This is a genomic window from Frigoribacterium sp. Leaf44 (assembly GCF_001421865.1).
GTDB lineage: Bacteria > Actinomycetota > Actinomycetes > Actinomycetales > Microbacteriaceae > Frigoribacterium.
Window position 1 is genome coordinate 1,064,082 of record NZ_LMLG01000001.1, and the last position, 230,686, is coordinate 1,294,767.

Sequence of the window (230,686 nt, forward strand, 5' to 3'; positions counted from 1 at the left end):
ACTTGCGGCTGCCTCTAGGGGGTGCCGGTTCCTGTCCCGAGACCGATTCCGTTGCCCCGGCCGTTTCCGTTGCCGTTGTTGCCCGGTCCGCCGTTCCCGTTCCCGTTGCCGTTTCCGCTGTTGCCGGGCCCGCTGTTGCCGCCGGGGACGTCGACACCGGGAACGTCGACCGTCGGGGGCGTCACGGGGTCGACCGTCGGCTGCGTCGTCGGCTCGACCGGCGCCTCCTGGGTGGGGCTCACCTCATCGGAGGGAGCCGGGTCCGCCGGTGACTCGTCGGTGGAGTCGTCGGACGGCGACGGCGAGTCCTCGTCCGACGACTCGGACGGCGTCGTCGACGGATCCCTCTCGACGCTCGGACTCGTGCTCTCCGTCGGATCGACCGTTCCCTCGTCGCGGGTGGCGGCCCAACCGATGCCGGCCGCCAGGAGCACCGCGACGACGATCGCCGCCAGCACGAGCGGCCAGCGCCGGCGCTTCCGCTTCCCGTCGTCGGGCTCGACGTCGGCGACGAGGTCCGTCGCGTCCGCCCTGGAGGCCGCTCCCGCTCCGAGCACCTGCGTGCGAGCGTCGTCCCGGGTCAGGGCCCGGGTGGGCGTGTCGCCGCCGGGCAGAGCGGCCGTCGGCACGTCGGGAGCGGCCATGACGCGCGTGACGGCGTCGGTGGACCCGGCTCCCTCGACGGCCAGCGTGCGGGCCGCACGGGCGACCTCCGTGGCGGCCGGGCGGTCCTCCGGTGCACGCGAGGTCATGCGCGTCAGCAGCTCCGCCCACCCCGAACCGATCGAGGCCGGGATCTCGGGGTCTCGAGTCAGGCGAGCCATGACGGACTCGACGACCGAACCCGTGAAGACGCGTTGCCCGGTCAGCGCCTCGACCAGGACCAGACCGAGCGAATAGACGTCGGACGCGGGGGCCGGCGGTCGCCCCTCGGCCTGCTCCGGGCTGACGAAGGCGGCGGTGCCCATCAAGGTGCCCGTGGCCGTCACCCGCGTCGAGTCGATCAGGTAGGCGATCCCGAAGTCGGCGAGCTTCGCCCTGCGGGGCTCGCCGTCGTGGTGCGGTGCCGCGAGCAGGATGTTCGCGGGCTTGACGTCCCGGTGGACGACGCCCGCACGGTGGACCGCCGCCAGGCCGTCCGCGACGTCGCCGAGCAGCGCCGCGGCCTGGGCGTGTGACAGCGGCCCGTCGGCGAGCACGGTCTGCAGGGTCGGACCGTCGACGTACTCCATCACGAGGTAGGCGTCGTCGTCGTGGCCCTCGCCCTCGACCCGGGCGTCGTAGAGCGTGACGAGCCCCGGGTGGTTGAGGGAGGCGAGGAGGCGCACCTCGCTGACCTGCCGACTGAGGTCGTGGACGTCGTGCCCGTCCGACGAGAAGAGCTTGACGGCGACCACCCGACCGAGGTCGAGGTCGTTCGCTCGGTAGACGGCCCCCATGCCACCGCGACCGACGATCGCGTCGAGGCGGTAGCGACCGCCGACGGTCGTGCCGAGGCGGGGGTCGGCCTGCTCGCGGGGGCTCATGCGCGCCCTCCCGACGACGCGGCGGGGAGCACCGGAGACGTGCCACCACCCGACCCACGACCCACGACACGACGGAGAGCCACGGCGTCGAGCACCGTCTCGGCCACGGCGGTCTTCGTCCCCTCGGCCTCGGACACCACCTCGCCGTCGGCGTCGATCACCACGACCGCCGTGTCGTCGCTGCCGAAGCCGGTCGTCCACCCCACCGTGTTGAGGACCAGCAGGTCCGCTCCCTTCCGCCGCTGCTTGGCGCGCCCGAGCGAGAGCAGTTCGTCCCGGTCGGCCGCCGTCTCGGCCGCGAAGCCGACGACCACCTGCCCCACGGCCCGACGGGCCACGAGCCCGGCCAGGACGTCCGGGGTGCGCACCAGACGGACGGTCAGTTCGTCGCCCGATTCGTCCTTCCGGATCTTCCCGTCGGCCACCGAGACGGGCCGGTAGTCGGCGACCGCCGCGGCCATCACGACGACGTCGGCGACCGGCGCGTGCTCGGTCATCGCGGCCTCGAGTTCGAGGGCCGTGCCGACCTCGACGACGTCGATGACGTCGCCCGTCTCGAGCATCTGCCGCACGGCTCCGTCGAGGGCAGCGGCGACGACGGTGACGCGTGCGCCGCGTCGGGCAGCGGCCAAGGCGAGAGCCGCTCCCTGCTTGCCGCTGGATCGGTTGCCGACGAACCGCACGGGATCGAGGGGTTCGCGGGTGCCGCCGAGGGAGACGACCAGCCGCAGGCCGTCCAGGTCGGCGACCCGCGCCTCCTCGTCCCGATCGCCCGGGACGGCGGCGGGGGAGGCCGCGCGACCGGTCGCGTCGGAGAACCGGGCGAGGGCCGTGGCGACGATCTCGTCGGGCTCGACGAGACGCCCGGGTCCGACGTCGCCCCCGGTCAGCGGTCCGTCGTCCGGCCCGACGACGGTCACCCCGCGCGACCTCAGCAGGTCGACGTTCGCGACCGTGGCCGGATTCAGCCACATCTCGGTGTGCATGGCGGGTGCGACGACGAGCGGTGCGGTGCTCGCGAGGATCGTCGTGCCGAGCAGGTCGTCCGACAGCCCGTGGGCGATCTTGGCGAGGGTGTGGGCGGTCGCCGGTGCCACGACGATCAGGTCGGCCCGTTGCCCCAGCGCCACGTGCCGTACCTCGGCGACGTCGTCGAAGACGGACGTGTGCACGGGGTTGCGGCTCGTGGCCTCCCAGGTGGGTGCCCCGACGAAGCGAAGGGCGGCCTCGGTCGGCACGACGTGCACGTCGTGACCTCGGAGCACGAGGCCGCGGACGACCCCCACGGCCTTGTACGCCGCGATGCCGCCCGAGACGCCGACGACGACGGACAAGCGACGCGGGGCGTCGGCGGGGGAGGAGCGGGGGTGGTCGTGCGTCACGGTGGGCCTCGTCGATCCATGCGTCGGTCGGCCGACCCGGAGCCGGGTCGGTAGCGTTGCCCCCCACGATGCCGCATCCCGCGGCCGAGCGTCGGCCCCGCCCCGACGAGACCCCACGCTGAGGACCCCCATGTGCACCGTCGTCGTCGCCGTCCAGCCGAGCGAGCCCTGGCCCGTCGTCTTCCTGGGACTCCGTGACGAGTCGCCCGACCGCCCCTGGGACGAGCCGGGCCCCTGGTGGCCCGACCTCGGCGAGCGGGTGACCGGGGTACACGACCGCGAGGCGGGCGGCGCGTGGTTGGCCACCGCCCGGGGGCCGAGTCGTGCGAGCGTCGTGTTGAACCGTCACGAGACGCCCGCACCGCCGGCCGGCGGATGGACCACCCGAGGCGCCCTGCCCCTGAGGGCGGCCGCCGGCGGCGTCCTGCCCGACGGCCCGCAGACGACCCGCACCTTCAACCTGCTCACGGCGGACGCAGGAGGCGCGGTGCACTCCCTCTGGGACGGCATCGCCACCGAGACGGTCCGCCTCGCCCCCGGGGTGCACCTGCTCACGCACGCCGCCCCCGACGACCGGTCCGTGCCGCGTGTCGACCGCTGGCTGCCTCGGTTCCGTGACGTCGCGCCTCCGACCGGTCCGTTGCCGGCGGCGACCGAGGGCGAGGGCAGCTGGACGCCGTGGCTCGACCTGCTGCGCGAGAGCAGCGCCCTGCCGACGGACGACGACGACGCGCTCGTGCGGGCCGACCTGGTCGACGGGCACCTCTTCCACTCGCTGTCGCTCAGCACCGTCGCCGTCTCGGCCGACGACGTGGCCCACCGGCACGTGCGCCTCGACGGCGCCCCCTCGGTGGCGGAGGCGATCGCGCGACGCTGACGGGTGCGTGGCGACGCCGCCGGGTGCGCGACGACGCCCGGCCTCCGTGGCCGCCACGTCATGCGGAGTCATCGGGAATCCCGTCCGCCCCCGCGGCGTTAGTGTCGGGAGGCTCGTCCGACCCCCGAGCCGCAGCAAAGGAACCCTCGTGAAGATCACCGCCGTCCGCACCGTCCGTCGACTCGCCTCCGTCGGCGTCGTCGCCGCCGCCGCCATCGCGCTGGCAGCCTGCGCGCCCGCCTCCACGGACGGGGTCGTCCAGTCCACCGGCAGCGCGACCGCGGACACGAGCGCGGCGAAGAGCTTGTCCGACATCCAGGCGGCCGGCGAGCTCGTCATCGGCACCGAGGGCACCTACCAGCCGTTCACCTACCACGAGGGCGGGGCCGGCGCACTGACCGGCTACGACGTCGACGTCGCCACGGCCGTCGCCGAGAAGCTCGGCGTCACCCCGACCTTCGAGGAGACGCAGTTCGACGCCCTGCTCGCCGGGCTCACCGCCGGCCGCTTCGACCTCGTGGCGAACCAGATCTCGATCACCGACGAGCGTGAGGCCACGTACGACTTCTCGACGCCCTACACGGTCAGCCGCGGTGTCGTCATCACTCCCGCCGACAACACCGACATCACCTCGCTCGCCGACCTGAAGGGCAAGACGACGGCCCAGTCGCAGTCGAGCAACTTCTACACGACCGCCAAGGACGCGGGCGCGGACGTGCAGGTCGTCGAGGGCTGGGCCCAGTCGGTCGCGCTCCTCGAGCAGGGCCGCATCGACGCGACGGTCAACGACGAGCTGACCTTCCTCGACTACGTCAAGACCAACCCCGACCAGGCCGCCGGCATCAAGATCGCGGCGACCACCGACGACGTGTCGCGCTCGGCCCTGGTCACCACCAAGGGCAGCGACGACCTCGTGACGGCGATCGACGACGCCCTCGCCGAGCTGAAGGCCGACGGCACGCTGGCGACCATCAGCGAGAAGTACTTCGGCCAGGACGTCAGCGAGTAGGCGTGCAGTCCTCCGTCGACCTCTTCTGGCGGTCGCTCTGGCCGATCGTGTCGGGGGCGCTCGTCGCGTCGATCCCGCTCGCCTTCGCGTCGATGGCGATCGGGCTGGTCATCGCCGTCGTCATCGCGCTGATGCGCCTGTCGGGCCAGACGGTCCTCGCGGGCATCGCCCGGGTCTACATCTCGATCATCCGGGGCACGCCGCTGCTCGTGCAGCTCTTCGTCGTCTTCTACGGCCTTCCGTCGATCGGCGTCAAGCTCGATCCCTGGCCCAGCGCCATCATCGCGTTCTCCTTGAACGTCGGCGGGTACGCGGCCGAGGTCATCCGCGCGGCCATCCTCTCGGTGCCCAAGGGGCAATGGGAGGCCGCCCACACGATCGGCATGTCGCGGGGGCTCGCCCTGCGGCGGATCATCCTGCCGCAGGCGGCCCGCGTCTCGGTGCCGCCGCTGTCGAACACCTTCATCAGCCTGGTCAAGGACACCTCGTTGGCGAGCGTCATCCTCGTCGTCGAGCTCTTCCGTCAGGCGCAGCAGATCGCGACGGTCTCGAACCAGTTCCTGCTCATCTACCTCGAGGCCGCCCTGGTCTACTGGGTGATCTGCCTGATCCTGTCGTTCGGGCAGGACGCCCTCGAGAAGAGATTGGACCGCCACGTTGCCCGCTGACGTCACCCCGCCCCGGCCCTCCGGCGCGACCGGTGCCCCCGTGCTGACCGTCCGAGGCCTGCACAAGGCGTTCGGCGCGAACGAGGTGCTGCGCGGCATCGATCTCGAGGTGCACCGCGGACGCGTCGTCGCCATCATCGGCCCTTCGGGGTCGGGCAAGACGACTGTGCTGCGGTCGCTCAACAGCCTCGAGGTGCCCGACGGGGGAGTCGTCACGCTCTCCGACGGCCGCTCCATCGACTTCGGCACGACGGTCGGCAAGCGCGACCTGCTGGCCCTCCGCGACCGCTCGTCGATGGTGTTCCAGCACTTCAACCTGTTCCCGCACCTCACGGTGCTGCAGAACGTGGTCGAGGGACCGGTGCGCGTCCAGGGACGCGATCCGAAGGAGGCGCGGGCCGAGGCCGAGGCGCTCCTCGCGCGCGTGGGCCTCGCCGAGAAGGCCGGCGCCTACCCGGCCGAGCTCTCGGGAGGCCAGCAGCAGCGCGTGGGCATCGTGCGCGCGCTCGCCCTGCGGCCCGAACTCTTGCTCTTCGACGAGCCGACCTCGGCCCTCGACCCCGAACTGGTCGGTGACGTGCTCACCGTCGTGAAGGAACTCGCCGACGAGGGCTGGACGATGATCGTCGTCACCCACGAGCTCGAGTTCGCCCGACGGGTGGCCGACGAGCTGCTCTTCATGGACGCCGGCGTCGTCGTCGAGCGGGGCCGTCCCGCCGACGTCTTGTCCCGCCCGCGCGAGGCCCGGACGCAGCAGTTCCTTCAGCGGGTGCTCAAGCCGCTCGACGACTGACGGGACGTCCGCGCGACGATCGACCCGCGCCTCCTCGATCGGGGACCAGGAGGCGCGGGTCGACTCCGCCGCGGACGCTCAGCCGAACAGGCGGTGCGAGGCGATGCGCGCGCCCTCGCCGAGCGAGGCCAGCTTGGCGACGGCGATCTGCGGGTGGATGCGACCGCCCAGGCCGCAGTCGGTGGAGGCGACGACGTTCTCGGGGCCGACCAGGGAGGCGAACCGTTCGATGCGGTCGGCCACGAGTTCGGGGTGCTCGACCACGTTCGTGGCGTGGCTGACGACCCCCGGCACGATCTTCTTGCCCGCGGGCAGCTCGACGTCGCGCCAGAGCTTCCACTCGTGGTCGTGACGGACGTTGGCCGCCTCGAACGAGTAGGAGCCCGCGTCGATCTCGAGCATGAGGTCGACGATGTGGCGGAACTCCACGTCGGTCGTGTGCGGGCCGTGCCACGAGCCCCAACAGAGGTGGAACCGCACCTGCTCGGGCGGCAGGCCGCGGAGGGCGTGGTTGAGCGCCTCGACCCGGATGCGGGTGAACGCGCGGTAGTCCTCGACGCTCGGCTCGGGGTTGATCTGGTCCCAGTTCTCGGCGATCGAGGGGTCGTCGATCTGCACGGTCAGGCCGGCCTCGACGATCGCCGTGTACTCCTCGCGCAGCACCTCGGCCCAGGCCCAGATGTGCTCTTCGTCGGTGGCGTAGAAGTCGTTCGCGATGCGGGCTCCGCTGCCCGGTGACAGCGAGGTGATGAAGCCCGAGGGCGAACCGCTCGCCTCGAGGCCGGCCTTGAGGTTGGCGATGTCCGAGGCGATGGCGGCCCGTCCGACGTACGCCAGCGGGCCCGTCGTGCTCGGGAACGGCGTGGCGCCCGAGCCCGTGCCGATGCCCGAGGTCGGGTCGGTGTAGGCGTCGTGGAACGTCTGCCAGTCGCGACGGTCGGGGAACGACGTCAGCCGCACGTCGCCGGGGGAGGACCGCACGGCCGGCTGGCTGAAGATGTCCGACCCCGTCAACGAGAGACCGCTCACGCGCTGGAACGAGTACGACCACCAGGCGCCGTAGTCGACGGCGCTCGTCATCGCCTTGCCGTACTCGCCGTCGCCGACGATGGTGATGCCGAGATCGTTCTGGCGCCGGACGAGATCGACGACGGCGTCGGTCAGCAGGGCGTCGAACTCGGGCGTGCGCTCGAGGGTGAAGCCGTCCTCGCCGAGGGCGCGCGCGTCGTTCGCGGCGATCAGCTCGGGTGTGCGCGGCAGGCTTCCCGCGTGGGTGGTCTCGATGCGGCCGGGGGTGGTCGTCATGGTGTGCTCCGTTCGTCGCCACCACTCTGGCCCCGACCCCCGACGTGTGCGACGTGCGCGACACGGGGCGTCACAGCCACAGGGTCGGGAACACCGCGCGGCCGTCGGCCGTTGCGTCCCGTGTCGGCCGGAGCCGGGCCCCTCGGGGTGCCTCGCTACGATCGACGGGAAGGGACATCGTGACCACCACCTCCTCCGCACCATCCACCGCCCGTCCGGGGCTGTCCGACGAGGACGCCCGCCGTCTGCGCGCCGACTTCCCGCTGCTTCGGCAGGAGGTCAACGGCGAGCCGCTCGCCTACCTCGACTCGGGGGCGACCGCCCAGCGGCCCGCATCCGTGCTCGCCGCCGAGCGCCGCTTCCTCGAGACGACGAACTCGGCCGTGCACCGTGGGGCGCACACGCTCGCGGCCCTGTCGACCGAGGCCTACGAAGAGGCACGCGAGACCGTCGCCCGCTTCGTCGGTGCCGACGTCGACGAGATCGTCTGGACCTCGAACGCGACCGACGCGCTCAACCTCGTGGCGTACGGCGTCGCGAACGCCACGCACGGCCGGGGCGGCGAGGCCGCGCGACGCTTCGCCCTCGCACCCGGTGACGAGATCGTCGTCACCGAGGCCGAGCACCACGCCAACCTCGTCCCGTGGCAGGAACTCGCCGCGACGACGGGCGCCACGGTGCGTTTCGTGCCCGTCCGCGACGACGGCACCTGGACCACCGCCGACGCGGCGTCCGTGATCGGACCCCGCACGCGCCTCCTCGCCTTCGCCCACGTCTCGAACGTCACCGGCTTCGTCGCGCCCGTCGCCGAGCTCGTGGCGCTGGCGCGCGCCGTCGGCGCCCTCGTCGTCCTCGACGCGTGCCAGTCGGCGCCGCACCGACCCGTCGACCTGCACGGCCTCGACGTCGACTTCGCCGCGTTCTCGGGCCACAAGATGTTGGGGCCCACGGGCATCGGCGTCCTCTACGGCAAGGCCGAGCTGTTGAACGCCCTGCCGCCCTTCCGCACCGGCGGGTCGATGATCACGACGGTCACGATGGAGGGCGCCGAGTACCTCCCCGCCCCGCAGCGCTTCGAGGCCGGTACGCAGCCCGTGTCGCAGGCCGTGGCCCTCGCCGAGGCCGTGCGTTACCTCGACGCCGTCGGCATGGACCGCGTACGCGAGCACGAGGAGGCCCTCGCCGACCTGCTCGTCCGCGGTCTCGACGCGCTCGACGGCGTCACGGTCGTGGGACCGCCCGCCGGGGTGCCCCGGTCGGGACTCGCCAGCTTCGTCGTCGACGGGGTGCACGCCCACGACGTCGGCCAGTTCCTCGACGCCCGGGGCATCGCCGTGCGCGTCGGCCACCACTGCGCCCAACCGCTCCATCGTCGCCTCGGAGTGACGGCCACGACGCGCGCCAGCACGTACCTGTACTCGTCGAGCGACGAGGTCGACCGGCTGGTCGCCGGGGTCGCCGAGGTCCGCGACTACTTCGGCGTCGCGGGCCCGACGGCCGCCGACGAGAAGGCCGAGGAGGCGCGGTGAGCGCCGCCCTCGACGGCCTGTACCAGCAGGTCATCCTCGATCACGCCAAGGCGCGGCACGGCGACGGCGAGCTGCCCGGAGCCGACGTGCAGCACCACGAACGCAACCCGACCTGCGGTGACGAGATCACCGTCCGCGTCGCCCTCGAGCCCGGCACCGACCGCATCGCCGACCTGCGCTGGCAGGGCGCGGGGTGCAGCATCTCGATGGCCTCGGCCTCCGTGCTGGCGCAGTTGGCCCCGGGTCGCACGCTGCCCGAGTTCGATGCGCTCGTGGGGGAGTTCCGCGAGATGATGCGGTCCCGGGGCGCCGGTGAGCCCGACGACGAGGTGCTCGGCGACGCCGTCGTGTTCCACGGGGTCTCGAAGTTCGTCATGAGGGTCAAGTGCGGCATGCTCGCCTGGGTCGCGGCCGAGGCCTGCTCGACCGAGCTGCGCGCCGCCTGAGCCGTCCCGCGGGCGCGTCGTCCACCGGGGCGGTCCCGGCCGGACCGTGGTCGGTCGACGGCTAAAGTGGTCCCCGCCCCTCGACGATAGGAACCACCGCCGTGTCCGACCAGACCGACCTCGACCCGACCGCCTCCCCAGCCCCGTCCGGCCTCTCGGCCGTCGAGGCCACCGAGACGACGACCGGCTTCGAGCTGTTCACCGACAAGGCGGTCGTGGCCGTCCGCGTGGCCGGCGAGCTGCGAGACCTGGCGACCGAGCTGCAGGCGGGCGACGTGGCCGAGCCGGTCACGATCGACTCACCCGACGGCCTGGCGATCCTGCGCCACTCGGCGGCGCACGTCATGGCCCAGGCCGTGCAGCAGATCAACCCCGAGGCGAAGCTCGGCATCGGGCCGCCCGTCACCGACGGCTTCTACTACGACTTCGACGTCGCCGAGCCCTTCACCCCCGACGACCTCAAGGCGATCGAGAAGGGCATGGAGCGCATCATCCGCCAGGGCCAGCGTTTCCGTCGCCGCGTCGTCAGCGATGACGAGGCCCGCGTACTGCTCGCCCACGAGCCGTTCAAGCTCGAGCTGATCGGGCTCAAGGGCGGCTCGGCCGACGAGCTCGGAGCCGACGGCGAGTCGGTCGAGGTCGGCGGGGCCGAGCTCACGGTCTACGACAACCTCGACCCGAAGACCGGCGAGGTCGTCTGGTTCGACCTCTGCCGCGGGCCGCACGTGCCCAGCACGCGCCTCCTGGGCAACGCCACCAAGCTGATGCGTGTGGCGGCCGCCTACTGGCGCGGGTCCGAGAAGAACCCCCAGCTGCAGCGGATCTACGGCACGGCGTGGCCCACCAAGGACGACCTCCGCGCTTACCAGGCCCGACTCGAGGAGGCCGCCAAGCGCGACCACCGCAAGCTCGGCGCCGAGCTCGACCTCTTCTCGTTCCCCGACGAGATCGGCTCGGGTCTCGCGATCTTCCACCCCAAGGGCGGCATCATCCGTCGCCAGATGGAGGACTACTCGCGCGAACGCCACGAGAAGGCCGGGTACGAGTTCGTCTACACGCCGCACATCACCAAGGCGGCCCTGTTCGAGACCTCGGGCCACCTGGGTTGGTACAAAGACGGCATGTTCCCGGCGATGCACCTCGACGAGGCGCGCAACGACGAGGGCGAGATCACCCGTCAGGGTGCGGACTACTACCTCAAGCCGATGAACTGCCCGATGCACATCCTCGCGTACCGGTCGTCGGCCAAGTCGTACCGCGACCTGCCTCAGCGCCTGTTCGAGTTCGGCACGGTGTACCGCAACGAGAAGTCGGGCGTCATCCACGGCCTCACCCGCGTGCGCGGCATGACCCAGGACGACGCGCACATCTTCACCACCCGTGACGACATGGCGGCCGAGCTCAAGGGCACCCTCGACTTCGTCCTCAGCCTGCTGCGCGACTACGGACTCGACGACTTCTACCTCGAACTCTCCACGAAGGACCCCGAGAAGTACGTGGGCGACGACGCCACCTGGGACGAGGCGACGGCGACCCTGCGACAGGTCGCGGAAGAGACCGGTCTCGAGCTCGTGCCCGATCCCGCCGGTGCGGCGTTCTACGGGCCCAAGATCTCGGTCCAGGCGCGCGACGCGATCGGGCGCACCTGGCAGATGTCCACGGTCCAGCTCGACTTCAACCTGCCCGAGCGATTCGACCTCGAGTACACGGCGGCCGACGGGTCCCGGCAGCGACCGGTGATGATCCACCGGGCGCTGTTCGGCTCGATCGAGCGTTTCTTCGGCGTGCTCACCGAGCACTACGCGGGTGCGTTCCCGGTCTGGCTCGCACCGGTCCAGGTCGTGGCGATCCCCGTCGCCGACGAGTACGGCGACTACCTCGACGGGGTCGTGGCGCGCCTCCGCGACGTCGGCGTCCGGGCCCAGGTCGACCACAGCGACGACCGCATGCCGAAGAAGATCCGGACGCACACCAAGGCCAAGGTGCCGTTCCAGCTGATCGCCGGCGAGGACGACCGTGCGGCCGGTGCCGTCAGCTTCCGCTACCGCGACGGCTCGCAGGAGAACGGCGTGCCGCTCGACGAGGCGATCGCGAAGATCGTCGCGGCCATCGAGACCAAGGCCCAGGTCTGAGCGTGGGCGCCGACGGGACCACAGCCGAGCGCTCCTCCGACTTCGCCGCGGTCCCCGACGCCTTCCAGCGACTCTGGACGCCCCATCGCGCCGTCTACGTCGAGGCGGGCCAGGATGCCCATGACGACTCCTGCCCGTTCTGCAGTGCCCCGTCGAGGTCCGACGACGAGGCCCTCATCGTGGCGAGGGGCGAACACGCCTACGTGTTGCTCAACCTCTACCCCTACAACCCCGGCCACCTGTTGGTCTGCCCCTACCGGCACGTCTCGACCTACGACCTCGCGACGACCGACGAGGTGGCCGAGATCGCGTCGCTGACGCAGACCGCCATGCGGGTCCTCACCCGGGTGTCGCACGCGCAGGGCTTCAACATCGGCATGAACCAGGGGCAGGTCGGCGGAGCCGGCATCGCCGCCCACCTGCACCAGCACGTGGTGCCCCGTTACGGCGGCGACTCGAACTTCTTCCCGATCATCGCGCAGACGAAGGCCGTCACGCAGTTGCTCGGCGACGTCCGCGTCGCGGTCGCCGAGGCCTGGCCGACCGGAGGCGCCGGTCCTGTCCCGGCGGCGTCACCCGACCGCTGATCGGGCCTAAGATAGGGGCCATCATGAGCGACACGACCCCTGCCTCCAGCCAGTCCTCCACCACCGGTTCGAGCCGCGTCAAGCGCGGTCTCGCCGAGATGCTCAAGGGCGGCGTCATCATGGACGTCGTCAACGTGGAGCAGGCGAAGATCGCCGAAGACGCCGGAGCGGTCGCCGTCATGGCCCTCGAGCGCGTTCCCGCCGACATCCGGTCGCAGGGCGGGGTCGCCCGCATGAGCGACCCCGACATGATCGACGAGATCGTCGCCGCCGTGTCGATCCCCGTCATGGCGAAAGCCCGCATCGGCCACTTCGTCGAGGCGCAGATCCTGCAGACCCTCGGCGTCGACTACATCGACGAGTCCGAGGTGCTGAGCCCCGCGGACTACGTGAACCACATCGACAAGTGGAACTTCACCGTCCCCTTCGTGTGCGGGGCCACCAACCTGGGCGAGGCGCTCCGCCGCATCACCGAGGGTGCGGCCATGATCCGCTCCAAGGGCGAGGCCGGCACGGGTGACGTGTCGGAAGCGACCAAGCACATCCGCACGATCTCCAAAGAGATCGCCCAGCTGCGGGGCCTCAAGGCCGACGAGCTCTACGTCGCCGCCAAAGAGCTGCAGGCTCCCTTCGAGCTCGTGAAAGAGATCGCCGAGACCGGCAAGCTGCCCGTCGTCCTCTTCACCGCCGGGGGCGTCGCGACGCCCGCGGACGCGGCGCTCATGATGCAGCTCGGCGCCGACGGCGTCTTCGTCGGTTCGGGCATCTTCAAGTCGGGCAACCCGGCCGACCGCGCGAAGGCGATCGTCAAGGCCACCACCTTCTTCGACGACCCCCAGGTCGTGGCCGACGCCTCGCGAGGTCTCGGCGAGGCCATGGTGGGCATCAACGTGCCCGATCTCCCCGCACCCCACCGCCTCGCCGAGCGCGGCTGGTGACCCCCGGGGTCGATCGTCGGTGACCACCGAACCAACGCCTCGAGTCGGAGTCCTGGCCCTGCAGGGCGATTTTCGTGAGCACCTGGCCGTCCTCACCTCGCTGGGGGCCGAGGCCGTGCCCGTCCGCCGTGCGTCCGAGCTCGACGAGATCGACGGCCTGGTGATCCCGGGTGGCGAGTCCAGCGTCATGGACAAGCTGTCGCGCATGTTCGGCCTCGACGAGCCCCTCCGACGCGCCATCGGGTCAGGTCTTCCTGTCTACGGCACGTGTGCCGGGCTCATCATGCTCGCGGACCGCATCGTGGACGGCATCCCGGGGCAGCAGAGCCTCGGCGGCCTGGACGTCTCGGTGCGGCGCAACGCCTTCGGCTCGCAGACCGAGTCGTTCGAGACCGACGTCGACGTCCCCGTGCTCGACGGCCCGCCGGTGCACGCGGTGTTCATCCGGGCCCCGGTGGTCGACGAGGTCGGGCCGGCCGCGACGGCCATCGGCGTCCTCGAGGACGGCCGGGTCGTCGCCGTCGAACAGGGCCCCCTGATGGGCACCTCGTTCCACCCCGAGGTCACCGACGACCTCAGGTTCCACGCGCGGTTCCTCGACAAGGCCCGTGCGCGGGCGTCGCGGTAGACTCGTCGCGATCCACGTCAGCATCTGAAGGAGCACCGTGTCCGGGCATTCCAAGTGGGCAACGACCAAGCACAAGAAGGCCGTCATCGACAGCCGCCGTGCCAAGTCGTTCGCCAAGCTCATCAAGAACATCGAGGTCGCGGCCAAGCAGGGCGGTGCCGACATGTCCGGCAACCCCACGCTGGTCGACGCCGTCCAGAAGGCCAAGAAGACCTCGGTCCCCAACGACAACATCGACCGCGCCGTCAAGCGCGGCGCCGGTCTGAGCGGCGAGAGCGTCGACTACCAGACCATCATGTACGAGGGCTACGGCCCCAACGGCGTCGCCCTGCTGATCGAGTGCCTCACCGACAACAAGAACCGTGCGGCCGCCAACGTCCGCACCGTCATGTCGCGCAACGGTGGCACGATGGCCGACCCCGGCAGCGTGGCCTACAACTTCAGCCGCAAGGGCGTCATCGCCGTCATGAAGACCGACGACCTCACCGAGGACGACGTCCTCGCGGCCGTCCTCGACGCCGGGGCCGAAGAGGTCACCGACCGCGGCGAGGGCTTCGAGATCGTGACCGAGGCCTCCGACCTGGTCCCGGCCCGCTCTGCCCTCCAAGAGGCCGGCATCGACTACGACTCGGCCGACATCGAGTTCGTCCCCGGGCTCAAGATCGAGGTCGACCTCGAGACGGCCCGCAAGGTCTTCCGCCTCATCGACGCCCTCGACGACGACGACGACGTGCAGAACGTCTATGCGAACCACGACGTCCCCGCCGACGTGCAGGCCGCGCTCGACGACGAAGACTAGGCCGACACGGTGACGCTCCGGGTGCTCGGCATCGACCCCGGGCTCACCCGGTGCGGGGTCGGGGTGGTCGAGGTCGACGCCCAGCGGCGCGCGACCCTGGTCGACGTCCAGGTCATCCGCACCGCCCCCGAACTTGCTCTCGAGTTGCGTCTCCTCGCCCTCGGTCGCGGTCTCGAGGCGCTCATCGACGAACACCGGCCGGACGCCATGGCGATCGAGCGGGTCTTCGCCCAGCAGAACGTCCGCAGCGTCATGGGGGTTGCGCAGGTCAGCGGCCTCGCCCTGCGTGCCGCAGCCGAACGCGAGATCCCCGTCACGCTGCACACGCCGTCCGAGGTGAAGGCGGCCGTGACCGGGTACGGGTCCGCCGACAAGAAGCAGGTCGGCACGATGGTCGCCCGCTTGCTCGGGCTCGCCGAGGCCCCCCGGCCGGCAGACGCCGCCGATGCCTTGGCCCTGGCCATCTGTCATGCCTGGCGGGGCGCGCCCGTCGCCGCCCGCGCCTCCTCGGGGTCGCTCACCCCTGCCCAGCGAGCGTGGCGCGACGCCGAGAAGTCGGTGCGCACTCCTAGGCTGGGGGCATGATCTCGAGTGTCCGCGGTACCGTCCTGTCCGCGTCCGGCACGTCGGTCGTGGTCGAGGTCGGCGGGGTGGGCCTCCGGGTGTCGGTCACCCCGCAACTCGCGCTGACGGTTCGCGTCGGCGAGCAGGCGCTCGTCCACACGGCGTTGATCGTCCGAGAAGACGACCTCTCGCTCTTCGGGTTCGCCGACCGGGAAGAACTCGAAGTCTTCGACCTGCTGCGCAGCGTCACCGGCGTCGGGCCGAAGTCCGCCCAGGGCGTCCTCTCGACGCTCACACCTCATCAGGTCGCCACCGCTGTGGCCGACGACGACGACGCCGCGTTCCGCCGCGTCTCGGGCATCGGTCCCAAGACGGCCAAACTCATCGTCCTGTCGTTGGCCGGCAAGCTCGACGTCGCACCGACCGCGCCGACCGTCACGGCCGCGTCCACGACGGCTGCCGACGTGCTCGTCGCGCTGGTCGGGCTCGGCTGGTCCGAGCGTGAGGCCCAGGTCGCCATCGACACCGTCGTGGCCGACCGGGGCGACGTCGTCGCGGTGGCCGTGCCGCAGCTGTTGCGCGCGGCTCTCGGTCACCTCGGGCCGCAGAAGTCCGCCGGGGCCCGCGCGTGACCGACGACGACCTGACCCGACCCACCCTCGAGTCCGAGGCCGAGTTGGCCTTCGAGGGGGCGCTGCGGCCCACCTCGCTCGGCGAGTTCGTCGGGCAGACCAAGGTCCGGGGCCAGCTCGAGCTGTTGCTCAAGGCCGCGACCATGCAGGGCCGCACGCCCGACCACATCTTGCTCGCCGGGCCGCCCGGGCTCGGCAAGACGACCCTGGCGATGATCGTCGCCCACGAGGGGGCACGGCCGCTGCGCATGTCGTCGGGTCCCGCGATCCAGCACGCCGGTGACCTCGCCGCCGTCCTCTCCGCACTCGTGCCGGGTGAGGTGCTCTTCATCGACGAGATCCACCGCATGGCGAGACCCGCCGAAGAGATGCTCTACCTCGCGATGGAGGACTATCGCATCGACATCATGGTGGGCAAGGGAGCGGGCGCGACCAGCATCCCGCTCGAGCTGTCACCCTTCACGCTCGTCGGCGCCACCACCCGCAGCGGACTGCTGCCGAATCCCCTGCGCGACCGCTTCGGCTTCACGGCGCACCTCGAGTTCTACGACGAGGCCGAATTGACCGAAGTCCTCCGTCGGGCCGCGACGCTGCTCGGCATCGTCATCGACGGTGCCGCCCTGGCCGAGATCGCCGGACGCTGCCGCGGCACCCCCCGCATCGCGAACCGACTGCTCCGACGCGTTCGCGACTACGCGCTCGTCCACGGGCGTGACGCAGACCTGACGACCGTGCGCGAGGCGCTCGACCTCTACGACGTCGATTCGTTGGGGCTCGACCGCCTCGACCGCGAGGTCGTCCAGACGGTGTTGACCCGCTTCGGCGGCGGGCCCGTCGGCCTCAACACGCTCGCGGTCTCGGTGGGCGAAGAGGCCGACACGATCGAGTCCGTCGTCGAACCCTTCCTGGTCCGCGTCGGCCTGCTCACCCGCACGCCCCGAGGACGCATCGCGACTCCCGAGGCCTGGCGGCACTTCGGCCTGGCGCACGCCTCAGGGGCGCTCTTCGGCGATGACCTATAATTCCTGCAGGTCCGAGGCCGTCGCTCGCTGAAGCGAGTCCCGCTCGGCCCACACCCCCAACAGCGAAAGGGAGTTCCGCATGGATCCCGCAACCCTCATCATGGTCCTCCTCCTGGTGGTCCTCGTGTTCTTCATGTTCCGCAACAAGAAGAAGCGCGACCGTCAGCAGGCCGAACTGCAGAACAAGCTCGTCCCCGGGGTCGAGGTCATGTTGTCCTTCGGCGTCTACGGCACCGTCGTCTCCATCGACGACGAGAACAACGTGGCCGAGGTCGAGGTCTCACCCGGCACCGTCCTCAAGGTCCACCGTCAGACCCTGGGCCGCGTCGTCGAACCGGTCATCGACGAGCCCGTCGCCGACGACGCCGACTCGCTGACCGATGGCAGCACCGAGCGTGACCGCGTCATCGGCGACGCGCCCGAGTTCGGTGAACGCGCCTCGTCCGCACCGGTCGACTCGACCGTCGCCAAAGACACCGACAACAAGGCCTGACCTGACGACCGTCCCGGCTGCCTGGCGCGGTCGGGTCCGATGCACGGCGCGCGCTCCGGGTGAGCGCGCGCTCCCATGAGAAAGCAGAGTTCCTCCGTGGCACGCTCGACGCCGGTGAAGAAAGCAATACGATCCCTGACCTGGTTGTTGGTCATCATCGCCGGCCTCACGGCCCTGAACGGCACCGCCACGTTCTTGAACGACTCGGGTCGCGACGGGTGGTGGAACGGAGCCAGCTGGGTGCCCGAGCTCGCCCTCGACCTCCAGGGCGGGACGCAGATCACCCTCGCGGCCCAGCTCCAGAGCGGCGAGACGGTGTCGTCGCAGCAACTCGACCAGGCCGTCACGATCATCCGGCAGCGCATCGACTCGGCCGGCGTCTCGGAATCCGAGATCACCAAGCAGGGCACGCAGAACATCGTCGTCTCCATCCCGGGACGACCCGACAACGCGACCCTCGAGCGCATCGAGGCATCCGCCAAGCTGACCTTCCGTCCGGTGCTCTATACCGAGGCGGTCTCGAACGCCGCGGTCGGCGGAGAGGGCGACGGTGCCACGGCCAGCCCGACCGCCACGCCGTACACCCCCAATCCCGACCTCGAGAGCACGCCGACGGCCTCGCCGACGAACGCGTCCGACCTGTCGTGGATCACCCCTCAGCTGGCCGACCTCTACCAGAACTACGACTGCGCAGCCGAGAACGACCTGGCCACGGCGCGTGACGACGAGCCTCTCGTGACCTGCTCCACCGATGGCACGGCCAAGTACATCCTCGGTCCGGTCGAGGTGCAGGGCTCCGACATCAGCGACGCCACGAACGGCCTCGCCGCCGACGCGCAGGGCAACTCGACGAACACCTGGGCGGTCAACCTCGAGTTCAACGGTCAGGGCACCGACCGCTTCTCCGAGGTCACCTCTCGCCTGGTCTCGTTGCAGGCGCCCCAGAACCAGTTCGCCGTGACCCTCGACAACCAGGTCATCACGGCTCCCTCCGCCAACGCGGCCATCACCGACGGCCGGGCACAGATCACGGGCCAGTTCACGCAGGACTCCTCGAAGACCCTCGCCGACCAGCTCAAGTTCGGCGCCCTGCCGTTGAGCTTCTCGGTCCAGAGCAACGAGACGATCACCGCGACGCTCGGACAGACCCAGCTGGTCAGCGGTCTGATCGCCGGGCTCATCGGCCTGATCCTGGTCGTCATCTACTCGCTCATCCAGTACCGTGCCCTCGCGTTCGTGACGGTCCTGTCGCTCGTGATCGCCGCGGTCCTCACCTACCTCGTGATCGCCATCCTGTCCTGGCGCGAGGGCTACCGTCTCTCGCTCGCGGGGGTGACGGGTCTGATCGTGGCGATCGGCATCACGGCCGACTCCTTCATCGTCTACTTCGAGCGCATCCGCGACGAACTGCGTGACGGTCGCATCCTCGAGAGCGCCGTCGAATCGGGCTGGAAACGCGCCATCCGCACCATCGTGGCCTCCGACACGGTCAACTTCCTGGCGGCCATCACGCTCTTCATCCTCGCCGTCGGCAACGTCAAGGGTTTCGCGCTCACCCTGGGCATCACCACGGTGATCGACCTCATCGTCGTCTCGCTGTTCACCCACCCCATGCTCCAACTGATCGCCCGGACGCGGTTCTTCGGCGAGGGGCACTCGTTCAGCGGGCTCAACCCCCGTGCCCTCGGCGCCGTCTACCGGGGGAGGGCACAGTTCCGCACCCCTGCTGCCGTCGGTCGCAAGGGAGCGGGCGGCCGCGAGGCCGTCAAGCGTCAGACCATCGCCGAGCGCAAAGCCGCCGAGAAGAACACCGAGCGGGTCGACACGTCGACCGCCGGTGAAGGGAAGAAGGACTCCTGATGGCCAGTTTCTCGAAGTTCGGCAACGACCTCTACACGGGTGCCCGTTCGTACGACATCGTCGGTCACCGTCGGCGTTGGTACTGGATCGCGGCCCTCGTGATCCTCATCTCGGTCACCGTCCCGTTCCTCCGCGGCGGCTTCCACTTCGGCATCGAGTTCACGGGCGGATCCGAGTTCCAGATCGCGCAGCCGGCCGAGCTGGACCAGGACGTCGCCTCGTCGACCGTCGACGAGGTCGTCCCGGGGTCGAACCCTCGGGTCACCCAAGTCGGCACCGACACGATCCGGGTACAGACCTCGCAGCTCGAGGCCGCCCAGACGAACGACGTGGCCGCCGCCTTGGCCACGGCGTACGACGTCCCCGACGACCGGGTCACCTCGTCCTTCATCGGTGCCTCGTGGGGCGCCGACATCACGAGCCAGGCCATCAAGGGGCTCGTGATCTTCCTTATCCTCGCGGCGATCGGCATGACGCTCTACTTCCGCACCTGGAAGATGTCGCTGGCGGCCATGGCCGCGCTGCTGCACGACCTCGTGTTGACCGCGGGCATCTATGGCATCGTCGGCTTCGAGGTCACTCCGGCGGCGGTCATCGGCTTCCTCACGATCCTCGGCTACTCGCTGTACGACACCGTGGTGGTGTTCGACAAGATCCGGGAGAACACCACCGACGACGGTGAGGGTTCACGACGCACGTTCGGGCAGTCCGTGAACCTGGCGGTCAACCAGACACTCGTCCGATCCATCAACACGTCCGTCGTGGCGCTCCTTCCGGTCGCGGCCATCCTCTTCATCGGGGCGTTCGTCCTCGGCGCCGGCACCCTTCGAGACATCTCGCTGGCCCTGTTCATCGGCATCCTGGTCGGCACCTATTCGACGATCTTCATCGCCTCGCCTCTGTACGCCACCCTTCGCCTGCGTGAGCCCGACATCGCCAAGCGGGACGCCCGGAAGCTCGAGGCACAGAAGACCGAGCCGCTCAGCGTCGACGAGACGGTGGGCGCATGATCGGCCATGATCGCCGACCCGAGATCGGGGCCGCCGCTGCGATCGACGCCCTGTCCGAGGGCACCTACCTGCTCGACGTCCGAGAGCAACACGAGTGGGACGAGGCGCACGCGCCCGGTGCGACGCTCATCCCGCTCTCGGAGTTGAACGATCGGGTCGACGAGGTTCCCACCGACCGCCCCGTCCTCGTCGTCTGCCACTCCGGCATGCGCTCGGCCCGCGCAACGGATGCCCTTCGCGGCATCGGCGTGGACGCCCGGAACGTGGTCGGCGGGATGCTCGCCTGGCGCGACGCCGGCGGCGCGGTGATGGCCGGAGACGATCACCCCGAGTCGTCGGCCGACTGACGGCCGACGGGTACCCTTGACCCCACGGAGTCCACGTCCGACCACGACGGTCGGTGGTGTCACTCCGCCCCGAGAGAACGAGGTGCTGCCGTGACCGAGATCACCACACGGAACAACTCCGCATCGTCCGAGGCGCCCGGTGGTCAGAACACGGCCTCGTTGCGCACGCTCCTGCCCCGCCTCTTCTCACGGAGCCAACCCGCCGGAGCAGTCGACCGGTTGATCAAGACGGTGCGCATGCACCATCCCAAGGCCGACATCGTCCTCATCGAGCGGGCGTACTCCGTCGCCGAGAAGGCCCACACGGGTCAACTCCGCAAGAGTGGAGAGCCCTACATCACCCACCCGGTCGCCGTGGCACAGATCCTCGCCGACCTTGGCATCGGTTCCAAGACCATCGCGGCAGCGCTCCTCCACGACACCGTCGAGGACACCGACTACACCCTGGCCATGCTGCAGCGCGACTTCGGTGACGAGATCGCGATGCTCGTCGACGGCGTCACGAAACTCGACAAGCTCAAGTACGGCGACAGTGCACAGGCAGAGACCGTCCGCAAGATGGTCGTCGCGATGTCGAAAGACATCCGCGTACTCGTCATCAAGTTGGCCGACCGGCTGCACAACGCGCGCACCTGGGGCTTCGTCGAGTCCGCGTCGGCCACCCGCAAGGCCACCGAGACCCTCGAGATCTACGCGCCACTGGCCCACCGACTCGGCATCCAGACCATCAAGTGGGAGCTCGAGGACCTGTCGTTCGCCGTCCTCCATCCCAAGCTCTACGTCGAGATCGACAACCTGGTCAAGCAGCGCACACCGCAGCGCGAGCAGTTCGTCCAGAACGTCATCAACGCCGTGAAGTCCGACCTCAAGTCGACGAAGATCCGCGGCGACGTGATGGGTCGTCCCAAGCAGTACTACTCGATCTACCAGAAGATGATCGTCCGTGGTCGCGAATTCGACGAGATCTACGACCTCGTCGGCATCCGCATCCTCGTCAACTCGCTCCGTGACTGCTACGCCGTGCTGGGGTCGATCCATGCCCGGTGGAATCCCATCCCCGGCCGCTTCAAGGACTACATCGCGACGCCGAAGTTCAACCTGTACCAGTCGTTGCACACGACCGTGATCGGGCCCAAGGGGCGACCCGTCGAGATCCAGATCCGGACCCACGAGATGCACCAGCGGGCCGAGTTCGGCGTGGCCGCCCACTGGAAGTACAAGCAGCGCATGAACGGCGGGCGGGACGACCAGGGCGGGGCCAAGACCGAGACCGACATGGCCTGGCTCGCGCACATCTCGGACTGGCAGGCCGAGACCGCCGATCCCAGCGAGTTCCTCGACAGCCTCCGGTTCGAGATCGGTGCCAAAGAGGTCTACGTCTTCACGCCCCAGGGCAAGGTGATCGGCCTTCCGTCGGGTGCCACCCCGGTCGACTTCGCCTACGCGGTGCACACGGAGGTCGGCCATCGCACCATGGGCGCGAAGGTCAACGGGCGACTCGTTCCACTCGAGAGCGTCCTGTCGAGCGGTGACGTCGTCGAGGTCTTCACCTCCAAGAACCCCGACTCGGGGCCGAGTCAGGACTGGCTCGCCTTCGTCAAGAGCCCCCGCGCCCGGAACAAGATCCGCCAGTGGTTCACGAAAGAGCGCCGCGACGAGGCCATGGAGCAGGGCAAGGACGCCATCGCCCGGGCCATGCGGAAGCAGAACCTGCCGCTGCAGAAGCTGATGACGCAGGACAGCATCGCCGAAGTCGCCGCCACCATGCGATACGACGATGTGTCGAGCCTCTACGCCGCCGTCGGCGAGGGCCACATCTCCACCCAGTCCGTCATCGAGAAGATCCTCGCGGCGGTCCACACGCAGACCGAGGTCGACGAGGGCGAGTTCGAGTTCCCCAGCCAGGGTCGGGCACGGCCGCTGCGCAACAGCGACTCGGGCGTGCTGGTCCGTGGGGCGCCCGACATCTTGGTCAAGCTCGCCAAGTGCTGCACGCCGGTGCCCGGCGACCAAATCGTCGGATTCGTGACGCGTGGTCAGGGCGTCAGCGTCCACCAGGCCAACTGTCACAACGTCCAGGGTCTGCTGAAAGAGCCCGAACGGATGATCGAGGTCGAGTGGGCCCCGTCGTCGAAGAGCGTCTTCATGGTGCAGATCCAGATCGAGGCCCTCGATCGCAGCGGATTGCTGTCGGACGTGACCCGCGTGCTCTCGGAGCACCACGTGAACATCCTTTCTGCAACGGTGTCCACCTCCACCGAGCGGCTCGCTCTCAGTCGGTTCGTGTTCGAGATGGGTGACACCACGCACCTCGACCGCGTCCTGAACGCCGTCCGACGCATCGACGCCGTGTACGACGTCTACCGGGTCAGCGCCGGCTGAGTCACGGTCGGCCGAGCCCGACGGGGCGGGTGTGCGTTGTCTCGGGACGATTCGTCCTTCACCTGAACGAGACGATCGGCCGCGCAGACGACATCGAGGCGGTCGACCGTCCGCGCTCGGTGGGGGAGGCGCCCACGTCGATCGAGGACGGCGACCGCAGCGGTGGACGTGACGCCTTGCTGAGTCGACACATCCCGTGCGGCCGCCTCGTCCTGCGGCGTCCAGTTCTCACGGCGGGCGAGGTCGACAACGGTTCGGGCCGGTGTCGTGACGGCCACACCGTGGACGACGACGATCTCGTCGTCGTCGATGACGACCTGTCGGATGACCGACCCCCGGCCTCGATGTTTCACCCTCGCCGGCGATGCCACCAGCCCGGAGTGGGGGAGCGGCGCCGGCCCTCGGGCTCCCCAGACCCAGGCGGCCGTCCGCTCGGCAGCGACGACTCCGGCCCCGAGGGCGAGCCCGACCGCGATGGCCCGACCCACGTGATCGTCGATCTCGGCGACGCTGCGCCACGAATCACCGACGGCGTAGACCTGGCCGTCCAGCGCTGCCGCCCGCAGTTCGGTTTCGGGCAGGTGGGCTTTGGTCAGGACCAGGGGGAGTCGCTCAGTCATGTGCCCACCCTGGCCGACCTCGCCGGCGAAGACGGACCGCCCGACCCTCCCTGTGGAGAGTCGGGCGGTTCACGACGTCGGTGGGCGACCGGCCCCCTGGCGGTCAACCGATGGCGTCGAGCCAGACCTTCCGGGCGTCGAGCGCTTCACGGGCCTCCTTGACCCGACGCGCATCCCCGCTCGCCTCGGCCGATGCGAGCTCGGCCTCGAGCTTGCCGATGGCATCCTGCAGCTGGCTCGCGAGGCCCTGCGAGCGTGCCTGACGCTCGGGGTTGTTCTTCTCCCAGAACTGCTCGTCGAGTTGGCGCACGTGGGATTCGACCTTGCGGAGGCGATCCTCGACGACCCGCACCTGCTCACGGGGAACGCGACCGATCTCGTCCCACCGCAGCTGGATCGAGGTGAGGGCCTCTCGGGCCGGGACCCGATCCGTGACCGTCAGGATCTTCTCGGCCTCGGTGAGCAACTCGAGCTTGAGCTCGAGGTTGCCTTCGTATTCGGCGGCGTCCTGGGCGACGACCTCGGACTTGGCGGCGTAGAGCACGTCGCCCGCCCGCTTGAACTTCGCCCACAGGGCGTCGTCGTACTTCTTGCCGGCGCGCCCGGCACGCTTCCAGTCGTCGAGCAGCCCCCGGTAGGCGGGGATGCCGTCGACGCCCTTCGGCGCGAGGGCCTCGGCCGACTCGACGAGGGCTTGTTTGCGCTGGCGGGCGTCCCGATGCGTGGCGTCGAGCTCGGCGTAGAAGGCCTTGCGGTGCTGGTCGATCGTCGTGCGCGCGGCTCGGAAGCGCTTCCAGAGATCGTTGCCCTCGCCCTTCGGGATGCGCGGGCCGTCCTGTTGGTGTTTCTGCCAGCGCGCGAAGATGTCGTCGATGGTGGCCGTCACCTGCTTCCACTGCACGCGGGCGGGGTCCTGAGCGGCCAGGGTCTCGGCCTCGACGACGAGTGCCGTCCGATGGGCGACCGCTTCGGTCAGCGCCTTCTGCGCCTCCGCGCTCTGCTGCTGTGTGAGCTCGTCCACGGTCGAGTCGAGTGCCGACACACGAGTACGGAGGGCCTCGAGGTCTCCGACCGCGCTGGGTTCGACGAGCTGCTCACGCAGGTGGGTGACGGTCTTGACGACGTCCCCCGCCGATGCGCCGCGCTTGATCCGCTGCTCGAGCAACGTCACCTGGCCGGCGAGCTCGACGAACTTCCGCTCGTAGTACGCGAGAGCCTCGGCAGGCGTCGCGTCGGGGTACTGCCCCACGGCGCGTTCGCCGTCGCCCTCGCGGACGTAGACCGTGCCGTCGTCGTCGACGCGGCCCCAGGGTGCCTGATCGTCAGTAGCCACTTTAATCCCTTGCTGAAAGTGCTCGTCGCGGAACCAGGACAGGCCGCCGCGATGGGTGCCCAGCCTATTGCACGGCGGACCGCGGCGGACTACTCGATGGTGGCACCCGTGATCGTGGTCGCCACGACGGGGGCTCCGTCGGTCTCGCTCGAGCCGGGCGTCAAGCCCGCGTCCGTGATCTGGGCCTCGAGCTGGTCGAGTCCACTCGTGACCTGTCCGACCACGGTGTAACCGCCCGTCGAGCCGTCGAGGGTCGTGTCGCCGTAAGTGATGAAGAATTGCGTCGACTGCGAGTAGGGGTCGGTGCTGCGGGCCATGGCGATCGTCCCGGTCGGGTAGACGCCGTCCGAGGGGACGTTCTCGAGGGGGCCGAAGGTGAAGCCCGCGTCGCCCGTCCCGTCGCCGTTGGCGGAGCCGCACTGGATGAACTTCGCCGTCGCGGCATCGCTCATGCGGTGACAGGTCGTGTCCGTGTAGAAGCCCTTCTGGATGAGGTCGATGACGACGCTCGCCGCCTGGGGGGCCTTCGCCCCGTCCAGTTCGATCCCGAGGTCGACGCCGTCGTTGAGCGTCAGCCCGCCGGTCCAGGTGCGGCCCTCGGCGATCGACTCGCCGGGCACGTCGCCGACGTTCTCGCCTGCGGCGGGCGTCGAGGAGGCGCTGGGGGCGTCCGAAGGAGCCGCCACGGGCGCACCGGGCCCGCTCGTCGACCAGAAGACCTGCGACACGGCCGCGAGTCCCACCACGACCACGACGGCCGTCACGGCCAGGACGTTGTCCCGACGACGCCGGGCCACCTGCGTGGCGTGCACCTGTTGGCGAGCGGTGTACCTGCGGAGCCGGTCTCGGTTCTCACGGTCCGGATTCTTGCTCGGTGCCACGGGTCCTCCAGCTAGGTGATGTCCAGCCTGCACTGTATCGGAGGGTCGGTCTAGCATGGGTCACCATGAGCCCGCTCCCGCAGAGCTCGACCCCCCTCGCGGTCCGCATGCGTCCCACCACTCTCGACGAGGTCGCCGGCCAACGACACCTGCTGCGTCCTGGTTCGCCTCTGGTCACCCTGGCGTCCGACACGGGTGCCGACCAAGGTGCGGTCTCCGTCATCCTCTGGGGTCCGCCGGGCACGGGCAAGACCACGCTCGCGCAAGCCATCGCCCGCAGCTCGGGGCGACAGTTCATCGAGTTGTCCGCCGTGACGGCCGGCGTCAAGGACGTCCGTCAAGTGATGGAGAAGGCACTGTCGAACCGTGACCTCTACGGCACGACGACGGTGCTCTTCCTCGACGAGATCCACCGCTTCACCAAGGCGCAACAGGACGCCCTGCTGCCGGGCGTCGAGAACGGCTGGGTCATCCTCATCGCCGCCACGACCGAGAACCCCTCGTTCTCGGTCATCACGCCGTTGCTGTCCCGGTCGCTGCTGCTGACGCTCGAACAGCTCAGCGACGACGACCTGGCCCAGTTGGTGCAACGAGCGGTCGTCGACCCCCGCGGTCTCGACGGAGCCGTCCGGCTCGACGACGAGGCCCTGGCCACGATCGTCCGGCTGGCCTCGGGCGACGCACGACGTGCGCTGACGGCGCTCGAGGCGTCCGCCCAGTCGGCGTGGGCGACGAAGCTCGAGGCCGACGCGGTGCCGACCGCCTCGCCCGACGACGCGGCCGACGCCGACTTCGACCCCGACGCCGAGTACGACGAGGGCGATCCCGACGACGCCCGCCCCGCGATCACGTCCGAGATCGTCGCCCAGTCGGTCGACCGGGCACTGCTGCGGTACGACCGCAACGGCGACGAGCACTACGACGTCATCAGCGCCTTCATCAAGTCGATCCGGGGCTCCGACGTCGACGCGGCACTCCATTACCTCGCCCGGATGATCGAGGCCGGCGAGGACCCGCGCTTCATCTGTCGGCGGATCATCGTGTCGGCCGGCGAGGACATCGGCATGGCGGATCCCCACGCGCTGACCGTGGCGGTCTCGGCCGCCACCGCCGTGCAGATGATCGGCATGCCCGAGGGGCGCATACCCATGGCCGAGGCCGTGGTCTACCTGGCGACCGCCCCCAAGTCGAACCGGTCCTACTCCGCGCTCGACGCCGCCATCGCCGACGTCCGGGCCGGCAAGGCGGGCCGCGTGCCCAAGCACCTGCGCGACGCCCATTACCCCGGGGCCCGACGCCTCGGGCACGGGAAGGGCTACCGGTACGCCCACGACTCCGAGTTCGGGGTGGTCGAGCAGCAGTACCTCCCCGACGAACTCGTCGGACACGAGTACTACGACCCCACCGCCAACGGCAACGAGCGCGACGTGGCGGCGCGCCTCGAGAAGCTGCGCCGGATCACGCGGGGGCACTGACGGCACGATCCAACACCTGCTCGCATCGGTGCCCGGGCTCCTGTATGCTCGGGGGGTTGCCTGTTCTCGGGCGTCGACGCGCGGCTGCTGACGACGACCCGATCAAGGTGCGACGACCTGTAGCCGGTCGCCACCGCGGCACTCACCCCTCTTGTTACGCCGCCCGGCGCTCGCGCGCTGGGGCGGTCCATGACGAACCACCGACAAGAAAAAGGAACAAGTGTCCACCAAGTCACGTACCCGCAGCAAGACCCGTCTCTCGCGTGCCCTCGGCATCGCGCTGACCCCGAAGGCCGCTCGCTACCTCGAGAAGCGTCCCTACGCTCCCGGTGAGCACGGCCGCACCAAGCGCAAGACCGACAGCGACTACGCCGTCCGCCTGCGTGAGAAGCAGCGCCTGCGCGCCCAGTACGGCATCCGCGAGGCCCAGCTCAAGATCGTCTTCAACGAGGCCCGCAAGGCCTCGGGCCTGACCGGTGAGAACCTGGTCGAGCTCCTCGAGACCCGTCTCGACGCCCTCGTCCTGCGTGCCGGCTTCGCCCGCACGACGGCCCAGGCCCGTCAGATGGTCGTGCACCGTCACATCCTCGTCGACGGCAAGCTCGTCGACCGTCCCTCGTTCCGCGTCAAGCCGGGTCAGATGATCCACGTCAAAGAGCGCAGCGAGAAGACCGAGCCCTTCCAGGTCGCCGCGGCCGGCGGTCACGTCGACCTGCTGCCCAAGGTGCCCGGCTACCTCGAGGTCGAGATCGACAAGCTGCAGGCCCGCCTCGTGCGTCGCCCGAAGCGCGTCGAGGTCCCGGTGACCTGCGAGGTCCAGCTCGTCGTCGAGTACTACGCCGCGCGCTAGAACTCGTCACACCCGTCAGGAGCGGGCCACGGTCGTGGCCCGCTCCTTTCGTGTTCCCGGGGCCGGGTAAGCTGACGTGTCGTCGCGCTCGCACGTCGCGGCACCAGCCCCAAGAGGAGTCCCCGTGAAGAGCCTGTTCCTGCTCGCCGTCGGTGTCGTCGGCGGCTTCGCCGTCGCCCACCAGTTCAACAAGACACCCCGGGGTCGGCAGTTCTTCGGCGGTCTCGACGGCAACGTGAAGTCGTTCCGCGCCGCCGTGGTCGACGGCTACAAGGCCCGCGAGGCCGAACTGCGCACCGACCGCGACGAGTCCTGAGCGCCCGTCCGCGCCTCCTCGTCCTGACACACGACCCACCCACCCCCGGGAGAACCATGCAGACCGCCGAAATCCGCCGCCGTTGGCTCGACTACTTCGGCGATCGGGGCCACACCGTCGTCCCGTCCGCGTCCCTGGTCAGCGACGACCCGAGCCTCCTCTTCACCGTCGCGGGCATGGTCCCGTTCATCCCGTACCTCACCGGGCTCGTCCCGACGCCGTACCCGCGCGCCACGAGCGTCCAGAAGTGCATCCGCACCAACGACATCGAAGAGGTCGGCAAGACGCCGCGACACGGCACGTTCTTCCAGATGAACGGCAACTTCTCGTTCGGCGACTACTTCAAAGAAGAGGCGATCGGCTACGCCTGGGAGCTCTTGACCTCGAGCGAGGGCGACGGCGGCCTCGCGTTCTCGCCCGACGACCTGTGGGTGACGGTGTACGAAGAGGACGACGAGGCCATCGCCCTGTGGAAGAAGGTCGCCGGACTGCCCGACGAACGCATCCAACGCCTCGGCAAGGACTCGAACTACTGGCACACCGGTCAGCCCGGACCCGCGGGGCCGTGCTCCGAGATCTTCTTCGACCGTGGACCCGCCTACGGCGCGGACGGCGGCCCCGCGACCGACGACGACCGCTACGTCGAGATCTGGAACCTCGTGTTCATGCAGTACCAGATCGAGAACGTACGCTCGAAGGTCGACTTCGACATCGTCCGCGAGCTGCCGAACAAGAACATCGACACCGGCATGGGTCTCGAGCGCGTCGCCTTCCTCAAGCAGGGCGTCGACAACATGTACGAGATCGACCAGGTGCGCCCGGTCCTCGACAAGGCCGCCGAGCTGTCGGGACGGCGCTACGGCGCCGTCCACGACGACGACGTCCGCATGCGGGTCATCGCCGACCACGTCCGCAGCTCGCTCATGCTGATGTCCGACGGGGTCCGCCCGTCCAACGAAGGCCGCGGCTACATCCTCCGCCGCCTCCTGCGCCGCACGGTCCGCTCGATGCGTCTCCTCGGCGTCGACGGCCCCACCTTCCCCGCGCTCTTCCCCGAGTCCCGCGACGCGATGAAGGCGGCCTACCCCGAGGTCGAGACGGACTACGAGCGCATCTCACGCCTGGCCTACGCCGAGGAAGAGACCTTCCTGCGCACCCTGGCCGCAGGGACGAACATCCTCGACATCGCCGTCGACGACACCAAGCAACGCGCTTCGGCCGGTACGACCCCGCAGCTGCAGGGCGACACGGCGTTCCTGCTGCACGACACCTTCGGGTTCCCCATCGACCTCACCCTCGAGATCGCGGAAGAAAGCGGCCTGACGGTCGACCGCGAGGCGTTCGACCGACTCATGTCCGACCAGCGCGCCCGGGCGAAGGCCGACGCCAAGTCGCGGAAGGTGGCCCTGGCCGACCTGAGCGTCTACAGCGCGTTCCGCGCCCAGGGCGAGACGGTCTTCACGGGCTACGACGAGCTCGACACCGAGACCCGCGTGCTCGGCCTGATCGTCGACGGTGCCGACGTCGACCGAGCCGTGGCGGGCGACATCGCCGAGGTGATCCTCGCCGAGACCTCGCTGTACGCCGAGTCGGGCGGCCAGGAAGCCGACTCGGGCCGCATCGTCGGCGTGGGCTTCGACCTCGAGGTCCTCGACGTGCAGAAGCCGGTCAAGGGTCTCATCAGCCACCGCGTCCAGGTCACCTCCGGCGAGGTGGGGGTCGGCGACACGGCGACCAGCGTGGTCGACCCCGCCTACCGCCGGGGCGCGACACAGGCTCACTCCGCGACGCACCTGATCCACGCCGCACTCCGAGAGGTGCTCGGCCCCGAGGCGCACCAGGCCGGGTCCTACAACAAGGCCGGCTACATGCGGCTCGACTTCAACTGGAACCAGGCCCTGAGCCCGCAGACACGGTCCGAGATCGAGGAGATCGCCAACAACGCGATCCGCGACGACCTGCAGGTCGTCACCCGCGAGATGCCCCTCGACGACGCCCGCGCCCTGGGTGCCATGGCGCTGTTCGGCGAGAAGTACGGCGAGACCGTCCGCATGGTCGACATCGGCGGTCCGTGGTCGCGCGAGCTCTGCGCGGGCACCCACGTCTCGACCAGCTCGCAGGTCGGCCTCATCAACCTCGTCAGCGAGACCTCGGTGGGGTCGACCAACCGTCGCGTCGAGTCGCTCGTCGGCATGGACGCGTTCCGTGACTTCGCCGCCGAGCGTGCCCTCGTGTCCCAGTTGACCGCGTCGCTGAAGACACCGCGCGATCAGCTGGCCGATCGCGTCGGCGATCTCGTCACGAGCCTCCGCACAGCCGAGAAGAAGATCGCCGAGTTCGAATCCGCCCGCCTCGCCACGCGCGTCCCGTCGTTGGCCGAGACGGCGACCTCGATCGGCGACCTCACCGTCGTCGCCGAGTCGGTCGGGTCGCTCGGCTCGACCGACGACCTGCGGTCGCTCGCCCTGTCGGTGCGCGAACGCCTCGGCGCCTCCGGCGCGGTGGTCGTCGCCCTGGCAGCTGACGTCGCGGGCAAGCCCGCCGTGATCGTGGCCACCACCGACGGTGCGCGGCAGGCCGGAGTGAAAGCCGGCCGTCTCGCCAAGGGGGCCGCGTCGGCTCTCGGCGGCGGCGGCGGCGGCAAGGACGACCTCGCTCAGGGGGGCGGATCCGACGTCTCGGCGATTCCCACCGCCTTGGCCGGCATCGTCGCCGAACTCGGGGCCTGAGGGCTGCCGTGCGCCGCGGCGTCCGCATCGGCATCGACGTGGGCAAGGCCCGGGTCGGAGTCGCTCGCACCGACCCCGACGGTCTGCTCGCCACCCCGGTCGAGACGCTCGCGCGTTCCGCCGACGGTGTGGCCGACATCGGTGCCGTCCGCGACCTGGTCTCCGAACTCGATGCGCTCGAGGTGATCGTCGGACTGCCCATCGCCCTCTCGGGTCGCGACACGGCGTCGACGCAGGACGCGAGGGACTACGCCGCGGCGATCGCGCGGACCGTCACGGTGCCCGTCCGTCTCGTCGACGAGCGGCTCTCGACGGTCAGCGCCCAGGGTGCCCTCCGGGCCTCGGGCCGGAAGGGCAGGAGCCAACGGTCCGTGATCGACCAAGTGGCCGCTGTTATCATCGTCCAGCACGCGCTCGACCTCGAGCGCTCGAGCGGTCAGCCGCCCGGGCGGACGGTCGACGTGACCCGAGAGACGGGCGGCGACGTTGCCGTACCCGCCACCGACGAAAGACAGTGATTCGTGGCCGACGAACCCGATTGGGACGACATCTTCGCGTCCCAACCCCAGAACGACAGCCCCGCCGACACCTCCGGACGCCGCCGGCGCGAGTCCGTCGACGGACGGCCGGGTGACGGCGACGGGACACCACTCCGCCGCAGCACGCACGTCGACCCCCCTGGGCTGTCCCGCCGAGAGCAGCGTGAGCGTGAACGCCAGGCCGAGCCCGTCGTCGTTCCACGCTCGGACGATGACCGGGATCGCTCCCGCGCACGGGCGATCCGCGAACCGCGCGAACGACGGTCCAAGAAGGGCCCGATCATCCTCGCATCGGTCCTCGTGCTCGTCCTGGCCGGAGGCACCGCCGGCGTCGCCGCCGCCTGGGGACAGGTGCAGCCCCTCATCGCCAAGTTCACGGGTGATGACGAACCCGCCGACTACGCCGGCAGCGGCAACGGCACGTCCGTCGAGTTCGCCATCGTTTCCGGGCAGGTCGGCTCCGACATCGCGCAGAACCTCGCGGACGCCGGCATCACGCAGAGCTACGAGTCGGCCTACTCGCTCCTTTTGTCCGACCCGTCGATGACCTTCCAGCCGGGCACGTACACCCTGCAGCAGCAGATGAGCGCGCAGTCGGCCCTCGACGCACTGCAGGACAGCGCCAACCGCATCACCAACAAGGTCGTCATCCCCGAGGGAACGGCTGCGGCGGACGTCTACGAACTCCTCGCCACCGCGACGTCGATCCCGATCGCCGACGTCCAGGCCGCGGCCGCGGACTACACGACGTTCGGCCTGCCCGTGGAGGCCACGAGCCTCGAGGGGTGGCTCTTCCCGGCGACCTACGAACTCGACCCGGGCAAGACGGCCCACGACTACCTGCAGGACATGGTGACGACCATGACCCAACACCTGCAGTCCGCCGGTGCACAACCGGCCGACTACCAGAAGACGATCGTCTTCGCGTCGCTCATCCAGAAAGAAGCCGGACTCGCCGACGACTACCCCAAGGTCGCGCGGGTGTTCCAGAACCGTCTCGACCAGGGCATGCTCCTGCAGTCGGACGCCACGGTCGCCTACGGCACCGGCAACACCCATCGGGTCACCACGACCGACGAAGAGCGGGGCGACGCGAACAACGCGTACAACACCTACGTCCACGAAGGTCTGCCCGTCGGGCCCATCTCGAATCCGGGCGACCTCGCCCTGAACGCGGCACTGAAACCGGCCGACGGCTCGTGGCTGTACTTCGTCACGGTCAACCTCGACACGGGCGAGACGGCCTTCTCGACCACGTACGCCGAGCACCAGGCCGCGGTGAAGCAGTGGCAGGCCTGGATGCGGGAGCACCCCGAGTACCAGTGACCGAGCACGAGCCGGCTGCCGAGGACGCGAGCGCGTCCTGAGGGGCCGTCGACCGCCAGACGGTCGGTCGGCCCTTCTCTCTGTGGGAAGATCGACACCATGCTTCGTTGGTTGACCGCTGGAGAATCTCACGGGCCCGAGCTCGTCGCCGTCCTCGAGGGCTTGCCGGCCGGTGTGCCGGTCTCGCTCGACGCGATCCGTGCCGACCTCGCCCGCCGCAAGCTGGGTTACGGTCGCGGCTCCCGCATGAAGTTCGAGCAAGACGAACTGAACATCTCGGGCGGCGTCCGCCACGGCCTGACGATGGGCAGCCCCGTCGCCCTGCGCATCGGCAACACCGAGTGGCCGAAGTGGGTCGAGGTGATGAGCCCCGAGCCCGTCGAGGTGAGCGACGCCTCCAGAGGGCGAAGCGCGCCCCTCACCCGACCCCGCCCCGGCCACGCCGACCTGGTCGGCATGCAGAAGTACGACTTCGACGAGGCGCGGCCGATCCTCGAACGTGCGAGCGCCCGCGAGACGGCGGCCCGCGTCGCCCTCGGAGCCGTCGCCCGGTCCTTCCTCGCCGAGCTCGGCATCGAGCTCGTGAGCCACACGCTGTCCATCGGCCCCGTGCGCGTGCCCGACGGCAGCCCGGTGCCCGTGCCCTCGGACGTCGACCGTCTCGACGACGACCCCCTGCGCTGCTTCGACGAGGGCACCAGCGCCCTCATGGTCGACGAGGTCGAGGCCGCCAAGAAAGACGGTGACACCCTGGGCGGCGTCGTCGAGGTGCTCGCCTACGGCGTGCCGCCGGGGCTGGGGTCGCACGTCCAGTGGGACCGTCGTCTCGACTCGCAGTTGGCCGCCGCGTTGATGGGCATCCAAGCGATCAAGGGCGTCGAGGTCGGAGACGGCTTCGAGACCACCCGTAGGCGCGGCTCGGTCGCCCACGACGAGCTCCACCGCACGGGTGGGGTCATCTCGCGCGACACCGATCGCGCCGGAGGCACCGAGGGGGGCATGAGCACGGGCACCGTCCTCCGCGTGCGTGCGGGCATGAAGCCGATCGCCACGGTTCCCCGGGCCCTGGCCACGATCGACGTCACGAGCGGCGAAGAGAGCAAGGCGCACCACCAGCGCTCCGACGTCTGCGCGGTCCCGGCCGCCGGCGTCGTCGCCGAGTCGATGGTGGCCCTCGTCCTCGCGAACTCGATCCTCGAGAAGTTCGGCGGCGACTCCCTCGGCGAGACGGCTCGCAACCTGCGGGGCTACCTCGACGCGATCCCCGAGAACCTGCGGACTCAGCCGGCGTCCGCCGCCGAGTGACGACCACGCGACCGATCGTCCTGGTCGGGCCGATGGGAGCGGGCAAGACGAGCATCGGCAAGAAGCTGTCCCGTCGCCTGGGGGTGCCGTTCGTCGACAGCGACCGTCTGATCGTGCGGCGGCACGGACCCATCGCCGATCTGTTCGACCGCCACGGCGAGGCGCACTTCCGGTCGCTCGAACACGAGGCCGTGGTCGAGGCCCTGGCCGGTGACGGGGTGGTGTCGCTGGGCGGGGGAGCCGTCCTCGACGAACGCACGCGCGCCTCCTTGTCCGGGTTGCCCGTCGTCCTGCTCACGGTGACGGCCGAGGCCGTCGAGTCCCGGCTGGCCGGCAGCGCCCGGCCACTGCTGCAACGAGGGGGCATCGGCGCCTGGCGCGCCATCGCCGCCGAGCGTGATCCCGTCTACCGGGCGCTGGCGTCCGTCGTGTTCGACACGTCCCACCGGCCCGTCTCGACCGTCGTCGACGACATCGAGACCTGGCTCGACTCCGAGAGAGGCACCGCATGACCGACGAGACCGACACCACGACCATCCACGTCGGGGGAGACGCCCCCTACGACGTCCTGATCGGTCGGGGGCTCACCGGCCACCTTCCGGGCGTCCTCCACCCGCAGACGAAGAAGGTGCTGATCGTCCACGCGCCCACGCTGGGCCGCAAGGCGGGCGAGGTGCGCGACTCCCTGGTGGCGGCCGGCTACGAGGCGCTCATCGCCGAGGTGCCCGACGCCGAGGACGCCAAGCGCGTCGAGGTCGCCGCCTTCTGCTGGCAGGTGCTGGGTCAGGCCGACTTCACCCGCACCGACGCCGTCATCGGTCTCGGTGGCGGGGCCATCACCGACCTGGCCGGCTTCGTCGCGGGCACCTGGCTCCGGGGCGTCCCGCTGGTGCAGATGCCGACCAGCGTGCTGGGCCTCGTCGACGCGAGCGTTGGCGGCAAGACCGGCGTCAACACGGCCGAGGGCAAGAACCTCGTCGGCGTCTTCCACCCGCCGGTCGCCGTGCTGGCCGACCTCGACCACCTCGACACGTTGTCGAAGAACGAGATCCTCGCCGGCTTCGCCGAGGTCGTGAAGGTCGGGTTCATCGCCGAATCCGAGATCCTCGACATCGTCGAGGCCGACGTCGACCGGGCGACCGACCCGACGACGCCCGAGTTCCGCCGGGTGGTCGAGCTGGCCGTCGGGCTCAAGGCCCGCGTCGTCGGAGAAGACCTGACCGAGCAGGGTCTCCGCGAGATCCTCAACTACGGCCACACCCTCGGCCACGCCGTCGAGCACGCCGAGCGCTACCAGTGGCGCCACGGGGCCGCGGTCTCGGTGGGCATGGTCTTCGCCGCCGAGCTGGCCCGCCTGACCGGACGCCTGTCCGACGAGGCGGTCGACCGTCACCGGCGCATCCTCGAGTCGCTGACCCTGCCGGTCTCGTACCCCCTGGGCCGTTGGAACACCCTGCTGGCGACGATGCAGCGTGACAAGAAGGCCCGCGCGGGCCTGTTGCGGTTCATCGTCCTCGACGAGATCGGTCGACCGACCGTGCTGCAGGGGCCCGACCAGAGCCTGCTCTTCGCGGCCTACCAAGAGATCGGTTCGTAGCCCTTCGGCCCGTCAGGGCGTCCGCTACACTCGACGATGGCCGATTCCGGCCCACCCCCCACCACCCCGAACGGATCACTCGCGCATGGCGACTACCAACGACATCAAGAACGGTGCCGTCCTCAACCTCGACGGCCAACTCTGGAACGTCATCGAGTTCCAGCACGTCAAGCCGGGCAAGGGTGGAGCGTTCGTCCGCACCAAGATGAAGAACGTCATGTCGGGCAAGGTCGTCGACAAGACGTTCAACGCCGGCACCAAGATCGACTTCGCCAACGTCGACCGTCGTGAGTACACGTACCTCTACGCCGAGGCCGACGGCTACGTGTTCATGGACACGAGCGACTACGACCAGATCAACGTGCCCGCCACGATCGTCGGCGACGCGAAGAACTTCATGCTCGAGAACCAGAACGTCCAGATGGCGTTGCACGACGGCGACCCGCTGTACATCGAGCTGCCCGCCTCGGTCATCCTCGAGGTCACCTACACCGAGCCCGGCCTCCAAGGAGACCGGTCGACCGGCGGCACCAAGCCCGCCACCGTCGAGACCGGCTACGAGATCCAGGTGCCTCTCTTCCTCGAGACCGGCACCAAGGTCAAGGTCGACACGCGCGACGGCGGCTACCTCGGCCGCGTCAACGACTAGTCGGTGAGCGCACGCACCAAGGCGCGCAAGCGCGCCCTCGACGTCCTGTACGTCGCCGACATCCGTCAGATCAGCATGACCGACGCTCTGGTCGCCGAGACCCAGCGGGCCCTCGACCAGCCCGAGCGCGGGTCGAGCTGGGGCTACGCGCGCGACATCGTGCAGGGCGTCATCGACCACCGCGACGAGATCGACGAACTGATCGAGACGTACTCGCAGGGCTGGCCCCTCGCGCGCATGCCCACCCTCGACCGCGGCATCATCCGCATCGGCATCTGGGAGCTCCGTCACAACGACGAGATCCCCGAGGCCGTCGCGATCAGCGAGGCCGTCGAACTCGCACAGACGCTCAGCACCGATGACTCGGCCTCGTTCGTCAACGGTCTGCTCGGCCGCATCGCGACCGCCGACTGACGGTCGGAGGCTCGACCCGGTCGACGGATCGTCACCGGTCGACTCGTCGGTCGCGCGTCGGACCGATAAGGTGGAGCCACCCACAACGACATCCTTTAAGTTCCGTCCCGAGAGGCGGGGAAGGAGGTCCGATTGAGCACACGTACCGTGCTGAGTCAGGCTGACATCGCGCGTGCCCTCACGCGCATCTCGCACGAGATCCTCGAGTCCAACAAGGGTGCCGACGATCTGGTCGTCCTGGGCATCCCCACGCGTGGAGTCGTCCTCGCCGATCGGCTCGCCGCGACCCTGTCGTCGATCTCGGGCAGCACCGTTCCCGTGGGGTCCGTCGACGTGACGATGTACCGCGACGATCTCCGGCGCCAGCCCACCAGGTCGCCCCGCCCCACCTCGGTGCCCTCCGGCGGCATCGACGGCAAGACCGTCGTCCTCGTCGACGACGTCCTCTACTCGGGCCGCACCATCCGTGCCGCGCTGGACGCCCTGAGCTCGATCGGTCGACCGCGGGCCGTCCGCCTCGCGGTCCTCGTCGATCGGGGCCACCGAGAACTGCCCATCCGCGCCGACTTCGTGGGCAAGAACCTGCCCACCTCGACCGTCGAGCGCATCTTCGTGCGACTGCACGGCGTCGACGACGACGAGCTCGTCGCCATCGACGACGACACGACCGCAGGAGGCGCGGGTTCCGCCTCGGCGCCCGTCACCACCCCGGGTGCGAACCGATGAGGCACCTGCTCAGCACCTCCGACCTCTCGCGCGACGAGTCCATCCGCGTCCTCGACGTCGCGGAAGACATGGCCGACGTGGCCACCCGCGAGGTGCGCAAGCTGCCGACGCTGCGCGGCATCACGGTCGTCAACCTGTTCTACGAGGACAGCACCCGCACGCGCATCTCGTTCGAGGCCGCCGCCAAGCGGCTCAGCGCGGACGTCATCAACTTCGCCGCCAAGGGGTCGAGCGTCTCCAAGGGCGAGTCCCTGAAGGACACGGCCCAGACCCTCGCCGCCATGGGGGCCGACGGCATCGTGATCCGCCACCCGTCGAGCGGCGCCCCTCGTGTGCTGGCCGACAGCGGCTGGGTGGACGCGGGCATCGTCAACGCCGGCGACGGCACCCACGAACACCCCACGCAGGCCTTGCTCGACGCGTTCACGATCCGCCGTCGCGTCCACGGGGCGGCGAGCCGTGGGCGCGACCTCGACGGCGTCGAGGTGATGATCGTGGGCGACATCCTGCACTCGCGGGTGGCCCGCTCCAACGCCTGGTTGCTGCGGACGCTCGGGGCCCACGTCACGGTGGTCGCGCCTCCCACGCTGATCCCGGTCGACGTCAGCCGCTTCGGCGTCGACGTCCGCTACGACCTCGACGAGGCCCTGGCCGAGGTGAGACCGGACGTCGTCATGATGCTGCGCATCCAACAGGAACGCATGAACGACGCGTTCTTCCCCAATCCACGCGAGTACGCCCGGTCCTGGGGCCTGGGCGCGATGCGGTTCCGGTCGCTGCCCGAGTCGACCCTCGTCATGCACCCCGGCCCGATGAACCGCGGTCTCGAGATCAGCGACGAGGCCGCCGACTCGCCGCGGTCGACCGTCCGCGAACAGGTCACGAACGGCGTGGCCGTCCGCATGGCCGTGCTCTACCTCACCCTGGCCGGCGACCGAGAGGACGCATCGTGACCACCACCCACCTCATCCGGGGCGCCGAGACCGTCGACGGCAACACGACCGACGTCGTCGTCCGCGACGGTGTCGTCGTCGAGCTCGGCTCCGGGCTGACCTCCGCGGGCGCGACGGTCACCGACGCCGACGGCCTGCTCCTGCTGCCCGGCCTCGTCGATCTGCACACCCACCTGCGCGAGCCCGGGGGCGAGGGCAGCGAGACCGTCCTGACCGGGTCGCGCGCCGCGGCCGCCGGCGGGTACACCGCCGTCAACGCCATGGCGAACTCGTCGCCCGTGGCCGACACCGCGGGGGTCGTCGAGCAGGTGCAGGCGCTGGGGGAGCGCGCGGGCTTCGTGACCGTCCGCCCGATCGGCGCGGTCAGCCAGGGGCTGAAGGGCACCCACCTCTCCGAGATCGGCGCCATGGCCCGATCTCGCGCCGCCGTGCGGGTCTTCTCCGACGACGGGTCCTGCGTCGCCGACCCATTGCTGATGCGTCGGGCCCTCGAATACATCAAGGGGTTCGGGGGAGTCCTCGCCCAGCACGCCCAAGAGCCCCGGCTGACGGAGGGCGCGCAGATGAACGAGGGTGCCCTGTCGGCCGAACTGGGCCTGGGCGGCTGGCCCGCGGTCGCCGAGGAGGCGATCATCGCCCGCGACGTCCTGCTCGCCGACCACGTCGGCGCCCGACTGCACGTCTGCCACGTGTCGACGGCGGGCAGCGTCGAGGTCATCCGCTGGGCAAAGTCGCGCGGCATCGAGGTCACGGCCGAGGTGACGCCGCACCACCTGCTGCTGACCGAGGACCTCGTGTCGGGTTACGACTCGCGGTACAAGGTCAACCCGCCTCTCCGCCGCTCGGAGGACGTCGACGCGCTGCGTGCCGCCCTGGCCGACGGGACGATCGACATCGTGGCGACCGACCACGCCCCGCACACCTCCGAGGCGAAGTGCTGCGAGTGGGACGCCGCCGCCAACGGCATGGTCGGTCTCGAGTCCGCCCTCTCGGTCGTACACCACACCATGGTCGACACGGGTCTGATCGGCTGGGCCGACGTGGCCAGGGTGATGTCGATCACCCCGGCCGCCATCGGCCAGGTGACCGGGCACGGTCGTCCCCTGGCCGTGGGCGAGCCCGCCGAGCTCACGCTCTACGATCGAGAGGTGACCCGCACGTTCTCGACCGAGCACCTCGCGGGCAAGAGCCGCAACTCGCCCTACCTCGGACGAGTCCTGCCCGGTCAGGTGCGGGCGACCTTCCACCAGGGCTACGCGACCGTGGTCGACGGTCGCGTCGTCGACAGCGACGACGTCGCCCACGCGGCCCGACTCGTCGACAGCGCCGCCGCCCTCGCCGCCTCCGAGGGGGCGTCCGCGCGATGAGCCAGTGGATCATCGCCTCGCTCATCCTCGTCGGCGTCGGGCTGCTGATCGGGCTGATGGCCCGGTCCTGGCGGGCCCGCGGGCGTCGTCAGTCCGACATCCCCGCCCCCGACCTGGCGACCGACGACCTGTCGGACCCGTTCGTGGCGGTCGACGCCCTCTACGTCGCGACGTCACGAGGCGGCGACCCGCTCGACCGCGTCGTGGTCCACGGCCTCGGGTTCCGCGGTCGGGCGATCGTGTCCGTCCACGCCGAGGGCGTGCGCCTCGAGATCGCGGGCGAACCCGCCGTGCTGATCCGCACCTCCTCGTTGCGAGGCGTCGACCGCGCGACCTGGACCATCGACCGTGTCGTCGAGCGCGACGGCCTCGTCCTCGTCGGCTGGCGCCTCGGCGACGTCGACCTCGACACCTACCTGCGCATCACCGACGATCCGAGCCCCGTCGTCGCCGCGATCCGCCCCCTCGTCCCCACGGCCCCCGGGGCCGGCACCACCAAGGAGAAGACCATTGACTGACGCCTCCACCACCGACAGGGCCGTGCTGGTCCTCGCCGACGGCACCCGGTACACGGGTCGCGCCTACGGCGCCGTCGGACGCACCCTCGGCGAGGTCGTCTTCGCGACCGGCATGACCGGCTACCAGGAAACCCTCACCGACCCCTCGTACGCCGGCCAGATCGTGGTCATGACCGCCCCGCACATCGGCAACACGGGAGTGAACGACACCGACCCCGAGTCGAGCCGCATCTGGGTCGCCGGGTACGTCGTCCGAGACGCGAGCCGCGTGGTCTCGAACCACCGCGCACAGGGCAGCCTCGACGACCAGCTCGTCGCCGACGGCATCGTCGGCATCCGCGGCATCGACACCCGCGCCGTCACCCGCCGTCTGCGCGAGGTGGGCTCGATGAAGGGCGGGATCTTCAGCGGGCCCGACGCCGGGCTCGACCCCGACGAGCAGCTCGCCCTGGTCACCGCCGGGGCCGACATGCGCGGCCTCAACCTCTCGAGTCAGGTGTCGACGGTCGAGCCCTACGTGCTGCAGGCCGAGGGCGATCGCATCGGATCCGTCGCCGTCCTCGACCTGGGCGTGAAGACCTCGACGCTGCGCTACCTCGCGCAGCGCGGCTTCGAGGTCCACGTCCTGCCGCAGTCCACCACCCTCGACGAGCTCCGCGCCCTCGCCCCCGACGCCCTCTTCTACTCGAACGGCCCCGGTGACCCGGCGGCGAGCGACTCGCAGGTCGAACTCCTCCAGGGTGCCCTGCGCGACGGTCTGCCGTACTTCGGCATCTGCTTCGGCAACCAGCTGTTCGGCCGGGCCCTGGGCTTCGGCACGTACAAGCTGCCCTTCGGTCACCGCGGCATCAACCAGCCGGTGCTCGACAAGACGACGAACAAGGTCGAGATCACCAGCCAGAACCACGGGTTCGCGGTCGACGCGCCCATCGACGGCGTCCTCGACTCGCCGGCCGGCTTCGGCCGGGTGGAGGTCAGCCACTACAGCCTGAACGACCAGGTCGTCGAAGGCCTCCGCGCCCTCGACATCCCCGCGTTCTCGGTGCAGTACCACCCCGAGGCCGCCGCGGGCCCCCACGACAGCAACCACCTCTTCGACCGCTTCCGCGAGGCGGTCGTCGCCCGCACGAACGGCCAGGCCGTCGACTTCGGCTCCGACATCGAAAGCAGCAACTGATGCCCAAGCGTGACGACATCAACTCCGTCCTCGTGATCGGCTCCGGGCCGATCGTCATCGGCCAGGCGGCCGAGTTCGACTACTCGGGCACCCAGGCCTGCCGCGTGCTGCGCGAAGAGGGGGTGCGCGTCATCCTCGTGAACCCGAACCCTGCCACGATCATGACCGACCCCGACTTCGCCGACGCGACGTACATCGAGCCCATCACGTCCGAGGTGCTCGAGGCCATCATCGTGAAGGAGCGCCCCGACGCGATCCTGCCCACCCTCGGCGGGCAGACGGCCCTCAACGCCGCCATCGCCCTCGACGAAGAAGGCATCCTCGCCAAGCACGGCGTCGAGTTGATCGGCGCCAAGGTCGAGGCCATCCAGAAGGGCGAGGACCGCCAGCTCTTCAAGAAGCTCGTCCTCGAGTCCGGTGCCGACGTCGCCAAGTCGTACATCGCCACGACGGTCGACCAGGCCGTCGAGTACGCCGAAGACCTCGGGTACCCACTGGTCATCCGCCCCTCGTTCACGATGGGCGGGCTCGGGTCGGGCTTCGCCTACACCCGTGACGAACTGGTCCGCATGGTCACCGACGGCCTGCACCAGAGCCCCACCACCGAGGTCCTCCTCGAAGAGAGCATCCTGGGCTGGAAAGAGTACGAACTCGAGATGATGCGCGACACGGCCGACAACACGGTCGTGGTCTGCTCGATCGAGAACGTCGACCCGGTCGGCGTCCACACCGGCGACTCGATCACCGTCGCGCCGGCGCTCACCCTGACCGACCGCGAGTACCAGAACCTGCGCGACATCAGCATCGACATCATCCGTCGCGTCGGTGTCGACACCGGTGGCTGCAACATCCAGTTCGCGGTGGACCCCGCCGACGGTCGCGTCATCGTCATCGAGATGAACCCCCGCGTGTCGCGCTCCAGCGCCCTCGCGTCGAAGGCCACGGGATTCCCGATCGCCAAGATCGCGGCGAAGCTGGCCCTCGGGTACCGTCTCGACGAGATCCCGAACGACATCACCAAGGTGACCCCCGCCTCCTTCGAACCGACGCTCGACTACGTCGTCGTCAAGGTGCCCCGGTTCGCGTTCGAGAAGTTCCCGGCGGCCGACACGACGCTCACCACGACGATGAAGAGCGTGGGCGAGGCCATGGCCCTCGGCCGCAACTTCACCCAGGCGCTGCAGAAGTCGCTCCGGTCGCTCGAGAAGCGCGGGTCGAGCTTCCACTGGCAGGGTGAAACCGGAGACCAGGAGGCGCTGCTCGCGTTGTCGGCGACGCCCACCGATGGCCGCATCGTCACCGTGCAGCAGGCCCTTCGGGCCGGTGCCACCGCCGAGCAGGTCTTCGACGCCACGAAGATCGACCCCTGGTTCATCGACCAGATCGTGTTGATCAACGAGGTCGCCGAGCAGGTCGCCGCGGCGGCCGAGCTCGACGCCGACACCCTCGTGCTCGCCAAGGACCACGGCTTCAGCGACGACCAGATCGGCCAGTTGCGTGGCCTCTCCGAGCAGCAGGTGCGCGATCACCGCCACGCGCTCGACGTCCGTCCCGTCTTCAAGACCGTCGACACCTGCGCGGGGGAGTTCCCCGCCCTGACGCCGTACCACTACTCGAGCTACGACACCGAGACCGAGGTCGTGGCCAGCGACCGCCGCAAGGTGATCATCCTCGGCTCGGGGCCGAACCGCATCGGTCAGGGCGTCGAGTTCGACTACTCGTGCGTCCACGCGAGCTTCGCCCTGAGCGACGCCGGCTTCGAGACGATCATGATCAACTGCAATCCCGAGACGGTCTCGACCGACTACGACACGAGCGACCGGTTGTACTTCGAGCCGCTCACCCTCGAGGACGTGCTCGAGGTCGTCCACGCCGAGAGCGCCAGCGGCGAGCTCGTCGGCGTCGTCGTGCAACTCGGCGGCCAGACCGCCCTCGGCCTGTCCAAGGGGCTCGAAGCGGCCGGCGTGCCCATCCTCGGCACGACACCCGACGCGATCGACTCGGCCGAAGAACGAGGCCTCTTCCAGGGCATCCTCGACGCCGCCGGCCTGCTCGCACCGCGCAACGGCACGGCGACCGACTACGACAGCGCGGTCGCCGTCGCCGAAGAGATCGGCTACCCGGTGCTGGTGCGCCCGTCGTACGTCCTCGGGGGCCGCGGCATGGAGATCGTCTACGACAGCCCGTCGCTCGCCGACTACTTCGAGCGGGTCGCGGACCAGGCCATCATCGGCCCCGAGGCGCCCTTGCTGGTCGACCGGTTCCTGGACGACGCCGTCGAGATCGACGTCGACGCGCTCTACGACGGCACCGAGCTCTACGTCGGCGGCATCATGGAGCACATCGAGGAGGCCGGCATCCACTCCGGCGACTCCAGCTGCACCCTGCCGCCCGTCACGCTCGGGAAGGGCGAGATCGACCGTGTCCGCGACGCGACCCTCGCGATCGCGAAGGGCATCGGCGTGTCCGGTCTGCTGAACGTGCAGTTCGCGATCGCGGCCGGCGTGCTCTACGTCATCGAGGCCAACCCCCGGGCGAGCCGGACGGTGCCCTTCGTCTCGAAGGCACTCGGCATCCCGCTGGCGAAGGCGGCTTCGCTGATCATGGTCGGGCACAGCGTGCGCGATCTCGTCGAGACCGGCCTGCTCCCCGTTCAGGACGGCTCGGACGTCCCCCTCGACTCGCCGATCTCGGTGAAGGAAGCCGTGCTGCCGTTCAAGCGGTTCCGTACGAAAGAGGGGCAGGTCGTCGACAGCGTCCTCAGCCCCGAGATGCGCTCGACCGGAGAGGTGATGGGCATCGACCGCGACTTCCCCCGGGCGTTCGCGAAGAGCCAGACGGCCGCCTACGGCGGGCTCCCGACGTCGGGCACCGTCTTCGTCAGCGTCGCCGACCGTGACAAGCGGGCGATCGTGTTGCCGGTGCTGCGCCTCCAGCAGCTCGGGTTCCGCATCCTGGCGACCGAGGGGACGGCCACCGTCCTCGTGCGCAACGGCATCCACGCCGACACGGTCGACAAGTTCAGCGCCGGGGGCCACTCGGTCGTCGACCTGATCAACGCCGACGAGGTCGACATCGTCATCAACACCCCGAGCGGGTCGAGCGCCCGGGCCGACGGCTACGAGATCCGCGCAGCGACCGTGGCGGCCGACAAGGCGCTCTTCACGACCATCGCGCAGCTCGGAGCCGCCGTCGCCTCGATCGAGGCCGTGCAGAGCGACCTCGAGGTCACGAGCCTCCAAGACTACGGTCTCGCCCGGGCGGCCCGACGGTGAGCTCGTCGTTCGGCGACCGGCTCGCGGCGGCGTTCGCCGCGACCGGTCCGCTCTGCGTCGGCATCGACCCCCACCCCTACCTCCTGGACCAGTGGGGCCTCTCGTCGGACGCCTCGGGCGTGCGCGAGTTCGGCCTGCGCGTCGTCGACGGCCTCGTCGGCTCGGCGTCGATCGTCAAGCCGCAGGTCGCGTTCTTCGAACGCTGGGGCTCCGCGGGGTTCGCGGCCCTCGAGGACGTCCTCGAGGCCGGACGCGAGCGGGGCCTGCTGCAGATCGGTGACGCCAAGCGGGGCGACATCGGCTCGACGATGGACGGCTACGGTGACGCCTGGTTCGACGAGTCGTCGCCGTTGCGGGTCGACGCGCTGACCGTCTCGCCCTATCTCGGCTTCGACTCCCTGACCGGGCTGGTCACCCGCGCGCGGGCCGTCGGCGCCGGCGTGTTCGTGCTGGCCGCGACGTCCAACGTCGAGGCGCTGGCGACGCAGACGGCCATCCGGACCGACGTCCACGGCGCGGAGGGGACCGTCGCGAGCGGTATCGTCGACGACGTGCTCCTTGACAACCAGACGGCGGGCGACGCCCCGTTCGGCAGCGTCGGCCTCGTGCTCGGCGCGACCGTCGACCTCGACGACTACGGCATCGACGCCGCCCGGCTGACGACGACGCCGGTGCTCGCCCCGGGGTTCGGTCACCAGGGTGCGACCTACGCCGACCTTCCGCGACTCTTCGGACCCGCCGCCGGCGCCGTGCTGGTCTCCGCCTCCCGCGCCCTCCTCTCGGCGGGCCCGGCAGGGTTCCCGGACGCGGTCCGCCGAGATGCCGACGAGGTGCGTTCGTGCCTCGCCTGACCCCGCCTCCCGTCGACCGTGCCGCGGCTGCCCGCGCCGCCGTGGCGGCACGACGAGGTCGCGCCGCCGTCAAGAACGCCGTCGCTTCGCGGACCCGCAGCGCCCTCGACGTCGCCGAGGCCGCCTGGGCCGGCGAACCCACGAGTCCTGAGGGGTCGCTCAGGGTCCGCGAGCTGCTCACCAGCATCCCCGGCATCGGACCGACCCGCGTCGCCCGCATCATGACCGACCTCGGAATCGCCGAGTCGAAACGGGTCGGGGGGCTCGGGGTCAGGCAACGCCGCATCCTCGGCGACTGGCTCGCCGTCCGCGAGGCCAAGGGGCGCCTGCGGTCCCGTCTGGTCGTCCTGGCCGGTCCCACGGCCGTGGGCAAGGGCACCGTCTCGACCTACATCCGCGAGAACTACCCCGACGTGCACCTCAGCGTGTCCGCGACGACACGAGCCCCACGACCCGGCGAGGTCGACGGGGTGCACTACTACTTCGTGGACGACGCCGAGTTCGACCGCATGATCCGCGATCGCGAACTGCTCGAGTACGCCACGGTCCACAACTCCTATCGGTACGGCACGCCTCGCCCCCCGCTGGACGCCGCCTTGAACGAGGGTCGCAGCGTCCTGCTCGAGATCGACCTGCAGGGCGCCCGTCTCGTCCGGGCCGCGATGCCCGAGGCCGTGCTCGTCTTCCTGCTGCCGCCCACCTGGGACGAACTGGTCCGTCGACTCATCGGCCGAGGCACCGAGGACGCCACCGAACAGCAGCGCCGACTCGAGACCGCGAAGGTCGAACTGGCCGCCCAGGACGAGTTCGACGCGCGTGTCGTGAACCACGACGTGGCCGAAGCGGCCCGTGAGGTCGTAGAATTGATGACTGCGCCCGAACCGGGCCGCACCCGCGCGTGACCCGCGCCCCGATCTTGGTGCCCACGCTCGTCCCGAGCGGTGTCGGCACCGACCCCCATCGACACGAGGAGCAACCAATGGCCGACAAGAACCAGGGCATCATCGATCCGCCCATCGACGAGCTGCTGTCGAAGGTCGAGTCGAAGTACGCACTCGTCATCTTCGCCTCCAAGCGCGCCCGTCAGATCAACGACTACTACGCCGACCTGCACGAGGGCAGCCTCTTCGACAACGTCGGCCCCCTCGTCGACAGCTCGATCGACGACAAGCCCCTCTCGGTCGCCATGCACGAGATCAACGAGGACAAGCTCGAGGTGAAGCCGCTCGCGGCTCCTGCCGAGTAGCGCGACGACACGACCGGCCTCTCTGACGGTGGTCGGTCCTATCATCTGACGAGGCCCCCGGGAGTCCATCCCGCGGGGCCTCATCGCGTCCGCACCCCGATCGACACCCAGAGGAACACCGTGAGCCTGACCGACACGACGACCGACCCCGCCACGACGGCATCGACCTCCCTGCGACTGTTCACGTCCGAATCGGTCACCGAGGGCCACCCCGACAAGATCTGTGACCAGATCTCGGACGGCATCCTCGACGCCCTGCTCGCGGTCGACCCCGCCAGCCGGGTCGCGGTCGAGACCATGGTCACGACGGGGCTCGTGCACGTCGCCGGCGAGGTCACCACCAAGGGCTACGTCGACATCCCGACGATCGTGCGCGACCTCATCGTGGGCATCGGCTACGACTCGTCCGCCGTGAGCTTCGACGGTCGCACCTGCGGCGTCGAGGTCTCGATCGGGTCGCAGTCTCCCGACATCGCCCAGGGCGTCGACACCGCCCTGGAGGCGCGTGGCGGCGACGACGACCTGCTCAACCGTCAGGGTGCGGGCGACCAAGGCATCATGTTCGGCTACGCCACCAACGAGACGCCCCAGTTCATGCCTCTCCCGGTCTGGCTCGCCCACCGGCTGGCCGAGCGTCTCGCGGCCGTGCGCAAGTCGGGCACGCTCGACTACCTCCGGCCCGACGGCAAGACCCAGGTCACGGTCGGTTACGACGGGGTCGTACCGAAGACGGTCGACACCGTCGTCCTGTCGACGCAACACTCACCCGCGGTCTCGAGCGAACAGCTCGAGTCCGACGTCATCCAACACGTCATCCGCCCCGTCCTCGACGAGGCAGGGCTCTCGTCGGCCGACACGCGGTTCATCATCAATCCGACCGGCCGGTTCGAGATCGGGGGCCCACAGGGCGACGCCGGACTCACGGGCCGCAAGATCATCGTCGACACCTACGGCGGCGCGAGCCGTCACGGCGGGGGCGCGTTCTCGGGCAAGGATCCCTCGAAGGTCGACCGCTCCGCCGCGTACGCGATGCGCTGGGTGGCCAAGAACGCCGTCGCTGCCGGCCTCGCCGACCGGCTCGAACTCCAGGTGGCCTACGCGATCGGACGCGCCGCACCCGTCGGTCTCTACGTCGAGACCTTCGGCACGGGGCACGTCAGCGACGACGTCATCACGGCGGCCATCGAGACGGTGTTCGACCTCCGCCCGGCGGCGATCATCCGCGACCTCGACCTGCTTCGGCCCATTTACTCGGCGACGTCGACCTACGGCCACTTCGGTCGCGACCTGCCCGACTTCACCTGGGAGGCGCTCGACCGCGTCGACGCCCTCCGGGCCGCCGCCGGGCTCTGACCGTGGCGGCGGTCGCCGAGGCCCTCGTCGAGGGCGGCCCGCGCGTCGTCCGGGTGATGGTCGAGTCACCGCTGCCGCAGCTCGACCGGTTGTTCGACTACGCCGTGCCCGAGCGGCTGCGCGACCGGGTCGCCCCGGGCATCCGCGTCAAGGTTCCCCTCCGTTCGGCCGGACGCATCGCCGACGGGTTCGTCGTCGAGGTCGCGTCGTCGTCCGAGCACGGCGGTGACCTCTCCGAGATCGAGGATGTCGTGTCCACCGTGTCGGTCCTGGCACCCGAGGTGTGGCGCTTGGCGCGTGCCGTGGCCGACCGGGCCGGCGGATCGGCCAGCGACGTCGTGCGGCTCGCGGTCCCTCCGCGTCAGGTGCGGGTCGAGAAGGCGTACCTGGCGGCCGCTGAGAACCCGTCCTCGCCGCCACCGGAACCCACCGACGCGACTCCGTCACCCGCAGACACCGCGCCTCCGTCCGCGGACGCCGCGCCGCCCGTCGGGGATCGCGATCGCACCCCGGTCGTCGTGGGTTACCGGTCGACCGACCTCGTCGGGCTCGTGGCGTCCCGCGGTCGCGCGGCGGTCGACGCCGTGCCGTTGCTGGTCGAGTTGCCCGACGGTGCGTGGGTGGGTCATTGGGCGCTGACGGCCGCCCAACTCGCCGCGGTCGCCGTCGCGGCGGGCGACAACGCCGTGGTGGCGGTCCCCGACTACCGCGACGAAGAGCACGTCCTCCAGGCCCTCACGGCCGTCCTCCCGCCCGACCGCGTCGTGCGGCTCGACTCCCGGCAGTCCAACGCCGACCGGTACCGCGCGTTGCTCCGGGCCCGGGGCGACGAGCCCGTGGTCGTCGTCGGCAACCGGTCCGTCCTGCTCGCGCCCTCGGCCAGACTCGGTCTGGTCGTGGTGTTCGACGACGGCGACCCGTCCTTCGGTGAGCCGCTCGCCCCCTACGTGCACGCCCGCGACACCGCCCTGCTCCGACAGGCGCAGCAGGACACCGCCCTGGTGTTCCTCGGCCACTCCCGCAGCACCGACGTCCAGCGCCTGGTCGAGATCGGCTTCCTGGCCGAGGTGCGTCCCGATCCGCGCTACCAGCCCCGGGTCGTGCCGACCGTGCGTCAGGCCGCCACGGACGGCTTCGCGGCGCAGGCCCGCATCCCCTCCTCGGCCTACGCCGAGGCGCGGGCCGCGGTCGAGCACGGACCGGTGCTGATCCAGGTCGCCTCACCGGGCTACTCGCCTCGCCTGGCCTGCGTCGACTGCGGCGACACGGCGCGCTGCCTGCGCTGCAACGGCCCCCTCCAGCAGCGCGAGCGCGGGGTGACCCCGGCCTGCGCCTGGTGCGGCGCCCTCGCCGTCTCGTGGCACTGCCGCACCTGTGAGGGCACGCGCATGCGGGCCGTCGGCACCGGCGCCTCGCGGACGGCCGACGAGCTCGGCAAGGCCTTCCCCGGGGTCCGCATCATCGTGTCGGACGGCACCCGGGCCCTGACGCACGTCGACGCCGACCCGGCCATCGTCGTCGCGACCCGCGGGGCCGAGCCGGTCGCCCCGGGTGGCTACCGGGCCGTCCTGCTGCTCGACGGCGAACGCATGCTCGCGCGCGAGAGCCTCCGCGTCGCCGAGGACTGCCTCCGCTGGTGGGCCAACGCCACTGCCCTGGCCGCACGACGCGCCCCTGTGGTGCTGGTCGGGGTGGGCGGGGCGATCGCCTCCGCCCTGGCCACGTGGGAGCTCGCCCGATTCGTCTCCGCCGAGCTCGCCGATCGCCGTGTCCTGCGTTTCCCTCCGGCCGTCCGCGTGGCCACCGTGACCGGCACGGTCGACACCGTCGCACGCGCGCTCGACGACCTGCCCGACGAGGTCCGTGTCGAGACCCTCGGTCCGGTGGACGTCGAGTCCGCCGGGGTCCGCGCGATCGTCCGCTTCGACTACTCCCGAGGTCACGACGTGGCCCAGGCGCTCCGCTCCCAGGTCATCCGTGCCGCGACGGACCGACGCAAGGCGCTCGGTCAGAAGCGCACGCGGGCCGTCCCTACACTCAGAGTGCGGTTCGACGACGTCGAGCCGTTCGCCGACTGACCCGCCAGGAACCCCATGCGCCTCGTCTTCGCCGGCAGCCCCGCCGCTGCCGTGCCCTCGCTCACCGCCCTCGCCGACGGCCCTCACGAGGTCGTCGCCGTGCTGACGCGCGACGACACCCCCCAGGGACGCCGACGCGTCCTGACCCCCACGCCCGTCGCCGTCGAGGCAGCCCGCCTCGGTCTCCGCGTGGTCAAGGCCCGTCGGATCACTCCCGAGGTCACGGCCGAGCTCGCGGCGCTCGATCCCGACCTCGGCGTCGTCGTGGCCTACGGCGCCCTGCTCCGCGAGCCCCTGCTCGGTGCGCCCCGCCTCGGCTGGGTCAACCTGCACTTCTCCCTGCTGCCCTCCTGGCGCGGTGCGGCCCCCGTCCAGCGGTCGCTCATGGCGGGCGACGTCGTGACGGGCGCCGCGGTGTTCCAGCTCGTCCCCGAGCTCGACGCAGGCGATGTCTACGGCACCCTCGAACGCCGACTCGACGGCGCCGAGACCGCGGGGGTGCTCCTCACCGAGCTCGCGCGGTCCGGGTCCGGCCTGCTGGTCGACGTCGTCGACCGCCTCGCCGTCGGCACGGCCGTGGCCACACCCCAGACCGGGGAGGTCACCCTCGCCCCCAAGCTGACCCTCGCGGACGGAATCCTCGACGCCTCGCGTCCGGCGACCGAGCTGATCGACCGCTTCCGAGGCGTGACGCCCGAACCGGGAGCCCGCGTCGACCTCGACGGCACCGCCCTCAAGATCACGGAGGCGCGGGTGACGTCGGACGTCGAGGCGCCGCTCGAGGCCGGTCGCCTCGAGTCCCGGGGCCGCCGTGTGCTGCTGGGCACCGCCTCCTCACCCGTCGAGCTGGTCCGGGTGCAACCGGCGGGCAAGAAAGAGATGTCGGCAGCCGACTGGTGGCGTGGACTGCCCGGCGGGGTCGACCGTCGCGTCACCCCGCCCTCCTCGACCGCCCCGGCCGCCCCGGCCGCCCCGGCCGACATCGCACCAGACCCCGCCCTCGACACGAAGAGCGCCTCATGAGCCGAGTCCAGCCCGCCCGCCAGGTCGCCCTCGACGTCCTCCGGGCCGTCGAACAGGACGACGCCTACGCGAACCTCCTGCTCCCGCAACGCATCGTCCGCGCCCGCCTCGGAGCACAGGACGCAGGTCTCGCGACCGAACTCACCTACGGCACCCTGCGCCTCCGGGGGTACTACGACCGCGTCATCGCGCTGGCCGCCCGTCGGGGCACCGACGCGATCGACCCGGCGCTCCTCGACGTCCTGCGACTCGGCACGCACCAGCTGCTCTCGACGCGGGTCGCGGTCCACGCAGCCGTCGACGAGAGCGTCGAGCTCGCGCGTCAGGTGGGCAGCCGGTCGGGCACGGGTTTCGTGAACGGCGTGCTCCGGACCATCTCGCAGTCGACTCCCGACGAGTGGCGCGCGCGCGTCCTGGCCGGCACGACCGGGGACGACGACCGTCTGGCGGCGGAGTGGTCGCACCCCGCCTGGGTGGTGCGGGCGTTCCGTCGCTCGCTGGCCGCCGAGGGACGCGAGGACGAACTCGTCGACCTGCTGTCGGCCGACAACGACGCCCCGAAGGTCAGCCTCGTCGCACTGCCCGGGCTCGCCGAGGTCGCCGAACTCGGTGCGCCGAGCGGGCGCCTCTCGCCGCTCGCCGCGACGAGCGGCGGGGGAGACCCGGCGCAACAGACGGCCGTGCGCGAGGGGCGCGCCCGCGTGCAGGACGAAGGCTCACAGCTCGCGGCACTGCTGCTCAGCCGCCACCGGCCCGCAGAGTCGGGAGAACGCTGGCTCGACATGTGCGCCGGCCCCGGTGGCAAGGCCGCCCTGCTGGGCGCCGAAGCTGCCCGCGCGGGCGCCCACCTCGTCGCCAACGAGCTCGTCCCGGCCCGGGCCGGTCTCGTCCGACAGGCCCTCAAGGCCGTCCCCGGCGACGTCGAGGTGCTCGAGGGTGACGCCACACGGTTCGGGGCGGAACAGCCCGGAGGCTTCGACCGCATCCTGCTCGACGCGCCCTGCACGGGTCTCGGGGCCCTGCGACGTCGACCCGAGGCCCGGTGGCGCAAGCAACCGGCCGACGTCGGACAGCTCACGGCCCTGCAGTCGCGCCTGTTCGCCAGCGCCCTGGATGCCCTCGCGCCCGGGGGAGTCCTGGCGTACGTGACCTGCTCGCCGCACACGGCCGAGACCCGCGGCGTCGTCGAGGCCGGGCTCCGGGGCCGCGACGACGACCTCGTGCTGCTCGACGCGACGGCGGGCGTCGAGCGCATCGCCGGCCGGTCGGTCGACCTGGCGTCGGCACCGTTCGTCCAGCTCTGGCCGCACCGTCACGGCACGGACGCCATGTTCGTGGCCCTGATCGAGAAACGTGCCGGACGGTAGGCTCGTCTCGTGTCGATCCGCATCAGCCCCAGCATCCTCTCGGCCGACTTCGCCAACCTCGAACGCGACCTCCAGCGCATCTCGTCCGCCGACCTCGTGCACGTCGACGTCATGGACGGCCACTTCGTGCCCAACCTCACCCTGGGGCTGCCCGTCGTGCAGCGTCTCGGCGAGGTCAGCCCGGTGCCCCTCGACCTGCACCTCATGATCGACGACGCCGACCGCTGGGCGCCCCGCTACGCCGAGACGGGTGCCTTCTCGGTCACCTTCTCCGCCGAGGCCGCGACCGACCCGGTGTCCACGGCACGCGCCATCCGCAGCAACGGGGCCCGCGCCTCCGTCGCGGTGAAGCCGGGCACCGACCTCGAGCCCTATCTCCAGACCCTGGACGCGTACGACATGATCCTCGTCATGACCGTCGAGCCCGGCTTCGGCGGGCAGTCCTTCATGCCCGAGACGATGGCAAAGCTGACGCGCGCCAGGGCCGCCGTGAGCGCCTCCGGGCTCGACGTCTGGCTCGAGGTCGACGGCGGCATCACGACCGAGACCATCGTCACGGCCGTCGAGAACGGTGCCGACACGGTGGTCGCCGGGTCCGCCGTCTACGGCGGGTCGCCCGTCGACAACATCGCTGCACTCCGAGCAGCCGCCGCGACGGTAGCCTTGACGTCGTGAAATCCTTCGACGACCTGTACCTCGAGCTCAGCGACAAGGCCCGCGACCGGCCCGAGGGGTCGGGCACCGTGGCCGAACTCGACGCCGGTGTGCACCAGATCGGCAAGAAGATCGTCGAAGAGGCCGCCGAGGTCTGGATGGCCGCCGAGTACGAGGGCGACGTCGCTACCGCCGAAGAGATCTCCCAGCTGCTCTACCACCTGCAGGTCATGATGATCGCCAAGGGCATCACCCCGGCCGACGTCTACCGACATCTCTGAGTCGGCCTCCGCCACCCCCGTTCGTCACGCCGCTCGCGCGGCACCCCAGCAGACAGAGAAACCCATGCTTCGCGTCGCAGTGCCCAACAAGGGATCGCTCAGCGAGACCGCCTCCGCCATGCTCGCCGAGGCCGGCTACACCGGTCGCCGCGACCCCAAGACCCTCCACGTCGAGGACCCGCGCAACGGCGTCGAGTTCTTCTACCTCCGTCCGCGCGACATCGCGACCTACGTGGGGTCGGGCGCGCTCGACGTCGGCATCACGGGCCGCGACCTGCTGCTCGACTCGCATTCGCCGGCCCACGAGGTCGCCCCCCTCGAATTCGGTGGCTCGACCTTCCGCTTCGCGGGCCCTCCGGGCCGTTTCGCCGATCTCCGCCAGCTCCAGGGCACCCGGGTCGCCACCAGCTACGCCGGCCTCGTCGGCTCCTTCCTCGAGAGCCACGGAGTCACCGCGACCCTCGTGCCGCTCGACGGCGCCGTCGAGAGCGCGGTGCAGCTGGGCGTCGCCGACGCCGTGGCCGACGTCGTCTCGACCGGTGCCACCCTGCGTGCGGCGGGCCTCGAGATCTTCGGGCCGGTCATCCTCGAATCGACCGCCGTCCTCATCTCGTCCGATGCCGACGTCGACGGCCTGGCGGTCCTCCACCGCCGCCTGCAGGGCGTGCTCGTGGCCCGGCAGTACGTCCTCATGGACTACGACGTCCCGGTCGCCAAGCTCGACGCCGCGACCGCCGTCGCCGGCGGCATGGAGTCGCCGACCGTCTCCCCGCTGCACGATCGCGACTGGGCCGCCGTCCGCGTGATGGTCCCGCGGTCCGACACGAACCAGGTCATGGACGCCCTCTACGACCTCGGCGCCCGGGCCATCCTGGTCAGCCCGATCCACGCCGCGAGGCTGTAGCCGTGCCCGCCGACGACGCGGTCGCCACCGGCGGGGTCGCCGCGGACGCGTCCCTCGCCGTCCGGGTCATCCCGTGCCTCGACGTGGCGGCGGGCCGCGTGGTGAAGGGTGTCAACTTCCTCGACCTTCGGGATGCGGGCGACCCGGTCGAGCTGGCCCGCACCTACTACGAGCAGGGCGCCGACGAGATCACCTTCCTCGACGTCACGGCCACGGTCGACGCACGGTCGACCACGTACGACGTCGTCCGGGCGACGGCCGAGCAGGTCTTCATCCCATTGACGGTCGGCGGCGGTGTGCGAACCACCGACGACGTCGCGCGGTTGCAGGCGGCCGGCGCGGACAAGATCGGTGTGAACAGTGCCGCCATCGCCCGGCCCGACCTCATCGGCGAGATCGCCGACCGGTTCGGAGCTCAGGCGGTCGTCCTCTCGCTCGACGTCAAGCGGTCGACGGGCACCCCGTCGGGCTTCGTCGTGACGACCCACGGCGGCCGCACCGAGACGACGCTCGACGCGCTCGCCTGGGCCCGTGAGGCCATCGAACGCGGGGCGGGCGAACTACTCGTCAACTCGATCGACGCCGACGGCACCAAGCAGGGCTTCGACCTCGAACTCGTCCGCGCCATGCGCGAACTCAGCCGGGTGCCGGTCGTCGCGTCCGGAGGGGCGGGTCGGCTCGAGCACTTCGCCCCCGCCATCGAGGCGGGCGCCGCTGCCGTGCTCGCGGCCTCGGTCTTCCACAACGGCGAACTCACCGTCGGCCAGGTCAAGGACGAACTGGCGCGGTCCGGGGCGATCGTCCGCTGAGGCGGGCCGTCACTCCTCAGAACCCGCACCCGACCCCGCGACAACGCCCCGCACCGCACCGCACCGCATCGCACCGAGGAGCACATCATGACCGACCAGCTGACGCGTGAGACGGTCGAGCCCGTCGTCGCCCGTGCCCGGTTCGACGCGTCGGGCCTGCTGCCCGCGATCATCCAGCAAGAGGGCACGAAGGACGTGCTGATGATGGGCTGGATGGACGCCGAAGCCCTCCGCCGCACGCTCACCGAGGGGCGCGTCACCTTCTGGTCCCGGTCTCGTCACGAGTACTGGCGGAAGGGCGACACGTCCGGTCACGCGCAGTTCGTCCGTGCCGCCGCCCTCGACTGCGACGACGACGTGCTGCTCGTCACGGTCGAGCAGATCGGCGCTGCCTGCCACACGGGTTCCCACTCCTGTTTCGAGGTCGACCCGCTCGAGCCGGCCACCGCCTCCTCGTCCCTGTCGTCCGGCGACACCGACCCCACCGGAGGTCCCCGTGGCTGACGCCCCGATCCGCACGTCGACGACCCGGGCCCAGTTCGACGCGCGGCTCGCCGGCCATCGGGTCGTCCCGGTCGTGCGCGACCTCTTCGCCGACGGCGAGACCCCGGTCGGGGTGTACCGCAAACTGGCGGACGGTCGGCCCGGCAGCTTCCTGCTCGAATCGGCGGCCCAGGGCGGCATCTGGTCCCGGTGGTCCTTCGTGGGCGTCTCGTCGTTCGGAGTCCTCACGACCGACGAGGGCGAGGCCCGGTGGATCGACTACGGCATCGACCGCGGGCGGGCTCTGGGTGACGCCACCGGCCGCCCGCTCGCGGTGCTGTCCGCCCTGCACCACCGGTGGGCCACCCCGCGCATCGACGGGATGCCGCCCCTCACCGGGGGCCTGGTCGGTTTCGTCGGCTGGGAGGCCGTGCGCGAGCTCGAGCACCTGCCCGACGTGCCACCGGCCGAGTTCACCGTGCCCTCGCAGGCGCTCAGCTTCGTCTCCGAGCTCGTGGCCCTCGACCACCGCACGGGTGCCGTCCTGCTCGTCGCGACCGTGTTGAACGACGGCACCGACGGCCCCGACGTCCTGTGGGACGACGCGCAATCGCGTCTCGACGACCTGCAATCCCGGCTCGCGGCCCCGAGCGAGACGTTCCTGTCCGACGTCGACCTGACGATCGAAGCGACACCCACCCGGCGTTCCACCGACGACGAGTACGCGCACGCCATCGAGCGGTCGAAGCAGTTCATCCACGACGGGGACGTCTTCCAGGTCGTCATCTCCCAGCGCTTCGACCACGAGGTCACGGCCGAACCGCTCGACGTCTACCGGGTGCTGCGGACGCTCAACCCGAGCCCGTACATGTACCTCGTGACGCTCGACGACGTGCAGGGTCGGCCGTACACCATCGTCGGTTCGTCGCCCGAGGCGCTGGTCAAGGTCGACGGCCGCCGGGCCTACACGCATCCCATCGCCGGGTCGAAGCCCCGGGGCGCGTCGCCCGACGAGGACCAGCGCTACGCCGACGAGCTCGCCTCGGACGACAAAGAACGCGCGGAGCACCTCATGCTGGTCGACCTGGCCCGCAACGACCTGCTCAAGGTCTGCACCCCGGGCAGCGTCGAGGTCACCGAGTTCATGCAGGTCGAACGGTTCAGCCACATCATGCACCTCGTGTCCAGCGTCGAGGGCGACCTGGCGCCCGGCAAGGATGCCATCGACGCGTTCCGGGCCACCTTCCCGGCCGGAACGCTGTCGGGTGCCCCCAAGCCCCGGGCCCTCGAGATCATCGACGAGCTCGAGCCGGCCCAACGGGGCGTCTACGGCGGAGTGGTCGGTTACTTCGACTTCGCCGGCTCGGCCGACGTCGCGATCGCGATCCGCACCGTCCTGCTCCAGGACGGCGTGGCCCGCGTCCAGGCGGGTGCCGGACTCGTCGCCGACAGCGACCCGGTCGCCGAGAACCAGGAGGCGCGCAACAAGGCCGCGGCCCCCTTGCGTGCCGTCGCGGTCGCCAACGCCATGACACGGCTGCGCTGATGCCCGCTCGACGCCTGAAGCTCACGACGATCCTGGCGGGCATCCTGCTCGCGGGGCTCGCCCTGCTGTCCTGGACACAGGACTGGTTCCACGTCGTCGTGGCGTCACCCCAGGGTGGAGACCTGCCCCTCGACGTCGCCGGCGACGTCGCCGGTGCGCCGTTGTCCGCCCTCTCGCTGGCCAGCCTGGCACTCTTCGGGGCGCTCACGATCGCCGGTCGGCTGTTCCGCGTCGTCCTGGGGGTGCTGCAGGTGGCGCTGGGGGTCAGCGTCGTCGTCACGACGGCGACGGCCCTGGCCGACCCCGTGCGCGCGTCGGGCAGCGCCGTGACGACGGCCACGGGCGTCGACGGCACCGACTCGATCCGGGGCATCGTCTCGTCGGTCGAGCCGACGGCCTGGCCCTGGCTCGGGCTCGTGGCCGGCGTGCTGGCCGCCCTCCTCGGCGTCGCCACCGTGCTCCTCGCGGGCGCCTGGCCCCAGGCCACCCGCAAGTACTCCGCGACGCGACTCGTCGCCGCGGATCCTGCGGCCGACCCCGCGGCCGCCTGGGACGCGCTCTCGGGCGGCGACGACCCGACCGACGCCCCCTCGCACCTCGACGAGGGCGGGTCGAGCCCCACCGAGCCGGGCCGTACCCGGTAGACTCGGCCCCCGAACCGACCTGATCCAAGGAGCACTGTGAGCACGAACACGACGAGCACCCCCTCCGGTGGCGACGCGCCCCTGAAGAACGCCCCGGCGAAGGTCGACTCCGGCTCGAAGGGCCGCGACACCGAGACGGCCGACGACCTCGGGCACGGCAACTCGCCCGCGGCCTGGACCGCCGTGGTCATCATGTTGGTCGGCTTCGCCATCGGCACCCTGGCGTTCTTCCTCGACGTCCCGTGGATCGTCTGGGCCTCCGCCGGCCTGGTCGTCGTCGGACTCGTCGTGGGTCTCGTGCTCAAGAAGGCCGGCTACGGCGTCGGCGGCCACCGCTACGTGCCGAAGGCCCACAACTAGGTGCTCGACGACCTGTACGCGGGTGCCGTGGCCGACGCTGCAGCACGCCGTGAGTCCCTTCCGTTCGCCGCCGTCGAGGCGGCGGCTCTCTCGCGCGACCCCGCACTCGACGCCCGCGCCGCCCTCGCCCCGGCCGACCGCGTCAAGGTCATCGCCGAGGTCAAGCGCGCCAGCCCGTCTCGAGGCCATCTCTCGGCGATCGCCGATCCGGCGTCGTTGGCCCTGTCCTACGCAGCCGGGGGAGCGAGCGCGATCAGCGTCCTCACCGAGGGCCGCAAGTTCAAGGGCTCCCTCGCCGATCTCGAAGCGGTCCGCGCGGCCGTCGACGTCCCCGTCCTCCGCAAGGACTTCATCGCCGACGCCTACCAGGTCTTCGAGGCCAGGGCAGCCGGCGCCGACCTCGTCCTGCTGATCGTGGCCGGGCTCGAGCAGCGCCGTCTCGTCGAGTTGCACGACCTCGTCCGGCAGCTGGGCATGACGGCCCTGATCGAGGCGCACTCCGCCGACGAGGTGTCGCGAGGCCTCGATGCCGGCGCCACCGTCCTCGGCGTCAACGCTCGCGACCTGACGACCTTCGAACTCGACCGGGACCTGTTCGGCCGCTTGTCCGGATCGATCCCGGCGGGCGTCACCCGCGTCGCCGAGTCGGCCGTCTCGTCTCCCGACGACGTCGCCCACTACCGTCGCTCGGGCGCCGACGTCGTGCTCGTGGGCGAAGCCCTCGTGACCCACGGCGACCCCGCCGACGCCATCACCCGCTTCCTGGAGGTCTGACCATGGCATTACGCGACGAGACGGGCCCGTACTTCGGTTCGTTCGGTGGGCGCTTCGTGCCCGAGTCCCTCGTGGCCGCTCTCGACGAGCTCGACGCGGCGTACAAGGCCGCCGCCGTCGACCCCGAGTTCGCTGCCGAGTTGACGGCTCTGCACGCCACCTACACGGGTCGGCCGTCGATCATCACCGAGGTGCCGCGCTTCGCCCAGCACGCGGGCGGCGCCCGCATCATCCTCAAACGCGAGGACCTCAACCACACGGGGTCGCACAAGATCAACAACGTGCTCGGTCAGGCCTTGCTGGCCCGCAAGCTCGGCAAGACCCGTCTGATCGCCGAGACCGGGGCGGGTCAGCACGGCGTCGCCACGGCCACCGCAGCCGCGCTCTTCGGCATGGAGTGCGTCGTCTACATGGGCCAGGTCGACACCGAGCGCCAGGCGCTCAACGTCGCACGGATGCGCTTGCTCGGGGCCGAGGTCGTCTCGGTCACGACCGGCTCCCGCACCCTCAAGGACGCCATCAACGACGCCATGCGCGACTGGGTGGCCAGCGTCGACACCACGCACTACGTGCTGGGCACCGTCGCCGGCCCGCACCCGTTCCCCGCCATGGTGCGCGACTTCCACAAGATCATCGGCGAAGAGGCCCGCCAGCAGGTCCTCGACCTCACCGGTGCCCTGCCCGACGCCGTCACGGCCTGCGTCGGCGGCGGCTCGAACGCCATGGGCATCTTCCACGCGTTCCTCGACGATCCCTCGGTCCGGCTGTTCGGCTTCGAGGCCGGCGGCGACGGCGTCGAGACGGGCCGTCACGCGGCCTCGATCACGCTCGGCCGCATCGGCAACCTGCAGGGCACCAAGTCCTACCTCATGCAAGACGAGGACGGTCAGACCCTCGAGAGCCACTCCATCTCGGCAGGTCTCGACTACCCGAGTGTCGGCCCCGAGCACGCCTGGCTGTCCGAGACGGGACGAGCCGAGTACCAGCCGATCACCGATGACGAGGCCATGCAGGCCTTCCGTCTCCTCTCGCAGACCGAGGGCATCATGCCCGCCATCGAGTCGGCACACGCACTGGCGGGCACGATCAAGCTCGGCCTGGAGCACCCCGACTGGACGATCCTGGTCTCTCTCAGCGGGCGTGGCGACAAGGACGTCTCGACCGCGAGCCGGTACTTCGGCGTCCTCGACGAGAAGGCACAGCAGCTGTGACCGCCGCGGTTCCGGGCGGAACGAGCAAGGTCGGCGACGCGATCCGGGCTCGGCGAGAAGCCGGGAGCGGTGCCGTCGTGGGATACCTGCCGGTCGGGTTCCCCGATCTCGACACGAGCATCGAGGCCGCGGTGGCGATGGCCGAGAACGGCATCGACGTCATCGAACTCGGCATCCCCTACTCCGACCCCGTGATGGACGGGCCGGTGATCCAGGCCGCGACGCAGCGATCGCTCGCCGAGGGGTTCCGTGTACGCGACGTCTTCACGGCGATCCGCGAGATCACTTCGCGCGTCGACGCGCCCGTCATCCCGATGACCTACTGGAATCCGGTCGAGCAGTACGGCGTCCAGCGTTTCGCCGACGACCTCGCGGCCGCGGGCGGCGCCGGGCTCATCACCCCGGACCTCATCCCCGACGAGGCCGACGCATGGGTGACCGCCGCCGCAGCGGCGGACCTCGACCGGGTCTTCCTGGCCGCTCCGTCGTCCAGTGAATCGCGCCTCCGACAGGCCGTCGCGAGCAGTCGCGGCTTCGTGTACACCGTCTCGACGATGGGCATCACCGGCGCCCGCACCGACGTGGACGCAGCGGCGAGCACCCTCGTCGCCCGCCTCCGCGAGGTGGGCGTCGAGAACGCCTGCGTGGGTCTCGGCATCTCCACCGCCCAGCAGGTCCGCGAAGTACTCGAATACGCCGACGGTGCCATCATCGGTTCGGCCTTCGTCCGAGCCCTCGCCGACGGAGGGGTCGAACGTCTCGCCGAGGTCTCCGCCGACCTGGCGTCCGGCGCGGCCCCTTCCGCCTCCTGACCCTCTCGGGTCCGACGCCCCCGCGCTAGAGTCGTCACCCGTCGGGTGACCGACGCTCCGCATCCCTCCGAAAGGCACCACGCCCGTGTTCGTTCCCCTGAGCATCCCGAGCCCGTCGGCCGCCTGGCAGTACTTCGACGTCACCGCCTGGTTGAACTCGACCTTCGGGGCTTCGCTGCCCGGCTCGCTGCGCATCCACGCCTACGCCATCTGCATCCTCGTCGGCATCGTCGCGGCGGTCGTCATCACGAACCACCGCCTCAACCGGCAGGGGGCCGAGAAGGGCATCGTCATCGACGTGGCCATCTGGGCCGTGGTCTTCGGCATCGCGGGGGGACGCCTCTTCCACGTCATCACCCACCCCGCGGACTACTTCTCCTCGCCCGACCAGTACATCCACGTCCTGTTCGTGTGGGAAGGCGGCCTCGCCATCTACGGAGCACTCCTGTTGGGTGCCGTGGGCGTCTGGCTCGGCTGCCGCTTCACCGGTCTGCGGTTCACGGTGTTCGCGGACGCCCTCGCCCCCGGGCTGCTCGTCGCACAGGCGTTCGGACGCCTCGGCAACTGGTTCAACCACGAGCTCTTCGGCATGCCGACCGACCTGCCCTGGGGCCTCGAGATCGAATCGACGAACGCCGCCTACCCGACGGGCCTGCCCGAGGGCACGCTCTTCCACCCCACGTTCCTGTACGAGATCGTCTGGATGCTCGCGGGGGTCGCGATCCTGTTGCTCCTCGAGAAGAAGGCTCCGATGCAGTGGGGCCGGTCGTTGGCCTTCTACCTGGTCTGGTACGGCATCGGCCGTGCCTGGTTCGAGTCGATCCGCACCGACCCCAGCCTGCTGTTCTTCGGCATCCGGACGAACGTCTGGATGAGCTTCTTCGCCATCGTCCTCGGCATCGTCCTCTTCGTCGTCGCCGCACGTCGTCACACCGGCACCGTCCCCGGCCCCTACGTTCCCGGTCGCGCGCCGAGCGAGCGAACGTCTGCTGTAGACTCCGACGACACGTACACGGAGAACGACGAACCCGAGTTGGTCACCGTCAGCGCATCGGACGACAACACCGATCGCTCACCGCGTCCCTAGGTCGTCCACTCCACGACGGCCGCGGGCCCGGCGCCCCATCGTCGTGGCGCCCGATCCTCTCCACCCCATCCCGGTGCGAACGATCCGCCCGCGACACGGTTCTGTGCACGCACCCGCGCCTCGTAAGATCGAGCGCAGTCGGCCCCTCCTGCCGGCGTGCACGCCCACGGTCGCCACGAGCCGACCTCTCCCGCTGACTCGGGGCCGCCCACAGACCGCGGTTCCGTGAGGCTCCTCGGGCCGACGTCGTCCCACCCCCTGTCGGATCTCTTCGTGAGGACGGATTCCATGGCTCTCACGCCAGCACACCAGCAGTTCAGCACGGTTCCCGAGGCCAGCGGCCTCTACGACCCGCGCAACGAGAAGGATGCCTGTGGTCTCGCCATGGTCGCGACCCTCCGCGGAACCCCTGGCCACGACATCGTCGACACAGCCCTTCGAGCCCTCCGGAACCTCGAGCACCGAGGTGCCGTCGGCTCCGACGCCGGCACCGGCGACGGTGCGGGCATCCTCTGCCAGGTGCCCGACGAGTTCCTCCGTCACGAGGTCGACTTCGACCTGCCGCCGGCAGGCCGGTACGCGGTGGGCATCGCCTACCTGCCCCTCGACGAGCAGGAGCGCTCCGAGCTCAAGACGGGCATCGAGCGCATCGCCGACCTCGAGCACCTCGACGTGCTCGGCTGGCGCGAGGTCCCCGTGCGACCCGACGAGCTGGGCACCCTCGCGCGCAACGCCATGCCCGCCTTCGAGCAGCTCTTCGTCGCGAGCAGGCACCACGACGCCGACGGCGTCCCGCTCGCCGGTGTCGCGCTGGACCGCCAGGCGTTCCGGCTGCGCAAACGTGCCGAGCGCAAACTCTCGGCCTACTTCACCTCGCTGAGCAGCCGGACCATGGTCTACAAGGGCATGGTCACCACACTGCAGCTGGAGCCCTTCTACCCCGACCTGAGCGACGAACGCTTCGCGTCGAAGCTCGCCATCGTGCACTCGCGCTACTCGACGAACACGTTCCCGTCGTGGCCGCTGGCGCAACCGTTCCGCATGATCGCGCACAACGGCGAGATCAACACGGTCCGGGGCAACCGCAACTGGATGCGCGCGCGTCAGTCCCAGCTCGAGAACGAGCTGATCGGTGACCTCAAGCCCATCCTTCCGATCGTCAGCCCGGGGGCGAGTGACTCGGCGTCGTTCGACGAGGTCGTCGAGCTGCTCAGCCTGACCGGCCGGTCGTTGCCGCACGCGGTCATGATGATGGTGCCCGAGGCCTGGGAGAACCAGGTCGACATCGACCCGACCCTGCGCGACTTCTACGAGTACCACTCCATGCTCATGGAGGCGTGGGACGGCCCGGCCGCCATCACGTTCACCGACGGCACGCACGTCGGTGCCACCCTCGATCGAAACGGCCTGCGACCGGGCCGCTACCTCGTCACCGACGACGGCCTCGTGGTCCTCGCGAGCGAGATCGGCGTCATCGACGTCGACCCCGCCAAGGTGGTCCGAAAGGGCCGGCTCCGCCCCGGCAAGATGTTCCTGGTCGACACCGAGGCCGGGCGCATCGTCGAGGACGACGAGATCAAGCGCGATCTCGCCACGGCGGCACCGTACGGCGAGTGGCTCGCCGAGGGGCGCATCCACCTCTCCGAGCTGCCCGAGCGCGAGCACATCGTGCACACCCCTGCGTCGGTCACCCGCCGTCAGCGCACCTTCGGGTACACCGAAGAAGAGGTCCGCATCCTGCTGACCCCGATGGCGAAGACCGGTGCGGAGCCCCTGGGGGCCATGGGAAGCGACACGCCGATCGCCGTCCTGTCGGAGCGTCCGCGCCTCCTGTTCGACTACTTCACACAGCAGTTCGCCCAGGTGACGAACCCGCCGCTCGACTCGATCCGCGAGTCGGTGGTCACGTCGCTCAAGCTCGGCCTCGGCCCCGAGCGGAACCTGCTCGCCGCGACGCCCGAGCACGCCCGTCAGGTGATCCTGGACTTCCCGGTGATCGACAACGACGAGCTCGCGAAGATCCAGCACATCGACCCGAGCCCCGGTTCCCGCAAGACGTCGACCATCCGTGGGCTGTACCGGGCGGACAAGGGCCCACGGGCGCTCGAGAAGCGCATCGCCGCCATGTGCAACGAAGTGGACGACGCCATCGAGGCCGGCGCCGAGTTCATCGTGCTCTCCGACCGCGACTCGAACGCCGACTTCGCCCCCGTGCCGTCCCTGCTCATGATCGCCGCGGTCCACCACCATCTGATCCGCACCGAGAACCGCATGAAGGTCGGCCTGATCGTCGAGGCCGGCGACGTGCGCGAGGTGCACCACGTGGCCACCCTGATCGGCTACGGCGCGTCCGCGGTCAACCCGTACCTCGCGATGGAGACCTGCGAGAACCTCGTACGCGCGGGCATGATCACCGGGTTGAGCCCCGAGGACGCCGTCCACAACCTGATCAAGGCGCTCGGCAAAGGCGTGCTCAAGATCATGTCGAAGATGGGCATCTCGACGGTGTCGAGCTACGCCGCGGCACAGGCGTTCGAGGCCGTGGGCCTCAGCCAGGAGTTCGTCGACACCTACTTCACCGGCACCTCGTCGATGCTCGGCGGCGTCGGAATCGACGTCATCGCTGCCGAGAACAAGCAGCGTCACACGAGCGCCTACCCGAGCGACGGCTCCGTCATCGCCCACGAGCGGCTTGCCACCGGTGGCGAGTACCAGTGGCGCCGCGAGGGCCCCCGGCACCTCTTCAACCCCGACACCGTGTTCCGGCTCCAGCACGCCACGCGCACGCGCCGCTACGACATCTTCCGCGAGTACACCAAGCTGGTCGACGACCAGGCCGAGCAGCTGATGACGCTGCGCGGGCTGTTCCGGATCAAGCACGGCGTGCGACCACCCGTGCCGCTCGACGAGGTCGAGCCCATCGAGGCGATCGTCAAGCGGTTCTCGACAGGAGCGATGAGCTACGGCTCGATCTCGCAAGAGGCCCACGAGACCCTCGCGATCGCGATGAACCGCCTCGGCGGGAAGTCCAACACCGGCGAAGGCGGTGAGGACGTCGACCGGCTGCTCGACCCCGAGCGCCGCAGTGCCGTCAAGCAGGTGGCCTCCGGCCGGTTCGGCGTCACGAGCATGTACCTGACGCACGCCACCGACATCCAGCTCAAGATGGCGCAGGGCGCCAAGCCCGGCGAAGGCGGTCAGCTGCCGCCGACCAAGGTCTACCCGTGGGTCGCGCGCACCCGGCATGCCACGGCGGGCGTCGGCCTCATCTCCCCGCCGCCGCACCACGACATCTACTCGATCGAAGACCTGAAGCAGCTCATCTTCGACGTCAAGCGTGCCAACCCCAAGGCACGCGTCCACGTCAAGCTCGTGAGCCAGTCGGGCATCGGCGCGGTCGCGGCGGGGGTCACGAAGGCCCTGGCCGACGTCGTGCTCGTGTCCGGTCACGACGGGGGCACCGGCGCCAGTCCGCTGAACTCGCTGAAGCACGCGGGTACGCCCTGGGAGATCGGCCTGGCCGAGACCCAGCAGACCCTGATGCTCAACGGCATGCGCGACCGTGTGGTCGTGCAGGTGGACGGTCAGATGAAGACCGGTCGTGACGTCCTCATCGCCGCCCTGCTCGGCGGAGAGGAGTTCGGTTTCGCGACGGCGCCGCTCATCGTCGAGGGCTGCATCATGATGCGGGTCTGTCACCTCGACACCTGCCCGGTGGGCGTGGCGACGCAGAACCCCGAGCTCCGTGCCCGTTTCTCGGGCAAACCAGAGTTCGTCGTCAACTTCTTCGAGTTCCTCGCCCAGGAGGTGCGCGAGTACCTGGCCGCCCTGGGTTTCCGCAGCCTCGACGAGGCCATCGGCCGGACGGACGTCCTCGACGTCGACCGCGCCGTCGACCACTGGAAGGCATCGGGTCTCGACCTGGCGCCGGTGTTGGTCGGGCCGACCTTCGCCGACGACGAGCCCCGTCGCAACCACACCACGCAGGACCACGGTCTCGACGAGCACTTCGACGTCCAGTTGATCGAGCGCAGCGCGGACGTGCTGGAGAACGGCGGACACGTCGAGATCACGCTGCCCGTCCGCAACACCGAGCGCGCGGTCGGCACCATGCTCGGGCACGAGGTCACCCTGCGACACGGCGAGCACGGGTTGCCCGACGGCAGCATCGAGATCAACCTCAGCGGCTCGGCCGGTCAGTCGCTCGGAGCCTTCCTGCCCTCCGGCATCACGCTGCGACTCGAAGGCGACAGCAACGACTACGTGGGCAAGGGGCTCTCCGGCGGCAACGTCGTCGTGCGCCCTCCCCGCGGCAGCGCCTTCGCCGCCGAGGAGAACGTCATCGCCGGCAACGTCATCGGTTACGGCGCCACCCAGGGCAGCATGTTCCTGCGCGGCATCGTGGGGGAGCGCTTCCTGGTCCGCAACTCCGGGGCCAGCGCGGTCGCCGAGGGCGTGGGTGACCACGCGCTCGAGTACATGACGGGCGGCCTCGCCGTCATCCTCGGCGACACGGGCCGCAACCTCGGCGCGGGCATGTCGGGCGGCACGGCCTACGTGCACCGACTCAAGCCCGAACGGGTCAACGCCGAGGCGCTCGCGTCCGGTGAACTCGAACTCCACCCGCTCGGCAGCGCCGACGTCGAGATCCTCACCGATCTGCTGCAGCGGCACCTCGCCGAGACCGGATCGCCCGTGGCTCAGCGCATGCTCGACGACCTCGACGCCACGACGGCCGAGTTCGTCAAGGTGCTGCCCCGCGACTACGCCGCCGTCCTCGCCACCCGGCAGACGGCCGTCGACGAGGGTCTCGACCCCGATGGCGACGAAACCTGGAAGAGAATCCTGGAGGTGACCGGTGGCTGACCCCAAAGGCTTCCTGAAGACGCAGTCCCGCGAGCTACCCAAGCGCCGCCCCGTGTCGGTCAGGCTCATGGACTGGAAAGAGGTCTACGAGCAACAGGAGAGCGGCGAGCTCCGTCGCCAGGCGGGCCGCTGCATGGACTGTGGCGTGCCGTTCTGCCACCAGGGCTGCCCGTTGGGCAACCTGATTCCCGAGTGGAACGACCTCATGTGGCGCGGCGAGGGCCGCCAGGCCATCGAGCGCCTTCACGCGACCAACAACTTCCCCGAGTTCACGGGTCGTCTCTGCCCCGCGCCGTGCGAGTCGTCGTGCGTCCTGGGGATCAACCAGCCTCCGGTGACCATCAAGCAGGTCGAGGTCTCGATCATCGACCAGGCCTTCGCCAACGGCTGGGTGACCCCGCACCCGCCAGAGCGCCTGACCGGCAAGACGGTCGCGGTGGTCGGTTCGGGCCCCGCCGGACTCGCCGCCGCCCAGCAGCTCACCCGCGCGGGACACACGGTCGCCGTGTACGAGCGCGAGGACCGCATCGGCGGTCTCCTGCGCTACGGCATCCCCGACTTCAAGATGGAGAAGAAGCAACTCGAGCAGCGCATCGCCCAGATGCAGGCCGAGGGCACGCGCTTCCGCGCCCGGGTCGAGATCGGCCGCGACATCGCCTGGGACGACCTCAGGGCCCGCTACGACGCCGTCGTCGTCGCGACGGGGGCCACCGTTCCTCGTGACCTGCCGATCCCGGGACGCGACCTGTCCGGCATCCACTTCGCCATGGACTACCTCGTGCAGCAGAACAAGGCCGGAGCGGGCGACACGGTGGCCGACCAGATCACGGCCGAGGGCAAGCACGTCGTCGTCCTGGGTGGTGGTGACACCGGTGCCGACTGCATCGGCACCGCACACCGTCAGGGTGCCCTGTCGGTGACCAACCTCGCGATCGGTCAGCAGCCGCCCGACGAGCGCCCCGAGGCCCAGCCGTGGCCGATGTTCCCCACGTTGTTCGAGGTGTCCAGCGCCCACGAAGAGGGCGGCGAGCGGGTCTACCTGGCCTCGACCGTCGAGTTCCTGACGAACGAGGTCGGTGAGGTGCGGGCCATCCGCGTCGCCGAGACCGAGTACGTCGACGGCCGACGGGTCCCCAAGGCGGGCACCGAGCGCGAGGTCCCCGCCGACCTCGTCCTCCTCGCGCTCGGATTCACCGGGCCCGAGCGCGACACCATCGAGGGACAGCTGCGGCTCACCTTCGACGGTCACGGATCACTCGAGCGTGGCGCGACGTACGAGACCGGCGAGCCCGGCGTCTTCGTGACCGGTGACGCAGGTCGAGGGCAGTCGCTCATCGTCTGGGCCATCGCCGAGGGTCGGGCCACGGCCTCGGCCGTCGACGCCTACCTCGAGGGCGAGACCGTGCTGCCCTTCCCGGTGAAGCCCACCGATCGGTCCATCTCGGTCTGATCCCGCCTTCCGACGGGAATAGGGTGGGAGTCGGGCTGTAGTCGTCCCTCCCCCCTTTCCCCCCACACGAACGGAACACATGAGACGCGCAAAGATCGTCGCCACCCTCGGGCCGGCGACGTCGAGCTACGACGACATCCGGGCGATCATCGACGCCGGCGTCGACGTCGCCCGCATGAACCTCAGCCACGGAAGCTACGACGTCCACGAGGGCGTCTACGCGAACGTCCGCCAGGCGTCCGCCGACTCGGGCCGCGCCGTCGCGGTCCTCGTCGACCTGCAGGGCCCCAAGATCCGCCTCGGCAAGTTCGCCGACGGTCCGCACGACCTCGAGGTCGGCGACGTGTTCAAGATCACCACGGACGAGATCCTGGGTTCGAAAGAGATCTGCGGCACGACGTTCAAGGGCCTGCCCGACGACGTCAAGGCGGGCGATCCACTCCTGATCGACGACGGTCGCGTCAAGCTGCGCGTCCTCGAGACCGACGGGACCGTCGTCACGACCGAGGTCGTCGTGGCCGGGACCGTCTCGAACAACAAGGGCATCAACCTCCCGGGCGTGGCCGTCAACGTCCCCGCTCTGTCCGAGAAGGACGAGGCCGACCTGCGTTGGGGTCTCCAGCTCGGTGCCGACCTGATCGCCCTCTCGTTCGTGCGTGACGCGGACGACGTCGTGCGCGTGCACGAGATCATGGCCGAAGAGGGCCGGAAGGTCCCCGTCTACGCCAAGATCGAGAAGCCCCAAGCGGTCGACAACCTCGAGGCGATCATCGACGCGTTCGACGGCATCATGGTCGCCCGCGGTGACCTCGGCGTCGAGCTGCCCCTCGAGGCCGTGCCCATCGTGCAGAAGCACGCGGTCGAGCTCTCGCGTCGCATGGCCAAGCCGGTCATCGTCGCCACGCAGATGCTCGAGTCGATGATCTCGAGCCCGATCCCCACGCGAGCCGAGACCTCCGACGTCGCGAACGCCGTCCTCGACGGCACGGACGCGGTCATGCTCTCGGGCGAGACGAGCGTCGGCGAGTACCCCGTCATCACGGTGCAGACGATGGCGCGCATCGTCGCCTCCACCGAAGAGCACGGTCTCGAGCGCATCCCCCCGCTGGGCACCCGTCCCCGCACCCAGGGCGGCGCCATCACGCTCGCCGCGGCCGACGTCGCCGAGTTCGTCCAGGCGAAGTTCCTCTGCGTCTTCACCGAGTCGGGTGACTCGGTCCGTCGCATGTCGCGTCTCCGCCACGCGATCCCCATCCTGGCCTTCACGCCCAACGAGGCCATCCGTCGCCGCATGGCCATCAGCTGGGGCGTGCAGTCCTACCTGGTCGAGACCGTCACGCACACCGACGCGATGTTCGCGCAGGTCGACGACATCCTGCTCGGCAACGATCTCGCCGAGTCGGGTGACAAGGTCATCGTGATCGCCGGGTCCCCTCCCGGAATCGCGGGTTCGACGAACGACCTGCGGGTGCACCGTGTGGGCGACGCTCACGGCGAGGCCGCCCCGGCCTACGCATCGCAGCCCTGACACACCGCGACACTCCTGGCGAAGCCGGGGCGATCCCACCGGATCGTCCCGGCTTCGTCGTGGCGGCGGGGCGTACGCTCACCGCATGTCCGTGGACGCCCGACACCCCTCGTGCTTCGAATTCGAGGCTCGCTTGTACGTCGTGCCGTCGTGGAGCGGTCACGGCGTGGCCGAGACCCGACGCAGCCTCGGTCCCCAGATGCCGGAGACCGGCCGAGGAGGCGCGGGGCCGGGCCGGTGGGCGACCCTCGGGGCCGTCGTCGGCGGTTCGTTCCTCGGGGGAGTAGCCGCGACGGTCTGGCGGGTCGACGGGCTCTGGGCCCTGTCGCTCATCGTCGTCCTGGGGGCCGTGGTGGGTGCCGTTCTCGCCATCGGCACGCGGACGATCTTTCGTGAGGGAACCGACGACCAGGTGCCTGCTGCCGATGCGACGAGCCCGTCGGACGGCCCCCTTCCGGTCGTCGAGGTTCCCTGGGACGTGGCCCGCGCGGCTCCCGAGGACTCCACCGGGGACGAACTCGTCCTCTGGTCGACCCTCACCAGCCGGTATCGCGACGCCCGTGAAGCCCTGGTCGCCGGCGGCGGTGACGACGACCGGTTCACCGATCCCCGCGAGGCCGGAGCACGGATCGCCGAGTGGGAAATCGCCTACCGGACGGCCAGCCAGGACTACGAGCCTGTGGCGCGCCTCCTCGGCTTTCCGCTTCCGTGAGACTCCGCCCTCTCGGTCCCACGAGCCGGAGACGGAGAAAGCCCCGACCCGCGTGAGCGGATCGGGGCTTTCGGTTCAGTGGCGGGCGAACCCGCCGACTGACGGCGTCACGAGGACGCCACCGAGTCAGATGACGCGGATGTTCTCGGCCTGGAGGCCCTTGTTGCCCTGAGCCGTGTCGAACTCGACCTTCTGGTTCTCTTCCAGGTTGCGGTAGCCGTCGCCGGCGATCGCGGAGAAGTGCGCGAAGACGTCAGTGGTTCCGTCGTCGGGGGTGATGAAGCCGAAGCCCTTTTCGGAGTTGAACCACTTAACGGTGCCTGTTGCCATTTTTCTATTTCCTTCAATCAGAGTTGTCGATCTCGATTTCGAGATCGCTCGTCGCGGTGCCTTTTTGTCCGCTCCCTCTGAGAACGACGCCACCGTCGGAACCCCTCTCGGTGAGAGGAGGCCTTCGGCACGTCGCGAGATACAAATGCGTAACACAACAACCAGTGTCATCAGCGTAGTGCACGGATGCCTACGGGCACACCCTCTGGGCGGAACTCGTGTCGGCGTGTCGTCTCGAAGGCCGGACGAGGCAAGGAGAGCCACATCTCGTCGGCCTGGTTCTCGACGGGGCTGGTGCCGGATGTGGGACTCGAACCCACACGCCCTCACGGACAGAGCATTTTGAGTGCTCCGCGTCTGCCATTCCGCCAATCCGGCGCACAACAACCGGGTCGACAATACCGTAGGCTTCACGTCGTGAGTGACCAGGAAGCAACCCCAGCAGCACCCCGTCGCGTCGTCGTGGCCGAAGATGAGTCCCTCATCCGCCTCGACATCGTCGAGATCCTCCGCGACAACGGTTTCGAGGTGGTGGGCGAAGCCGGAGACGGCGAGACCGCGGTCGCCCTTGCGACCGAGCTGCGCCCCGACCTCGTCATCATGGACGTCAAGATGCCCCAGCTGGACGGCATCTCGGCCGCCGAGCGGCTCTCGAAGGCGCACATCGCGCCCGTCGTCCTGTTGACGGCCTTCAGCCAGAAAGAACTCGTCGAACGGGCGAGCGAAGCCGGCGCCCTCGCCTACGTCGTGAAGCCCTTCACGCCCAACGACCTGCTGCCCGCGATCGAGATCGCCCTCTCGCGGTACGCACAGATCATCACCCTCGAGGCCGAGGTCGCCGACCTGGTCGAGCGGTTCGAGACCCGCAAACTCGTCGACCGGGCCAAGGGCCTCCTCAACGAGAAGATGGGTCTCACCGAGCCCGAGGCCTTCCGCTGGATCCAGAAGGCGTCGATGGATCGACGCCTGACGATGCACGACGTGGCCCAGGCGATCATCGAACAGCTGAGCGCCAAGAAGTAGTCGTCCGCGACGAGAGAAGGCCCGCCCCGACGACCGGAGCGGGCCTTCTCCCGTCGGTGGCCTAGTCGCGAGCGTCCGTGAGGAAGTTCGTGATCCGCACCGTCGACAGGAGACGACCTCGATCGTCGGTCATGACGACCTGGTGCGTGGTGAGCGTGGAGCCGAGGTGCAGGGCCGTGCAGGTGCCCGTCACCCACCCCGTCGCCGCCGACCGACTGTGACTGGCGTTCAGTTCGATGCCCATGGCGACTCGGCCGGCTCCGGCGTGGACGTTCGCGGCCACCGACCCCAGGGTCTCCGCCAGGACGACGTGCGCGCCACCGTGCAGGATGCCGACCGGCTGCGTGTTGCCCTCCACGGGCATCCGGCCCACGGCCCGCTCGGCACTCATCTCGTCGATGACGATGCCCATCTTCTCGGCCAGCGCGCCGACGCCTCGACGGCGGAACAGCTCGACGGCGGCGTCGCTCAGGGACGCGTCCGAGGAGACGGTCCTCTCGGCGTCGTTCGGGACGGCGGACGGACTGCTCATGGCTCTCCGGGTGATCGGACCGAGGCGCCCGGCGACGGTGTCGGGGGTGCCCGCTAGGCTGACGTGGTGACGGACGACACGAAGCCTACCCTCCTGGTCATCGACGGCCATTCCCTTGCTTTCCGGGCGTTCTACGCCCTGCCGGTCGACAGTTTCGTGAATCGCGAAGGCCAGCACACCAACGCCATCCACGGCTTCATCTCGATGCTGCTCAGCCTGCTCAAGGCCGAGAAGCCGACGCATCTCGCCGTCGCGTTCGACATCTCGCGTTTCTCCTTCCGCACCCGTGAGTACCCCGAGTACAAGGGCACTCGCTCAGAGACGCCGCCCGAGTTCGTCGGCCAGATCCCGCTCCTGCAAGAGGCGCTGCACGCCATGGGCATCACCACGATCACGAAAGAGGACTTCGAAGCCGACGACATCCTCGCGACCCTCGCCACCCGCGGTCGCGACGACGGGTACCGGGTGTTGGTGGTCTCCGGCGACCGTGACGCCATCCAGATGGTCAACGACGACGTCACGCTCCTCTACCCCTCGGCCCGCGGTGTGAGCGAGCTCACGCGGTACGACCGCGACAAGGTCTTCGAGCGGTACGGCATCGAGCCCAACCAGTACCCCGAGGTCGCCGCCCTGGTCGGCGAGACGAGCGACAACCTCATCGGCATCGACAAGGTGGGGGAGAAGACAGCCGTCAAGTGGATCAACCTCTACGGCGGTCTCGACGAGATCATCGCGCGAGCCGACGAGATCAAGGGCGTCGTCGGGCAGAAGCTCCGCGAGCAGAAAGAGAACGCCGTCCGCAACCGCCGACTGAACCGGCTCGTCACCGACGTCGACCTCCCGGTGGGCCCCGGAGACCTCGAACGCCGGGGCATCGACGAGGCCGCCGTTCGCGAGCTGTTCGACAAGCTGCAGTTCCGAACGCTGCTCGACCGCGTCCTGGCCTTGTCCGAGTCGGGCGACCCGTCGACGGCGAACGCGGGTGAGGCATCGGTGACGGCGGCCCCCGAGGGCCTCCCGGTCGTCCGGACCCTCATCGACGAAGAACTCGCCTTCTGGCTGAAGAAACACGCGTCCGACCCCGAGAAGCCCGTCGGCCTGACGGTCGAGTACGGGACGGACGGCATCGTCGGGCTCGGCATCTCGTCCCTCGACGAGTCGGCGTACGTGCCGTGGGCCGCCGGACGCGGCGACTACGTCGCCCTCGAGGCCTGGCTCGACGACGCCACACCCAAGGTGGTCCACGACGCGAAGCGGGCCTACAAGGCTCTCTCGCGCGCCGGTCTGACGCTGACCGGCATCGTCGGCGACCCCCGGGTCGCCGCCTGGCTGCTGCGCCCGGGCCGCACATCGTTCGCACTATCCGACCTCGTCTACGAGCAGCTGGGCGAGACCCTGCCCGTCGGTGACCCCAACCAGCTCGTGTCGGCCGAGGACGACGTCAACGTGGCATCCGAGGCCTGGTACGTCCTCCGGCTCTCCGAGTCGTTCGTGGCCGCCCTCGACGAAGGCTCCCGACGAGTGCTCACCGAGATCGAACTGCCGCTCGTGCCGGTGCTCGGCGACATGGAGCTCACGGGCGTCGCGGCGGACCGCGACACCCTCAAGGCACTCTCGCTGCGTCTGGGTGAACAGGCCGGCGAGCTGGCCACGGCGGCCTTCGCCGAGATCGGCCGCGAGGTCAACCTCGGCTCACCCAAGCAGCTGCAAGAGGTACTGTTCGAACAGCTCGAGATGCCCAAGACCCGGGCGACCAAGACGGGCTACTCGACCGACGCCGCCTCCTTGGCCGATCTGCAAGAGAAGCACCCGCACCCCTTCCTCGACCTGCTGTTGAAGCACCGCGACGCGACGAAGCTGCGCCAGATCATCGAGACCCTCGAGAAGTCGATCGCCGACGACGCCCGCATCCACACGACCTACGACCAGACGGGCACGACGACCGGGCGCATCTCGTCCGTCGACCCCAACCTCCAGAACATCCCGGTCAAGGCCGCCGTCGGGCGAGAGATCCGCGCCGCGTTCGTGCACGGGCCCGACTACGAGACGCTCCTCACGGCCGACTACTCGCAGATCGAGATGCGCATCATGGCGCACCTCTCGGGTGACGAGGGGCTGATCCAGGCGTTCAACGAGGGCGAGGACTTGCACCGGTTCGTCGGTGCCCGCATCTTCGGGGTGGAACCCGCCGACGTCAGCCCTGCCATGCGCACCAAGGTCAAGGCCATGTCCTACGGCCTCGCCTACGGGCTCAGCGCCTTCGGCCTGTCGAAGCAGCTGCGCATCGAGACGGCAGAGGCACGCCAGCTCATGACCGACTACTTCGCCCGTTTCGGTGCCGTACGCGAATACCTCCGCAACGTCGTCGAGCAGGCTCGCGAAGACGGATACACCGAGACCATCTACGGTCGGCGCCGCCCGTTCGCCGACCTCAAGTCCCCCAACCGCGTCCTGCGCGAGAACGCCGAGCGGGCCGCGTTGAACGCGCCGATCCAGGGCTCGGCGGCCGACATCATGAAGATCGCGATGCTCGGCGTCCGGTCCGAACTCGACGAGCGAGAGATGGGCTCGCGCGTCCTGCTGCAGGTGCACGACGAACTCATCGTCGAGGTCGCACCGGGCGAGGTCGACGACGTGCAAGAGATCGTCAGCCGACGCATGAGCAGCGCGGCCGACCTGCGTGTGCCGCTCGACGTCAGCGTCGGCCTCGGCGAGAGCTGGGACGCAGCAGCCCACTGACCAGACGACGTCCGTGCCTGAGAGGCCGACCACCCGAGGTCGCCTCCAGGCCGTGGTCGGCGACGGCGGGCCGGCTGGTCCTGCGGTTCCGAACCCGCGCCTCCTCGTGTCCCTCCGCTCAGGCCCCCGCTCGGGCACGTGATGCCCGTTCCTCGGGTCATCAGCTGCCCATCGGGCAGTGAATCACCCTCGACCCGGGCACAAACGGACACGACACGCGGCACAGACTTGACCGGGCCACACAAACGGACTTATATAAGCGCAGATCAACAGCAGTTGAACTCCTTCCGCACTTCCGCACCACCGGTCAGCTCCTCGAGGCTGCCGTGCAGTCCGACGACGAGGTCTCTCATGTACGCACCGGAGCGTCACCAGCAGATCCTCGACACCGCCCTGTCCCGGGGCCGCGTCGAGGTCGCCGGTCTCGCACGAGAGCTCTCGGTCGCGCCAGAGACCGTGCGCCGCGATCTGACCGCCCTCGAGCGCCGGGGCGTCCTCCGCCGCGTGCACGGAGGCGCCATCGCCGTCGAGCGCCTCGGCATCGAGCCGCCCGTGGTCGACCGAGAGGGCACGGCCGCGTCCGAGAAGGAGCGCATCGCGCGGGCTGCCCTCGACGAGCTGCCCGACGGCGGCTCGATCATCGTCGACGCCGGCACCTCCACCATCCGTCTCGCCGAACTGCTGCCCCTCGATCGCGAGCTGACCGTGGTCACGCACTCCCTCGCCGTCGCCACCATCCTGATCAGCCGACCGAACGTCACCCTGCACCTCCTCGGTGGTCTCATCCGGACGCGCACGTACTCGGCGGTGGGGGACTGGACGCGGGCCCAGATCGCCGACGTCTTCGCCGACGTCTCGTTCATCGGCACCAACGGCGTCTCGGTCGAGCGCGGCATCAGCACCCCCGATCTGGCGGAGGCGCGGGTCAAGCGCGCACTCATCGCCGCGTCACGGCGGACCGTCGTCCTCGCCGACCACACCAAGTTCGGTCGCGAGGACTTCGCCAAGGTCGCTCCGCTCACCGACGTCGACACCGTCATCACCGACTCCGGCGTGGACGCCGAGTTGGCCGACGACGTCGAACAGGCCGGCCCCAGGGTCGTGATCGCATGACGCGAGTCCGACCGGCCACCCCCGAACCCCTCCGACGCACCACAGCACCTCACACCCCCTCCACCACCCCACATCCCTCTCGTCGCTGAGAGCAACAAGGAGAAGTCCTCACCATGTCCGAATTCACCCCCACCGTCACCGGTACGGGAGCCCGAGCACGCGTCCAGCGCTTCGGTGGCTTCCTGGCCGGCATGATCATGCCGAACATCGGCGCCTTCATCGCCTGGGGCCTCATCACGGCCCTCTTCATCCAGACCGGTTGGACGCCGGTTCCCCAGCTCGGCGGCTTCGGCGAGATGTCGGACGGCACGCCGTGGCCCGGTCTCGTCGGCCCGATCATCAAGTACCTCCTGCCGATCCTGATCGCCTACACGGGTGGTCGCATGGTCCACGGTCAGCGCGGTGCCGTCATCGGCGCCGTCGCCGTCATGGGCGTCATCGTCGCGACCGACGTGCCGCAGTTCCTCGGCGCGATGATCGTGGGCCCGCTCGCCGCCTGGGTCCTGAAGCAGTTCGACAAGCTCGTCGACGGCCGCATCAAGTCCGGCTTCGAGATGCTCGTCAACAACTTCTCGCTCGGCATCATCGGTGGCGCCATGGGCGTCCTGGCCTTCTTCGGCCTGGCCCCGGTCACCACGGCGATCACGAACGTCTTCGGTGGCGCCGTCGGGTTCCTCGTCGACCGCGGCCTCCTGCCCCTGGCGTCGATCATCATCGAGCCCGCCAAGGTGCTGTTCCTCAACAACGCCATCAACCAGGGCATCCTGACCCCGCTCGGTGGCACGCAGGTTCAAGAGGCCGGCAAGTCGATCCTCTTCATGCTCGAGTCGAACCCCGGCCCGGGCCTCGGCATCCTCCTCGCTTACCTCTTCTTCGGTCCCCGCGCCATCCGCCCCTCGGCGCCGGCCGCGATCATCGTCCACTTCTTCGGTGGCATCCACGAGATCTACTTCCCGTACGTGCTCATGAAGCCGATCCTGCTCGTCGCCGCCGTCCTCGGTGGTGCGACCGGCATCGCGACCTTCGCGCTCTTCAACGTCGGCCTCGTCGGTCCCGCCTCGCCCGGCAGCATCATCGCCTACACGCTCGTCGCCGCCCGCGGGGACCTTCTCCCGATCTACCTGGGTATCCTGCTCTCGGCGGCCGTCTCGTTCGTCGTCTCGTCCCTCCTGATGGGCTTCGGCCGCAAGGAGAACCGCGAGGCCCGTGCCGAGGACACCGCCGCACAGGAGCAGGCTCTCGCCGACGCCCAGGCCGCCACCGCGGCCAACAAGGCCACCAGCAAGGGCACCGCGGCACCCACCGCCTAGCCCGCCCGCACCACCAGTCAGCACCACCACCACACAAGGAGAAGGTCATGGCAACCCTCGACGGTTCCAGCATCAAGAAACTCATCGTCGCGTGCGACGCGGGCATGGGCAGCAGCGTCATGCTGGCGTCCACGCTCAAGAAGCAGCTGAAGAAGAGCGGTGTCACCGTCGAGCACTCGCCCGTCGCGTCGATCCCGTCGGATGCCGACGTCGTCGTCACCCAGAACAACCTGGCCGAGCGCGCCCGCGGTGTCGTGCCGAACGTGCCCGTCGTGCCGTTCCAGCTGTTCATGGGAGACCCCAACGTCGCCAAGATCGTCAAGGCGATCCAGGACGGCTCGACGGTCGAGGTCTGACGATGACCGACCAGCAGGCACCCGAGCTCTCGGCGCTCCTCGCCGAGTCGTCCATCCGACTCGACGAGGTCGCCGCCTCGCGTGACGAGGCCATCCGCAAGACGGGTCAGGCGCTCATCGACGCGGGCGCGATCGACGAGACGTACGTCGACGCGATGTTCGAGCGTGAGAACTCGGTGTCCACCTACGTCGGCGAGGGTGTGGCGATCCCGCACGGCACCCTTGCCGGCAAGGACTCGGTCAAAGAGGACGCCCTCGTCGTCCTGCGGTTCCCGACCCCGGTCGACTGGGACGGCAACGAGGTCTCGGTCACGGTCGGCATCGCCGCCAAGGGCAACGGCCACATCGCGATCCTCAGCCAGCTGGCCAGCATCCTGATGGACCCCGACAAGGCCGCCGCCCTGCGCGGGTCGACCACGACCGCCGAGGTCTACGAGTTGCTCGCGTCGACCGACGACGACGACTGACCCCCACCCCCTCCAGAGGAGAAGACATGCCAGAACGTTCCGTCACCATCGCCTCGAGCGTCGGGCTGCACGCCCGTCCCGCCTCGTTGTTCAGCCAGGCCGCCGGCAAGACCGGCGCCAAGGTCACGTTGACCTCCGCAGCCGGCAAGAGCGTCAACGCCGCGAGCATCCTCGGCGTGCTCTCGCTGGGCATCGGCCACGGTGAAGAGGTCGTCGTCGCGACCGAGGGCGACAACGCCGAGGCCGCCCTCGACGAGCTCGTCGCGCTCCTCGCGACCGACCTCGACAAAGAGTAGGCACCAGCACCGACACGGGACGCCCGCCGACGAGAGTCGGCGGGCGTCCCGTTCGTCGTGGGAGCCGAGGAAGCGCGGTGCGGGGCCCCCTGCACCGCGCCTCCTGCGTCACTAGGCTCGTCGGCATGACCGATGCCACGACGACGCCGACCCCTCGCACACCGACCCCCGTGGACGCGGTCGCCGAACGATGGGTGGACACCCTCTGCGAGCTCGACCCCACGACCGCCACCTGGATCGGTCGTGAGGGCCGGACGGGTGATTACGGCGACTACTCGCCCGACGGTCATGCCCGACGCATCGAGGCCGTCCGGGCCACGTTGGCCGAACTGCGGTCCACCACTCCCGTGGACGACGTCGACCGGGTCACCCGGGACGACCTGACGAACGAGCTCGAGCTCGAGCTGCTCTACGCCGAACAGCGACTCGAGTTGCGCGACCTCAGCGTGATCGCGTCGCCGGCCCAGGGCATCCGCGACGTGTTCGACCTCATGCCCACCGCATCCGAGGGCGACTGGGGCGACGTCGCGACCCGTCTCGGTCGGGTCCGGACCGCCGTCGACCAGTACGTCGAGACGTTGCGCGCGGGCATCGCCGGGGGAGTCACCCCCGCCCGGCGCCAGGTCGAGAAGGTGGCCGAGCAGTGTGCCCGCATCGGTGCCGACGACGGCTTCTTCGCCGAGTTCGTGCGGGGCGCCCGGCTCGGTGACGGCACCGAACCCGGAACGGCGCTCGGCCGGGACCTCACCTCGGGCGCCTCGTCGGCGGCGGAGGCCTACGTCGACCTCCGACGCTTCCTGCTCGACGAGTTGCTCCCCGCGGCGACCGCCGACGACGCCGTCGGGCGCGACGCCTACGCCCTGCACTCGCGACGGTTCCTCGGAGCGACGGTCGACCTCGACGAGACCTACGAGTGGGGGATCGACGAGCTCGCCCGGATGACGGCCGAACAAGAAGAGGTCGCCCGGCAGATCGAACCCGGGGCGTCGGTCTCCCGGGCCATCGAGCTGCTCGACGCCGACCCCGCGCGCCAGCTCGACGGCACCGACGCGCTCCGCGCCTGGATGCAGGAACTCAGCGATCGCGCGGTCGCCGAGCTGGGCCGAGACCAGTTCGACATCCCCGAGCCCGTCCGCCGGCTCGAGTGCCGCATCGCACCGACCAAGGACGGCGGCATCTACTACACGAGCCCCAGCGACGACTTCTCACGTCCCGGACGCATGTGGTGGTCCGTGCCCGAGGGGGTCACCCGCTTCGGCACGTGGCGCGAGACGACGACGGTCTTCCACGAGGGGGTCCCCGGCCACCATCTCCAACTCGGTCAGGCCGTCCACAACCGGGCCACGCTGAACACGTGGCGTCGACAGCTGGCCGGCACCTCGGGGCACGCCGAGGGCTGGGCCCTGTACGCGGAACGGCTCATGGACGAGCTCGGTTTGTTGGGCGACCCGGGCGACCGGCTGGGCATGCTCGACGGTCAGCGCATGCGTGCAGCGCGTGTGGTGCTCGACATCGGGGTCCACCTCGGCAAGCCGTTCCCCGGCGGCGGCGGGTCGTGGGACGCGACGAACGCCTTCGCCTTCATGTCGGACAACGTCAACATGGACACCGAGTTCGTGCGCTTCGAGGTCGACAGGTACCTCGGCTGGCCGGGGCAGGCGCCGTCGTACAAGGTCGGTCAGCGCATCTGGGAAGACCTCCGCGCCGAACGCGCCCGTCGAGACGGCGCGGCCTTCGACGTCAAGGCCTTCCACCGGGACGCCCTGGGGCTGGGCGGGGTCGGGCTCGACACGCTGCGGCGGGCGCTGCTGTCCTGAGTCGTCGCGACCGCCGACACGCCGTTGCCCGCACCTGCGGCACCGCGCTAAGATGACCGAGCGCTATCTGCGTCGACATTTCCGCACGCCGCGTTCGACACACCCTCCCGAACACCGTTCGAGGGACGAGCACGGCCCGATTCATGCCCGTACTGGAGCACTAACTACATGACAACCGTAACGACCAAGGCACCCAAGCAGGTCGCCATCAACGACATCGGATCCGCTGATGACTTCCTGGCCGCGGTCGAGAAGACCCTGAAGTTCTTCAACGACGGCGACCTCATCGAGGGCACCGTCGTGAAGATCGACCGCGACGAGGTCCTCCTCGACGTCGGCTACAAGACCGAGGGCGTCATCCCCTCGCGCGAACTCTCGATCAAGCACGACGTCGACCCCACCGAGGTCGTCGAGGTCGGTGACACGGTCGAGGCCCTCGTCCTCCAGAAGGAAGACAAAGAAGGCCGTCTGATCCTGTCCAAGAAGCGCGCTCAGTACGAGCGTGCCTGGGGCGACGTGGAGAAGATCAAGGACGCCGACGGCGTCGTCACCGGTACGGTCATCGAGGTCGTCAAGGGTGGCCTCATCGTCGACATCGGCCTCCGTGGCTTCCTCCCCGCATCGCTCATCGAGCTGCGCCGCGTCCGCGACCTCACGCCCTACCTGGGCCAGGAGATCGAGGCCAAGATCCTCGAGCTCGACAAGAACCGCAACAACGTGGTCCTGTCGCGCCGTGCCCTGCTCGAGCAGACGCAGTCCGAGAGCCGCACGACCTTCCTCAACAACCTCCACAAGGGCCAGGTCCGCAAGGGCGTCGTCTCGTCGATCGTCAACTTCGGTGCGTTCGTCGACCTGGGCGGCGTGGACGGCCTCGTGCACGTCTCGGAGCTCAGCTGGAAGCACATCGAGCACGCCAGCGAGGTCGTCGAGGTGGGCCAGGAGGTCACCGTCGAGATCCTCGAGGTCGACCTCGACCGTGAGCGCGTGTCGCTCTCGCTCAAGGCCACCCAGGAAGACCCGTGGCAGGTGTTCGCCCGCACGCACGCGATCGGTCAGGTCGCTCCGGGCAAGGTCACCAAGCTCGTCCCCTTCGGTGCGTTCGTCCGCGTGGCCGACGGCATCGAGGGTCTCGTGCACATCTCCGAGCTGTCGGCGAAGCACGTCGAGCTGGCCGAGCAGGTCGTCGCCGTCGGCGACGAGGTGTTCGTCAAGGTCATCGACATCGATCTCGACCGCCGTCGCATCTCGCTGAGCCTCAAGCAGGCCAACGAGGGCGTCGACCCCGAAGGCACCGAGTTCGACCCGGCGCTCTACGGCATGCTCACCGAGTACGACGACCAGGGCAACTACAAGTACCCCGAGGGCTTCGACCCCGAGACGAACGAGTGGCGCGAAGGCTTCGACTCGCAGCGCGAGAAGTGGGAGCAGGACTACGCTGCCGCCCAGGCGCGCTGGGAAGCCCACAAGAAGCAGGTCGCTGCCTCGCTCGTCGAAGAGACGACGTTCGACGCTCCCACGGGTTCGTCGTTCTCGGCCGAGTCCGCTTCGGGCGCGGGCACCCTCGCCGACGACGAGTCGCTCGCCGCACTGCGCGAGAAGCTGTCGAACAACAACTGAGTCCGTCCGGTCTCGACCAGAAGGCGGTTCCCCCTCGGGGGAGCCGCCTTCCGGCGTTTCCGGCGTAGTCTCGACGTCGTGTTCGTGTGTGGATTGACCGGTGGCATCGCCGCCGGCAAATCGGTCGTGGCCCGTCGACTCGCCGAACGGGGCGCGGCGCACATCGATGCCGACGCCCTCGCGCGCGAGGTGGTCGAGCCCGGATCGGCGGGACTCGCGGCCGTCGTCGACCGCTTCGGATCCGACGTCCTGCAGCCCGACGGCTTCCTCGACCGAGCCGCCCTGGGGGCGATCGTCTTCGCCGACCCCGCCGCACGCCGTGATCTCGAGGAGATCACCCACCCGGCCGTGCACGAGCTCTCCGCCCGGCGCATGACCGACGCCGTCGCCGACGACGCGGGTCGCGTCGTCGTCTACGACGTGCCGTTGCTCGTCGAATCACGGGGGACCGACGGCTTCGACGTGATCGTCGTCGTGAACGCCCCGCGCGAGGTCCGCCTGAGGCGACTCGTGGAACTCCGCGGGATGAACGACGAGGAGGCGCGGCGGCGTGTGGACGCGCAGGCGGACGACCGGACGCGACTCGCCGTGGCAGACCTCGTCGTCGACTCCTCGGGTTCGCTCGAGCACACCCTGGAGCAGGCTGACGACCTCTACGATCGACTGCGTTCGCTGTCAGCGGCGAAGCAGGCGGCCTCCCACGACACGAGTGTCGGTGGTCCCTCGTAAGCTGGAATCCATGGAACCGACCCGCAGTGTGCGCCCGTTCGAAGTCATCAGTGAGTTCGAGCCCAGCGGCGACCAGCCGGCCGCCATCGCCGAACTGGCGGGGCGCATCAACGCCGGCGAGACCGACGTCGTGCTGCTCGGTGCCACCGGAACGGGCAAGTCGGCGACCACCGCCTGGCTCGTCGAGCAGGTGCAACGGCCCACGCTCGTGCTGGCCCACAACAAGACGCTCGCGGCCCAGTTGGCGAACGAGTTCCGCTCGCTGTTCCCGAACAACGCCGTCGAGTACTTCGTCTCGTACTACGACTACTACCAGCCCGAGGCCTACGTCCCGCAGACCGACACCTTCATCGAGAAGGACAGCTCGGTCAACGCCGAGGTCGAGCGGTTGCGTCACTCGACGACGAACTCGCTGCTGAGCCGACGTGACGTCATCGTCGTCTCGACGGTCTCCTGCATCTACGGTCTCGGCACTCCCGAGGGCTACATGGAGGCCATGATCGCCCTCCAGGTCGGCATGCGGATCGATCGCGAGACGCTGATCCGCCGGTTCGTCTCGATGCAGTACCAGCGCAACGACATCGATTTCTCCCGCGGCAACTTCCGCGTACGCGGAGACACGATCGAGATCATCCCCATGTACGAAGAGCTGGCCATCCGCATCGAGATGTTCGGCGACGAGGTGGAGGCTCTGTACGCCCTCCACCCGCTCACGGGCGACGTCGTCAAGACGATGGACGCCGTCTCGGTCTTCCCCGGTTCGCACTACGTCGCGGGCACCGACGTCATGCACCGCGCCATCGGCACCATCAAGGACGAACTCGCCACCCGCCTGGACGAGCTCGACAAGCAGGGAAAGCTCCTCGAGTCCCAGCGCCTGCGCATGCGCACGACCTTCGACCTCGAGATGATGGAACAGATCGGCTTCTGCAACGGCATCGAGAACTATTCCGCGCACATCGACGGCCGGTCGCCCGGCGAGGCGCCCCACTGCCTGCTCGACTACTTCCCCGACGACCTGCTCGTGGTGATCGACGAGTCGCACGTCACCGTGCCCCAGATCGGTGCCATGTACGAGGGAGACGCTTCGCGCAAGCGCACCCTCGTCGACCACGGATTCAGGCTTCCCAGTGCCCTCGACAACAGGCCGCTCAAGTTCGAGGAGTTCCTCGACCGGGTCGGCCAGAAGGTCTACCTCTCGGCGACACCGGGCAAATACGAGCTGGGCATCACCGACAGCGTGGTCGAGCAGATCATCCGACCCACCGGGCTCATCGATCCCGAGATCGTGGTGAAGCCGTCCGCGGGCCAGATCGACGACCTGCTCGAAGAGATCCGTACGCGGGTCGAGATCGACGAACGCGTCCTGGTCACCACCCTGACCAAGAAGATGGCCGAAGAACTCACCGACTTCCTCACCGAGGCGGGTGTGCGGGTGCGGTATCTGCACTCCGACGTCGACACTCTCCGGCGGGTCGAACTCCTCACCGAACTGCGACAGGGCGTCTACGACGTGCTCGTCGGCATCAACCTGCTCCGTGAGGGCCTCGACCTCCCCGAGGTGTCGCTCGTCGCGATCCTCGATGCCGACAAAGAGGGCTTCCTCCGTTCGTCGACGTCCCTCATCCAGACCATCGGCCGCGCGGCCCGCAACGTCTCGGGTCAGGTGCACATGTACGCCGACGTGATGACCGACTCCATGAAACAGGCTCTCGAAGAGACCGATCGTCGTCGCGAGAAGCAGGTCGCCTACAACCTCGAGAGGGGCATCGACCCTCAACCACTCCGCAAGAAGATCGCCGACATCACCGAGGTCCTGGCCCGCGAGGGTGCCGACACCGCACGCCTCCTCGCGGATCGCCAGGGCGGCAAGCGCGCCCCGACGCCGAACCTCCGCCGCGAGGGCAAGGCTGCCAGCGCGGCGAACGGCCTCGAAGCCATCATCGCCGACCTCAACGAGCAGATGCTGCAGGCCTCCGCCGAGCTCAAGTTCGAGTTGGCCGGTCGGCTCCGCGACGAGGTCGCCGACCTGAAGAAAGACCTGCGGCAGATGGAGGCTGCCGGTCATGCCCGGTGATCGTCGCCGCGTCGTCGTCACGGGTGCGACGGCGGGGCTCGGCTACTACTCCGCCGAGCGGCTCGTCACGGCCGGTCATCAGGTCGTCCTCGCGGCTCGCGACGCCGAGAGGGCCGTCCGGGCCGCCGATCTCCTCCGCAGCCGCGTGCCCGGGGCGGACGTCGACACGGTCGCGCTCGACCTGGCCGACCTCGCGTCGGTCCGCTCTGGTGCGTCCGCCATCGCCGCCGGGGGACCGGTCGACGGCCTCCTGGCCAATGCGGGCGTCGTCGGCTCCCGTCGGCGTCAGGCGACGACCGACGGATTCGAACTCCAATTCGGCACCAACCATCTCGGCCACTTCGCCTTGGTCTCGCACCTCATGCCGGCCCTCGAGTCGGCAGGGCAGGCTCGAGTCGTGCACCTCGGCAGCATCAGCCACCGGTGGGTGCGACTCGACCTCGACGACCCCATGATGGTCTCGAGCTACGCCGGGGCCGTCGCCTACGCGCGATCCAAGCTGGCGGTCATGACCTTCGGCTTCGACCTCGATCGTCGCCTTCGAGCCGCCGGATCGTCGGTCTCCAGCGTCGTCGCCCACCCCGGGTTCTCCTGGGACTCTCTCAGCGACCCGCGTCCGCCCGTCGTCGAACCCCATCGCCCTCCCGCCGTCCTCACCTCGATGATGCACACCTTCTCCCAGGGAAAAGAGGTCGGAGCAGAGCCACTGGTCCAGGCCGTCGTGGGCGAAGACGTCGTCGGCGGGGAATACTGGGGTCCGGCCGGATGGTTCCAACTGACCGGCGCGCCGGCTCGTGTTCCCGCCAAACGTCATACCCGCGACGAGTCGGTCGCAGCCCGTCTGTGGCAGGTGTCGGCCGACCTGACGGGGGTCCAACCCGTCATCTCGTCCTCGGCCCCCTGACCCGGCGCCGCCGGCCGTACCTCCTGCGGGCCCGCCCGCCACGACGACGAGCGTCGTCCACATCGACAGAATGGTAAGAGTGTCCATCTCACCTGTAGAAGGTTCCTCCACGCTGAGCGTCCGGGGTGCCCGTGTGCACAACCTGGACAACGTCGACCTCGAGATCCCGCGTGACTCGTTGGTCGTCTTCACCGGGTTGTCCGGCTCCGGCAAGTCGTCCCTCGCATTCGACACGATCTTCGCCGAGGGTCAGAGACGCTACGTCGAGTCGCTGTCCGCCTACGCGCGGCAGTTCCTGGGTCAGGTCGACCGGCCCGACGTCGACTTCATCGAGGGCCTCAGCCCGGCCGTCTCCATCGACCAGAAGTCCACGAACCGCAACCCACGGTCCACGGTCGGCACGATCACCGAGATCTACGACTACATGCGCCTGCTCTGGGCACGCATCGGCGTGCCGCACTGCGCCGTCTGCGGTGAGAAGATCAGCAAGCAGAGCGTGCAGCAGATCGCCGACCAGCTCATGACGCTCGAGACGGGCACCCGCTACCAGGTGCTGAGCCCCGTGGTCTCGCAGAAGAAAGGCGAGTTCGTCGATCTGTTCGCCGAGCTCGCGTCCACGGGCTATTCCCGGGCCATCGTCGACGGTGAGCAGATCCAGCTCAGTTCCCCGCCCAAGCTGAAGAAGCAGATCAAGCACGACATCTCGGTCGTCGTCGATCGCCTCGTCGCCTCCGATCAGGCGCTGACCCGTCTGACCGACTCCCTCGAGACCGCCCTCCGCCTGACCGACGGCCTGGTCACGATCGACTTCGTCGACACCGACGAGGGCGCAGCCGGCAAGTACCGGACGTTCTCCGAGAAGCTCTCGTGCCCGAACAACCACCCCGTCCAGCTCACCGAGATCGAGCCTCGGACGTTCTCGTTCAACGCCCCCTTCGGCGCCTGCCCCGAATGCTCCGGTCTCGGCACCAAGATGTCCGTCGACTCCGACCTGCTGCTCGGCGACCCCGAACTGAGCCTCGCCGACGGTGTCATCCTTCCCTGGACCCAGTCCGGCAAGGGTCTCTACAACTACTTCCAGAAACTCCTCGAGGGTCTGGCCGGCGATCTCGGCTTCAGCCTCAAGACTCCGTGGCACGACCTGCCCGAGAAGATCCAGCACGCCGTCCTCCAGGGCAACGACTTCGAGGTCACGGTCAAGTGGCGGAACCGTTTCGGGCGTGAGATGACGTACTCGACCGGTTTCGAGGGTGTGATGCCCTACATCGAGCGCAAGTACGCCGAGGCCGAGACCGACACCCAGCGACAGCGCTACGCGTCCTACCTCCGCGAGATCCCGTGCGTCGTGTGCAAGGGCAAGCGGCTCAAACCCGAGGTCCTCGCCGTCCTGGTCGACGGGAACGACATCGCGACCGTGTCCGAGCTCAGCCTCGCCGACGCCTTCGAGTTCATGAACAGCCTCACCCTCACGACCCGCGAGGCGCGCATCGCCGCCCAGGTCCTGCGAGAGATCCGGGTCCGACTCGAGTTCTTGCTCGAGGTGGGACTCACGTACCTCTCGCTGGCCCGCGCCGCCGGGTCCCTCTCGGGTGGCGAGGCCCAGCGCATCCGCCTCGCGACCCAGATCGGCTCCGGCCTCACCGGAGTGCTCTACGTCCTCGACGAGCCGAGCATCGGCCTGCACCAGCGCGACAACCGCCGCCTGATCGACACGCTGGTCAAACTCAAGAACCTCGGCAACACGCTGATCGTCGTCGAGCACGACGAGGACACCATCAAGACGGCCGACTGGGTCGTCGACATCGGTCCGGGTGCCGGCGTCAACGGCGGCACGGTCGTGCACTCGGGCAGCTACGAGGACCTCGTCGCGAACACCGACTCGTACACGGGCGACTACCTCGCCGGACGGCGCTCCATCGAGACCCCGACCAGCCGTCGTCCCGTCGACAAGAAGCGCATGATCTCGGTCGTCGGCGCCAAGGCCAACAACCTGCGCGACGTCACGGTCGACTTCCCCCTGGGTACCTTCGTCGCCGTGACGGGCGTCAGCGGTTCCGGCAAGTCCTCCCTCGTCAACGACATCCTGTACAAGGTCCTGGCGAACCAACTCAACGGAGCCCGTCAGATCCCCGGCAAGCACACACGTGTCACGGGGCTCGACGCCCTCGACAAGGTCGTCCACGTGGACCAGGCGCCGATCGGCCGCACCCCGCGCTCGAATCCCGCGACCTACACGGGCGTGTTCGACCGAATCCGCACCCTCTTCGCCGAGACGACCGACGCGAAGGCCCGCGGTTACCTTCCGGGTCGGTTCAGCTTCAACGTCAAGGGCGGCCGCTGCGAGAACTGCGCGGGTGACGGCACGATCAAGATCGAGATGAACTTCCTGCCCGACGTCTACGTGGCCTGCGAGGTCTGCGGCGGCGCGCGGTACAACCGCGACACCCTGGCGGTGCGGTACAAGGGCAAGAACATCTCCGAGGTCCTCGAGATGCCGATCAGCGAGGCCGCCGAGTTCTTCGCCCCCATCTCGGCGATCTCGCGCTTCATGTCGACCCTGGTCGACGTCGGCCTGGGCTACGTGCGACTCGGTCAGAGCGCCACCACGCTGAGCGGTGGCGAGGCCCAGCGCGTCAAGCTCGCGACCGAGCTGCAGAAGCGATCGAACGGTCGCAGCGTCTACGTGCTCGACGAGCCGACCACCGGTCTGCACTTCGAGGACGTCCGCAAGCTCCTCCTCGTGCTGAACGGTCTCGTCGAGAAGGGCAACACCGTCATCACGATCGAGCACAACCTCGACGTCATCAAGTCCGCCGACTGGCTCATCGACATGGGCCCCGAAGGAGGCGCGGGTGGCGGTACCGTCATCGCCACCGGTACGCCCGAGCACCTCGCCACCGTGTCCGAGAGCCACACAGGCGTCTTCTTGAAGGAGATCCTCGAGTCGGGTCACACCGTGCCTCGCGTCCAGAAGAAGAAGGCCACGCCGACGCGACGTCGGGAGGCCGTCGAAGCCCGATGAGCAACACCGTCTCCTGGCGCCCGAAGGCGGGCGAGATCCCGACAGACCCTGGCGTCTACCGCTGGCGTGACGAGCGGGGCCGGGTCTTGTACGTCGGCAAGGCCAAGAACCTCCGGGCCCGGCTGAGCAACTACTTCGCCCCGCTGCCTTCCTTGCACGAACGAACCCGACGGATGGTCCTGACCGCGAGGTCGGTCGAATGGACCGTCGTGGGCAGCGACATCGAGGCCCTGCAGCTCGAGTACACGTGGATCAAAGAGTTCGATCCTCCGTTCAACGTCAAGTTCCGCGACGACAAGACCTACCCCTTCATGGCCGTCACCCTGGCCGACGAGGCGCCCCGGGTCATGGTCACGCGGAACCCGCGCATCAAGGGGGCGAAGTACTTCGGGCCGTACCCGAAGATCTGGGCGGTCCACGACACCATCGACCTGATGATCAAGGTCTTCCCGATCCGCACGTGCTCCGACAGCAGCTACAAGAAGGCCATGCAGACGGGCAAGCCCTGCTTCCCGGGGCAGATCGGTCGTTGCGGCGGGCCCTGCTCGCACAAGGTGTCGATCGAGGAGCACCGGGCGATCGTCGACGAGTTCGTCAAGTTCATGGGCAGCTACGACAAGCGGGTGATCGCCGACCTCCAGCGCTCGATGAAGACGGCCGCCGTCGAGCAGCGCTTCGAGGACGCAGCCACGTACCGTGACCAGGTGCAGGCCCTCGAGGCCGTGCTCGACAAGTCGGCGGTCGTCCTCCGCGACAACGTCGACCTCGACCTCTACGCCCTCGCCGAGGACGAGCTGGCGGCCGCCGTCCAACTCTTCACGGTGAGGGGCGGTCGCATCCGTGGTTCCCGCGGATGGGTCGTCGACAAAGAGATCGACATCTCGACCGGCGACCTCGTCGAGCAGGTCCTGCAAGGCATCTACACGGCCGGCGCCGAGCTTCCCCGCGAGATCGTCGTGACCGAGACCCCGGACGACAACGACGCCCTCGAGAGCGTGCTGAGTTCCCTCCGCGGGCGCGGACGGGTGCAGATCCACACGGCACAGCGAGGTGAGAAGGCGAACCTGATGCAGACGGCGACCCTCAACGCGCAGCAGTCGCTCATGCTCTACAAGACCCGTCGCAGCGCCGACTTCGCCACCCGGTCGACCGCCCTGGCCGACATCCAGGAGGCCCTCGGCATGAGCGACGCTCCCTTGCGCATGGAGTGCTACGACGTGTCCCACCTCTCGGGCACGAACATCGTCGCCTCGATGGTCGTGTTCGAGGACGGCCTGCCGCGGAAGGACCAGTACCGGCGATTCAACATCCCGCAGTCGACCGACGACACGGAGTCGATCTACCAGACCCTCAGCCGCCGGCTCTCGCGCCTCGACGACGAACTCGCCCCCGTCGAGGAGGTGGGTGAGCAACGCAAACGGTTCGCGTACCGCCCCAACCTCCTCATCGTCGACGGCGGACAACCCCAGGTGGCAGCGGCCCGACGAGCACTCGACGACGCCGGCGTCACCGACATCGCCCTGTGCGGCATCGCGAAGCGGCTCGAAGAGATCTGGCTGCCCGACGACGATTTCCCTGTGATCCTGCCGCGTAACAGCGACGCGCTGTTCCTGATCCAGCGCATCCGGGACGAGGCGCACCGGTTCGCGATCACGCACCAGCGGCAGCGACGCAAGCGTGACATCTCGACGCAACTGGCCGAGATCCCGGGGCTGGGCCCCTCCCGCGTGGCCGTGCTCCTGAAGCACTTCGGCTCGGTCAAGCGACTGAAGGACGCCGAGCTCGCCGACATCTCGGCGATCCGCGGCATCGGACCGACGCTCGCCGCGGCCGTCGTCGAACGGCTCCGCGGAGCCGAGGACGTGACCGTCGACGACGCCGCGCCCCCCACGAGCCCCGCCTAGACTCGATGCACCGCCCGCCGACCCGGAGGACACCACCGACATGAGCGACGTCAGCGAACAGCAAGAGGTCCTGATCGTGACGGGCATGTCCGGTGCCGGGCGGTCGACGGTCGGCAACGCCCTCGAAGACCTCGACTGGTACGTGGTCGACAACCTGCCCGCGCAGATGCTGCGACCGTTGCTCGACCTGGCCGAGCGCGCGGGGGACTCCCTCCCCAAGATCGCGGCCGTCGTCGACGTCCGCGGCGGTCGCCTCTTCAGCGAGGCACAAGAGGCCGTCCGCACCCTCCGGGCGAGCATGCCCAGCAAGGTGCGCGTCCTCTTCCTCGACGCGACCGACGCAGCCTTGGTGCGGCGTTTCGAGCAAGTCCGGCGGCCACACCCGCTGCAGGGCGACGGCACGTTGCTCGACGGCATCCTCGCCGAGCGTGCACGAATGGAAGAACTCCGAGAGACCAGTGACGTGATCATCGACACGTCAGAACTCAACATCCATCAGCTGGCCACGACGATCTCCGAGAAGTTCGCCGAGTCCGACCGTGCCGGGGTGCAGGTGACCGTCCTCAGCTTCGGGTTCAAGTACGGCCTGCCCACGGACGCCGACATGGTGGGCGACGCACGGTTCCTCCCCAACCCGTTCTGGGTGCCCGCACTCCGGCAGCAGTCGGGGCTCGACGAACCCGTCACGACGTACGTCATGCAGCAGGACGGGGCACGGGAGTTCGTCGACGCCTTCGCCGCCTCGCTCGTCCCCGTGTTGTCGGGCTATCAGCGTGAGAACAAGAGACACGCTACGATCGCCATTGGCTGCACCGGGGGCAAACATCGATCGGTCACCCTCGTGGGTGAACTGGCGGCGCGTCTGCGTGGACTCCCCGGCGTGGCCGTCAGCGTGAAACACCGCGACCTCGGCCGAGAATGACCCACCGAGGTCCTTCAGCACGCCCGTGTACCGACGACAAGTCGACCTGACGAAAAGGAACAACCGGAGTGGCCCAGACTGCCGACGTCAAAGAAGAACTCGCCCGCGTCGAGGTGAGCAGGACGACGATCCGGGCTGCCGAGCTCGCCACCGTCCTCCGTTTCGCCGGGGGACTGCACCTCATCTCCGGTCGGATCGCGGTCGAGGCAGAACTCGACTCGGCCCTCATCGCTCGACGGGTCCGCAAAGACCTGGCCGAGCTGTACGGGGCGCGGAGCGACGTGGCCATGACGGCTCCCTCGGGTTCACGACGCACGCCCGGGTTCCTCGTGCGGGTCCACGAGGCCGGCGAGACGCTTGCCCGTCAGACCGGACTCATGGACGCCCGCCGACGACCCGTGCGCGGCCTGCCGAACCGGCTCACGACCGGCTCGCGCGACGATCTCGCCGCGATCTGGCGCGGGGCCTTCCTCGCCCAGGGCTCCCTGACCGATCCCGGTCGTTCCGCCTCGCTCGAGGTCGTGTGCCCCGGCAACGAGACCGCCATGGCGCTGGTCGGGGCCGCCGGCCGACTCGGCGTCGCGGCGAAGGCCCGCGAGGTCCGCGGCGTCCACCGCGTGATCATCCGTGACGGCGAGGCCATCGGCACCATGCTCAAGGTGATGGGTGCCGAGAAGAGCGTCACCGACTGGGAAGAGATGCGGCAGCGCCGGGAGGTGCGCGCGACCGCGAACCGACTCGTCAACTTCGACGACGCGAACCTGCGACGCTCGGCCCAGGCCGCCGTCGCCGCCTGCGCCCGGGTCGACCGGGCCATGGAACTCTTGGGCGACGACATCCCCGATCACCTCAAGTACGCGGGCGAGCTGCGACTGGCCCATCGTGACGCCAGCTTGGACGAACTCGGTCACCACGCCGACCCCCCGATGACCAAGGACGCCGTGGCCGGACGCATCCGCCGTCTCCTCGCCATGGCCGACAAGAAGGCCAGCGACCTGGGCCTGCCGGGTACGGACGCCAATCTCCCGAACGACCTCGACCTCGACTGACGGCCGGCGGAGCGGGTCCCGTGACGTCACGGGACGACGAATCCGAGGGGGCTGCTGCTACTGTCGTAAGCGGTGTCCGACCCGAGGTCATCGAGAGTTCGGGCGTCGCCACGGGCCTGGTCGCCCACACCCTCCACGCGTCCCCACGACGCCTGATCATCAGGAGTTTCATTGACCGTCAAGATCGGCATCAACGGCTTCGGTCGCATCGGCCGTAACTACTTCCGCGCGGCGCTCGCCAAGGGAACCGACATCGAGATCGTCGCCGTCAACGACCTGACCGACAACGCCGCCCTCGCGCACCTCCTCAAGTTCGACTCGATCACGGGTCGTCTCGACGCCACCGTCGAGCTGGACGGCGACTCGATCGTCGTCGACGGCAAGCCGATCAAGGTGCTCGCCGAGCGCGACCCCGCCAACCTGCCCTGGGGCGAGCTGGGCGTCGACATCGTCGTCGAGTCGACCGGCTTCTTCACCAAGGCCGAAGACGCGCGCAAGCACATCACCGCCGGTGCCAAGAAGGTCCTCATCTCGGCTCCTGCCACCGGTGACGACGCCACCATCGTGTTGGGCGTGAACGAGGGCATCTACGACCCCGCCAACCACCACATCATCTCGAACGCGTCGTGCACGACGAACAGCCTCGCGCCCCTGATGAAGGTGTTCCTCGACAACTTCGGTGTCGAACGCGGTCTCATGACGACCGTCCACGCGTACACGGCCGACCAGAACCTGCAGGACGGCCCGCACAAGGACCCCCGTCGTGCCCGCGCCGCCGCGCTCAACATCGTCCCGACGTCCACCGGTGCCGCCAAGGCGATCGGCCTCGTGATCCCCGAGCTCGCCGGCAAGCTCGACGGCTACGCCCTGCGTGTTCCCGTCCCCACCGGCTCGATCACCGACGTGACCCTCGAGACCAGCACACCGGTGACGGTCGAGCAGATCAACGCCGCGTACAAGGCCGCTGCCGAGGGCGAACTCAAGGGCATCCTCGCCTACTCCGAAGACCCGCTGGTGTCCACCGACATCACGACCGACCCGCACTCGTCGATCTACGACTCCGGGCTCACCAAGGTCATCGGCAACCTCGTCAAGATCACCTCGTGGTACGACAACGAGTGGGGCTACTCGAACCGCCTCGTCGACCTGACGAAGTACGTGGCCGACCGCCTCTAGTCCGACCTCGATGCCCCGGCCCTCACGGGCCGGGGCATCGTCCTCCAACCCCGAAACGAACCCATGAGCCTGCGAACCCTCGATTCCCTCGGTCCCTTGTCGGGCAAGCGCGTCATCGTCCGATGCGACCTCAACGTCCCGCTGAAAGACGGTGAGATCACCGACGACGGACGCATCCGTGCCTCCCTCGAGACCCTGGACCTGCTGATCAACCAAGGGGCGAGGGTGGTCGTCATCTCGCACCTCGGTCGCCCCGACGGTGAGGCCAAGGCCGAATACAGCCTGCGACCGGTCGCTCAGCGACTCAGCGAACTCCTCGGCAAGAGCGTCGGCTTCGCATCGAGCACCGTCGGTGACGAGACCAGCGCAGCGGTCGCCGGTCTGACCGACGGTCAGATCATGGTGCTCGAGAACCTCCGCTACAACGCTGCCGAGACGTCGAAGGACGAGTCGGAGCGTCAGGAGTTCGCTCGTCGCCTGGCCGAACTCGGCGACGTGTTCGTCTCCGACGGCTTCGGCGTCGTACACCGCAAGCAGGCGAGCGTGTACGAGCTCCCCTCTCTCCTCCCGAGCGCCGCGGGCACGCTGATCTCCCGCGAGCTCGAGGTCCTCGACAAGCTGACCGAGAACCCCACGCGGCCCTACACCGTGGTCCTCGGCGGCTCGAAGGTGTCCGACAAGCTCGGCGTCATCGAGCACCTGCTCCCGCGGGTCGACAACCTGCTCATCGGCGGCGGCATGCTCTTCACGTTCCTCGCCGCCCAGGGGCTCCCCGTCGGCAAGAGCCTGCTCGAGAAGGACCAGCTGGACCGGGTCCGTGGCTACGTCGACGAAGCCGCGCGTCGGGGCGTCAACCTCGTCCTCCCCGTCGACGTGGTGGTCGCCTCGTCGTTCAGCGCCGATGCCGACCACACCGTGGTCGCCTCGGACGGCATCGAGTCCTCTCCTCTCGGCGCGGATGCCCTCGGGTTGGACATCGGTCCCGAGACGGCGGCCCGTTTCGCCGAGACCGTCCAGACGTCGTCCACGGTCTTCTGGAACGGACCCATGGGAGTCTTCGAGTTCCCGGCGTTCGCACACGGCACCAAGGCGGTCGCCGAGGCTCTCACGCATGTCTCAGGTCTCGGTGTCGTCGGCGGTGGCGACTCCGCCGCGGCGGTTCGTGCCCTGGGCTTCACGGACGACCAGTTCGGCCACATCTCCACCGGTGGTGGAGCCAGCCTCGAGTTCCTCGAGGGCAAACGACTCCCCGGACTGGAGGTCCTCGGATGGTGACCACACGCACCCCCCTCATCGCCGGCAACTGGAAGATGAACCTCGATCACCTGCAGGCGATCGCGTTCGTCCAGAAGCTCGCCTGGTCCCTCAAGGACGCCAAACACGACTTCGACTCGGTCGAGACCGCGGTGTTCCCGCCGTTCACCGATCTCCGCAGCGTGCAGACCCTGCTCGACGCCGACAGGCTCGAGCTGGCTCTCGGGGCCCAGGACCTCTCCGCCCACGATTCCGGTGCCTACACGGGCGAGGTCTCGGGGCAGTTCCTCGCCAAGCTCGACGTACGCTTCGTCCTGGTCGGGCACTCGGAGCGCCGCACGCTCCATGCTGAGGACGACGAGGTCGTGGCGACGAAGGTCGCCGCGGCTCACCGGTCCGGCCTCGTACCCGTGATCTGCGTCGGTGAGACGGCCGACGACCTCGAGCAGCACGGTCCCAGTGCCGTTCCGGTGGCCCAACTCCGTGCGGCGCTCGCCCAGGTGCCCGCCTCCGCGGAGATCGTCGTGGCCTACGAGCCCGTCTGGGCCATCGGGTCCGGGCAGGCCGCCACGGCCGAACAGGCCGAACAGGTCTGCGCCGCGCTGCGGGCAGCCCTGGTCGACGTCATGGGTTCGGAGTCCGCCGCAGCCACCCGCGTCCTCTACGGCGGATCGGTCAAATCCACCAACATCGCGTCCTTCATGCGTGAGCCCAACGTCGACGGAGCCCTCGTCGGTGGGGCGAGCCTCGACGTGTCCGAGTTCGCCAGCATCGTCCGCTTCCAGGCACACGTCGGCGTCTGAGCCGCCGGGCGCGTCGGTCATCGGCGCCCGTCCGACTCGACCTGCCGGGGCGACGGCCTCTCGCGGTTATACTGTTCAGCGGTCTCACCGCATCGAAAGGTCCTACGTGGAAATTCTCCAGGTCATCCTGCAGGTGTTGCTCGGCATCACGAGCCTCCTGTTGACCCTCCTCATCCTGCTCCACCGCGGCCGTGGTGGCGGTCTCTCCGACATGTTCGGCGGTGGCGTCACGAGCAACCTCGGGGCGTCGGGTGTCGCCGAGCGCAACCTCAACCGCATCACGGTCTTCTTGGGTCTCGTCTGGATCACCTGCATCGTGGTCCTGGGTCTCATCACCAAGTTCGCGGCGGTCAGCTGATGGCCTCGGGCGGTAGCGCAATCCGTGGCTCGCGCGTCGGCGCGGGTCCCATGGGTGAGCAAGATCGTGGCTTCCACGCTGAGCGGATCACCATCTCGTACTGGGATGCCCTCGGCAACGAAGTCGTCCGTCACTTCGCGGCCAACGTGCCCGACGAAGAGATCCCCGAAACCGTCGACTCGCCCTCGAGCGGACTGCCGGCAGGGCGCGACAAGGCCAACCCGCCGACGGTCGCGAAGCTCGAACCGTACAAGACGCACCTCGCGTACGTGAAAGAGCGACGGACCGAAGAAGAAGCCGAGCAGCTGCTCGAAGAGGCACTGCAGCAGCTGCGCGTTCGACGCGGCAAGGCCTGACCCAACCGAGCGCGCCTCCTGGTGTCCCGACACCGAACATGACGAAGGGCCCCGCAGCCGTGAGCTGCGGGGCCCTTCGTCATTCGGTCCGGGGCAGTTGCACCCGCGGTGGTGACTCAGTAGGTCGAGGCGATCAAGTTCTCGGGCACCTCGGCCGCCGCGTCCCGATCCACGAAGAAGACCGTCCGCTTGCGTCCCTTGACCCCTGCCACCGGCACCTGGTCCGCGCCGGCACCCGCCAGGGCGAGCCCCAGCGACGAAGCCTTCTCGGCTCCGGCGAGGATCATCCAGACGCGCTGCGAATTGTTGATGACCGGCAGGCTCAACGTGAGGCGTACCGGCGGGGGCTTGGGGGAGTCGTCGATCGTGAGCACGGTCGGCTCGAGCTGACGGATCTGTGCCTTGTCGGGGAACAACGAAGCGACATGGCCATCGGGACCGACGCCGAGGAGCGTGATGTCGAAGCGGGGGGCCGCGTCGTCAGCCTGTGCGTGCTGCAACAACTCGTCGCGGTAGGCGGCGGCTGCCGCCTCGACGTCGTCGAAGTCGCCCACCGCACCGAAGCGGTGGACGTTCTCGGGCAGCAACCCGATGTGGTCGAGCAAGTCGACGCCTGCCTGGGTGTCGTTCCGATCCGCGTCACCTGCGGGGACCCAACGCTCGTCGGCCCACCAGATCGAGACCTTCGACCAGTCGACGCTGTCACGTGCCGGCGACGCGTTGATGGCCGCCAGCACGAGCGTGCTCACCGAGCCTCCGCTGACGACGACCGACGCGTAGTTCTGCTCTTCGAGCACGTCGATGATCTTGGTGATGAACCGGGCGGCCACGGAGGCACCCAGTGATTCTTTGTCGGGGTGGACCAGCACCCGGCGTTCGTTCGTCACGGTTCTCTATCTGCTCTAGTTGCTCTGGACGGGTTCGCTCAGTTGGCCGACCCCGTGTCTCACGACGTTCCCGAACAGGTCGTCGGGGTCGAGTCTACGGAGTTCCTCGGCCAGGCAGTCGCGCAGCGAGCGGCGTGGCAGCGCCAGGTCGTGCGTGGGCTGACCCGGTTGGGTCAGCGTCGCGACGTCGTCCAGGGAGCGTTCGAGGACGATCGATCCGGACGCGCGGACGAGTCGCACTCCGTGGATGCCGCTCGAGCCGGTCGCCCGGGTCGTCAAGTCGCCGTCGACCGGAACCTGGAGCTGCAGACGCAGCCAGGCGGCCAGGAGGAGCGTCGAGGGGGAGTCGGGCGCCCCGGAGACGCCGACCTCGGTGACCGACTCGTAGGGCGGCTGGTCGAGCACCGCGGCGAGCTGTGCCCGCCACAGGGTGAGGCGGGTCCAGGCGAAGTCGGTGTCACCGGGGGCGTAGCTGCGGGCGAGGTCGATGATCGACTGGCGCGGGTTGGACTGACTCGCGGCGTCGGTGATGCGCCGTTGCGCGATGCGCCCCAGGGGAGACTCCGAGACGACGGGAGGCGCGGTCTTGGGCCACCACGCCACGACGGGAGCGTCGGGGAGCAGGAGCCCCGTCACCAATCCCTCCTCGTCGCTCGCGGTCTCACCGTAGGCCCGCAGCAAGATGACCTCGCTGGCGCCCGCGTCACCGCCCACGCGGATCTGGGCGTCGAGTCGCCCGTCGACGTCGTCGAGATCGGTCGACGTGGACACGACGATGACCCTCATGGGGTGCTCGCGTGACGCGTCGTTCGCGGCCTCGATGGCTTCTTCCTCGTCGCCGAGACGAGTGGAGATGATCAAGGTGAGGACGCGGCCCAACGCGACCGCGCCTCCTTCTTCCCTGATCTTGACCAGCGTCTTCTGGACGCGGCTGATGGTGCTGTCGGGCAGGTCGACGATCACGGACGCCTCCAGGTACGGCCGTCACGGGCCATGAGTTCATCGGCGGAGGTGGGGCCCCACGTGCCGGGTCGGTACTGCTCGGGCTGGCCCTGGGTGGCCCAGAACTCTTCGATCGGGTCGAGGATCTTCCAGGAGAGCTCGACCTCCTCGTGCCGAGGGAAGAGGGGTGGGTCGCCCAGGAGCACGTCGAGGATGAGGCGCTCGTAGGCCTCGGGGCTCGCCTCGGTGAAGGCGTGTCCGTAGCCGAAGTCCATGGTGACGTCGCGGACCTGCGTACCGATGCCGGGCACCTTGGACCCGAATCGGAGGGTCACTCCCTCATCGGGCTGGACGCGGATCACGAGGGCGTTCTGCCCGAGTGACGTCTGGGTTCCGAAGATGTTCTCGGGCACCTGCTTGAAGACGACGGCGATCTCGGTCACGCGACGCCCGAGCCGCTTTCCGGCCCGGAGGTAGAAGGGCACGCCCGCCCACCGCCGGGTCGCGATCTCGAGCTTGATGGCGGCGAAGGTCTCGGTCGTGCTCTCGGGGTTCATGCCCTCTTCGTCCAGGAAGCCGAGGACCTTCTCCCCACCTTGCCACCCCCCGGCGTACTGACCCCGAGCCGTGCCCGTCGCGAGGTCGGCGGGCAGACGGACGGCCGAGAGGATCTTCTCCTTCTCGGCCCGGAGGTCGCGGGCGGCGAACGTGACCGGCTCTTCCATCGCCGTCAGGGCGAGGAGTTGGAGGAGGTGGTTCTGGATGACGTCGCGGGCGGCCCCGATGCCGTCGTAATAGCCGGCGCGACCACCGACGCCGATGTCCTCGGCCATGGTGATCTGGACGTGGTCGACGTAGTTCGAGTTCCAGAGGGGTTCGTACATCTGGTTGGCGAACCGGAGCGTGAGCAGGTTCTGCACCGTCTCTTTGCCGAGGTAGTGGTCGATGCGGAACACACTGTCGGGCTCGAAGACCGTCTCGACGACGGCGTTGAGTTCGCGGGCCGTCTTGAGGTCGGAGCCGAAGGGCTTCTCGATGACGACGCGTCGCCACGCGCCGTCCTTCTCCTCGGCGAGCCCGGAGTTGCGGAGCTGCTCGGTGACCATGGGGAAGGCCTTGGGCGGGATCGAGAGGTAGAACGCGTGGTTGCCCATCGTGCCGCGTTCGCGGTCGAGCTCTTCGATGGTGTCCTTCAGTCGCGCGAACGCATCGGCGTCGTCGAAGACACCCTGGACAAAACGGAACCCCTCTTTGAGCTGACGCCAGACGTCTTCGTCGAACGGCGTGCGCGCGTGGTCCTTGACGGACTGATAGACGACCTGCTCGAAGTCCTGGCCCTCGAACTCTTGACGGGCGAATCCGACCAGCGCGAAACCGGGCGGCAACAAGCCCCGGTTGGCGAGGTCGTAGACGGCGGGCATGAGCTTCTTGCGGGAGAGATCACCCGTCACACCGAAGATGATGAGACCGCTGGGGCCCGCGATGCGGTTGAGACGTCGGTCGGAGGGCAACCGCAACGGGTTGGACTCCGGCGTGATCGGCACCGGTGACATGGGGTTCCGTTCTGTGGTTCGAGGGGCGATCGGGTCGAGGACGGGTGAGACCCACGGAGACCACCCGGGGGCAAGACGAAAGGGCCGGCGCCCGTGAGGACGCCGGCCCTTTCGGCTCAGCGGAGTGCGGCGGTGATGACCGGCAGCGCGGCGGCCACGTCGGTCACCGTCAGCGTGAGCACGGGACGACCGTGCTCGGCCAGGACCTTGGCGTCACCGGCGGCCTGTGCCTGCACGAGCTGCCCGAACGTGAACGGGCTCTCGGGGATCTCGAGGTCGGTCGCGGGCACCTGCGTGATCTGAAGGAAGACGCCGTTGGCCGGGCCGCCCTTGTGGTACTGACCCGTCGAGTGCAGGAAGCGCGGCCCCCACCCGAAGGTGACGGGACGCTGTGTGCGTGCCGCGAGCAGATCACGGATCTCCTCGAGCTGCGGGTTCGCCACGCGATCCACGTATGCCTGGATCGAGACGTAGCCGTCATCGCTCAGGTGCGAGAGAAGCGCGGCGACGGCCGACTCGAGAGAGTCGCCCAGTTCGATGCCTCCGACCTCGCGGACCTCGACGCCCTCGGCCGTGAAGGCCGGGGGAGTGGGCTCGGGTCGGTCGTCGAGCAACGCCCGCGTCGCGACCTTCGCCGACTCGACGTCGGGCTGGTCGAACGGGTTGATGTCGAGCAGACGCCCGGCCACCGCGACGGCGTACTCCCAGACCATGATCTGACCGCCGAGCGAACCCGAGATCTCGACCTCGCCGGGCGCGACCTCACGGGTCTCGTCGGCGTTCGCCACGAGACGCACGACCTGCACGTCGTGGAGGCCCGCCGTGATCTCGGGGGCCGAGGTGCCGATGACGACGGGGAGCAGGCCGCGACCCTGTTTGCCGGTCGACTCGGCGATGAGCTGCTCGGCCCAGTCCGGGAACCCCACGATGTGGGTGCCGTCGGCGACGATCGCGATCTTGTCGCGCAGGGGTGAGGTGCCCGCCAGGACGGCACCCAGCACGAGGCCCGGGTTGTCGGCGCGGTCCTGGGCCAGCTCGACCGTCACGGCGTCGGCCTCGGCGAGCAGCTCGCGGATGTCGGCACCGGCCAGGCCGGACGGCACGAGGCCGAACGCCGACAGGGCCGAGTAGCGCCCGCCGATGTTGGGGTCGGCGTTGAAGACGCGGTAACCGGCCTGACGGGCCTGCCCGTCCAGGGGCGATCCGGGATCGGTGACCACGACGATGCGCTCGACGGGGTCGATGCCGGCGTCGGTGAACGCCTTCTCGAACGTCTTGCGCTGGCTGGCCGTCTCGACGGTCGAACCCGACTTCGACGACACGACGAGCACGGTGCGCTCGAGACGGTCGGCGAGGGCCGTGAGGACCTGACCCGGCTCCGTCGCGTCGAGCACGGTGAGCTCGACGCCGTAGGTGCGGGTGATCACCTCGGGCGCGAGCGACGAGCCGCCCATGCCCGCGAGCACGACGTGGTCGACGCCCTTGGCAGCGAGCTCGTCGCGCAACGAGTCGATCTCGTCGAGCAGCGGGGTCGAGACCACGACGGCCTCGGTCCAACCGAGTCGTTTGGCGGACTCGTCCTCGGCGTCAGGGCCCCACAGGGTGGGGTTCTGCGCCGTGATGCCCGAGGCGACGAGGTCGCTCACGAGCGTCGGGACGACCGCCTCGACCGCCTGCGCCGCGTCTCCGCTGGCAGCGATGGTGATGGTCACTTGGACTCCCCGGCGGGCTTGGCTGCCTCGAGGGCCGCGGTGACCGTGTCGAGCAGTTCGTTCCACGACACGATGAACTTCTCGACGCCCTCCTTCTCGAGGGTCTCGGTCACGTCGTCGTAGGACACGCCCTGCGCGGCGATCGCGTCCATGGTCTCGTTGGCCGAGGCGTAGGAGGCGCTGATCGTGTCGCCACGGATCTCACCGTGGTCGAAGGTCGCCTCGAGGGTCTTCTCGGGCATCGTGTTGACGACGTCCTGGGCGACGAGCTCGACCACGTAGGTGGTGTCGAGCACGGCGGGGTCCTTGACTCCGGTCGAGGCCCAGAGGGGGCGCTGCTTGTTGGCGCCGGCAGCGAGGAGGCCCTTGGCCCGCTCGGTGTCGAAGGCCTGCTGGTACACCTCGTAGGCGAGCTGAGCGTTGGCCACGCCGGCCTTGCCCTTGAGGGCCTTGGCCTCGTCGGTCCCGACCGCGTCGAGGCGCTTGTCGATCTCGGTGTCGACGCGCGACACGAAGAACGAGGCGACCGAGTGGATCTCGGAGATGTCGATGCCCGCGGCCTTGGCCTGCTCGAGACCCGTGAGGTACGCGTTGATGACGGCGCGGTAGCGCTCGAGGCTGAAGATCAAGGTCACGTTGACGCTGATGCCCTGGGCGATGACCGCCGTGATGGCCTCGAGACCCTCGACGGTCGCCGGGATCTTGATGAGGGCGTTGGGGCGACCGACCTTGGCGGCCAGCTTGACCGCCTGGTCGATGGTGCCCTGCGCGTCGTGCGCGAGACCGGGCTCGACCTCGATCGACACGCGGCCGTCGAAGCCGTCCGTCGTGTCGTAGAGCTCACGGAAGATGTCGCAGGCACGGGTGACGTCGTCGGTGGTGATCTCGAAGACGGCGTCCGTGACGCTGACGCCGGTCTTCGCGAGCAGGGCGACCTGGTCGTCGTAGGCCTCACCCTTGGCGAGAGCCGAGGCGAAGATCGTGGGGTTGGTGGTGACGCCGACGACGTTGCGCTCGGCGATCAGCTTCTGCAGGCCTCCCGCGTTGATGCGCTCGCGCGACAGGTCGTCGAGCCAGATGCTCACGCCGGCGGCGGAGAGCTGTGCGGTGTTCGAATCAGTCATGTTCTTCTTCTTCCTTCGTCGACGCTCAGAGAGCGGCGATCGAGTCCTTGGCGGCGGCGACGGCGGCTTCGGTCGTCATGCCGAACTGCTTGAACAGCGTCTTGTAGTCGGCCGAGGCACCGAAGTGCTCGATCGACACGCTGCGACCGGCGTCACCGACGATGCCGCGCCACGGCATGGCCACACCGGCCTCGATCGAGACGCGAGCCTTCACGGCGGCCGGGAGGACCGCCTCCTTGTACTCGTCGCTCTGCTCGTCGAACCACTCGATGCTCGGAGCCGAGACGACTCGGGCGTTGATGCCCTCGCCGCGCAGGACCTCACGGGCCTCGACGGCGATCTGCACCTCGGAACCCGTGGCGACGAAGATCACGTCGGGCGTTCCGCCCGGCGCCTCGGCCAGGACGTAGGCACCCTTGGCCACGTTCTTCGCCGACGCGAAGGTGTCGCCCTCGGCGTCACCGGTGCCGCGCTCGAAGACGGGCAGGTTCTGACGGCTGAGCGCGATGCCGGCGGGGCCGTGGTGGCGCTCGAGGATCGTCGCCCAGGCCCAGGCCGTCTCGTTGGCGTCGGCGGGACGCACGACGTCGAGGTCGGGGATCGCCCGCAGCGACGCGAGCTGTTCGATCGGCTGGTGCGTCGGACCGTCCTCGCCCAGGGCGACGGAGTCGTGGGTCCAGACGTAGATCGCCGGAGACTTCATCAGGGCCGCGAGGCGGACCGCGGGGCGCATGTAGTCGCTGAAGATCAAGAACGTGCCGCCGAACGGGCGCGTGTTGCCGTGCAGCGTGATGCCGTTGAGGATGGCGCCCATCGCGTGCTCGCGGATGCCGAAGTGCAGCACACGACCGTAGGGGTCGCCGCTCCACTCGTCGGTCGACCACTCGGTGGGGACGAACGACTTCGAACCCGTGATCGTCGTCAGGTTCGACTCGGCCAGGTCGGCCGAGCCGCCCCAGAGCTCGGGGACCACACCGGCGAGGGCGTTGATGACCTTGCCCGAGGCGGCGCGGGTGGAGACGTCCTTGCCGGCCTCGAAGACGGGGAGCGCTTCTTCGACGCCCTCGGGGAGCTCGTTCGCGAGGATGCGGTCGAGCATGACCTTCTTGTCGGGGTTGGCCGAAGCCCACGCGGCGAGCTTCTCGTCCCACTCGGCGTGCTGGGCCTGTCCGCGCTCGACGGCCTTGCGGGTGTGCTCGAGGACGGCGGGGTCGACGTCGAAGGACTTCTCGGGGTCGAATCCGAGGACCGACTTGAGGCCGGCGACCTCGTCGGCACCGAGGGCCGAACCGTGGATCTTGCCGGAGTTCTGCTTCTTGGGCGAGGGCCAGCCGATGATCGTCTTGAGGATGATCAGCGAGGGCTTGTCGGTGACGGCCTTGGCCCTCTCGATGGCGTCGTGCAGTTCGGCGACATCCTCGACGTACTCGCCGGTCTTCTTCCAGTCGACGACCTGGACGTCCCAGTCGTAGGACTCGAAGCGCTTGTGGACGTCCTCGGTGAAGGCGATGTTCGTGTCGTCCTCGATCGAGATCTGGTTCGAGTCGTAGATGGCGACGAGGTTGCCGAGCTTCTGGTGCCCGGCCAGCGACGCGGCCTCGCTCGTGACGCCCTCTTGCATGTCGCCGTCACCGGCGATGACGTACACGAAGTGGTCGAACGGGCTCGTGCCGGGTGCGGCGTCGGGGTCGAACAGGCCGCGCTCGAAGCGGGCGGCGTAGGCGAAGCCCACCGAGCTGGCGAAGCCCTGGCCCAGCGGACCGGTGGTGATCTCGATGCCGTCCGTGTGGCCGTACTCGGGGTGGCCCGGGGTCTTCGAGCCCCAGGTGCGCAGGGCCTCGAGGTCGTCGAGCTCGAGACCGTAGCCGCCCAGGTAGAACTGGATGTACTGCGTCAGCGAGCTGTGGCCGACGGACAGGATGAACCGGTCGCGACCGATCCAGGTGCTGTCGCTCGGGTCACGACGCATGACCTTCTGGAAGAGCAGGTAGGCGGCGGGCGCCAGGCTCATCGCGGTGCCGGGGTGACCGTTGCCGACCTTCTCGACCGCGTCGGCCGCGAGGACGCGGACCGTGTCTACTGCTTTGTTGTCAATGGATTCCCATTGCAGATCTGCCACTGGAAGTTGACCCTTCTTGATGCGAACTGCGCGGGGTCGATTCGCTCCCGCGCTGACGTGCGCCTGCCGAGACGTCGTCGGCTGGGTCGCACACACGCCGGGGCGGAGATCGGGACGGTTCGTCCGGTGATTCGGGACCGAGAGGGCGTACGACTGGCAAGCACCTGCAAGTATAGGGACGAACCCCCTTCTCCCGTCCGCATCGGCCGAGGGTTCGCCGTCAGCGTCGACGTTCATCGCCTAGACTCCTTGGGCAAACCGTTCGTCTCGTTAGAGGACTCATGACCGCAGCCGTTGACATCCGCCCCGACACGTCACCCCGGGGCTTCCGTCGCAAGGCTCGGGCGTACGTCGCCCTCACGAAGCCCCGCGTGATGGAGCTCCTGCTCGTCACCACGGCGCCGACGATGTTCCTGGCCCAGGGGGGCATCCCCAACCTGTGGCTCGTCGCCGCGACGCTGATCGGTGGGGCGCTGAGCGCCGGCTCGGCCTCGGCCTTCAACTGCTACATCGATCGTGACATCGACCGCATCATGAAGCGGACGCAGGGCCGACCGCTCGTGACCGGTGAGGTCAGCGACCGCGAGGCGTTGATCTTCTCGTACGTCGTCGGCGTCGCGTCGATCGTCTGGCTCGCCCTGACGGTCAACCTCCTCTCGGCGGCGCTGTCGCTCGGAGCCATCCTCTTCTACGTCGTCGTGTACACCCTCTGGCTGAAGCGTCGCACGCCGCAGAACATCGTGTGGGGCGGCATCGCCGGGTGCATGCCGGTGCTCATCGGCTGGGCCGCCGTCACGAACGACCTGTCGTGGTCGGCCGTCATCCTCTTCATGGTCATCTTCCTCTGGACGCCGCCGCACTACTGGCCGCTGTCGATGAAGTACCGCGACGACTACGCCGCGGCCGACGTCCCGATGCTCGCCGTGGTGCGCGGCCGGTCCATCGTCGGCTTGCAGGTCATCCTCTATGCCTGGGCAACCGTGGTCTGCTCGTTGATCCTCGTCCCCGTCGCCGGCATGGGCGTGCTCTACACGGTCGTGGCCCTCGCCAGCGGCGCCTGGTTCGTCTGGGAGTCGCACCGGCTCTACAGCCGAGCCATCCAGCACGTCGCCGAGGTCCGGCCGATGCGCGTCTTCCACAGCTCGATCACGTACTTGACGCTGCTGTTCGTCGCCGTCGGCGTCGACCCCCTGCTCCCGTTCTAGCCTCGTGAGCCCCTTCGACTGGATGGTGCGTCCGGCGCGCCCTTCGACTGGATGGTGCGTCCGGCGCGCCCGGACGACGTCGAGCCGCTGACCGAGCTGAAGCTCGTCGTCCTGAGGTCCGAGTTCGAGCGTCTCGGCATCTGGAACCCGCCGCGTCACCGTGCGCGCTTCGTGCGCGAGTTCATGGCCGACGAGACGCGGGTCGTCGAAGGCGACCAGCGCCTCCTCGGCTGCATCGCCCTGCATCCGGACGGCGACACGACCTGGCTACGCCACTTCTACTTGGCCGAGGAGGCGCGAGGCCAGGGCATCGGGACAGCCCTGCTCACCGAGGCGATCGGCTCGGTCACCACGGGGTCGATCACCCTCGACGTGCTCACCGGAAGTCGTGCCGTGTCGCTCTACGAGCGCACGGGGTTCGTCGTCGTCGACCAGGACGACGTCGACACCGTCATGCGTCGCGACTAGGGCACCGGGTCGCGTCGATCAGGCGCGGACGGCAGCCGCCTCGACGATCGGTTCGACCTCGTCCGGGGCCTGGTCGTTGCGCAGGGACAGCACGACGGCGGTCGTCGCGGCCACGAGCAGCGCGGCCAGCACCATGTGGCTGCCGACGAGCAGGGGCGGCAACCCCGTGCGCGCCTGGGTGATGCCGACCGCGATCTGGACCAGCTCGACGCCGAGCAGGGCGAGGGGGAAACGGCGGGGGAGGTCTGCCCGCAGCGTCCAGGCGACGACGGCCAGGGTCAGGGCGAGGGTGGCGTACGCCGGCCAGCTGTGGACGTGGTCCATGATCGCCGGGTCGAGACCGTTGCGGGGAGTGGCCGCGTCACCGGCGTGCGGGCCGGAGCCGGTCGTGAGGACACCGACGATCACCGTGACGCCGACGACCGCCGCCGTCACGTGGACGAGCCGTCCGTAGCCTCGCGGCGTCGCGGCGTGGCGCCCCCGGGGGCCGCGATACACCCGCCAGAGCAAGGTCGTGGTCAGTGCGACGAGGACGATCGAGACGACGAAGTGGGCCCCGACGATGTAGGGGTTGAGCCCGGTGAGGACGGTGATCCCCCCGAGCACGGCTTGGAAGGGGATGCTCAGGCCCTGGACGAGGGTCAGCCAGAAGAAATCGCGCCGGACCGTGCGCATGCGGAGCACGAGGAGGAACGCGAGGATGACCACGAGGGTGAGCACGAAGGTGAGCAGACGGTTGCCGAACTCGATGACGCCGTGGACACCCATCTCGGGCGTGCTGACGAACGAGTCGGCGGTGCAGCGGGGCCAGGTGGGGCAGCCGAGTCCCGATCCCGTGAGGCGCACCGCGCCACCTGTGCCGATCAGCAGCACCTGACAGACGAACGACGCCCAGGCGATGAAGCGGACCCGACGGTCGACGGTCGTGGGGAGCCACGACCAGGCTCGGTTCAGGACTCCGGTGGCGCCCACCTGTGCGTTGCTCACGACTTGCTGCCTTTCGTCACTTTCGGCGGTCGGCCCTGTAGAATCAACGGGTTCAGGAACACGACCCGGCAGGGTGTCGACGGAGACATCCGAAGACCGTGAGATCCGCAGAAGCGGTGAACGGCCTTCAACACCAGTCTAAGCAACGCCACCTGACGACTCGATCACGTCGAGCGTCGTCCGGCGAGGCGACGACAGCCGGTGTGTTCGACTCGCAGGGCGAGCAACCGGGCTGCTCCACCACCCGGGGAATGCCGTTCGGCCGACCCGTGTTCGGTCCGGCAGAGAAAGAGGTAGTCATGTCAGACGTGTTGATCGATCGACCCGAGCTCGCGAGCCTGGGGCAGTACGAGTTCGGCTGGTCCGACTCCGACTCCGCGGGCGCCTCGGCGCGCCGGGGGGTGTCACCCGAGGTCGTCACCGACATCTCGAACCTGAAGAGCGAACCCGAGTGGATGCTCAAGAACCGTCTCAAGGGGCTGACGCTGTTCGAGCGCAAGCCCATGCCGACGTGGGGCGCCGACCTGTCGGGCATCGACTTCGACAACATCAAGTACTTCGTGCGTTCGACCGAGAAGCAGGCGACCACCTGGGACGAGCTTCCGGACGACATCAAGAACACCTACGAGAAGCTCGGCATCCCCGAGGCCGAGCGCAACCGCCTCGTGGCGGGCGTCGCCGCCCAGTACGAGTCCGAGGTGGTCTACCACCAGATCCGCGAGGACCTCGAGCAGCAGGGTGTCATCTTCATGGACACCGACACGGCGCTCCGCGAGCACCCCGAGCTCTTCCAGGAGTACTTCGGCACCGTCATCCCCGCCGGTGACAACAAGTTCGCCGCGTTGAACACGGCCGTGTGGTCCGGTGGTTCGTTCGTGTACGTCCCCAAGGGCGTCCACGTCGAGATCCCGCTGCAGGCGTACTTCCGCATCAACACCGAGAACATGGGCCAGTTCGAGCGGACGCTGATCATCGCCGACGAAGGCAGCTACGTCCACTACATCGAGGGCTGCACCGCCCCGATCTACAAGTCCGACTCCCTTCACTCGGCCGTGGTCGAGATCATCGTGAAGAAGAACGCCCGTGTGCGTTACACCACGATCCAGAACTGGTCGAACAACGTCTACAACCTGGTCACCAAGCGCGCGATCGCCCACGAGGGCGCGACGATGGAGTGGATCGACGGCAACATCGGCTCCAAGGTGACGATGAAGTACCCGTCGATCTACCTGGTCGGCGAGCACGCCAAGGGCGAGACCCTGTCCGTCGCCTTCGCGGGCCCCGGTCAGCACCAGGACGCCGGCGCGAAGATGATCCACATGGCGCCCTACACCACGTCGTCGATCGTGTCGAAGTCGATCGCCCGAGGCGGCGGTCGCGCCGGTTACCGTGGCGAGGTCCGCGTCGACGAGGCCGCCCACCACGCGGCCAACACGGTGCGCTGCGACGCCCTGCTCGTGGACACGATCTCCCGTTCCGACACCTATCCCGCCATCGACATCCGCGTCGACGACGTTCAGCTCGGTCACGAGGCCACGGTGTCGCGAGTGAGCGAAGAGCAGCTCTTCTACCTCATGTCGAGGGGCATGGCCGAAGACGAAGCGATGGCCATGATCGTCCGTGGCTTCATCGAGCCCATCGCCCGCGAGCTCCCGATGGAGTACGCGCTCGAACTCAACAAGCTCATCGAGATGAGCATGGAAGGATCAGTCGGCTAGATGTCCGCCGCAGCACCCACCACCACACCAGAGTCCACCACCGAGCCGGGCGTTCAGCACGGCGCCGGTGCCCACAGCGACGGCGGCTGGGGCCTCGTGCCCGTGCAGACGCGTTCCGAGCGGTTCACCTCGGTCGACCCCGCGGCGTTCCCCGACGTGACCGGTCGCGAGGTGGACTGGAAGCTCAGCCCGGTGTCGCGCCTCCGTCCGTTGATCGACGGCGACCTCGACGGCTCGCCCTATGCGTACCTGGCTCGAGAGACGCCCGGCGCCACCGTCGAGTGGATCGACCGCAGCGACTTTCGGGTCGGCACGGCCGGAACGCCCGAGGACAAGGCCGCGGCGAACGCGTGGGCGAGTGCCGAGAAGGTGCTGGCCGTCACGCTCGAGGGTGACGAGCCGTCGGCGATCACCATCGGACGCTCGGGTCTCGATCGTGAGCCGCGGGCCGGCCACACCCTGATCCACGCCAAGGCGAACAGCCAGGCCATGGTCGTCCTCCGCAACACCGGGTCGGCGCAGTTGGTCGAGAACGTCGAGATCGTCGTCGACGAGGGGGCGCACCTCACCGTCGTCACCCTGCAGGAGTGGGACGACGACGCCGTCCACCTCGCGAGCCACCACGCCCGCATCGGTCGGGACGCCCAGCTCAAGCACTTCGTCGTCAGCCTCGGCGGCTCGGTCGTCCGGGTCAACCCCTCGGCCCACCTGGCCGAGCAGGGCGCCGACGCCGAGCTCTACGGCGTCTACTTCGCCGATGCCGGCCAGCACCTCGAGCAGCAGGTCTACGTCAACCACGACGCTCCCAAGACACGGAGCCGCGTCAACTACAAGGGTGCCCTCCAGGGTGCCGGTGCCCGGACCGTGTGGATCGGTGACGTGCTCATCGGTCGGACGGCTCCCGGAACCGACAGCTACGAGCAGAACCGCAACCTGGTGCTGAGCGAGGGCACGCGCGCCGACTCGATCCCGAACCTCGAGATCGAGACCGGCGACATCGAGGGCGCGGGTCACGCCAGCGCGACCGGTCGCTTCGACGACGAGCACCTGTTCTACCTGCAGTCGCGCGGCATCTCCGAGCACGAGGCCCGTCGCCTGGTGGTGCTCGGCTTCCTCGTCGAGGTCATCCAGAAGATCGGTGACGCCGACCTGCAGGCTCGGCTCGTGGACGCCATCGAGGTCGAACTGGCCGCGGGCGAGGCGACGTCGACCGAGACGGTCGCCTGATGGCCACGAAGGTCTGCGGCGTCGACGACGTCAGCCCCTCCCAGGCGCACCGCGTCGTCGTCGACGGCGTCGCGATCGCCGTCGTGAAAGACAGTGCCGGCACGATCCACGCGATCGGCGACACCTGCACCCACGGCGACATCTCCCTCTCCGAGGGCTTCGTCGAGGACGACACCCTCGAGTGCTGGGCCCACGGCTCCAAGTTCGAGCTCACCACCGGCAAGCCGCTCACGCTGCCCGCCTACGAACCCGTACCGGTCTTCTCGGTCTCCGTCATCGACGGCGAGGTGTACGTCGACACCACCTCGACCTCCACCGGCGCCGCACAGTAAAGGAACAGAACGCATGTCCACTCTCGAGATCCGCGACCTCAAGGTCAGCATCGACACCGACGCCGGCCCCAAGCCCATCCTCAAGGGCGTCGACCTCACCATCAACGAGGGCGAGATCCACGCCGTCATGGGCCCCAACGGCTCGGGCAAGTCCACCCTCGCCTACACGATCGCCGGCCACCCCCGCTACAACGTCGACGGGGGCTCCATCCTCCTCGACGGTCGTGAGGTGCTCGAGATGAGCGTCGACGAGCGCGCCAAGGCGGGGCTCTTCCTCGCCATGCAGTACCCCGTCGAGATCCCCGGCGTCACGGTCTCGAACTTTCTCCGCACGGCCAAGACGGCTCTCGACGGCGAGGCTCCGGCCATCCGCGGCTGGATCAAGGACCTCCGTGAGTCGATGAACGCCCTCAAGATGGACTCGGCCTTCGCCGAGCGCAACGTCAACGAAGGCTTCTCGGGTGGCGAGAAGAAACGACACGAGATCATGCAGCTCGAGCTCCTCAAGCCGAAGTTCGCCGTCCTCGACGAGACCGACTCCGGTCTCGACGTCGACGCGCTGAAGATCGTGTCCGAGGGCGTCAACCGTGCCAAGACCAACACCGGGCTCGGCTTGCTGCTCATCACGCACTACACGCGCATCCTGCGCTACATCAAGCCCGACTTCGTCCACGTGTTCGTCGACGGTCACGTCGCCGACGAGGGTGGGCCCGAGCTGGCCGACCGCCTCGAGAACGAGGGCTACGACCGGTACGTCACGGCAGCCGCCGCCGAGGCCGCCGCGACCCCGGCGGTCTGACCGTGGCCGTCGCACTCAGCCCCGAGAAGTTCGACCAGACCATCGAGGCACTGAAAGAGGTCGTCGACCCCGAGCTGGGCGTCAACATCGTCGATCTGGGGCTCATCTACGACCTCGCGATGGACGAAGAGCACGAGAACGCGCTCATCATCAGCATGACCCTGACGAGCGCCGGCTGCCCGTTGACGGACGTCATCGAGGGCGACACGGCCAATGCCCTCGACGGTGTCGTCGACGCCTTCCGCATCAACTGGGTGTGGATGCCGCCGTGGGGTCCCGATCGCATCACGGACGACGGTCGCGACATGATGCGCGCCATCGGGTTCTCCATCTGAATCCCGCCCGTCGGAACGACGACGAAGCCCCGCCCCTCCGAGAGGGGCGGGGCTTCGTCGCGTGTCCTCGACGATCACGCCGGGGAACGGAAGGCGCTAGTCACCGATGCGCTTCAGCGCACGCCAGGCGAGGGGCAGGGCCGCCGCCGCGATCAGCCACTTGGCGATGCCGCCGACGATGAACGGGTACAGGCCGGCCGCGAGGACGCTCGGCAGGTCGTTCGGCAGACCCAACGACCCGAGCACGACGGCCAGGTAGGGGAGGCCGACGGCGAAGGGGATCAGGCTCGCCAGGAAGAAGGCCGCCGCCGATCGCCACCACTTCTTGTCCCAGTCCCGCTCGGAGAGCCAGCCGATGACGGCCGCTGCGACGACGAACCCGATGACGAACCCGAAGCTCGGCTTGAGGACGCTGAGGGGTCCGCCCGAGAACTCGGCGAAGATCGGCAAGCCCGCGACACCCAGCACCAGGTAGGTGGCCAAGGAGAGCGCCCCGCGACGGGCGCCGAGGGAGGCGCCGACGAGCATCACACCGAGCGTCTGTCCGGTGACGGGCACCGGCCAGAGCGGCACCTGCACCTGCGCGAGGGCCGAGACGACGGCGACTCCACCGAGGACGAGGGCCACGTCGGTGGCGGCGCCCCGGGCCACCAGACGGTCGGCGAGGACCGGCCGTGAGGTCGATGCGGCAGTGTTCGTCATGGGGACTCCTAGAATGGGTAGGTTGATCGGCCGAGCGGCTGGTCGGCAGCGCAGTGCTGCGACCCTCTCCACACGACGTCCCCATCCTATGGGCGGCCCCCTTCCGGGCCCCGTTGTGGACTCCTCACCAATCGATTGGACATCTGCTGTGCTCTCCGTGCACGATCTCGAGATCCGCGTCGGCGCGCGCCTCCTCATGGCCGACGTCTCGTTCCGGGTCGACCGGGGCGACAAGATCGGCCTCGTCGGCCGCAACGGCGCAGGCAAGACGACCATGACCAAGACGCTGGCCGGCGAGACCCTCCCGACGGGCGGCAAGATCGAGCGCTCCGGTGAGATCGGCTACCTCCCGCAGGACCCCCGCAGTGGCAACCCCGAAGACCTCGCCCGGACCCGCATCCTCGACGCCCGGGGTCTCGGCCAGTTGCTGCTCGGCATCCAGGAAGCCACCCTCGCCATGGGTGACCCGGATCCCGACGTCGCCGCCCGCGCCATGAAACGCTACGGCGATCTCGACGACCAGTTCAACGCCCTCGGCGGGTACGCAGCCGAGGCCGAGGCGGCCTCCATCGCGAGCAACCTCAGCCTGCCGGACCGCATCCTCGACCAGCCCCTGTCGACGTTGTCGGGTGGTCAGCGACGGCGCATCGAGCTGGCCCGCATCCTGTTCTCGGCCGCCGACACGATGATCCTCGACGAGCCCACGAACCACCTCGACGCCGACTCGGTCGTCTGGCTCCGCGAGTACCTGAAGACTTACCAGGGCGGCGTCATCGTCATCAGCCACGACATCGAACTCGTCGAGGAGGTCGTCAACCGCGTCTTCTACCTCGACGCCAACCGCCAGGCCATCGACGTCTACAACATGGGGTGGCGCAACTACCAGCGGCAGCGTGCCGCCGACGAGGAGCGCCGCAAGAAAGAGCGCTCGAACGCCGAGAAGCAGGCCTCGGCCCTGCAGAAGCAGGCGGCCCGGTTCGGTGCGAAGGCGTCGAAGGCCGCTGCGGCTCACCAGATGGTGGCACGAGCCGAGAAGCTCCTCTCCGGTCTCGACGAGGTCCGCGCGGTCGACCGCGTGGCCAAGCTGCGATTCCCGACGCCGGTGGCGTGCGGCAAGACGCCCCTCATGGCCTCGAACCTGTCGAAGAGCTACGGTTCGCTCGAGATCTTCACCGCCGTCGACCTCGCCATCGACCGTGGCTCGAAAGTCGTCATCCTGGGCCTGAACGGTGCCGGCAAGACGACCCTCCTGCGCATCCTCGCAGGGGTCGACGCTCCCGACACGGGGCAGCTCGAGCCGGGCCATGGGCTGCGGGTCGGCTACTACGCCCAGGAGCACGAGACCATCGACGTCAAGCGCAGCGTGCTCGAGAACATGGTGTCGTCCTCGCCGAACATCACCGAGATGGAGGCTCGACGGGTGTTGGGCTCGTTCCTCTTCACGGGCGACGACTCGGCCAAGCCGGCCGGTGTGCTGTCCGGCGGCGAGAAGACACGGCTGGCTCTGGCGATGATCGTCGTCTCGGGCGCGAACGTCCTGCTGCTCGACGAGCCCACCAACAACCTCGACCCCGCGAGTCGCCTCGAGATCCTCGACGCCCTGAGCAACTACGAGGGCGCCGTCGTCCTCGTGAGCCACGACGAGGGCGCCGTCGAGGCCCTGAACCCCGAGCGCGTGCTGATCATGCCCGAGGGCACCGAGGACCACTGGACCCCGGACTACTCCGACCTGATCAACCTGGCCTGACACACCACGGGCTCGCCCGGGTCACCAGTGCCCGGGCGACGGTCCTGTCAGCGGCACGCGCCGTCGAGGATCTCGTCCTCGACGTCGTTGTCGTGGCGGGGCCGGGCGTCGCGACGACGCTGCCGCTCGGCCTCGCGCTCGACGAGTTCGTCGTCGTCGGCGTTCTGGTTGCGGTACTCCTGTCGGAAGACGTAGAACAGGAAGCCGAAGGCTCCGACCGCGAACATCAGCCACTGGACGAAGTACGACAGGTTGAGGCCGGTGTCGACCTCGGGCTTCGACGACGGCACGGGTGCCGTGGCCGGCGCGGGGCTCTCGCTGACGACCAGACCGTAGGCGCTCGAGTAGACGGGCTGCCCGACGCGGGATTCGACCTCGCTGAGTTGGATGGTCGCGATCTGGTTCGTCCCGGGAACGCCCGTCCGGTCGCCCAGCGCCGGTTCACCCGGTTTCAGGCGCGCGACCACCGTGACGTCGCCCGAGGGAGGCGCGGGCACGACATCGGGGGAGTCCTGCGCATTGCCGGTCGGCACCCAGCCACGGTCGACGACGAAGATCTGGCCCTGCGTGGTGCGGAACGGCACGAGGACCTCGAAGCCGGGCTGCCCGTTGAGCGGGCGGTTGCGCACCAGCAACTCGTCGTCGGTGAGGTAGCGCCCGGTCATCTCGACCGGCTGCCACTCTTGAGCGGCGTCGTAGGACGACAGTTCGGGCAAGGCCTGCTGCAGGGGGATCGGATCGGCGTCGTAGGTCTGCTCGAGCTGGTGCACGACCGCGAGCTTCTCATCGTGCCGCGACCACTGCCAGTGGGCGAGGAACACGCAGATGATCGCGAAGACGACGGCGACGGCGAGGTAGCCCAGCCATCTGCGCGAGAGGGCGAAGCGGATGTTCGTCACCGCGCCTCCGTTCCGACCTGTTCGACGACCTCTGACACCCCCGTCACGACGACTGGGAAGTCACGTGCCACGAGGAACTCACGCAGGAAGTCGACGTGCTCGTCGCACGCCGACCACACCTTGACCCGATCGATGCCGTGGATCTTGGGGTTGCGCCAGTGGACATTATGCCGTGCCTCGGCTCGACAGGAGGCGCGAGAGCACTGCACGCCGACGGGATCGAGGCCGAGCATCAGGCGCTCCGCCGATCGTGATCCGCCTCGCCGGGCGCGTCATCGGACGAGGCGGCGGGGCCGGCAGGACCCGCGTCGCCGTCGACCACGGTCGGCCGGAACGGCGCCTGCGGCTCGCGGTAGAGCTCGATGCCGCCCGGGCTCTCGACGGCGTCGCCCGCCTCGTGGCCCACGTTCGCGAAGACGACGGCGATGTAGGGGATGACGACGGCACCGATGACGGGCAACAGGGTCCACCAGCCGAGGGGGAAGACGAAGCAGAGGGCGATGCAGACCAACCTGATGCCCATCGCCACCAGGTACTTGACCATGCGGGAGTGCCGGTCGTCGGTGGGGGAGGGCGGGAGGGATGTGATCGTGTTCGAGGCCTTCACGGGGCACACCTCGATGTCGGGAAGAGGGCGGACGCACCACGGACGGGTGCCGGACGGGACTCGGGCACGAGACGTCCGGGGGAGCGCCTCGATCCTAAGACCCGGGTCCGACAGTAGGCTGGTCGGCGGCCTGCCGATCACAGGTTCGCCGTGAGTCCGCCGCACCGAGCGGTGGCCGTCGAGATCGCCCACGAAGGGACCACCCATGACCACGCCCCGCACCGTCCTCGTCACCGGCGGCAACCGAGGCATCGGCTTCGCCATCGCCGAAGAGTTCGTCGCCCAGGGTCACCGCGTCGCCGTCACGGCCCGCAGCGGGCGGGGCCCCGAGGGGACGCTCACCGTCGTCGCCGACGTCACCGACGCCGACTCGATCGACGCGGCCTTCACCACGGTCGAGGCCGAGCTCGGGCCGGTCGAGGTCGTCGTCGCCAACGCCGGCATCACGAAGGACGGTCTGCTCATGCGCATGACCGAGGACGACTTCACCGCGGTCGTCGACACCAACCTCGGCGGCGCCTTCCGCGTCGTCAAGCGGGCGTCCAAGGGCATGTTGAAGGCCCGCTTCGGCCGCATCGTCCTCGTGTCGAGCGTCGTCGGTCTCTACGGCGGCCCGGGCCAGGCCAACTACGCCGCCTCGAAGGCGGGCCTGGTGGGCTTCGCCCGCTCGCTGACCCGCGAGCTCGGGGCCCGCGGCATCACCGCCAACGTGGTGGCCCCGGGCTTCGTCGAGACCGACATGACCGCCGTCCTGCCCGAGGCGCAGCAGGCCGAGTACAAGAAGAGCATTCCCGCCGGCCGGTACGGCACCACGGCGGAGGTCGCGAAGACGATCACGTGGCTCGCGGGCGACGACGCCGCCTACATCTCGGGGGCCGTGATCCCGGTCGACGGCGGCCTCGGCATGGGCCACTAGGTCCGACCACGCAGGAGGCGCGGGTCGTCCCCTCGAGGGACGCCCGCCTCCCGCCGCGGGTCAGCCGCGCAGTCCGAGCAGGGGCAGCAGCTGAGAGAGGTCGTTCGTTCCGACGACCACGTCGGCTCGCTCACGGACCCGCGGCTTGGCGTTGAACGCGACCGAGAGCCCTGCCACGGCCATCATCTCGAGATCGTTGGCCCCGTCGCCGACGGCGACGGTGTGCGCGAGGCCGACCCGCGCCTCCTCGGCCCACGCCCGCAGGGCGACGGCCTTGGCGTGGGCGTCGATCACGGGGCCGGAAACCCGTCCGGTCAGCCGGCCGTCCCGCACCTCGAGGCGGTTGGCGCGGCGGAAGTCCAGGCCCAGGTCGTCGGCCAGCGGGTCGAGGGTCTCGTGGAATCCGCCCGACACGACGCCGACGAGGCCGCCCGCGGCGTGGACGCCGTCGAGGAGTTCACGGACGCCGCGCGTCGGCGTGATGCGCGAACGCACCTCGGCGAAGACGGACTCGGGCAAGCCCTCGAGCGTCGCGACGCGCTCGGCCAGGCTGGCAGCGAAGTCGAGTTCACCCGCCATCGCCCGAGAGGTGACGTCCTCGACGCGCTCTCGCGAACCCGCGGCGTCGGCCAGCAGCTCGATCACCTCGTCCTCGATCAGGGTGGAGTCGACGTCGAGGACGATGAGGAAACGCGGCACGCCGACAGCCTAGGGCCGTCGGCGCACCGCGCCTCTCGTGTGACCTCGGACGACTACTGGTCGACGCGGACGCCCTTGCCGACCACCGTGATGCCGGACGGCGTGACGGTGAAGCCACGGGCCCGGTCGGCCTCGGGATCGACGCCGACGGAGGCCCCGGCCGCGATGACGACGTCCTTGTCGAGGATCGCCCGGTTGACGACGGCGTTCGGGCCGACGTGCGCCCGCTCGAAGACCACCGAGTCGACGACCCGCGAGCCGCTGTCGAGGGTGCACCAGGGGCCCAGGACGCTGCGCTCCACGTGCGCCCCCGAGAGCAACGAGCCCAGCGACACGATCGAGTCGATCGTCGTTCCGAGGTTGCCGTGGCCGTCACGGACGAACTTCGCCGGGGGAGAGTTGAGCTGCTGGCTGAAGATCGGCCAGTCGGTGTTGTAGAGGTTGAAGATCGGCAGGGCCGAGATCAGGTCGCGGTGCGCGTCGTAGAACGAGTCGATGGTGCCGACGTCGCGCCAGTAGTAGCGGTCGCGCTCGGTCGCCCCGGGCACCTCGTTGCGGTTCAGGTCGTAGACGGCCGCGTCGCCACGGGACACGAAGTCGGGGACGATGTCGCCGCCCATGTCGTGGTTCGAGTCGGGCTTCTCGCCGTCGCGCAGCACGGCGTCGATCAGGACGTCCGCGTCGAAGACGTAGTTGCCCATGGACGCGAGGATCTCGTCGGGGGAGTCCGGCAGACCCGTGGCGTCCGTCGGCTTCTCGAGGAACCGGCCGATGCGGGTCGGGTCGTCGGAGTCGACCTCGATGACGCCGAACTGGTCGGCGAGGGAGATGGGCTGACGGATGGCAGCCACGGTGACCCCGGCGCCCGAGGCGATGTGCGCCTCGATCATCTGGGAGAAGTCCATGCGGTAGACGTGGTCGGCGCCGACCACGACGACGATGTCGGGCTTCTCGTCACGCAGCAGGTTGAGGCTCTGCAGGATGGCGTCGGCACTGCCGGCGAACCAGCGCTTGCCGAGCCGCTGCTGGGCCGGGACCGAGGCGACGTAGGCGCCGAGCAGGCCCTCGATGCTCCAGGTCTGCGACACGTGGCGGTCGAGGCTGTGCGACTTGTACTGCGTCAGGACGACGATCTGCCGAAGACCCGAGTTGATCAGGTTCGACAGGGCGAAGTCGACGAGGCGGTAGTTGCCACCGAACGGGACAGCGGGTTTCGCGCGGTCGGCGGTCAGCGGCATCAGGCGTTTGCCCTCGCCACCAGCCAGGACGATGCCGAAGATCTTCTTTGATGCCATGGGGCCAGAATGGCACGATTCGCGGTCGCACGACTACGGTGAACCACGTGCGAGTCGATGTCATCACCAAGGAATACCCGCCCAACGTCTACGGGGGCGCGGGCGTCCACGTCGTCGAACTCGTCAAGGCCCTGCGTCAGGGCGTCGAGGTGCAGGTGCGGGCGTTCGGTGAGGTCGACTCCGAACCCGACACGACCGGGTACCCCGACCTCCCCCAGCTCGACCAGGCGAACGCCACCCTGCGCACCCTGGGAGTGGACGTCACCATGGCCCAGGACGTCGCCGGAGCCGACGTCGTCCACAGCCACACCTGGTACGCGAACGCGGCCGGCCAGCTGGCCCAGATGCTGCACGGCGTCCCTCACGTCCTGACGGCCCACAGCCTCGAACCGCTCCGGCCCTGGAAGGCCGAACAGCTCGGCGGCGGCTACCGCGTCTCGAGCTGGATCGAGCGCCAGGCCTACGAGACCGCCGACCGCGTCATCGCCGTCAGCGACGGCATGAGACGCGACATCCTGCGCTCCTACCCGTCGATCGACGAGTCCAAGGTCCAGGTCGTCTACAACGGCATCGACCTCGAGGGGTGGCAGCGCGTCGACGACGCCGAGCTGGTCCGGGGCCTGGGCATCGACCCCGATCGCCCGTCGGTCGTCTTCGTCGGTCGCATCACCCGCCAGAAGGGCCTCCCGTACCTGTTGCGCGCGGCCAAGCTGCTGCCCGCCGACGTGCAGCTCGTGCTCTGCGCCGGGGCGCCCGACACACCAGAGATCATGGCCGAGGTCACGGGCCTGGTCCGCGAGCTCCAAGAGGAACGCACCGGGGTCGTCTGGATCGACACCGTGCTGCCCCGTCACCAGCTCAGTGCGGTGCTGAGCGCCGCCACCACCTTCGTCTGCCCGTCGGTGTACGAACCCCTCGGCATCGTCAACCTCGAGGCGATGGCCTGCGGCGTTCCCGTCGTCGGGTCCGACACGGGCGGCATCCCCGAGGTCGTCGCGGACGGTCTGACGGGCCGGATCGTGCCCCTCGACCAGGTGCAGGACGGCACCGGCACCCCGGTCGACCCCGACCGCTTCGTGGCCGACCTGGCGGCCACCCTCACCGAGGTCGTCTCCGACCCGGCACTCGCCCGCCTCATGGGACGAGCCGGCCGCATGAGGGCCGAAGAAGAGTTCTCGTGGTCGCGGATCGCCGAGCAGACGCTGGGGATCTACGAGGGACTGCTCAACTAGGCTGAGGACCATGCCTACCGTCCTGCAGCTCACCGATGTCTCGATCGTCCGAGGCGGCACCGCCGTCGTCGACAAACTGACCTGGACGGTCGACTCCGACGAGCGTTGGGTCGTGCTCGGCCCGAACGGTGCCGGCAAGACGAGCCTGCTGCAGGTCGCCGCCGCGCAGAGCCACCCGTCCTCGGGCGAGGCCAGCATCCTCGGCTCCGACCTCGGCTCCGTCGACCTGTTCGACCTACGGCCGCGCATCGGCTTCGCCTCGACGGCCATCGCCCGGCGCATCCCGGCTAAGGAAAAGGTCGTCGACGTCGTCCTGACGGCCGCCTACTCGGTTACCGGGCGCTGGAACGAAGAGTACGAGGGCGTCGACGTCCGTCGGGCGCACCGCGTGCTCGACGAGTGGAAGCTCGACCACCTCGCGGACCGTACCTTCGGCGAACTGAGCGACGGCGAGCAGAAGCGGGTCCAGATCGCGCGCTCGGTTATGACCGACCCCGAGCTGCTGTTGCTCGACGAGCCGGCCGCCAGCCTCGACCTCGGCGCCCGTGAAGAGCTGCTGCAGATGCTGTCGGGCTACGCCTCGTCCGAGGGTGCTCCGGCCATCGTCATGGTGACCCACCACGTCGAAGAGATCCCCAGGGGATTCACGCACGCCCTGCTGCTCGACCACGGCTCCGTCGTGGCCGCCGGTCCGCTCGACGAGGTCATCACCGCCGAGACCCTCGGCGCGACCTTCGGCGTCGAGCTGCGGGTCGAGTCCGACGGGGGCCGGTACTCGGCCCGCGCGGCCGGCTGACCCGCGCCTCCTACGATCCAGGCCGTCGGTCTGGTATCGTTGACAGCTGGTCCGCAGCGTCGCTGCGCGTGCCTCCTGAACTCACCATCATCACTCGTTCGCTAGACCTAGGACAATCATGAAGACCGACATCCACCCCGAGTACAAGCAGATCGTCTTCCGGGACCTCGCGTCGGGCGCCACGTTCCTCACGCGCTCCACCACGACGAGCGACAAGACCATCGAGCTCGACGGTGAGACCTACCCGGTCATCGACGTCGAGATCTCGTCCGAGTCGCACCCGTTCTACACGGGCAAGCAGCGCATCCTCGACTCGGCCGGTCGCGTCGAGAAGTTCAACTCGCGCTACAAGAACTTCGGCAAGTAGGCTTCGGCCCGCAACCCTGTCAGAGGCGGTCCACTTCGGTGGGCCGCCTCTTTCGCGTACCCGGGCGGACACGCCTCGGGTGGGGACGCCCCGGGTGGGGACGCCCCGGGTGGGGACGCCACGGCGGGACACGTGGAGAGCACGAGAGGCCGGGTGGACCCGAGGGGACTCGGGGCACGACCCCGTTCAGGCGAACGGGAGCGGGCGGTGCGGCCAGTCACCGTGAGCGGTGAAGGTGGGGTCTTTCGCACGTCGCATGTACTGCTGGAAGCTCTCGGCCTGCGTCGAGCACCAGCCGACCTGGAGGTCGTGCAGCTCGGTGACGGGCACGTCGAGCCGGTCGGGGTACCGCTTGGCCATGGCCTGGGCAACGCGACCCGCGGCGATCGCGTCGGCCCCGGCGTCGTGCGCGTCGTCGAGCGACACACCGTAGACCGCGGCGGCGGCCTCGAGGGTGCGCTTGCCCTTGCGATAGGTGTCGACGGCCTTGTCGATGACGAGGGGGTCGACGACGCAACCGATCTCGCCGACCTCGCCCAACGGCTCGACGCCGTGGCGGCGGGCCTCGCGGTCGAGCAGGGTGAGGTCGTACGGCGCGTTGTAGACGACCAGCGGTACGCCGCGGGCGAAGACGGCCCGGATGGCCGCGACGATCTCGGCCACGACCTCGGCGGCCGGACGCCCCTCGGCGCGGGCCTGTTCGGTGGAGATGCCGTGCACGGCACTGGCCTGCTCGGGGATCTCGACGCCCGGGTCGGCCAACCACTCGCCGTGCGCGACGGTGGCCCCGGTGGCGTCGATCAAGCCGACGTGGGCGGTCACGATGCGGGCCGTCTCGACGTCGATGCCGGTGGTCTCGAGGTCGAAGACGCCGAGCGCCTGCCACCAGGCGGCCGGCGGCTCGCCCACGGCCGCGAGGTCGGGAGCGGTGCCGGTCGTCTCGGTGTCAGTCACCCTGCGAGTTTAGGAGGCGCCACCGACAGCGGATGCCGCCGCAGCAGGCACGTCGCCGACGTGCAACCAGAAGAACGCCTGCGTCCCGAGGGTCAGCGTGACCTTCCCCTCGTCGTCGAACGAGGGGAACTGCGCTCCACCGAACAGGTCGAACAACGTGCGTCCGGCGAACTGCGGGGCCACGATGTCGACCGAGGTCGGGTTGTGACCGAACGAGAAGACGCAGAGGATGTCCTCGGCCGAGTCGCCGAACTGCGTCCCCGCCCCTTCGTACGAACGGACGAACGACAGGACGGACTCCTGGTTGGTCTCGAGCACCTCGAGGGTGCCGAGGCCGAAGGTCGGGTGGGCCTTGCGCACGTGGATGACGTTGCGCACCCAGTGCAGGAGTGACCGTGACTGCGCCAGCTGGCTCTCGACGTTCACCAGGTTGTAGTTGTAGACGAGCGACTGGACGACGGGCAGGAAGAGCTTGCCCGGGTCGGCGGTCGAGAAGCCGGCGTTGCGGTCGGGCGTCCACTGCATGGGCGTACGGGACGAGTCGCGGTCCGGCAGCCAGATGTTGTCACCCATGCCGATCTCGTCGCCGTAGTACAGGAACGGGCTGCCGGGCAACGAGAACAACAGAGCGTGCACGAGTTCGAGTTCGGCACGTGAGTTGTCGAGCAGCGGGGCGAGACGGCGGCGGATGCCGATGTTGGACCGCATGCGCGGGTCGTAGGCGTACCAGCCGTACATCGCCTGCCGGTACTCCTCGCTGACCATCTCGAGGGTGAGCTCGTCGTGGTTGCGGAGGAACACCGCCCAGGCGGCCCCCGGCGGCACCTCGGTGGTCTCGGAGAGGATGCGCTTGAGCTCGTCGGCGCTCTGGGCGCGGAGCGAGTAGAAGATGCGCGGCATGACCGGGAAGTCGAAGGCCATGTGGCACTCCGGCTCGTCCTCGGTGCCGAAGAACGCCGCCGTCTCGGCCGGCCACTGGTTGGCCTCGGCGATGAGCACGCGTCCGGGGAACTCTTCGTCGACCATCGCGCGCAGGCGCTTGATCAGGTCGTGGGTGGCCGGCTCGCCCTCGCCGTTTCCCTCTTCGGTCTCGAACAGGTAGGGGATCGCGTCGAGCCGGAGGCCGTCGACGCCCATCGACAGCCAGTGACGGACGACGTCGAAGACCGCCTCCTGGACGGCGGGGTTCTCGAAGTTGAGGTCGGGCTGGTGCGAGAAGAAGCGGTGGAAGAAGAACTGACGGCGTACCGGGTCGAACGTCCAGTTGGACTCTTCGGTGTCGACGAAGATGACGCGGATGTTCGAGTACTCCTCGTCGGTGTCGCGCCAGACGTAGAAGTCGCCGTAGGGACCCTCGGGGTCTTCGCGGCTCTGCTGGAACCACTCGTGCTGGTCGCTCGTGTGGTTCAGCACCATGTCGATGACGATGCGCATGTTGCGCTCGTGCGACTTGGTCACGAGGTCGCGGAACTCGTCGAGCGTGCCGAACTCGGGCAGGATCGCCTTGTAGTCCTGGATGTCGTAGCCGCCGTCGCGCAGGGGCGACTGGAAGAACGGCGGCAGCCAGAGGGCGTCGACGCCGAGCCACTGCAGGTAGTCCAGACGGGTGAGCAGACCTTGCAGGTCACCCGCTCCGTCGCCGTTGCTGTCGACGAACGACCGCACCATCACCTCGTAGAACACCGCCCGGCGGTGCCAGTTGGGGTCGAGGGTCAGTCCGGGCTGCTGGATCGGGGCAGTGAAGCTCACCCGCCCACCCTACGGGCGCGCGACCCGGGGCGCGCACTCCGCCCAGCGCGTCGCTCGTAGACTCGGGCGCGTGATCGTCCGACCCCCGCGCGTGAAGTCGCCGTACCGTGCCCTCCTCGACGCCCGACCGGTGCGCGACGACGCCGTCGAGGTCGCCGGCAGCCTCACGCGCTACTGGACGTACGAACCGCCCGAAGGGCAGGAGGCGCGGGTCACCGTCGTCGCGGTGCACGGCTTCCGGGGCGACCACCACGGTCTCGAACCGGTCGTGGCGCACCTCGACCACGTGCGGGTGGTCATGCCCGACCTGCCGGGCTTCGGCGAGTCGACCCCGCTGGACGGCGAGCACAGCGTCGCGGCGTACGCGGGCTGGCTGACCGCGTTCGTGGCGACCCTCTCGCTCGGTGACGACGTCGTGGTGCTGGGGCACTCGTTCGGCTCGATCGTCACGTCGGCCGCGGTGGCCGACGGGCTCCGCGCCTCCCGGCTGATCCTGGTCAACCCGATCGCCGCTCCCGCCCTGCAGGGCCCGCGCGGCGTCGTGACGCGGCTGGCCGTCTTCTACTACTGGGCCGGCGCGGCCCTGCCCGAACGCGCCGGTCAGCAGGTGCTGCAGAACGCCGCCGTCACGCGGATCACCAGCCTCGCGATGGTCAAGACGCACGACCGGGCCCTGCGCCGGTGGATCCACGACCAGCACGACAGCTTCTTCTCGCGCTTCTCGGACCGTCGCGTGGTGCTCGACGCGTTCCGCGCCTCCGTCTCGAGCGACGTGAGCACGTACGCGGCCCGCGTCGCGGTACCCACCCTGCTGATCGCCGCCGACCGCGACGACATCACCGCCCTGCCGGCACAGCACCGGCTGCAGGCACTCTTCCCCGACGCGACGCTCGACGTGATCGAGGGGGTCGGTCACCTGATCCACTACGAGAAGCCGCGCCAGGCCGCCGCCGCGATCGGGGCGTTCGTCCGATGAGGATCGTCGTCGACTGCCGGTACGTCCGTGTCGGACGCCACGACGGCATCAGCCGGTTCAGCGCCGGCGTCGTGTCGGCCCTGGCCGAGCGCCACGCGGTGACGATGCTCGTCAGCGACCCGCGTCAGCTCGACAAGCTGCCCGACCAGCCGCACCTGCTCGTCAGCGCGCCCACGAGCGTCCTCGAGCCCCTCGTGGCCCGGCAGGTGAACCGGCTGCGTCCCGACGTCGTCTGGTCGCCCATGCAGACCATGGGCTCGGCCGGGCGCCGGTACCCGCTCGTGCTGACCCTGCACGACCTGATCTACTACACGAACCGCACGCCACCACCCGAGTTCGCCCTGCCGATCAAGCTGCTGTGGCGGCTGTACCACCTGGCCTGGTGGCCGCAGAGGGTGTTGCTGGACCGAGCCGACTCGGTCGTCACGGTGAGCCGTACGACCCGTGACGAGATGCGTCGCCACCGGCTGACCCGGCGTCCCGTGACGGTGGTGTACAACGCGGCCGACCCGGTCGACGCGGTCGAGCCCCGCACCGCACCCGCGCGGCGCGACCTCGTCTACATGGGGTCGTTCATGCCGTACAAGAACGTGACCGCGCTGGCCAGGGCACTGCCGTTGCTCGACGGGTACCGACTGCACCTGATGAGCCGGGTGTCCGAGGCCGAGCGCGCCTCCTTGGCGGCCCTGGCGCCCGCCGGGGCGCTGGTCTTCCACGACGGGGCGAGCGACGACGAGTACCGCGAGACGCTGCTCGGTGCGACGGCCGTCGTGACGGCCTCGCGGGCCGAGGGATTCGGCATCCCGCTCGTCGAGGGCATGGCGCTCGGCACGCCGGCCGTGGTCAGCGACATCCCGATCTTCCGTGAGATCGGTGGCGACGCGGCGCTCTACTTCGACCCGTCGTCGCCTGCGTCGATCGCCGCCGCCGTCCGTCGGCTCGAGGGCGAGTGGGAGGCGCGCTCGGCCGCGTCGGTCGAGCAGGCCGCCCGGTTCAGTTGGCGTGACTCGGCCGACGTGCTGCTGCGCCTGCTGGCCGACGTCGCCGCGGCGGGCAGCCACCGACGTCGACGCTCGGGACGCTGACGCCCCGGTCACCGACCGGACGGGCGCTCAGGCCGGATCGGCCGCGTCGCGCTCGAGGGGGTTCTGGTACTCGAAGGAGTAGGTGCCCGGGCGTTCGGACTCGACCTCGATCGGGTCGTCGAACTCGCGCAGCGTCAGGGCGTCGCCCGCGAACTCGAACGAGTGGATGGACCCGTTGCGGATGGGCACGCCGAGGTGCGCGTCGGTGTCGGGGGAGACGTGGTTCACCACCGCCCGGATGACCGCGCCGTGCGTCGCGACGACCACGGACGCGCCGTCGCCGTACCGGGCGGCGATCGCGGCGAGGGCGGGCAGCACCCTCGCGACGAGGGCCCCGCGACTCTCGCGGCCGGGCACCGGGGTGCCCGTGGGGAACCGTGCCTCGACCTGCTCGCCGGTCAGGCCCTCGGCGTCGCCGTAGCGGCGCTCGGCGACCTCGGGGGCGAGCTCGGGCGCGGCCAGGCCCAGGCGCTCGGCGATGATCGAGCCGGTCTCGGCCGCCCGCGAGAGAGGGCTGGCGACGACGGCGTCGAACCGGCGGCGCGCGAGCAGGTCGCCCGCCTCTCGGGCCTGCGAGCGACCGAGGTCGTTCAGGGGGATGTCGGTGGAGCCCTGGATGCGTCGGGCGCGGTTCCAGTCGGTCTCGCCGTGGCGGACCAGGTACAAGAGCGTCATCGTTCCTCCGGTGGGCACGGCCCTGGAGGCTACGCGCCCAGGTGCTCGGCCAGGGCCGTCAGGGTCTCCGACGTGCCGGCGTCCAGCTTAACCGTGGCCCGAGAGTCGCCCTTGGTGACGCCCCGGTTCAGGACGACCACGGGCAGCTTGCGGCGCGTCGCCTGGTCGAGCAGGCGGATGCCGCTGTTGACGACGAGCGACGAGCCGGCGACGAGCAGCGCTTCGGCGCCGACGACCATCGAGCGCGCCTCGGCGAACCGCTCGGTGGGCACGAACTCGCCGAAGAACACGACGTCGGGTTTGAGCAGGCCGCCGCACACCGTGCAGGTCGGCACGACGAACGCGTCGATGTCGTGCACCTCGACGTCGCCGTCCGGCGCGAGCCGCACCTGGTCGGGCTCGTCGATCCAGGGGTTCTCGGCGGCGAGGCGGGCCGCCACCATGTCGCGGGCGAACGCCTGCCCGCAGGTGAGGCAGACGACGCGGTCGACGGTGCCGTGCAGGTCGACGACCCGGCGCGACCCGGCGCGGACGTGCAGGTTGTCGACGTTCTGGGTGATGACGCCGTTCGTGACGCCGGCGGCCTCGAGCCGGGCCAGCGCGCGATGCCCCTCGTTGGGCCCGGCGGCACGGAAGGACTTCCAGCCGAGGTGGCTGCCGGCCCAGTAGCGCTTGCGGTAGCTCTCGCTCGAGAGGAACTGCTGGAAGGTCATGGGGTTGCGTGGCGGAGCACCCTCGCCCCGGTAGTCCGGGATGCCCGAGTCGGTGCTGACCCCCGCCCCGGTGAGCACGGCCACGCGGCGCCCGCGGAGGGCCTCGACCGCGGCCTCGAGGGCCTGCTCGTCGGTGGGGGCCGCGGGGGCGTTCGACACGGGTGGGGCTCCTTCGGGTGCGGTGACGCTAGCCTAAACGCGTCCCCCTCCGATTCGATTCCAGCGGTCGCCCGTCCGCCGGGGCCGTCCCCCGTGGAGCACCGTGCACGTCACCCGCATCACCGACCTCGACCACGAGGCACTCGCCGACTACAACCGGCTCACCGACGTCGCCCTGCGGCGCGTGTCCGAGCCCGAGGGCGGGCTCTACATCGCCGAGTCGACCAAGGTCATCGAACGAGCGCTGCGAGCGGGCCACGTGCCCCGGTCGGTGCTGATGACGGACCGCTGGCTGCCCGACATCGAGCCCCTCGTGGCCGACCACGAGGGCGAGATCTTCGTCGGCGACGCGGCCCTGCTCGAGACCCTCACCGGCTACCACCTGCACCGTGGCGCCCTCGCCGCCATGCACCGTCCCGAGCTGCCCACGGTCGAGTCGGTGCTCGACGGCGCGCGGCGCGTCGTCGTGCTCGAGGACATCGTCGACCACACGAACGTGGGCGCGATCTTCCGCGCCGTCGCGGGCCTGGGGGCGGACGCCGTGCTCATCACCCCGCGCTGCGCCGACCCGCTCTACCGCCGCAGCGTCCGCGTCAGCATGGGCACCGTCCTGCAGGTCCCGTGGACGCGCCTCCCCGAGTGGCCGGCCGGTGCCGAGTTGCTCCGTGAGGCGGGGTTCGAGGTGGCCGCCCTGGCGCTGAGCGACGACGCGGTGACCCTCGACTCCTACGCGGCCGCGCCTCCTGGCCGCGTCGCCCTTCTGCTCGGTACCGAGGGTGACGGACTCAGCCGTGCCGCCCTGCAGGCCGCCGACACCGTCGTCACCATCCCGATGCTGCACGGCGTCGACAGCCTCAACGTGGCCGCCGCCTCGGCCGTGGCCCTCTGGGCCCTCCGCGTGCCGGCGGGCGGGTCCGAGGCGGTCGCGTGACCGGCGTCGACGGGCGTCGTCGTCCGGGCGTCGTCCGGAGGCGCGTGGGCGTGATCGCGCTGCTCGCCCTGGTCGTCGCCGTCGGCGGGTACGTCCCCCTCGCCCTGCTCAGCCCGCTGGCGCCCGCCGCGGCGGACGTCGCCGCCTACACCGCGCCGGCCGAGGCGAGCCCCGATCTCACCTTCCCCTCGTACGGTGCGACGGCGGTCGAGGCGATCGGCTGGGACGACAGCCTCACGACGAGCGGCGACGAACGGCCCCGCCCGATCGCGAGCATCAGCAAGGTGGTCACGGCCCTCGTCGTCCTCGACGAGAGACCGCTCGACGGCGGCGACGGTCCGACGTTGACCTTCGGCCCGGCAGAGGCGGCCCTGGTCGACGCGTACCGGGCGCAGAACGGCAAGGTGGCACCGATGGCCGCCGGGCAGGCCCTCACCGAACGCCAGGTGCTCGAGGTCATGCTCATCGAGTCCGCCAACAACTACGCCGAGGTGCTGGCCCGGTGGGCGTTCGGCAGCGACCGGGCCTTCGTCGACGCCGCGCGGGCCTGGCTCGCCGACCACGACCTCACCTCGACGACGCTCGTCGAGCCGACCGGGCTGTCGCCGCAGAACACGAGCACCTCGACCGACCTGATCGAACTCGGGCGGCTGGCCCTGGCCGACCCCGACGTCGCCCGCACGGTCGGCACGGCGACGACGACCGTGCCCGGCATCGGCGAGATCAGCAACAGCAACGAGCTGCTCGGGCTGGACGGCGTCGTCGGCATCAAGACGGGCACCCTCGACGAGGCGGGCGCCTGCCTGCTGTTCGCGGCGGACTACACGATCGGCGGTCAGCAGGTCACGGTCGTGGGCGCCATGCTCGGCGGCGTCGACCACGACCAGCTGGACCGCGACGTGCAGGCCCTGCTCTCCAGCGTCGCCGACCGCTTCCGGACCGTCACGCTGACCATCCGCGGTGACGCCTTCGCCGACTACGACCTGCCCTGGGGCGACGCCGCCCGTGCGGTGGCCGCGGAGGACGCCAGCGTGCTCGTCTGGGGTGACGAGACCGTCGAGGCCTCGGTCGAGACCGACGACGTGGGGGCGGCCCCGGCCGGCACCCGCGTGGGTGACGTCACGTTCACCGTCGACGGAGAACGGCACGTCGTGCCCCTCGAGCTCGACACGACCATCGGCGAGCCCGGGGCGTGGTGGCGACTGACGCACCCCGACGAGGTGCTCTGAGACGACCGTTCGCACGGCGACCCGTTCGCACGGCGACCCGTTCGCACGGCGACCCGTCGCACGGCGACCCGTCGCACGGCGACCGCCCGGACGCCGACCGGTCAGACGTCGTCGCGGTGGACCATCATGACGGCGTCCGGACGCTTGGCCTGGACGAAGTCGCCCGACGACTGGTGTCGGATGCGACGCACGACCCAGGGCACGAGGTACTCGCGCGCCCAGCCCATGTCGTCGGCCCGGGCGCTGCGCCACGGTCGGCGCTCGAGCGGCTCGGGTGCGTAGGGGGCGAGGTCGTTCTCGACCGCGAGGGCCTGCAGGACCATCCGTGCGATCGTGTGGTGGCCGAGGGGGCTGAAGTGCAGCCGGTCCGGTGCCCACATGCGTGGGTCGACGAGCTGACGCAGCGCCCACATGTCGGCGACCACGGCGTCGTGCCGCAGCGCGATGGCGTGGACGTGCTCGTTGTAGATCGCGACCTTGCCGCGCAGGCGACCGAGGACCGGGGTGAGGCCGATGTCGGGCCCGGTGAAGACCACGACCGTGGCACCGTCGGACCGCAGTCGTGCGACCAGCCCTTCGAAGCCCGCGGCGACCTCGTCGGGGTCGGTGCCGGGGCGGATGATGTCGTTGCCCCCGGCCGAGACCGAGATGAGGTCGGGCCTCAGGGCGAGCGCGGCCTCGGACTGCTCGTCGATGATCTGCTTCAACAGGCGGCCCCGGACGGCGAGGTTCGCGTAGGCGAAGTCCTCGGTCGAGGCGCCCAACACCTCGGCGACGCGGTCGGCCCAGCCCCGGTGCCCCCCGGGGGAGCGCTCCTCGGGGTCGCCTATCCCCTCGGTGAACGAGTCGCCGAGGGCGACGTAACGGGACCACGGGTGTTGCTGACTCATGCGACCAAACTACTCTCGACGCGTGCCCGCACCGAAGCCCGCCCCCGCGTCCGACCCGACCCGCGCCTCCTGGTCGCCCGACGAGCTGCTGCCCGACGGGCTGCTCGAACGCTTCCGGGGGCGGGCCGCGGGCCACGACCGCGAGAACACGTTCCCCCACGACGACCTCGCCGAGCTGCGTGAGCGCGGCTACCTGCGGGCCTTCGTCCCGACCGACCGAGGAGGCGCGGGTCTCGGACTCGAGCAGGTCGCGTCCCTGCAGTCGCGCCTCGCGACCGCGGCCCCGGCGACGGCGCTGGCGGTCAACATGCACCTGGTCTGGACCGGGTGCGCGGCCGTGCTGCACGCCCGGGGCGACGACTCGCTCGACCTCGTGCTCGAGGACGCCGCCCACGACGAGGTCTTCGCCTTCGGCGTCAGCGAGCCCGGCAACGACCTCGTCCTGTTCGACTCGGTGACCTCGGCCGACCCCACGGGCGACGGCGGCTACCGGTTCACCGGCACGAAGGTCTCCACCTCGCTCTCGCCGGTCTGGACGCGCCTCGGCGTCTTCGGACGGGACGACTCCGACCCGGACTCGCCGGCCCTCGTCCACGGGTTCGTTCACCGCGACCAGCCGGGCCACGCCTCGCTCGAGGACTGGGACACCGTCGGCATGCGCGCGACGCAGAGCCACACGACCCGGCTCGCCGGAGTCGAGGTCCCCGCCTCGCGCATCGTTCGTCGACTGCCCGTCGGCCCGAGCGCCGACCCGTTCGTCTTCGCCGTCTTCGCCGTGTTCGAGACGACCGTCGCCGCCGTCTACCGGGGACTCGCCCGCCGGGCCCTCGAGCTCGCCGTCGAGTCGGCCCTCGGGACGACCTCGAGACGCGCCGGGGGAGCGGCCAGGGCGCTCGACCCGGTCCTGCGGTGGCGCGTCGCCGACGCGGGGCTGGCGGTCGACGGGCTCGAACCCCAGGTGGACCAGGTCGCGCGGGACGTCGACGCGCTCGTCGACCACGGTGCCGACTGGCCGAGGCTCGTGGTCGGGCTCAAGACGCGCGCCACCGAGACGGCCCGCGCAGTGGTCGAGCAGGCGGTCACCGTCGCCGGGGGTTCGTCGTACCGGTCGTCATCCGAGCTCGGGCGCCTGCAGCGCGACGTCCTCGCCGGACGTTTCCACCCGTCGAGCACCGACTCGGCGCACGCCACGATCGCGGCGGCGCTGCTCGGACCGGGGGCCTGACGGGCTCGCACGCCCGGTCGAGGCGGGACCCGTCACCCGGGCGGCCCGGGGGGCCGCGTCCCGGGCGATGCCGATGTCGGTGGCTCGTGTGAGGATGCTCCGGTGAGCAAACAAGACGGCAGCGGGCGACTCGTCACCACGGTGCCGACGGACGATGCGACCGCACCGATCTTCCACGTCGACATGGACGCCTTCTTCGCCTCCGTCGAACTGCTCGACCACCCCGAGTTGCGGGGGCGACCCGTGGTCATCGGGCACCGCTCCGACCGTTCGGTCGTCACGGCCGCCACCTACGAGGCACGCAAGTACGGGGTCAACTCGGCGATGCCCATGGCGATCGCGTTGCGTCGCTGCCCGCAGGCGGTCGTGCTCGAACCGCACTTCGAGAAGTACCAGCACTGGTCCTCGCGCGTCATGTCGATGTTCGACGACGTCACGCCACTGGTCGAGCGCCTCGGCATCGACGAGGCGTTCCTCGACGTCAGCGGGTCGATCCGCCTCATGGGCTCCCCGTTCGAGATCGCCACGGCACTTCGTCGCCGGGTGCACGCCGAGACCGGCCTGCACTGCAGCATCGGTGCCGCGTCGACCAAGTTCGTCGCCAAGCTCGCCTCGAGCGTCGCCAAGCCCGACGGGCTCCTGCTCGTGCCGCACCGTCACACCCTGGCCTTCCTCCACCCGCGGCCGATCAGCGCTCTCTGGGGGGTAGGGGGCAAGACCGAGCAGGTGCTGCTCGACCGTGGCCTGCGAACGGTCGGCGACGTCGCCGCGGCCCCCCTCGACATGCTCGTCCACGCGGTCGGGCCGGCGGCCGGCGCGAAGCTGCACGACCTGGCGTGGGGCCGCGATCCCCGCAGCGTGCACACCGAGACGGCCGAGAAGAGCGTCGGCAACGAGAACACCTTCGGCACCGACGTCGTCGACCCGGTCGTCGTCCGACGCGAACTCCTCCGCTTGAGCGACAAGGTCGGCACCCGCCTGCGGGCCGCGGGCGTGAGCGGCCGCACGGTCGTGCTCAAGCTGCGGACCACCGACTTCGTGACGATCACGCGGTCTCGGACGCTCGCCGACCCGACCGACCTCGGTCGCCGCATCTACGACGAGGTCGTCTCCCTCTACGAAGCCACGGGGAAGCAGCACGAACGCATCCGGCTCGTCGGCGTGCGCGTCGAACAGCTCAGCGAGGGGACGGGCGGTAATTCGCTCGGCCTGTGGGACGACGACGCCGACTGGCGCGAGGCGGAGTCGACCATGGACGCCCTCCGGGCCAAGTTCGGGTCGGCCATGCTGACGCCCGCCTCGCTGCTCGGCGCCTCGCGACGTCGACCCGGCACCTCCGGTCGAGATGCCGGTGCCGCGTCCGTCGACGACGCCGGTCGAGGGTAAACTCGGTTCGAGTGAGCACCGCCAACGCATCCGACCCCGCCGGGGGTGAGCAGCACCTCGACGGCCTGTCGTCCGACCCGCTCGACGTCGGCGTCTCGGCAGGCAACTCGGCCGCCGAACATCTCTCGCCCGCGTTCCCCGAGCGGGCCGCTTGGGGCACCGCCAGCAAGTTGCGCGCGTGGCAGGCCGACGCCCTCGAGCTGTACTTCTCGACGATGCCGAGGGACTTCCTCGCGGCGGCCACGCCGGGCGCCGGCAAGACGACGTTCGCCCTCCGCCTCGCGACCGAGCTCCTGTCCCGCGGCGAGGTCGACCGTGTCGTGGTCGTCGCTCCCACCGAGCACCTGAAGCGCCAGTGGGCCGACGCCGCCGACCGGGTCAACCTCCGCCTCGATCCGATGTTCAAGAACGCCGACGGCACGTTCGGGCGGCACTACCACGGCATCGCCGTCACCTACGCCCAGGTCGGCATGAAGCCCGAGGTGCACAAGGCCATCACGACGGCCGGTCGCACCCTCGTGATCCTCGACGAGGTGCACCACGGCGGCGACGCGCTCAGTTGGGGCGACGGCATCCGCGAGGCCTACACGGGCGCGACCCGCCGCCTCTCCTTGACGGGCACCCCGTTCCGGTCCGACACGGCACCGATCCCGTTCGTGCAGTACGCGCCCGACGAGCACGGCATCCGCACCTCGAGGGCGGATTACTCCTACGGCTACGGTCGCGCCCTCGCCGACGGTGTCGTGCGTCCCGTCCTCTTCATGGCGTACGCCGGGCAGATGCGCTGGCGCACCCGGATGGGCGACGAGATGAGCGCATCCCTCGGCGAAGCCGTGACGAAGGACATCACGGCTCAGGCCTGGCGCACGGCGCTCTCACCCCAGGGCGACTGGATCCCGGCCGTCCTCTCGGCGGCCGACAAGCGTCTCACCGAGGTGCGCCGGGGCGTTCCCGACGCCGGCGGTCTGGTCATCGCCACCGACCACACCGCGGCTCGGCAGTACGCGGCGGTGTTGCAGAAGCTCACGGGCGAGCGCCCGACCGTCGTCCTGAGCGACGAGAAGGCCGCCTCCGACCGCATCCAGGCCTTCTCCGACGGTGACAGCCGCTGGATGGTCGCCGTCCGCATGGTGTCCGAAGGCGTCGACGTCCCGCGGCTCGCCGTCGGCGTGTACGCCACCTCGGCCTCGACGCCGCTCTTCTTCGCCCAGGTCGTCGGTCGGTTCGTCCGGGCCCGGCGACGGGGTGAGACCGCATCGATCTTCCTGCCGAGCGTGCCCAGCCTGATGGCCCTGGCCAACCAGCTCGAGCTGCAACGCGACCACGCGCTCGACCGGCCCACCGACGCCGACGACGGGTTGTTCGCGCCCGAGGAAGACATGATGGCTGCGGCCAACCGCGACGAGAAGGCGTCGAGCCTTCTCGAGCAGCAACCGTTCGAGGCCCTCGACTCGCAGGCGTCGTTCGACCGGGTGCTCTACGACGGAGGCGAGTTCGGCACCGGTGGCGAGATCGGCAGTCTCGAAGAACTCGACTTCATCGGCATCCCCGGTCTGCTCGAGCCCGATCAGGTGCGCGACCTGTTGCGGCAGCGCCAGGCGACCCAGGCACGACGGGCTCCGAAGACCGGGTTGCCGACGACCGTTCCGGTCGACGAGGCCCGGCCGCTCTACCAGACGATCAAAGAGCAGCGGCAAGAGCTCAGCAGGCTGGTGTCGATCTGGTCACGTCATTCGAACGAGCCGCACGGGCTGATCCACGCCGACCTCAGGCGCATCAGCGGGGGGCCGTCGGTCGCCCAGGCCAGCACCGAGCAGATCCAGAAGCGCATCGACGTGCTGCGCGGTCGCCTCGGCCAGCGCGCCTGACCCGGGTACGATCGACCGATGCTGGACGAGAACGTCCCCGATCGGTGGACCGTGCGCGCCGATCCCGAGGCGGCCCCCGAGGCTGTCGTCGAGCGTTTCGGCGGCGGGTACCGGCTCAGCCGGTGGAGTCCGACCGACGCCGAGCCGGCCCGACTGGGCGTCTACACGTCCCCGGAACTCGCCGAGACCGCCTGGTGGCGCCTCGTCGACCGCGAGCAGGGTCAGGGCAGGCGGACGATGTCGACCAGGCGGACGGGGCTCGAGGACGCCTGAGGGACACCACCCCGTGCTGTGCGTCCGCCCGTTCCACGGCCCGCGTCGAGCACGGACACGCCGTCGTCGCCGCACAGCAGGACCGGTCGGACCTCGAACGGTCGTCCTCGACCGAGCACCCGGAGCCCTTCGGCCCACCGTCGATCCGAAGGAGCGCACGACGCGGCCCCGACCCTCTCGAGGACGAACGCCACGGTCCCGGCGCCGAACTCCGTGGCGACGGCCGCCAGGGCGTCACCGTAGTGGTCCAGGGCGGAGGTGTCGGGCACCTCGGGGATTCCCTCGAGCGGCACCATGAGGGGCAGGGGGACGTCGTCGTCGTCGAAGAACAACGTCCAGAGCTGCCGACGCACCGCCACGGGGACGATGGCCTCGACGTGCCGGACGAGGTCGGCGACGTCGCGGACGGGCGCGTGCGGATCGACGGCCCGTGCCGGGTCGTACTCGTCGCGGGCCCCGATCCCGTCGTCGGGCGGTCGGGCGGGGGTGGTGTCGAGGACCGAGGTGAGTGTCATGGATCGAGCATCTCGGGCCGCCACGACGCTCGGTGGGTTCTCCCCAGTCGCCACCGTCGTCGACGGGCGATGCCGGGCTGGGGAGGACCGGTCAGCCCTGGAGCCGGACGGAGTCGCCGACGGTGACCGGTTCGGCGCCGTGGCCCGGTGCACCCGAGAGGGCCCGGAGCGCGCGACGGAGCACCGTGCTGGACGTGCTCATCGTGTACGGGAAGTAGACGACCTCGACCCCCACCTCCCCGAACTCGCGCTCGAGCCGGAGGCCCTTCTCGGTGCCCCGCCAGTCGTCGCCCTTGAAGAAGACGTCGAAACGCAGTTCGCGCCAGACGTCCATCTTGTCGGGCACCGTCTCGGCGTGGACGCCGTCCACGACGTCGATGTGACGGACGATCTCGAGTCGTTCGGCGAGGGGGACGACCGGCGAGATCCCCTTCGTCACCTGCAGCATCTCGTCGGACACGACCCCGGCGATGAGATGGTCGCACTGCGCGGACGCGTGCCGCAGCAGGTTCAGGTGGCCGATGTGGAACAGGTCGAAGGCGCCGGCCGCGTAGCCGACCCGGCCCGCGCCTCCTCGTCCTCTCCCGACCTCGACGGGGTCGAGGGCGAGGCCGGTGGCGGGGGTGGGGATGACGTCCACGGGTGTGGTCCTCTCGGAGGGGTGCTGCTCGGGTGTGGTCACGACAGGGCACCGGGCCGGCGTCGGAGGCGGGGGAGGTCCTGGAGCGGACGGGTCCCGCCGGCGTGGTCGACGAGGTCGGCGATGCTGAAGGAAGGGGCGGGTTCCGCGACCGGCTGGCGGATGTCGTCGTCCAGCCAGGTGGCACGCACCAGGACCCGGCGCCACGGGGGCACACCGGTCAGCACGACGCCCACGGGCTGGACGTCCAGGCTGAGCAGTTCGGCGCTCAGGCTCCGGAGGGACTCGGCGGTCGTGACGCCGGACCGGACGACGAGCAGCACGCCGTCGACCTCGTCGGTCACGCTGCGCAACGCGAGCGGGTGGGAGTCGCTCGAAGCCTGCACGACGGACACGTCGTAGTCCTCCCGGAGGGCGGCGAAGAACGCGTGGGTCCCGGAGCGGACCAGATGACGGGACGACGCCACGACCCCGTCGGGCACCGGCACGCGGTCGTATCCGTGCCGATCGGCCTCGACCTCCTCGGGCACGGCGCCGACGGGCACCGTCGAGGGGCGGGACAGGGTGCGGGTGTCGAAGTCGGACTGGACCAGGGCGCAGGTGGCGCCGAGCTCGACGACGGCGCGCGCGAGACCGCCGTCGACGCCGACCGCCTCGCGGACCGAATCGGTCCGTGCCAGCAGGAGCGTGGCGGGCAGTGCGCCGCCGCGCAGTGCCCGCGTGTTCTGGACGATCTCGCGGAGGGCCGTGCGGGTCCGGGCGGACGAGACCCCGGTGACCGGGTCGTCGACGTGTCGGAGGGCCCCCGGGAGCTGTCCCACGACCGGGAGCCCCGTGATCCGGCGGACGTCGTCGACCGAGTCGACCGTCGGCCGGGCACGGGAGAGGACGAGCGCGCCCGCGAGGCCCACGGCCAGACCGGCCAGGAGTCCCGAGAGCATCGTCAGCGCGAGGCCCGGTTCGTCAGGCGTCGTCGGCACGGCCGCGGGGGAGGTGAGGTCGAGCGCGACGGTCCGACCGTCCGGATCGCCCTGGGACTCCACGCGGTCCACGACCGCCGTGAGGCTCTCCGCGACGTCGTCGGCCAGCGAGGCCGCCTCGTCGGGCGTCCCGGCCGTCGTCTGCACGCGGAGGACGGCGGTGCCGCCCGGGTTGACCACCGAGACCCGTTCGGCGAGTTCGTCGACGGGCACGCCGAGGTCGGCGGCGACCGGCCCGAGGACCTCGGGGCTCGTACCCAGCTCGGCGTAGGACGCCACGCGCTGCTGAGGGAACTGCCCTCGGGCCGCGAGGCCCGATCCCGGGGACTCAACGCGGACGAGGAGGGTCGCCTCGGCGCGCCAACCGGCCGGAGCTGCTTGCGACGCGCCGACGCCGGCGGCCACCCCCAGGAGGGCCGCCACGCCGACGAGCGCGGCATGGCGTGACACGGCCCGACCGAGACCACCGACGAGGGCACGTCGGGCAGGTGCGCCCTCGCGGCTCACGGCCTCGACCCGATCGACGGGGGCGTCACGGACTTCAGTTCGCGGAACCACTTCGGCAAGGCGAGGACGAGGTAGCCGGCGTTGGCGACGAGGAGGGCGAGGTAGACCACGGTGAACGCGGGCGGCCAGGCCAACAGGACGAATGCGAGGCACATCAGGCCGTAGTCCGTCGGGACGACCGCCAGGGAGTAGAGCAGCCCTGTACGACGTCCCACGGGCGCGGCGACGCCGGTCCGGGCCGCCTCCGCCCGGCGGAGCTGATCGGTCAGGACGATGGCGAAGAACGCGACCGTCGCCACGACCTGGTACACGAGCGGTGCGGCCAGCAGGGCCTCGCGACCGTCCGGTTCACGCAACCACGACGCGAAGACGGCCAGGTGCAGCACCGCGATCTTGGTCGCGTCGATGACGTGGTCGAGCCACTCGCCCGCGGGGCTGCCGCCACCACGGAGTCGGGCGACCTGCCCGTCGGCCGAGTCGAGCGCGTATCCCACGACGAGGAGCAGGACGACGGCCACGGCCGTGCCGATGCCGGACGGCGCGAGGGCGAGGACGGCGATGCCCGCGAAGGTGCACGCCGCGCTCAGAGCGGTGACCTGGTTCGGCGTCGCACCCAGCGTGTAGGCCACCGCGGCGGCCCAGCGACCGAGGCGGCGGTTGACGAAGCGCGAGTAGGCGGGCGCACCCGTCGACGGCTTCTGGGCCGACGCCAGGGCGGCGAGGGCGGGCCGCACGGCACGGGGCACGGCGGGTCGGGCCGTGGTCGACGCAGAGGTCGTGGTGGTGTCGCTCACGAGGCCACCGCCAGCGAGTCGACGTCGGCCGTGTGCAGTTCGCGCGTGACGACGGCACCGATGCGGCGGCGCATGCGTTCCGGCGTGAACCGCTGCAGGTAGGCCTCGCGGGCGTGGCGCCCGGCGACGGCCAGGGTGAAGACGTCCATCGACGCGAGGATCGCCGTCAGGCCGTCGACGTCGCGACGGTCGAAGAGCCAGCCCGTGCGGCCCTCGTCGACGACCTCCTCCGGACCACCGGAGCGGCTGGCGATGACGGGACGCCCCTGACTGAACGCCTCGAGGGTCACGAGTCCGAACCCCTCGAGGGTGTCGGTCGGCAGGATGACCGCGTCGGCGTCGCGCAGGTAGGGCGACGCGTCGTCGACCTCTCCCACGACGACGACCGTCTCGGGCCGCGAGACGATGGCGGCGACGAGACCCGGCACGTCGACCGAGGAGCCGACGGCCGGGGGGCCGCCCAGGACGACGAGCTGACCGGGGCAGCCCGCCGCGTTCCACGCGGTGAGCAGCGTCGCGTGGCCCTTGTGGCCGTTCCATCGGCTCGCCACCACGTACTGGGGCTCGCGGCCCTCGGTGCGGTCGCTCGCGGCGATCGACCGGTCCGAGACGCCGTTGTGGACCACGACCGCACGCGAGTCGTCCGAGAGGCCGGACGAGTCGAGCACCGAGCGCGACACGGCGACCAGCGAGGTGCAGGCGCGGGCCAGAGGACGGAGGCCACGACGGTCACCGGCGCTCCAGGGCTCTTGCAGGTGTCCCACGACGCGGCGGACGCCCATGGCCCGGGCGACGGGAGCGACGACGAGACACGCGCTCGTCGCGCAGTAGACGAGGTCGAAGTGGCGTCCGGACAAGCGGAGCGCCGTACGGGCCGCGTCACGGGCCAGGCGGACGAGTCCGAGCGGCCCGAGCCGGGTCCGGCGCAGGATCGGCAGGGGCGTCCGCTCGACGCGTGCGCCGAGTTCGCGCAGCCTCGGACCCAGGGGCCCGACCGCGACGTCGGAGGGCAGCCAGACCGTGACGTCGAGGTCGTCGCGGGCGGCGAGCTCGCCGACCACCTCGAGGACGATCCGGTCCGAGCCGTACATCTCGTCGGACGAGTGCACGAGCAGCACCCGGCTGCGACGCGATCCCCTCCGGCGGCGGGGGAGTTCGGGCAGGTCGACGCCCGCGCGGGCGTCCTCCCGAGTGGCCGGTGCGGCGGTCACCGTCGGTGCGGCGGTCGCCGCCGGTGCGGACTCGCGGTCCCTGTAGTGCCTGATGTCGACGGACATGCTGTCTCCCCTGTCGTCGTGAGCGTGGTCCGGGCCCGTGAACGGCCCGTGGTGGTCTCGGATGCTGCTGGACGGGCTCAATACGCTCCCCGGTGCTCGAAGAGCACGCGGACGGTGCGCCACATGATGACGAAGTCGACCGTCAGCGACCAGTTCTCGACGTAGTAGAGGTCGAGACGGACGCTCTCCTCCCAGCTGAGGTCGCTGCGCCCGTTCACCTGCCACATGCCGGTGAGACCGGGCTTGATGTAGAGACGTCGGTGGACGTGGTCCTCGTACCCCTCGACCTCGCGGGGGAGGGGCGGCCGGGGCCCGACGACGCTCATCTCGCCCCGGACGATGTTCCACAGCTGGGGCAGCTCGTCGAGCGACCAGCGGCGGAGGACACCGCCGACGCGGGTGACCCGGGGGTCGGACTTCATCTTGAAGAGGAGGCCGGCGCCCTCGTCGGCCTGCGTCAGGTCGGCGAGACGGCTCTCGGCGTCGACGACCATCGAACGGAACTTCAGCATCTCGAAGGTGCGCCCGTCCCGGCCGACCCTGCGCTGGCGGAACAACACCGGGCCGGGGCCGTCGAGCCGCACCGCGAGGGCGACCACCGCGAACACCGGCGCGAGGACGACGAGGGCGGCGGACGCCAGCACCAGGTCGGACAGACGTTTGAGGGCGTGCCGCGGGCCGTCGAACTGCGGCAGCTCGACGTGCATCAGGGGAAGACCCTCGACCGGACGGTAGTGGATGCGCGGCCCGGCGACGTTCGTCAGTCGTGAGGCGATGACGAGCTCCGTCGCGCGTCCCTCCAGCGACCATCCGAGGTCGCGGAGGTACTCGCGGCCACGACCGGGTTCGCCGGCGACGATCACGCTCTCGGCGCCCAGACGCCAGACCGCACGGGGGACCCCGTCGAGGTCGGCCACCACGGGGACGACGCGACCTCCTACGACGATGCCCCGCGGGTCGGCGTCCGGGACGGCGGCCCCGACGACGTCGTACACGGCACCGCTCGTCTTGTCGATGCGACGGACGACGTCCGCGATGTCGTCGCGAGACCCCACGACGACCGCCCTCGAGAGGTAGTGACCTTTCGCACGCTGACGCTCGAGCCAACGCCGCATCGTCCACCGGCCGACGACCAGGCCGGCCCCGCCGACGGGCAGCGCCACGAGGAAGTAGCCCTCGCCACCGATGTGACCGACCGACGCGAACCCGATCGCCACGACGGCGAACGCCCAGACGCTGGCCGTGAGGAGGCGCTTGTACTCGACGACGCCGCTGCCGACGACTGCGAGGTCGCGGGTGCGGTGCAGCGTCAGGCACAGGGTCCAGACCAGTCCCACGACGACGGGCAGCACGGGCGAGCCGACCGACTCGACGAGGGTGGTCGCGTCCGAGCCCCGACCGGCGGCGATGGCCCTCGCGGCGTCCACCGCGACGGCACCGACGATGCTCAGGGTCAGGACGACGGTGTCGACGAGGCGGAGGCGGCGCCGGTAGCGGCGAGCCCAGGCCGCGCCGGACTCGGCGTCGTGTGTCGCGGCGGGGGAGGCGAGGGGAGCCTCCGACTCGGGCAGGTCGAACGGGGGGTCGATCCGTCGGGGTGACGACGGTCCGACCAGGACTGAGCGGAGTTCGCTCTGCGTGCTGGACATCGGGTCTCGGGTTCGGGTAGGCGACGGCACGCCCACGTCGGTGGTGACGACGGGGCGGTGGCGGGCGGTCGATCGAGATTCGGGTTCGATCGACCGCCCAGGCGTCGCGCCGCGGCACGGACGTCACGAGGGTGCGCGACGGCGGCCGGGGCGGCGACGGGCGCGCCGGGCAGCGGGTCTGCTCGGCGCACGATTCGGGTCGGTGCGGTGATGTGGGAGCACGAGCTCCCGGGGAGAGGGTCGGGTTTCTCGGGTTCCTGGTGATTTCGGGTCGACCAGGAGGATGCTGTGACTCTAGTTCGGGGGGCACCCGACGCAGGAGCCCATCGAGACCCCCCGTTCGGGGGCGGTCGTGTCCCCCCTGTTGCCGACACCCGAACGGGTGACTCCCGACCCCCGTCGTGTCACCCGTGCGGGGGTGACAAGGAGCCGTGAAACGGGCCGGTGCGGCGTGTCCCCCCGAAGGCAGGACGCGAGCATCCGGTCACCCTCTGCAAAATACCTGATCAGAGGCCTGATCACACCTACCAACGGATGCTCGGCACGCGAACGAGGACGGCGTTCACCATCACGACACGTGTCGTTCATCCGACCTCGTCCCCCTCTCGGAGGACACCGGTGGGGTACAGACGGACAGCGCCCCCCGACCGACCGGTCGAGGGGCGCATCACCCGTCACAATCACCCTCGCCCGCGTGTCACGGACGGGTGACGAATCCTTGCTCGACCATCCAGTCGAAGGCCACGTCGGCCGGCTCCTGGCCCTCGACGTCGACCGCCAGGTTGAGGCGGCGCATCTCGGTGTCGGTGAGGGCGGGTGAGATCTCGTCGTACACCTCGGCCAGCTGCGGGTACTCCTCGAGCGTGGCCGTCGACAGCACCGGTGCGGCGTTGTAGGCGGGGAAGAACCCGCGGTCGTCCTCGAGCACGTCGAGGTCGAGCGAGTCGATCCGACCGTCGGTCGTGAAGACCTCGCCGAAGTTGCAGCTGCCCCGGTCCGTCGCGGTGTAGACCGTGCCCGTGTCGAGGATGCTGACGTTGCTCGTCGGCACGCCGTCCGCGGCCCCGAGTTCGAGCCCGTAGGCCGCGAGCATGGGGGCGAAGCCGTCGGCCCGAGAGTTGAACTCTGCCTCGACGCAGAAGGTGCGCTGGTCGACGGGCAGGTCGGCGATCTGTGAGAGCGACGTGATGTCGCCCAACTCGGGCGCGGCCTCGGCCCGGACGGCCATGGCGTAGGTGTTGTTGAGGGGCGCGGGCTCGAGCCAGGTCAGTCCGTTGTCGGCGTCCGCGTCGCGAACGGCCTCGTACTGCTCCTGCTGGTCGGGGATGCCCTCCGCCTCGGCGAGGTAGGTCAGCCAGGCGGTGCCGGTGTACTCGTAGGTCATGTCGGCCGTGCCGTCGAGCATCAGCTGTCGCACCGCCACCGACCCCGGCACGTTCGTCATGTCGGTCACCTCGAAGCCCGCGGCCTGGGCGGCCAGCACCGCGATCTTGCCGAGGATCAGTTGCTCGGTGAAGTTCTTCGCCGTCACGGTGATGGCCGCGTCGTCGGGCAGCCCCTCGATGGCGCGGATCGAGCCGGGCGCCACCGCGGGCACGAAGGCCGTCGCCGGTTGCAGACCGCACCCGGTCAGCGCCACCGTCGCCGCGGCGACGACGGCGAGGCACGAGGAGGCGCGGCGCAGCCGGCGGGGGAGGCGGGAGGTGGTCATGCGCGGAGTCCCTTCGGACGGGCGACGTACTCGACGACACGACCCAGCCAGTCGATCATGAGGGCGAGCAGAGCGATGAGCAGGGCCCCGGAGACGAGGACCCGGGGCAGGAAGAGGTTGACCCCGGTGGTGATCAGGAGGCCCAGGCCGCCGGCGCCGATGAACGTGGCGAGGGCCGCCGACCCGACGAGCAGCACGAGGGCCGTGCGGATGCCCGAGAGCATCACGGGGACGGCCAGCGGCAGCTCGACCTTGAGCAGGACCGCGGACGCGCTCATGCCCATGCCTCGACCGGCCTCGACGAGGCGGGCGTCGACGCTCTGCAGCCCGATCATGGTGTTGCGCAGCACCGGCAGCACCGCGTACAGCACGAGCGCGACGACGGCCGCCCAGAAGGTGAAGCCGAGCCAGAACGCGAGCAGCACGATCAGACCGATGGCCGGAGCGGCCTGCCCGAAGTTCGCGACGACGAGCACGGGTCCGCTGATGCGGACGAACGGGCGCCGGGTCAGCAGCACCCCGAGCGGGATGGCCAGCACGAGCACGATCGCGGCCGACACGAACGTGAGGGCGAGGTGCTCGCCCGTGTAGGCCAACAGGTCGGAGGGGTTGAGCGTGGTGCGTTCGGCCGTCGTGAGGTCGGCCGTGGTCAGCCAGACGACGAACGCCGCGAACACGGCGAGCACGGCCACGGGTTGCACGAGCAGTCCGAGCCACGCCGGGCGGGGCCCACGCCGACCGGACGAGCGCCCGTCGATCGAGGCCGGAGCGGCCGAGGCGGTCACGCCGCGTCCTCGTCGTCCGCGGGGGCCCCCGGCACGATGTCGAAGGAGCCCGTGTTCGTCCCCACCGGCGCGTCGTGTTGGGCCTCCGCCGCCGATGCGCGCGCCCGGGTGATGGCCTCCATCACGACCTCGACCGTGATGACGCCGATGAATGCGTCGCGTCGGCCCGTGACCAGTGCGGCGCCCGCACTCGAGACCAGCATGGTGTCCAGTGCGTCGTTGAGGGTGGCGCCGCTGCCGATGACGGGCAGGTCGGCGTCGGGTGTCGACCCCAGCACGCCGAGCCGGCCGAGCTGGCGGCGTGAGGGCCACGAGACGGGTCGTTCCCGGTCGTCGACGACGACCGCGTGGCCGTGGCCGGCGGCCTCGACCCGAGCGAGGACGTCGGCGGCGGACTCGCCCGAGCGGGCGACGACGGCCTCGGCGAGGTCGACGTCGCGCACGCGCGTCAACGTCAGTTGCTTGAGGCCGGCCCCCGACCCGATGAAGTTCTCGACGAACTCGTTCGCGGGCTCGGCGAGGATGCGCTCCGGGGTGTCGTACTGCACGATGTGCGCGCCCTCGGAGAAGATGACGATCCAGTCGCCGAGCTTCACGGCCTCGTCGAAGTCGTGGGTGACGATGACGATGGTCTTCTGCAGCTCGTGCTGGATGTTGATCAGCTCGTCCTGCAGGCGTTGGCGGGTGATGGGGTCGACGGCGCCGAAGGGCTCGTCCATCAGCAGCACGGGCGGATCGGCCGCCAGTGCCCGCGCGACGCCGACCCGCTGCTGCTGACCACCCGAGAGCTCGCGCGGGTAGCGGTCGCGGTACGTGGCCGGATCGAGCGACACGAGTTCGAGCAGCTCGTCGACGCGGGCCGAGATGCGCTCCTTCGACCAGCCGAGCATCTTCGGCACGATCGCGATGTTCGCCGCGACGCTCATGTGCGGGAACAGCCCGCCGGCCTGGATCACGTAGCCGATGCGACGGCGCAGCTCGTCGCCGTCGATGGAGGTGACGTCGTCGTCGCCCAGGACGATGCGGCCCTCGGACGGCTCGATCAGCCGGTTGATCATCTTCAGGGTCGTGGTCTTGCCACAGCCGGAGGGCCCGACGAGCATGACGATCTTGCCCGCAGGGATCTCGAGGGTGATGCCGTCGACCGCCGGCTTCGCCTGGCCGGGGTACCGCTTGGTGACCTGGTCGAGGGTGATGCTGCGGCCCGAGACCTCGTCCGAGGGGGACGAGGAGGCGCGGGTGGGGTCAGTTCTGGACACGGATGCCTCTCGAGACGGTAAGGCGGCCGAGGCCGACGAGGAGGAGGTCGAGGACGAGGGCGAGCAGGACGACGCCCACCACGCCCGTGACCACGGAGGCGAGCGCGTTCGCCCCGCCGAGTCGGGACAGGCCCGAGAAGATGAAGCCGCCGAGGCCGGGCCCCAGCGCGTACGCCGCCACCGCGGCGATGCCCATGACCATCTGGGCGCTCACGCGGATGCCCGTGAGGATGATGGGCCACGCGAGGGGCATCTGGACGGTCGCGAGGGTGCGGAACCTGCCCATGCCGATGCCCCGCGCCGACTCGATGATGGAGCCGTCGACCTCGTGGAGCCCGACGACGGCGTTCCGCAAGATCGGCAAGGCGGCGAAGAACGTCACGACGATGACCGACGGCGCGACGCCGAAGCCCGCGAAGGGGATCAGCAGGCCGACGAGCGCGAAGGACGGGAGGGTCAGCCCGACCGCGGAGACGCCGTTCGCCAGGGCGTAGAGCTTGGGGCTGCGGTGCACGAGGGCGGCGAGCCCGACCGAGATGAGCACGGCCAGGACGAGGCACTGCACCACGAGGGAGAAGTGCTGCCAGGAGGCGAACCAGATCTGGCTCCACCGGTCCACCACGAAATCCCACGCCAAGCAGACCATCTCCTCTGAGCAACGACCATCAGTCCGAATCGTCGCTTCCCCGAGAGGCGACCGACGCCCACACTAACCACGGCCCCCACGCCGCGTCATGTCGCCGACCACCCTTCCGGGAGCCCGAGAGTCGCCTGCCGTTATGAAATCCGACGGACGAAAGCCCTGACGGGAACGGCGTGTCGACTTTCGCCGACACGCCGTTGTAACGATCCTCAGATCCTCGCCCCGCAGGGCCTCCGTCAGTCGACGCGGGCTCGGGTCGAGACCTTGTACCGCGCCCCGTGGTGCTCGTCCGGCAGCCGGTCTCCGCGCCCGAACAGCTTCTGCCGCAGCGTGCCCGGTTCGTACCCGGTGGGATAGACGCCCCGGGCCTGGAGCACGGGGATGACGTGCTCGACGACGTCCTCGAACGTGCCGGGAGTGATCGCGTAAGCGAGGTTGAACCCGTCGACGTCGGTCTCGTCGACCCACTCCTGCAACTGGTCGGCGATCTCCTCGCCGGACCCGACGATGCGGGGTCCGAGGCCGCCGATCCCCGCCGCCTCGGCGATGTCGCGGATCGTCCACTCCTTCCCCGTGTCGCCCTCCTGCGCCTGGAAGTTCGCGAGTGCCGACTGGATGGCGTTGCTCTCGACGTCACCCACGGGGTCGTCGAGCGAGTAGGTCGACAGGTCGACGCCCATCCAGCCCGACATCAGCGTCAGGGCCCCTTCGTGGGAGGCGTAGCGCCGGTACTCGTCGTGCTTGGCCCGGGCCGCCTCGGGGGTGGCGTCGGTGATGATGGTCAGCAACGTGTAGATGCGCGCCGAGTAGCGGTCGCGGCCCGCGGCCTCGAGGGCGTCCCGGATCTTGCCGACCGTCGCGGCCAGGCGTTCCTTGGTCGGGGCGGCCACGAAGATCGACTCGGCGTTGCCGGCGGCGAAGCGGATGCCCCGCGGCGAGGCACCCGCCTGGTAGATCACGGGCGTGCGTTGAGGGCTGGGCTCGGCGATGTGGATGCCGGGCACCTTGTAGTACGTGCCGTCGTGGCCGATCTCATGGACCTTCGTCGGGTCCGTGAAGACGCCCGACTCGCGATCGCGCACGACGGCGTCGTCCTCCCACGACCCCTCCCACAGCTTGTACAGGACCTCGAGGTACTCGTCCGCCTGGTCGTAGCGGGTGTCGTGGTCGAGCTGGTCGTCGGCCCCCATGTTGCGGGCGGCGCTCGGCAGGTAGCCGGTGACGACGTTCCAGCCGACCCGCCCCTCCGTCAGGTGGTCGAGCGTCGACATGCGCCGGGCGAACGGGTAGGGGTGCTCGTAGGCCGTGCCGGCCGTGATGCCGAAGCCGAGGTGCTCGGTCGCGGCGGCCATGGCCGAGACGAGCAGCACCGGGTCGCCGACCGGGGTCTGGGTGCCGTTGCGCAGGGCCGCGTCGTGGTTGCCGCCGTAGACGTCGTAGGTGCCCAGCACGTCGGCGATGAAGAGCCCGTCGAAGACGCCCTTCTCGAGGAGGCGCGCGAGGGAGGTCCAGTAGCTCAGCTTCGTGTAGTCGGCCGAGCGGTCGTCGGGGTGCCGCCAGAGACCGGGGGACTGGTGCCCCACGCAGTTCATGTCGAAGGCGTTGAACCGGATTCGTCGAGTCATGAGGCCATCCTCACGACCCGGGCTCGTGCTGTCGTCCGTGCTGACACACGACGTCACACTCCACGCCCCGTAGCCTGTGTCGGTGCTCCCGTTCCGCCCCCGCGTCGCCGACGTCGACCGCCCCCGTCTCACCCGCGACGTCTACGTCCTCGGCGTGATCGCCTTCTTCGTCATGGTCGGCTTCGGCGTGGTCGTCCCCGTCCTGCCGGTCTACGCCCGCAGCTTCGGCGTCGACCACGCCCTGGTGGGCGCCGTCCTCTCGGCCTTCGCCCTCATGCGCCTCGTGGCGAGTCCGTTCGTGGGGCGACTCATCGACCTGATGGGCGAGCGGGTCGTGCTCTCGGTGGGCATCGGCATCGTGGCACTGTCGAGCGGGCTCGCCGGGCTCGCCCAGACCTACCCGCAACTCCTCCTGCTCCGGGGCGCGGGCGGCATCGGCTCGGCCATGTTCAGCATCGCGGCGATGACGTTGCTGCTCGGCGCCACCGATCCGTCGCTCCGGGCCCGGGCCGTCGGCTTCTACCAGGGCGGGTTCCTCGTCGGCGGGATGGCGGGGCCGGCCCTCGGCGGACTGCTCGCCACCGTCTCGCTGACGGCGCCGTTCTTCTTCTACGCGGGCACGCTCGCCGTGGCCGGCCTGGTCGGCGTCGTGCTCTTGCGCCGGGCACCGCAGCACTCCTCGACGATCGTCACCGCGCCTCCGGTGCCCCTCGGGGTCGTGCTGCGCGACGTGCGGTTCCGGACCGCGTGCGTGGCCAACTTCGCGCAGGGCTGGTCGTCGCTGGGGGTGCGCAGCGCCCTCGTCCCCGTCCTCGTGGTCGAGGTCCTGCGCGGTCCGACGGCGTGGACGGGCCTGCTCTTCGCCGCGTCGGCGGTGGCCCAGACCCTCGCGCTGGCACCGGCCGCGCGCTTCGTCGACACCGTCGGCCGTCGACCGGCCGTGATCGGTGCGTTCGCGGTGGCCGCCGTGACCCTGTTCGCGGTGTCGCTCGCGTCGGACGTCTGGACCCTCGGCGCCCTGCTCTGCGTCTACGGCGTGGCGACAGCGTTCATGGGCACCGCGCCGGCAGCGCTCGTCGGCGACGCCGCGGGCGCCCGGGGCGGTCGTCCGGTCGCGATCTTCTCGATGTGCTCCGACGTCGGGGCGATCGCCGGACCGCTCGTCGCAGGCCTGCTCGTCGACACGGTCTCGTACCCCGCGGCGTTCGGAGTCGCGGCCGTCCTGCTGGCCGTGGCGGCCGGGGCGGCGATCCGCCTGCCCCGGACCGCCGCCGGCACGCCCACCCCGGCCTGATCAGCCGAGGTGCACGGGCGCCTCGGTGGGCAGCAGGTCCTCCTTGCGGCCGCGGATGAGGAAGAACGAGATCGGCGCCGCGAGCAGCATGGCGATCGCGGCGGCCAGGAACGCCACCGAATAGCCGTCGACCAGAGCACCGAGCGGCCCGCCCACCGTCGACGTCGAGGACGCGACGGCACCGGCGTAGAGGTTCGTGAACACGGCGAGACCGATCGATCCGCCGATCTGCATCATGGCGTTCGAGGTCGCGCTGGCGGCACCGGCGTCGTGCGGCGCGACCCGGCTGAGCGCCAGGTTCTGCATGGGCACGAAGACGCCGGCGAGGCCGACGCCCATGACGAGCAGGGCCGGCAGCACCTGGACGGCGTACGAGCCGTCGGCCGTGATCTGCGTGGCGAGCCAGAGCAACCCCGCCCCGGCGACGAGCGGCCCGACGATCATCATCGGGCGAGGGCCGACGACCGGCAGCAGCTTCGTGAGCAGGGGAGCGCAGACCATGATGACCAGCGTCATCGGCAGGCTGGCGAGCCCCGCCTCGAGCGGACCGAAGCCGAGGACGATCTGCAGGTGGAAGGTCAGGTACAGCAGGGCGCCGATCATGACGCTGCCGACGATCAGCTGCACCAGGAAGGCCCCGCCCCGCACGCGGTCGGCGAGCACGCGCATCGGCAGCAGCGGATGGTCGCTCCGTCGCTCGACGACGACGAACAGGGCGAGCAGGCCGGCCCCCAGGGCGATGAAGCCGATGACGACGGCCGACCCCCAGCCGTCCTCGGCCCGGGTGAAGCCGTAGACGAGGCTGGCGAGGCCGGCGGCGACGACGATCGTCCCGACGACGTCGAGGCGGTTGCGACCCTCGGCCCGGCTCTCGCTCACGACGAAGGCGGCGGCGACGATGGCGACGAGCACGATGGGCACGTTGACGAGCAGGCACCAGCGCCAGCTGACGAACTCGGTCAGCACGCCGCCGAGCACGAGCCCGACGGCCGCGCCGGCGCCCGAGATGGCACCGAAGACCGCGAAGGCGGTGTTCCGGTCACGTCCCGACGCGAAGGTGGTGGTGAGCACGGCGAGGGCCGCGGGGGCGAGCAGGGCGGCGAAGACGCCCTGCAGGCCACGGGCGAGGATCAGCTCGCCGCCGGTCTGCACGAGTCCGCCGAACGCCGAGGCGGCGCCGAATCCGACCATCCCGACGATGAAGGTGCGCTTGCGCCCCCAGAAGTCGGCGATCCGACCACCGAGCAGCAGCAGCGCGCCGAAGGCGAGCGCGTAGGCCGTCACGACCCACTGGCGGTTCTCGTCGCTGAGGCCGAGGTCGGCCTGGGCGTCGGGCAGGGCGATGTTGACGATGGTGCCGTCGAGGACGACGACGAGTTGCGCGAGGGCGACGATGACGAGCACCCACCAGCGGCGCGACGAACGCGTCTCGGTGGGGGCGGGGGCGACGGTGGTCACTGCGGTACCTGTTTCTCTGGGGGACGACGGACCACCCTACCTACTAGTTGGTTGGTTCGTAAGTCGGCTACGGTGATCCGATGCGAACCGATGCCGCCGAGACCCGTCGAGCCATCCTCGAGGCCGCGACGGCGGAGTTCTCGCGACACGGGTTGGCCGGGGCGCGCGTCGACCGCATCGCCGCCGAGGCAGGCTGCAGCAAAGAGCGTCTCTACGCGAACTTCGGTGACAAACGATCGCTCTTCACGACCGTCCTGAACGGCACGTTCGAGACCATGGGGGACGCCGCGTCCCGCCCCGCCGCGAGCGTCGAGGAGTTCGCCCTGGCCGTCTTCGACCACATGCAGGCCCACCCCGACCACAACCGGCTCCTCGCCTGGGCCCGGCTCGAGGGCGAGCACGACTGGGAGGCCTCGGTGCCCACCCTGCGCTCGGTCCAGGACGCCGCCCTGTCACAGCTCGACCGTCTTCGCGGCGACCCCGCCGTGACGGTGTCCTGGAGCAGCGACGACATCTTCGCCCTCGTCATGTCGCTCGCCTGCGCCTGGCAGAACCTGCCCGGTCTCGGCGAGGCGCACCCGGGTGTCGTCCTCGACCCCGCCCTCCAGCGCGAGATCGTACGCGAGGCCGTGCGGCGACTCACCACCGCCTGAGCCGGGCGCCGGGCCGCTCGACCGCACCGACGACGAGGGAGGCGCGCCCCGGTCACCCGGGACGCGCCTCCTTCTGTCGGTCGCTCGCGTCTACTTCTTCGCGTCGACCTTGGGCGTGACCTTGAGGAAGCCCGCACGCGGGTCGCCGAGGCCGACCAGCGGAGTCGTGTCGCGCCCACCGACGAAGTTCGTCACCCAGCCGGACAGGATGCGGAACTTGCGGTTGAGCGTCGGCATCGCGTACAGGTGGTAGCCGCGGTGGGCCATCCAGGCCGGCACGTTCTTGAGCTGCAGGCCGAACATGCTGGCCGCACCCTTGCCGATGCCGTAGCTCGCCACGGTGCCGAGCGACTCGTGGCGGTACTCCTTGACGGGCTCGCCCGAGAGGGTGGCGATGACGTTGTCGGCCACGGTGACCGCCTGACGCACGGCGTTCTGCGCGTTCGGCGGGTAGTAGGCGGGCTGCTTCTCGGAGAGGAGGTCGGGGACCTGCGCCCCGTCGCCGAGAGCCCAGACGCCGTCCAGCTTCTGGCCGTCCTCGGTCTGCACCTGCAGCGTCGCGCTGACGTTGACGTGTCCCTTCGGGCCGAGGGGCAGGCCCATGTCGCCCAGCACGGGGTTCGGCTTGACGCCGGCCGTCCAGACGATCGTGCCCGCGGGGATGGTCTCGCCGTCGCTCAGCACGACGTCGCCGTCGACGCACGAGGGCATCGTCGTCTTGAGGCGGATGTCGATGCCGCGACCGCGCAACTGGCCGAGTGTCCACTTCGAGAGCTCGGGGCCGACCTCGGGAGCGACGCGGTCGAGGGCCTCGACGAGCACGAAGCGCATTTCGTCGCGGGACAGGTTCGGGAACGTGTCGACGGCCGAGTTCGCGGCGTCGGACAACTCGGCGAGGGCCTCGACGCCGGTGTAGCCGCCGCCGACGAAGACGACGGTCAGGAGCTTGCGTCGGACGGCCGGGTCCTTGACGCTGGCCGCCTCGGCGATGTTGCCGAGGATGCGGTCACGGACGTACTGCGCCTCTTCGACGCTCTTGAAGCCGACGCCGTTCTCGGCGAGCCCCGGGGTCGGGAAGGTGCGGGTGACGGCGCCGAGGGCGACGACCAGCTGGTCGTAGGCGATGTCGGTCGACTCGCCGTCCGCGCTGGTGACGGTGACCTTCTTGGCCTCGCTGTCGAGCCCGGTGACGGACGCCTCGACGACCTTCGTGCGCTTCAGCGTCTTGCGCAGCGGCACGGTGACGTCGCGCGCCGCGATGTGGCCACCGGCGACCTCGGGCAAGAACGGCTGGTAGGTGAAGTACGGGGCCTGGTCGACGAGGGTGATGCTCGCCGCCTGGGGTGGGTGTCGCTTCTGCAGTTCGAGTGCAGTGGTGAGCCCGGCGGAACCGCCGCCGAGAATTACGATTCGCTTGGTCATGTATGTGTTCCTCCCTCAGACGACCGTACCCCCGGGGCCGCCTGCCGGAACGCCACACGCCGAACGGCCCGGCACCCCTGAGAGCCGGGCCGGGCACGGCCACGCGTCGGACGGTGCGGTCAGCGGCCGCCGTCGAGGTCGCTCTGCGTGAACGACCCGTCCGGTTCGCCGTCGTGGGGTCCGCCGTCGGCGGCCGGCTCGTCCGGGACCTGCGCGTCGACGTACGACCCGTCGCCCTCGCTCGTGCCGGCTTCTTCGGTGTAGGTGCCGTCGGCCTCGCCGTCGTGCGGCCCACGCGTGCGGGCGCCGCCGTCGAGGTCGTCGTCGACGTACGAGCCGTCCTCGCCCGAGGTGGGTCCGCCGGTGCTCGGCCGGTCGTGCTCGTGGTGGTTGGCGTCGCTGCCCATGGGTGCTGCCCTTCGTCGAGGTCGGTCGGCGTCGTCGCCGCCCGTGCGGCTCACCCTAGACCGACGCGGCCACGGCCGACCGAGCGGAGCGACGGCGTCAGAACCCCTCGTTCTCGCGGGTCACGTAGGGCGACTCGAGCGCGTCCAGCTCGTCGTCCGTGAGCCACAGGTCGACCGAGGCCACGGCGTCGTCGAGGTGCTGCATCTTCGTGGCCCCGACGATCGGCGAGGTGACCGCGTCCTGCTGCCGCACCCAGGCCAGCGCGACCTGTGCGCGCGAGACGCCCCGCGCCTCCGCGACGTCGGCGACGGCCTGCGCGACGGCCCGGTCGCCGTCCTCGCGCTGCTTGTAGAGCGTCTGACCGAAGCTGTCGGTCTCGGTCCGGACCGTGGTGGCGTCCCAGTCGCGGGTCAGCTTCCCGCGGGCCAGGGGAGACCACGGCAGCACACCGACGCCCTGGTCGAGGCAATAGGGGTGCATCTCACGTTCTTCCTCGCGCTGGATCAGGCTGTACTGGTCCTGCATCGAGACGAAACGCGTCCAGCCGCCGAGGTCGGCCGCGTGCTGCATCGTGGCGAACTGCCAGGCCCACATGCTCGAGGCCCCGATGTAGCGGGCCTTGCCGGCCTTGACGACGTCGTGCAGCGCCTCCATCGTCTCCTCCACGGGCACCTCCGGGTCGAAGCGGTGGATCTGGTACAGGTCGACGTAGTCGGTTCCGAGCCGGCGCAGGCTGTCGTCGATCGCACTCATCACGTGGCCCCGGCCGAGCCCGGCGCCGTTGGGCCCGGGACGCATGCGGCCGTGCACCTTGGTCGCCAGGACGACCTCCTCGCGGGTGGCGAAGTCGCGCAGGGCCCGGCCGACGATCTCCTCGCTGGTGCCGTCCGAGTAGACGTCGGCCGTGTCGAAGGTCGTGATGCCGAGCTCGAGCGCCCGGGCGATGAACGGGCGGCTCTCGTCCTCGGGCAGGCTCCACTCGTGCGTGCCGCGATCGGGCACGCCGTAGCTCATGCAGCCGAGGGTCACCGCCGAGACGGTCAGGCCGCTCGTGCCCAGTCGTGCGTACTCCATGTGTGGTCCCTCTCGTCGTGGGGCGGGGCACCGGTGGCCGCGCCGACTGCGACCCTACGCGCGAGGCGGTGCGGCCCGACCCGCGGTCGACGCGTCCCCGCGGATCACCGAGGCGGTGTGTCGGAGCGCCCGCCGCGCCTCCGGGGTCCAGGGCGCGCCGACGAAGTCGTGGAAGGCACCGCGGTAGAGCCGCAGCTCGACGCGTCCACCCGCCGCGCTCACACCGGCGGCCAGCCGCTTCACGTCGGGCGTGAGCAGGTCGCGGTCGCCGGCATAGGCGAACACGGGTGGGAGACCCGAGAGGTCGCCCCGCACCGGGCTGACGAGGGGGTCGGCCGGATCGCGGTCCCCGGCCCACCACCGCCCCGCGGCGACGAGACCGTCGCGGGCGAGCATCGGGTCGAGCGGTGCGACCTCGTCGATCGCGGGGGAGTCGAGCAGGGCGTCCACCCACGGCGAGAAGAGCACGACGGCGTCGGGGACGGGCCGGCCGGCGTCGCGTTCGCGCATCGCCGCGACGAGGGCGAGCGCCCCGCCCGCCGAGTCGCCGGCCACGACGACCCGGGACGGGGAGGCGCGGCGCACGTCCTCGAGGACGGCGTCCAGCAGAGGCAGCGCGTCGTCCACGTCGTGGGCCGGGGCGAGCCCGTAGAGGGGCACGGTGACGACGGCCCCGGAGGCGCGGACGAGACCCGCGAGCAGGTTCCAGTGCGTGGCCAGGACGGGGTGCACGTAGGCACCGCCGTGCAGGTAGACCACGTGGACGCCGCTCGGGGCCTGACGCGGACGGAGCGTGACGACGCGCGCACCACCGACCCGCGCCTCCTCGACGGTCGCGACGCGGTGCACCCCTCGGGTGACCGGCGCGGCGGAGCCCTGACGGGCGACCGAGCGGACGAGCGAGTCCTCGGACTCGGTCGAGCGGGGGCGGAGGCGGGGGCGGAAGCGCAGCAGGGCCCGCGTGGCGGCCATCGAGAGCGACATGATCCGACCCTACGGGCGCCGGGGACGACCAGGGGCGGCGGGGGCTACCGGACGGGATGCGAGGGGGCTAGCTTGTCCCCCGAACGGGTCACCCGACCCCGACGTCGCCGGTGCCGTCATCTGGGAGCGCGCACCGACGGCACACCTCGCTGCACGAACACACCCGAAGGAACGACGATGTTCGACACACGCTTCATCAGCAGTGCCATCTCCCGGAGCGCCGAGACCCCGATCGATCGACGACGGCTGCTCGCCGCCGCCGGCGTCACGGGCCTCGGCACGGGGCTCGCCGCGGTCGCCGCGACGCTGCCCGCCCAGTCCGCGGCCGCCGTCTCGCCCTCCGACGAGGTGATCAGTGATGCGACGATCCTGAACTTCGCACTCAACCTCGAGTACCTCGAGGCGGAGTTCTACCTCCGGGCCGTCACCGGCTCGGGGCTGCCCGCCGACCAGATCACGGGCATCGACCCCCAGGGCGGCGTCGTCGGCGGCGCACCCGTGCCGTTCAAGACCACGATCGTCAAGCGCATCGCGCAGGAGATCGCGGCGGACGAGAAGGCGCACGTCTCCTTCTTGCGGTCGGCGCTCGGCGGCGCGAAGGTGTCGCGACCGGCGATCGACCTGCAGAGCAGCTTCACGGCGGCGGCCCTCGCGGCAGGGGTCATCACGCCGGGCCAGACCTTCGACCCGTTCGCCTCGGAGGAGAACTTCCTGCTCGGGGCGTTCATCTTCGAGGACGTCGGCGTGACCGCCTACAAGGGGGCCGCACCCCTGATCTACAACAAGACCTACCTCGGCGCGGCCGCCGGCATCCTCGCGGTCGAGGCCTACCACGCGGGCATCATCCGCACCACGCTGAACGCCAAGGGACTGCAGGTGCCCGCGACGAAGATCTCGGACGCCCGCGACTCCCTCGACGGGTCGACGGACGACGACCAGGGCCTGACCCTCGGTGGCGTCCAGAACCTCGTGCCGACCGACGCCAACGCCATCGTCTACGGACGGACCGCCGAGCGCGTGCTCAACGTCGTGTACCTGACGCCGAACCAGATCGACAAGGGCGGGTTCTTCCCGCAGGGCATCAACGGCTCGATCGTCGCCAGCGGCAACCCCGGCAGCGCGGTCTGACGACCGACGAAGGCCGGAGAACCAAGGAAGGCCCGCACACCGGGGTGTGCGGGCCTTCCGTCGCTTGCGAACAAGCCTCTGTCTCAACACAGATCTGGTGAAACGCCTCTCGGAAGAGGATGTTTCGAGTGTCCGAGGGGGGACTTGAACCCCCACGCCCTATACGGGCACTAGCACCTCAAGCTAGCGCGTCTGCCATTTCCGCCACCCGGACTGGATGGTGCCGACCGAAGCCGACACGAAAGATTAGCACGGCTCGGAGGGCCCTCGTGACCACCGCCACGTCCGTCGGCGTGAGGGGCGCGGCAGGTAGCGTGGGGCGCATGACGACGACCCCCACGAGCACCGGCCCGACCGAGCCCGAGCTCGACGAGACGGCCCGCATCGCCCGCGACCTCATCCGGTTCGACACGTCGAACTACGGCGGTGGGCGGTCGAACGGAGAAGCCGACGCGGCCGAGTACGTCGAGGCGGCCCTCCGCGACCTCGGCCTCGAGCCGCAGCTGTTCGAGTCCGAACCCGGCCGGGTCAGCGTGATCGCCCGGGTCGAGGGAGCAGAGCCGGCGAAGCCCGGCCTGGTGGTGCACGGCCACCTCGACGTCGTGCCGGCAGACCCGGCGAACTGGTCGGTCGATCCGTTCGGCGGGGTCGTGCAGGACGGCATGCTCTGGGGGCGCGGGGCCGTCGACATGAAGAACATGGACGCCATGATGTTGACGGCCGTCGGCGACATCCTGCGGGCGGGGGAACGACCGGCCCGCGACCTGGTGCTGGGGTTCCTCGCCGACGAGGAGGCCGGGGGAGTCCTCGGCTCGCACTTCCTCGTCAAGGAGCACCCCGGGTTGTTCGACGGCGCCACCGAGGCGATCAGCGAGGTCGGCGGTTACTCGACGTTCATCGACGGACGCCGCTCGTACCTGCTGCAGACGGGCGAGAAGGCCCTGATCTGGATCAAGCTCCGGGCACGGGGCACCGCTGGCCACGGCTCCCAGATGATCGAGGCGAACGCCGTGACGCGCCTGGCCGAGGCCGTGGCCGTCCTCGGCCGCCAGCAGTGGCCGATCGTGCTGACCGACACGACGACCGCTCTCCTGGGCGAGGTGGCCCGCATCCTCGACGTCGACGTGCACGAGGTCGCCCCCGACGAACTGGTCCTGCGCACCGGCACGGCCAAGGGCTTCATCCGCGGGTCGCTGCGGACGACGACCAACCCCACGATGCTGACGGCGGGCTACAAGCACAACGTCGTGCCCGACACGGCCGAGGCCCTGGTCGACATCCGATGCATGCCGGGGCAGGAACAGGCCGTGCTCGCCGAGGTACAGGCGCTGATCGGCGACGACGTCGAGATCGAGACGATGCACACCGACATCGGGCTCGAGACGCCTTTCTCGGGCCCACTGGTCGACGCGATCACCGCCACACTCGACCGCCACGACCCGGGGGCACCCGTCCTGCCGTACCTGCTCTCGGGCGGCACCGACAACAAGGCCCTCAGCCTCCTCGGCATCGCCGGCTACGGCTTCGCCCCGCTCCGGCTCGACGAGGGCATGGACTTCCCGGCCATGTTCCACGGCGTCGACGAACGGGTGCCGCTCGACGCACTATCCTTTGGCAGTCGCGTCCTGCGGGACTTGTTGTCGACGTACTAGCAACCCCCGCACCAGAAGGGTCACCCGCGTGGAGCATCTCCTCCAGGCACTCCTGCTCGGCCTCGTCCAGGGCCTCACGGAGTTCCTCCCCGTCTCGTCGAGCGCCCACCTGCGGCTCGTCGGCCTGTTCTTCAGCGATCCCGGAGCGGCGGCCGAGTTCGACCCTGGCGCCACCTTCACCGCCATCACGCAGCTCGGCACCGAACTGGCGGTCGTCATCTACTTCCGGCGCGACATCACCCGCATCGTCTCGCGCTGGTTCGCCGGCGTGACCGGAAAGATCCCGCGCACCGACCCCGACGTCCGCATGGGCTGGCTCGTCATCATCGGCACCGTCCCGATCGTGCTCGTCGGGTACGTCGCGCAGGAGTACATCCGCACGGTGTTCCGCTCGCTCTGGATCGTGGCGATCGTCCTGATCGTGTTCGGCGTGCTGCTCGGCCTGGCCGACCGACTCGGCAAGAAGACCGAGCGCTTCGAGGACATGCGTTACGGCCACGGCATCGCCGTCGGCGTCGCCCAGGTGCTGGCGCTCTTCCCCGGCGTCTCGCGGTCGGGTGCCACCACGACCACGGCGCTCGCCCTCGGCTACACGCGGCCGGCCGCCGCGAGGTTCTCGTTCCTGCTGGCGGTGCCGGCCGTCTTCGGCAGCGGTCTCTACGAACTCGTACAGAGCTTCAGCGACCCCGGACCCTACTCGCTGGGCGAGACCCTGGCCGCCACGGTCGTCGCCTTCGTCGTCGGCTTCGTCGTCATCGCGTTCTTCATGAACTACATCTCGCGCCGCAGCTTCGCCCCGTTCGTGGCCTACCGCATCGTGCTCGGCGTCGTCCTGCTCGTCCTGCTCGGCACGGGCGTGGTGGCCGCATGAGGTCCTGGTCCGAACCCGTCGTCCCCCGCCTCCCCGGCCTCGGCGACCTCCCGGCACTCCACGACACGTCGACCGGCACGGTGCACCCGACCGAGGTCGACGGTTCGTCGGCCGGCCTGTACGTGTGCGGCATCACGCCCTACGACGCCACCCACCTGGGCCACGCGTCGACCTACCTGGCGTTCGACACCCTGCTGCGCGTCTGGCGCGACGCCGGGGTCGAGGTGGTCTACGCCCAGAACACGACCGACGTCGACGACCCGCTGCTCGAGCGGGCGACGGCCACCGGCGTCGACTGGCGCGAACTCGCCGACGGCCAGACCGACCTGTTCCGCAGCGACATGCAGCACCTGGCCGTCGTGCCGCCGACGCACTACGTCGCCGTGACCGAGGTGGTGACCGACGTCGCCGACGCCGTGGCGCACCTCCTCGACCGAGGTCTCGCGTACCCCGTGCCGACCGACGCCTCGAGCGCCGGCGACGACCTGTACTTCGACGTCCGGGCCGCCGAACGCGACACCGACTGGCACCTGGGCCTCGAGAGCCGCTACGACGCCGACACGATGGCCCGGTTCTTCGCCGAACGCGGTGGCGACCCCGACCGCCCCGGAAAGCGCGACCCGCTCGATCCGCTGCTCTGGCGAGCGGCCCGCGACGACGAGCCGTCCTGGCCGACCACGCTGGGGGCCGGCCGTCCGGGCTGGCACATCGAGTGCACGGTGATCGCCCAGCAGCACCTCGACGTCCCGATCACCGTCAACGGGGGCGGCAGCGACCTGGTGTTCCCGCATCACGAGATGAGCACGGCGCACGGCACGGCCCTCACCGGCCGCCCCTACGCCGTCCACCACACGCACACCGGGATGGTCGGCTACCAGGGCGAGAAGATGAGCAAGTCGCTCGGCAACCTCGTCAAGGTCAGCGAACTCGTCGCTGCGGGCCACGACCCGCGCGCGGTCCGACTCGCCCTCCTGGCGCACCACTACCGCTCCGACTGGGAGTGGTTCGACGCCGAGCTCGCCGCCGCCGAGCAGCGCCTCGGCCGCTGGGTCGCCTGGGCGGCCACGAGCGAAGGAGGCGCGGTGGCGGTCACGGCTCCCACCCCCTTGGTCGTCGGCCTGCGCTCCTATCTCGCGGACGACCTCGACACGCCGTCGGCCCTCGACGCCGTCGACGCCGTGGTGTCTCGGGGAACCGCCCCGTCCGAGGTCGACGTCGACGCCGTCCAGGCGTTGTTGGGCATCGACCTGCGCGCCTGAGCCCGCCGGGAGGACGCAGACGCCGACAGGCCCCAGGACGGCCCACGAGAAACGGGTCGTCTGCCCCGTTCTCCATGCATATGCATGAGTGTTCCTCATTCAGCACGAGCGTCTGCCCTACGATGGTCGGCGTGGAAACGTCGATCAACGCCCCGGCTCCGGCCGCGACGTCGAGCGACGCCCGCCGCCCACTCACCCGACGCGACACGCGCGTCGACCTCTGGATCGCCGCTCTCACCGCCGTTCTCGGCCTCGCCACGCTCTGGCTCAGTGCCGTCATCGTCGCGGACGCCGACGGGGCGGGCTCGCCGTCGATCGTCGAGAGCGTGCTGTGGCTCGTGTGCCTCTGTGCGCCGCTCGCCTTCCGCCGGCAACGGCCCGTGGCCGTCCTCGTCGTCGTGTCGGGCGTGTTCCTGGCCGCCCAGCTGAGGGGCTATCCCGACACGCTGACGCCGTCGATCGTCGAGTTCGTGGCCATCTTCACCGCGAACGCCTGGGCCGCCCGGCGCGCCCGCGCGCTCGTCGTCAGCGTCGTCGTGACCGCGGTCATGTTCGTCTGGCTCGGGGTGTGGCTGCGCTCGGTCTACGTGTCCGACGCCGAGGCCGCCGACCCCGTGACCCTCGCCACGATCGCCTACACGCTCGTCTCGAACGGCATCGTCCTCGTGACGGCCATCGCCTTCGGTCGAGCGGCCCGGGTGTCGGCCACCAGGCTGCACGCCCTCGAACGCACGGGGGTCGAACTGCGGGCGGCGCACGAGCTCGTCGCCGACCGGGCCATCAACGAGGAGCGCACGCGCCTCGCCCGCGAGTTGCACGACGTGGTCGCCCACCACGTCGCGGTCATCGGCATCCAGGCCGGCGCGGCCCGACGGACCCTCGACCGGCCCGAGATCGCACGAGGCGCCCTCTCGGCCGTCGAGGGCACGGCGCGCACGACCATCGACGAGCTCGACCGCCTGTTGTCCGTGCTGCGGTCGCGCGACGGCGAGACCGGGTCCGCCCCCTCGGGCCTCGGTGCCCTGCCCGAACTCATGGCCGACACGCGCGCCCTCGGTCTCGAGGTCCGGTTCTCGGTGCACGGTGACGCCCGCGACGTCCCCGAGAGCATCGGCGTCACCCTTTACCGCATCACCCAAGAGGCGCTCACCAACACCCTCAAGCACGGCAACGCCTCGCTCGCCGAGGTGCACCTGCGCTACGGCGACCGCACCGTCGAGGTCGAGGTCGTCGACGACGGCCGTCCCGGCCCCACGCCCTACCCCGGGGCGACCCCGCCGCAGGGCACGGCCACGTCCGGCGCCGGACTGGGCCAGCGGGGCATGCGCGAACGGGTCGACCTCCACGGGGGCGAGTTGCACCTCGGCCCCCGACCGCGCGGGGGCTACCGGGTGCACGCCGTCCTGCCCGTGGGCGCCTGCGCCGACGCCCGCCCCCGCGACCACGTCGCCACCGACCCCTCCGAGAGACCATGACCGACACGACCGATCCCGTCACCGTCCTGCTCGTCGACGACCAGGATCTCGTCCGCACGGGTTTCCGCATCATCCTCGACACCGCGCCCGACGTCCGCGTCGTGGGTGAGGCCTGCGACGGGCTCGAGGCCGTCGACCTCGTCCGGCGACTCCGCCCCGACGTCGTCGTGATGGACATCGAGATGCCCGTCCTCGACGGGCTCGAGGCCACGCGCCGCATCCTCGCGCAGTCTCCCGAGGGCGGCCCGGCGGTCCTCGTCCTGACGACCTTCGGCCGGGACGACTACGTCTTCCGGGCCCTCCAGGCGGGGGCGAGCGGCTTCCTGCTCAAGACGGCCACGCCCGAGGACCTCATCGAGGCGATCGCCGTCGTGCACCGCGGGGACGCCCTGCTCTCGCCCCAGCTCACCCGTGCCGTCGTCGAACGCGCCGTGGGCGACCCGGCGACGGCGCGGGTCGTCGTCCCCAGTCCGGCCCTGGCGACGCTCACCGAACGCGAACGCGAGGTCCTCGACCGGCTGGCATCCGGGGCCTCGAACGCCGAGATCGCCCGACGGTTGTTCCTCGGCGAGGCGACGGTCAAGACGCACGTCTCGAACGTGCTCGGCAAGCTCGGCCTCCGTGACCGGACGGCGGCCGTGGTGTTCGCCTACGAGAACGGCGTGGCCGTCCCGGGCGAACCCACCACCTGAGCCGGGTCGTCGAGCCAGGACGCCGGACCCCGTCCGACGGGGCCACGGCAGGGTGGCTCAGGGGACCGGGGGATACCTCGGGTCGTCCGGTCGGCCGTCCCCGCCCTTGCCGTCGCGCCGCCGGAGGTACCGTTCGAACTCCTGCGCGATGGCCTCCCCGCTGGCCTCGGGACTGTCCACCGTGTCGCGGGCCTGCTCGAGCTGTTCGATGTAGCCGGCCATGTCCTCGTCGTCGGCCGCGAGGGCGTCGATGCCGGATTCCCAGGCCGTCGACTCCGCGTCGAGCTCGCCTCGGGGGATCGCCACGCCCGAGAGCTCGTCGAGCTTCTCGATGAGGGCGAGCGTCGCCTTGGGCGACGGGGCGTTGTGGACGTAGTGCGGCACCGAGGCCCAGATCGACAGGGTCGGCACGCCGGCGGCCTCGACGGCGTCGGCGAGGACCGACAGGATGCCCACCGGTCCCTCGTAGGTGCTGCGTTCGAGGGAGTACTCGTCGCGGACGGCCTCGTTCTCGCTGCTGACGAAGACCGAGATGGGGCGCGTGTGGGGGACGTCGGCGAGCATGGCCCCGAGGAACACCACGCCCGTGACGTCGTGCACGTCGATCAGGTCGACGATCTCGGCGGCGAAGCCCCGCCAGCTGCGCGACGGTTCGGCGCCGAGCAGCACGAGCACTTCGGTGGCCGGCGACGCCGGGACGCGGGGGAGGACCGTCACGGCGTCGGCGGCCGCGTGCAGCTGGATGCGGGGCCACACGAGGGTGCGCACCCCGTCGTCGTCGAGCCCCACCTGCGGACGGTTGAACTGGTAGTCGATGTACCGCTCGCCGTCGAGTTCGGCCACCGGTTCGAGCGAGAGCGTCTCGACCAGGCTGCGCGCGACGCCGCTGGCGGCCTCGCCGGCGTCGTTCCAGCCCTCGAAGGCCACCACCAGCAGGCGTCCCGCAGCGAAATCCGACGTGTTCGTCAACCTGAGTCCTCACCGTGCCGGAAGGGCGTCCGGCGCTTGACCCTCCACGATAGTCCGTGACCGCCATCAGGAGGCGCGGGCCGGGAGGCCACGCCGGTCACGCCCGGTAGACTCGTGCGCCGTGACCGAAACCCTGCCTGCCGCCGTCCTGTGGGACATGGACGGAACCCTCGTCGACACCGAGCCGTACTGGTTCCTCTGCCAGGTCGAACTGGTCGAGTCCTTCGGCGGCACCTGGAGCCGCGAGGACGGCGACGCCATGATCGGCAGCGGCCTGTGGCAGTCCGCCCGCGTCCTGCAGTCCCACGGCGTCGACCTGTCCGAGGACGAGATCATCGACCGCCTGACCACCGCGGTCCTCGAGCGTGCCGCGCTCGAGATCCCCTGGCGTCCCGGCGCGAAAGAGCTCCTCGCCGAGCTCCGCCGTGAGGGAGTCCCGACCGCCCTGGTCACGATGTCGATCCGGCGCATGGCCCAGTTCATGGTCGACGCCATCGAGTTCGAGGCCTTCGACGCGATCGTCGCCGGCGACGACGTCGAGCACGCCAAGCCGCACCCCGAGGCCTACCTCCGTGGCGCCGCACTGCTGGGCGTCGACCCCGCCGACTGCATCGCCATCGAGGACAGCACGCCCGGCCTCGCCTCGGCCGTGGCCGCCGGCACCGTCGCGATCGGCGTCGAGCACCACGCGCCGCTCGCCGACGACGGCCCCTACATCCGACGCGACACGCTCGTCGGGACGACGGTCGGCGACCTCCGTGAGCTGCACCGTGCCGGGCGCGCCGTCCGCGACCAGGCGATCTTCGACTCCTGACCCCGGTGCGTACGCCGCGCCTCCTGCACCCCTCGGGGTGCGACCCGATCGAAAGCAGCACCCCCGCATGACCGCGTTCCGCCGCCAGTCCGGCCCTTTCGTCGAAGGCGACAAGGTCCAGCTCACGGGCCCCAAGGGCAAGATGAACACCATCGTGCTGACGCACGGTGCCGTGTTCCACACGCACCGCGGCATGATCGCGCACGACGACGTCGTCGGTCTGCCCGACGGGTCGGTCGTCCCGAGCACGACCGGCGACGAGTACCTCGCGCTCCGTCCCTTGTTGAGCGATTTCGTGATGTCCATGCCCCGGGGCGCCGCCATCGTCTACCCGAAGGACGCCGCACAGATCGTGGCGTTCGCCGACATCTTCCCCGGCGCGACCGTCGTCGAGGCGGGCGTGGGTTCGGGCGCGCTGTCACTCTGGTTGCTGCGTGCCGTCGGCCCCGAGGGACGCCTGGCGTCCTTCGAGCGCCGTCAGGAGTTCGCCGACGTGGCCGAGGGCAACGTCGCGAGCTTCTTCGGCGCCGAGCCCGAGAACTGGTCGGTCACGGTCGGCGACCTGGCCGACGAACTCCCGGCGGCGATGCCCGACGGGACGGTCGACCGGGTCGTCCTCGACATGCTCGCTCCGTGGGAGAACGTCGACGTCACGGCCGACGCGCTCAAGCCGGGCGGCCTGGTGATCTGCTACGTCGCCACGGCCACCCAGCTCTCGCGGACCGCCGAGGCCCTGCGCGCCTCGGGGTCCTTCACCGAACCCGACGCGTCCGAGACCCTCGTCCGCGGCTGGCACGTCGAAGGCCTCGCCGTTCGCCCCGACCATCGCATGATCGGGCACACAGGATTCCTCCTCACCGCACGCCGCCTCGCCCCCGGCGCGGTGCTTCCGCAGCTCAAGCGGCGCCCCTCGAAGTCCGACTACAGCGACGCCGACGTCGACGCCTGGACCCCCGGGGCCCTCGGCGACCGGTCCGCGAGCGACAAGAAGCTGCGCAAGACCGCCCGCCAGGCGCGGTCGGCAGCCGAGGCCGCCATCGCGGCGACCGGAGCCGTCGACGGCGGCGCCACCGACGGCCCCTCGACCGGTTCCGCGCCGGCCTGAGCGTCATCGAGGGCCTTGATCGCCCCCGCTAAGCTGTCCCCGCATCCGAACGACCCGACCGGAAGCCCCACTCGACCCCCGGTCGCCTCCACGAAATGAGTCCCCGTGCGCACCATCCCCGCCCTCGTCGTGACGGTCGGCCTGCTCGCCTCGATGACGGCCTGCTCGACCACGGCCGGCCCCGGCTCGACCGGCTGCCCTGCCACGGGCGACGCCGCCTCGGTCGTCACGGCGACCGGTGACTTCGGCACGAAGCCCGACGTCGACGTGCCGACCCCCATCGTGACCAAGAAGACCGAGGTGTCGACGCTCATCCAGGGCGACGGCCAGCGACTCGTCGACGGCACCCCGGTCGTCATCGACTACACCCTCTTCGACGGCTCCACGGGGCAGGAGCTCGAGGACAGCGGTTACGACGGCTCCACGAACGTCCCCTTGACCGTCGGCGGCCAGACGCTCGCCCCGCTGGTCGACGCGCTCGAGTGCTCGACGGTGGGCTCGCGCGTCGCCGTCGCCGTCAAGGCGAGCGACCTCTCCGCATCGATCAACGGTGCCGCGACGACCCCGAACGACGACCCCGACGCGGCCTACGTCGCGGTGGTCGACGTCAAACGCGCATTCCTCGCCAAGGCCGACGGTGCCCTCCAGCTCGGCGCGAACGGTCTGCCCGCCGTCGTCACCGCCCCCGACGGAGCACCCGGCATCACGATCCCGGCGGGCGACGCTCCGACCGACGAGGTCGTGCACCTCGTCCGTAAGGGCCACGGCACGACGTTGACCGCCGACGACACGGCCGTGGTGCAGTTCACGGCCGTCACCTGGAGCCAGCCGGCCACCGTCGCGGGTTCGACCTGGACGAACGGCGGCTCGGCCACGCCGGTCGACCTCGGCGACGAGCAGATCCCGGACGACATCCGCTCGGCCCTGGTGGGGCAGCAGGTCGGTTCGCAGGTCATGATCGTGCTTCCCGCGTCCGCCGAGAGCGGCGGCTCCGCCTACGTCTACGTCTTCGACGTTCTCGGGGCGATCCGATGACGCGGCCCTGCTGAGCCGGTCGCCGTGCCCGCTGCCCGCACCCCCCGCGTCCCCGTCGAAGAGCGCCTGTTCAGCCTCGTGCTGGCCCTGCTCGCGACGGATTCCGGGTTGAGCAAGACCGAGGTCCTGTCGACCGTCCAGGGGTACCGCCAGAAGTACTCGCGCTCCGGCGACAACGCCGCGCTCGAGCGGCAGTTCGAACGAGACAAGGACGACATCCGCGAACTCGGCGTCCCCCTCGAGACGATCGACGATCCTGCGTCGGCGGGCAACAACCAGGCCTTGCGCTACCGCATCCCGCGCGGGGCGTACGAGCTGCCCGAGGACATCTCGTTCTCCTCGGAAGAGACCGCCCTCCTCACCCTGGCGGCGATGGTCTGGCGCGAGGGGTCGCTCTCGCACGAGTCCCGTCGGGCCCTCCTCAAGCTCCGTTCACTCGGTGGCGCGGCGAGTGTCCCCGAGCTCGAGTACGCCCCTCGACTCCGTTCCCGCGACGCCGCGTTCGAGCCGTTGCGCACCGCGCTCGACCGCGGCGTCGTCGTCCGGTTCGACTACCTCAAGCCCGGAGACGAGGCCGCCCGACGGCGTGAGGTCGCTCCGGCTGCCTTGGTCCAGCACCACGGTCGGTGGCTGGTGTCCGCGGTCGAGGTGGGCACGGGAACGCTCAAGACGTTCCTGCTGTCGAGGGTGGTCGGTCCCGTCCAGCTGACGTCCACCCCGTTCGCACGCCCCGACGACGCCACCGCCGACCGCGCGCTGGCCGACCTCGAGCAGGTCTGGCGGGACCGCACCGCGACCCTCCGGGTCGAGCCGACGTCCGACGCCGAGACCCGGCTCGGCAAACGTCGCGGCACCACGCGTCTCGATCCCGTCACCCTCACGGTCCATTGGACGGACGAACACCTCCTCGCCGACGAGCTCGCCTCCTTCGGACCCGAGGTGACGGTCGTCGAGCCCGAGAGCCTGCGCACCCTCGTGCGGCACCGCCTCGCGAGCGTGCTCGACACCCACACGGACGCCGTCGACGGAGGCGTTCGTGGCTGAATCCCGAGGTTCTCTCCACGCCGCGGACAAGCTGGCCTTCCTGCTCTCGCTGGTCCCCTGGCTCATGGACCACGAACGCGTCAGCGTCGCCGAGGCCGCCGCGCACTTCGGCGTGAGCGTGGCCGAGATCCGCCGTGCGGTCGAACTGATCGCCGTCTCGGGCATCCCCGGCGAGACCACCCAATACCAGCACGGCGACCTCTTCGACATCGCCTGGGACGATTTCGAACAGAACGACGTCATCGTGCTGACCAACCTCGTCGCCATCGACGACTCGCCACGGTTCTCCGCTCGCGAGGCCGCCGCTCTCATCGCCGGGCTGCAATACCTGTCCTCGCTGCCCGAGAACGCCGATCGCGCGGCCATCGCCACCCTGATGAGCAAGCTCTCCCGAGGGGCCTCCAGCGAACCGAGCCAGGTCGCCATCGACCAGTCCGAGACGAACGAGGTGCTGGGGCTCGTCGGACGGGCGGTCGAAACCGGCGTCCAGCTCGAGTTCGACTATCGCGGTACCCGTGGGGTCGCCGAACGCCGCCGGGTCGACCCGCTGCGGGTCGAGTCGGTCGACGCCGATTGGTACCTCAGGGCCTGGGACCACCTGCGCGAAGCCCCCCGCACGTTCCGACTCGACCGGATCGCCGCACCGGCACTGACCTCGACTCCCATCGCTCATCGGGCCGACGACGTCGCTCTGCCCGAGACGCTCTTCGAGGGGTCTCCGGACGACCTCGTCGTGGTGCTCGACCTCGACGCGGCCGCGGCACCGCTCCTCGCCGACTACGGCCCCGACGAACCCGAGCCCCTCGAGGACGACCGCGTCCGACTCCGACTGCGCGTCAACCGTCTCGGCACGCTCTGTCGACTCGTGGCCGGACTGCCGGGTCGCCCGGAGGTCGTCGCGCCCGAGTCGGCGCGCTCGGCGGTGGCCGACTGGGCCCGTCGGGCGATCGAGCGGTACGACGCCGAGCCACCCCGCGCCTCCTAGGCTCTCCGCCCCACCCGCGCTGTGGATCGTCTGCGCCGCGCCCGTCGCGGGTGACACCGCACGATAGACTGATCGTCACCCTGCCCCGCAAGGAGACCCCATCATGTTCGGAAACGCACTCTCAGGCTGGCACCTGATCATCATCCTGGCGATCGTCCTGCTCCTCTTCGGTGCGCCGAAGCTCCCCGCCCTCGCGAAGAGCATCGCGCAGTCGATGCGCATCTTCAAGAACGAGGTCAACAGCGACAAGAAAGAGTCGGCAGTCGACGACGACTTCGACGACCGTCCGGTCCGTCGCTCCGACGACGCATCCGCCCGGTACAGCGACGGGTCGACCGCTCGTCGGTCCGACGACGGCTACCCGTCGCCGAATCGCGACGTCCCGCCGAAGTCCTGACGCGTGGCCACGACGACGACTCGTGGCGACAGCACCCAGGGGAGGGGCACCGGCCGCAGCCGCGGCCGCGACGGCAAGATGTCGCTCGGCCAGCACCTACTCGAGTTGCGCAAGCGCCTCTTCATCTCCGCCCTGGCCCTCATCCTGGCCGCTGTCGCCGGTTGGTTCCTCGCGCCATTCGTCCTCGACGCCCTGAGGTCGCCGGTCGAGGCCATCGCCGCAGCGCGCACGGGTGAGACCACCCTCAACTACTCGAACATCACCGGCGCGTTCGACCTCAAGCTGCAGATCGCGGTCACCGTCGGCGTCGTCATCTCGAGCCCCGTGTGGCTCTACCAGGTGTGGGCCTTCATCGTCCCGGCTCTCGTGCGCAAAGAGAAGCTCTACGCGGTCGGCTTCATCGGCACCGCCATCCCTCTCTTCCTGGGCGGCTGCTTGGCGGGTTGGTACGTCCTGCCCCACATCGTCGAGGTCATGACCGGCTTCGTCGACACGCAGGACGCCACCATCATCGAGTCGAAGGTCTACTACGACTTCGTCCTCAAGCTGGTCCTCGCCGTGGGCATCGCCTTCGTCATGCCGGTGTTCCTCGTGCTGTTGAACTTCGTCGGAGTCGTCTCGGCCGCCGCGATCGTCAAGGGGTGGCGCGTCGCCATCCTCGTCATCGTCCTGTTCACCGCCATCGCGACGCCGTCCGCCGACATCTTCTCGATGTTCCTGCTGGCCATCCCGATGATCATCCTGTTCTTCCTCGCAGCAGGGGTGGCCTGGTTGCACGATCGTCGGGTCGCGAAGCGCGCCGCGGCCCTCGACGCCGAGCTGGCAGCGGGTTGACCCGGTGAGCCCCGACCTCAGCCCGGCCGAGCGCTTCGCCGCGGCGAAGACACGCGTGAAGACCCCCAAGCTCCAGGCATTCCGGTCCCGCTTGGGCTTCACCCTCGACCCGTTCCAGATCGCCGCCTGCGCCGCCCTCGAAGAAGGCGACAGCGTCCTCGTCGCCGCACCCACGGGCGCTGGCAAGACCTTGGTGGCGGAGTACGCCATCCATCTCGCCATGCAGGACCCTCGGGCCAAGGTCTTCTACACCGCCCCGATGAAGGCTCTGAGCAACCAGAAGTTCCAAGAGCTGGTGGCCGAGTACGGCGCGTCCGAGGTCGGTCTGCTGACGGGCGACACGAACGTGAACTCCCGGGCGCGCATCGTCGTGATGACGACCGAGGTCCTCCGCAACATGATCTACGCCGGTTCCGAGATGTTGACCGACCTGCGCTACGTCGTCCTCGACGAGGTCCACTTCCTCGCCGACCGGTTCCGTGGTGCCGTGTGGGAAGAGGTCATCATCCACCTGCCCCTCGACGTCCGGCTCATCTCGCTCAGCGCGACGGTGTCCAACGCCGAAGAGTTCGGTGACTGGTTGCAGACGGTCCGCGGCAGCACCGAGGTCATCGTCTCCGAGGACCGTCCCGTGCCGCTCGACCAGCACGTCCTCGTCGGGGGCAAGTTCCTCGACCTGTTCGACTCCTCGGGGCAGGCGGCGACGAACCGGGTGAACCCCGAACTTCTCCGGGCCACCTCGCTCGGGCGGCGTGGCGGTCGCAGCGGCGGACGGCGTGACTCCCATTCCGCCGGACGGACGGGCCCCCGGGGTCACGTCGTCCCGCCCACGCAGGGCGGCCCCGGACGCCTCGACCGCTGGAAGATCGTCGAGATGCTCGACGACCAGAACCTGCTGCCCGCCATCTTCTTCGTCTTCAGTCGGGTGGGCTGCGACCAGGCCGTGTCCCAGGTGCTGAGGTCGGGCATCCGCCTGACGACCGCCGACCAGCGTCGAGAGATCCGCGAGATCGTCGAGGCCCGCTGCCGTACCCTGCGCGACGAGGACCTCGCGGTGCTCGGCTACTGGCGGTGGCTCGACGGGCTCGAGCGGGGCGTGGCAGCCCACCACGCCGGCCTGTTGCCCGCGTTCAAAGAGGTCGTCGAAGAGCTGTTCCAGAAGAAGCTCGTCAAGGTCGTGTTCGCGACCGAGACGCTCGCACTGGGCATCAACATGCCGGCCCGTACCGTCGTGCTCGAGAAGCTCGAGAAGTTCAACGGCGAAGCCAGGGTGCCCATCACCCCCGGGGAGTACACCCAGCTGACCGGTCGCGCCGGTCGTCGCGGCATCGACGTCGAGGGCCATTCGCTGATCCAGTGGCAGCAGGGCCTCGATCCGCAGGCCGTCGCCTCGCTCGCTTCGCGGCGCACCTACCCGATGAACAGCAGCTTCCGGCCCACGTACAACATGGCCGTCAACCTCATCGAGCAGTTCGGTCGATCCCGCACCCGCGAGGTGCTCGAGACCTCGTTCGCCCAGTTCCAGGCCGACCGTTCGGTCGTCGACCTCGCACGCAAGGTGCGGTCGCAGCAGCAGTCGCTCGACGGCTACGCCGCATCGATGGCCTGCCACCTGGGCGACTTCGGCGAGTACACGATGTTGCGTCGCGAGGTGGGCGATCTCGAGAAGCAGGGGGCTGCTCGTGCCGAATCGCAGTCGCGGGCCGAACGCGACAAACGTCAGCGACGCATCGTCGAACTCCGGCGGCAGGTCCGGCAGCATCCCTGCCACGCCTGCCCCGAGCGAGAGCAGCACGCCCGCTGGTCGGAGCGCTGGTTCAAGCTCAAGAAGCAGACCGATCAGCTGTCGGCGCAGATCCGCAGCCGGACCGGTGCCGTCGCCAAGGTCTTCGACCGCGTCACCGACGTGCTGCTCGACCGCGGCTACCTCGTCCCGACGGGCACGAACGCCGGAGGCGCGGGTCGCGTCGCCCGGGACGCCGAGGTCACCGTCGCCCCGACCGGTCGCACGTTGCGCCGCATCTACGGTGATCGCGACCTCCTCGTGGCCGAGAGCCTGCGCCTCGGCCTGTGGAACATGCTCGACGTGCCGTCGATGGCCGCCATGGCCGCGACGCTCGTGTACGAGCCCCGGCGGGACGAGGGCCAGCTCTCGGAGCGGTTCCTGCCCCGGGGCGAGTTCCGTGCGGCCCTCGACGCCACCCAGTTGCTCTGGGCCGAACTCGACGACCTCGAGCACGAACACCGTCTTCCCGGCAGCCAGCCCCCGGCTCCCGGTCTCGCCCTGGCGATGCACCGCTGGGCGCGAGGTGCCGCACTCGACTCGGTGCTCGACGACGCCGACCTCGCCGCCGGCGACTTCGTACGCTGGACGAAACAGACGATCGACCTGCTCGACCAGCTGTCGGTCGTGGGCGACCTGCCGGTCGGTCCGACGGCGCGACAGGCTCTCGACGCCGTCCGTCGCGGCATCGTGGCCTACACCGCGGTCGGCCCCTGAGCCGCTCTGTCTGCAGAGGCCAAGGACGACCGGCGACGACCGGCCTCTCAGACGCCGCCACCTAGAATCACGGGGTGTCTTCCCGAGCGATCGACGTCCGACTGCCCCTCTGGCTGGCCCTCATCGTCGCACTCGGTGCCGGCGCCGTCCTCGACGGCGGCTTCCCCGACGGTGACGTCTGGCCGCTGACCTTCGTCGGCATCGGGTTCGTGTTGTTGGCCCTCCGAGGCCGGTCGCTCGGCGGTTCGTTCCTGGTCGGCCTCGTGGCGGGCCTGTCCTTCTACCTGATCCACATCTCGTGGGCGACGCTCTTCCTCGGCGTCGTGCCCTGGGCCGCCCTGTCGACGCTCGAGGCGCTCTTCTTCGCCGCCGGGGCGATGCTGATCACCCTGGCGTACCGCTGGGTCCCGCGCGTCTGGCCCGGCACCCTGGGCCGCACGGTCCTCCTGCCGGTCGTCGTCGGGGGGCTCTGGACGCTCCGTGAGTTCGTCGCCGGCACCTGGCCCTACGGCGGCTTCGCGTGGGGCCGGGTGGCACTCAGCCAATCCGAGAGCCCGTTCGCCGGCCTCGTGGCCTGGCTGGGCATCTCGGGGTTGTCGTTCCTCATGGTGGCGATCGTCGCCGCACTGATCCAGCTCGCCCTCCAGACGACCGTCCGGGGTTCGACCCGTGTGCTCGCGGGTGCGACGGTCGTGGTCGCCGCCCTCGCCGTGCCCGCCTGGCCGACGCACTCCTCCGGCACGGCCACCATCGCCGCCGTCCAGGGTGACGGCGACGCCGGCTACTTCGCCGACCGGCAGTACGGCGACCTCACCAACGCCCAGGTGCTCGCGATGAGCGACCTGCAGGCCCAACTCGCGCAGTTGCCCGAAGACCAGCGCTCCCTCGACATGATCGTCTGGCCCGAGGGCGGCAGCGACCGCGATCCCACCCGCGACGCCACCGGCCGGTACGTCTTCGACGCGATCTCCCGTGGCTACGACGCGCCCCTCGTGTCAGGAGTCATCACCGAGAGCGACGACGGTGAGACCGTCTACAACTCGTCCCTCCTCTGGTCCGACGGAGGCGTGCGAGACCAGTACGACAAGAAGCACCCGGTCCCGTTCGGCGAGTACGTGCCCGACCGTGATTTCTGGCGGCCTTTCGCCCCCGATCTCATCGACCTGATCGGCCGGGACTACACCCCGGGCACGCGTGACGAGGTCTTCGACCTGGGTGACTTCCGGGCGGGCATCTCGATCTGCTTCGACATCGTCGACGACCAGCTCATCACGAACATGATGGACGAGGGGGCGCAGGTCATCATCGGCCAGACGAACAACGCCGACTTCGGCACCCGTCCCGGCCAGACGGACGAGAACGAGCAGCAGCTCGCCATCGCCCGCCTGCGCGCCATCGAGACGGCCCGGCCCCTGGTCAACGTCTCGACCGTCGCCTCGACGCGAGCCATCGACGCCTCGGGCAGGACGACCGCGAGCATCCCCGACTACGAGCCCGGCACCATGGTGGCGGTGGTCGACCTCGGCACCGGGACGACGCCCGCCGTGGCGGCGAGTCGGGCGATCGAGCTGCTCGTGTCGTTCTTCGGTCTCGCGATGCTGCTGCTGTCCCGTCTGTTCATCGGTACCCGCCGGTCGGCTCGACGCCGCCGGCTCGACGAGGCACCCGATCCGATCCTGCCGCGGTGGCGCGTCGTCGACTGACGTCTCGCGACGCCAGGAACGAAAGAAGGCCCGACCACCATGCGGTGGTCGGGCCTTCTCGTCTTCGTGGTGCCGTCAGGCGCCGATCTTGTGCTGACCCTTGCGGGCCCGCAGGAAGTCGAGTCGTTCTTGGAGGAGCTCCTCGAGCTCGTCACGGCTGCGGCGCTCGAGCAACATGTCCCAGTGACTGCGGGGGACCTTGACGTCACCGGCGTCGATCTCGACCGGCTTGCCGTCGGCCGACAACAGCCGACCCTCTTGGCCACTCTTGGGGGACTGCCAGATGTCCGGGATCTCGGCGTCCGCAGCGAACACCATGTCGAACGTCTGGCCGTCGGTCGTCTGGTAGACGGCCTTCTTACGGGGCGAGAACTCCACGCCCTCTTCGCTCTGCAGGCTCTGGCTGCCGAGCCTCATTCCGCGCAAACTGCGATCTGCCATTGTGTGGTCTCCTCTCGCGTTGCAATCACCCGTTGTAACCCGTTCTGGCCCTCCGCCGTTCCGAGCCGTGCGATTTCACAGTCCCTTCACAGTGCCCGGGCAGTCTCCGTCGGCGGTCACGGAGCGCGCCGACGCACCTCGTCGAGTGCCAGGTCGGCACGGTCGGTGACGATGCCGTGGACGCCCAGGGTGAGCAGTCGAGCCATGTCGTCGGGTTCGTTGACGGTCCACACATGCGTCTCGACACCCAGCCTCGCCCACTCGGCGACGCGCGCGGCCGTGACGATGCGGATCGGACCCTTGCGCTCGGGCACCTGAACCGCCCGGCACCCGATGAGGGCGCGCCGCATCAGCGTCCGCCTGAGCCCGGGGAGCGGCACGAGACCTGCCGCCATCGCCGTGACGATGCCCCGGGACGAGGCCGACGTCGCGACTCCCGGCAGGGCCCGGACCGCCCGGAGACGCCTGCGGTGGTCGAACGAGGTCACCAGGACGCGATCCGTCGCCCGGACCCGGGCGATCGCCCTGACGGCCGGCGCCACGGCCTCGTCGGACTTGAGGTCGACGTTGAACCGGGTCTCGGGGAAGGCGTCGAGCGCCTCGTCGAGGGTGGGGATCTCGTGCTCACCGTCGAGCCGGATCGCCTTGACGTCCGCGAGGTCGAGGTCGAGGAGGCGCTGCTCGCGTCCCGCGACCCGCCTCAGGTCGGGATCGTGGCTGATGACCGCGATGCCGTCGCGCGTGGCGTGCACGTCCGTCTCGACGTACGTCGCACCAGCCGACACGGCCAGGGCGAACGCCGACATGGTGTTCTCGGGAGCATCGACGGCGAGGCCCCGGTGCGCCAGCACCCGGGGCCCGGCCGGCGCGAACCAGCCGGCCGAGATCGGGGGAGCGGACGGCACTACGAGGTCGCCGGGGGAGCGGTCGGGCCGGTGCCCGGGGCGCCCGTCTCGGGCACCGGACCGGCGGCACCGGCAGCACCCGCGCCTCCGGACCCGGACCCGGTACCCGCACCGGATGCGGAGCCACCGGGCGTGGTCACCGTCGGGAAGCCCAGGTCGGGTTCGGCCTCGAGATCGACGGTCGAGGCCAGGTCGGGCGTGACGTCCATCTCGGACACCTTGGGAGCCTCGGTCGGGGTCCACCCGGGGGCGTTCGGGTCGCGAGGGGCGAAGAAGCCCTGCCCGATGCCCTTGAGGGCCTCGGTCAGCTCGCTGGGGATGATCCACATGGTGTTGGCGGAGCCGTCCGCGATCTTCGGGAGGGTCTGGAGATACTGGTACGCGAGCAGCTTCGGGTCGGGGTCGCCGGCGTGGATGGCGTTGAAGACCGTCGCGATGGCCTCGGCCTCACCCTGCGCCCTCAGCACCTGGGCCTTCGCATCGCCCTCGGCCTTGAGGATCGACGACTGTCGCGACCCCTCGGCCTCGAGGATCTGCGACTGCTTGGTGCCCTCGGCGGTGAGGATGGCCGCACGGCGACTGCGCTCGGCGCGCATCTGCTGCTCCATGGAGTCCTGGATCGACAGGGGCGGGTCGATGGCCTTCAGCTCGACGCGGCCGACCCTGATGCCCCACTTGCCGGTGGCTTCGTCGAGCACGATGCGCAGTTGGCCGTTGATGTTGTCGCGGCTGGTGAGGGCCTGCTCGAGGTTCAACCCTCCGACCACGTTGCGCAGCGTGGTCGTCGTGAGCTGTTCGACGGCCCCGAGGTAGTTGGCGATCTCGTAGGTCGCCGCACGGGCGTCGGTCACCTGGAAGTACACGACCGTGTCGATCGAGACGACCAGGTTGTCCTCGGTGATGACGGGCTGCGGCGGGAACGAGACGACCTGCTCGCGCATGTCGATCAGCGGCCGCACCCGGTCGATGAACGGCACGAGCAGGTTGAGCCCGGGGGAGAGGGTCTTGTGGTACCGACCCAGTCTCTCGACCACGCCGGCACTCGCCTGCGGGATGATGCGGACCGAGCGGAACAGGATGACGAGGACGAGCACGACGACGATCGCGACGACCACGATGGTGACGACGGTGCCGGCACTGATGGTGTCCATGGCTTCAGGACCTCTCTGCGGGGGCGACGAACGCCGTCGACCCCTCGATGGCGGTCACGACGACCGGGGCCCCGGTGTCGAGTGCGAGGTCGGCGCCCGCCGACGTCGCGGGGGAGGACAGCACACGGGCCGTCCAGGTCTCGCCGTTCGACAGCTTGACCTGGCCGGCGTCGGAGCCGATGGGCACGACGACCGTGCCGCGCAGCCCGAGCAGCGCCTCGACGTTGCTGGGGGTCGGATCGCCCCCGCGGCGGAGCGCCCGCAGCAACGGTGGCCGCACCGTGAACAGCAACAAGACCGCGAGGACGGCCGCGACGATCGCCTGCAACCACCACGGGGCTCCGAAGAGGCCCGCGAGCAGACCACCGACGCTGCCGATGGCGAGCATGAGGAAGGTGAATTCGAGCGTCGTCACCTCGACGATGACGAACACCAGGATGAGCGCGATCCACGCGACCCATGCGTAATCGTTCAGGACGTCCACGTCGACCTTCTCTCGTTCCCCTGTTATGGAAACTACCACCCACCACCGACGGTGACGAGGGGGATTGGTAGGGTCGAGTCCGGTCCACGGACCGATCGAACCCCGCACAGTCTGGAGCACGCCTTGTCCAACCCCCTCGCCGCAGAGTCCCTCGCCGGAGCCCGAGTCCTGGTCACCGGGTCGTCCCGGGGGATCGGCGCCGACACCGTGCGGTACTTCGCCGAGGCCGGTGCCAAGGTCGTCGTGAACTACCGCAACAAGGAGAAGCGCGCGCTGCAGCTCGTCTCGAAGATCGAGGAGGCCGGCGGCGAGGCGATCGCCATCGGGGCCGACCTGACCGACGAGGCCAGCCTGGCGACGATGTTCGAGACCGTGCGCGAGGCCTGGGGCGGCCTCGACGTCCTCGTCATGAACGCCTCGGGCGGCATGGAGACGGGCATGGCCGAGGACTACGCGCTCAAGTTGAACCGCGACGCCCAGGTGGCGCTGCTGACCGCGGCCCTGCCGCTGCTCGCCCCGGGCTCGCGCGTCGTCTTCGTCACGAGTCACCAGGCCCACTTCATCCGCACGACCGAGACGATGCCCGAGTACCTTCCCGTCGCCCTGAGCAAGCGTGCCGGCGAAGACGCCCTGCGCGAGATGCTGCCGCAGCTCGAGACCGCGGGCGTCGAGTTCGTCGTGGTCTCGGGCGACATGATCGAGGGCACGATCACGGCGACCCTGCTCGAACGGTCGAATCCCGGGGCCATCTCGTCGCGGAAAGAGAGCGCGGGCAAGCTGTACAACGTCGCCGAGTTCGCCGCCGAGGTCGCATCGGCCGCCGTCGACCCCGTCCCGGCCGACCACACCCGACTGGTGGGCGACACCAGCGACTTCGCGCCGATCGTCTGAGACGGGGCACCTCGTGACCGAGCGCATCGTCCGACCGACCTCGCGCCTCCTCGTCCTCGACGGGGACGACCGTGTGCTCCTCATGAAGACGGTGGCGCCCGACACCAGTCGGACAGCGCGTTGGATCACCCCGGGTGGCGGTGTCGACCCGGGCGAGACGCACGTCGAGGCGGCCGTCCGCGAACTGCACGAAGAGACCGGCCAGGTGGTCACCGCGGTCGGCGACGTCGTGCGCGTGGACGACTTCGAGGTGTCCTGGGACGACGCCGACCACACGCACGGTCACGCGGAGTTCTTCGTCGTCCGCCTGCCGCACTTCGAGGTCGTCGACGACGACTGGACGGACGACGAGCGCACCGACATCCTCGAGTCGCGCTGGTTCAGCCTCGACGACCTGACGACGATCGTCGAACCGGTCGAGCCCGCCGACCTCGTCGACTTGCTGCGCACGGTGCTGGACAGCTCGTCCGAGGCCTGAGGAGCAGGCCGCTCACGCCGCCCGCGAACCCCTTCTGGCCTTGTCGGCATGTGACTGATAATGCGCATTATGTCAAGTAACTGGGAAATGGGGCGTGGGAAGCGGTCCCCGCTGACGCATGCCGCGACTCCACGGAGTTGCCTGGTCGCATGACGACCGACGCGACCCACACACCGCCCGACGACGCGCACCGTCGACCTGACGGGCTCGACGACGACACCGTCGCCGCGCTCGGCGAGCTCTCGGCCGCGCTCGAGATCGTCGAGCAGGCACGAGGATTCCTCTACGGCTTCCACCGACTGACCGGCAAGGCCGACCTGGCCCTCGGCGACGCCGTCGAGTCGCTCCGACGCGCCGGACACGTCGAGGTCGCCGACCTGCTCGATCGAGACCTCGTCGGTCGCAACGTCCTCGAGGGCCGATGGACCTACCAGATCGTGGAGGACTACGACGACGGCTACTACGCCGCGTTCCGCGACCATGAGCAGAACATACGTGATTCTCTCGCGGGCGGCAAGAGGCATCTCTTCGAGGCCGAGATGAAGGAGGCGCGGCGCAGCCACGGACGGCGGCACCACGAGGCGCTCCCCCGCGAATCGACGACGCCGGGGGCGGACGGGAACGACGCCGCGGTCGACCCCGTCGCCTGAGAAGATGGCCTGATGACTCCCCCTCCCGTCGACCGGCCCCGCATCGAGGCCGCCGTGCTCGAACTGCTCGCCGCGATCGGTGAGGACCTCGACCGCCCGGGCCTCGAGTCCACCCCTCGACGCGTCGCCGACGCCTACGTCGAGTTCTTCTCGGGACTCACGATCGACGCGGCCGACCTCGTCCGCCAGGCCACGGTCTCGGCCGAGGCCCATCAACTCGGCGAGGTCGTGATCGTCCGCGACATCTCGTTCCGGTCGGTGTGCGAGCACCATCTGCTGCCCTTCGTCGGTGTCGCACACGTGGCCTACGTGCCGGGTGAGACGATCGTCGGGTTGGGCGCGCTTCCCCGGGTGGTCGACGCCGTGGCCTCGCGTCCCCAGCTCCAGGAGCGCCTCGGCGAGGAGATCGCCGAGGCCCTGCAGGCGGGCGCTCGCCCCGACGGCGTCCTCGTGGTGCTCGACGCCTCGCACGGCTGCGTCACGACCCGTGGCCCCCGCCAGACCGGCAGCACGACGGTGACGCTCGCCAGTCGGGGCGTGCTGTCCCAGGCGTCGGCGCGGGCCGAGGCGGTCGCCCTGATCGGCGCGCCCCGTGCGTGAGGCCGCGGGGCAGCCCCACGACGCCGACTCCCCCGCACCCGCCCTGCCCCCGCTGCTCGTCCCTCGGCGACGCATCGGGTCGCGGACCTTCGACTTCTCCCGCCAGGTCGCGGTCATGGCGATCGTCAACCGCACGCCCGACTCCTTCTTCGACCAGGGCGCGACCTTCGCCCTCGACCGCGCCGTGCAGGCCGCGGTGGACGCGGCGGCGGCGGGCGCCGACTGGGTCGACATCGGGGGCGTCCCCTTCGCCCCCGGGCCCGAGCTGTCCGCCTCCGACGAACTCGATCGGGTCCTGCCCGTGGTCGAAGCGCTCTCGGTCCGGTCGGACGTCGTCATCTCCGTCGACACCTTCCGCCCCGAGGTCGCCGAACGCGTCATCGCCGCCGGGGCGCACGTCGTCAACGACACCACGGGCCTCCACGACCCGCGGTTGGCCGACGTCGTCGCCGACAGCGGTGCCACGCTGGTCGTCACGCACAGCCTGGCCGCACCCCGACGGCCGCATCCCCGGCCGCACTACGACGACGTCGTCGCCGAGGTCGTCGAGTTCCTCGCGCGGCGGGTCGACGTGGCCCGCGCCCACGGCGTGCCCGACGACCGACTCGTCGTCGATCCGGGGCACGACCTGAACAAGACGACCCGGCACTCGCTCGAGCTCACCCGGCGCCTGTCCGAGGTGGCCGCCCTGGGCCACCCGACGCTCGCCGCGGTGTCCAACAAGGACTTCATCGGCGAGTCCCTCGGTCGCGACAAACCCGACCGGCTGGCCGGTTCGCTCGCAGCGGCGGCCGTGAGCGTGCTGCAGGGCGCGCGCATCGTCCGGATGCATGACGTGCGGGCCAGCGTCGATGCCGTCCGCATGGTCGAGGCGATCCTCGGCTGGCGCGACCCCGTCGTCGAACGCCACAACCTCGCCGAGGACGCGTCGTGACCGCCGTGGGCATCTCGCAGCTACATCCCGCACCCCCGGTCCGCGGTGGCGCACTGACGATCGACGACCTCCTCGATCTCCACCGGCCGCGAGACCGGGCGACGCCTCGCGTGCGGGCCAACTTCGTCGCGAGCGTCGACGGCTCGGCGACGGCCGCCGGACGGACCCGCGACCTGGGCGGCCCCGCCGACCTGCTCGTCTTCGACCTGTTGCGTCAGCTCTGCGACGTCGTCGTGGTCGGTGCGGGCACGGTCCGCGACGAGGGCTACGGCCCGATGCGGCTCGGCGACGAGGCCGTCGCCTGGCGGCGCAGGGTCGGCCTGCCCGATCATCCCGTCTTCGCCATCGTCTCCGGCCGGCTCGGGCTCGATCCGACAGGCGGCGTGTTCGCGGACGCTCCCGTCCGGCCGCTGGTGCTCACCCACGACGCGGCACCTCGCGCTGCTCGGGCCCGACTCGACCGGGTCGCCGACGTCGTGTCGTGCGGTCGCGACCGGGTCGACCCGCGCCTCCTCGTCCGGGCCCTGGTCGAACGGGGGCTGCCGCAGATCCACACCGAGGGCGGGCCGGCGTTGCTCGGCGACCTGGTCGCCGCCGACGTCGTCGACGAACTGTGCCTCACCGTGTCACCGAACCTCGAGGGTGGAGCCGGCCCGCGCATCGTCGCGGCCCGTGAGGCCATGGCGCTGCGTGGCCTCGCCCTCGACCACGTGCTGCTCTCGGGCGACATGCTGCTGACGAAGTGGTCGCGGACACGCTGACGTCGGGAGCCGGCGACCCCGAGGTCAGGAGGCGCGGTGCAGGCGGGCGATCAGCTCGCCTTCTCGCCGAAGCCGCCCTCGATGAGCGCGATGAGGTCGTCGACGGCGGCTGCCGCGTCCGGGCCGGTCGCCATCACGGCCACCGTCGATCCGACTCCCACGTTCAACCCCATGATGCGCAGCAGGCTCTTGGCGTCGACGCCGTTGACCGTCACGTCGGCCTGGAACCGCGACGCGTGCGTGACGAGGTCGGCGGCCGGGCGGGCGTGCAGCCCTGAGGCGTTGACGAGCACGGCGGATCGTTCGACGGCGTCGCCGCCCCGGAGGTCGCGCTCGTCGGCGTGGGCGTCGGCGACGCCGGTGGCCGTCCGAGCCGCAGCGGCGACGGCCTCGAGGTCTCCCCCGGTCTCGGCGGAGACGGCCGCGGCCACCGTGCCCTCGACCAACGGGGCGTCCGCGATGACCACGCGCTGCTTGTCGGCGTCGTCGAGGAAGTCGACGGCCGTCTCGCTCGTGAGGATGGCGGAGCCGAGGTCGCAGAGCACCACGGCACCCCCGCCTCGTGACGCCTCGGCGAGGGCGGCGGAGATCTTGTCGAAGCTGGTGCCGATGGCGCCGTCGTCGGTTCCTCCCGCCGCCACGATCGTGGTCGTGGGGGCCATCTGGCGCGCCAGGTCGACCACGCCCTCGGCGATCTTGGCGCTGTGTGAGACGACGACGATTCCGATGGTGGGCATGCTCAGGACTCCTTGTTCGAGCCGTCGGCGGCGTCGGCCGCTGCGGCGATGATGAGGGACGAGGACTGCGCACCGGGATCGCGGTGACCCACGGCACGCTCGCCGAGATAGCTGGCTCGACCCTTGCGGGCGACGAGGGGTTCGGTCGATGCGGCGCCGGTCGCCGCGGCGTCTGCTGCGGCGCGGAGGACGGCCTCGGGCGACGCCCCGTCCGCAGCGGCGGCGGCCGCCGCGTCGACTGCCGGGGTCCACGCGTCGATCATGGTCTTGTCTCCGACCTCCGCCTTGCCTCTCAGCACGACGCCGTCGCGGGCCGCCGTGAGGAAGGCGACCAGCGCCTCCGCGTCCAGCTCGGTGGCGTCGCCCAGCGCGGCAGCCCCCTTCAGGTAGGCAGTGCCGAGCAGGGGGCCCGAGGCGCCGCCCACCGTCGAGATGAGGGTCGTGGCGACGAGCTTGAGCGCGGCCCCGGGCGTCGCGTCGGTGGGGAGGTCGGCGAGTTTGGCCCGGACGGCGGTGAAGCCCCGCGACAGGTTCTCGCCGTGGTCGCCGTCGCCGATCTGCCGGTCGAGCTCGCTGAGTGCCGTGTGCTCGGCGGCGACGACGTCGGCCGTCCGGTCGATCCAGGCCCGGGTCCAGGTGGCGTCGAGTGTCATGCGGTGGTCGTTCCTCTCGTGGTGCAGTGGTGCGGTGCTTCGTGCCCGCGGTCGGGGCTCCGAGGTGGAGGGGCCGGGGCCAGGGCAGACGACTATCGGCCTCGGCGCAACGCCACGGTCTCGACCGGGGCGTCCCAGAGCTCGGTCAGCTCGTCGTCCAGACGGGTCAGCGTGATCGACATGCCCTGCATCTCGAGCGACGTGACGTACGAGCCGACCAGGCTGCGGTACACCTCGACGCCTCGCGCCTCCAGAGCCTCGGCCGCCCGACGGTAGGCGATGTACAGCTCGACGAGGGGTGTGCCTCCCATGCCGTTCACGAAGAGCAGCACCCGCTCGCCGGAGGCGAGCCCCAGATCGTCGGTGACGGCGTCGAGCAGGCGATCGACGATGGCGTCGACGGGCTCGAGGGGAATGCGCTCACGGCCCGGTTCACCGTGGATGCCGATGCCGATCTCGACCTCGTCGTCGGCGAGCGTGAAGCTCGGCTCACCGGCATGTGGCACCGTTCCCGCGGTGAGCGCGACGCCCATCGACCGGGTCGCCGCGTTCGTGCGTCGGGCCACCTCGGCGACGGCGTCGAGCGAGTCGCCCCGCTCGGCGGCAGCCCCTGCGGTCTTCTCGACGACGACCGTGCCGGCGACGCCACGGCGGCCGGCGGTGTACAGCGAGTCCTTGACCGCGACGTCGTCGTCGACGAGCACGGTCCGGACCGTGATGCCCTCGGCCTCGGCGAGGTCGGCCGCCGTCTCGAAGTTGAGCACGTCGCCCGTGTAGTTCTTGACGATGTAGAGGACGCCTGCTCCGGCGTCCACCGCCTGCGTGGCGGCGACGATCGGGTCGGGCGTGGGCGACGTGAAGACCGGTCCCGGCACCGCGGCCGACAGCATGCCGTAGCCGACGAACCCCGCGTGCAGGGGCTCGTGACCACTGCCGCCGCCACTGACGAGCGCGACCTTGCCCGGCACGGGAGTCGCCGATCGGCGGACGAACGTCGGATCGTGCGAGACGACCACCAGGTCGGCGTGCGCTGCGCCGAAGCCGGCCACGGCCTCGGCGACGACGTCGGACGGATCGTTGATGAGCTTCTTCATCGAAGTCCCTTTCTCGGCGCCGGAGACGGTGCTCGGGTGCACCAGGCTGCCGCTCAACCTACTCCCAGGACCCCCTCCTGCACATATGTGCAAACACCTGATCTTTCCTTCTCGTCGCATGTGATCACAGCACTAAGGTGTTGACACACGCTCACCGCGGGTGCACTGTCGCCCCGCCGTACGACAAGGAAGGTCGACGTGAACCTGGGATTGATTTTTCTTTCAGAAACGGTGGGCACCGCATTGCTGCTCACCCTCGGTGGCGGTGTCGTCGCCAACGTCGCCCTGACGAAGACGAAGGGCTTCAACGGCGGCACGCTCATGGTCAACTTCGGCTGGGGCCTCGCGGTCTTCGTCGGCATCCTGGCCTCGTACTCCTCCGGGGCACACCTCAACCCGGCCGTCAGCATCGCGCAGCTGATCCTCGGCAACATCACGTTCGCCGCGTTCCTCGTGTACGTCGCGGCGCAGATGGTCGGTGCCATCATCGGCGCGGTCGTCGTCTGGCTGGCCTACAAGCAGCACTTCGACGAGGAGCCCGACCCGGCCACGAAGCTGGGCGTGTTCTCGACCGGCCCCGCCATCCGCAACTACGGCTGGAACCTCGTCACCGAGATCATCGGCACCTTCGTGCTGGTCTTCACGATCATCGCCATCACCAACGGCGCCTCCCCGAACGCCGCCAACCTCGGCCCGCTCGGCGGCCTGGCCGTCGCGCTGCTCGTGGTCGGGATCGGTGCATCGCTCGGTGGCCCGACCGGCTACGCCATCAACCCCGCCCGTGACCTCGGACCCCGCATCGCCCACGCGTTCCTGCCCATCAAGGGCAAGGGCGGCAGCGACTGGTCCTACGCCTGGGTGCCGGTCGTCGGCCCTCTCGTCGGCGGTTCCCTCGCGGCGCTGCTGTCCTTCCCGCTCCTCCCCCTCGCCGCCTGACCCGGCGACCCACTGATCGGTCGAGGCCGGCTCCCCCGGGCCGGCCGACGCCGATCGATCCACCCGCTCCCAGCAGAGGCTCGGGCCCGTCCGCTCGAATGGACCGACCCGGGCCTCCGTGCGAGCCGCATCCATCAACGACGAAGGAGTTCCACCCGTGAGCGACACCGACTACGTCCTGGCCATCGACCAGGGAACGACCAGCACCCGCGCCATCATCTTCGACCACTCGGGCTCGATCGTGGCCACCGGCCAGAAAGAGCACGAGCAGATCTTCCCCCGCGCCGGTTGGGTCGAGCACGACCCCGCCGAGATCTGGGAGAACACCCGCGAGGTCATCGGCCAGGCCCTCTCCCGTGCCGACATCACGCGCCACAACATCAAGGCCGTCGGCATCACCAACCAGCGCGAGACCGCCGTGGTCTGGGACAAGACCACCGGCAAGGCCGTCTACAACGCCATCGTCTGGCAGGACACCCGCACGCAGCCCATCGTCGACCGCCTGGCCGCCGACGGTGGCGTCGAACGCTTCAAGCCGATCGTCGGCCTGCCGCTCGCGACCTACTTCTCGGGCACGAAGGTCGTCTGGATCCTCGAGAACGTCGAGGGCGCCCGCGAGAAGGCCGAGGCAGGCGACCTGCTGTTCGGCACGACCGACACCTGGGTCCTCTGGAACCTCACCGGCGGCACCGACGGCGGCGTCCACGTCACCGACGTCACGAACGCCTCGCGCACCCTCTTCATGGACCTCGAGACGCTCGAGTGGCGCGACGACATCCTCGAGGCGTTCGACGTGCCGAGGTCGATGCTCCCCGAGATCAAGAGCTCGTCCGAGGTCTACGGCACGGTCGAGGCCTCGAGCCTGCTGCGCGAGGTGCCCATCGCCGGCATCCTCGGCGACCAGCAGGCCGCCACGTTCGGCCAGGCCGCCTTCGACCAGGGCGAGTCGAAGAACACGTACGGCACCGGCAACTTCCTGATCTTCAACACGGGCGAAGAGATCGTCCACTCGAAGAACGGGCTGCTCACGACGCTGGGCTACAAGCTCGGCGACGCGGCACCGCACTACGCCCTCGAGGGGTCCATCGCGGTCACGGGCTCGTTGATCCAGTGGCTGCGCGACAACCTGGGCATGATCGGCTCGGCTCCCGAGGTCGAGGAGCTGGCCAAGACCGTCGAGGACAACGGCGGGGTCTACTTCGTGCCCGCGTTCTCGGGCCTGTTCGCGCCCTACTGGCGTTCGGACGCGCGAGGTGCTCTCGTGGGTCTCACCCGGTACGTCAACAAGGGCCACATCGCCCGTGCCGCCCTCGAGGCGACCGCGTTCCAGACCCGTGAGGTGCTCGACGCGGTCAACGCCGACTCGGGCGTCGACCTGACCGAGCTCAAGGTCGACGGCGGCATGACCGCCAACGACGCGCTCATGCAGTTCCAGGCCGACATCCTCGACGTCCCGGTCGTCCGTCCGGTGGTCGCCGAGACCACCGCGCTCGGAGCGGCCTACGCCGCCGGTCTCGCGGTCGGCTTCTGGGAGACCCTGGACGACCTCCGTGCCAACTGGCAGGAGGACAAGCGTTGGACCCCGAACATCGACGCCGACGAGCGTGACCGCACGCTGCGTCTCTGGAAGAAGGCCGTCACGAAGACCTTCGACTGGGTCGACGACGACGTCAACTGATCCCCCGCGCGAAGGGCCCGTCCGACAGGACGGGCCCTTCGTCGTCCGCCCCCTCGACGCGAGGAGGCGCGGTGCGTCTCAGGAGGCGCGGGTCGCCGCCACCCACTGGTCCAGTTTCGCAATGGCCGCCCCCGAGTCGACGGCCCGGGCCGCGACGTCCAGCTGCTCCCGGAAACGGGCGAGGAGCGGCCGTTCGCGCTGGCCCGGGTCGGCCGCCAGCCCGTACGACACCAGTCCGGCGGCGGCGTTGAGCAGAACGATGTCGCGGACCGGACCGCGCTCCCCCGCGAGCACCTCACGGGCGATGCCCGCATTGTGCGCCGCGTTCCCGCCGACGAGGTCGGAGATGCGCGCACGCGGGATGCCCAACTCGAGAGGATCGAGGTCGTGCTCGGTCACCGACCCACCGGTGACCTCCCAGATGTGGCTGTGACCGGTCGTGGTCAGCTCGTCCAGGCCGTCGTCACCGCGGAACACGAGTGCCGTCGCGCCCCGGGTCTGGAACACCCCGACGATGAGCGGCACCTTCTCGAGCGAGGCGACACCGACGGCGCTCGCCTCGGGTCGTGCGGGGTTCACGAGAGGCCCCAGGAAGTTGAAGACCGTCGGGACGCCGATCTCGCGGCGCACGGCGGCGGCATTGCCGAAGCCCGGATGGAAAGCAGCCGCGAAGGCGAAGGTCAACCCTGCTTCCTTGAGGACCTCCGCCACACGGTCGGCCCCGATCGTGAGGTCGATGCCGAGGGCCGACAACACGTCGGAGGAACCGGACGACGAGCTCGCCGCACGGTTGCCGTGCTTGATGACCGGAACTCCGGTCGCCGCGACCACGACAGAGGCCATGGTCGAGACGTTCACCGTACCGAACCGGTCACCACCCGTCCCGACGATGTCGACCGCCATGCTGTCGACCGGAAGGGGCACGGCGTGGGCGAGGACGGCGTCGCGGAAGCCGACGATCTCGTCCACGGTCTCACCCTTGGCGCGAAGGGCGACCAGGAAGGCTCCGAGCTGAGCGGGGGTGACGTCGCCCGTCATGACCTGCTCCATGGACCACGTGGCCTCGCTGATCGAGAGGTCGCGCCCGGTGAGGAGCGCGTCGATGATCGAGGGCCAGGTGAGCTCGGAAGTCATGGCCCCAGGCTACCGGCGGAGCATAAGGCACTCCGATGTCTCGGCGTCAAGGGAAATTCCCGACCCGGGGTTTCGAGCGCAAACCCAAGGCGACTTACCAGGCATAATGGACCTCGTGACAAGTACCTCTCTCTCGAGACCTTCTGGCGGCCCTGTCGTCAACCGACCCAGCACGGTTGCCGTGGGCACCATCGTGTGGCTCGGCAGCGAGGTCATGTTCTTCGCCGGCCTCTTCGCGATCTACTTCACGCTTCGCTCGACGTCTCCCGGCCTCTGGGCCGATCAGACGGCGCTGCACAACGTGCCGTTCGCGCTGACCAACACCATCACCCTGGTGCTGTCGTCGGTGGCCTGCCAGTTCGGTGTGTTCGCCGCCGAGCGCATGCAGCCGCACCGCACGGGCCGTCTGTTCCAGGTCAGCCGTTGGGGCATGGTCGAATGGTTCTTCCTCACCTACGCCATGGGCGCAGTGTTCGTCTGCGGCCAGGTGTTCGAGTACGCGACCCTGATCTCCGAGCACGTCACCCTCAGCTCGAGCGCGTACGGCTCGGCCTTCTACATGACGACCGGCTTCCACGGAGCCCACGTCATCGGTGGTCTGATCGCCTTCCTGCTCACCATCGGTCGCGCTTACGCGGTCAAGAACTTCGGGCACAAAGAGGCGACCACGGCCATCGTCGTGTCGTACTACTGGCACTTCGTCGACGTGGTCTGGATCGGCCTCTTCATCGTCATCTACCTCCTCAAATAGGCATTGGATCGTCTGCACAGCATGTTCACGAGAACCTCGTCCTCCCGACGCAACAAGAAGGCCGGCCGTCGCGGCCCCGTCGCCACCGCCTCCCTGCTGCTCGTCGGTCTGCTCACCACAGGCGGTGCCTACGCGCTCTTCTCCTCGACCGCCTCGGCGGACGAGAGCAGTGCGACCGCGACCTCGCAACAGAGCATCGACGAGGGTCAGAAGCTCTTCGCCTCGAACTGTGCCACCTGCCACGGACTGAGCGCGGCCGGTACCGACAGCGGGCCGAGCCTCATCGGCGTCGGCGCCGCCTCGGTCGACTTCCAGGTCGGAACGGGCCGCATGCCCATGGCTGTCAACGGCCCGCAGGCCGAGCAGAAGCCGACGCAGTTCTCGGACGAGCAGGTCGCCGCCATGGCCGCCTACGTCGCGTCGCTCGCCCCCGGCCCCGCGATCCCCGACGAGTCGTTGCTCCAGGCCGACGGCGACACGACCAACGGTGCCGAGCTGTTCCGCATCAACTGCGCCATGTGCCACAACGTGGCCGGCGCGGGCGGTGCTCTCACCCAGGGCAAGTTCGCCCCTGCACTGGACGGTGTGACCGCCCACCACATCTACGAGGCCATGCAGACGGGCCCGCAGAACATGCCGGTCTTCAACGACCTCAACCTGTCGCCCCAAGACAAGGCCGACATCATCACGTACCTCAAGTACGTCGAGAACAACCCGTCGCCGGGTGGATTCGAGCTCGGGAGCCTCGGCCCCGTCGCCGAAGGTCTCTTCATCTGGATCTTCGGGCTCGGTGCGATCGTCGCGATCACCATCTGGTTGACCGCTCGGTCGAACTGACCCGCGTTCTCTCCGTACTTCACGAAAGGCAGAATCAATGGCAGAGCACGACGACGAGGCCCCCACGGCGGGCTCGGCTGTCGAGAAGCGTGAGCCTCGACAGGTCTCGGCCGGCACGGCGGTCGTGACGTCCGACGTGTTCCAGAACCCGGGCGAGCCGCCTCACCGCGATCGCGTCACCGACATCGACCCCAAGGTCGAGAAACGTGCCGAGCGTCAGGTCAGCCTGTTCTTCTTCCTGTCGATCGTCGGAAGCATCGCCGCCATCGGCGCCTACGTCGCGTTCCCGATCACGTCGGGCGATTCGGGCTCGGTCCGACTGAACAACTTGTTCCTGGGGCTCGGCATCGCCCTCGGCCTGCTGTCGGTCGGAATCGGTGCGGTGCACTGGTCCAAGACGCTCATGCCGGCTCGAGAGATCACGGAGATGCGCCACGACACGCGCGGCTCCGAGCCGACGCGTGAGAAAGCCGTCGAGGTCTTCGCACTGGGCAACCACGAGAGCGGCTTCGGTCGCCGTTCGCTCATTCGCAACAGCCTGATCGGTGCACTCGTCGCGACTCCCCTGCCTGCCGTCGTGCTGTTCCGCGACCTCGCCCCAGCCGAAGACCCCAATGCCGTCCTGCGCCACACACTGTGGGAAGAAGGCATGCACCTCGCCGCCGACCCCTCCGGCACGCGCATCAAGGCGTCGGACGTCACCCTCGGTTCCGTGTTCCACGTCATCCCCGAGAACCTCAACGAATCAGAACACCTGCTGGAAGAGAAAGCCAAGGCGGCCGTCCTTCTCATGCGCCTCAAGCCGGAAGACCTCAATCCGGCCGAAGGACGCGAAGACTGGCAGTACGACGGAATCGTCGCCTACTCCAAGATCTGCACGCACGTCGGGTGCCCCGTGGCCCTCTACGAACAGCAGACACACCACCTGCTCTGCCCCTGCCACCAGTCCACGTTCGACGTGACGAACAACTGCGAAGTCATCTTCGGGCCCGCCAAGCGCCCCCTGCCGCAGCTGCCCATCACTGTCGACGCCGACGGGTACCTCGTCGCGCAGAGCGACTTCCACGAACCTGTGGGCCCGAGCTTCTGGGAGCGCGAAAAGTGATCACCACCACACCGGCACACGGTGCCGAACCGGCCACGTCCGAGAACATCGGCAAGGCTCCTGCCTTCGCACCGACGAAGACCAACAAGTTCCTCGGTGCCACGGCGAACTACATCGACGAGCGCACGAGCATGTCCGGCCTGGTCAAAGAGGTGGGTCGCAAGATCTTCCCCGACCACTGGTCGTTCATGTTGGGCGAGGTCGCGCTCTACTCGTTCGTCGTCATCTTGCTCTCGGGCACGTTCCTGACGTTCTTCTTCCAGCCCTCGATGGCTGAGGTCAACTACAACGGTTCGTACGTTCCGCTCAAGGGCCTCAACATGTCGGCCGCCATGGCGTCGACGCTCGACATCTCGTTCGACATCCGTGGTGGCCTTCTGTTCCGCCAGATCCACCACTGGGCTGCACTGCTCTTCGTCGCGGCGATCATGCTGCACATGCTGCGCGTCTACTTCACCGGCGCGTTCCGCAAGCCTCGTGAGATCAACTGGGTCGTGGGCTTCACGCTGTGGATCCTCGCGATGGCCGAGGGCTTCACCGGGTACTCGCTTCCTGACGACCTCCTCTCCGGGAACGGCGCGCGCATCATCGACGGCATGATCAAGGGCATCCCCGTGATCGGCGTCTGGATCTCCTACCTCGTGTTCGGTGGCGAGTTCCCGGGTACCGACATGGTCGGCCGGTTCTACTCGCTGCACATCATGCTGTTGCCCGCGCTGTTGATCGCCCTCCTGGGCGTGCACCTGCTGTTGCTGATCATCAACAAGCACACGCAGTTCGCCGGCCCCGGCAAGACGAACCAGAACGTCGTCGGCGTGCCTGTCATGCCCGTGTTCGCGGCGAAGGCCGGTGGATTCTTCTTCATCGTCTTCGGCGTGATCGTCCTGATCGCTTCGCTGTTCACGATCAACCCCATCTGGAACTACGGGCCCTACGACCCCTCCCCCGTGTCGGCAGGTACCCAGCCCGACTGGTACATCGGCTTCGCCGACGGGGCCCTGCGCCTCGTGCCCCCGGGGTGGGAGTTCGTCGCCTTCGGCTACACGGTCTCGATGAACATCCTCGTGCCGATCACGGTGCTCGGTCTCTTCATCGTCGTCGTCCTGCTCTACCCGTTCTTCGAGGCCTGGGTGACCGGCGACAAGCGCGAGCACCACATCCTCGACCGCCCCCGCAACGCCCCGACACGTACCGCCATCGGTGCAGCCGGCATCGTGTTCTACGCCAGCCTCTGGGCGGCGGCGAGCTCCGACATCATGGCGACCCACTTCCACCTGTCGTTGAACTACGTGATCCATGCCTGCCAGGCAGCTCTGATCATCGGCCCGTTCATCGCCTTCTGGGTCACGAAGCGTGTCTGCCTCGCCCTGCAGAAGAAAGACCGCGAGATCGCATTGCACGGCTACGAGTCGGGACGCATCGTCCGTCTGCCCGGTGGTGAGTACATCGAGGTGCACGAGCAGCTCGACGAGTACGAGCGCTGGCGTCTCCTCGACTTCAACGAGTACGAGCCCCTCATGGTCCGACCGAACGCCAACGGCAAGATCACGGCTCTGCAGCGGGCCCGTGCATCGGCGTCGTCGTTCTTCTTCGAGGACCGCATCGCCCCGGTGAAGCGCTCCGAGATCGAGGCATCGCACCACGACGAAGGCCACTGACCTTCGGTAGTCCCTCTGGGCCCGGTTGCACGCTCCGTGCAGCCGGGCCTTTGGCATCTCCCGGGGAGCCGACATGCCCCGCTGGCCGCACTCGAGGGGAGCTACCAGCTGCGCCTCCGGCTCAGCTACTCCTGCTCCGGCATGCACTCCGAAGCGGCAGCCCCACGGTCAGCGGTGATCATTTCCGCCCCGTCGTGACAAGCTCTACCGCTTCGGCAGATCGTGGCAGCGTCCACGACACCCGCTTCGGGCGCTCGGCTACCGCGGCCGGCCAGGGCCTCTTCATGTCGCCACAACCAGATGCCCACCAGGAGGACCTCGCCCGCTCGACGGCCTGCCGTCCTCCTTTGTGCCCGCCCGACAAATGACTGACTCCCTGTCGTCCGCAGTCGAGGAGTCCGACAGGTCCCTCCCCCGCACGCGGTACCCGTGCCGGCGCTCGTCGTCGACACGACGTGACTCGGCCCTGTCCTCGCCGGTTCCTTCCCGCCCGCCTGCAGTCCCGGACTCGACCTCCCGGCGCTCCTCTTCCTGCCCTCATCGGACAGCGGACTGCGGTCCTCGCCTCGCAGAGCATGGTTCGGCCGGTCCCCCATCACGCTGAGACGCTTCGTGCTCGCGCCAGGTGAGAGCTACTTCCTGGGCGCACGCGGCGCGCAGATGATCAGAGCTGCTCTGCGGGCGTGACCCACTGCCGGTGGACGGTGCGCTGCGCGCTCCCACCGACTCTGCCGACTCTGCCGTAATCGGCCACGCGTGGGCCGCAACGGCTCTCGGGCCGGGCCCTCGTCGCGCCACGAGCTTCCTGTGCCGAGTAGCCGCGCGGACGCGTTGTCGCGACGAGCTCCACATGCAGCCCATGCCGGAAGACGTGACCCTTGCTTCATCGAAGTGGTCACATCTCCGTGCTGCGGTCTGGCTCTCCGTCGCGGGGCGGTCTGGCTCTCCTTGATCCGCTGTCCAGGGCGTCGGGAGACAAGGACCCGGCAACAAGCGCCTCCTGCTGACGCCAGCAAGGTTGTCACGACCCGCGCCACCCACCGTTCTCGCGGAACTACCATCGGTCGTGGGGCCTAGGTCGTGAAACGGCCAGGATCATGAACGACGGCCGGAGAGGGTCCCTCGAGGATGCTGGTGTGGTGAGACTCGCGCCAGAAGCCCTACGCCAGGCGCCAAGCGCCGGGCACCGGGCGCCGGGCGCCAGAGGACAAGCGCCAGACGACGAAGGGCGCCGGTCCGAAGACCGACGCCCTTCCCGCTCGGACGAGCAGACGAACTAGTGTGCGAAGTTACCGCGGTAGTACTCGTAGACCCAGCCGACGAGAGCCACGGCCGTCAGAGCAGCACCGATGTAGATGATCCACATGCCCGCGGCCAGCGCCAGGAAAATGAGGCTGCAACCAGCAGCGAGGATGATGGGCCACCACGACCACGGGCTGAAGAAGCCCATCTCGGGGTCACCGTCGTCGATGTTGGCGTCCAGACGGTCTTCAGGGAGCTCGCCCCCCTGGGTGGCGTGCGAGCGACCCATGTAGAACGCCAGGAAGGCCCCCAGCATGCCGGCGAGACCGATGCCGAGCGTGCCCGCCCATTCGACCTGACCGGTGTCGAGCAGGCTCCACAGCACGTAGACCGCGCACATGAGGAAGAAGAAGATCGCGAGGATCCAGAACAGCGTCGCGTTGGTCTTCATCGGGGCTATTTCACTTTCTCGCTGGACGCGTCGTACGTGGGGGCGTCAGGTGCGTCCTTCACGGGCCCGATGCCGACGGGCAAACCGGCTTCGGGGTGGTTCAGGTCGAATGCCGGCGACTCGGAACGGATGCGAGGGATGGACGTGAAGTTGTGTCGCGGCGGGGGGCAGGAGGTCGCCCACTCGAGCGAGCGCGAGTAACCCCACGGGTCGTTGACCTCGACCTTGGGCGCTCGACGAGCCGTGATGTACACGTTGTAGAGGAACGGCAGGATCGAGACGCCGAGCAACATGGCACCGATGGTCGAGAGCTGGTTCATCCACGTGAAGTGGTCTTCGGGCTGGTACGTGGCGTAGCGGCGGGGCATGCCCATGACGCCGAGCCAGTGCTGCACGAGGAACGTCGTGTGGAATCCGACGAACAGCATCCAGAAGTGGATCTTCCCGAGACGCTCGTTGAGCATCTTGCCCGTCCACTTCGGCCACCAGAAGTAGAAGCCGGAGAACATCGCGAAGACCACGGTGCCGAAGACCACGTAGTGGAAGTGCGCCACGACGAAGTACGTGTCGGACACGTGGAAGTCGAGTGGCGGCGACGCCAGGATGACACCGGTGAGACCACCGAAGGTGAAGGTGATCAGGAACCCGATCGCCCAGAGCATCGGCGTCTCGAAGGTCACCGAGCCACGCCACATCGTGCCGATCCAGTTGAAGATCTTCACACCGGTGGGCACCGCGATGAGCATGGTCATCAGGGAGAAGAACGGCAGGAGGACGGAGCCGGTGACGTACATGTGGTGGGCCCACACCGTGACGGACAGGGCCGCGATCGAGATGGTGGCGTAGACGAGCGTCTTGTACCCGAAGATCGGCTTGCGACTGAAGACCGGGAACACCTCGGACACGATGCCGAAGAACGGCAGGGCGATGATGTAGACCTCGGGGTGGCCGAAGAACCAGAACAGGTGCTGCCAGAGGATGGCACCGCCGTTGGCGGGGTTGAAGACCTGGGCGTCGAAGACGCGGTCGAAGCCGAGTCCGAAGAGAGCAGCAGCCAACACAGGGAAGGCCATGATCACGAGGATCGAGGTGATCAGGGTGTTCCAGGTGAAGATGGGCATGCGCCACATGGTCATGCCCGGGGCACGCATCGAGACGATCGTGGTGATGAAGTTGACCGAACCGAGGATCGTGCTGAAGCCGGTGAGGCCCAGACCGAACACCCAGAGGTTTCCACCCAGCCCGGGTGAGAACGTCGTGTCGCTCAGAGGTGCGTAGGCGAACCAGCCGAACGAGGCAGCGCCCTGCGGGGTGAGGAAGCCGGCGACGGCGATGATCGAGCCGAAGGAGTACAGCCAGAAGGCGAAGCCATTCAGACGGGGGAACGCGACGTCCGGCGCCCCGATCTGGAGCGGCATCAGGACGTTCGCGAAGCCGGAGAACAGCGGGGTCGCGAACATGAGCAGCATGATCGTGCCGTGCATCGTGAAGAGCTGGTTGTACTGCTCTTTGGTGGCGACGATCTCGAGGCCGGGTGCGAAGAGCTGCGCGCGGATGATCAGCGCCATGACGCCGCCGAGGCAGAAGAAGAGGAACGACGTGATCAGGTACATGTACCCGATGGTCTTGTGGTCGGTCGACGTGATCCAGTTGACGACGACGTTGCCCTTGCGGCCGACCTTCGATGCACCGAAGTTCTGACCGGACGAGGTCCCACCGGTGGTGGGGCGGGTGGCGGTGGCTGAGCTCATCGAACCGTGCCTTACTTCTCGGAGTCTTCGGTGCCGGCGGCGTTGGCAGGTGCCTCGGTGCCCGGCTGGTTGGTGTTGGTGTTGTACTGGTCGCCCAAGAGGCCGGTGTTTCCCTCGGCGTCGAGCGTCTGCAGGTACTGGTCGTACTCGGACTGCGACACGACCTTGACGTTGAAGAGCATCAGCGAGTGGTATTCGCCGCACAACTCAGCGCATTTTCCGCTGAACGTGCCTTCTTTCTCGGGCGTGAAGTACATCGAGTTGGTCTTGCCGGGGATCGTGTCCTTCTTGTAGAGGAAGTCGATGATCCAGAAGGAGTGGGCCACGTCGCGCGACTTGAGGTCGATCTGCACGGTCTTGCCGACGGGGAGGTAGAGCTCGGGGAGCTGGCTCTCGTCGATCGTGCCGTCACCCAGTTCTTGCGCCTGGATGCCCTGGTAGTAGACGCTCTCGTCTTCGTTCTGCTGGTCGATGTAGTTGAAGTCCCAGGCCCAGCGCTTGGCGTAGACGTCGATCTTCACGTCAGGGCTCGCGGTGGGCGCCTCGATGGCTGCCTGGTCGCGGGCGGTGAAGGCGAAGAAGCCCAGCACGAGGATCAGGGGCACGACCGTGTAGAAGATCTCGATCGGCATGTTGTAGCGGAGCTGTACGGGCAGGCCCGTCTGGCCCTTGCGCCGGCGGTACGCCACGCACACCCAGATGATCAGGCCCCACACGATGACACCGACGATCAGCAGCACGATCCACGAAGTGACCCAGAGGCCGATGACGCGGTCCACGTGGTTGGTCGTGCCCGCGGTGGTGGGCAGCCACCCCTGCAGCTGGTCGGTGGTGCACCCCGCTAGCACGAGAGCCAGGACGACTGCCATGGGGGCGGCAGCCCAACGAAGACGGCGGTTAGAACGCACTGTTACCTCTCGGATGACACGACAGTGGGGGGTGTTCCCAGTGTTGACGGGGACCTGCCTAGCTTACTCGCAGGTTCGACCCCCCAGCGCACGGCACGCGCCGGAAGCCTCTCGACGTCGAGCGAGAACGCCCCCCCGGACATGCGAGAGGGGACCACCCTCGCGGATGATCCCCTCTCGACCGACGACCGGGAGCCGTCACGCGACGATCAGTGGAAGCTGTCGCCGCAGGCGCAGCTGCCCTGCGCGTTGGGGTTGTCGATGGTGAACCCCTGCTTCTGGATGGTGTCCTCGAAGTCGATGGCCGCACCGTCGAGGTAGGGAACGCTCATCTTGTCGACGATGACCTCGACGCCGTCGAAGTCGACGGTCGCGTCGCCGTCGAGCATGCGCTCGTCGAAGTACAGCTGGTAGATGAGTCCCGAGCAGCCGCCGGGCTGGACCGCCACGCGGAGGCGAAGGTCGTCCCGACCCTCTTGCGTCAGCAGGCTCTTCACCTTGTCCGCGGCGGTGGACGTGATCGTCACGCCGTGCGCCTTCGCGTCGACGGGAGCGGTTGCGATGTCGGTCATGGTGCCTCCTTCGGGCCGGGTCGAGTGCGGGGCACTCGTCGTCGACCAGTGTAAGCAGCCGTGGGCCGGTTTTGTTCCGGACCCGCGCCTCCCCCGCTCGACAACGGTGCCGAGGAGGCGCGGGTCGTGCCAGTCAGCCCCTCGCGTCGAGGCGCGCCAGCAGGATCGCCTCGCTGAGGATGGCCCGATGCAGCACGCCGAGGTGTTGTGATTCGTTCGGGCTGTGCGCCCGGGTGTCGGGGTCCTCGACGCCGGTCACGAGGATCTGCGCCTCGGGGAAGGTCCGGACGAGGTCGGCGATGAACGGGATCGATCCGCCGATGCCCGTCTGGACCGGCGCCTCGCCCCAGCCCTCGGTCATCGCGACGGTGGCGTCGGCGATGGCCGTGCCGGTGGTGTCCACCAGGAACGGATCACCCTGGTCGACGTCGTCGATCTGCACGTGGGCGCCGAACGGTGCGTGTGCCCGCAGGTGCGCCTCCAGGGCGGCGTAGGCGTCCTCGGCGGTCTGCCCGGGAGCGATGCGGGCGCTGATGCGGACCGACACCTCGGGGCTCAGCGTGTTGGAGGCGTTGGCGACCGACGGTGCATCGATGCCGGTCACGGTGATCGACGGCTGCGACCACACCCGACTCAGGATCGGACCGCGGCCGATGGGGGTCACGCCCTCGAGCAGCCCGCTCTCGTCCCGCAGCTTCTGCTCGCTCTGCTCGGGGTGATCGGCCTCGCGACTCGTCAGCCCGGCCACGGCCACGCTGCCGTCGTCGTCGTGGAGGGTGGCGAGCAGCTTCACCATCGCCAGCATGGCGTCGGGGACCGCCCCGCCGAGCATGCCGGAGTGGGACGCGTGGGCCAGGGTGCGGACGGTGAGGCGGAAGGTCACGTTGCCGCGCAGGCCGACGGTGATGGCGGGCACCGTCGTGCTCCAGTTGTCGGAGTCCGCCACGACGATCACGTCCGCACGCAGCTCGTCCTCGTGCTGCACGAGGAAGTCGGCGAAGGAGCGGGAACCGAACTCCTCCTCGCCCTCGATGAACAACGAGACGCCGACGCCGAGGTCGCCCCCGAGCACCTCGTGCACCGCTCGGAGGGCCGCCACGTGCGTCATCACGCCGGCCTTGTCGTCGGAGGCCCCACGCCCGTACAGCCGGTCGCCCTTGACCGTCGGCTCGAACGGAGGGGTGTCCCAGTCGGCGTCGTCGCCCTGCGGCTGCACGTCGTGGTGCGCGTACAGGAGGATGGTCGGCTTGCCGTCGCGAGCCGCTCGGCGGGCGAGCACGGCGGGCTGGCCGAGGGTTCCGGTGCCACCGATGGGGGCCCTGCTCACGGTCACCTGGTCGAAGAGGCCCGTGCCCTCGACCAGGGCGGCGACCGCGTCGGCGCTGCGTCGCACCTGCTCGGGGTCGAAGGCGTCCCACGAGACGGAGGGGATGCGCACGAGGGCGCCGAGGTCGGCGATCGTCGCGGGCAGACCCGCGTGCACGGCCTCCGCGAGTTCGCTGACAGTACGGGGATCGGTCGGTCGGACGGGATGCTGCGAGTCGCTCATGCAGGTAATCTTAGGAACTCGGACAACCCTGAGGATCTCCCGTGGCCAAGCCAGACAGCAAGACGACCGAGACGACCACCGTCGCCGAGCCCGAGTCGACCGCGGTCGGCAAGGGTCGCCCGACGCCCACGCGACGCGAGCGCGAGGCCGCCAACCAGAGGCCCCTCGTCGCCTCGGGCAAAGAAGCCCAGAAGGCACAGCGGGCCCGTCTCGCCGAGCAGCGTGACCGTGCCCGCGTCGGCCTCGCGAACGGCGAGGAACGATTCCTGCCCGACCGCGACAAGGGCCCGCAGCGTCGCTTCATCCGTGACCACGTCGACGCGCGCTTCAGTGTGGGCGAGGCCATGATCCCGATCATGGTCGTCGTCATCGCGATGACGCTCGTGCAGTCGGCCGCCATCCAGTCGATCACGCTGCTCGTGCTCTGGGGGTTCTTCGCCCTCGCCGTCGTCGACTGCCTCATCGTCGGTCGCAGCGTCAACCGCAAGCTCGCCGCCAAGTACGGCGCCGAGAACGTCCGCAAGGGCAACCGCTGGTACGCCGCCATGCGCGCGATGCAGCTCAAGCCCATGCGCCTGCCCAAACCGCAGGTCAAGCGCGGCGACTACCCCACCGCCTAGGCGCGTCACCCCGGACGACGAACGGCGTCACCCCTGGTGGGTGACGCCGTTTCGCGGTCTCGGCCTCGTCCGCGTGAGATCTCGTCAGGCCGAGGGTCGACGTCGCCGCAGGGCGACGAGCCCTCGGTTGACCTGGCGCGCCCAGAGCGGCCCGCGGTAGAGGAAGGCCGTGTAGCCCTGCACCAACGTGGCCCCGGCGCGCAGTCGTTCGTCGACGTCCTCGGCGCTCGAGACGCCCCCGACGGAGATGACGCACGTCTCGCTCGGGACGGACTCCCGGACGAGCCTCAAGACCTCGAGGGATCGCGTGGCGAGCGGCGCACCCGAGAGGCCACCGGCTCCCGCGGCCTCGACCACGGACCCGTCGGTGACGAGGCCCTCTCGCGACACTGTCGTGTTGGTGGCGATCACGCCCGCCAGGCCGAGCTCGGTGACGAGGGCACCGATCCGACGGACCCCCTCGTCGTCGAGGTCGGGTGCGATCTTGACCAGCACGGGGGTGTTCCCCGCGGCGTCGCGGACGGCCTCGAGGAGCGGGGCGAGCCTGTCGAGCTCTTGCAGCCCCCGGAGTCCGGGTGTGTTGGGCGAACTGACGTTCACCGCGAGGTAATCGGCGAGAGGAGCCAGGAGGCGCGTGCTGGCCAGGTAGTCGTCGATCGCGTCGTCGACGTCCACGACGCGACTCTTCCCGATGTTCACGCCGATGACGGGCCGTGACGGAGCCGATCGTGCCCGGCTGAGTTCGAGGGCCGCCGCGTGGGCGCCGGAGTTGTTGAACCCCATGCGATTCACGACGGCGAGGTCGGGGACGAGCCGGAAGAGCCGAGGGCGGTCGTTGCCGGGCTGTGGCCGAGCCGTCACCGTGCCCACCTCGACGTGCCCGAACCCGAGGGCGCCGAGACCGGCGATGCCCTTGGCGTCCTTGTCGAAGCCTGCCGCGACGCCGAAGGGGGAGGCGAAGTGGAGTCCGAGCGCCTCGACGGCGAGGGACGGCGCCGGGGCCGTCAGGCGTCCGACGACGCCGGCCAGGCCCACCTTGGGGATCGCCTTGATGACCCGGAAGGCGAGATGGTGGGCGTCCTCGGGGTCCATCTTGGCGAAGACGACGTCGAAGAGGACGCGGTACGGGGTCCTCACTCGTCGACCGACCGGGTGGGGAGGGGACGGGACGCGTGCTCTTCGCGCAGTTGACCGATCGAGGCCTCGAAGTCCTCGAGCGAGTCGAAGGCCTGGTAGACGCTGGCGAAACGCAGGTAAGCCACCTCGTCGAGGTCGCGGAGCGGAGGCAGGATGGCCAGACCGATGTCGTTGGCCTCGATCTGCGACGCACCGCTCGCCCGAACGGCCTCCTCGACCTTCTGCGCCAGGACGGCGAGGTCCCCGTCGGTCACCGGGCGTCCCTGGCAGGCCTTGCGAACGCCCGAGATGATCTTGTCGCGACTGAACGGTTCGAGGACGCCGTTGCGCTTCACCACGTTGAGGCTCGCGGTCTCGGTCGTGCTGAACCGACGACCGCAGTTCGGGCACTGCCTGCGACGACGGATCGACGTGCCGTCGTCACTGGTGCGGGAGTCGACGACTCGGGAGTCGGGGTGGCGGCAGAAGGGGCAGAACATGGTGCGGCCAGATTATCGGACGCCGGGGGCGACGTCGGACGCCCGGGCCACCCGGGTGCCCGCCCGCGGGGACCGTGCCCGGTTCAGGGGCGCGACAGCCTGGCCGCGACGGCCTCGCCGTGGGCGGGCAGCAGCTCGGCGTTCGAGAGCGCCACGAGCCGCTCGGCCACGACACCGAGGGCTTCGGCGTCGTATCGGACGATCTGCTGGGGTCGGAGGAACGTGAACGCGCCGAGCCCGGACGAGAAGCGCGATTGCCCGCTGGTGGGCAGGACGTGGTTCGAACCGGCGAGGTAGTCACCCAGGCTGACGGGCGTGTCCGGCCCCACGAAGATCGCGCCGGCGTCGGTGATGTCGGCCAGGACGGCGTCGTCGTCGCGGGTCTGCACCTCGAGGTGCTCCGGCCCGTAGGCGTTGCTGAACGCGGCGGCCTGCCGGAGGTCGTCGACCAGGACCACCGCCGACTGGCGACCGGAGAGGGCGGTCCGGACTCGCGCGGCGCTCAGCGTGCGGGGCACGAGCCGGGTCAGTTCGGCGACGACGGCCTCGCCGAAGGCGGCCGAGTCCGTCACGAGGACGGCCGAGGCCTCCTCGTCGTGCTCGGCCTGGCTGATGAGGTCGACGGCGACCAACGTGGCGTCCGCCGAATCGTCGGCGATGACGAGGATCTCGGTCGCACCGGCCACCGAATCGATGCCGACCCGACCGCGCACGAGCTGCTTCGCAGCGGCGACGAAGTTGTTGCCGGGGCCCGTGATGACCTGGACCGGCTCGAGCTCGAGCTCGGGCACGCCGTAGGCGAGCGCACCGATCGCCCCGGCACCACCGATGGCGTACACCTCGTCGACTCCCAGCAGGCCGGCGGCACCCAGGATGACGGGGTGGACTCCCCCGCCGTGTTCGCGCTGCGCGGGCGACACGAGGGCGATCGACGACACCCCCGCCACCTGTGCGGGGACGACGTTCATGACGACGCTGGAGGGATACACGGCTTTGCCGCCGGGGACGTAGACCCCGGCGCGTGTGACGGGCTGCCACCGCTGCTCGATGACCGCGCCCGCCGCGGGTCGGGTCGTGGTCGGCGACGGGACCTGGGCGCGGCTGGCCTGCGTGACGCGCGCGATCGACTCGACCAGCGCCTCCTTGACCAGGGGGTCGAGGGCCGCGACGGCGTCGTCGATGGTCTGCGTCGCGACGCGGAGGGTGTCGGGGCGGACGCCGTCGAAACGTGCCGCCTGATCACGAAGGGCAGCGGCACCCCGCTCGCGGACGTCGTCGACGAGACGCCGGGCGGCGTCCGTCGCGGCCCCGACGTCGGCGTGGGACCGCGGGACGAGGTCGAGCAGCTGGGCGTGGGTCGGCGCGAGACCGCGCAGATCTGTGGTCTGGATCATGGCCCGTCCAGCCTAGTCAGTAGGGTCGGGAGCATGACGGACGACAACGCGACGACTTCGCGGCCCGACGGCTCCCTCGAGGCGTTCAAGGACGCCTTCCGACGCCACGCCGCCGGCGTCGCGATCGTGACGGCGCGTGACGGCGAAGGCACCCCGGTCGGGTTCACGGCCACGTCACTGGCGTCACTGGCCGCCGTGCCGCCGCTCGCGACCTTCAACATGGCCAGGACGGCGAGTTCATGGCCTGCACTCACGGAGACGGACCAGGTGATCGTGCACCTGCTCGGCCTACGGAACCGGGACCTCGCCCACCGCATGGCGGGTCCCGCCGCCGAGCGCTTCGCCGGTGACCACTGGACCGACGGGCCGAACGGGGTGCCGCTGCTGACGGGCGTCACCGCGTGGATGACCGGGACGATCATCGAGCGGCTACCCGTCCACGGCAACGCCGTCGTGGTCGTGCGCATCGGGACGGGCGGCGTGGGCGAGGACGACGACGCCCTGCTGTACCACGACCGCCGCTACCTGAGACCCGTGCACCTCGAGGGCTGACACCGGGCTCACCTCGCGTCGACAGGCGGGTGCCGAACACCTGACCCGACTCAGCCGGGCCGGGTGCCGGCCACCTCAGACGAGGCAGCCGGGACCCAACAGACTCTTCAGTTCGCCGAACAGGTCGGCCGTGACGTCGACCGGCATGGGGATCTCGAACACGCGGGCGGCCTCGCCCTTGACGAGTCGGAGGCGGACCTCGGTGCCGCCGGAGTGACGGCCGAGCACCGCCGCCAGCTCGGTGACCGTGTCGTGCGTGGCCCGATGCTCGGGCATCTGCAGGAGCAACGGCCCGTGGTTCACGCCGACGCCCAGGTCGGGCATGAACATGCTCGCGGCGTGCATGTTCATGCCGTCGTCGCGGACGCTCACCCGGCCCTTGAGCACGATGATGGAGTCACCGACGAGCGACGGACCGAACTCTTGGTAGGTCTTGCCGAGGAACATGGCCGAGATCTCGCCCCCGAAGTCCTCGACGGTGATGATGCCGTAGGGATTGCCCGAGTTGCGAGCCACGCGGTGCTGCACGCTGGTGATGAGCCCTGCGATCGTCACCGTCTCGCCGTCGATCGTCGCGGGGTCGCTCGCCAGGATGTCGGTGACCGTCGTCTGCGCGTGCTTCGCCAGGGGTAGCTCGAGGCCCGCGAGCGGGTGGTCGGAGACGTAGAGGCCCAGCATGTCGCGCTCGAACGCCAGTTTGTCTCGCTTCGACCACTCGGGACGTTCGGGCACGTGCTGGACGTCCTGCGGCTCGTCCCACAAGGAGTCGAAGTCGAAGCCGACCTGTCCGTTCGCCTCGGCCCGCTTCTCGCTGACCGCGGCCTCGACGGCGGACTCGTGGATCTCGACGAGAGCACGCCGTGTGGACCCCAGCGAGTCGAATGCTCCTGCCTTGACGAGCGACTCGACCGTCCGCTTGTTCGCCACGGGGAGCGGCACCTTGCGCAGGAAGTCGTGGAACGAGGTGAACGCACCCTCTTTCTTGCGCGCCGCGATCACGTGATCGACCACGTTGAAGCCGACGTTGCGCACGGCACCCATGCCGAAACGGATGTCGTCGCCGACGGCCGCGAAGAACCCGATCGATTCGTTGACGTCGGGCGGCAGCACCTTGATTCCCATGCGGCGGCACTCGTTGAGGTAGAGGCCCAGCTTGTCGCGGGAGTCCCCGGTGCTGGTGAGCAGGGCGGCCATGTACTCGGCCGGGTAGTGGGCCTTGAGGTAGGCCGTCCAGTACGACACCACGCCGTACGCCGCCGAGTGCGCCTTGTTGAAGGCGTAGTCGGAGAAGGGCAACAGGATGTCCCAGAGCATCTTCACGGCATCGGGCGAGAAACCGTTGTCGAACATGCCCTTCTCGAACCCGGCGTACTGCTTGTCCAGCTCGGACTTCTTCTTCTTGCCCATGGCGCGTCGGAGGATGTCGGCCTGGCCCAACGAGAAGCCGGCCACCTTCTGCGCGATGGCCATGACCTGCTCTTGGTAGATGATCAGGCCGTAGCTGGTCGACAGGATCTCTTTGAGCGGCTCTTCCAGCTCGGGATGGATCGGGGTGATGTCTTGCGCGCCGTTCTTCCGCAAGGCGTAGTTCGTGTGCGAGTTGGCGCCCATGGGGCCCGGTCGGTAGAGCGCGATGACGGCGGAGATGTCTTCGAAGTTGTCGGGCTTCATCAGCCGGAGGAGCCCACGCATGGGCCCGCCGTCGAGTTGGAACACCCCGAGGGTGTCGCCGCGCCCGAGCAGTTCGTACGCGCCCCGGTCGTCGAGCTCGAGGTCTTCGAGCACGAGGTCGAAGCCTCGGTTCGTCTTGATGTTGTCGAGGGCGTCGTTGATGATCGTGAGGTTTCGCAACCCCAGGAAGTCCATCTTGATGAGGCCCAGGGACTCGCAGGCCGGGTAGTCGAACTGCGTGACGATCTGACCGTCTTGCTCGCGCTTCATGATCGGGATGATGTCGATGAGCGGATCGCTCGACATGATGACGCCGGCGGCGTGCACACCCCATTGGCGCTTCAGCCCCTCGAGGCCGAGCGCCGTGTCGAAGACGGTCTTGGCCTCGGGGTCGGACTCGACGACGGTCCGGATGTCGCCGGCCTCTTTGTAGCGCTCGTGCTGCTTGTCGAAGATGCCCGTGAGAGGGATGTCCTTGCCCATCACGGCCGGGGGCATGGCCTTGGTGAGCTTCTCACCCATGCCGAAGGGGAACCCGAGCACTCGAGAGCTGTCTTTCAAGGCCTGCTTCGCCTTGATGGTGCCGTACGTGACGATCTGCGCGACACGCTCGTCGCCGTACTTCTCGGTGACGTACTGGATCACCTCGCCGCGACGACGGTCGTCGAAGTCGACGTCGAAGTCGGGCATGGAGACGCGGTCGGGGTTGAGGAACCGCTCGAAGATGAGACCGTGGCGCAGCGGATCGAGGTCGGTGATCCGCATGGCGTAGGCGGCCATCGAACCCGCACCGGAGCCACGGCCCGGCCCGACCCGGATGCCGTTCTCCTTCGACCAGTTGATGAAGTCTGCGACCACGAGGAAGTAGCCGGGGAAACCCATGCCGGTGATGACGCCGATCTCGTACTCGGCCTGCTTGCGCACCTCGTCGGGGATTCCCGCCGGGTAGCGGTACACGAGTCCCTTCTCGACCTCTTTGATGAACCAGGTCTCTTCGGTCTCGCCTTCGGGCACCGGGTACCGGGGCATGTAGTTGGCCGAGGTGTTGAACTGCACGTCGCACCGCTCGGCGATGAGCAGGGTGTTGTCGCACGCCTCAGGATGGTCGCGGAACAGGTGTCGCATCTGCTGTGCCGACTTCAGGTAGAACTCGTCGGCGTCGAACTTGAAGCGGTTCGGGTCGTTCAGCGTCGAGCCGGACTGGACGCAGAGGAGCGCCGCGTGGCTGGTGGCGTCGTGCTCGTGCGTGTAGTGGAGGTCGTTCGTCGCGACCAGCGGAAGGTCGAGGTCTTTCGCCAGGCGCAGCAGGTCACCCATGATCTGCCGCTCGATGCCCAGCCCGTGGTCCATGATCTCGGCGAAGTAGTTCTCGCGACCGAAGATGTCACGGAAGTCGGAAGCCGCCTTGAGCGCCTCGTCGTACTGGCCGAGCCGCAGGCGGGTCTGCACCTCGCCGCTCGGGCAGCCGGTCGTGGCGATGAGGCCCTCGGAGTACTGCGACAGCAGCTCGCGGTCCATGCGGGGCTTGAAGTAGTAGCCCTCGAGCGATGCCCGGGACGAGAGGCGGAACAGGTTGTGCATGCCCGTGGTGTTCTCGGACAGCAGCGTCATGTGCGTGTACGCACCGGAGCCCGACACGTCGTCGCGTCCGCCGTCACCCCACCGCACGCGCGTCTTGTCACCCCGGTGCGTCCCCGGTGTGATGTAGGCCTCGGTGCCGATGATGGGCTTGACGCCCGCCTCGGTCGCGGTCTTCCAGAAGTCGTACGCGCCGAACACGTTGCCGTGGTCGGTGACCGCCACCGCGGGCATCCCCTGCGCCGCCGCCTCGGTGACCAGCGGTTTGACCCGAGCCGCACCGTCGAGCATCGAGTACTCGCTGTGCACGTGCAGATGGACGAATGAGTCTTTGCTCGAGGCCACGGGGCTCCTCGTCTGGTGGTGGATCTGGCGACTAGGGGAACAGCCTAACTCCGACGGAGGACATCGAGAGCGTGCTGCAGGTCGGCGGGGTAGGTCGACCGGTAGACCACCGGCTCACCCGTCCCGGGGTGTCGGAAACCGAGCTGCACCGCATGCAGCCACTGACGTGTGAGACCGAGGGTCGCCGAGAGAGTGGGGTCGGCGCCGTAGGTCGCGTCACCGACGCAGGGGTGTCGCTGGGCCGCCATGTGGACGCGGATCTGGTGGGTCCGCCCCGTCTCGAGGTGGATCTCGAGCAAGGAGGCCGACGGGAACGCCTCGACCGTCTCGTAGTGCGTGACCGACGGTTTGCCGTCGACGACCACCGCGAACTTCCAATCGGACGACGGGTGGCGCCCGATGGGCGCGTCGACCGTTCCGGTCAACGGGTCGGGGTGGCCCTGGACCACCGCGTTGTAGATCTTCTCGACGGTCCGCTCACGGAACGCCTGCTTGAGCAGCGTGTAGGCCCGCTCGGTCTTGGCCACGACCATGAGTCCACTGGTGCCTACGTCGAGGCGGTGCACGATGCCGGCACGTTCGGAGGCACCCGACGTCGACACGGTGAAGCCCGCGGCGGCGAGCCCGCCGAGCACGGTCGGGCCGGTCCACCCCACCGATGGGTGAGCAGCGACGCCGACGGGCTTGTCGACGACCACGATCTCGTCGTCGTCGTGCACGACCGCCATGCCCGGTACGTCGACTGCGACCACGGCGGGGGCCTCGCGCGGTGACCACGTGACGTCGAGCCACGCACCGGCCTCGAGCCGGTCCGACTTGCCGACGGTGCGACCGTCGAGCGACACCCCGCCCGAGGCCGCGACCTCGGCCGCGAAGGTGCGGCTGAATCCGAGCAACTTCGCCAGGGCCGCGTCGACACGTTCGCCGGCGAGCCCGTCGGGCACCGGGAGGGCACGCGACTCGCTCACGAGGTACCCCGGCGGTCGGCAGGAGGCGCGGTGTCGGCAGGAGCGCTCGGCTCACCGTCGGCAGCCGCCGGCCGGCCGTCCGGCGCCGGATCGGCCACCGACGAACCCGAGTCGTGCCCGTCCTCGGCCGAACGCCGAGCCTTCGTCGAGCTCGGCGTGCGCGTCCCGTCGAGTCCGATGCCCAGCACCGTGAGCAGGAGGAGCAACCCCATGCTCGAGACGATGAAGACGTCCGCCACGTTGAAGATGGCCGGCAGCAGGGACGGGAAGTAGATGAAGTCGATCACGTGCCCCTGCCCGAAGGAGGGCTCTCGGAGCAGGCGATCGGTCAGGTTGCCGAGGGTGCCGCCGAGCAGCATGCCCAGCATGATCGACCAGGCCAGGGACCGGATGCGCCGGGCCACGATCAGGATCGCGACGGCGACACCGGCAGCGGCGATCGAGAAGATCCACGTCGAGCCGCTGGCGAACGAGAAGGCGGCACCGGGGTTCTTGACGAAGTGCAGTTGGAAGAACTCGCCGACGACGTCGACGGAACCGCCTTCGACGAGGGTGCGGGTGACCAGAAGTTTGGTGCCCTGGTCGAGGCCGTAGGCCACGACCGCGACGAAGGCCAGCGTCGCGAGAACGCGGACGCTGGCCTTCGTGGTGGGCTTGTCGCTCGACAAGACCTTAGTTCGAGCCGAAGCCCTGGGCGCTGGCGGGAGTGGGGCGCGAGGCCTCGCCGGTGCCTTCGCCGTCGAGCTCGTGCAGCTGACCCTCGATGTAGCTCTTGAGCTTCGAGCGGTAGTCACGCTCGAACGACCGCAGGTCGTCGATGCGACGCTCGACGCTCGAGCGCTCGGTGTTCAGTCGGTCGAGGATCTCGCGCTGCTGGGTCTCGGCGGCACCGACGATGTCACGCGACTTCGTCTCGGCCTCGGCGACGACCTCGCGCTGACGAGCCTCGGCCTCTGACACGAGACGTGCGGCGGTGGCGTGGCCTTCGGCGATGAGAGCGTCACGCTTCTCGACACCCTCGCGGACGTGCTCTTCGTGCAGACGGCGAGCGAGCTGCAGCAAGCTGTTGGTGCTGCTGGTCTCGTCGGCCTCGGACACGGCCGGGGCGGAGTAGGCGGGGGCGGACGCCACCGCGGCGGGGGCCGCGACGACGGGCTCGGGCTCGACGACCGGCTCGGGCTCGACGACCTCGGGAGCCGAGGCGGGCGCCGGCGCCGACGCGGGAGCCGGTGCGCTGGCCACCGGGGCCGACACGGGGGCCGCCTGCGTCGCGGGGGCGGACTCGCCCGACGAGAGGCGCTGACGCAACTCGTCGTTCTCCTGGTTGAGACGTCGCAGCTCGGCGACGACCTCGTCGAGGAAGTCGTCGACCTCGTCCTGGTCGTATCCCTCGCGGAACTTCGTCGGCTGGAACCGCTTGTTGACTACGTCTTCCGGCGTCAAAGCCATTGCCGTCACCTCGTGCATCTGTTGGATCGTGTGATCGTGGTCTATGTCGTTCTTCTACACCGTAGAGGAACGGGACCCGGTCGGGCCGGGGTCGTGCCGTTCAGGCGCTGCAGTGAGCCTACCCTGTCACTCGCCGACGGCGTGGTCAGCCGAAGGTGCGGAGCCCGGAGGCGACGCTCATCAGGATGATCACGGCCAGCATGATGATGCTCCAGCCGAAGTCGAGTGCGACCGAGCCGAGTCGTACGGGCGGCAGGATCTTGCGTACGCGACGGATGGGTGGGTCGGTCACGGTGTACGCCACCTCGGCCAACACGAGGACGGGCCCCTTGGGTCGCCAGCCACGGCTGAACGACTGCGCCAGGTCGAGCACGAAGCGTGCCCACATGAGCAAGAAGAAGATCAGCAATACGTAGTAGGCGATCGTGGCGATCAGGTAAGTGATCATCGGGGGGTCATCAGCTCACACGAGTCGGCGCGAGGGGACTCGCGGACGGGCAGGTCGTCACGTCGACGCGGAGGAGCCGCGACGACGGACTCGTCACGACTGGGCGAAGAACGACGCTTCGATGTCGGACTCTACCTCAGCCTGCTCGCCGCTCACCGCGATGTGCGCGGGGGACAACAAGAAGACCTTGTTGGTCACGCGCTCGATCTTGCCGTACAGCCCCTGCGAGAGTCCGCTCGCGAAGTCGACCAGACGACGGGCGTCCGCCTCGGTCATCTGGGACAGGTTGATGATCACGGGGATGCCGTCGCGGAAGCTCTCGGCGATCGCCTGGGCGTCCTTGTACTCGCGGGGGTGGACCGTCAGGATCTCGTTCATGTCGTGGGGCACCGTGTTCTTGGGGGGCGAGGAGCGACGCAGGGGCGTCACGGGGGCGCGGGTGGGCGCGGGGGCGGCAGTGGGAGCCGAATGGACCGGGGCGACAGGGGTCGGAGCCTGTGCGGCCGCCTGCGGTCGCGACGACTGCTGGGGCTGCGCTCGCTCGTGGGGCTGCTCGTCGTACTCGAGCTCTTCGTCGGCGAGGCCCAGGTAGACCATCGTCTTGCGCAGCGGGTTGGCCATGGTGTTCCTCCGAGTCAGTGGTTCGTCGTGTCCGACATTAACGAGCATCGGGGCGAGAACCCGTGATTGCCGTGCCGATCCGTAGGTGTGTCGCGCCCTCGGCGACGGCCTCGGCGAAGTCGGGCGACATGCCGGCCGAGATCGCGTCGGCCGTGGCCTCGAGGGACCGCACCCGCTCGGAGACCGCACGGAGGCGCGCGAAGGCGGGCCGCGCCTCCTCGTCCAAGGGGGCGACGGCCATGACGCCCCGCAGCCGCAGCCCCGGGGTCGAGAGCACCTTCTCGGCCAGCGTCTCGACGTCGCGCTCGGCGATTCCCCCGCGGCCGGGTTCGTCGGTCAGGTTGACCTGGACGAACCCGTCGACGACGGAACCGGAGTCGTCGGACAGGGCGTCGACCACGGAGTCACGGTCGAGCGAGTGCACGGCGTGTGCGTAGCGCCGGGCCTGCCGCGCCTTCTTCGACTGCAACTGACCGACGAAGTGCCATCGGAGACCCTCGAGGTCGTCCAGCTCGGCGGCTTTAGCCTGGGCCTCTTGATGACGGTTCTCGCCGACGTCGCGGACCCCCAGGGCGTACAACGCCCGGATGAGGCCGGGTGGGTGGAACTTCGTGACGACGATCGTCGTGAGCTCGCCCGGGGACCGCCCCACGGCGGCGCAGGCATCGTCGACGGCCGCGGCGACCCGGGCGAGACGCTCGCCCAGGTCGCCGTCGACACTCGTCGGATCGGTCACTCGTCGTTACTTGAGGAAGTCCGGGACGTCGAGGTCGTCGTCACCGTCGTCGAAGGCCGGGTCGACGGCCTGGGTCGCGGGCTCTTCGGGGCGCTTCCACGCCGCGGGCTCGTGCGTCGCACCGCTGTCGGCGATGGCCGAGACACCGGCGACCGAGGTCGCCGTGGGGCCGTCGGAGTCGACGAAGCTCGAGCGGCGGTCCTTCACTTTGGTCGAGGGCTCGCCACCGTCGAAGCCGGCCGCGATGACCGTCACGCGCACCTCGTCACCGAGGGTGTCGTCGATCACGGCACCGAAGATGATGTTGGCCTCGGCGTGGACGGCCTCTTGGACCAGACGGGCTGCGTCGTTGATCTCGAAGATGCCCAGGTTCGAACCGCCCTGGATGGACAGCAGGACGCCATGCGCACCGTCGATGCTCGCCTCGAGCAGCGGGGACGCCACGGCCAGCTCTGCCGCCTTGATGGCGCGGTCGGCACCCCGCGACGAACCGATGCCCATGAGGGCCGAACCCGCGCCCTGCATGACCGACTTGACGTCGGCGAAGTCGAGGTTGATCAGACCGGGAGTGGTGATCAGGTCGGTGATGCCCTGGACACCGGCGAGGAGCACCTGGTCGGCCGTGCCGAAGGCCTCGACCATGCTGATGCCGCGTTCGCTGATCTCGAGCAGACGGTCGTTGGGGACGACGATGAGGGTGTCGACCTCGTCCTTAAGGGCGGCGACCCCGGCCTCGGCCTGAGCCTGACGGCGCTTGCCCTCGAAGCCGAAGGGCTTCGTGACGACGCCGATGGTCAGGGCGCCGATCGACTTGGCGATGCGGGCGACGACCGGGGCGCCGCCCGTGCCGGTGCCACCGCCTTCGCCGGCCGTGACGAAGACCATGTCGGCCCCCGCGAGGGCCTCTTCGATCTCTTCGGCGTGGTCCTCGGCCGCACGGCGCCCGACCTCGGGGTCGGCACCGGCGCCGAGGCCCCGGGTGAGCTCGCGACCGACGTCGAGCTTGACGTCGGCATCGCTCAACAGCAGCGCCTGGGCGTCGGTGTTGATGGCGATGAACTCCACCCCGCGGAGCCCGAGTTCGATCATGCGGTTGACGGCGTTGACGCCACCGCCGCCGACACCGACGACCTTGATCACGGCTAGGTAGTTATGGTTCGTTGTCACGTCCGGGCCTCCGCTTGAACCTTAACTCTGCAGTTGAAGGTTAAAGTTGTACATGGTATGCAAGTTCTGCAGTCACAAGGTATGGGTGCGCTGCAGGCGCTGTCGCCAGGGCGTCCAGCGTGTCGCGAACACACCCTCTCATCTCGTCCTGATGATCCCGTTGTCGGGAGCGGACACGTCGTACTCGACGCTCGCGCCCGGGTCGCGGCGGGCCTGGTCAGCGATAAGACCCGCGAGCACCTGTGCTTTCTTCGCCGACTCGTCGGCACTGCCCCACACGACCCGTTCACCGGAGGTGAGCTGCAGGGTCACGTCGTCGGCCGTCGATGCGGTCACGGTGTCGACGGTGGACCGCAGCGTGACCGGCAGCGCCAACAGCACCTCGGCGACCGAGCGGTACGCGGGGCCGTCCAGGGCCGCTCCCCCGACGTCGACGAGGGGCACCCCCTCTTGCCGGGCGTCGAGTTCTTGCACGACGACGCCGGCCGGGTCGACGAGTTCGAAGCCCTCCCCCGCGGCGACCGTGGCGACGGGCTGGCGCTCCTGGATGCGGACGACGAGCGTGTGCGGCGGAGCCGTCTCGGTCACGTAGCTGGCGATGAGGGGGAAGGCCGCGAGCTCGCGGGTGACCTCGTCGAAGTCGATCATCGCGAGGGGCGTCCCGAGCTGTCCGTCCAGTGCCGCCCGGACGGCCGAGGCGTCGACGCGTTCGGTCCCTTCGACGCGGATGGTCTGCAACGACAGGAGCGGGGAGAACACGGCAACCGCGACGGACGCGACGAGGAGGAGCACGACGGCCCCGAGCGACACCAGGGTCGCCCGACGGTGTCGGCTGCGACGTGTGAAGCGACGGACCTCGACACGTTCGACGCGCCTCCGGTCGCTCGACGCCCGACGTGCCTGCTTGCGAGCCGCGGCGGCTCGTGCCTTGGCCTCGGCGGCCGTGCCGTCGGGTGCCACGATGCGCGGCGGCTCGGAGCCGCCGAGGGTGCCCGACGCCCGGGAGCCGGTCTCGTCCGTCGACGCAGGCTTCGTGAGGCGGTCACGCCAGGCGGCGGAGGCTCCGGCGACCGTCTCGAGACGGCCCCTCAGCGTGGACGGAGTCGAGCCGGTGCCCTCGTCGCCCCGTACCGTCGAGCCATCCGTCACCCCGCGTGGAGGACGCGGATCACCCACGACGGGGAGGGGCCCCGTGGCGTCCGAGTCCCGGCCGCGCCGGCGTCGGGTCGGAGCCACCGGCGGGGTCGCGGCGGGTTCCGGCTCGTCGAATCCGTCGGGCCGCTTCATCGGAAGGCCCCCGACGCCACGGTCCTGCTGTGACGAGTCACTCCGCGGAGTCCTCCGCGACGGCGACGACGGGTTCGTGTGCCGCGTCGAGGGAGCCGAGCAGCTGCGGCACGATGCGGTAGACGTCGCCGCAGCCGAGCGTGATGACGAAGTCCCCGTCGCGCGCGACCTCGGCCGTGCGGTCGGCCGCGGCCTGCCAGTCGGACACGAAGTCGACGCGGTCGGGGTCGGTGAAGCGTTCGGACACGAGCGCGCCGGTGACCCCGGGCTCGGGGTCCTCGCGCGCACCGTAGACGTCGAGCACGATCGTGTGGTCCGCGAAGCGCTCGTAGGTCTCGGCGAACTCGCCGGCCATCATGCGCGTCCGGCTGTAAAGATGGGGTTGGTGCACGGCGATGAGGCGCCCGTCGCCCACCACGGAGCGCGCGGCCTGCAGGGCGGCGGCGACCTCGGTGGGGTGGTGGGCGTAGTCGTCGTAGACACTGACACCCCGGACGACACCGTGGAGCTCGAACCGTCGCTCGGTGCCCCCGAAGGTCTCGAGGCCCGCGATGGCGGCCTCGGGGTCGACCCCCAGACCCACGAGTACGGCGAAGGCACCCGCGGAGTTGACGGCGTTGTGTCGCCCGGGCACTCGCAACTGCACGGGCCACGAACGGCCCTCGGCGTGCAGGGTGAACGAGACGGGACCGGTCGAGGCGATGTCGCTCAGGCGCACGTCGGCATCGGCGGCCTCGCCGAAGGTCACGACGTGTGGGTGGTCGAGACGCCCGGTGACACGGACGGCACCGGCGTCGTCGCTCGAGACCACGACGAACTCGCGCGCGGCCGACGCGAACCGGACGAAGGCGTCGTCGAACGCCTCGTGGGAGCCGTAGTGGTCGAGGTGGTCGGCGTCGACGTTGGTGATCAGGGCGACCGAGGTGTCGTAGAGCAGGAACGACCCGTCGGACTCGTCGGCCTCGACGACGAACAGGTCGTCGTCGCCACCACGAGCGCTGACACCCAGCGACTGGATGACCCCGCCGTTCACGAAACTCGGGTCGTGCCCGGCGGCGAGCAGGGCGGTGACGATCATGCCGGTCGACGTGGTCTTCCCGTGCGCACCAGCCACCGAGACGAGGCGCTGCTGCCCGACGAGCCAGGCGAGTGCCTGCGAGCGATGCAGGACGGGCAGGCCCTTCGCCAGCGCGAGCTGGTACTCGGGGTTGTCCTGCCAGAGGGCCCCGGTCACCACGAGCGTGTCGGCGTCGCCGACGTTGGCCGCGTCGTGACCGATCGCGATCTCGGCGCCCAGCGACCGGAGCGACTCGACGGCTGCGCTGTCGCGGGCGTCCGATCCGGTGACCCGGTGGCCGGCGGCGAGGAACACGCGGGCGATGCCGCTCATGCCGGAACCGCCGATGCCGACGAAGTGGACGGCGCCGAGTTCGGCGGGGATCGGCTGGTCGAGGTCGGGCTTGATCATGATGTCTCGCTGAGGTCGGAGTTCTGGGAGGACGAGGAGGCGCGGCCCACGGCGTCGAGGACGAGGTCGACCGTGCGGTCGGTGCCGTCGCGCACCCCGACCGAGGCGGCACGGACCGCCATGTCGGCCACGACGGCCCGGTCGAGCAGCAGTGGGACGAGCGTGCGCTCGACCCATGCGGGTGTGAAGTCGGCGTCGGCGACGAGCAGTGCTCCCCCGGCACCGACGACGTCGGTGGCGTTGTGACGCTGCTCTCCGTTGCCCACCGGGTAGGGCACGAGCACCGAGGGCAGGCCGAGCGCGGTCAGCTCGCTCACCGTGGCCGAGCCGGCCCGGGAGACGACGAAGTCGGCCGCCGAGAGCGCGAGGTCCATGCGGTCGCAGTACCGGACCAGGTGGTGGCCCTCGAGATCGGTCGAGGTGAGGTCGGACTTCTCGCCCGTGATGTGCAGGATCTGCCATCCGGCGCCGAGCACGCCGACGGCTGCCTTCGACATGGTCTCGTTGAGGCGCCGGGCACCGGTCGAGCCGCCCGTGACGAGCAGCGTCGGCCGCGACGGGTCGAGGTCGAACATCGCGACGGCCTCGTCCCGGTGGGCCCGGCGGTCCAGGGACTCGATCTCGTCGCGCAACGGCATGCCGACCTGCCGTCCGCCCCGCAGGCGGGTGGAGCGGAAGACGACGCCGACGTGGGACGAGAGGAACGAGCCGAGGACGTTCGCCATGCCGGGCTTCGCATTGGCCTCGTGGACGACCACGGGCACCTTCGACCGCCATGCGGCGACGTAGGCGGGGGCGGCTGCGTAACCGCCGAAACCCACGACGACGTCGACGTCGTGCTGTGCGAGCAAGGACCGGATGTCGTCGATCGCACCCGCGAGCCGCCCCGGGAAGCGCAGGGCCGCCGCGGAGGGCTTCCGGGGGAAGGGGAGCCGGGGCACGGTCAACAGCTCGTACCCGCGTTGCGGGACGAGCCGGGCCTCGAGCCCCTCGGCCGTACCGAGCACGAGGACGATCGCGTCGGGCTCGCGCCGTCGGAGCCGATCGGCCACGGCGAGGAGGGGGTTCACGTGCCCGGCGGTGCCACCGCCGGCGAGGAGATACGTCGTCACCGCAGAGACCCTACCCGCTGTCGCGGGAGCCCCTGCGGCACGTCGGTCTCCTCGGGCACCCGGGCGAACGAGAGCACCACGCCGATGGCCACGAGGGTGACGATCAAGGCCGACCCACCCGCCGAGATCAGCGGCAAGGGAACACCCAGGACGGGCAGCAGCCCCAGCACGACCGCGATGTTGACGAGCGCCTGGCCGATGATCCACGCCGTGATGGCGCCGGTCGTCACGCGCACGAAGGGGTCGTTGGTGCGACGGATGATCTTGACGAAGCCCACGGCGAGGACGATGAACAGCGCCAACACGACCATCGCACCGATCAAGCCGAGCTCTTCGCCGACGATGGCGAAGATGAAGTCGTTGTCGGCCTCGGGCAGCCAGGACCACTTCGACTTCGAGTTGCCGAGGCCGACGCCGAAGAGTCCGCCCGAGGCCAACGCCCAGGTGCCGTGCAGGGTCTGCCAGCACTCGGCTTGGTACTGGCTTGAGTCGGTGCAGCCCGACAGCCAGGCGGCGATGCGGGAGTTCCGGGAGCTCGAGCCCTGGGCGATCAGGGGCACGACGACCGCGAGGAACGCGAGCGGCGCGAGCAGGTAGCGCAACCGGACCCCGGCGAACCAGACGGCGGCGAAGACGAGCAGGAGCATGATCATGGTCGTCCCGAGGTCGCCGCCGAGCACGACGAGACCGATCGCCACGCCTGCCACGGGAACGAGCGGGATCGCCAGGTGCTTCCAGTCGTCGAGCAGGTCGCGCTTGACCGAGAGGATCATGCCGAGCCAGATGGCCAACGCGAGCTTCACGGCCTCGGAGGGCTGCGCCGTGAACGAACCGAGGTCGATCCAGTTCCGGTTGCCGCCGATCTCGTAGCCGAGGGGCGAGAAGACGAGGAGTTGGAGGACGATCGTCGCGCCCAGGACGTGCCACGCCCAACGCTTCAGGAACGAGACGGGCAGCCGCGACACGATGAGCATGAGCGGGATGCCCACGGCCGCGTACGTGCTCTGTCGGATGAACGCCCCGAAGAACGACGTGTGTCGCGACGAGATGTACTGCTCGACCGACGACGACGAGAGCACCATGACGAGCCCGAGCACGACCATGAACAACGTCGTGCCGAGGATCACGAAGTACGAACCGGTCTCGGCGGCGAAGAGCTTCTTGACCCGGACGACCGCACCGGCCGTGCGCTTCGAGGACCCCAGGCCACTCGACGCGTCCTCGGTCGACTGGACGGGCCCGCGGCGCGTACGACTCGACTCAGTCGGCCGACGGCGCGGGAGGCTGGACGGCGGGTTGGCCATCGACGTCACCCCTCAAGTGTTCGTGTACGGCCTGGGAGAAGGATCTCCCGCGGGCCGTGTAGTCGGTGAACTGGTCCATGGACGCCGCCGCCGGGGCGAGGAGCACGGTGTCTCCGGGTCGGGCCACGCTCGCGGCGAGGCGCACGGCCGTCGGCATCACCTGCCCAGTGTCGGTGGCGTCGACCTCGAAGACGGGGATGCCGGGCGCGTGTCGGGAGAAGGCCTGCCGGAGGGGCTCACGGTCGACGCCCACGAACACGGCTGCCCGGACGGCGCCCGTCGACTCGAGGACGAGCGGCTCGACGTCGACGCCCTTGAAGAGCCCGCCGACGATCCACACGACCGACGGGAAGGCCGTCAAGGAGGCGCGCGCGGCGTGGGGGTTGGTCGCCTTCGAGTCGTCCACCCACGTCACTCCACCGGACTCGGCCACGACCTCGGTGCGGTGGTGGTCCACGGCGAAGCCGGCGAGGGCGTCGCGGATCGAGACGGGGGCGACACCCACCGCACGCACGAGCGCGGCGGCCGCGAGCACGTCCTCGAGGAGGTGGTCGGCGCCGAGGCCGACGCCCACGAGGGCCTCCCGGGTGGTCAGTTCGAGCGCTCGCGTGTGGCGCTCGTCGAGGAAGGCGCGGTCGGCCAGGACGGAGACCCCGTCGCCGGTCACGATGCCGACCTCGCTGGGCCCCGGGGCGTCGAGGCCGAAGCCGACGGCCCGGCAGCCCTCTTCGACGTCGGCGTCCTCGACCATTCGGAGGGTGGCCTCGTCGGCCTTGTTGTAGACACAGGCCACTGTCGTGTTCTCGTACACCTTGGCCTTGGCGTCGCGATAGGCGTCCACGCCACCGTGCCATTCGAGGTGGTCCGCCTCGAGGTTGAGACAGACGGAGGCGCGGGGCCGGAGGGCACCGGGCCCCTCGGTCGGCAGGTAGTGGAGTTGATGGCTCGAGAGCTCGACGACGAACAGGTCGAAGCCGTCGGGATCACGCACCGCGTCGAGGACGGGGACGCCGATGTTGCCGCAGGGCGCCACGCGGCGGCCGTCCGCGGCGGCCATCGCCGCCGCCAGTTGCGTCGTCGTGGTCTTCCCGTTGGTCCCCGTGACGAGCACCCAGTCGGCCACGCGCTCGACCTTGTCGCGGACGCGCCAGGCGAGCTCGACGTCGCCCCAGACGGCCAGCTCCGACCCGACGGCCCACCTGATCAGAGGGTGATGAGGAGCGAACCCCGGGCTGGCGACGACGAGCTGCGCGTCGAAGGCCGCGAGCGTGGACGAGGGTGCCTCCAGGGACTCGACCTCGTCGAGACGGGCCCCGATCAACTGCAGCAGTTCGGCCTTGTCCGGGTCGACGGCGGGGGCCACGACGAGGACGTCGGCACCCAGCTCGGCCAGGGTGTCGGCCACCGAGAAGCCGGTCGTGCCCAGCCCGAGGACGGCTACGCGAAGGCCCGACCAGTCGGCGTGCCAGCTGTCGAGCCCGGCCAGTCGCTCGGCGAGGGGGGTGGTGCGGCCGTCGCTCATGAGGTGCGGAGGATCCATTCGAGGTAGAAGGTGCCCACGCCGGCGGCGACGAAGAGCCCGGCGATGATCCAGAAGCGGACGACGACGGTCACCTCGGCCCAGCCCTTCAACTCGAAGTGGTGGTGCAACGGACTCATCAGGAAGATGCGCTTGCCCTTCGTGATCTTGAAGTACGCACGCTGAAGGATGACCGACCCCGTGACCACGATGAAGAGGCCACCGATCAGGACGAGCAGCAGCTCGGTGCGGCTGAGGATCGCCAGGGCGGCCAGCGCCCCGCCGAGGCCCAGCGACCCGGTGTCGCCCAGGAAGATCTGTGCCGGCGAGGTGTTCCACCAGAGGAACCCGATGAGACCGCCGCAGATGCAGGCGGCGACCACGGCCAGGTCGAGCGGGTCGGCCACCTGGTAGCAGGCCGCCCGCGTGGCCTCGTCGAGGCGCACGCTCGTGCAGAGCTGGTTGTTCTGCCAGAAGCCGATGAAGATGTACGACGCGATCGCGAGGATGGAGGCGCCCGTGGCTAGACCGTCCAGGCCGTCCGCGACGTTCACGCCGTTGGAGGTGCTGACGGTGATCAGGACGACCCAGATCAGGAACAGCCCACCCCCGACGATGGTGCCGAAGAACATGAAGTCGAGCCAGGGGATGTCGCGCAGGCCCGAGATCATCGTCGACGCGGGGGCGAGCCCGCGATCGTTCGTGAAGGAGAGCGCCAGGACGGCGAACACCGCCCCCACGACGACCTGCCCGGCGATCTTCGCCCACCCGCCGAGCCCGAGGCTGCGCTGGTTGCGCACCTTGAGGAAGTCGTCGAGGAACCCGACCACGCCGAGGCCGACCATCATGAACAGCACGAGCATGCCGCTGAGGGTGAGCTCGTCCCCGCCGACCAGGTGACCGATGAAGTAGCCGAGCACGGTGCCGATGATCAGGACGATGCCGCCCATGGTCGCCGTGCCGCGCTTGGTGTGGTGCGACTGCGGGCCGTCGTCACGGATGAACTGGCCCCACCCGAGACGGTGGAAGAGCTTGATGAACGCCGGCGTCATCAGCAGCGTGAAGGCGAGGGAGAACCCACCGCCGATCAGCAGCGCGATCATGCGGTCACCCCGGCCAGACGATCGCCCAGGAGGCGCAGCCCGGCCGACTTGGACGACTTCACGAGGACGACGTCCCCGCCTCGCAGGGTGTCCTGCAGGAGGTCGTACGCCTCGTCGATCGTGTCGACCAGCACGCTTTCTCCGTCCCACGAGCCTTCGAGGCCCGCCGCCATGTGGATGTGCCGCGCCTCGTGGCCGACGACCACGAGCTGGCGGACGTTCAGCCGGACGACCAGTCGGCCGATGCGGTCGTGCTCGTCGCGCGCGTACTCGCCGAGCTCGGCCATCTCGCCGAGAACGGCCACCGAGCGGTGGTCGGGACCGGTGATCTGGGCGAGCGTCTTCAGGGCCGCGGCGACCGAGTCGGGACTCGCGTTGTAGGCGTCGTTCACGACGGTGACGCCACCGGGCGCGTCGAGGACCTCCATGCGCCACCGCTCGGCCCGCGTCACTCCCTCGAGGACCGCGAGGGCCCGGTCGAGGTCGACGCCCCATTCGCCGACGACGCTGAGGGCCGCCAGGGCGTTCATGACGTGGTGCTCACCCAGGATGCGCAGCGACACCCGGCGACTCGTGTCGCCGTGCTCGAAGGTGAAGGAGGTGCCCGCGGCCGAGACGTCGATGTCGGACGCTCGGTAGTCGGCCGACGGGGCCTGCCCGAAGGTCACGACCCGGGCAGCGGTCACGGACGCCATGCCGGCGACGCGGTCGTCGTCGGCGTTGAGGACGGCCGTCCCCGTGTCGGGCAGGTCGGTCACCATCTCGGCCTTGGCCGCACGGGTGCCCTCGATTCCGCCGAAGCCACCCGCGTGGGCGAGCCCGACCTTCAGCACGACCCCGGTGTCGGGACGGGCGATGTCGACGAGCCGGGCGATCTCGCCCGGTCCGCTCGCACCCATCTCGACCACCAGGTACTCGGTGTCCTCGTCGATGCGCAGCATCGAGATCGGGGCGCCGACGTGGTTGTTGAACGAGCCCTCAGGGGCGACGGTGGGCGCGACGTCGCTCAGGACGGCGCGCAGCATGTTCTTGGTGCTCGTCTTGCCGTTGGAACCCGTGACGCCGACCACCTTCAACCGGCCGAGGCGACGGACGTGCTCGACGACGGCGGCCGCGAGGCGCGACAGCGCGACGACTCCGTCCTCCACGACGACGAGCGGTGCGGTGGTCTCGACCTCGCGCTCGGCGACCACGAGGGCCGCACCGTTCGCGGTGGCGGCCTCGACGAAGAGGTGGCCGTCGGTGACCTCACCACGGAGGGCGAAGAAGATCGATCCCGGGGTGACCAGACGCGAGTCGGTCTCGACCGTGCCGTCGACCGGGGTCGCGACTCGCGCCTCCTCGGGGTGGACCAGGCGCCCACCGGTGATCTCGGCGATCCGGGGGGGCGTGAGCGCGATCATTCCGACCACCCGGCCTCGCGCAGGGCCGCTCGGGCCTCGTCACGAGCGGAGTACGGGGTGCGCTCGCCACGGATGTCGCGGTAGTCCTGGTGGCCGGGGCCGGCCCAGAGGATCGAGTCCCCCGCGCCGGCCAGGGCCACGGCCGCCCGGATGGCGGCCTCGGGCGGGCTCACCTCGTGGATCTCGTGCTCGGGGTACGCCTCGCGGGCGGCGTCGACGAGCGTCTTGCGGATGGAGGCCGGGTCTTCGAAACGGGGGTGGTGGTCGGTCACGACGAGGATGTCGGAACCGGCGGCGGCCACCCGGGCCATCTCGCCGCGTTTCGTCGTGTCGCGGTCGCCGTCCGCACCGAACAGCATGATGACCTTGCCGGGCGTGAAGGTGCGCACCGCGGCCAGGGTGGTCAGGAACGCGTCGGGGCTGTGGCCGAAGTCGACGTAGACGCTCGGGCCGGTGTCGCCGGACACCCGCTCGGTGCGCCCGGGCAGGTACGCGACGATGCCGCCGTCGGCGTCGAGCGCCTGGCCGATGGCCTCGAGCTCGAAGCCCGCCTCGACCAGCATGACGATCGCCAGGGCCGCGTTCGCGACCATGTGCCACCCGATCAGCGGGACGCGCGTCACGAGCGAGCGCTGCTCGGGACCCGACAGGCGGAACTCGGTGTAGGCGGCCTGCTCGTCGAGGATCTCGACCGTCCAGTCGGCCTCGACGTCGGGGAGGATCGTGATCGTCGTCAGGGGGATGCGGGCGTTGTCCACGACGCGCTGGCCGTAGGGCGAGTCGAGCGAGACCACGGCACGACGGGCACGGTCGGGCTGGAAGAGTGGCAACTTGGCCTGGAAGTACTCTTCCATGTCGGCGTAGTCGTCGAGGTGGTCGTGGCTGAGGTTGGTGAAGGCGGCGACGTCGAAGACGAGACCGTCCACGCGGTTGCGACTGAGTGCCTGAGCACTGACCTCGACGGCCACCGCACGCACCTCGCTCTCGCGCATGCGGGCCAGCAGGGCGTGCATCTCGCTGGCTTCGGGGGTCGTGAGGCGGCTGACGACGGTCAGGTCGCCGATGTGGCGCTCGGCCGTGCTGCTGAGACCGGTGACGAGGCCCAGCTGTCGCAGGACGCCCTCGAGCAGGTACGACGTGCTGGTCTTCCCGTTGGTGCCGGTGACCGCGAGGAGCAGGGGCGCGTCGTCGCTGTCCGTGCGGTAGATCCAGGCCGAGAGCTCGCCGAGGGCAGCTCGGGGCGAGTCGACGAGGACGACGGGCAGACCGCTGGACCGGGCCAGCTCGGCACCCGCGGCGTCGGTCAGCAGGGCCACGGCACCACCGTCACGTGCCTGGTCGGCGAACTCGGCTCCGTGCCGATGCGCGCCGGGCACGCCCACGTACAGGTCGCCGGGGTGGAGGTCCGCCGTGCTCAGCGTGATGCCGGTGATCTCGATGCCGTCGAGGGAACCCTCGTGCTCGAGTCCGAACTCGCTGACCAGTTGGGCGAGTGACCTCGCCGACGGATGTTCCGGTCGAAGGACCGGGGGGATCCGGGCGCTCAAAGAATCCTCTTCTCTCACCAGGTCTCGGGCAGGCTGGGTGCCGGCTCCGTCGACGGAGGGACCCGATACATCTCGAGGACCTGGGACATGATCTTGTTGAAGGTCGGCGCCGCAGCGGCCGACGTCTTGATGGTACTGGGCTTGGTGAAGGTCACGACGACGACGTATTGCGGGTTCTCGGCCGGAGCGATGCCCGCCACCGAGACGATGCGGTCAGAACCGTAGCCGGTTCCGTCAGAGCGCGCGACCTCGGCGGTGCCGGTCTTGGCGGCGACGCGGTACCCGGGGATCGTCAGGACGTCCTTGAGATCGCCGTCGCTGACGACCTTCTCGAGCATGTTGACGGTCGTGTCGGCGGCCCACGGGGAGACGACGCTCGTGCCCTCGGCCGAGGGGGTCTCGGTGACGGTGCCGTCGGGAGCCGTGCACCCGGCGACGAGGTTGACCGGCAGACGGGTGCCGTGATTGGCCAGCGTCTGGTAGATGCTCGCGATGTGGATGGCGGTCGTCGAGACACCCTGTCCGAACATCGTGTTGATGCTCGTCTGCTGGTCCCACTGCGAGGCCGGCCGGATGCCCGTCGTGGGCTCGCCGAGGAAGGCCACGCCGGTCGGGTCGTTCAGACCGAACTTCACCATGTAGTCGTGACGTTGCTGGGCCGACAGCGACTGGCCGAGCAGCGAGATGCCGACGTTCGACGAGTCGCGCAGGATGCCGGTCAGAGTGAGGTTCTCGGTCGGGTGGAAGGTCGCGTCGTGGATCTCGCCACCCCACGGGAACGTGCGGGAGTACGGCACCGTCGCCCGCGTCGCGGGATCGGCCTTGCCCGAGTCGAGCAGCATGGCCGCGGTCATCGCCTTGAAGGTCGACCCCGGCTCGTACGAGTAGGTGAAGGCCTTGCTGCCGAGGTCGTCGACGGCGGTCCCGTTGACGTCGTTGGGGTCGACGGCCGGGTAGTCGGCGACTGCGAGCAGCGAGGCGTCGCTCGCCTTCATGACGACGGCCGTGGCCGACTCGGCTCCGATGGCCTCGGCCTGCTCGCCCAGCGCCTGCTGGGTCATGTACTGGAGGTCGCTGTCGACGGTGAGGCGGAGCGTGCCGCCGGCGACGGCTTTCTTGGTCGTGACGGTGCTGCCGGGCAACTGGACGCCGTCGGCACCGCGCTCGTAGGTCTCGGAGCCGTCGGTGCCGGCCAGGCACGCGTTCTGGCTCAGCTCGAGTCCGGCCTGCGGCCCGTCGGTGCCGATGAAGCCCGTCAGGTTGCCCGCCACCGCGCCGTTGGGGTAGGTGCGCGCGGCCTGGCGCTGGAAGTACACCCACGACACGTTCATCTCGCGGACCTCGCGGAAAGCGTCGACGTCGACGCCCTTGACCAGGTAGGCGAAGTTCGCCTCGGGGTCGGTGGTCAGCGCCTTCGTCATCGTCCCCGCGTCGCCCCCGGTGATCTTCGCGATGCGCTCGACCACCTGGTCGACGGTCAGTTCGGTGGTCTTGCCGTCGTCGCCCTTCACCTTCGCCGTCGTGGCGAACGCCGGAGCGGCCGTGATGTTGTACCGGGTGACGCTGCCGGCGAGCACGGTGCCGTCCACGTCGGTGATGTCGCCGCGATCGCCGTAGGTCGTCTGCACGATCTCGCGCTTGTTCTGGGACTGCTCGTTCAACTCGGCCGCCTGGACGAGCTGGATGTCCGCCAGGCGCACCACGAACACGCCGACGAGCGCGATGATCAGCGCCATCGCCAGCGTCACGCGGAGACGGCGGCTTCGGGGAGCTGCTTTCACGAGAGGTTCCTCACCGCGGCCGGGCGCCTGCCCGACCCGCTGTCGTCGATCGATGTACCGGTGACGGCACGTCGCTAGCGGGTCTGAGGAGCCGCCAGCTCGTTCGCGCCCGACGCTACCGACTCATCGGCCGATCCCCCGTCCGCCGCGCCTGTCTCCGTCGGAACCGCCGCGGCACCCGCCGTCGTCGGAGCACCGATGGACGTGGCGCCGGGGTCGCTGCCGGCAGGGGCGTCGTCCGCGGAGGAGGTCGCGGGGGCCTTGGTCGTGAGCGGCACGCCCTCGAGGAGCGTGTTCGGGATCAGGTTGCCGGAGGTCGCCTCGTCGGCACCCGCCGCGGGGGCGGGTGACCCGTGGACCGCACCCGTGGCGAGATCGAGGTAGACGGGGTTCGAGTTGCGGACCATGCCGAGTTCGTCGGCGTTGGCGGCGAGGTTCTGCGGCGAGGACAGGACGTCGCGTTGCTCGCTGTACTTCTGCTGGTCCCGGACGAGCTCGGTCTTGGCGGCCTGCAGGTCGGAGATCTTGTAGGCGCCGTCGCTGAGGGCGATGCTGATGGCCAGTTGGGCCAGCAACAGGACGAACAGGGCCGCCGTGGCGATGAGCGCGTAGGCGATCTTCGGTCGGGCCCGTCGCTGTGATCGACTCGTCACGATCTCGACCGGACGCGCTGCCGGGGCGGACGACGGCTGCGGACTGGTCGACGGGGTCGCGATGGCTAGGTTGCTGCTCATGCTGTTCTCCGGATTCGTTCGGCGGCGCGCAGTCTCACGGGCTTGGCTCGAGGGTTCAGGTCGCGTTCGGCGTCGGAGGCCAGTTCGGCCCCCCGGACGAGCAGGCGGAAGTCGGGGCGGTGCTCGGGCAGTTCGACCGGAAGTCCCTGCGGTGCCGTGGACGTCGTGCGGGCCGCCAGCTCGCGCTTGACGAAGCGGTCCTCGAGGGACTGGTAGGCGAGCACGACGATCCGTCCCTGGACGGCGAGACGGTCGAGGGCCACCGGGACGGCGGCCTCGAGCGAGGCCAGCTCACCGTTGACCTCGATGCGCAAGGCCTGGAACACGCGTTTGGCCGGGTGACCGGCGCGCTGCAACGCCATGGGAGTCGCCGCGATGAGGAGGTCGACGAGCTCGCCGCTGCGGGTGAGAGGCGAGTCGGCCCGGTGCTCGACGATGCGCCGGGCGTAGCGCGGAGCCAGCTTCTCCTCGCCGTACTGGTAGAAGATGCGACGCAGTTCGCTCTCGGGGTACTCGGCGAGGACGCGCTCCGCCGTGACGGGCGAGGTGGGGTCCATGCGCATGTCGAGCGGCGCGTCCTTCGAGTACGAGAAACCGCGCTCGACCCGGTCGAGCTGCAGCGACGACACACCGAGGTCGAAGAGCACCCCGTCGACCGTGTCGAGGGCGAGGTCGTCGAGGGCCTCGGCGATGCCGTCGTACGTCGTGTGCACGAGGCGGGCTCGCTCGCCGAAGGGCGCGAGTCGCTCACCCGCCAGGGCGAGGGCCTCGGTGTCGCGGTCGAGCCCGACGACGGTGAGCTCGGGGAAGGCCTGCAGCATCGCTTCGCTGTGGCCCCCCATGCCGAGGGTGCAGTCGACGACGACGGCGCCGGGACGCGAGACGGCCGGGGCGAGGAGCTCGAGGGTGCGTTCGAGGAGGACGGGGGTGTGGATCTGATCGGCCATGACGACACGGGCTCTGCTCGTCGGCCCTGATCCCCATCCGTCGGGACCTGGCACCGGGGAAGGTGCGCCAGGGCAGACGGCTGAGGGTCGGGGCCCACGGGCTAGAAGAGCCCGGGGATCACCTCCTCGGTGGTGTTGGCGAACTCGGCCTCTTGGGCCTCGTAGTAGGTGTTCCACGCGTCGGTCGCCCAGATCTCGGCACGGTTGCCCGCGCCGATCACGGTGAGGTCTCGACCGAGGCCGGCGTACTCGCGCAGCGTCGCCGGGATGGTGACCCGGTGCTGCTTGTCGGGGATCTCGTCGCTTGCGCCCGAGAGGAAGAGGCGCATGTAGTCGCGGGCCTGCTTGCTCGTGACCGGCGCCTGACGGATGCGCGAGTGCATGTCTTCGAACTCGCGCTGGCTGAAGACGTAGACGCACCGCTCTTGCCCACGGGTCATGACGAGGCCCGGGGCCAGTTCGTCACGAAATTTCGCGGGGAGGATGATGCGCCCTTTCTCGTCGAGCTTGGGCGAATAGGTGCCGAGGAACATGCGCCCGTCTCCCCTCGCCCCGCACCCCGTCTGTGGCACGTACCTCCACTTTACTCCACAACCCACCACCAGACAATGAAACGGCGGGTCCTCTGCCGCATGTCCGGCCTGCGATCCGCTCCAGTTCGGGGGTCACACGGGTGGAGGACGGTGGAGGAGAACCGCGACGAGGAGGCGCGCCCTGCGTGTCGCGCGCCTCCCGCGGGGTGGACGGGCGCACGAAAAAAGGGGCCGGCCCGAAGGCCGACCCCTGAGGTCGTGGTGCTGGTGGCGCCTAGGAGCGCTCGTCGCCGTCCTGGCGGCGGTCCCAGCGGTCGTTGAGCCGATCCATCAGGCCCCCCTTGGCGGGGTGCGCGGGGCGGGAGGTGGAGGAACGGGGAGCCGACGGCATCGAGGCCGTCGAGGACCCCTTCCGCTTGGGGGGCGCGATGGCGAACAGCACGCCGGCGAGCATGACCACGAACCCCGCCACACCGATCAAGGGCTGACGGAAGATGACGCCTGCGACGATGACGGCGATGCCGACGAGCGCACCGAGGACCCCGACCACGACGAGCGTGTAGTTCGGTCGACCACCCCGGTTGCCGACCGTCGCCACGAAGTCGGAGTCGTTGTTGTAGAGACTCCGCTCCATCTCTTCGAGGAGCCGCTGCTCCTGTTCGGAAAGTGGCATCTTGGTGTTCCCTTCGAGCACGGGCTCTCAAGCGCGAGGCGGGAGCCTCGGGATCGACGCGATGAGTAGCTGCGAGTGTATGCCCGACAGCTATCGCTAGGCTAGGCAGCGTGGCTGAGAGTACGCGGTTAGTGGACGTCGTTCAAGAGCGCATCGACCGGTTCCTCGAGCGGCAGCGACCGGCCCTGGCGGGCATCGCTCCCGACCTCGACTCCTTCTCCCTCTACTCGAGCGATCTGCTCCGCGGCGGGAAGCGTTTCCGGGCCCTCTTCTGCTACTGGGGCTGGCAGTCGATCGCCGGGCTCGACACGGGCTTCGACCCGCTCGGGGAGTCCCGCGACGAACGCGAGATCGACGCGGTCATGACCGCCTCGGCCGGGCTCGAGTTCTTCCACGCGGCGGCGCTCGTGCACGACGACATCATGGACAACTCCGATACGCGGCGAGGGCTGCCGGCGGCGCATCGGCGCTTCGAGGCCCTGCACCGCGAGGGGGCGTGGCTCGGGTCTCCCGAGGCGTTCGGCCGATCGGGTGCCCTTCTCATGGGTGACCTGCTGCTGGCATGGAGCGACGAGCTGCTGAGCGAGGCCCTCGACTCCCTCCCGTCCCGCGAGGCCGCCCGCTCGGCACGCCTCGAGCTCAACCGCATGCGGACCGAGGTCACGGTGGGCCAGTACCTCGACATCCTCGAGGAGAACGCCTGGCAGACCGTCGACGAGCTGCAGCTCCTGCCGCGTGCCCAGCGCGTGATCGTGTACAAGTCTGCGAAGTACAGCGTCGAGGCCCCGCTGACCGTGGGGGCGGCGATGGCCGGCGCCGACCGGTCCGCCCTCGAGTCCCTGCGGCACTTCGGACTGCCCCTCGGCATCGCCTACCAACTGCGCGACGATCTCCTCGGTGTCTTCGGCGACCCGTCGGTCACGGGCAAGCCCGCGGGCGACGACCTGAGAGAGGGCAAGCGCACGGTCCTCGTGGCGACCGCTCGTCGGGCCCTGCCCCCGGGTGCCGTCCGCCTTCTCGACGAACTCCTCGGCGACCCCGAACTCGACGACGACCAGATCAGCATGTTGCAGGCGACGCTCCGAGACAGCGGGGCCGTCGACGCCGTCGAGCAGACGATCATCGATCAGGTCGAGCGTGCCGTCCACGCACTCGAGAGGTCCGGCCTCGCGCCGTCGGCACGGACCCAGTTGACGCGACTCGCCGAGACCGTCACACGCCGCGCCTCCTGAACCCGCCGACGGCTCGACGCCTCTCGTCCGACGGTCTGCAGGGCCGGTACGGCGTCGAGGCTAGAGCAGACTCTGCGCGATGCGCCGGACCTCGGCCTTGCGCCCGGCCTGGAGGGCTGCGACGGGACTCGTGCCGAGCGCCTCGTCGTGGGACAGCATCCAGTCGATCGCCTCGTCGTCGTCGAATCCGTTGTCCGAGAGGACCGTGAGGGTGCCTCGGAGGTCGTGCCTCGGCTCGGAGCCGTCGAGGAAGACGGCGGGCACCTTCGTGACGCCGTCCACGCGGGTCCCGACGAGGACGTGCTCCTCGAGGAGCCGACGCACGCGGCTCACCCCGAGGCCGAGCCGATCGACGAGGTCGGGCACGGTGAGCCATTCGGTGTCGGCGAACCAGGGGCGTTGAGAGAGATCGGTCACGCGACAACCTTGCCACGGGTTCGTGAGCCCTCGCCGCGCCCCCTCGTCCTCCTCCCCCAATGCGAGTCACATCGGCAACATGCGCCCCACTGATTGACTTGGATATCCACGTGTGCCAACTTGGGACGACGTGGCACCGCGGCTCACCGATCACCCAGCGACCGTGTCCCCGCCCCCGAACCGAGGATCAGCCCATGAACGACGTCACTCCCGCCCGCCCCGACTCCGAGTCCGCGACGACCTCGGACGTTCGAGCGACCAGTGCATTCGGCCCCCTCGGTGGCGACGACGAGCGCAAGCCGCTCTCGCGCATGGCGCGGTCGATGCTCAACACGGTCCCCATCGTCCTGGCGGGCTCGATGGCCCTGAGCATGGGCGTCACCGGTCCTGTGTTCGCCCTCGACCAGGGCCCGACGAAGAAGCCCGACGCGTCTCCGCGTCCCGTGCTGCCCCCTCGACTCTCGGCGCCCGAGCAGAAGACCGCGGGCACCGTCGAGACCGCCGCGAGCTCGGCCCGCGTCTTCGGCGCCGCCCCGGCCACCTACACCGTCAAGTCCGGCGACACGGTCGCGAGCATCGCCGGATCGTTCGGCCTGAGCACCGCGTCGGTGCTCGCCCTCAACGGCCTCAGCTGGAAGTCCACCATCTTCCCGGGCCAGACCCTGAGCCTGAGCGCCGCCACGAGTGCCGCGGCCAAACCGTCGTCCGCGCCCGCGCCGGTCAAGGCGACCGGCGGCCGGTACGTCATCGTCCGTGGGGACACGCTGAGCTCCATCGCGCGAGCCCACGGGGTCACGACGAGCGCACTCATCCAGGCGAACGGGCTGGGACTGTCGAGCATCATCTACCCGGGCCAGACTCTGACCGTCCCGACGGGCTCGTCCGCGTCCACCGCCACGACGCCGGCCCCTGCCGCAGGACCCGCCGTGGGCAGCTACGTCATCCAGCGGGGCGACACCATCGCCTCCATCGCCTCCAAGTCGGGCACGAGCGTCAAGGCCCTCCTCGCCGCGAACGGGCTCTCGTTCACCAGCACGATCTACGCCGGCAAGACCCTCACCCTGCCCGGTGCCGCGGCTCCGACAGCCACGACCGTGGTCGCGTCGACGTCGGCCGCGCCGCTCGGAGTCAGTGCCACGCTGACGGCGGAGCAGGCCGGGAACGCCCGGACCATCATCTCGGTGGGACGCCAGCTCGGGGTCGGAGATCGGGCGATCGTCATCGCCCTGGCTGCGGCCGCACAGGAGAGCAGCCTGCGCAACCTCGACCACGGCGACCGGGACTCCCTCGGCCTGTTCCAGCAGCGCCCGAGCACGGGTTGGGGAACGCCCGCCCAGCTGCGCGACCCCGTGCACGCGACCAAGCTCTTCTTCGGCGGCGCGAGCAACCCGAACACGGGCAAGACGCGAGGCCTGCTCGACGTCAAGGGGTGGCAGTCGATGTCCCTGACGAGGGCGGCGCAGGCCGTTCAGTACTCGGCGTTCCCGGACGCCTACGCCAAGTGGGAGGCTCCCGCCACGACCTGGCTCGCGACCCTCCGCTGACCCACGGACGACCTGTGGGCGGGCGGTTTGCCGCCGTGCGGTGAGTTGAGGCACCGGCACGGCCCTCGGTCCGTAAAATCACGAGGGTGAGCGTGAACCAGACTGACCCGATGATCGGCCGTCTCATCGAGGGCCGGTACGAGGTCCGTTCACGCATCGCCCGAGGCGGCATGGCCACCGTGTACCTGGCCACCGACCTGCGTCTCGAACGTCGCGTGGCCATCAAGATCATGCACGGCCACCTCGCCGACGACGCGTCGTTCAAGGAGCGCTTCATCCAGGAGGCGCGCTCGGCCGCCCGCTTGGCCCACCCCAACGTCGTCAACGTCTTCGACCAAGGCCAGGACGACGACTCGGCGTACCTCGTCATGGAGTACCTGCCCGGCATCACGTTGCGAGAACTCCTGCAGGACCACAAGGTGCTGACGGCCGAACAGGCGATGGACATCCTCGAAGCGGTCCTCGCCGGCCT

215 protein-coding genes and 2 tRNA genes (1 of these 217 running past the window's edge) are annotated in these 230,686 nt (G+C 69.8%); 134 read left to right on the top strand and 83 right to left on the bottom strand.

Annotated elements, in window-relative coordinates:
• Positions 1–14 precede the first annotated feature (14 nt).
• A complete protein-coding gene (locus tag ASE87_RS04865; RefSeq protein ID WP_056226367.1) occupies positions 15–1,526 on the bottom strand; it encodes a serine/threonine-protein kinase in 1,512 nt (503 codons plus the stop codon).
• A complete protein-coding gene (gene coaBC, locus ASE87_RS04870) occupies positions 1,523–2,860 on the bottom strand; it encodes a bifunctional phosphopantothenoylcysteine decarboxylase/phosphopantothenate--cysteine ligase CoaBC (protein WP_082452293.1) in 1,338 nt (445 codons plus the stop codon). Before coaBC ends, ASE87_RS04865 begins: the two co-directional genes overlap by 4 nt.
• A 178-nt stretch (positions 2,861–3,038) precedes the next feature.
• Here coaBC and ASE87_RS04875 point away from each other — a divergent pair, with 178 nt between their 5' ends.
• The 4 genes from ASE87_RS04875 (at position 3,039) to ASE87_RS04890 (ending at position 6,255) form a co-directional block, all read left to right on the top strand.
• A complete protein-coding gene (locus ASE87_RS04875) occupies positions 3,039–3,785 on the top strand; it encodes an NRDE family protein (RefSeq protein WP_056226370.1) in 747 nt (248 codons plus the stop codon).
• Positions 3,786–3,939: 154 nt separating this feature from the next.
• Positions 3,940–4,794: an amino acid ABC transporter substrate-binding protein gene (locus ASE87_RS04880; RefSeq protein WP_043592870.1), complete on the top strand. Its 855-nt coding sequence runs from the start codon at positions 3,940–3,942 to the stop codon at positions 4,792–4,794.
• A gap of 2 nt (positions 4,795–4,796) precedes the next feature.
• The gene (locus tag ASE87_RS04885; RefSeq protein ID WP_056226373.1) at positions 4,797–5,462 is read left to right on the top strand and encodes an amino acid ABC transporter permease; all 666 of its coding nucleotides are present in this window, start codon (positions 4,797–4,799) and stop codon (positions 5,460–5,462) included.
• Positions 5,452–6,255, top strand: coding sequence for an amino acid ABC transporter ATP-binding protein (locus ASE87_RS04890; RefSeq protein ID WP_043592707.1), 804 nt, complete (start codon positions 5,452–5,454; stop codon positions 6,253–6,255). The genes ASE87_RS04885 and ASE87_RS04890 overlap by 11 nt, the downstream gene beginning before the upstream one ends.
• A 78-nt stretch (positions 6,256–6,333) precedes the next feature.
• Here ASE87_RS04890 and ASE87_RS04895 read toward each other — a convergent pair whose 3' ends face one another.
• Positions 6,334–7,560 carry a cobalamin-independent methionine synthase II family protein gene (locus ASE87_RS04895; RefSeq protein ID WP_056226376.1) on the bottom strand — a complete coding sequence of 409 codons (1,227 nt, stop codon included), beginning with the start codon at positions 7,558–7,560 and terminating at the stop codon, positions 6,334–6,336.
• A gap of 176 nt (positions 7,561–7,736) precedes the next feature.
• On the opposite strand from ASE87_RS04895, the gene ASE87_RS04900 reads away from it, so the two are divergent.
• The 15 genes from ASE87_RS04900 to ASE87_RS04970 all read left to right on the top strand — a co-directional run bounded on the left by ASE87_RS04900 (position 7,737) and on the right by ASE87_RS04970 (position 22,929).
• Positions 7,737–9,089, top strand: a complete 1,353-nt coding sequence (locus ASE87_RS04900) for an aminotransferase class V-fold PLP-dependent enzyme (protein WP_369813996.1) — start codon at positions 7,737–7,739, stop codon at positions 9,087–9,089.
• On the top strand, positions 9,086–9,535 hold the full coding sequence (gene sufU, locus ASE87_RS04905) for a Fe-S cluster assembly sulfur transfer protein SufU (RefSeq protein ID WP_056226379.1): 450 nt from the start codon (positions 9,086–9,088) through the stop codon (positions 9,533–9,535). The genes ASE87_RS04900 and sufU overlap by 4 nt, the downstream gene beginning before the upstream one ends.
• Before the next feature lie 194 nt (positions 9,536–9,729).
• Complete coding sequence (thrS, locus tag ASE87_RS04910) at positions 9,730–11,667, top strand: threonine--tRNA ligase (protein ID WP_056226891.1); 1,938 nt, start codon at positions 9,730–9,732, stop codon at positions 11,665–11,667.
• A 2-nt stretch (positions 11,668–11,669) separates the two neighbouring features.
• The gene (locus tag ASE87_RS04915; RefSeq protein WP_043592713.1) at positions 11,670–12,254 is read left to right on the top strand and encodes an HIT domain-containing protein; all 585 of its coding nucleotides are present in this window, start codon (positions 11,670–11,672) and stop codon (positions 12,252–12,254) included.
• A gap of 23 nt (positions 12,255–12,277) precedes the next feature.
• Positions 12,278–13,192: a pyridoxal 5'-phosphate synthase lyase subunit PdxS gene (gene pdxS, locus ASE87_RS04920; RefSeq protein ID WP_043592715.1), complete on the top strand. Its 915-nt coding sequence runs from the start codon at positions 12,278–12,280 to the stop codon at positions 13,190–13,192.
• Positions 13,193–13,211: 19 nt separating this feature from the next.
• Positions 13,212–13,820 (top strand): pyridoxal 5'-phosphate synthase glutaminase subunit PdxT, encoded by a 609-nt coding sequence (gene pdxT, locus ASE87_RS04925; RefSeq protein ID WP_056226382.1) that lies wholly within the window; start codon positions 13,212–13,214, stop codon positions 13,818–13,820.
• A gap of 37 nt (positions 13,821–13,857) precedes the next feature.
• Entirely contained in the window at positions 13,858–14,619 is a 762-nt protein-coding gene (locus tag ASE87_RS04930; protein WP_056226386.1) for a YebC/PmpR family DNA-binding transcriptional regulator, read from the top strand.
• A 9-nt stretch (positions 14,620–14,628) separates the two neighbouring features.
• A complete protein-coding gene (gene ruvC, locus ASE87_RS04935; RefSeq protein WP_056226390.1) occupies positions 14,629–15,204 on the top strand; it encodes a crossover junction endodeoxyribonuclease RuvC in 576 nt (191 codons plus the stop codon).
• Positions 15,201–15,815 (top strand): Holliday junction branch migration protein RuvA, encoded by a 615-nt coding sequence (ruvA, locus tag ASE87_RS04940; protein ID WP_056226393.1) that lies wholly within the window; start codon positions 15,201–15,203, stop codon positions 15,813–15,815. The genes ruvC and ruvA overlap by 4 nt, the downstream gene beginning before the upstream one ends.
• On the top strand, positions 15,812–16,837 hold the full coding sequence (ruvB, locus tag ASE87_RS04945) for a Holliday junction branch migration DNA helicase RuvB (RefSeq protein WP_043592723.1): 1,026 nt from the start codon (positions 15,812–15,814) through the stop codon (positions 16,835–16,837). Before ruvA ends, ruvB begins: the two co-directional genes overlap by 4 nt.
• 79 nt (positions 16,838–16,916) lie before the next feature.
• A complete protein-coding gene (gene yajC, locus ASE87_RS04950) occupies positions 16,917–17,330 on the top strand; it encodes a preprotein translocase subunit YajC (protein WP_043592725.1) in 414 nt (137 codons plus the stop codon).
• 96 nt (positions 17,331–17,426) lie between these two features.
• The gene (gene secD / locus ASE87_RS04955; protein WP_056226396.1) at positions 17,427–19,190 is read left to right on the top strand and encodes a protein translocase subunit SecD; all 1,764 of its coding nucleotides are present in this window, start codon (positions 17,427–17,429) and stop codon (positions 19,188–19,190) included.
• Positions 19,190–20,200: a protein translocase subunit SecF gene (secF, locus tag ASE87_RS04960; protein WP_043592728.1), complete on the top strand. Its 1,011-nt coding sequence runs from the start codon at positions 19,190–19,192 to the stop codon at positions 20,198–20,200. The genes secD and secF overlap by 1 nt, the downstream gene beginning before the upstream one ends.
• Complete coding sequence (locus ASE87_RS04965; protein WP_056226399.1) at positions 20,197–20,547, top strand: rhodanese-like domain-containing protein; 351 nt, start codon at positions 20,197–20,199, stop codon at positions 20,545–20,547. Before secF ends, ASE87_RS04965 begins: the two co-directional genes overlap by 4 nt.
• 237 nt (positions 20,548–20,784) lie before the next feature.
• Complete coding sequence (locus tag ASE87_RS04970; RefSeq protein WP_231567017.1) at positions 20,785–22,929, top strand: bifunctional (p)ppGpp synthetase/guanosine-3',5'-bis(diphosphate) 3'-pyrophosphohydrolase; 2,145 nt, start codon at positions 20,785–20,787, stop codon at positions 22,927–22,929.
• Here ASE87_RS04970 and ASE87_RS04975 read toward each other — a convergent pair.
• The 3 genes from ASE87_RS04975 to ASE87_RS04985 form a co-directional block, all read right to left on the bottom strand.
• Complete coding sequence (locus ASE87_RS04975; protein ID WP_056226402.1) at positions 22,908–23,549, bottom strand: type IV toxin-antitoxin system AbiEi family antitoxin; 642 nt, start codon at positions 23,547–23,549, stop codon at positions 22,908–22,910. The two genes, ASE87_RS04970 and ASE87_RS04975, sit on opposite strands and share 22 nt — an antisense overlap.
• A gap of 103 nt (positions 23,550–23,652) precedes the next feature.
• Positions 23,653–24,882, bottom strand: coding sequence for a DUF349 domain-containing protein (locus tag ASE87_RS04980; protein ID WP_043592731.1), 1,230 nt, complete (start codon positions 24,880–24,882; stop codon positions 23,653–23,655).
• A gap of 89 nt (positions 24,883–24,971) precedes the next feature.
• Positions 24,972–25,694 carry a peptidylprolyl isomerase gene (locus tag ASE87_RS04985; protein ID WP_235472195.1) on the bottom strand — a complete coding sequence of 241 codons (723 nt, stop codon included), beginning with the start codon at positions 25,692–25,694 and terminating at the stop codon, positions 24,972–24,974.
• A 134-nt stretch (positions 25,695–25,828) separates the two neighbouring features.
• Between ASE87_RS04985 and ASE87_RS04990 the strand changes: the two genes are divergently transcribed.
• From ASE87_RS04990 to ASE87_RS05185, 40 genes are all read left to right on the top strand, one after another.
• A complete protein-coding gene (locus ASE87_RS04990; protein WP_082452297.1) occupies positions 25,829–27,238 on the top strand; it encodes a replication-associated recombination protein A in 1,410 nt (469 codons plus the stop codon).
• A 220-nt stretch (positions 27,239–27,458) separates the two neighbouring features.
• Positions 27,459–28,088, top strand: a complete 630-nt coding sequence (rpsD, locus tag ASE87_RS04995; RefSeq protein ID WP_043592736.1) for a 30S ribosomal protein S4 — start codon at positions 27,459–27,461, stop codon at positions 28,086–28,088.
• Between the two features lie 124 nt (positions 28,089–28,212).
• A complete protein-coding gene (locus ASE87_RS05000; RefSeq protein WP_043592737.1) occupies positions 28,213–28,404 on the top strand; it encodes a hypothetical protein in 192 nt (63 codons plus the stop codon).
• A 56-nt stretch (positions 28,405–28,460) separates the two neighbouring features.
• Positions 28,461–31,133, top strand: a complete 2,673-nt coding sequence (gene alaS / locus ASE87_RS05005) for an alanine--tRNA ligase (RefSeq protein ID WP_056226411.1) — start codon at positions 28,461–28,463, stop codon at positions 31,131–31,133.
• A gap of 8 nt (positions 31,134–31,141) precedes the next feature.
• Positions 31,142–31,651 (top strand): Holliday junction resolvase RuvX, encoded by a 510-nt coding sequence (ruvX, locus tag ASE87_RS05010; protein WP_056226413.1) that lies wholly within the window; start codon positions 31,142–31,144, stop codon positions 31,649–31,651.
• 3 nt (positions 31,652–31,654) lie between these two features.
• A complete protein-coding gene (gene mltG, locus ASE87_RS05015; protein WP_137846561.1) occupies positions 31,655–32,998 on the top strand; it encodes an endolytic transglycosylase MltG in 1,344 nt (447 codons plus the stop codon).
• A 99-nt stretch (positions 32,999–33,097) separates the two neighbouring features.
• Positions 33,098–34,303 carry a chorismate synthase gene (gene aroC, locus ASE87_RS05020; RefSeq protein WP_043592743.1) on the top strand — a complete coding sequence of 402 codons (1,206 nt, stop codon included), beginning with the start codon at positions 33,098–33,100 and terminating at the stop codon, positions 34,301–34,303.
• Between the two features lie 32 nt (positions 34,304–34,335).
• Entirely contained in the window at positions 34,336–34,815 is a 480-nt protein-coding gene (locus tag ASE87_RS05025) for a shikimate kinase (protein WP_043592877.1), read from the top strand.
• Entirely contained in the window at positions 34,812–35,900 is a 1,089-nt protein-coding gene (gene aroB / locus ASE87_RS05030) for a 3-dehydroquinate synthase (protein WP_056226416.1), read from the top strand. Before ASE87_RS05025 ends, aroB begins: the two co-directional genes overlap by 4 nt.
• Before the next feature lie 85 nt (positions 35,901–35,985).
• Positions 35,986–36,549, top strand: coding sequence for an elongation factor P (gene efp, locus ASE87_RS05035; RefSeq protein WP_043592746.1), 564 nt, complete (start codon positions 35,986–35,988; stop codon positions 36,547–36,549).
• A 3-nt stretch (positions 36,550–36,552) separates the two neighbouring features.
• Positions 36,553–36,963 carry a transcription antitermination factor NusB gene (gene nusB / locus ASE87_RS05040; RefSeq protein ID WP_056226421.1) on the top strand — a complete coding sequence of 137 codons (411 nt, stop codon included), beginning with the start codon at positions 36,553–36,555 and terminating at the stop codon, positions 36,961–36,963.
• Positions 36,964–37,095: 132 nt separating this feature from the next.
• Complete coding sequence (gene pyrR, locus ASE87_RS05045) at positions 37,096–37,689, top strand: bifunctional pyr operon transcriptional regulator/uracil phosphoribosyltransferase PyrR (RefSeq protein ID WP_043592749.1); 594 nt, start codon at positions 37,096–37,098, stop codon at positions 37,687–37,689.
• The gene (locus ASE87_RS05050; protein WP_043592751.1) at positions 37,686–38,642 is read left to right on the top strand and encodes an aspartate carbamoyltransferase catalytic subunit; all 957 of its coding nucleotides are present in this window, start codon (positions 37,686–37,688) and stop codon (positions 38,640–38,642) included. Before pyrR ends, ASE87_RS05050 begins: the two co-directional genes overlap by 4 nt.
• Positions 38,639–40,009, top strand: coding sequence for a dihydroorotase (locus ASE87_RS05055; RefSeq protein ID WP_056226424.1), 1,371 nt, complete (start codon positions 38,639–38,641; stop codon positions 40,007–40,009). The genes ASE87_RS05050 and ASE87_RS05055 overlap by 4 nt, the downstream gene beginning before the upstream one ends.
• Entirely contained in the window at positions 40,006–40,527 is a 522-nt protein-coding gene (locus ASE87_RS05060) for a hypothetical protein (RefSeq protein ID WP_056226427.1), read from the top strand. The genes ASE87_RS05055 and ASE87_RS05060 overlap by 4 nt, the downstream gene beginning before the upstream one ends.
• On the top strand, positions 40,520–41,704 hold the full coding sequence (carA, locus tag ASE87_RS05065; protein ID WP_056226430.1) for a glutamine-hydrolyzing carbamoyl-phosphate synthase small subunit: 1,185 nt from the start codon (positions 40,520–40,522) through the stop codon (positions 41,702–41,704). Before ASE87_RS05060 ends, carA begins: the two co-directional genes overlap by 8 nt.
• The gene (gene carB / locus ASE87_RS05070; protein WP_043592758.1) at positions 41,704–44,979 is read left to right on the top strand and encodes a carbamoyl-phosphate synthase large subunit; all 3,276 of its coding nucleotides are present in this window, start codon (positions 41,704–41,706) and stop codon (positions 44,977–44,979) included. The genes carA and carB overlap by 1 nt, the downstream gene beginning before the upstream one ends.
• Positions 44,976–45,830, top strand: a complete 855-nt coding sequence (gene pyrF, locus ASE87_RS05075; protein WP_056226433.1) for an orotidine-5'-phosphate decarboxylase — start codon at positions 44,976–44,978, stop codon at positions 45,828–45,830. The genes carB and pyrF overlap by 4 nt, the downstream gene beginning before the upstream one ends.
• A complete protein-coding gene (gene gmk / locus ASE87_RS05080; protein ID WP_043592762.1) occupies positions 45,818–46,732 on the top strand; it encodes a guanylate kinase in 915 nt (304 codons plus the stop codon). Before pyrF ends, gmk begins: the two co-directional genes overlap by 13 nt.
• 77 nt (positions 46,733–46,809) lie before the next feature.
• A complete protein-coding gene (gene rpoZ, locus ASE87_RS05085) occupies positions 46,810–47,076 on the top strand; it encodes a DNA-directed RNA polymerase subunit omega (RefSeq protein ID WP_043592764.1) in 267 nt (88 codons plus the stop codon).
• A 126-nt stretch (positions 47,077–47,202) separates the two neighbouring features.
• The gene (gene metK, locus ASE87_RS05090; RefSeq protein WP_056226893.1) at positions 47,203–48,429 is read left to right on the top strand and encodes a methionine adenosyltransferase; all 1,227 of its coding nucleotides are present in this window, start codon (positions 47,203–47,205) and stop codon (positions 48,427–48,429) included.
• 2 nt (positions 48,430–48,431) lie between these two features.
• On the top strand, positions 48,432–50,507 hold the full coding sequence (locus ASE87_RS05095) for a primosomal protein N' (RefSeq protein ID WP_235472196.1): 2,076 nt from the start codon (positions 48,432–48,434) through the stop codon (positions 50,505–50,507).
• A gap of 15 nt (positions 50,508–50,522) precedes the next feature.
• Positions 50,523–51,530, top strand: a complete 1,008-nt coding sequence (gene fmt, locus ASE87_RS05100) for a methionyl-tRNA formyltransferase (RefSeq protein ID WP_082452298.1) — start codon at positions 50,523–50,525, stop codon at positions 51,528–51,530.
• Positions 51,527–52,897, top strand: coding sequence for an RsmB/NOP family class I SAM-dependent RNA methyltransferase (locus ASE87_RS05105; protein WP_056226437.1), 1,371 nt, complete (start codon positions 51,527–51,529; stop codon positions 52,895–52,897). The genes fmt and ASE87_RS05105 overlap by 4 nt, the downstream gene beginning before the upstream one ends.
• Positions 52,898–52,906: 9 nt before the next feature.
• Complete coding sequence (gene rpe / locus ASE87_RS05110) at positions 52,907–53,572, top strand: ribulose-phosphate 3-epimerase (RefSeq protein ID WP_043592767.1); 666 nt, start codon at positions 52,907–52,909, stop codon at positions 53,570–53,572.
• On the top strand, positions 53,569–53,832 hold the full coding sequence (locus ASE87_RS05115) for a phosphoribosyl-ATP diphosphatase (RefSeq protein ID WP_043592769.1): 264 nt from the start codon (positions 53,569–53,571) through the stop codon (positions 53,830–53,832). Before rpe ends, ASE87_RS05115 begins: the two co-directional genes overlap by 4 nt.
• A 64-nt stretch (positions 53,833–53,896) precedes the next feature.
• Complete coding sequence (gene hisG, locus ASE87_RS05120; protein ID WP_056226439.1) at positions 53,897–54,736, top strand: ATP phosphoribosyltransferase; 840 nt, start codon at positions 53,897–53,899, stop codon at positions 54,734–54,736.
• Between the two features lie 2 nt (positions 54,737–54,738).
• The gene (hisF, locus tag ASE87_RS05125) at positions 54,739–55,545 is read left to right on the top strand and encodes an imidazole glycerol phosphate synthase subunit HisF (protein WP_056226442.1); all 807 of its coding nucleotides are present in this window, start codon (positions 54,739–54,741) and stop codon (positions 55,543–55,545) included.
• Positions 55,546–55,632: 87 nt separating this feature from the next.
• The gene (hisI, locus tag ASE87_RS05130; protein WP_056226445.1) at positions 55,633–56,049 is read left to right on the top strand and encodes a phosphoribosyl-AMP cyclohydrolase; all 417 of its coding nucleotides are present in this window, start codon (positions 55,633–55,635) and stop codon (positions 56,047–56,049) included.
• The gene (locus ASE87_RS05135) at positions 56,042–57,574 is read left to right on the top strand and encodes an anthranilate synthase component I (protein WP_369813994.1); all 1,533 of its coding nucleotides are present in this window, start codon (positions 56,042–56,044) and stop codon (positions 57,572–57,574) included. Before hisI ends, ASE87_RS05135 begins: the two co-directional genes overlap by 8 nt.
• A complete protein-coding gene (locus ASE87_RS05140) occupies positions 57,574–58,218 on the top strand; it encodes a Trp biosynthesis-associated membrane protein (RefSeq protein WP_056226449.1) in 645 nt (214 codons plus the stop codon). Before ASE87_RS05135 ends, ASE87_RS05140 begins: the two co-directional genes overlap by 1 nt.
• Positions 58,219–58,299: 81 nt before the next feature.
• Positions 58,300–58,578, top strand: coding sequence for a DUF6704 family protein (locus ASE87_RS05145; RefSeq protein WP_043592886.1), 279 nt, complete (start codon positions 58,300–58,302; stop codon positions 58,576–58,578).
• Positions 58,579–59,352: an indole-3-glycerol phosphate synthase TrpC gene (gene trpC / locus ASE87_RS05150; protein ID WP_056226450.1), complete on the top strand. Its 774-nt coding sequence runs from the start codon at positions 58,579–58,581 to the stop codon at positions 59,350–59,352.
• A gap of 2 nt (positions 59,353–59,354) precedes the next feature.
• Positions 59,355–60,563, top strand: coding sequence for a tryptophan synthase subunit beta (gene trpB / locus ASE87_RS05155; RefSeq protein WP_043592780.1), 1,209 nt, complete (start codon positions 59,355–59,357; stop codon positions 60,561–60,563).
• Positions 60,560–61,375, top strand: a complete 816-nt coding sequence (trpA, locus tag ASE87_RS05160; protein WP_043592782.1) for a tryptophan synthase subunit alpha — start codon at positions 60,560–60,562, stop codon at positions 61,373–61,375. The genes trpB and trpA overlap by 4 nt, the downstream gene beginning before the upstream one ends.
• An 85-nt stretch (positions 61,376–61,460) precedes the next feature.
• Complete coding sequence (gene lgt, locus ASE87_RS05165) at positions 61,461–62,462, top strand: prolipoprotein diacylglyceryl transferase (protein WP_052505061.1); 1,002 nt, start codon at positions 61,461–61,463, stop codon at positions 62,460–62,462.
• 288 nt (positions 62,463–62,750) lie between these two features.
• Positions 62,751–67,328: a glutamate synthase large subunit gene (gene gltB / locus ASE87_RS05170; protein ID WP_056226455.1), complete on the top strand. Its 4,578-nt coding sequence runs from the start codon at positions 62,751–62,753 to the stop codon at positions 67,326–67,328.
• Positions 67,321–68,778: a glutamate synthase subunit beta gene (locus ASE87_RS05175; RefSeq protein WP_043592786.1), complete on the top strand. Its 1,458-nt coding sequence runs from the start codon at positions 67,321–67,323 to the stop codon at positions 68,776–68,778. Before gltB ends, ASE87_RS05175 begins: the two co-directional genes overlap by 8 nt.
• Positions 68,779–68,857: 79 nt before the next feature.
• Positions 68,858–70,306, top strand: a complete 1,449-nt coding sequence (pyk, locus tag ASE87_RS05180; protein ID WP_056226458.1) for a pyruvate kinase — start codon at positions 68,858–68,860, stop codon at positions 70,304–70,306.
• 85 nt (positions 70,307–70,391) lie between these two features.
• On the top strand, positions 70,392–71,018 hold the full coding sequence (locus ASE87_RS05185) for a hypothetical protein (protein WP_056226461.1): 627 nt from the start codon (positions 70,392–70,394) through the stop codon (positions 71,016–71,018).
• Positions 71,019–71,144: 126 nt separating this feature from the next.
• Here the strand turns inward: ASE87_RS05185 and ASE87_RS05190 are convergent, their stop codons facing one another.
• Together ASE87_RS05190 and ASE87_RS05195 are read right to left on the bottom strand one after the other, a co-directional pair.
• On the bottom strand, positions 71,145–71,348 hold the full coding sequence (locus tag ASE87_RS05190) for a cold-shock protein (RefSeq protein WP_043592793.1): 204 nt from the start codon (positions 71,346–71,348) through the stop codon (positions 71,145–71,147).
• 292 nt (positions 71,349–71,640) lie between these two features.
• A tRNA-Leu gene (locus ASE87_RS05195) sits at positions 71,641–71,726 on the bottom strand.
• Positions 71,727–71,765: 39 nt separating this feature from the next.
• Between ASE87_RS05195 and ASE87_RS05200 the strand changes: the two genes are divergently transcribed.
• Entirely contained in the window at positions 71,766–72,371 is a 606-nt protein-coding gene (locus ASE87_RS05200; protein ID WP_043592796.1) for an ANTAR domain-containing response regulator, read from the top strand.
• Positions 72,372–72,432: 61 nt separating this feature from the next.
• On the opposite strand, the gene ASE87_RS05205 is transcribed toward ASE87_RS05200, so the two are convergent.
• On the bottom strand, positions 72,433–72,783 hold the full coding sequence (locus tag ASE87_RS05205) for a PaaI family thioesterase (RefSeq protein WP_235472223.1): 351 nt from the start codon (positions 72,781–72,783) through the stop codon (positions 72,433–72,435).
• A gap of 186 nt (positions 72,784–72,969) precedes the next feature.
• On the opposite strand from ASE87_RS05205, the gene polA reads away from it, so the two are divergent.
• The 20 genes from polA (at position 72,970) to ASE87_RS05305 (ending at position 97,172) form a co-directional block, all read left to right on the top strand.
• Positions 72,970–75,642 carry a DNA polymerase I gene (gene polA / locus ASE87_RS05210; RefSeq protein WP_056226901.1) on the top strand — a complete coding sequence of 891 codons (2,673 nt, stop codon included), beginning with the start codon at positions 72,970–72,972 and terminating at the stop codon, positions 75,640–75,642.
• 351 nt (positions 75,643–75,993) lie between these two features.
• On the top strand, positions 75,994–76,755 hold the full coding sequence (locus tag ASE87_RS05215; protein WP_043592798.1) for a DeoR/GlpR family DNA-binding transcription regulator: 762 nt from the start codon (positions 75,994–75,996) through the stop codon (positions 76,753–76,755).
• Between the two features lie 113 nt (positions 76,756–76,868).
• Positions 76,869–78,065, top strand: a complete 1,197-nt coding sequence (locus ASE87_RS16620) for a PTS mannitol transporter subunit IICB (RefSeq protein ID WP_052505062.1) — start codon at positions 76,869–76,871, stop codon at positions 78,063–78,065.
• A gap of 47 nt (positions 78,066–78,112) precedes the next feature.
• Positions 78,113–78,421, top strand: a complete 309-nt coding sequence (locus ASE87_RS16625) for a PTS lactose transporter subunit IIB (RefSeq protein WP_043592799.1) — start codon at positions 78,113–78,115, stop codon at positions 78,419–78,421.
• Between the two features lie 2 nt (positions 78,422–78,423).
• Positions 78,424–78,888 carry a PTS sugar transporter subunit IIA gene (locus ASE87_RS16630; protein ID WP_043592800.1) on the top strand — a complete coding sequence of 155 codons (465 nt, stop codon included), beginning with the start codon at positions 78,424–78,426 and terminating at the stop codon, positions 78,886–78,888.
• Positions 78,889–78,914: 26 nt separating this feature from the next.
• Positions 78,915–79,184 carry an HPr family phosphocarrier protein gene (locus ASE87_RS05235; protein ID WP_043592801.1) on the top strand — a complete coding sequence of 90 codons (270 nt, stop codon included), beginning with the start codon at positions 78,915–78,917 and terminating at the stop codon, positions 79,182–79,184.
• Positions 79,185–79,309: 125 nt separating this feature from the next.
• Positions 79,310–81,001: a DUF885 domain-containing protein gene (locus tag ASE87_RS05240; protein WP_056226464.1), complete on the top strand. Its 1,692-nt coding sequence runs from the start codon at positions 79,310–79,312 to the stop codon at positions 80,999–81,001.
• Positions 81,002–81,169: 168 nt separating this feature from the next.
• On the top strand, positions 81,170–82,618 hold the full coding sequence (rpsA, locus tag ASE87_RS05245) for a 30S ribosomal protein S1 (protein WP_043592805.1): 1,449 nt from the start codon (positions 81,170–81,172) through the stop codon (positions 82,616–82,618).
• A 78-nt stretch (positions 82,619–82,696) separates the two neighbouring features.
• Positions 82,697–83,347, top strand: a complete 651-nt coding sequence (gene coaE / locus ASE87_RS05250) for a dephospho-CoA kinase (RefSeq protein ID WP_056226466.1) — start codon at positions 82,697–82,699, stop codon at positions 83,345–83,347.
• Between the two features lie 10 nt (positions 83,348–83,357).
• The gene (uvrB, locus tag ASE87_RS05255) at positions 83,358–85,424 is read left to right on the top strand and encodes an excinuclease ABC subunit UvrB (RefSeq protein WP_043592809.1); all 2,067 of its coding nucleotides are present in this window, start codon (positions 83,358–83,360) and stop codon (positions 85,422–85,424) included.
• On the top strand, positions 85,414–86,328 hold the full coding sequence (locus ASE87_RS05260; protein WP_056226469.1) for an SDR family NAD(P)-dependent oxidoreductase: 915 nt from the start codon (positions 85,414–85,416) through the stop codon (positions 86,326–86,328). Before uvrB ends, ASE87_RS05260 begins: the two co-directional genes overlap by 11 nt.
• Positions 86,329–86,398: 70 nt before the next feature.
• Entirely contained in the window at positions 86,399–89,350 is a 2,952-nt protein-coding gene (gene uvrA / locus ASE87_RS05265) for an excinuclease ABC subunit UvrA (protein ID WP_157489685.1), read from the top strand.
• Positions 89,347–91,254 carry an excinuclease ABC subunit UvrC gene (gene uvrC / locus ASE87_RS05270; RefSeq protein ID WP_043595018.1) on the top strand — a complete coding sequence of 636 codons (1,908 nt, stop codon included), beginning with the start codon at positions 89,347–89,349 and terminating at the stop codon, positions 91,252–91,254. The genes uvrA and uvrC overlap by 4 nt, the downstream gene beginning before the upstream one ends.
• A gap of 40 nt (positions 91,255–91,294) precedes the next feature.
• Positions 91,295–92,176 carry an RNase adapter RapZ gene (gene rapZ / locus ASE87_RS05275; protein ID WP_055972789.1) on the top strand — a complete coding sequence of 294 codons (882 nt, stop codon included), beginning with the start codon at positions 91,295–91,297 and terminating at the stop codon, positions 92,174–92,176.
• A gap of 68 nt (positions 92,177–92,244) precedes the next feature.
• Positions 92,245–93,225, top strand: coding sequence for a DNA-binding protein WhiA (whiA, locus tag ASE87_RS05280; RefSeq protein ID WP_043595016.1), 981 nt, complete (start codon positions 92,245–92,247; stop codon positions 93,223–93,225).
• 171 nt (positions 93,226–93,396) lie between these two features.
• Positions 93,397–94,401, top strand: a complete 1,005-nt coding sequence (gene gap, locus ASE87_RS05285; RefSeq protein ID WP_043595015.1) for a type I glyceraldehyde-3-phosphate dehydrogenase — start codon at positions 93,397–93,399, stop codon at positions 94,399–94,401.
• Positions 94,402–94,464: 63 nt separating this feature from the next.
• On the top strand, positions 94,465–95,676 hold the full coding sequence (pgk, locus tag ASE87_RS05290; RefSeq protein ID WP_056226472.1) for a phosphoglycerate kinase: 1,212 nt from the start codon (positions 94,465–94,467) through the stop codon (positions 95,674–95,676).
• Positions 95,670–96,458 carry a triose-phosphate isomerase gene (gene tpiA / locus ASE87_RS05295; protein WP_056226475.1) on the top strand — a complete coding sequence of 263 codons (789 nt, stop codon included), beginning with the start codon at positions 95,670–95,672 and terminating at the stop codon, positions 96,456–96,458. The genes pgk and tpiA overlap by 7 nt, the downstream gene beginning before the upstream one ends.
• Before the next feature lie 106 nt (positions 96,459–96,564).
• A complete protein-coding gene (gene secG, locus ASE87_RS05300) occupies positions 96,565–96,816 on the top strand; it encodes a preprotein translocase subunit SecG (protein WP_043595012.1) in 252 nt (83 codons plus the stop codon).
• Positions 96,816–97,172 (top strand): RNA polymerase-binding protein RbpA, encoded by a 357-nt coding sequence (locus ASE87_RS05305; RefSeq protein ID WP_043595011.1) that lies wholly within the window; start codon positions 96,816–96,818, stop codon positions 97,170–97,172. The genes secG and ASE87_RS05305 overlap by 1 nt, the downstream gene beginning before the upstream one ends.
• A 116-nt stretch (positions 97,173–97,288) precedes the next feature.
• On the opposite strand, the gene pgl is transcribed toward ASE87_RS05305, so the two are convergent.
• The 6 genes from pgl to tkt form a co-directional block, all read right to left on the bottom strand.
• Positions 97,289–98,059, bottom strand: a complete 771-nt coding sequence (pgl, locus tag ASE87_RS05310; RefSeq protein ID WP_056226478.1) for a 6-phosphogluconolactonase — start codon at positions 98,057–98,059, stop codon at positions 97,289–97,291.
• Positions 98,060–98,074: 15 nt separating this feature from the next.
• A complete protein-coding gene (locus ASE87_RS05315) occupies positions 98,075–99,022 on the bottom strand; it encodes a glucose-6-phosphate dehydrogenase assembly protein OpcA (RefSeq protein ID WP_056226481.1) in 948 nt (315 codons plus the stop codon).
• On the bottom strand, positions 99,019–100,554 hold the full coding sequence (zwf, locus tag ASE87_RS05320) for a glucose-6-phosphate dehydrogenase (RefSeq protein WP_043595008.1): 1,536 nt from the start codon (positions 100,552–100,554) through the stop codon (positions 99,019–99,021). The genes ASE87_RS05315 and zwf overlap by 4 nt, the downstream gene beginning before the upstream one ends.
• Before the next feature lie 116 nt (positions 100,555–100,670).
• Positions 100,671–102,266, bottom strand: a complete 1,596-nt coding sequence (locus ASE87_RS05325; RefSeq protein ID WP_056226484.1) for a glucose-6-phosphate isomerase — start codon at positions 102,264–102,266, stop codon at positions 100,671–100,673.
• Entirely contained in the window at positions 102,263–103,390 is a 1,128-nt protein-coding gene (gene tal, locus ASE87_RS05330) for a transaldolase (protein ID WP_056226487.1), read from the bottom strand. The genes ASE87_RS05325 and tal overlap by 4 nt, the downstream gene beginning before the upstream one ends.
• A gap of 25 nt (positions 103,391–103,415) precedes the next feature.
• A complete protein-coding gene (tkt, locus tag ASE87_RS05335) occupies positions 103,416–105,509 on the bottom strand; it encodes a transketolase (protein WP_056226490.1) in 2,094 nt (697 codons plus the stop codon).
• 281 nt (positions 105,510–105,790) lie between these two features.
• Between tkt and ASE87_RS05340 the strand changes: the two genes are divergently transcribed.
• Entirely contained in the window at positions 105,791–106,714 is a 924-nt protein-coding gene (locus tag ASE87_RS05340) for a heme o synthase (RefSeq protein WP_043595004.1), read from the top strand.
• Between the two features lie 51 nt (positions 106,715–106,765).
• On the top strand, positions 106,766–107,182 hold the full coding sequence (locus ASE87_RS05345; protein WP_056226493.1) for a GNAT family N-acetyltransferase: 417 nt from the start codon (positions 106,766–106,768) through the stop codon (positions 107,180–107,182).
• Positions 107,183–107,200: 18 nt separating this feature from the next.
• On the opposite strand, the gene ASE87_RS05350 is transcribed toward ASE87_RS05345, so the two are convergent.
• A complete protein-coding gene (locus ASE87_RS05350; RefSeq protein WP_235472197.1) occupies positions 107,201–108,169 on the bottom strand; it encodes a heme A synthase in 969 nt (322 codons plus the stop codon).
• A gap of 299 nt (positions 108,170–108,468) precedes the next feature.
• On the opposite strand from ASE87_RS05350, the gene sufB reads away from it, so the two are divergent.
• The 5 genes from sufB to ASE87_RS05375 are packed head-to-tail and all read left to right on the top strand — an operon-like array spanning position 108,469 to position 112,580.
• Entirely contained in the window at positions 108,469–109,887 is a 1,419-nt protein-coding gene (gene sufB / locus ASE87_RS05355; RefSeq protein WP_043595088.1) for a Fe-S cluster assembly protein SufB, read from the top strand.
• Complete coding sequence (gene sufD / locus ASE87_RS05360; RefSeq protein ID WP_056226497.1) at positions 109,888–111,114, top strand: Fe-S cluster assembly protein SufD; 1,227 nt, start codon at positions 109,888–109,890, stop codon at positions 111,112–111,114.
• Entirely contained in the window at positions 111,114–111,446 is a 333-nt protein-coding gene (locus ASE87_RS05365) for a non-heme iron oxygenase ferredoxin subunit (protein WP_082059966.1), read from the top strand. The genes sufD and ASE87_RS05365 overlap by 1 nt, the downstream gene beginning before the upstream one ends.
• Before the next feature lie 13 nt (positions 111,447–111,459).
• On the top strand, positions 111,460–112,245 hold the full coding sequence (sufC, locus tag ASE87_RS05370; protein ID WP_056226500.1) for a Fe-S cluster assembly ATPase SufC: 786 nt from the start codon (positions 111,460–111,462) through the stop codon (positions 112,243–112,245).
• 2 nt (positions 112,246–112,247) lie between these two features.
• Positions 112,248–112,580 (top strand): metal-sulfur cluster assembly factor, encoded by a 333-nt coding sequence (locus ASE87_RS05375; protein WP_043594998.1) that lies wholly within the window; start codon positions 112,248–112,250, stop codon positions 112,578–112,580.
• Positions 112,581–112,676: 96 nt separating this feature from the next.
• Here the strand turns inward: ASE87_RS05375 and ASE87_RS05380 are convergent, their stop codons facing one another.
• Complete coding sequence (locus ASE87_RS05380) at positions 112,677–113,282, bottom strand: biotin transporter BioY (RefSeq protein ID WP_056226504.1); 606 nt, start codon at positions 113,280–113,282, stop codon at positions 112,677–112,679.
• Positions 113,283–113,430: 148 nt separating this feature from the next.
• Here ASE87_RS05380 and ASE87_RS05385 point away from each other — a divergent pair, with 148 nt between their 5' ends.
• Positions 113,431–115,029 (top strand): ABC-F family ATP-binding cassette domain-containing protein, encoded by a 1,599-nt coding sequence (locus ASE87_RS05385; RefSeq protein ID WP_043594996.1) that lies wholly within the window; start codon positions 113,431–113,433, stop codon positions 115,027–115,029.
• Between the two features lie 47 nt (positions 115,030–115,076).
• On the opposite strand, the gene ASE87_RS05390 is transcribed toward ASE87_RS05385, so the two are convergent.
• From ASE87_RS05390 to ASE87_RS16635, 3 genes are read right to left on the bottom strand one after another with little or no spacing between them, the layout of a single operon-like run.
• Positions 115,077–115,928: an SURF1 family protein gene (locus tag ASE87_RS05390; protein ID WP_056226507.1), complete on the bottom strand. Its 852-nt coding sequence runs from the start codon at positions 115,926–115,928 to the stop codon at positions 115,077–115,079.
• Positions 115,925–116,161: a hypothetical protein gene (locus ASE87_RS05395; protein WP_056226509.1), complete on the bottom strand. Its 237-nt coding sequence runs from the start codon at positions 116,159–116,161 to the stop codon at positions 115,925–115,927. Before ASE87_RS05395 ends, ASE87_RS05390 begins: the two co-directional genes overlap by 4 nt.
• The gene (locus ASE87_RS16635; protein WP_052505244.1) at positions 116,161–116,535 is read right to left on the bottom strand and encodes a DUF3099 domain-containing protein; all 375 of its coding nucleotides are present in this window, start codon (positions 116,533–116,535) and stop codon (positions 116,161–116,163) included. The genes ASE87_RS05395 and ASE87_RS16635 overlap by 1 nt, the downstream gene beginning before the upstream one ends.
• A gap of 205 nt (positions 116,536–116,740) precedes the next feature.
• Here ASE87_RS16635 and fabG point away from each other — a divergent pair, with 205 nt between their 5' ends.
• Entirely contained in the window at positions 116,741–117,451 is a 711-nt protein-coding gene (gene fabG / locus ASE87_RS05405; RefSeq protein WP_056226512.1) for a 3-oxoacyl-ACP reductase FabG, read from the top strand.
• A gap of 60 nt (positions 117,452–117,511) precedes the next feature.
• On the opposite strand, the gene serB is transcribed toward fabG, so the two are convergent.
• Together serB and ASE87_RS05415 are read right to left on the bottom strand one after the other, a co-directional pair.
• A complete protein-coding gene (serB, locus tag ASE87_RS05410) occupies positions 117,512–118,150 on the bottom strand; it encodes a phosphoserine phosphatase SerB (RefSeq protein WP_056226515.1) in 639 nt (212 codons plus the stop codon).
• Positions 118,151–118,203: 53 nt separating this feature from the next.
• Entirely contained in the window at positions 118,204–119,445 is a 1,242-nt protein-coding gene (locus tag ASE87_RS05415; protein ID WP_043594991.1) for a glucose-1-phosphate adenylyltransferase, read from the bottom strand.
• 47 nt (positions 119,446–119,492) lie between these two features.
• Between ASE87_RS05415 and glgA the strand changes: the two genes are divergently transcribed.
• From glgA to ASE87_RS05430, 3 genes are all read left to right on the top strand, one after another.
• Entirely contained in the window at positions 119,493–120,677 is a 1,185-nt protein-coding gene (glgA, locus tag ASE87_RS05420; protein ID WP_056226905.1) for a glycogen synthase, read from the top strand.
• A gap of 10 nt (positions 120,678–120,687) precedes the next feature.
• A complete protein-coding gene (locus ASE87_RS05425; protein WP_056226517.1) occupies positions 120,688–121,473 on the top strand; it encodes an ABC transporter ATP-binding protein in 786 nt (261 codons plus the stop codon).
• 118 nt (positions 121,474–121,591) lie between these two features.
• Positions 121,592–121,840 (top strand): type B 50S ribosomal protein L31, encoded by a 249-nt coding sequence (locus tag ASE87_RS05430; RefSeq protein WP_043594989.1) that lies wholly within the window; start codon positions 121,592–121,594, stop codon positions 121,838–121,840.
• Between the two features lie 186 nt (positions 121,841–122,026).
• Here the strand turns inward: ASE87_RS05430 and ASE87_RS05435 are convergent, their stop codons facing one another.
• A complete protein-coding gene (locus tag ASE87_RS05435; RefSeq protein ID WP_056226907.1) occupies positions 122,027–122,749 on the bottom strand; it encodes a 3'-5' exonuclease in 723 nt (240 codons plus the stop codon).
• Positions 122,750–122,803: 54 nt separating this feature from the next.
• Complete coding sequence (treS, locus tag ASE87_RS05440; RefSeq protein WP_056226520.1) at positions 122,804–124,543, bottom strand: maltose alpha-D-glucosyltransferase; 1,740 nt, start codon at positions 124,541–124,543, stop codon at positions 122,804–122,806.
• 70 nt (positions 124,544–124,613) lie between these two features.
• Between treS and ASE87_RS05445 the strand changes: the two genes are divergently transcribed.
• Positions 124,614–125,519, top strand: coding sequence for an alpha/beta fold hydrolase (locus ASE87_RS05445; protein ID WP_235472198.1), 906 nt, complete (start codon positions 124,614–124,616; stop codon positions 125,517–125,519).
• The gene (locus tag ASE87_RS05450) at positions 125,516–126,604 is read left to right on the top strand and encodes a glycosyltransferase family 1 protein (RefSeq protein ID WP_056226524.1); all 1,089 of its coding nucleotides are present in this window, start codon (positions 125,516–125,518) and stop codon (positions 126,602–126,604) included. Before ASE87_RS05445 ends, ASE87_RS05450 begins: the two co-directional genes overlap by 4 nt.
• 27 nt (positions 126,605–126,631) lie before the next feature.
• On the opposite strand, the gene ASE87_RS05455 is transcribed toward ASE87_RS05450, so the two are convergent.
• Both ASE87_RS05455 and ASE87_RS05460 read right to left on the bottom strand, forming a co-directional pair.
• A complete protein-coding gene (locus ASE87_RS05455; protein ID WP_231567081.1) occupies positions 126,632–127,297 on the bottom strand; it encodes a histidine phosphatase family protein in 666 nt (221 codons plus the stop codon).
• 11 nt (positions 127,298–127,308) lie between these two features.
• Positions 127,309–128,151 (bottom strand): NAD-dependent protein deacetylase, encoded by an 843-nt coding sequence (locus tag ASE87_RS05460; RefSeq protein ID WP_043594983.1) that lies wholly within the window; start codon positions 128,149–128,151, stop codon positions 127,309–127,311.
• A gap of 103 nt (positions 128,152–128,254) precedes the next feature.
• Here ASE87_RS05460 and ASE87_RS05465 point away from each other — a divergent pair, with 103 nt between their 5' ends.
• Together ASE87_RS05465 and ASE87_RS05470 are read left to right on the top strand one after the other, a co-directional pair.
• Positions 128,255–129,082, top strand: a complete 828-nt coding sequence (locus tag ASE87_RS05465) for an RNA methyltransferase (RefSeq protein ID WP_056226525.1) — start codon at positions 128,255–128,257, stop codon at positions 129,080–129,082.
• The gene (locus tag ASE87_RS05470; RefSeq protein WP_157489687.1) at positions 129,079–130,311 is read left to right on the top strand and encodes a D-alanyl-D-alanine carboxypeptidase family protein; all 1,233 of its coding nucleotides are present in this window, start codon (positions 129,079–129,081) and stop codon (positions 130,309–130,311) included. Before ASE87_RS05465 ends, ASE87_RS05470 begins: the two co-directional genes overlap by 4 nt.
• A gap of 101 nt (positions 130,312–130,412) precedes the next feature.
• Here ASE87_RS05470 and ASE87_RS05475 read toward each other — a convergent pair whose 3' ends face one another.
• The gene (locus tag ASE87_RS05475; RefSeq protein WP_043594980.1) at positions 130,413–131,201 is read right to left on the bottom strand and encodes an SGNH/GDSL hydrolase family protein; all 789 of its coding nucleotides are present in this window, start codon (positions 131,199–131,201) and stop codon (positions 130,413–130,415) included.
• Between the two features lie 22 nt (positions 131,202–131,223).
• Here ASE87_RS05475 and ASE87_RS05480 point away from each other — a divergent pair, with 22 nt between their 5' ends.
• The 4 genes from ASE87_RS05480 to ASE87_RS05495 all read left to right on the top strand — a co-directional run bounded on the left by ASE87_RS05480 (position 131,224) and on the right by ASE87_RS05495 (position 135,953).
• Positions 131,224–132,426: an acyl-CoA dehydrogenase family protein gene (locus ASE87_RS05480; RefSeq protein ID WP_056226529.1), complete on the top strand. Its 1,203-nt coding sequence runs from the start codon at positions 131,224–131,226 to the stop codon at positions 132,424–132,426.
• A gap of 102 nt (positions 132,427–132,528) precedes the next feature.
• Positions 132,529–133,812, top strand: a complete 1,284-nt coding sequence (dinB, locus tag ASE87_RS05485; RefSeq protein WP_056226531.1) for a DNA polymerase IV — start codon at positions 132,529–132,531, stop codon at positions 133,810–133,812.
• Between the two features lie 65 nt (positions 133,813–133,877).
• Positions 133,878–135,680, top strand: coding sequence for a DEAD/DEAH box helicase (locus ASE87_RS05490; RefSeq protein WP_043595085.1), 1,803 nt, complete (start codon positions 133,878–133,880; stop codon positions 135,678–135,680).
• 18 nt (positions 135,681–135,698) lie between these two features.
• Positions 135,699–135,953 (top strand): hypothetical protein, encoded by a 255-nt coding sequence (locus ASE87_RS05495; RefSeq protein ID WP_043594977.1) that lies wholly within the window; start codon positions 135,699–135,701, stop codon positions 135,951–135,953.
• On the opposite strand, the gene ASE87_RS05500 is transcribed toward ASE87_RS05495, so the two are convergent.
• From ASE87_RS05500 to ASE87_RS05550, 11 genes are all read right to left on the bottom strand, one after another.
• A complete protein-coding gene (locus ASE87_RS05500) occupies positions 135,902–136,468 on the bottom strand; it encodes a hypothetical protein (RefSeq protein WP_056226533.1) in 567 nt (188 codons plus the stop codon). The two genes, ASE87_RS05495 and ASE87_RS05500, sit on opposite strands and share 52 nt — an antisense overlap.
• A gap of 91 nt (positions 136,469–136,559) precedes the next feature.
• Positions 136,560–137,108, bottom strand: coding sequence for an adenylyltransferase/cytidyltransferase family protein (locus ASE87_RS05505; protein ID WP_369700699.1), 549 nt, complete (start codon positions 137,106–137,108; stop codon positions 136,560–136,562).
• A gap of 38 nt (positions 137,109–137,146) precedes the next feature.
• Positions 137,147–138,538 (bottom strand): hypothetical protein, encoded by a 1,392-nt coding sequence (locus ASE87_RS05510; protein ID WP_162235863.1) that lies wholly within the window; start codon positions 138,536–138,538, stop codon positions 137,147–137,149.
• Positions 138,539–138,591: 53 nt separating this feature from the next.
• Entirely contained in the window at positions 138,592–139,389 is a 798-nt protein-coding gene (locus tag ASE87_RS05515) for a CDP-alcohol phosphatidyltransferase family protein (protein WP_082059964.1), read from the bottom strand.
• Positions 139,386–140,666: a glycosyltransferase family 4 protein gene (locus tag ASE87_RS05520; protein ID WP_056226537.1), complete on the bottom strand. Its 1,281-nt coding sequence runs from the start codon at positions 140,664–140,666 to the stop codon at positions 139,386–139,388. Before ASE87_RS05520 ends, ASE87_RS05515 begins: the two co-directional genes overlap by 4 nt.
• A gap of 77 nt (positions 140,667–140,743) precedes the next feature.
• Complete coding sequence (locus ASE87_RS05525) at positions 140,744–142,315, bottom strand: sugar transferase (protein WP_082452304.1); 1,572 nt, start codon at positions 142,313–142,315, stop codon at positions 140,744–140,746.
• Between the two features lie 697 nt (positions 142,316–143,012).
• Entirely contained in the window at positions 143,013–144,026 is a 1,014-nt protein-coding gene (locus ASE87_RS05530; protein ID WP_043594974.1) for a glycine betaine ABC transporter substrate-binding protein, read from the bottom strand.
• Complete coding sequence (locus ASE87_RS05535; protein ID WP_043595080.1) at positions 144,023–144,784, bottom strand: ABC transporter permease; 762 nt, start codon at positions 144,782–144,784, stop codon at positions 144,023–144,025. Before ASE87_RS05535 ends, ASE87_RS05530 begins: the two co-directional genes overlap by 4 nt.
• Positions 144,785–144,807: 23 nt before the next feature.
• Positions 144,808–146,070 carry an ATP-binding cassette domain-containing protein gene (locus ASE87_RS05540; RefSeq protein ID WP_043594973.1) on the bottom strand — a complete coding sequence of 421 codons (1,263 nt, stop codon included), beginning with the start codon at positions 146,068–146,070 and terminating at the stop codon, positions 144,808–144,810.
• Positions 146,057–146,707: an ABC transporter permease gene (locus ASE87_RS05545; protein WP_231567080.1), complete on the bottom strand. Its 651-nt coding sequence runs from the start codon at positions 146,705–146,707 to the stop codon at positions 146,057–146,059. Before ASE87_RS05545 ends, ASE87_RS05540 begins: the two co-directional genes overlap by 14 nt.
• A 242-nt stretch (positions 146,708–146,949) precedes the next feature.
• A complete protein-coding gene (locus ASE87_RS05550) occupies positions 146,950–148,338 on the bottom strand; it encodes an LLM class flavin-dependent oxidoreductase (RefSeq protein ID WP_056226539.1) in 1,389 nt (462 codons plus the stop codon).
• 82 nt (positions 148,339–148,420) lie between these two features.
• On the opposite strand from ASE87_RS05550, the gene ASE87_RS05555 reads away from it, so the two are divergent.
• Positions 148,421–149,632 carry an MFS transporter gene (locus ASE87_RS05555; protein ID WP_231567079.1) on the top strand — a complete coding sequence of 404 codons (1,212 nt, stop codon included), beginning with the start codon at positions 148,421–148,423 and terminating at the stop codon, positions 149,630–149,632.
• Here the strand turns inward: ASE87_RS05555 and ASE87_RS05560 are convergent, their stop codons facing one another.
• Positions 149,633–151,090, bottom strand: coding sequence for an MFS transporter (locus ASE87_RS05560; protein WP_056226540.1), 1,458 nt, complete (start codon positions 151,088–151,090; stop codon positions 149,633–149,635).
• Positions 151,091–151,170: 80 nt separating this feature from the next.
• Here ASE87_RS05560 and ASE87_RS05565 point away from each other — a divergent pair, with 80 nt between their 5' ends.
• Positions 151,171–151,743 (top strand): TetR/AcrR family transcriptional regulator, encoded by a 573-nt coding sequence (locus ASE87_RS05565; RefSeq protein WP_056226542.1) that lies wholly within the window; start codon positions 151,171–151,173, stop codon positions 151,741–151,743.
• A gap of 90 nt (positions 151,744–151,833) precedes the next feature.
• On the opposite strand, the gene ASE87_RS05570 is transcribed toward ASE87_RS05565, so the two are convergent.
• The 4 genes from ASE87_RS05570 to ASE87_RS05585 all read right to left on the bottom strand — a co-directional run bounded on the left by ASE87_RS05570 (position 151,834) and on the right by ASE87_RS05585 (position 155,631).
• A complete protein-coding gene (locus tag ASE87_RS05570) occupies positions 151,834–153,165 on the bottom strand; it encodes an NAD(P)/FAD-dependent oxidoreductase (protein ID WP_056226544.1) in 1,332 nt (443 codons plus the stop codon).
• Positions 153,166–153,284: 119 nt separating this feature from the next.
• A complete protein-coding gene (locus ASE87_RS05575) occupies positions 153,285–153,572 on the bottom strand; it encodes a hypothetical protein (protein ID WP_043594967.1) in 288 nt (95 codons plus the stop codon).
• A 97-nt stretch (positions 153,573–153,669) separates the two neighbouring features.
• A complete protein-coding gene (locus ASE87_RS05580; RefSeq protein ID WP_056226546.1) occupies positions 153,670–154,647 on the bottom strand; it encodes an aldo/keto reductase in 978 nt (325 codons plus the stop codon).
• Between the two features lie 54 nt (positions 154,648–154,701).
• Complete coding sequence (locus tag ASE87_RS05585) at positions 154,702–155,631, bottom strand: alpha/beta hydrolase fold domain-containing protein (RefSeq protein ID WP_056226548.1); 930 nt, start codon at positions 155,629–155,631, stop codon at positions 154,702–154,704.
• A gap of 177 nt (positions 155,632–155,808) precedes the next feature.
• Here ASE87_RS05585 and ASE87_RS05590 point away from each other — a divergent pair, with 177 nt between their 5' ends.
• On the top strand, positions 155,809–156,759 hold the full coding sequence (locus tag ASE87_RS05590) for a ferritin-like domain-containing protein (protein WP_043594964.1): 951 nt from the start codon (positions 155,809–155,811) through the stop codon (positions 156,757–156,759).
• A gap of 129 nt (positions 156,760–156,888) precedes the next feature.
• On the opposite strand, the gene ASE87_RS05595 is transcribed toward ASE87_RS05590, so the two are convergent.
• A tRNA-Leu gene (locus tag ASE87_RS05595) sits at positions 156,889–156,973 on the bottom strand.
• A gap of 109 nt (positions 156,974–157,082) precedes the next feature.
• Between ASE87_RS05595 and ASE87_RS05600 the strand changes: the two genes are divergently transcribed.
• The 5 genes from ASE87_RS05600 (at position 157,083) to ASE87_RS05620 (ending at position 162,708) form a co-directional block, all read left to right on the top strand.
• Positions 157,083–158,411 (top strand): M20/M25/M40 family metallo-hydrolase, encoded by a 1,329-nt coding sequence (locus tag ASE87_RS05600; RefSeq protein WP_056226550.1) that lies wholly within the window; start codon positions 157,083–157,085, stop codon positions 158,409–158,411.
• Between the two features lie 28 nt (positions 158,412–158,439).
• Positions 158,440–159,282: an undecaprenyl-diphosphate phosphatase gene (locus ASE87_RS05605; protein WP_056045103.1), complete on the top strand. Its 843-nt coding sequence runs from the start codon at positions 158,440–158,442 to the stop codon at positions 159,280–159,282.
• A complete protein-coding gene (gene mshC / locus ASE87_RS05610; protein WP_056226552.1) occupies positions 159,279–160,541 on the top strand; it encodes a cysteine--1-D-myo-inosityl 2-amino-2-deoxy-alpha-D-glucopyranoside ligase in 1,263 nt (420 codons plus the stop codon). The genes ASE87_RS05605 and mshC overlap by 4 nt, the downstream gene beginning before the upstream one ends.
• Positions 160,542–160,672: 131 nt before the next feature.
• Complete coding sequence (locus tag ASE87_RS05615) at positions 160,673–162,016, top strand: sensor histidine kinase (RefSeq protein WP_162235864.1); 1,344 nt, start codon at positions 160,673–160,675, stop codon at positions 162,014–162,016.
• Positions 162,013–162,708 carry a response regulator transcription factor gene (locus ASE87_RS05620; RefSeq protein ID WP_056226556.1) on the top strand — a complete coding sequence of 232 codons (696 nt, stop codon included), beginning with the start codon at positions 162,013–162,015 and terminating at the stop codon, positions 162,706–162,708. Before ASE87_RS05615 ends, ASE87_RS05620 begins: the two co-directional genes overlap by 4 nt.
• Before the next feature lie 57 nt (positions 162,709–162,765).
• On the opposite strand, the gene ASE87_RS05625 is transcribed toward ASE87_RS05620, so the two are convergent.
• Positions 162,766–163,677: a proteasome assembly chaperone family protein gene (locus ASE87_RS05625; protein ID WP_056226558.1), complete on the bottom strand. Its 912-nt coding sequence runs from the start codon at positions 163,675–163,677 to the stop codon at positions 162,766–162,768.
• Positions 163,678–163,798: 121 nt separating this feature from the next.
• Between ASE87_RS05625 and ASE87_RS05630 the strand changes: the two genes are divergently transcribed.
• The 9 genes from ASE87_RS05630 to lnt all read left to right on the top strand — a co-directional run bounded on the left by ASE87_RS05630 (position 163,799) and on the right by lnt (position 174,094).
• Entirely contained in the window at positions 163,799–164,491 is a 693-nt protein-coding gene (locus ASE87_RS05630) for an HAD family phosphatase (RefSeq protein WP_235472199.1), read from the top strand.
• Between the two features lie 67 nt (positions 164,492–164,558).
• Entirely contained in the window at positions 164,559–165,596 is a 1,038-nt protein-coding gene (locus ASE87_RS05635) for a tRNA (adenine-N1)-methyltransferase (protein WP_043594958.1), read from the top strand.
• A gap of 105 nt (positions 165,597–165,701) precedes the next feature.
• A complete protein-coding gene (locus ASE87_RS05640) occupies positions 165,702–166,631 on the top strand; it encodes a hypothetical protein (RefSeq protein ID WP_043594957.1) in 930 nt (309 codons plus the stop codon).
• Positions 166,632–166,655: 24 nt separating this feature from the next.
• Positions 166,656–167,675, top strand: a complete 1,020-nt coding sequence (locus ASE87_RS05645) for a YafY family protein (RefSeq protein ID WP_056226562.1) — start codon at positions 166,656–166,658, stop codon at positions 167,673–167,675.
• Entirely contained in the window at positions 167,668–168,660 is a 993-nt protein-coding gene (locus ASE87_RS05650) for a YafY family protein (protein WP_056226563.1), read from the top strand. The genes ASE87_RS05645 and ASE87_RS05650 overlap by 8 nt, the downstream gene beginning before the upstream one ends.
• A gap of 103 nt (positions 168,661–168,763) precedes the next feature.
• Positions 168,764–169,057 (top strand): twin-arginine translocase TatA/TatE family subunit, encoded by a 294-nt coding sequence (gene tatA, locus ASE87_RS05655; RefSeq protein WP_056226565.1) that lies wholly within the window; start codon positions 168,764–168,766, stop codon positions 169,055–169,057.
• 78 nt (positions 169,058–169,135) lie between these two features.
• Positions 169,136–169,891, top strand: a complete 756-nt coding sequence (gene tatC / locus ASE87_RS05660) for a twin-arginine translocase subunit TatC (protein ID WP_043595076.1) — start codon at positions 169,136–169,138, stop codon at positions 169,889–169,891.
• 4 nt (positions 169,892–169,895) lie between these two features.
• Positions 169,896–172,391 carry an RNA helicase gene (locus tag ASE87_RS05665; protein WP_043594953.1) on the top strand — a complete coding sequence of 832 codons (2,496 nt, stop codon included), beginning with the start codon at positions 169,896–169,898 and terminating at the stop codon, positions 172,389–172,391.
• A 74-nt stretch (positions 172,392–172,465) separates the two neighbouring features.
• Positions 172,466–174,094 (top strand): apolipoprotein N-acyltransferase, encoded by a 1,629-nt coding sequence (gene lnt, locus ASE87_RS05670; RefSeq protein ID WP_082452306.1) that lies wholly within the window; start codon positions 172,466–172,468, stop codon positions 174,092–174,094.
• 75 nt (positions 174,095–174,169) lie between these two features.
• On the opposite strand, the gene ASE87_RS05675 is transcribed toward lnt, so the two are convergent.
• The 4 genes from ASE87_RS05675 to ASE87_RS05690 form a co-directional block, all read right to left on the bottom strand.
• Complete coding sequence (locus ASE87_RS05675) at positions 174,170–174,535, bottom strand: RNA polymerase-binding protein RbpA (protein ID WP_043594952.1); 366 nt, start codon at positions 174,533–174,535, stop codon at positions 174,170–174,172.
• 116 nt (positions 174,536–174,651) lie between these two features.
• A complete protein-coding gene (locus ASE87_RS05680) occupies positions 174,652–175,440 on the bottom strand; it encodes a glycerophosphodiester phosphodiesterase family protein (RefSeq protein ID WP_235472200.1) in 789 nt (262 codons plus the stop codon).
• Positions 175,440–176,591 carry an SPFH domain-containing protein gene (locus ASE87_RS05685; protein WP_082452307.1) on the bottom strand — a complete coding sequence of 384 codons (1,152 nt, stop codon included), beginning with the start codon at positions 176,589–176,591 and terminating at the stop codon, positions 175,440–175,442. Before ASE87_RS05685 ends, ASE87_RS05680 begins: the two co-directional genes overlap by 1 nt.
• A gap of 4 nt (positions 176,592–176,595) precedes the next feature.
• A complete protein-coding gene (locus ASE87_RS05690) occupies positions 176,596–177,075 on the bottom strand; it encodes an NfeD family protein (RefSeq protein ID WP_043594951.1) in 480 nt (159 codons plus the stop codon).
• A gap of 123 nt (positions 177,076–177,198) precedes the next feature.
• On the opposite strand from ASE87_RS05690, the gene ASE87_RS05695 reads away from it, so the two are divergent.
• The 6 genes from ASE87_RS05695 to ASE87_RS05720 all read left to right on the top strand — a co-directional run bounded on the left by ASE87_RS05695 (position 177,199) and on the right by ASE87_RS05720 (position 181,389).
• Complete coding sequence (locus tag ASE87_RS05695) at positions 177,199–177,966, top strand: SDR family oxidoreductase (protein ID WP_043594950.1); 768 nt, start codon at positions 177,199–177,201, stop codon at positions 177,964–177,966.
• 13 nt (positions 177,967–177,979) lie between these two features.
• Positions 177,980–178,444, top strand: a complete 465-nt coding sequence (locus tag ASE87_RS05700) for an NUDIX hydrolase (protein WP_056226567.1) — start codon at positions 177,980–177,982, stop codon at positions 178,442–178,444.
• A gap of 149 nt (positions 178,445–178,593) precedes the next feature.
• Positions 178,594–179,094: a hypothetical protein gene (locus tag ASE87_RS05705; RefSeq protein ID WP_056226569.1), complete on the top strand. Its 501-nt coding sequence runs from the start codon at positions 178,594–178,596 to the stop codon at positions 179,092–179,094.
• 12 nt (positions 179,095–179,106) lie between these two features.
• A complete protein-coding gene (folE, locus tag ASE87_RS05710) occupies positions 179,107–179,694 on the top strand; it encodes a GTP cyclohydrolase I FolE (protein WP_056226572.1) in 588 nt (195 codons plus the stop codon).
• On the top strand, positions 179,687–180,628 hold the full coding sequence (gene folP / locus ASE87_RS05715; protein WP_056226573.1) for a dihydropteroate synthase: 942 nt from the start codon (positions 179,687–179,689) through the stop codon (positions 180,626–180,628). The genes folE and folP overlap by 8 nt, the downstream gene beginning before the upstream one ends.
• Entirely contained in the window at positions 180,625–181,389 is a 765-nt protein-coding gene (locus ASE87_RS05720; protein WP_200925440.1) for a pyrimidine reductase family protein, read from the top strand. Before folP ends, ASE87_RS05720 begins: the two co-directional genes overlap by 4 nt.
• Positions 181,390–181,439: 50 nt before the next feature.
• Here ASE87_RS05720 and dhaM read toward each other — a convergent pair whose 3' ends face one another.
• The 3 genes from dhaM to dhaK all read right to left on the bottom strand — a co-directional run bounded on the left by dhaM (position 181,440) and on the right by dhaK (position 183,873).
• Positions 181,440–182,126 (bottom strand): dihydroxyacetone kinase phosphoryl donor subunit DhaM, encoded by a 687-nt coding sequence (gene dhaM, locus ASE87_RS05725; RefSeq protein ID WP_043594945.1) that lies wholly within the window; start codon positions 182,124–182,126, stop codon positions 181,440–181,442.
• 2 nt (positions 182,127–182,128) lie between these two features.
• The gene (gene dhaL / locus ASE87_RS05730) at positions 182,129–182,779 is read right to left on the bottom strand and encodes a dihydroxyacetone kinase subunit DhaL (protein WP_043594944.1); all 651 of its coding nucleotides are present in this window, start codon (positions 182,777–182,779) and stop codon (positions 182,129–182,131) included.
• 92 nt (positions 182,780–182,871) lie between these two features.
• Positions 182,872–183,873: a dihydroxyacetone kinase subunit DhaK gene (gene dhaK, locus ASE87_RS05735; protein WP_056226575.1), complete on the bottom strand. Its 1,002-nt coding sequence runs from the start codon at positions 183,871–183,873 to the stop codon at positions 182,872–182,874.
• A gap of 198 nt (positions 183,874–184,071) precedes the next feature.
• Here dhaK and ASE87_RS05740 point away from each other — a divergent pair, with 198 nt between their 5' ends.
• Positions 184,072–184,809, top strand: a complete 738-nt coding sequence (locus ASE87_RS05740) for an MIP/aquaporin family protein (protein ID WP_082059959.1) — start codon at positions 184,072–184,074, stop codon at positions 184,807–184,809.
• A gap of 157 nt (positions 184,810–184,966) precedes the next feature.
• Positions 184,967–186,487, top strand: a complete 1,521-nt coding sequence (gene glpK / locus ASE87_RS05745) for a glycerol kinase GlpK (protein ID WP_043594942.1) — start codon at positions 184,967–184,969, stop codon at positions 186,485–186,487.
• A gap of 78 nt (positions 186,488–186,565) precedes the next feature.
• Here glpK and trpD read toward each other — a convergent pair whose 3' ends face one another.
• Positions 186,566–187,621, bottom strand: a complete 1,056-nt coding sequence (gene trpD / locus ASE87_RS05750; protein ID WP_043594941.1) for an anthranilate phosphoribosyltransferase — start codon at positions 187,619–187,621, stop codon at positions 186,566–186,568.
• Between the two features lie 106 nt (positions 187,622–187,727).
• On the opposite strand from trpD, the gene ASE87_RS05755 reads away from it, so the two are divergent.
• From ASE87_RS05755 to ASE87_RS05770, 4 genes are read left to right on the top strand one after another with little or no spacing between them, the layout of a single operon-like run.
• Positions 187,728–188,372 (top strand): heme-copper oxidase subunit III, encoded by a 645-nt coding sequence (locus tag ASE87_RS05755; RefSeq protein ID WP_082059958.1) that lies wholly within the window; start codon positions 187,728–187,730, stop codon positions 188,370–188,372.
• A gap of 21 nt (positions 188,373–188,393) precedes the next feature.
• A complete protein-coding gene (locus ASE87_RS05760) occupies positions 188,394–189,209 on the top strand; it encodes a c-type cytochrome (protein ID WP_043594940.1) in 816 nt (271 codons plus the stop codon).
• Positions 189,210–189,246: 37 nt separating this feature from the next.
• Complete coding sequence (locus tag ASE87_RS05765; protein WP_043594939.1) at positions 189,247–190,314, top strand: ubiquinol-cytochrome c reductase iron-sulfur subunit; 1,068 nt, start codon at positions 189,247–189,249, stop codon at positions 190,312–190,314.
• 47 nt (positions 190,315–190,361) lie between these two features.
• The gene (locus ASE87_RS05770; RefSeq protein ID WP_043595069.1) at positions 190,362–191,972 is read left to right on the top strand and encodes a cytochrome bc complex cytochrome b subunit; all 1,611 of its coding nucleotides are present in this window, start codon (positions 190,362–190,364) and stop codon (positions 191,970–191,972) included.
• A gap of 1,276 nt (positions 191,973–193,248) precedes the next feature.
• Here the strand turns inward: ASE87_RS05770 and ASE87_RS05775 are convergent.
• The 5 genes from ASE87_RS05775 to ASE87_RS05795 form a co-directional block, all read right to left on the bottom strand.
• Positions 193,249–193,665, bottom strand: coding sequence for a cytochrome c oxidase subunit 4 (locus ASE87_RS05775; protein ID WP_043594938.1), 417 nt, complete (start codon positions 193,663–193,665; stop codon positions 193,249–193,251).
• Positions 193,666–193,670: 5 nt separating this feature from the next.
• Positions 193,671–195,416: a cytochrome c oxidase subunit I gene (gene ctaD / locus ASE87_RS05780; protein WP_082059957.1), complete on the bottom strand. Its 1,746-nt coding sequence runs from the start codon at positions 195,414–195,416 to the stop codon at positions 193,671–193,673.
• Positions 195,417–195,427: 11 nt separating this feature from the next.
• Entirely contained in the window at positions 195,428–196,285 is an 858-nt protein-coding gene (gene coxB / locus ASE87_RS05785) for a cytochrome c oxidase subunit II (protein WP_082059956.1), read from the bottom strand.
• A 248-nt stretch (positions 196,286–196,533) separates the two neighbouring features.
• A complete protein-coding gene (gene erpA, locus ASE87_RS05790) occupies positions 196,534–196,896 on the bottom strand; it encodes an iron-sulfur cluster insertion protein ErpA (RefSeq protein WP_043594936.1) in 363 nt (120 codons plus the stop codon).
• A 133-nt stretch (positions 196,897–197,029) separates the two neighbouring features.
• Positions 197,030–198,445, bottom strand: a complete 1,416-nt coding sequence (locus ASE87_RS05795) for a dipeptidase (RefSeq protein ID WP_056226578.1) — start codon at positions 198,443–198,445, stop codon at positions 197,030–197,032.
• Between the two features lie 41 nt (positions 198,446–198,486).
• Between ASE87_RS05795 and ASE87_RS05800 the strand changes: the two genes are divergently transcribed.
• Positions 198,487–199,065: a DUF3043 domain-containing protein gene (locus tag ASE87_RS05800; RefSeq protein WP_043594934.1), complete on the top strand. Its 579-nt coding sequence runs from the start codon at positions 198,487–198,489 to the stop codon at positions 199,063–199,065.
• 84 nt (positions 199,066–199,149) lie between these two features.
• On the opposite strand, the gene ASE87_RS05805 is transcribed toward ASE87_RS05800, so the two are convergent.
• The 3 genes from ASE87_RS05805 to hisD all read right to left on the bottom strand — a co-directional run bounded on the left by ASE87_RS05805 (position 199,150) and on the right by hisD (position 202,075).
• Positions 199,150–200,202 (bottom strand): quinone-dependent dihydroorotate dehydrogenase, encoded by a 1,053-nt coding sequence (locus tag ASE87_RS05805; RefSeq protein ID WP_255350912.1) that lies wholly within the window; start codon positions 200,200–200,202, stop codon positions 199,150–199,152.
• Positions 200,199–200,681 (bottom strand): transcriptional regulator NrdR, encoded by a 483-nt coding sequence (nrdR, locus tag ASE87_RS05810; RefSeq protein WP_056226580.1) that lies wholly within the window; start codon positions 200,679–200,681, stop codon positions 200,199–200,201. The genes ASE87_RS05805 and nrdR overlap by 4 nt, the downstream gene beginning before the upstream one ends.
• Positions 200,682–200,764: 83 nt before the next feature.
• Complete coding sequence (hisD, locus tag ASE87_RS05815; protein WP_056226582.1) at positions 200,765–202,075, bottom strand: histidinol dehydrogenase; 1,311 nt, start codon at positions 202,073–202,075, stop codon at positions 200,765–200,767.
• Positions 202,076–202,108: 33 nt separating this feature from the next.
• Here hisD and ASE87_RS05820 point away from each other — a divergent pair, with 33 nt between their 5' ends.
• Positions 202,109–202,627, top strand: coding sequence for a flavin reductase family protein (locus tag ASE87_RS05820; protein WP_043594931.1), 519 nt, complete (start codon positions 202,109–202,111; stop codon positions 202,625–202,627).
• Between the two features lie 75 nt (positions 202,628–202,702).
• On the opposite strand, the gene dnaE is transcribed toward ASE87_RS05820, so the two are convergent.
• The 21 genes from dnaE to ASE87_RS05925 form a co-directional block, all read right to left on the bottom strand.
• Positions 202,703–206,167, bottom strand: a complete 3,465-nt coding sequence (gene dnaE, locus ASE87_RS05825) for a DNA polymerase III subunit alpha (protein WP_056226925.1) — start codon at positions 206,165–206,167, stop codon at positions 202,703–202,705.
• Positions 206,168–206,265: 98 nt separating this feature from the next.
• On the bottom strand, positions 206,266–207,189 hold the full coding sequence (locus tag ASE87_RS05830; RefSeq protein WP_056226584.1) for an RluA family pseudouridine synthase: 924 nt from the start codon (positions 207,187–207,189) through the stop codon (positions 206,266–206,268).
• Positions 207,186–207,857 carry a signal peptidase II gene (lspA, locus tag ASE87_RS05835; RefSeq protein ID WP_052505240.1) on the bottom strand — a complete coding sequence of 224 codons (672 nt, stop codon included), beginning with the start codon at positions 207,855–207,857 and terminating at the stop codon, positions 207,186–207,188. Before lspA ends, ASE87_RS05830 begins: the two co-directional genes overlap by 4 nt.
• Before the next feature lie 4 nt (positions 207,858–207,861).
• On the bottom strand, positions 207,862–208,638 hold the full coding sequence (locus ASE87_RS05840) for a DivIVA domain-containing protein (protein ID WP_056226928.1): 777 nt from the start codon (positions 208,636–208,638) through the stop codon (positions 207,862–207,864).
• A 145-nt stretch (positions 208,639–208,783) separates the two neighbouring features.
• A complete protein-coding gene (locus ASE87_RS05845; RefSeq protein ID WP_043594929.1) occupies positions 208,784–209,086 on the bottom strand; it encodes a YggT family protein in 303 nt (100 codons plus the stop codon).
• Positions 209,087–209,179: 93 nt separating this feature from the next.
• Complete coding sequence (locus tag ASE87_RS05850; RefSeq protein WP_043594928.1) at positions 209,180–209,707, bottom strand: cell division protein SepF; 528 nt, start codon at positions 209,705–209,707, stop codon at positions 209,180–209,182.
• 37 nt (positions 209,708–209,744) lie between these two features.
• Positions 209,745–210,443 (bottom strand): YggS family pyridoxal phosphate-dependent enzyme, encoded by a 699-nt coding sequence (locus ASE87_RS05855; RefSeq protein ID WP_056226586.1) that lies wholly within the window; start codon positions 210,441–210,443, stop codon positions 209,745–209,747.
• Positions 210,444–210,449: 6 nt separating this feature from the next.
• Positions 210,450–211,610: a cell division protein FtsZ gene (gene ftsZ / locus ASE87_RS05860; RefSeq protein WP_043594926.1), complete on the bottom strand. Its 1,161-nt coding sequence runs from the start codon at positions 211,608–211,610 to the stop codon at positions 210,450–210,452.
• Positions 211,611–211,748: 138 nt separating this feature from the next.
• A complete protein-coding gene (locus ASE87_RS05865) occupies positions 211,749–212,759 on the bottom strand; it encodes an FtsQ-type POTRA domain-containing protein (RefSeq protein WP_231567076.1) in 1,011 nt (336 codons plus the stop codon).
• A 175-nt stretch (positions 212,760–212,934) separates the two neighbouring features.
• Positions 212,935–214,365: a UDP-N-acetylmuramate--L-alanine ligase gene (murC, locus tag ASE87_RS05870; protein WP_056226588.1), complete on the bottom strand. Its 1,431-nt coding sequence runs from the start codon at positions 214,363–214,365 to the stop codon at positions 212,935–212,937.
• Positions 214,362–215,477, bottom strand: coding sequence for a glycosyltransferase (locus tag ASE87_RS05875; RefSeq protein ID WP_056226590.1), 1,116 nt, complete (start codon positions 215,475–215,477; stop codon positions 214,362–214,364). The genes murC and ASE87_RS05875 overlap by 4 nt, the downstream gene beginning before the upstream one ends.
• Positions 215,474–216,781: a putative lipid II flippase FtsW gene (gene ftsW, locus ASE87_RS05880; RefSeq protein ID WP_056226592.1), complete on the bottom strand. Its 1,308-nt coding sequence runs from the start codon at positions 216,779–216,781 to the stop codon at positions 215,474–215,476. Before ftsW ends, ASE87_RS05875 begins: the two co-directional genes overlap by 4 nt.
• Positions 216,738–218,303, bottom strand: a complete 1,566-nt coding sequence (gene murD, locus ASE87_RS05885; RefSeq protein WP_056226930.1) for a UDP-N-acetylmuramoyl-L-alanine--D-glutamate ligase — start codon at positions 218,301–218,303, stop codon at positions 216,738–216,740. The genes ftsW and murD overlap by 44 nt, the downstream gene beginning before the upstream one ends.
• On the bottom strand, positions 218,300–219,403 hold the full coding sequence (gene mraY / locus ASE87_RS05890) for a phospho-N-acetylmuramoyl-pentapeptide-transferase (RefSeq protein ID WP_043594922.1): 1,104 nt from the start codon (positions 219,401–219,403) through the stop codon (positions 218,300–218,302). The genes murD and mraY overlap by 4 nt, the downstream gene beginning before the upstream one ends.
• Positions 219,400–220,806, bottom strand: a complete 1,407-nt coding sequence (murF, locus tag ASE87_RS05895) for a UDP-N-acetylmuramoyl-tripeptide--D-alanyl-D-alanine ligase (protein ID WP_056226595.1) — start codon at positions 220,804–220,806, stop codon at positions 219,400–219,402. Before murF ends, mraY begins: the two co-directional genes overlap by 4 nt.
• Positions 220,803–222,353 (bottom strand): Mur ligase family protein, encoded by a 1,551-nt coding sequence (locus tag ASE87_RS05900; RefSeq protein ID WP_056226597.1) that lies wholly within the window; start codon positions 222,351–222,353, stop codon positions 220,803–220,805. The genes murF and ASE87_RS05900 overlap by 4 nt, the downstream gene beginning before the upstream one ends.
• Positions 222,354–222,367: 14 nt before the next feature.
• Positions 222,368–224,134 (bottom strand): penicillin-binding protein 2, encoded by a 1,767-nt coding sequence (locus ASE87_RS05905; protein ID WP_235472201.1) that lies wholly within the window; start codon positions 224,132–224,134, stop codon positions 222,368–222,370.
• Between the two features lie 74 nt (positions 224,135–224,208).
• Complete coding sequence (locus tag ASE87_RS05910; RefSeq protein WP_056226599.1) at positions 224,209–224,868, bottom strand: hypothetical protein; 660 nt, start codon at positions 224,866–224,868, stop codon at positions 224,209–224,211.
• On the bottom strand, positions 224,865–225,815 hold the full coding sequence (gene rsmH / locus ASE87_RS05915; protein ID WP_043594918.1) for a 16S rRNA (cytosine(1402)-N(4))-methyltransferase RsmH: 951 nt from the start codon (positions 225,813–225,815) through the stop codon (positions 224,865–224,867). The genes ASE87_RS05910 and rsmH overlap by 4 nt, the downstream gene beginning before the upstream one ends.
• A 101-nt stretch (positions 225,816–225,916) precedes the next feature.
• Entirely contained in the window at positions 225,917–226,348 is a 432-nt protein-coding gene (mraZ, locus tag ASE87_RS05920) for a division/cell wall cluster transcriptional repressor MraZ (RefSeq protein ID WP_043594917.1), read from the bottom strand.
• Positions 226,349–226,622: 274 nt separating this feature from the next.
• Positions 226,623–227,021, bottom strand: coding sequence for a DUF3040 domain-containing protein (locus tag ASE87_RS05925; RefSeq protein ID WP_043595060.1), 399 nt, complete (start codon positions 227,019–227,021; stop codon positions 226,623–226,625).
• 110 nt (positions 227,022–227,131) lie between these two features.
• Here ASE87_RS05925 and ASE87_RS05930 point away from each other — a divergent pair, with 110 nt between their 5' ends.
• Positions 227,132–228,253: a polyprenyl synthetase family protein gene (locus ASE87_RS05930; RefSeq protein ID WP_056226601.1), complete on the top strand. Its 1,122-nt coding sequence runs from the start codon at positions 227,132–227,134 to the stop codon at positions 228,251–228,253.
• A gap of 60 nt (positions 228,254–228,313) precedes the next feature.
• On the opposite strand, the gene ASE87_RS05935 is transcribed toward ASE87_RS05930, so the two are convergent.
• The gene (locus tag ASE87_RS05935; protein WP_043594915.1) at positions 228,314–228,670 is read right to left on the bottom strand and encodes an Rv2175c family DNA-binding protein; all 357 of its coding nucleotides are present in this window, start codon (positions 228,668–228,670) and stop codon (positions 228,314–228,316) included.
• A 194-nt stretch (positions 228,671–228,864) separates the two neighbouring features.
• Between ASE87_RS05935 and ASE87_RS05940 the strand changes: the two genes are divergently transcribed.
• The gene (locus ASE87_RS05940; protein ID WP_235472202.1) at positions 228,865–230,214 is read left to right on the top strand and encodes a LysM peptidoglycan-binding domain-containing protein; all 1,350 of its coding nucleotides are present in this window, start codon (positions 228,865–228,867) and stop codon (positions 230,212–230,214) included.
• 86 nt (positions 230,215–230,300) lie between these two features.
• On the top strand, positions 230,301–230,686 hold the start of the coding sequence (pknB, locus tag ASE87_RS05945; RefSeq protein WP_056226603.1) for a Stk1 family PASTA domain-containing Ser/Thr kinase. The gene runs 1,573 nt beyond the window's last position; only the first 386 of its 1,959 coding nucleotides appear in the window; its start codon is at positions 230,301–230,303; the stop codon falls past the right edge of the window.

Bases quoted from the DNA above. Each gene is read 5' to 3' on its own strand.
- hisD (WP_056226582.1), bottom strand. From the start codon at position 202,075: ATGATCCAGACCACAGATCTGCGCGGTCTCGCGCCGACCCACGCCCAG.
- ASE87_RS05530 (WP_043594974.1), bottom strand. From the start codon at position 144,026: ATGACCACCTCCCGCCTCCCCCGCCGGCTGCGCCGCGCCTCCTCGTGC.
- ASE87_RS05025 (WP_043592877.1), top strand. From the start codon at position 34,336: ATGGGAGCGGGCAAGACGAGCATCGGCAAGAAGCTGTCCCGTCGCCTG.
- ASE87_RS04965 (WP_056226399.1), top strand. From the start codon at position 20,197: ATGATCGGCCATGATCGCCGACCCGAGATCGGGGCCGCCGCTGCGATC.
- ASE87_RS05840 (WP_056226928.1), bottom strand. From the start codon at position 208,638: ATGGCTTTGACGCCGGAAGACGTAGTCAACAAGCGGTTCCAGCCGACG.
- ASE87_RS05185 (WP_056226461.1), top strand. From the start codon at position 70,392: ATGTCCGTGGACGCCCGACACCCCTCGTGCTTCGAATTCGAGGCTCGC.
- nrdR (WP_056226580.1), bottom strand. From the start codon at position 200,681: ATGTTCTGCCCCTTCTGCCGCCACCCCGACTCCCGAGTCGTCGACTCC.
- ftsW (WP_056226592.1), bottom strand. From the start codon at position 216,781: ATGGCCAACCCGCCGTCCAGCCTCCCGCGCCGTCGGCCGACTGAGTCG.
- ASE87_RS05050 (WP_043592751.1), top strand. From the start codon at position 37,686: ATGAGGCACCTGCTCAGCACCTCCGACCTCTCGCGCGACGAGTCCATC.
- ruvA (WP_056226393.1), top strand. From the start codon at position 15,201: ATGATCTCGAGTGTCCGCGGTACCGTCCTGTCCGCGTCCGGCACGTCG.
- mshC (WP_056226552.1), top strand. From the start codon at position 159,279: ATGAGGTCCTGGTCCGAACCCGTCGTCCCCCGCCTCCCCGGCCTCGGC.
- ASE87_RS05580 (WP_056226546.1), bottom strand. From the start codon at position 154,647: ATGGAGTACGCACGACTGGGCACGAGCGGCCTGACCGTCTCGGCGGTG.
- murD (WP_056226930.1), bottom strand. From the start codon at position 218,303: ATGAGCGACGGCCGCACCACCCCCCTCGCCGAGCGACTGGCCGGGCTC.
- ASE87_RS04975 (WP_056226402.1), bottom strand. From the start codon at position 23,549: ATGACTGAGCGACTCCCCCTGGTCCTGACCAAAGCCCACCTGCCCGAA.
- efp (WP_043592746.1), top strand. From the start codon at position 35,986: ATGGCGACTACCAACGACATCAAGAACGGTGCCGTCCTCAACCTCGAC.
- hisG (WP_056226439.1), top strand. From the start codon at position 53,897: ATGCTTCGCGTCGCAGTGCCCAACAAGGGATCGCTCAGCGAGACCGCC.
- ASE87_RS05940 (WP_235472202.1), top strand. From the start codon at position 228,865: ATGAACGACGTCACTCCCGCCCGCCCCGACTCCGAGTCCGCGACGACC.
- rsmH (WP_043594918.1), bottom strand. From the start codon at position 225,815: ATGGCCGATCAGATCCACACCCCCGTCCTCCTCGAACGCACCCTCGAG.
- ASE87_RS05570 (WP_056226544.1), bottom strand. From the start codon at position 153,165: ATGACCAAGCGAATCGTAATTCTCGGCGGCGGTTCCGCCGGGCTCACC.
- ASE87_RS04865 (WP_056226367.1), bottom strand. From the start codon at position 1,526: ATGAGCCCCCGCGAGCAGGCCGACCCCCGCCTCGGCACGACCGTCGGC.
- pdxS (WP_043592715.1), top strand. From the start codon at position 12,278: ATGAGCGACACGACCCCTGCCTCCAGCCAGTCCTCCACCACCGGTTCG.
- ASE87_RS05925 (WP_043595060.1), bottom strand. From the start codon at position 227,021: ATGCCACTTTCCGAACAGGAGCAGCGGCTCCTCGAAGAGATGGAGCGG.
- secF (WP_043592728.1), top strand. From the start codon at position 19,190: ATGGCCAGTTTCTCGAAGTTCGGCAACGACCTCTACACGGGTGCCCGT.
- rpoZ (WP_043592764.1), top strand. From the start codon at position 46,810: ATGGCCGACAAGAACCAGGGCATCATCGATCCGCCCATCGACGAGCTG.
- erpA (WP_043594936.1), bottom strand. From the start codon at position 196,896: ATGACCGACATCGCAACCGCTCCCGTCGACGCGAAGGCGCACGGCGTG.
- ASE87_RS05795 (WP_056226578.1), bottom strand. From the start codon at position 198,445: ATGAGCGACTCGCAGCATCCCGTCCGACCGACCGATCCCCGTACTGTC.
- dhaM (WP_043594945.1), bottom strand. From the start codon at position 182,126: ATGCCCACCATCGGAATCGTCGTCGTCTCACACAGCGCCAAGATCGCC.
- mraZ (WP_043594917.1), bottom strand. From the start codon at position 226,348: ATGTTCCTCGGCACCTATTCGCCCAAGCTCGACGAGAAAGGGCGCATC.
- ASE87_RS05430 (WP_043594989.1), top strand. From the start codon at position 121,592: ATGAAGACCGACATCCACCCCGAGTACAAGCAGATCGTCTTCCGGGAC.
- ASE87_RS05215 (WP_043592798.1), top strand. From the start codon at position 75,994: ATGTACGCACCGGAGCGTCACCAGCAGATCCTCGACACCGCCCTGTCC.
- dhaL (WP_043594944.1), bottom strand. From the start codon at position 182,779: ATGACACTCGACGCCACCTGGACCCGGGCCTGGATCGACCGGACGGCC.
- ASE87_RS05190 (WP_043592793.1), bottom strand. From the start codon at position 71,348: ATGGCAACAGGCACCGTTAAGTGGTTCAACTCCGAAAAGGGCTTCGGC.
- fabG (WP_056226512.1), top strand. From the start codon at position 116,741: ATGACCACGCCCCGCACCGTCCTCGTCACCGGCGGCAACCGAGGCATC.
- ASE87_RS05365 (WP_082059966.1), top strand. From the start codon at position 111,114: ATGGCCACGAAGGTCTGCGGCGTCGACGACGTCAGCCCCTCCCAGGCG.
- ASE87_RS05565 (WP_056226542.1), top strand. From the start codon at position 151,171: ATGCGAACCGATGCCGCCGAGACCCGTCGAGCCATCCTCGAGGCCGCG.
- ASE87_RS05685 (WP_082452307.1), bottom strand. From the start codon at position 176,591: ATGGACACCATCAGTGCCGGCACCGTCGTCACCATCGTGGTCGTCGCG.
- murF (WP_056226595.1), bottom strand. From the start codon at position 220,806: ATGATCGCGCTCACGCCCCCCCGGATCGCCGAGATCACCGGTGGGCGC.
- ASE87_RS05235 (WP_043592801.1), top strand. From the start codon at position 78,915: ATGCCAGAACGTTCCGTCACCATCGCCTCGAGCGTCGGGCTGCACGCC.
- ASE87_RS05910 (WP_056226599.1), bottom strand. From the start codon at position 224,868: ATGAGCAGCAACCTAGCCATCGCGACCCCGTCGACCAGTCCGCAGCCG.
- tal (WP_056226487.1), bottom strand. From the start codon at position 103,390: ATGACTGATTCGAACACCGCACAGCTCTCCGCCGCCGGCGTGAGCATC.
- ASE87_RS05495 (WP_043594977.1), top strand. From the start codon at position 135,699: ATGCTGGACGAGAACGTCCCCGATCGGTGGACCGTGCGCGCCGATCCC.
- sufD (WP_056226497.1), top strand. From the start codon at position 109,888: ATGTCCGCCGCAGCACCCACCACCACACCAGAGTCCACCACCGAGCCG.
- ASE87_RS04895 (WP_056226376.1), bottom strand. From the start codon at position 7,560: ATGACGACCACCCCCGGCCGCATCGAGACCACCCACGCGGGAAGCCTG.
- ASE87_RS05395 (WP_056226509.1), bottom strand. From the start codon at position 116,161: ATGCTCGGCCTCGATCCCGTCGGCGTGCAGTGCTCTCGCGCCTCCTGT.
- uvrA (WP_157489685.1), top strand. From the start codon at position 86,399: ATGGTAAGAGTGTCCATCTCACCTGTAGAAGGTTCCTCCACGCTGAGC.
- ASE87_RS05140 (WP_056226449.1), top strand. From the start codon at position 57,574: ATGCCCGCTCGACGCCTGAAGCTCACGACGATCCTGGCGGGCATCCTG.
- alaS (WP_056226411.1), top strand. From the start codon at position 28,461: ATGCAGACCGCCGAAATCCGCCGCCGTTGGCTCGACTACTTCGGCGAT.
- yajC (WP_043592725.1), top strand. From the start codon at position 16,917: ATGGATCCCGCAACCCTCATCATGGTCCTCCTCCTGGTGGTCCTCGTG.
- rapZ (WP_055972789.1), top strand. From the start codon at position 91,295: ATGAGCGACGTCAGCGAACAGCAAGAGGTCCTGATCGTGACGGGCATG.
- tatC (WP_043595076.1), top strand. From the start codon at position 169,136: ATGTCGCTCGGCCAGCACCTACTCGAGTTGCGCAAGCGCCTCTTCATC.
- pgk (WP_056226472.1), top strand. From the start codon at position 94,465: ATGAGCCTGCGAACCCTCGATTCCCTCGGTCCCTTGTCGGGCAAGCGC.
- ASE87_RS05585 (WP_056226548.1), bottom strand. From the start codon at position 155,631: ATGTCGCTCTCGATGGCCGCCACGCGGGCCCTGCTGCGCTTCCGCCCC.
- ASE87_RS04990 (WP_082452297.1), top strand. From the start codon at position 25,829: ATGAGCCCGCTCCCGCAGAGCTCGACCCCCCTCGCGGTCCGCATGCGT.
- ASE87_RS04875 (WP_056226370.1), top strand. From the start codon at position 3,039: ATGTGCACCGTCGTCGTCGCCGTCCAGCCGAGCGAGCCCTGGCCCGTC.
- ASE87_RS05845 (WP_043594929.1), bottom strand. From the start codon at position 209,086: ATGATCACTTACCTGATCGCCACGATCGCCTACTACGTATTGCTGATC.
- ASE87_RS05765 (WP_043594939.1), top strand. From the start codon at position 189,247: ATGGCAGAGCACGACGACGAGGCCCCCACGGCGGGCTCGGCTGTCGAG.
- ASE87_RS05425 (WP_056226517.1), top strand. From the start codon at position 120,688: ATGCCTACCGTCCTGCAGCTCACCGATGTCTCGATCGTCCGAGGCGGC.
- ASE87_RS05550 (WP_056226539.1), bottom strand. From the start codon at position 148,338: ATGACTCGACGAATCCGGTTCAACGCCTTCGACATGAACTGCGTGGGG.
- ASE87_RS05755 (WP_082059958.1), top strand. From the start codon at position 187,728: ATGGACCTCGTGACAAGTACCTCTCTCTCGAGACCTTCTGGCGGCCCT.
- ASE87_RS05600 (WP_056226550.1), top strand. From the start codon at position 157,083: ATGACGACGACCCCCACGAGCACCGGCCCGACCGAGCCCGAGCTCGAC.
- uvrC (WP_043595018.1), top strand. From the start codon at position 89,347: ATGAGCAACACCGTCTCCTGGCGCCCGAAGGCGGGCGAGATCCCGACA.
- ASE87_RS05705 (WP_056226569.1), top strand. From the start codon at position 178,594: ATGACGACCGACGCGACCCACACACCGCCCGACGACGCGCACCGTCGA.
- sufC (WP_056226500.1), top strand. From the start codon at position 111,460: ATGTCCACTCTCGAGATCCGCGACCTCAAGGTCAGCATCGACACCGAC.
- murC (WP_056226588.1), bottom strand. From the start codon at position 214,365: ATGATCAAGCCCGACCTCGACCAGCCGATCCCCGCCGAACTCGGCGCC.
- ASE87_RS05260 (WP_056226469.1), top strand. From the start codon at position 85,414: ATGCCCGGTGATCGTCGCCGCGTCGTCGTCACGGGTGCGACGGCGGGG.
- ASE87_RS05620 (WP_056226556.1), top strand. From the start codon at position 162,013: ATGACCGACACGACCGATCCCGTCACCGTCCTGCTCGTCGACGACCAG.
- folE (WP_056226572.1), top strand. From the start codon at position 179,107: ATGACTCCCCCTCCCGTCGACCGGCCCCGCATCGAGGCCGCCGTGCTC.
- ASE87_RS05575 (WP_043594967.1), bottom strand. From the start codon at position 153,572: ATGGGCAGCGACGCCAACCACCACGAGCACGACCGGCCGAGCACCGGC.
- aroC (WP_043592743.1), top strand. From the start codon at position 33,098: ATGCTTCGTTGGTTGACCGCTGGAGAATCTCACGGGCCCGAGCTCGTC.
- ASE87_RS05590 (WP_043594964.1), top strand. From the start codon at position 155,809: ATGTTCGACACACGCTTCATCAGCAGTGCCATCTCCCGGAGCGCCGAG.
- ASE87_RS05305 (WP_043595011.1), top strand. From the start codon at position 96,816: ATGGCCTCGGGCGGTAGCGCAATCCGTGGCTCGCGCGTCGGCGCGGGT.
- ASE87_RS05775 (WP_043594938.1), bottom strand. From the start codon at position 193,665: ATGAAGACCAACGCGACGCTGTTCTGGATCCTCGCGATCTTCTTCTTC.
- mraY (WP_043594922.1), bottom strand. From the start codon at position 219,403: ATGATCGCGCTGCTGATCGGCGGTGGGTTCTCCCTCGCCTTCACGCTG.
- ASE87_RS05520 (WP_056226537.1), bottom strand. From the start codon at position 140,666: ATGTCCGTCGACATCAGGCACTACAGGGACCGCGAGTCCGCACCGGCG.
- trpD (WP_043594941.1), bottom strand. From the start codon at position 187,621: ATGACTTCCGAGCTCACCTGGCCCTCGATCATCGACGCGCTCCTCACC.
- ASE87_RS05500 (WP_056226533.1), bottom strand. From the start codon at position 136,468: ATGACACTCACCTCGGTCCTCGACACCACCCCCGCCCGACCGCCCGAC.
- aroB (WP_056226416.1), top strand. From the start codon at position 34,812: ATGACCGACGAGACCGACACCACGACCATCCACGTCGGGGGAGACGCC.
- fmt (WP_082452298.1), top strand. From the start codon at position 50,523: ATGCGCCTCGTCTTCGCCGGCAGCCCCGCCGCTGCCGTGCCCTCGCTC.
- trpB (WP_043592780.1), top strand. From the start codon at position 59,355: ATGGCATTACGCGACGAGACGGGCCCGTACTTCGGTTCGTTCGGTGGG.
- ASE87_RS05415 (WP_043594991.1), bottom strand. From the start codon at position 119,445: ATGGCATCAAAGAAGATCTTCGGCATCGTCCTGGCTGGTGGCGAGGGC.
- ASE87_RS05105 (WP_056226437.1), top strand. From the start codon at position 51,527: ATGAGCCGAGTCCAGCCCGCCCGCCAGGTCGCCCTCGACGTCCTCCGG.
- sufB (WP_043595088.1), top strand. From the start codon at position 108,469: ATGTCAGACGTGTTGATCGATCGACCCGAGCTCGCGAGCCTGGGGCAG.
- ASE87_RS05475 (WP_043594980.1), bottom strand. From the start codon at position 131,201: ATGAGTCAGCAACACCCGTGGTCCCGTTACGTCGCCCTCGGCGACTCG.
- dnaE (WP_056226925.1), bottom strand. From the start codon at position 206,167: ATGCTCGACGGTGCGGCTCGGGTCAAACCGCTGGTCACCGAGGCGGCG.
- ASE87_RS05850 (WP_043594928.1), bottom strand. From the start codon at position 209,707: ATGGCCAACCCGCTGCGCAAGACGATGGTCTACCTGGGCCTCGCCGAC.
- hisI (WP_056226445.1), top strand. From the start codon at position 55,633: ATGACCGACCAGCTGACGCGTGAGACGGTCGAGCCCGTCGTCGCCCGT.
- ASE87_RS16620 (WP_052505062.1), top strand. From the start codon at position 76,869: ATGTCCGAATTCACCCCCACCGTCACCGGTACGGGAGCCCGAGCACGC.
- ASE87_RS05240 (WP_056226464.1), top strand. From the start codon at position 79,310: ATGACCGATGCCACGACGACGCCGACCCCTCGCACACCGACCCCCGTG.
- ASE87_RS05380 (WP_056226504.1), bottom strand. From the start codon at position 113,282: ATGACGAACACTGCCGCATCGACCTCACGGCCGGTCCTCGCCGACCGT.
- uvrB (WP_043592809.1), top strand. From the start codon at position 83,358: ATGGAACCGACCCGCAGTGTGCGCCCGTTCGAAGTCATCAGTGAGTTC.
- ASE87_RS16625 (WP_043592799.1), top strand. From the start codon at position 78,113: ATGGCAACCCTCGACGGTTCCAGCATCAAGAAACTCATCGTCGCGTGC.
- ASE87_RS05635 (WP_043594958.1), top strand. From the start codon at position 164,559: ATGACCGCGTTCCGCCGCCAGTCCGGCCCTTTCGTCGAAGGCGACAAG.
- ASE87_RS05450 (WP_056226524.1), top strand. From the start codon at position 125,516: ATGAGGATCGTCGTCGACTGCCGGTACGTCCGTGTCGGACGCCACGAC.
- ASE87_RS16630 (WP_043592800.1), top strand. From the start codon at position 78,424: ATGACCGACCAGCAGGCACCCGAGCTCTCGGCGCTCCTCGCCGAGTCG.
- tatA (WP_056226565.1), top strand. From the start codon at position 168,764: ATGTTCGGAAACGCACTCTCAGGCTGGCACCTGATCATCATCCTGGCG.
- rpsA (WP_043592805.1), top strand. From the start codon at position 81,170: ATGACAACCGTAACGACCAAGGCACCCAAGCAGGTCGCCATCAACGAC.
- ASE87_RS05340 (WP_043595004.1), top strand. From the start codon at position 105,791: ATGACCGCAGCCGTTGACATCCGCCCCGACACGTCACCCCGGGGCTTC.
- carB (WP_043592758.1), top strand. From the start codon at position 41,704: ATGCCCAAGCGTGACGACATCAACTCCGTCCTCGTGATCGGCTCCGGG.
- ASE87_RS05060 (WP_056226427.1), top strand. From the start codon at position 40,006: ATGAGCCAGTGGATCATCGCCTCGCTCATCCTCGTCGGCGTCGGGCTG.
- pyk (WP_056226458.1), top strand. From the start codon at position 68,858: ATGAGACGCGCAAAGATCGTCGCCACCCTCGGGCCGGCGACGTCGAGC.
- ASE87_RS05345 (WP_056226493.1), top strand. From the start codon at position 106,766: ATGGTGCGTCCGGCGCGCCCGGACGACGTCGAGCCGCTGACCGAGCTG.
- ctaD (WP_082059957.1), bottom strand. From the start codon at position 195,416: ATGAGCTCAGCCACCGCCACCCGCCCCACCACCGGTGGGACCTCGTCC.
- ASE87_RS05525 (WP_082452304.1), bottom strand. From the start codon at position 142,315: ATGTCCAGCACGCAGAGCGAACTCCGCTCAGTCCTGGTCGGACCGTCG.
- ASE87_RS05205 (WP_235472223.1), bottom strand. From the start codon at position 72,783: ATGGGCATCGTCATCGACGAGATGAGTGCCGAGCGGGCCGTGGGCCGG.
- ASE87_RS05760 (WP_043594940.1), top strand. From the start codon at position 188,394: ATGTTCACGAGAACCTCGTCCTCCCGACGCAACAAGAAGGCCGGCCGT.
- ASE87_RS04970 (WP_231567017.1), top strand. From the start codon at position 20,785: ATGCACCATCCCAAGGCCGACATCGTCCTCATCGAGCGGGCGTACTCC.
- gltB (WP_056226455.1), top strand. From the start codon at position 62,751: ATGGCTCTCACGCCAGCACACCAGCAGTTCAGCACGGTTCCCGAGGCC.
- tpiA (WP_056226475.1), top strand. From the start codon at position 95,670: ATGGTGACCACACGCACCCCCCTCATCGCCGGCAACTGGAAGATGAAC.
- ASE87_RS05675 (WP_043594952.1), bottom strand. From the start codon at position 174,535: ATGGCAGATCGCAGTTTGCGCGGAATGAGGCTCGGCAGCCAGAGCCTG.
- ASE87_RS05820 (WP_043594931.1), top strand. From the start codon at position 202,109: ATGACGGACGACAACGCGACGACTTCGCGGCCCGACGGCTCCCTCGAG.
- coxB (WP_082059956.1), bottom strand. From the start codon at position 196,285: ATGGCAGTCGTCCTGGCTCTCGTGCTAGCGGGGTGCACCACCGACCAG.
- zwf (WP_043595008.1), bottom strand. From the start codon at position 100,554: ATGTCACCGGTGCCGATCACGCCGGAGTCCAACCCGTTGCGGTTGCCC.
- dhaK (WP_056226575.1), bottom strand. From the start codon at position 183,873: ATGAAGAAGCTCATCAACGATCCGTCCGACGTCGTCGCCGAGGCCGTG.